This window comes from Streptococcus salivarius (genome assembly GCF_002094975.1).
GTDB lineage: Bacteria > Bacillota > Bacilli > Lactobacillales > Streptococcaceae > Streptococcus > Streptococcus salivarius_D.
The window spans coordinates 1,705,587-1,936,272 of sequence record NZ_CP015283.1; the positions used below are offsets into that span (position 1 = coordinate 1,705,587).

A 230,686-nucleotide genomic window follows, 5' to 3' on the forward strand; every position below is an offset into this window, starting at 1 on the left:
GCTCCAATATAACCAATAACCTCAGTAACTGGTACAGTTTCACCAGCCTGACGCGTAATCTTCAAAAGAACACCAGAATCTTCTGCTTCAAGTTCCATGTTCGTCTTATCTGACATGATTTCAAGGAGAATATCTCCCTCATTAACCACATCACCCTCTTGTTTTTTCCACTCGATGATTTCGCCTTCCTGCATGTCCACACCAAGCTTAGGCATAATAATCTCAAAAGCCATTTATAAGATACCAAGAGCGACCAGAAAGCGACTGAAAATTAGTCGTCTGACACGTCAGCCTGCTGACGTAGACAGACGGTCTATTTCCAAGCTTTACGCTCGGGTTCAGTTATTCCCTCTGGTTCGCCCTCTCCTTTCTATTAAAACTTCAGTTTTTAGATATTTTTTTCTTAAATCAACAATTCCATAGGATTTTCAATCAAATGTTTCAAATCAACCATGAATTTGGCACCATTCATACCATCTACAATACGGTGGTCAATTGTCAAGCATAGACCCATGATTGGACGTACGACAACTTCCCCATCAACAACAACTGGAGTTTGAATCGTTGCTGAAACACCAAGGATAGCTGAGTTTGGTTGGTTGATGATTGGGTTAAATGATTTGGTTCCAAACATTCCCAAGTTAGTAATAGAGAAGGTTGAACCTGACATTTCAGCAGCCTTCAATTTACCAGCCTGAGCTTTCTTGATGACATCCTTAGAGGCCACAACAAACTCAGACAAACTCATCTTATCTGCACCGTGAACGACAGGTACAATCAAGCCATCATCGAGACCAACGGCAATACCGAGATTAACAAATTTGTGTAATTCGATATTTTGCGCATCGTCAATCAAGGATGCATTGAGGTAACGGTGTTCCTCTTTCATAAGGGTACGCACAACTGCCAAACCAATCAAATCAGTGAAGGTTACCTTCATGCCAGTCTTATTCATGATTGGATCAAGGACTTGCTTACGAAGAGCCATTAGGTTAGTCATGTCCACGTCATAGTTAAGGGTGAAGGTTGGTGCAGTCAAGTATGAGTGCGTCATTCCCTTAGAAATCGCCTTACGCATAGCAGACATTGGGATAACTTCCACGCCTTCTGGCAAGACTTTTTCAGGTTTAGCTTCAACCACAGGTGCAGCCGCCGCTTCCTTAACTTGCGCTGGAGCACTGATTGCAAGGATGTCTTCCTTAGTAATCTTACCACCAAAGCCTGTTCCAGATACGCTAGCTAAGTCAATACCAAGGTCCGCTGCAATCTTACGTGCCAGTGGAGTCACCTTAGGTTGAGCACCTTTAAAGTTCTCAACGTCATCAGCATGAACACGACCTTTTGCTCCAGTTCCTGGAACTTGAGTGAGGTCAATACCCAACTCACGCGCCACCTTACGGGCCTTAGGCGTTGCACGTACTTTTCCACCTTCGTGTACGACAGGAGCCTGGGTTGCCACTACAGGTGCTTCTACAGTAGCAACTTCTTCAACTTTTGGAGCAGGTTCAGCAGCTGGTGCGCTAGCTACGTTATCAGCCACCACTTCACCTTCTGCTCCAATATAACCAATAACCTCAGTAACTGGTACAGTTTCACCAGCCTGACGCGTAATCTTCAAAAGGACACCTGAATCCTCTGCTTCAAGTTCCATGTTCGTCTTATCTGACATGATTTCAAGAAGGATATCTCCCTCATTAACCACATCACCCTCTTGTTTCTTCCACTCGATGATTTCGCCTTCCTGCATATCAACACCAAGCTTAGGCATAATAATCTCAAAAGCCATTTATAAGATACCAAGAGCGACCAGAAAGCGACTGAAAATTAGGCGTCTGACACGTCAGCCTGCTGACGTAGACAGACGGTCTATTTTCCGAGCTTTCCACTCGGGTTCAGTTATGCCCTCTGGTTCGCCCTCTCCTTTCTACTTTAAATTATAATTTCCGATACTCCCACAGTGAAAACAAGAAACACATTTTACTAGCGAGAAATATCACTTAACCATCGCTAGAAAGTTAGTTTCCTTTATTGGCCATCTTGATAATTGCAGCCTTAATCTTTTCAACATCTGGAAGAACCGCTTGTTCCAAGACACGCGCATAAGGTACAGGCACATCTTCACTTGCCAAACGTACAATTGGGTGGTCAAGGTAATCAAAAGCTTCACTTTCTGTAACCATAGCAGCAATCTCACCGATGAATCCACCTGTCTTATAAGCATCATTGACCAACATAAGTTTACCAGTCTTCTTAACTGACTCGAAAATCAATTCCTTATCAAGTGGGATAAGCGTGCGTGGGTCAACAACCTCAACATTAATACCTTGTTCAGCCACTTCTTCAGCAGCCTTAAGAGCACGTTCCAACATACGACCATATGTGACAATAGTAAGGTCAGTTCCTTCACGCTTGATTTCACCTTTTCCAAGTGGAATGTAGAAATCAGGGTCTTGTGTCACTTCCTCTTTTTTACCGTAAAGTGCTTTTGGTTCCATGAAGATAACAATGTTATTGTCTTGAATAGCAGATTTCAAAAGACCTTTAGCGTCGTTAGCATTACCTGGAGCAACCACTTTAATCCCTGGAATGTGAGTCAACCATGACTCAAGAGATTGTGAGTGCTGTGCCGCAGAACCAATCCCTGAACCAGAAGCTACACGGAAGGTTACAGGAGTCTTCAAACCACCACCAAACATGTAGTTGTTTTTTGCACCATTATTAACGATAGCGTCAAGGGCAATCGTGATGAAGTCCATGAAAGTCAAGTCAACGATTGGACGAAGACCTGTAATGGCAGACCCAACAGCTGCACCAGCGATAGCTGCTTCTGAAATTGGTGTATCTTTAACACGTTTCTCACCAAACTCTGCCAACATACCAACTGATGTACCGAAGTCACCACCATAGATACCGACATCTTCACCCATAAGGAAGATATTTTCGTCTTTACGCATTTCCTCGCTCATAGCAAGGTTTACTGCCTCACGCAAGGCCATCAATTTTGTTTCACTCATACTTGTATTCCTCAACCTTTCTCTTTAGTCTACCCATACATCTTCAAAGGCAACTGAAAGTTCTGGATCTGGGCTATTTTGGGCGAACTCATAAGCTGCATCAACCTCTGCCTTAACTTGGCTTTGGATAGCATCTAACTCTTCAGCGCTTGCGATATTTTCAGCAACGAGATAGTCACGGTATTTAATAATAGGGTCGTTATTGTTCTTCCACTCGTCAACTTCTTCCTTAGTACGGTAAACACCCGCATCGGCAGTTGAGTGACCGAACCAACGGTAAGATTCTACCTCAACGATAGCAGGACCATTGCCACCACGGACATGCTCAACAGCCTTGCCCATTGTTTCATATACAGCCAAAACATCGTTACCATCTTCACAGTAGAAACCAGGAATGCCATAAGCTTCCGCACGTGTATAAAGGTGAGGTGTATTTGTAGCCTTATGGATATCCATTGAGATACCATAACGGTTATTGATGATAAAGAAGATAACAGGTAATTTCCAAGTAGCTGCCATATTGACTGACTCATGGAATGAACCTTCGTTGGTTGCGCCATCTCCAGAGAATGCCACAACAATGTTTCCTGTTTTTTTGTATTGCTGAGTGAGGGCTGCACCTACGGCAAGAGCGTAACCACCACCAACGATACCATTAGTACCATAGTTACCTTTTTTAAAGTCTGCCAAGTGCATAGAACCACCACGGCCCTTAGAAACACCGGTTGCTTTACCAGCAAGTTCTGCCATCATTTTATTCAAATCCATGTCTTGGGCGATAGATTGTCCGTGACCACGGTGATTTGAAAAGAAGATATCGTCATAGCTCAAGTGTTGAACAGCACCAACGTTGGCTGCTTCCTCACCAACTGAAAAGTGAGTCATCCCTTGAACAAAACCACGACGAACCAATTTATTAATACGTGAATCAAATTCACGAATACGTTCCATTTTAGTGAACATCTCAAGATGTGTCTCTTTAGAAAGTTTTACCATATCGATCTCCTCTATCGAAATTTTTCTATACATCTAGGATAGGTTAAAAAAACTTAATGAGCAAGAAATATGCTTGAAAGATGAAAAGCCTTACAACCTTATCACTTATAGGCAATCCGTATGCTTTTTTTAAGCGCATTATGATATAATTGTATAGATTTTACCCGAATAGGAGAATATTGGACATTGAGTGACGTCATCGTTCACGGGCTTACGGCATGTATAGCTTTTATTTTACAAATTGTTATCTTCAAAGTGACCACACAGAGACCCCTTAGATACTGGATTCTTATTTTAGCAGGTTTAGCAATTTTTGCCTCTAGTTATTTTGGTATTTCCTTTCCAAAATCCGGTTTTATTGGACTTGTACTTCTTCTAGCTAACAAATCTTACAAAAATCTGAGACATACCATTTTGGAGACTTTCTTTATACCTTTCACCTTTGCCTTAATGGTGAGACTGGTCATTTTCCTGATTATTCCAATCTTTTTCCCTTCTGTCCTAGATTATTATTATGCTGGTCCATTTATACTTTTTCTTGCGTTTTTACTATGGTTTGCCCAAAGTGCCCTTCTTCAAGTGGACTACTCTCGAATGATGCAAATTGATAAAGCGAGACCTTGGTACAAATCAACCTCTGTCGCCCTTTGTGGCCTAGCCTTTATCTACTTTGCTTCTGAACTTCTTTCAACAAACATTCACTTTACTATTGCCTTTCTTATTATTACAGCTCTGATTCTATCTGGACAGGTTAATCTCTATAGAAAGGACCTCAGTGCACAAACACAAGAAGCTCAAGAGGAACATTCTCAGCTTCTTCAAAAATCAAGCCAGAACATCAATACTTGGTACCAGAAAAAGACTAGCCAAGAGCTCTTTATCAAGGACGAAGCTGAAAATCTCTACGATATCATCCGTTTCAAACAAAACGAGGAAGCTCAGGAGTTAATTGACTACTTGCTGACTCCGAATCCATTAGATAAGAAGATTGATCATTTTTATCGAGATAAACTTGAAAATATTAAACTTCCTGATTTGCGAGTCATCTTTGAAGCTAAATTCCTAAAGGCAAAAGAATTGGATGTTTGGGTTAGTATGGAGGTCCCAGAACCCATTACCGTTTATCCTATTTATCCTTTAGATTGGGTATATAGCCTTTCAACGATCTTGGATCATGTCATTGTCCAAGCACAAGATAGTGAACAGAAATACCTTAGCTATGCTTATTTTAAAGATGAGGATAGTCAACACTTTGTCGTTGAAAGTTCAAGCACTAAAGAAGATTCTGCCATTACATCTGATTTCTCTGATCCCGAACTAAAACGCGTCAACAGCATCCTATCCACATATCCAAACGTTAACATTGTTTCAAATACACGTGCTGGTATTTACCGCTTACAAATCGAGATTGACATGACAAAAGGAGGTTACAATGATTACTAATATTATCAATCCTCTCTTACAGGCTGTTAGTTTCATTTCTATTTGGTACCTCTACCAGACTATGTCTAAGGTTAAGCCACTGCGAGGACACCTCTTACTTCTATTTTTGTCCTATGTAGCTGCAGCATCCTATTTTAGTCTCGTAAAAATCGTTATAGATCCTCTTTTCTTCCTTGTTGCTGATTTGGCCCTTGTCAAAGAGCGTTCTTTCTATCATCGATTGCTTTACGCTTTTTATCCAACTATCCTTTTTGATATGGCTACACGACTACTTTCAATTGTCATTCTCCCTCACGTCTTACATATCAAAGGTGATATTACCCTCGACACTAACTTACATATCTTGACCTACATCTTAGCTCCATTAATCATTTACCTAATGCTTAAAATCTTCGCTGTAGACCTAAGTCAGATGAGTAGTCTTGACGAGGCTTGGGCTAGACGTAACTGGTTGCGAAGCACTGCCTTCCTTGCTGTCTATTATGTCTTCTTTACTGTTATCCATGGTCTTAACAGCATTCTTCCAACAGCCAATGACCCTAAAAATTTATTTGAAATAATTTTCAAGGTCAATGCTAATAGTTCTGTTATCTTTGTTCTATATATTGCTCTACTACTATGGGATTTTTACAATTGGAACCAGGCTATCCACCAACAATCTATTGATAGGCTGAACAAAGAACGTCATAAATTGTTGGGAACTATGACTAACTACAGCAAATCCTTTATCCAAATTATCACGCAAAAGCAAAAATCCTTCGACCTATTCAAAAAAAATCTCAAGGACGTTTCTCTTGCCTTGGAAAATGAAGATACCGCCAAAGCTACTAGCCTACTTGAAATTTATAAAACGGACAATGCTAGCATTGGTAATCCAGAGACTCAAGAACACTTGGATAAGCTTAGCAATCCAATAATAGCAAGTTTTCTTTCAAATCGTATTTTGGAAATGAGAGCGTCGCATGTCGATATCTCCATTAATATCAGTCCTCAGTTTGGTGAGATTCCTTTACCTGACTTAGATTTATATCAACTGCTCCAAGCTTCGGATAAAGCGATATTTAAACTACTTCGTCCTGACATCAAGGTCAACAGTAGTTACCTCCAACTAGATCACTCGCAACTCCTTGTCGTTGAATTACCAGTTTTGGCTGATAAGGTTAGCAAAGATAAAGAACTGAATGATTTGGTTAAGACTTTGCCAAATGTTGACTATCGTATCGGTTTACATGCAGGTTATCTGACTCAAATAATTGAAATCTTTGAACCTGGTTATTAAGATGATATTGAAAAAGAGCCGGTGGCTCTTTTTTTGTTGCTTTTTATCTCTTCACTCTCAAACTTCCTAGCATTTTTGAACGAAGATAATTCTTCGACATACAAAAAGACACCCAAAATCATATAGACTGAGTGTCTCTACAAATAGTAAACTCCGACTAGTGTAGCTTAGAAGGCACCGCCTCCGCCTCCTCCGCCACCACCAGAGAAGCCACCGCCTCCAAAGCCGCCACTACCACTGTTCGAATTGATAGAGAAGCTACTTACGCTATCTGAGGCAGAAACGTAAGATTCTAGATAATTGACATTATTCATCATGATAAACGGTGCTGCTGAATAAGTAAACTCATCTAGAGATGGATTGCTGAGGTGGATGTTGTAACGTTTTAACACATCACTAACTTTTTTCGCCTGTCCATAGAGTGTCGCATAAACCAAGATACGATTCCAAAGGATAACAGATTCTAGTTCGGATTCTTTAAAACTAGGAATACTCTTAATCATATTTTTAAAGCTATGCCACTGGTAATAGGTTGAAATTTGAGTTGCATCAAGACATCTCTGACGACGTCTTTTCACTAAGTACCAGAATAAAATGGTAACTCCTGCTATAGGTAGAAGACCAAGAATATAGTAAAAACCTAGTCCTGATCCAAAGGCAGCAAATAAGAACAAGGTTGAAAGAATACAAAGCACCATTGAAAGTACCAAAGCTGCTACTCCCAATATGTTAAATGTCTTTTCTTTCGGACTAAAATCTCTATAAATTTTAGGAAGTCCAAGCGCAAATTCCTCTTTTTCTACGCCTTTTGCTACTTGATAGCCGTCATTAGTGAATTGATATTTGACACGTTTTCCTTGGGAACGTATTGCTTCACGCTCATAGCTTGTTCTAGCACTCTTAAATTGTTTTTCTAAGCCATCTTTATCAAGATAATAGCGCGAGAACATTTCCGTATCTCTAATTTCCATGCGACCATCAAACAACATATCCAAGAAAGACACTTCAAATGAAGAGAGCACCTCCTTTTCAATACGTGTCAGAATATTACTATCACCTTCTTGTCTATAGGTGAGATGACCTCTATCAATCAAATCAAGGATGGTAGCTTGTACCATATATTTAAACTTCAGAGGACCCGTTTCTTCTTTTAGACCTGTTTTGTCGAACGACTGATTATAAACATTCTTGGCTAGGACCAAAGGTGCTAAATTTTGAGGGGCTTCATAAAGACGGGCATCTCGAGGGAAAGAAGGCATCCTAGTGCTATAAAGAACAATGAGGTAACAGAAAATACCAATAAGAACAAAGCTTAAGATCACAAGTGGTAAGATGACATAAAAAATGCGTCGAAAGTTTTCTTTAGATTTCTTGATATCTGCTTCTTTTTTTAGAAAGTCTGCCTTATTCGTCTTATTTAATAAGTAAGCCTGATTATTTTCTCGTAAAGCACTGGTCATCGGCCAGTAGGCGTGTAATTCCAATTTACCTGATGCTGGTAAATTGTCTACATGAACCTGATAACCTGTAGAAGTACGCTTAACCTGTGGGTCTTTTCCAAAATAGCCAGCGTGAGCGTAAAGCTCTCCTTGACTTGCATCCAGACCATCAACTGTGAAGTCAACTTGTCCAAATCCTTTATCCCAATCAGAAATAGGAAACCAATTTAAAACTGCAATATCTGAATATAGATTCAATAGGTGTTGGATCTGCCAAGTAACTTTGAGGACAACCCTATCACCATCTGAACCTGAATTATAAACTTTGAGTTTAACACCTTCATAGGAGTCTGTTTTTTCAACTGTAATATCTGTTTTTTCTTTCCCATTTACAGTTGCTGAAACCTTGGGATCATCCATAATAGAATAACCACCAATTTTCCCCAAGGTTACATACTGACCTTTATAATCACTATCAAAATCATAAGTCACTTCCTGAGTAAATGTCGCATTACCATCATCATGAATTGAAAGATGACCAACATAGGAAGGGAGACTATACTCTACCTCATCAGCTTTGACGTGATGCAAAGACAATGGCAGAAAACAGACTAACAAAACAGTTAAAGTAACATATTTAACAAGACCTTTCAGTATCTTTTTCATCATTTTGCTCCTTCAAAGATTAAAAAAGCAGGTGCAACACCAAGTGTCTCGATGTGCCCTGCTCTGATCCCTTATTTAGGCTTGATAAACAATCTCACCGTCACAGATAGTGTATTTAACACTGCCAGTAAGCTCTTCGCCTACAAATGGTGAATTAGCCGCCTTAGACTTAAAGTCTGCTGTGACCTGACGTTTTTCCTTGTCCGCAAAGATTACAAGGTCAGCTGGTCCATTTTCAGCCAAATAACCGGCATCGAAGCCATAAAGATCAGATGGGTTGCTAGTCATTACTTTCAAGAGTTCCGTCAAACTTAAGTGACCTGCTTCAACCAAGTAGGTCAATCCAAGAGATAGAGATGTTTCAAGACCAGTCATTCCTGATGGTGCTTTAGTCACATCATCGACATTCTTTTCATCGGCATGGTGTGGCGCGTGGTCTGTGGCAATAACTGAGATAACTCCAGATTTCAACCCTTCGATAACGGCCTGACGGTCAGATTCCAAACGAAGTGGTGGGTTCATCTTGGCATTAGCACCTTTTGAGAGCAAGAGGTCTTCAGTCTTAGAGAAATGCTGCGGTGCCACTTCGGCAGTAACTTGCGCTCCAAGTTTTTGGGCAAATTCAACCACTTTTACAGATTCAGCTTTTGACAAGTGTTGAATATGAACATGTGCTTGTGTATCATAAGCAATCATGACATCACGCGCAATCATACTGTACTCAGCTACACCAGTTGCCCCACAAATATGGAATTCTTTTTTAGCAATATTTTCATTGAAACCGAGAATACCATTTAGATCAGGATCCTCCTCGTGAAGGCTGATAAAGGTATTATTTTCTTTAGCAAGTTCCATGGCTTTTTTGACAATACCAGCATTGGTCAATGGAATACCATCATCTGAGAATCCGACAGCACCAACCTCAAGCAAGCCCTTGAAATCAGTGATGTTTTCACCATCAAAGTTCTTTGTAATAGTCGCAACAGACTTAACATGGATATTTTCCTTAGCTGCTGAAGTCAAGACCTCCTCCAAGGTTTCCTTGTCTGAAATCGTTGGATTAGTGTTAGCCATCATAACAACTGTTGTAAAACCACCTGCAGCCGCTGCTAAGGCACCAGTATGAATGTCTTCTTTGTGGGTTTGACCTGGCTCACGGAAATGAACATGGATATCTACCAAACCAGGAGCAACCACAAGACCAGTCGCATCGATGACTTGAGCATCTCCAGCTTCGATGTTTTCCGCAATCTTAACGACTTTTTTACCATCAACAAGAACATCAGCTTGCGTATCCAAACCAGACTTAGGGTCTACAACACGACCATTTTTAATCAGTAACATAATCTTCCAACTTTCTATTTTACTTCAACCAATCAATTGGGGATTGGCCTTGAGATACAAGGTAAGCATTGGCTTTTGAAAAAGGCCTGCTGCCAAAAAAACCACGATAGGCCGACAAGGGACTCGGATGGGCACTCTCAATAATGGCATGCTTTGGATTGGTAACCAGAGCTTTCTTCTTACGAGCATAGCCACCCCAAAGTATAAAGACAACAGGAGTATCCTTTTGATTGAGAACCTTAATCACAGCATCTGTAAAAGGTTCCCAAACCTGACCGGCGTGCCCATTTGCTTGACCAGCTGGAACTGTCAGACAGGCATTAAGCAAAAGCACCCCTTGCTCAGCCCATGAAGTTAAATCATGAAAGGGTCTAGGACCCAAATCTTCCTCTAACTCCTTAAGAATATTTTTTAAAGACGGAGGAGCAGGAAGGCTATCAGGTACTGAGAAGGATAGTCCTTGTGCTTGATGAGGCCCATGATAAGGGTCCTGACCAAGAATTACCACCCGCACTTCTTCAAATGGGGTCTCCAACAAGGCATTAAAAACCTTGTCACGTGGCGGATAAACCGTTCCCTGACTATAAACCTGATCCATAAACTGATTTATCTTTGAAAAATAATGATCTGGCAGTTCCTCTTTCAGAAGCTTGTGCCATGTCGAATGTTCCATAAAAACCTCTTTTTAGACTGTTTTACACCCTAAATTATACCATAATTTGTAGGGAATATTCGGAAAATACTGAAAAAGCATCCTGAATAGGAAGCATTTTCTACAAAGTTTTAAAAATGAATGATTCCACAAGTTTAAAGGGCTTACAACCTTTAACTCGTTATAGTTTTATGTTATAATTTAAACTTGTATTTTAACAGAAAAGGTAATCCTATGACTACGTATGAAAATTTAAGAGCAGCCAGACGAGGTCCTATTGTCAGCATTGCTGCCTACGTTCTTCTTACCATTGCAAAGCTTCTAGCTGGACACTTTTTAAACTCTAGCTCTTTGATCGCCGATGGTTTCAATAACTTGTCAGATATTTTGGGGAACGTGGCCCTACTCATTGGATTGCACCTAGCTAGTCAACCAGCTGATGCAGATCATAGGTTTGGTCATTGGAAGATTGAAGACTTATCAAGTCTAGTCACTTCCTTTATCATGTTCGTGGTAGGTTTCCAGGTCCTGATTCAAACTGTCCGAAAGATTTTTCTAAGAGAGGAAACTGTGGTTGATCCACTTGGTGCCACTGTTGGTATCCTGTCTGCTATCGTCATGTGTGGCGTTTACTTTTACAATAAAAGACTTGCTAAAAAGCTAAAATCTAGTGCTTTGATTGCTGCTGCCAAGGACAATCTCTCCGATGCTGTAACTTCTATTGGTACCTCAATCGCTATCGTTGCAGCATCCTTCAACCTTACGATTATTGACTATATTACTGCTATTATCATTACCTTCTTCATCCTAAAGACAGCCTATGATATCTTCATGGAAGCAACCTTTAGTTTGTCAGACGGTTTCGACGAGAGAAATCTCAAGGCCTATGAAAAAGCCATTCTTGAGATTCCAAAAGTCACTAAGGTTAAGAAACAACGTGGCCGTTCTTATGGTAGCAACGTCTATCTTGATATTGTGGTTGAGATGAATCCTGACCTCTCTGTTTACGAGAGTCATGCCATCACTGAACAAATTGAAGAGGTCCTCAGCAAGCGTTTCTCTGTCTATGACACTGATGTCCACGTAGAGCCCGCTGCTATTCCCGAAGACGAAATTTATGGCAATGTCCTTCACAAACTCTCTCGCAATGAAAAGATTATTCTGTCAAAAATTCCTGACTATGAAAATCTCTTGGCACCTGACTTCTACTTAATCGATGAAAATGGTCATCATCATACTCGTGAAGAAGTCATTGCTAATCAACAACCACTTCTCAATAACTTTGACAGCTTCAAGATGACATCTGTTAGTCAAAAAACGAAATTAATTAGTTATGAGTTGGGAGGAAATTTTCACACTAGTATCTGGCGTCGAAATGAAACCTGGTTCATGATTTACCACCAAGTAACAACGATAAAAGACGAAAAGTAACGAGCAAGTAAGCTCGTTTTTTTCTGTTTCCAACTATAATTTGTGTAACATTCATACGAATCTAAAAATTACATTAAAATACCGAATGTTGGGAAAACTCTAACTTTTATATGTTATAATTAAGGTGTTTGTCACTACTGAATTTAGGGTTTTGACAGGCAAATGTTATTAATAGATAGAAATAATAGGTTCTGCCAGCTACAGAACCCCATAGATATTAAAGGAGACACATTGTGAAAAAGAAAATTGTTGCCGTCCTTTTAGCAGCTTGTCTAGCCCTAGCACCGAGTTTGTCTAGTGCAGATGAATTGATGGATATCACACGCGCTGCTGGTTATACTGAAGCCACTGAGGCCTATCGTCCCAAATCAACCCTCTTAATTGATGGCAATACCGGAGATGTCCTCTGGGAAGAAAATGCTGACGAGGTGCGTGACCCTGCTTCTATGTCTAAGGCCATGACACTTTATTTGGTCTTTGAAGCTATGTCTAAAGGAGAAATTTCTGAAGATACTGTTATCACAGCTACTCCAACCGACCAAGCTATTGCCGATATTTACGAAATTTCCAACAACAAGATTGTTGCGGGTGTTGATTACACCGTTTCAGAACTCATCACTATGACGGCGGTACCTTCCTCTAATGTTACAACCGTGATGCTAGCCAACTACTTGACCAATAATGATCCTGATAAATGGCTAGACATGATGAATGAAAAATCTAAAGAACTTGGGATGACCAATACCAAATGGTTTAACGCTTCTGGCGCCGTTGCTGTTGCCTTCAAAGGTTACTACAGTCCTCAACGTTATGATAACAACCAAACCAACCAAACAACTGCGCGTGATTTGGCTATCATGACCTATAACTTCATCAAGAAATACCCAGAAATTCTTAAGTACACAAGCAAACCTGTTGTCACAGTTAAAAAGGGAACACCTTACGAGGAAACCTTCGAAACTTACAACTACTCTATTCCAGGTGCCAAATACGGAATTGATGGGGTTGATGGATTGAAGACAGGATCAAGCCCAGAAGGTGCCTTCAACTATATTGATACCATCAAGCGTGGTGATCAACGTATGATTGCTGTCATCATGGGTTCTGGTGATTGGTCTGACCAAACAGGTGAAGAAATCCGCCATACCTTTGGTAATGCTCTCGTTGAGAAAATGTATAAAGACTTCTCTTACAAGAAAGTTCTTAGCAAGGGTGAACAAGAAATCGACGGTAAAAAATACAATGTCGAAAAAGATGTCTACGCCACAGTCAAAAAAGGCAAAGACCCTAAAATCTCTGTTAAAGATGATCACATTGTCATTGATAATGGTCTGAAGACAGTATCACCTAAGATCAAGGCTACTTCTGTTAAGGCAACTAAAGTTAAGGGATGGTTCGATTTTGGAAGTAACCCAAAAGATAAAAAGGCTACTAAAGCAACAAATAATGGTCAACTCCCAGTTTATTTCTGGTTGCTATGCCTTATCCCAGTTGGTCTCATCTACTTGATTTACCTTAATGAAAAAGGACGTCGTCAAAAAGTCAAAGAACGTCGTCAAGCAAGACAAATCAATAAATAAAAGAAAGCGTGTCCATGACACGTTTTTTTATACTCTATTCAAGGAAGTCCCCCAAGAATACTGATAAAACCACCCAAAACTATGCTATAATAGACGAGTATGACTTTTTTTACAAACAAATAACAAAAATAGATTAAAGGATGCTTTTTGAAAGAGCATAAAAACGTTGTTACTAAGGAGATTATTTTGAAAAAGAAATTGTTAGGGCTCTTCATGGTAGCTAGTTTGGCTTTAGCTCCCAGTCTGTCGTCCGCTGACCAACTAGTAGATATAGCACAAAAAGCGGGCTACAAAGAAGCGACTGAAACCTATCGACCTAAATCATCACTTTTGATTGATGCCAATACTGGTGATATCCTTTGGCAAGATAACATTGATGAAGTACGTGATCCCGCTTCCATGAGTAAGGCCATGTCTCTCTACTTGGTTTTTGATGCTTTGTCAAAGGGAGAAATCAAAGAAGATACCGTGATTACAGCCAAGCCAACCGATGAGGCTATTGCTAATATCTACGAAATCTCAAACAACAAGATTGTTTCCGGAGTTAAATACACGGTTTCAGAACTTATCACTATGACAGCTGTTCCCTCTTCTAATGCGGCGACAGTCATGCTTGCCAACTATCTCAGTGATAATGATCCTGACAAGTGGATTGATCGCATGAACGAAAAGTCTAAAGAGCTCGGCATGACAAACACTAAATGGTATAATGCCTCTGGAGCTGGTGCGGCATCTTACAAAGGCTACTACACGCCTAAACGTTATGATAATAACCACTCTAACCAGACGACAGCTCGTGATTTGTCTATCATGGCTTATAACCTTATCAAACATCACCCTGAAATCCTCAAATACACTAGCCAACAGACAGTAACTGTTAAAAAAGGAACACCATACGAGGAAACCTTTGAAAATTACAACTACTCCTTGCCTGGTGCTGATTATGGCCTCAAAGGAGTCGATGGCTTAAAAACAGGCTCAAGTCCTCGTGGAGACTACAACTACATCTCCACATGTAAGCGTGGTAATCAGCGTGTCATTTCAGTTATCCTAGGCGTTGGAAATTGGGAAGACGAAAGTAGCGAAAAAATCCGCCATGCCTTCGGTAACTCCCTCATTGAGAAAATGTTTAAAGACTACTCCTACAAGAAAGTCCTAAGCAAGGGCAAACAAAAGATTGATGGTAAAAAATACGATGTCCAAAAAGATGTCTATGCCACAGTCAAAAAAGGACAAGAGCCTAAGATTAGTGTTAAGGATGATTATGTCCTTGTCGATAATGGCTTAAAAACAGTGTCACCTAAGATTAAAGCAAGTACTGTCAAGGCAACTAAAACTGGCTTCTTTCTCTTTTCAGGAGGTCAAAAAGAGAAACAAACAAGCAATAAGCAAAACTTTATCAAACATTTTGCCTTGTTCTGCTTCCTCTTATTACCGCTTTATGTTGTCTACTTGATTTATATCAATGAGAAAAAACGTCGTCAAAAAGTCAAAGAACGCCGTCAAGCTCGACAAATGAATAACTAAAAGAACGTGCTCAACCGAGCACGTTTTTAGTTGTCTCCAAGAAATGTTTTGAGATGAGACATCTCATTTCGCATTTGTTCCAAACCCTCTTGATAGATGGCCTCAAACTTTTCAGGATCCTTCTCCAATCGACCAACTTCAAGCGCATGCGCTGGACGAATGGCATAAAGATTGCCAGTTTTTTCCAAAGCCTCAATCTTTTCAATACTCTTATTGTAGTGGATATGGCGATTTGATGCCACATCAACGAATTCAGGATATTTGCAGTAAAAGAGCTTGTAGATCCGCTTACTCGTTTTAGATGGCTCTTTACGGTAGCCCTTAGGACGCGTCAGAACGACAATGAGTTTGTCAAAGCCCAAATTTTCCATAAAATCAATGGGAAGACTATCAGACAGTCCACCATCCATGTAGCGTTTACCCTTGTACTCGACAATTTCAGAAACCAAAGGTAGGGCGGAACTTGCACGAAGAGCTTCCATCTGCTCAAAGACATGGTCAATCTTGATATAGTCTGGTTTGCCGGTCTCAATATCTGTAGTAACCACATAGAAGGGAACGCCCGAATCAGCAAAGGCCTCCTGATCAAAAACGTCTAACTCCATTGGAACCTTATAATAGGAGAACTCCTTATTAACGAAGTTACCGGTCGTCAGCCATGACCAGAAACTCATGTAGCGACGGTCTCCCATGAATCGTTTGTTGTAGCGAAGGGCTCTTTTGGGCTGGTTAGAAAGGTAATTAACACCAAAAAGCGCTCCAGCTGATACTGATACAACGCCGTCTACTTTGATTCCAGCTTCTAAAAAAGCATCTAAAACACCAGCAGTGTATAAGCCACGCATGCCTCCGCCTTCAAGGACTAAGCCTACCTTCATTCTAAAATCTCCTTCTTGATTGGTTCTGCTAGGACTTGATAACCTTGTGGACTCAAGTGTAAACCATCCGTTGTGTAAGTGTCATTTAACTGTTCTTGGGCATCTGTCAGGTAATCATAAAGATCAACATAGGTCACACCAGGTAGAACAGCTAATTGTTGATTCAGTTCACGGACAGTTGCATTATTTCGAATCTTAACCTTAGAAGCATATTGTGATTTTTCACTAACTGGAAAAACACTCAGCAAATAGACCTCAGTAAGGAGAGATTCCTGACGAACTGTCATGATAATATCGGAAATACGATTGACAATATCTCGAATGGGGTAACCCCTTCCGATGTCGTTAATACCAATCAAGAGTACCAATTTACTGGGTTCCAAATCTAAAACTTGCTCTTTAAGGTGTTCTAAAAGCCAAACTGAGTCTGTTCCTGCAATCCCACGGTTTATCAAGGGAAAATCTCGACCCAAATATTTTTTCAACGCAAAAAACTCCGTGATGGAGTCCCCTGCAAAAACAATTTGGCCTTTGTCTAACTTCTGATTTTCATTCACAAATTTGGCTAAACGCTCTTCTTGATAGGCCACAAGCTCGGGCCTAGTTGTTTCAATCATACTTCATCCTTTTTTCTTAAATATTATACGCACTACCGTGATTAAAGCTAGAAAAGTTCCAAGTCCAAGAAATAGCCAGGCAAGATTTTCAAAACCTGATTTATTGGCCAAAAGGGCACCGGAAAGTAGAAATCCCAATGTCAGCAAGGCTAAAACCAGATTATTTAAAACTTTCTCAAAGACTTTAATTCGACCTGAAAAGTTGATAAAATCATGGTTTACCACAATTCGTCCGTTTAAAATCTGCTCCAAGAGCTGATGCAGGCGACGCGGAATATTTTTTCCATTGCGAATCAGATAAAAGAGTTCAATCAAGATACTCTCTTTATTCAGGGCCTGCTTAAGCATGTCAGGGCCCATATTTTCTAGGAAATAATCCTTGGCCAGAGTCATCAAATCCATATTTGGGGCTAACTCTCGGAAAATACCTTCAATTTGAAGCGAAGCCTTCTCCAAAATGGTAATTTGAGAGGAAGCCTTAAGATGATTCTTCTGGAAAATAGCCAGTAGATCCTCTAGCAAATCTGTCATGGATAGACTTCCCAAGTCAACACCAGAATAACGACCCAGCATCTGCTCGACATCCTGACTTAGAACCGCACGGTTTAGAGCATTATCAAACTGGGTAACTGACAAGATAGCCTTAGTCATGCCGTCAACATCCTGAGCAGTAAAACTATATAGGATGTCATTTAAGGACGCACGCATCCCCACTTCCAACTCACCCATAATGCCAAAGTCAATGAAACAAATCTTGCCATCACGTACCAAGAGATTTCCAGGATGAGGATCACCATGAAAATAGCCGTCTTTGAAAACCTGCTTGATAAATGACAACATTAGTTTCTTACCCACGTCTTCCAGGTCATAGCCAGCCTCAAGCAGTTGACTGTAGTCATTAAGTGGAATCCCATCGATGTACTCTTCGACTATGAGGTGTGGCGTCGTGAAGGTATCATAAACCTTTGGGACACCTAGACAAGCAACAGCCCTGTTATTTGCCTTAAAACGCTTCATGGCCTCTGCTTCATTTCTGAAATCAAGTTCCTTAATTAGGGTTTCTCGCAGATTTTCCAAAACCTCCTGAACATCGACCATAGGTATAAAGTGCTTTGGAATATGGCGTGCAAGCTTAATGAGAAGCTGAATATCTTCCTTAACGACCTCATCAATACCAGGTCGCTGAATTTTTACAATCACTTCCTGACCAGACAACAATCTAGCCCTATGGGTCTGAGCTACAGAACCAGAAGCCAAGGGCTCTTCCGAGAAATCAAGGAAACTGTCAGAAAGCCCACTGGGTAATTCTCGCCTAATGGCAGTCATGACTTCCTCTTTATTCAAGGGAGGAACTGAGCTCTGGAGTTTTGATAATTCTCTGATATAGGCCTCTGGCAAAAGGTCAGAGCGTGTGGATAGGATTTGACCAATTTTAACAAAACTAGGTCCCAATTGCTCAAAGGCTTGGCGTAGCTTGACAGGTGTTGTCTGTTGGTCTTGAGGAAGGTGTTTTTCACGATAAGAAAGGAGACCAACTGACGAGAAAACCTTCAACACATGTCTCAATCGTTTACTTGCCATTTTAGTCTCCTTACATTTTATTTATTTTGACTGAGCAAAGCGTCAAGTTTTTCTTCAAGACGTTTCACGTCATCCTTAGTCGCATACTCAACTGAAGATTTCTTAGCATCAAGTTTATTCAAAAATTCTTGAGCTTCTTCCTTACTTTGACGTTTGAGCTCTTGTTCTAGTTCCTTACCTTCTTCAACAGTCAAGCGCCCCTTTTCAACCAACTCTTTGACAAAACTATCAGCTTTATCTACTGTCATAGCAGTCAATCCGATTCCAGCCAAGAGAACTTTTTTCAAATCATTCATTATCGTTACCTCCATCTAAGTAGGAAAAGCAAAGAAATAGACTAGCTACTTCTTCAGAAAATATAAGAACGTTTTCACACTTTTATTCTACCACTTTTTCAGAAAATGTGTTAATTAACATAAATTGCATTCTGTAGTAGTTTAATACTCGATATGCAAATATATTCGCCGAAATACTTATTTATCAATGTTGTACCCAAATACTAAATAAGAATCTCGAGCTTTTGCTGAGATTCTTAACGATTTTCTATTTGTAAAGAGCTTCACCATTACTTTCGATAACAGACTTATACCAAGCTAATGATTTTTTCTTATAACGAGCCAAGCTACCACTACCATCATCATTACGATCAACGTAGATGAAGCCATAACGCTTACTGAGTTCAGCCGTTGAAGCTGAGACCAAATCAATTGGTCCCCAAGTCGTATAGCCCCAAAGCTCCACACCATCTTGAAGAGCTTCACCTACTTGAATCAAGTGTTTTTGAAGGTAATCAATACGATAATCATCTTCAACTGTTGGACCATCAGGACCATCAACAAGGACATCCTTAGCACCCAAACCATTTTCGACGATAAACAATGGCAATTGATAACGATCATAGAAGTCATTCAAAACTAAACGAAGACCGATTGGATCGATAGCCCAACCCCACTCAGATTTCTCAAGGTAGGGATTTTCAACACCACCCATAATATTTCCTTTACCAATCGTATAGTCTTCTGGATTATATGCGGTTGCCACAGACATATAATAAGAGAATGAAATGAAATCAACAGTATTTTTCAAGATTTCTTCATCTTCAGGAGAGAATTGTATTTCAATACCATTATCTTTAAAATAGCGTTTAATATAGTTTGGATATTTCCCACGCGCATGGATATCTGAGAAGAGATAGTTTTGATTTTCAAACTCGTGAACAGCCAACTGATCCAAAGGATTAGCTGTCATACCATAGGCAGGCATGGCAAGAACCATACAACCAATCTTAAAATCAGGGTTGATGTCATGTCCGATCTTGGTTGCTGAAGCTGATGCGACTAATTCATGGTGGACTGCTTGGTAAAGATCCTGTTTAGAGAGCTCTTCCATAGGTGTCGCAATACCACCTGACATGAAAGGTGCATGTAGAACAGAGTTCACTTCATTAAAGGTCAACCAATATTTGACCTTATCTTTATAGCGTGTGAAGACTGTACGGACATAGTTTTCATAAAAACCAATCAATTTACGATTTGTCCATCCATTGTATTCACGTGCTAAGTTTAGAGGTGTTTCATAGTGAGACAAGGTTACAAGCGGTTCAATGCCATACTTAGCCAATTCATCAAAGACTTTATCATAGAAGTCTAGACCAGCTTCATTTGGCTCAGCATCATCACCATTTGGGAAAATACGAGACCATGCAATTGACATACGAAAGACCTTGAAGCCCATCTCTGCAAAAAGTGCTATGTCCTCTTTATAACGGTGATAGAAATCTATACCTTCTAGCTTTAGATTATCTGGTGTTGGGTGGTCTGTGATCAAAGGATTCAAAGACCCAGGTTCAAGTGGAACACCGCCCTTTGGCGTCACATCCTGCACAGACAATCCTTTGCCATCTAAGTTATAAGCACCTTCAAATTGGTTGGCAGCTGTTGCACCACCCCAGAGAAATTCTTTTGGAAATGTATAAGTCATCTTTTATCTCCTCGTCTTGTTTAATATACTAATAGTATAACACTTAGAAAACGATTACACTTATACTATCTTATTGACATCTGATACTATAGTACGAAAAAAACAGACCCAAGTCTGTTTTAATTAATCATTATTTTCAATAGTATTTGCTGCTTTGGCTTCTTCTCGCCTAACAACATTATCTTTAACAATCTGATAAAGGGTAGCGGCTACTGGCACAGAAACCAACATGCCCAAGATACCACCCAAGGCAGAACCTATGGTGATAGCGAAGATAACCCAAATACCAGGAAGTCCGGTAGAGCCACCAACCACATAAGGATAGATGAGATTTCCTTCAAACTGCTGCAAAATAACCACGTAGGCAATAAACAAAAGTGCCAAGGTCACAGAGTGCGTCATAATCAAGATGGTACCAATCGTCACACCGATATAGGCCCCTACAACTGGAATCATAGCTGAAAAACCAATCAGGATAGAGATAGTCGCAGCGTATGGAAAATCAAAGATACGCATCCCAATATAACACAAGGTTCCCAAGATACAAGCCTCAATCGACTGATAAACAAAGAAATTGCGGAAGCGATTATTGAGAATAGCAACCACATAGTGGAAAGTCTTACCATAACGTCCTAAATAGACATCTACCAAACGATTGACCTGATTTCCAAGTTTTTCTTTCCCAGCCAAAACATAGCAAGAAAAGACGATACTAATAAAGAGATTAATCAAAGTTGATGGTAGACTCGTTAACGAAGTCAAGAAGCTTGTCAAACCATTCATGATTTGTTGAAGCAACTGAGCACTGTAGCTATTGATTAGCTCTCTAACCTGTGTCACACCACCAAGATCTTGAATAATCTTTTGCAAGGACTTGTTTTTAAGCAGCCAATTAATCAAGTTATTAATAGCTGAACGGTCTTGACTAATCAAGGTGTTGATACTGTCAATCAAATCGGGAAGAACAGTGAATACGACCCAAGTAAAGACCAAACCAATGGTAGCCAATGCAGAGAGCAGAGCAATTGGACGCTTGATCTTAGCGATAAAACCAAATGGAATAAACTTAACCAGTAGCTTCTCATAAAAAGACATCAGGATATTGACCACAAAGGCAATCCCTGCTCCAACCAGGAAGGGCTGACTGGCAATGTAAATAGTGTTACAAATTGAAACAACGGTTTCCCAGTAAGTATAAATCAAGAAACAGCTGAAAAAGAGGACAGCTAACCAAATGAACTGATTTTTTGTAAATTTCATAGGTACTCCAAAATTTAAAATACCCTTCCATTATACACTAAGAAAGGGTTTCTTACTATCTTTGATCGTAGAAAGCCGCTAAAATTCCACCAACTCTTGATCAGCTATTGGATCAATCAGCTTGACAAAGTAGAAGCTAGATCCATCGTAATCAAAAACTAAGATGGCACAATTGCCTGGACACGACTCAAAGGCCCTCTCTGGCTCCACGGCATGAAGAAAAGTCATCAAGGCTCCAGCGTGACTAACAGCTAAAATAGATTGGTTAGGATGCTTATCTACTATCTCCTTAGCACTCGCAACCACACGCGCAACGAACTGATCTTGACTTTCTCCACCAAACTGGGCATAGTGGTCACCAAAATGCCCCACAACAGATGTCTTGGGATGAAGATACTCTGGCTGACCCTCAAAGATACCAAAATGCATTTCTTTAAGTCCCTTAACACGTTGATAATCAGAACGCCCAGTCGCCAATTCAATGGTATCAGAAGCTCTTTCGGTTGTCGTGCAATAATACTGATCAAAGGTCATATCATGTTTTTCAAAATAAGCACGGACCTGACGAGCTTGGTCCCGACCTTTCTCAGTCAAGGGAGAATCACACCAACCTTGAATCCGATTAAGTGTGTTAAAAAGTGTTTGTCCATGTCTCATTAAATAGAGTCGTGTCATTCTTCGCCTCCATAGATATACTCTTCTTCTACAGGATTATATACTGAAAGCAATTCAAATTGACCTTTATCATAAGTAAAATGTAAGATGCAACAATTTTTAAGACCACGAATATCTAGGTCGGGATTTAAAACACGTCTACAGAACTGCAAAATAGATGGTCCATGACTAACTAGCAAGGACTTAGAACCATCGGCCACACTCTCCATGATGGCCCTAATAGTTAACTCCATACGATCCCGAACCTGGGTCGTACTCTCACCACCAAATTGAACAAAGTAATCACCAAAGCCTTGGCCATCAGGTAAGGTTTTAGGAGTAAGATACTCTGGCTGGCCCTCAAAAGCTCCAAAATCCTGTCCCTTAAGACCTTTAAGTCTTTCATAGTCTGTTCGTCCAGTCACAATTTCTAGAGTATCACTGGCTCTCTCAGAAGTTGACGTAAAGACATGATCAAAAATCGGCTCCTGCTTGACTAGATACTGACCAGCCTTTTTAGCCTGTTCAATCCCGACTTCCGTCAAAGGGGCATCGCAGACCCCCTGAAGTCTATGCTGAACATTAAACCGTGTTTGTCCATGCCTCATTAAATAAAATTCTTTCATAATGTTACCTCTAAACCAGAAATCGGATCAATCACCTGAAGAAGCTCCAATTGACCTTGGTTATAATCATAAACACAAATATTACAATTTCCAAAGCCCACTCCTTCAGGAAAGGCCAAGTCCATGAAAATGATTAATCCCCATAGAGCCGCCCCATGACTGACGAATAGGAGATTCTCAGCACCATCTTTAGTGTGTGCTTCTGCTTTCTCTAACACAGTCTTCAAGACCCTCTGACCGACCTCGCGAATATCTTCACCACCGTATGGGACCAAGAGATCTTCAAAGGATCGTGAACCTGGTCGATGTTTGGGGAGGAGGTGCTCTGGTTGAGCTTCAAAAGATCCAAAGTTCATTTCTTTTATTCCCTTGAGCTGGGTTACCGAATAGTCAGGCGCCACAATCTTTGCCGTATCAGTCGCCCTCTCTTGCGTAGAGGAGTAGACAGCATCAAAAGAAATACCTTTCTTTGCAAAGTACTGTTTCGCTTGTTCTGCCTGCCAAATCCCATTTTCAGTCAAGGGAGAGTCACACCAGCCCTGAACACGCTTTTGCGTATTAAACAGTGTCTCACCATGTCTCATTAAATATAACTTCATTACTCTACCACCCTATCTTTAAACCAATCCTAAATAATCTTCTAAGACAGTCAATACTCCTTGGTCTTTGTGGTGGGGAGCAATCTGATCAGCCACTTGTAAAATAGCTGGACTGGCATTTTCCATAGCATAAGAGTGGCCAGCCATTTGCAAGAGCTCAAGATCATTGTCTCCATCACCGAAAGCCATGACATTGGACTCAGACAAGCCCCAGTGTTTAAGAAGCTGCTTGAGTCCCCAAGCCTTATGCATGCCTTTTTGAATGAAGTCAATAGCACCAAAACCACTGGGAACAGCAACTAGATTGCCATCAAAATCACGATTAAAAGCCTGTGAAACACGATTAGCCTCTTCAGGACTCAGCAACATGGTAATCTTGATAAAATCATCATCTAAATCCTCCAGCCCATTCAAACGTTGAATGGATGCTTCCATGGCGGCTTGCTCTTCTTCTGTTATCATCTCAGCAAAATTGACCCTAGACCCTTTTAACATATAGGAGCCTTGAGCACCATTAAATATAGTTGGCCTATCCAACAAATCATAATTAAAATAGCTTAGCAAGTTTTCAACATCATTTAATGCCATGAACTCCTGACACAGAAGTTTGCCATAGCTAACCACCTGACCACCATTTTCAGCTACAAAATGCAGTCGGTCAAAAGTCTCCGCAAACATGGGTTTAAGGCGACTCATACTATTACCTGATGCAACGACAAAGTGCATATCACGCGCATCCATAGCATCTAAAATCTGACTAAAACGCTCCTTGTCATAGCTCCCTTTATCGTCTAAAAATGTACCATCCATATCTGTTGCAATCACCTTAATGGTCATAAAGCACCTCCTTGACTAACTTATCCCTATTATAACCCTTTTAGAAAACGCTTACCAGTACCATGCTAGGAAAAACTGATACTATTCTTGGATATAAAAAAAGATTCCATTGGAATCTCTTAAATAAGGCTCTATAATTTCTGTAGTGGGTAAAAGTACTGTAGAGATTATAGAGCTGCTTTTTAAGTGTACACAAAAAGTCCCGAAAAAGACAATCGACAATAGCTTCAACTAAGCCACATACGATTGCCTCTATACATCGTCTCATTCGAACAATATATTACCTCTTTTTGATCTTTACGAAAAAAATTTACTTTTTATTATATATAGTCTACTTTAAATTCCCAAATACATTCTTTATTGTTTTATCCCTAAGTAAAAGAAGTAAAGAAACATAAATTAAAAAGAACAACAAGCCTGATACAGTTAACTGAATAAGAGCATCCTTATAAATAAAAAGTGACCTAGTTAATAATAATATTAAAGCTGAAATAATAGCTGAAATAATAAATTTAAAGATTGAGCTAACAGAGATACTTTTTTGTAAGAAATCTATAGAGTATTTAACCTGTATAACCATCTGAGTAATCTCTGCAAACAAGGTTGCTAAGCCTCCCCCTAAGATTCCATATTTCGGCATGAGCAAAAAATTTAATATTAAATTAACAAATGCACCACTGCTTACTGCAAGCATAAAATATTTTTCTCGTCCTGTCGGAATCAAAATTTGATTTCCAGTAATATTTGAAAAGCCTGAAATTAACAATATAGGCATTAGAACTTGCATAGTTAATGTTGCATCTAGATATTTATTACCTCCTAAAAGTAATATACTATCTCTTGCTTCGATTAGAAAAAAAACAGTTAATGGTATTGATATTAAAAAAATCACTGAAATGGATTCTCGTAAAACTTCTCTAAATTTTGAAATATCTTTCTGACTAATATAGAACGAAAAGCGAGGTAATAAAACAGTGCTAATAGAAGTAACTAATGATAGTAAAATCCATTTAACTTTAGTAGCAACTGAATAAAGACCGACTGCTGAATTACCACTAATAAACCCTAACATCACCGTGTCTAAGTTTGTATATACATTTACCGCCAAAAGAGATGCGAATAAATACCACATGGGTTTTAGATGATGTTTGAATTTAAGATCATTTCTTAATTTAAAAGATATAAATTTCCTACTTTGAAGAATATTTAAGATATTGGAACTTAATATAGAAAATAAAGTTATACTAGCATATACGATATAATCGTTGGGCTTTTTAACCAATAAAAAAGTAAGAATCAATGATATAAACTTTAATAAGATTGACCTTTTTGTTATATAAGAATATTCTTCTATGCCACTGTAAAACCAATTAAGTGAAAAAGGTGAAGCCAATACAGTAACACAAGTAATGACTAACAACGCCATTTCAGATCTTAATTGTTCTATCCCCATTGCTAATAACAATAGTAAAACTGAAACAATGATTGCCATAAATAAATTAACTAATAATAACTCTTGAAATACTTTAGTTAATTTATTTTTATCATTACGAACCTTTGCAATAGCACGAATACCATAGGTAGAAATTCCGAGCGATGCTACTAAAGTACAGTAACTACTGATTGAAGTAAAAAAAGAAGTTACCCCAACTCCAGTGGGGTTTAAAACTCTAGAAATGTACGGAAAAGTAATTAGAGGAAAAACAATATTTGACAAAGTTAGTAAAACATTCAATATTGCATTAATTTTAATTGATTTCTCTTTCATTATTATATTCCATTTCTCAATTTCAAAATAAAGCGTTTTAAAAAGAAGACGAAATAACAATACATTTTTGAGAAAATTTTCCCAAAACTTATCTTATAAAAAGCCATATATGCAAAATCGACCCAAAGAAAGTCCATCTTTAAAAGAAATAATGATTTCTTTGAAAGTCTTACTTTCTTTTTTATAACAACTTCACCAAAATTTTCTATTACATTATCACGTAATCTTTCCTTTAAAAGGAATAATTTAGGAGCGAAGACACATTCCTTTTTTAAAGAATTAATAATAAATAAATTATAACAATCATACGGAAGTTTACAAGAATTACTATACCCTTCCAATAAAGTTTTAAATCCCGTAATCATATTTTCTTGGTAGCTATGTACCATTTCATAAACTTTAACATGTTTCCGGTCATTATCAAGGATTGGAATTACTTTTCCATTAGTTGACTTATACGCAATTGTCGGGCCATGATCAGCTACAAAAATATCCTCATAAAATTCATAATTTCTACTAATAATATCAAAAAACTCCGTCTTCTCAGGAAAATCATTAAACATTATACCGAACTTATTCTTTTTCGAAATGTTATCATTATCTTGATATTTAAGACCAAAATAATACCCTATAATAATTTTATCAGATAACGCCCTTTGAATATTATCTTGAATTGTACCTTTCCAACCTATATCAACCAAATAAATAGTATCATCACTAGTTAAACTATTCACATAATCTCTAAAATTCGAGCTCTTTGATTTCTCAAACATATATCTCTTAAGAAAAACAGGGTTGGATTTCAGTAACTCTAAAAGCTTGGAATTTTTTTCAAGAGTCTCCTTAATTTCAACTCTTAAATCACCAGCTATCTGTTTAATCTCTTCATCTGAAAAATTTAAATTCAGAAGAAAATTTTCTAAACTAATTTTTTTATATTGTCTAAAAATGATATCAAAATCTTCAACATCAGGATTAGTTAAAGATGGAATTAACGTTGAACGTCTTGAAACATAAAAATAATATGTTTGAATCTTATTCTTATGTAAAAAAGTACTTTGATAAAGATCAAATAATTCCTTTAATAACTGACCTTCACGTGAACAGAATAAAACTTTGGTCACTCTATCCTTTGTAAGTTGAACATGTAATTTCGAAACAAAATATAAAATGTCTGCTAAGAATCCATTAAATGGAGCATTCTCGGCATCGGAAAAAAGAACATCTTTATAAAGTTTCTCAAGTCCTTTATCGTCAATTAAACTATCTTCAACTGGAGTATACTCTCTAAAATATGCGTTTAACCCTATATTACTGGGATTAACGAAGTCAGAGATATAATTATCACCAATCATAGTTACTTGGTGAGGCTCCAGTCCTGTTATAGATAAGAATTTTTCAAACAACCTACCACTAGATTTACGTGCATTATATTCGCTAGAAACTATAATATCTTCGAAATAATGTTTTATACCTAAATGTTCCAAAATCTTACCTATAAGCTTACTATCGGCATAGAAATCGGAAATAACGTATAATTTTTTCCCATTTTCATAATGAAATTTTATAATATCTAAAATTTCATTATCTATATAAATATGCTCTATTTCTAAAAGTACTTCTAACTCTTTCGAAAACTCAACAAAATCTTCAATATCAGGAAAATATTCTGATTTAGAAAGATTCTTTAACCTATTATAAAGCTCAGCTAAGAGATCTTGATAAGCAACTTCTTCTAAGCCATTACTTTTTTTTCAGTTTCAATTTTCTTTCTTATTTGATAAATTACAGATGAACTAATCGAAAATCTTAAATAGCACGAAACCTCTTTGGCCCACTTAAATAAAATAATTTCAGGATTACAATCACGATGAACAATAGTATCAAAGAAATCGAACGCGACAATGTTGGTCTTAATTTTTTTATAATCAATTACAGACATCATTTCACCTAATTATCTAATAAAATTTCAACAATCTGTTTACAAGCCGTACCATCACCATAAGGATTGCTAGCTTCACTCATTTTATTGTACTCAGTTTGATCTTCCAGCAATCGCCTGAAATTATTATAGATGTTTTCCTCACTTGTTCCAACTAATTTCAAGGTTCCGGCAGCGACACCTTCAGGACGTTCTGTTGTATCTCGCATCACTAACACAGGTTTGCCTAACGAAGGTGCTTCTTCTTGAACGCCACCTGAATCCGTTAAAATCATATAACTTTGGTTCATGAAATTATGAAAATCAATCACTTCCAAAGGTTCAATAATTTTTATTCGTTCATTATTTCCAAATACTTTATTGGCTAATTCACGAACTTTGGGATTCTTATGAATCGGATAAACCACCTTCACATCTTCGAATTCATCCAAAATACGATTGACCGCTCGGAACATATGCTCCATTGGTTCACCCAGATTTTCACGACGATGCGCTGTCAACATAATGAGCTTACTTCCTTTGGCCCAATCTAAAATAGGATGGCTATAATCATTTTGAACTGTAGTCTTCAAGGCATCAATTACAGTATTCCCAGTAACGAAAATGTTCTCTCGACCTTCTCTCACTAGGTTTTCTTTTGAAACCTCTGTAGGAGCAAAGTTGTAATCAGAAACTATAGACGTTGCTTGACGATTAAATTCTTCTGGAAACGGACTATGTAAATTATAAGTTCGAAGGCCTGCCTCAACATGCCCTACTTTAATACCTTTATAAAATGCTGCTAGAGCTGTTACAAAGGTCGTCGTTGTATCACCATGAACTAGAACAATATCTGGTTTTTCTTCATCTAAAACTGATTGTATTTTATCTAAAATAGATGTTGTTATTGTAAATAGTGTCTGATTGGTTTTCATGACACCTAGGTCATAATCAGGTATAATCTTAAAAACATCTAAAACTTGTTCTAGCATTTCCTTGTGTTGACCAGTAACGCACACTACTGTTTCAATAGTAGTATGCTGTTTCAGTTCTTTAACTAAGGGACACATTTTAATCGCTTCTGGGCGCGTTCCAAAAACCAACATTACTTTTTTCATTTTACACCTTCCAATATATTAATCATTTTCAATCACAATAAACGGATATTTCGAATCAATTACTCCTCTTATACCATCAACGTAATACCTAATAATCTTAATATTTTTTTCTTTTCCTAAAAGAAGACGATAAGTAAATCTAAAAAGTAGATACATCAGAAATCTAATATATTTAATTTTGCTATTTATATTTCTTTTAACGAAAACTACTTTATTTCTATTCATCAAATACTCTTGTAATCCATTTATAGCATTAATAGATACCGATCCCTTGTGGTAAATATAGTAGTCCGTTAGACATATATTTTTAAACCCTTGTTCTTTGGCCTTGTAACACCACTCGGTCTCCTCATAAAATAAAAAATAACTCTCCGGTATATACCCTAACTTTTTAAGAACTTCAGTTCTGAATAACATACAGGCACCACCGATATAATCGCTCTCAACAATGGGAGGTAATTTTCTTCTTGAAACTTTATTATTTTTCAGATTAACGTATCCTTTTTCAATACAAATATCACCTCCAGTAGATTGAACTAAATCATCATCTTTATATTCCACAAGTGCTGGACTTATAAAAGCAATTGAACTATCATTCTTCAAGAAATCAACACAGGGTGTTAAAAAATCAATATCAATAACAGTATCATTGTTTAATATACATATATATATATATCCTCGGCTTTCAGCAATTTTTATACCAATGTTGTTACCATTAGCATATCCTCGGTTCACCTTATTGGGAATAATTTCAACATCATTCAAGCATTTTCTCAATTGACTAACACTATCATTAGAAGAGTTATTATCAACTACAATAATGTCGTACATATCACGTCGAATCGTTGACTGTAAACTATGAATACAATTAATCGTATCGGTGTAATTATTATAATTTAGAATGATAAAACATACTTTATTTAACATTTATCTCTCCTTAGTCAACTGATAATCATAAAAGAATATTAATGCAAAGATCAACACTAAAGAGTAAATCCTCTGACTACCAAATATGTTTAATGATGCGGCAGTTACCAATATGTTAGTCAACAAACCTATAAATAGAGAACATTCACATATATATTTTTTATTCTTTGTTCTTCTTATCAAGGTCACCAATTTATATATCAAATAACCATATAAAAAGAAAGAAAGTATTCCAAATTGAACGAAAAGTTCTACGAATCCCAAGTCGTCAAGATACATCTGAACCATACCGGGACCAAACAGTATAGAAAAACTATTTGCGTTTAAGGAGGTTAATATACCTAATCCGTATATCCAATGATTGTCTCTCAACAAACTCAAATAATACTTAAGTTCCCAATATCTAAATCCTAAGCCCAAATCAGTAGATCCATTATTAAACAGATTAATATACCCTTTTATCAAGTCTAAGCCACCAGTTAATAAAAAGCATACTATTCCTGCAATAATACAAAAAAGATAAAAATGCATATAAGGTTTTTTATAGTATAAATACATTAAAAACATTGATAACAACTGAGGGAAGATTAACATACGAGTTTGATTTACAAAAACTACAAAAATCATCATAAAAAGTAGTTTATAAAAATACTTTCTTTCACCATACTTTAAGAAAAAGTAAAAGGATAAAAAAAGTGCTATAGAAATTAGAGGTGTGCCATCAATTCGAATAGAAGTTTCATTTCTATACCATAACTTTCCAAACTCCATCAATATTTTTGGAAACAATTGAAATTTAAGTAATGAAAATGACAGCCATGATATAAAACGAATAACCAATGAAACAAGTAAAATGTTTATTGTATTATCAATTACTCGTTTCATCTTTTTTTCATTATTCCCAAATAAATAAATTAAAGTAAAGAATAATAAAACCCAAATATATTGTCTTATAGCATAAAAATATTCGATAAATGAATAAGAATAAGAACTTGCGGCTTTTATCGATGAAAATAATACACACAAAATATATGCAGCACCAAAAAAAAACGCAGACCTAGATATATACCTTCTATTAGCTATTAAAAGTGGAAGCATAAGGATAATAATAAAAATAGAGATAAGTGTAAGTAAATTCCTATGAATAAATAAACTTACATTTAAAAACAAGAATAATCCCACCGAAAATGCTACAGAAATGTAATACAACAGCTCCATTAATTCTATACGAAAGCTTCTCAATTTTTCCTCCCAGAATATGTTAAATACAGATTATAATTTTTCAATCAATGCTTCTATTCTTGAAATTCGATTTTCCCAACTATTACAATTCAAGAAATCTTCTCTCATCTTTTCATTGTATTTAATTTCTTTTGATTGCATTAATATTTCAAGCTGACTCTTAAATTCGTCATAACCATCGTAAGAATAAGTAAATTTACTAAATCTTTCTATCTCCTTATAACTTATCGTCAAGATATCCTTATTAAAGTTTATGTACTCATACAATTTTACGGGATCAACTGCTTCCACAATATCATTTAATTTAAATGGCATAATCAACGCATCAGCATCTTTGATATTAGAATAGATATCTTTGTGATCTACACTACCAACATACTTTATTCTTTCATTTTCGGGAATTGTAACTCCACTTACTGGTCCTATCAAACGATATTCAATATTCTTAAAATCTTTTAAACTTTTCAACAAAATATCGAAATCAAACCAATGACTTATTGTACCAACATAAGCTAAAACATTTTTTTTTGCTTTTCTTTTTTCAGCTGGAACATCTAATATATCTCCATTGTAGCCGTTTCTAACAACTTCAATTTTAGACTCATCTAGTACCTCTTGATAATCTTTCAACAGATTTGATAGTAATCTTTCACTAGATACTAAAATTAGATCTGCCCTAGCAATTAATTTAGTTTCAAGTTTCTTGATTCGTTGCTGCTCGTTATTTTCAGTAATGAAAGCAGTATGATAATCCATACAGTCATAAATGACCTTTCCTTTATAGTTATTATCAAATCTTTCAAATTGATTAGGATGTGTTAAATAAACAATATCTGGATCAAAGTTTCTAGCTACTTTTTTTATCTTTCGGGAAACAATCCAATCATTTACTGCCTTAAGTTTTGCAAATCTAGTTACAAAGGGGATACTATAAATTCGAGAAAGCTTCACACTATTTTCATTCCTATTTAGAGTAAGACCTTTTCTATTATACCAATACCGATAAAGAACTTCCACATGGTGATTCTTAGACAATCCTTCTGCAATAAAGTGAGGTCGTTGCTTTATCCAATTCCACTCAACGTTCATTACATAAAGTATTTTTTTCATGTTATTTTTCCTTCCCCATCAATTCTAAGAAATAACTAGTAGATTCAAAATTACACTTATTTGAAAAGATGGTTTTTTCTACCAAATTTGAATATACCTGATTTGTCGCAACATTTTGATGATGGAGAACTTTTATCTCTGGTGTATATAAACGCTTGTATCCTTTTTTTTCACATTCATAGTCCAGAATTTCTGTTTCAAAATAGAAAAACGTATTTGGATTAAAAGCAAACTCCTCATTTTTTATATAATCTTTAGAGTATACGATAAAAGAGCCATGTAAAATTGGATTTACGACGGTTTTCTTATAATTGGTTTCTGAGTTTCTTCTTTTCTGATAGATAAGTGTTCGTAATTTTTTACTTGCTTTAAGCCAACACTTTATTTTCAAAGAAAGACTAATCTGACTTTCTTTTTTAAATTTTTGATTCAATTTCTTGACTTCATCATAAGTATAATGCGAACATCGTTTTGGATTCTGATGAAGATGATAAGTCGTTGAATAAATATCAGGACCGAGTAAATGAAATTTTTCTCGGTCATATATTTCACTAACTTTTTCCTCAAAATTGTTAGTTTCTATTTCTACATCATTGTTCATAATGACAATAAAATCCGGTTTATATTTGAATTTAGAATATTGATAAGCGACATTATTTCCTCTAGCAAATCCTAAATTTTTATCATTTATTAACACATCAATTTCTTCATCATCTTTATAAAATTCCTGTAACTGTTCACCTGTTCCGTTATTTGAGAAATTATCAATGATGATTATTTTTTTCTGATTGCAATTACTTTCCCGTATAGATTTCACACAAGAAACCGTCTCATCATAAACCTTGTAATGTAAAATAATATAACAAAACAAATTCTTACCCTCCTATATGCGACTTTCTATCTTCTTCAGCAGGTTCTTCGTAATAATAGTTTTCACCATACAACCTCTTCAGATAACTATCATAATCAGACGGAACTCTATACTCTGTATCTTCAAATCTCAAAAAAACACCTTTTCCCCAAATATCGGAAGGCATCACTTCTTTAGTGAATAAAGAAGCATTTACTGTACCAGCATAATGTTGTTTCTTCCAATCATATCGCTTATACAACCTATCCAGTCGGTTGTATACTGAATTTTGAGGAAACAGTTTTGCAAAACCTAATTTTTTAAATAATCCAATCAGCAATTTCTGCTTTTTAGAATGCATATCAATATGATCGCCTTTATAAGTTGTTCCCAAACTAGCTAAAAAACGGTACCAATACACTTTAAGGTAATACACCTTTCTGACTAAACTATTGTTAGGAGCGCCATCAAGAGGTATGATATCAATAAGATGCAAGCCAAGATTTGTATTCCTGGGTAGTCCCAATTTTATTCTCTCATCTTCAAGTAGAAAAAGACGTGGAAAATAACAGTGTAATTCTTCACAATACTGATGACAAAGAACCTGATACTTACCTGCAATTATTTTATTTTCAAAAATTTGTGGTAGCTGATCATAATCTTCTCTGGGAACGGCAATATCCACATCATCATCCCAAGGGATAAACCCTTGGTATTTAACTGCTCCCATCACACTTCCGCCTCTCAAGAAGAACATTAGATTATTTTCTTTACAAATCTTGTTGAATTCTTTTAAAGCATCCAGCTCAATTTCTTGAATTTTTTTTAAGACTTCAAACTGTCCCATTATTTCACCCGCTTTTTCTCTTTTACAACTTTATAAATAAAACTAACATTTCCCACAAAATAACGCTTAAAGAGCCGTTTGGGTTCATTGGCCACACGAAACAACCACTCTAAATTTGCTTTCTGCATCCACATTGGCGCGCGCTTGATATGACCTGATAGGACATCAAAACTTCCTCCAACTCCCATAAACACAGAGTTTACTCCATTATCCATAAACTTCTGGATCAAGTACTCCTTTTTAGGAGAAGTAATGCCGACAAAGACAAAATCTGGATTTTTTTTTCGAATATCTTCTTGAATAATTTCTTCCTCTTCAGCAGAAAAATAACCATTTCGATGGCCAACTACCTGTAAATTCGGATAATCCTTTTTAAAAATGGCCAACATATCGGTTAAGACTTCTTCTTTTGCTCCAAAGAAGTAGACAGAGTAACCATTTTTATTGGCTAGAACAAGCAGTTCTTGCATCAAATCAATCCCAGCTACACGCTCAGGTACTGAGTATCCTAAATAGCGAGCAGCGATTACAACAGAAGCTCCATCTGCATTGATAACCTCAGACTCGTTGACAATCCTCTTTATCTCGTCATCAGAGTGACACTGGTTTATTTTATCAGCATTCACTCCCATTAAGTGAAGGGGCCTCTTATCTGAAACAAATTGTTCCACAACACTAATCGTTTCATTCATTGTTAATGGATCAATATTAATGCCAAGTAATTGAATTCTGTTTTTCATACTATTTATTTTGCTCCATCTTTCATTACTACAACTTTAATCGTTTTCAGTAAGATTTGAATATCTCGCCAGATTGTCCACCCATCCATATAAGCAACATCCAGTTTAACAACCTCATCAAAGTCAGTGATTTCACTTCGTCCACTTACTTGCCAAAGACCTGTGATACCAGGTTTAAAACTTAAACGACGTTTCTGTTCAGGTGTATATTTTTCATACTCATCAACTGTTGGAGGACGTGTCCCAACCAAGCTCATATCCCCTTTTAATACATTCCAAAATTGTGGAAGTTCATCTAAGCTAGTTCTCCGAATAAAATGCCCAATTTTTGTAATACGGGGGTCATTGTCTATTTTAAACATCCCCCCCTTCATTTGATTTTTATCCATCAATTGCTTTTTAATTTCCTCAGCATCAACACGCATTGAGCGGAATTTATAAAATCTAAAAATACGTCCATTCTGTCCAACACGATTCTGTACAAAGATAGCTGGTCCTCCGTCTTTTCGAATAAGAGGGTAAAGAAATAATCCTGCAACCCCACAAATTACAAGGCCAACTAAAGATCCTACAATGTCGAGCAAACGTTTTGCAAGTACGTCAACATAACTATAGAATTGAGCAGAGAATGTAATAACATTAAAAGGCCCTAGTTGTTGTAATCGTTTTTCACTCTCACTCAAAAACTCGATCACATTAATATTGATAGATACAGGGATACCCATTAATTCAAACGAAGAGATAAAATCCCATATCTTATACTTCTCACTTGGGAGATTAACAAACACCTCATCTACCACTGAATGAGTCGCATATTCAGTAAGATTTTCCTTGGATAAAGTTTTTAAAATAGGATCTGAAAAATTTGGATCATCTAGGACACAAACTGCTGTGATTTTACCATCCATATTATCTCTCATCCGACTCAAGACAGTATCCAATCTAGCTCTGTCAGTAATTAAAAGAATATTTTTATTAGCTTTACGACGCGTATAAATTGAAGATCTAAAAATTTTTAAACACGTATTTGTTATATAGAGAAACAAAGCATTTAGAACAACAAAAAAGAGGAGACCTCGGCGAGATATAGAAAAACCACCGTCTGAAAAAAAGGATATAAACGTAGCAATCAATACAAATAACAAACTATATTTAAATGTTGCCACAAATTCTTGTAAATATCCTCTATACTTGAGATTATTATGGTAGTTACTTAAATAATATGTCAACATATGAATTACAGCTAATAGTACTATACTACTTTTGCCAATCTCTGAATAAGGAATTTTACTGACTCCCCATGCAACAAAAGCAACTACTATCAACTGGACCATACCAATCTCAAAACGGCGTATATCTTGTTTTTCTTTCACCTTAAACTCCTTCTCTTCCTTTTAATAATTTACTTGGAAGTTATGAAAAAGTTGCCTTCCCCCTTTCAACTTTTACAGTTCTATCCTCTCTTTCGACGATGTTTTCTCGACTTGTTTTCAGTATGTTTATCGCCTCCATACTCTCCATAAGACCCGTATGAGCCATAAGATCCATATGAGCCGTACTTATCAATCGCTAAATCCACCTTATTCAAAACAACACCAAGAAACTCTGAGCCACTTTGTTGCAATTGTTCTACAGCCTTAGTAACAAAACGACGCTTAATTCTTCCAGCTGCTGTAACCAGTAGACTAGCATCTGCTTGGTGTGCAATAATAACAGCATCAATCACCAAACCAATTGGTGGTGTGTCAATGATAACGTAATCATATTGAGCACGAACAATCTCTAATAATTGTACAAAATTATCATTTTGTAACAGACTTGTTGGATTTGGTGGCACTGGACCTGACGAAAGAACATGAAGTCCGGGAACATCAGTTTCACAAATCACTTCGCCTAATGAAGCATTCCCAGATAAGAAGTTAGACAACCCCTTATAAGGTTCATTTGACTTAAATGTTCCTGACAATACAGAATTACGCGTATCCGCATCGATAAGAAGTGTCCTAAGACCAACACTAGCAAAGGAAATTGCTAAATTAACAGATGTTGTTGATTTTCCTTCACCAGGTTGAACAGAGCTTACTGCAATCACTTTAAAATTTGCACCAGAAAACTGGATATTTGTACGAATAGCGTTATAATACTCTTCCGTCTTTTTAGCAAAGTCTGCTTTTGATTTAACTAACTTTAATAAAGGCATTTCTTCTCCTTAAATTTTATCTGTATCAGGAACAATTCCAAGAAGTGTCATTTCAAGCACGTCTTCAACATCTTCAGGGCGACGAATACGATCATCTAAAACTTCACGAACTAACACAGCCACAATTGCTACAAAACCACCCAGAATAGCACCAAGTAACACGTTCCGTTTAATATTTGGTGAAGATGGTGAAGATGGCAACTTAGCCTCTTCAAGTGTTGTGACATCTTCAACTTTAGTTACAGTTTTAATTTTTTTAGACGCTACCTCACGTACTTTATTAGCAAGCACTTGAGCATCTTGACCAGTTTTGGCTTTTACTGAGATTGAAATAAGACGAGTATCTGTAGGGATATTAACTGAAACCATTTTAGACAGTTCTGCCTCACTCAAATTCAACTTTTCATCTTTAATAACTTCTGATAATACATCATTTGATGTAATAATCTCTTTATAGTCATTTACCAAATAGGTACCAGCTTGCAAATCTTGAGCAGAAAGATTCTTATTATCTGTTGCCTGATTAACAACATAGATACGCGTTGTTGATGTATATGTTGGTTGGATAAAGAAATAAGTACCTAAGAAACTGAAAGCAGCGAAATAAAAAGCTGTGAAAAGAATCAAAAGCTTCTTCGTCCAAAGTTTATGTAGCAATGCTAGTACGTCGATTTCAACACTTTTAGTGTTATCTTGATTCATAATATCTCCTATAAATATTGATTTTCTAGTAATGTTTTGGGATTTTCAATAAAAAGATTCTTAGCACGTTTGGGGCCGTAGTTCTTTTTAACAATTTCATAAGCATCTTTCATAAATGGTGGTCTCGGCCCAAGATTATGCATGTCGCTAGCAACCATATGAACCAAATTTTTCTCCAAGAAAAAGCGAACACGTTTCTTTCTTACTTTATCTTTATCTCCAAAGAGCTTTGGTTTTAGAACATGTGAACTATTGACTTGAGTATAGCAGCCCATATTGATGATTTCTCGAACACGGTCAGCATTTTCTTCGAGGGCATCATAGCGCTCAATATGAGCAACAATTGGTGTCACACCTGCTCGTAAAACATTGCTAAGCCCAGTATGAATTTCTTTCCAAGATGTGCGAGCACTAAACTCGATTAAAGCAAATTGAGTGTTGTGCATGCGTGGAATGAGCTTCTTTTCAAGCTTCTCCACAATGTCGGAGGTGTAATAAAGTTCACCACCATAAAAAATAGTTAAGTCTGGATAAAGTGCTTCAGCTTCTTCTTTTACTTTTTTAAAGTTTGCAAAGATTTTATCCTCTGGTGTTTCAAACATTCCCTTACGACGATGAGATGTTGAAACAATCGTACGCACTCCTTGCGCAAAGCTTTCGCCAATGAGGTCAAGACTTTCTTCTAAAGTTTTAGGACCATCATCAACATCAAAAACAATATGTGAGTGAACGTCAATCACTTATTTTTCCTCCATCAATTTTTTGATAGCTTGAGAGGCGCTTTCTACACTAGAATCATCCAGTTTCATCATGTAGAGACTAGAATTTGGCATAGCATAAGAGGTCAATTGTCCAGTTGAACCTGTACCTGTTACTGCTTGAGAAGCCACCGTAAATTTAGAACCTGAATCAAGTTGTGTATTGGCCAAAGCATTAATGGTATCTAAAGACATATTCGTTTGAACAGAGTCTTGAAGATTGTTAACAATTGAAGTAAAGTTTGATACTGATTTTAGTGAAGCTAACTTGTTTACAATCGCAGAAATCACTTTCTCTTGGTTCTTACCACGGTCATTGTCTCCTCCATCCAAACTATAACGCTCACGAACAAAGCCAAGGGCTTGTTCAGAATTCATTTGGATATCTCCAACTGGGAAATCAAACTTCCCGTGAAGACTCGTGAAGGCTTGATCATTATGAACTGTCACACCACCAAGTTGGTCAATCAACTTAAGGAAAGATGTGAAGTTAATACGTGCATAGTAATCAATCTTAATGCCATAAAGATTTTCCAGAGTTTTTTCAGATGTTTCAACGCCATAAATACCTGCGTGGGTTAATTTATCATACTGGTCTGCCCCTCCATCAGGAATCTTAACGTATGCATCACGTGGAGTAGTCGTCAAGAGAATCTTATGTGTGTTCATGTTAACGGTCATAATGATATTGACATCTGAACGTGACACTGTTGAAATTGAACCGTAGGTATCAATACCACTAATATAAATATTGAAGACTTTTGAATCTACTTGTTTTGCAGAGTTGTTATTCTTCTTTTTAATTTTATAAGTATAGATTGTTTTTAGATTTGAAGAATAGTTACTATCGACAGACTCTAGTAGGCTAGCATAAGAGCCACTCAAGACCATAGCTTTAGATTTGCCAGACTTAAGATTGTCATATGCTTCTTGATATGAAGCAACATCATCAACTTTAACATCAACCTTTTTGTCTTTCTTTAGAGCAGACATCAAGGTGTCGACATTGTTCTTATCAACCTTAGTAGGTGCCTGTACGGTAGTAAGCTGATTCACATCTTTGATGTCACTATCCTTAGGAACAACAATGCTCATTTCAACTTCTGAAAATGCTGCCGTTTGATTCATACGGTTAGTGATATCAATCATTTGTTTAAAACCAAAGACACCGACCAAAGAAATAAGTGAAAAAACTACTAAAATAATAGTAGTTACTAGCGTTGATTTTTTAGCTTTCTGAAGGAAGATGCTAATGGCAAGAACTACCAATAAACCAATAGTGATAATAATGTTCAAAAACCTAAATGATAGGAAATTATAATTGAACATAATGAATAACAAAAATGCTACTAAAACAGTATACAGAATAGTCAACCCGATGTTAACCATTCCCCACATTTTTTTACCCGTTCGTTTCTGCTTACGATTCGTACGCGAACTCATATAAAATGCTCCTAAATATTAAAATTAGATATTTCCCACAGTAATTATAACATTACTATAACTTTATTTCAATTGTCATTCTTTTTAAAAAAGAAGAAACCGTATTCAATGAGGGTATTGAGCTTTTATTATCTACCTTTTTTTGTTATTTTATAAGCTTTTTTTCACATTTTTAAAATTTAATTTTGAATTGTCAGTTAATTGTTATAATTTTTCCATCAAAAACTCTAAGCAGGCTTAGCCTGCTAACTCATGACAGAAAAGAAAGTTCGGCTTATAATGAAGGTGAACAATACCAATCCGTTGTCTTTAATAGGGCTTTGCCTAGCCTGTATCAAAAACTGGATGAACAAGAGTCATGAGATAACTCGAATATGCCTTGAGCATGAAAATAAAATTACTAATAGCCTCTTGTTCTATTGTTCAATAGTTAACAGGAGGTTTTTGTAATGGAAGTTATGATTGAAACTTGTTGTGGAATTGATGTCCACCAAAAGTCTATCGTTTGTTGTATTCTAGATGGTCCACTAGAAAGCAATAAACCTAAAAAGATTCAGAAAAAATTTGGTACAACAACTATAGCTCTCCAAAACGCCTTAGATTGGTTATTGGAAAATCACGTCACACATGTCTTTTTTGAAAGCACTGGCCAATATTGGGTACCACTCTTTAATATATTCTCAGACTCAGAACTCAATTTGATATTAGCTAACCCCCAACATATTAAGAATGTGCCTGGTCGAAAAACAGACATGAAAGATGCCGAATGGATTGCACAGCTCGGACGTTGTGGACTTATTGAGCCATCTTACATTCCAAGCCCTGAAGTGATGCAGTTACGTTTACTCACTCGTAGGTTACGTTCTTACAAACAACGTCAAACTCAAATAAAGAATGAGATTCATAACCTCTTACAACGTGCTAATATCAAACTAACCAGCTATCTTTCTGATATCTTCTCTAAGACAGGACAGTCTCTTTTAACGCTCTTTATCAATGGGGAACTCATTGATTATGACAATGTGACAGCTTGTATTCACAAGCATGTCAAAGCAAGTCCCGAAGAATTAATGGAGGCCATGAATGGGAAGTTGTCACTGGAGGATCGATTTCTCTTGGACCAAAGCCTAGAAGAATATCAATTGTATCAAAAACTCATGAACAATTTAAGGAGTGAAATAATAGCTTATATCGAAAAGGAGTTTCCCTGAAGAAAATAGATTACTTCAAATGATTCCTGGTGTGAGTGAAACTTGTGCAGCCACTATTTTAGCTGAGATTGGACCAGATGTGAAGGCTTTTCAATCAGACGCACACTTAGCTTCTTGGGCTGGGCTCTGCCCAGGATCTTATGAAAGTGCTGGCATTAAAAAATCCTCACATATCACGCAAGGAAATCGATATATCAAGCAGGCTTTGACCATGTCGGGATTGATTGCGGCTCACTCTAAAGACAATGCGTTTTCATCTTTTTATAGCAAAATTTCCCAAAGAGGAAGTAAGATGAAAGCCGTCATTGCTTGCGCACATAAGCTACTTCGTATCATTTACAAAATTCTCGCAACACACCAAGAATACGACAAAGAAAAAGTGCTAGGACTGAGGCAACAGTTCTAACACCAAAAATTTAAAAAATCTCAATTACAGTATAGCACAAGAAGAGTTTTTTGCGCTATTTTTAATGTTTTTTTCAAATAAAAGCTCGCGAAACTTGACTTTCTAAAATCCAAGATAAGGCCCCTTTTTTTATAACTAGGGTCATCATTTCAAACTTTTTCGAGGTTTGTTCGTATATATCTGAACATCTATAATACAACGAATAATAGATTATCGGTGAATATCAATAACACAATATTTTTCAATCATAACTTCTCCCATAATAAAAAACCTCCCACTACTATTGAACAATAGAACAAGAGGTTGATTGTAAGATATTTTCTGACTAAATTTCTTGTCCATCCATTTTTTGTACAAGCTAGCAAAGTCCTCCCTACTATGGGCCAAAAATTTATATTGTTCACCTTAATTATAAGAAGGACAAGCTTCTCTATCATGAGTTAGCTGACTGAATAAGCATAGGATTCTATACCTAGTCAACAATTAGCTTTTTATACCATGGTCTTAACTACTTTAGTTTTTCAATTGGCTCAAACATCTATACTGTAACTCGTTTAGATTTTCTTATCATTGCAGTATAAGCTTCAATGCATAACTGTATAGTATTCGTTTTACACCTTCAGAACAACATAAACTGAAAATTGTATAATAAGATAAATATTAGAAAACAATATTTGTCCTTATTCTGATTAACTAAAAGCCTTAAAGTTTCTATCCAATTTTGAACACGTTTAGGATATTCAGTTTGATGACAGAATAAAGCTTACTTGGCACTCCCTGAATCAATGACTAAAAAAATCATTTAATCAAAATATCTTTAACTAAATTCTTCAAATCTGGAACTACTTCTTCCATAAACCATGGATTTTTGGCTTGCCATATATTATTCCGAGGAGAGGGATGAACGAGAGGAAAAAACTCTGGAAGGTAATCTTTATAATGCTTAACTGTATCCGTTAATTTTGCCGACGATTTTTGATGCAAATAGTAACGCTGTGCATAGTTACCTACTAAAATCGTCAATTGAATATCAGGAGCTAAAGCAAGAACTTTCTCATGCCACTTGTCTGCAAATCCTTTGCGAGGAGGTAAATCACCTGATTTCCCATGACCTGGGAAATAAAAATCCATTGGCACAATAGCAAACATGCCAGATTCATAAAATTCTTCGCGTGAAACACCCATCCAATCCCTGAGATTATCACCGCTAGGATCATTCCAGTAAAGGCCGGACTCTTGGGCACGAATACCAGGAGCTTGTCCTACGATATTAATTCGTGCCGTTTTTGGAATGGTGAACAAGGGTTTTATACCTTGTTCCGTAAAAACTTTATTTTGTTCATCGGACATGATTGCTTGTGTTAATTCTTCAAGTGTTTCCATATTTTCCTCCTCAAAAAAGAGACAAAACTGTCTCTCTTTTTTACTTGATTAACTCATAGATAGCTTCTGCATAAATGGCAGCTGCACGGTACAAGTCTTCGACCTCAGTAAACTCATTTGCTTGGTGCATCGTGTTGACATAACCAGGGAACATAGCTCCATAGGCAACACCACGTTTGAGGAGACGTCCAAATGTTCCGCCACCAATAATTTGTTCATGACCTTTAAGGCCTGTTTGTTTCTCATAGACTGAAAGAAGAGTCTCCACCATAGGATCATCAACTGGTACATAGTGTGGCACATGACCATGTTCTGAGAGACTAACCGCCTTAGGACCTTCGAGTTTTTCAAGATTAGCCTTAATAGCGTCCGTATCAACCCCTTGAGGATAGCGGAAATTCAGAGCAATCGTATTATCTTCTGATTCCTTAGAGAAGTTAAATACACCTGCATTCATGGTCAATTCACCCATCTTAGGATCTGTAAATGCAAGACCTGTCTTTTCAGCAAAGAAATCTTTATGAAGTGTTTCAGCAATTATATCCAAATACGTTTTAGCATTGCCTTGGAAATCAAATTGACTAAGGAAGAGTGCCAAGTAGGTTGCCCCATTAATACCATTTTGAGGCATCATACCATGAGCTGATTTCCCATGAATAGTCACATGGAAAACACCTGCTTCTTCGGTCACTTGACCAGTTACTTCTTGTTCCGCAACAAAGTCTGCTAATTTGTCCTCAAGTTCTTTCAAAGTGATAGGTCCAGTAAAATCTGCACTTGCTGATTCAGGAACCATATTTTCACGCAAACCACCAATAAAGGACACAAGACTAAAGTCTCCATCATTTTGACCTTCAAAATGAAGATAGGCTGTAATATTACCTTTTTCACCATTAATAATTGGGAATTCTGCATCAGGTGAAAAACCAAAATCAGGATCTTTCAATCCATTATGAGCGAAGTAATATTCCATATCGCCCCAACCAGATTCTTCATCAGTACCAACAATGAATCGCACACGCTTAGATACTGGAAGCTCGAGTTCTTTAATAATTTTCAAGGCATAGTAACAAGCCATTGTTGGGCCTTTATCATCTGATGACCCACGGGCATAAAGTTTGCCATCTTTGATTACAGGTTCGTAAGGATCTGTATCCCAACCGCTACCAGCTGGAACTACATCCAAGTGGGCAAAGATACCCAAAACTTCATCACCTTGACCAAATTCAAAGTCACCAGCATAATTATCAATATTACGAGTTTTATAGCCATCACGTTCTGCTAAAGCAAGAAAATGTTCCAAAGCTTTTACCGGTCCAGGACCAAATGGGTGCTTATCATCAACCTTACTGTCATCACGTTCTGAGTTAATACGCAAAAGACCAAAAAGGTCCTCCATCAAAGCATCTTTGCGCTTATCAACTTCGGCACGAAAATCAATTGTCATAATTTACTCCTTACTGTCTCTAGTTAGCATTATTTTACCATTTTTAGTAAGAGTTTTCATCCTTTATAAAGAAAATACAATCACTTACCCATCATCACAAGACGCCTTACCATTTTGAAAAGCATGTGAAACATTTCTTAAATCAGTAATGATCGAATCAAAAGTAATACTATTGCTTTCAACTAGGAACGCTTTCTCTTAGCTACCTGCCTCTTTTTACTTTAAGCCTTACTATTGAAATCACTCGCATTGTAGCATTACGATAATATCATTTCAAGAATTTCCATAAACTTTAGAATATTCTCTTAATTAATGCTATAATAGGACTATCAAAACTAAGGAGATGCATTATGCCATTTGTAAAAATTGATCTCTTTGAAGGTCGCACTGAAGAACAAAAAATCGAACTTGCTCGCGAAGTTACTGAGGTTGTATCACGTGTTGCAAAAGCACCTAAAGAAGCTATTCATGTTTTCATTAACGATATGCCAGAGGGAACTTACTACCCACATGGTGAAATGAAAAAGAAAAACTAGTCATCATTAAGCAGTCACATCCGTGGCTGCTTTTAATATAAAAAAACTGGAGTTCCTCTCCAGTTCTATACTTAGATTATAGTTGGTAATTCGTCATCGTCTTCAAAATTCTCTACGACTTCTTCACCAGGCAATGGTTTTTGCAGTTTTCCCAAGATAAAGCGTGAGATTGGACCAACTACTAGAAAATTAAGTGGTAAGGCCATGATAACATTTGTCAACCAAGCACGGCCATAGGATGAGAGCGTCACCGACTGACCGTTGTACACTAAGCCATAGAGCGACATAAAGGTTACCATGAATAGAGCCATGGTTCCAGAAATCGCTAAAATCTTCGCCCATCGTTTATCATGGGCTTTTACTTTATGTAAAATTGCAAATGCAATTGTCTTGGCTAGTGGTCCCACCAAAAGCATATCCAGTAAGAAAGCAACTACAAATCCAGGAAGATAACCTTGGAAAAAGTGACCCCAAGCAAAGGGAACAACTCCAGTCCAATCAAGGATGAGAAGATTCCAGAGACTCATCCCACAGACCATCATTCCACACATTAAAATCGTAAAAAGCAAAGCTTCCTTAAAATTACGAGGCATTAAAATTCTCCATTTCTAAAAGTTCTCTTTCAGCATATCAAATTTTTTTATTCCTCGTAAGTTAAATTTCTCTCATGAAAACGTATTATTTTAGGATAGTTTCCATCTCTGTATATCTCGGTTTCATACCTAAACGTTCGTAAAAACGTACAGCTCCCTCATTATCATTCCATACGTGAAGTGTCAGATTATAACAACCTAACTCCTTAGCATAGTCCAAGGCAAATTGATAAAGCTTCTCCCCTAATTTTTGACCTCGAGCCTCCTTATCAACGCATAAATCATCAATAAAAAGAGTCTTAACAGCCTTTAGTGGACCATTATTATCAGATACCTCTTTAATCATTAAGAACAGATGGCCTAAGATACGGCCTTCTTCATCCTCATATACAAAAATAGGTTTATTTGGATCATTAATCACTGCTTCTAAGTCTTCATCTGTAAATTTACTGCCTTCTGACTTAAAAACATCAGGGCGTGCATGATGATGCACTAGAAGAATCTGCCCCAATAGCTCCTGTAATCTTGGAATATCTTCTGCTCTTGCTAAACGAATCATAATTACCTCCATAAAAAAAGATGGGTAAAACCCATCTTAATTCTTATTTACCAAGTTTTGCTTTAGCTGCATCTGCAAGAGCTGTGAAAGCTGCTGCATCGTTAACTGCCAAATCAGCAAGCATTTTACGGTTAACTTCGATTTCAGCCAATTTCAAACCGTGCATCAATTGTGAGTATGACAAACCGTTCAAACGAGCTGCCGCATTGATACGTGTAATCCAAAGTTTACGGAAATCACGTTTCTTTTGACGACGGTCACGGTATGCATAGTAGTAAGAGTTCATTACTTGTTCTTTTGCAGTACGGAACAAGATGTGTTTTGCACCATAGTAACCTTTAGCAAGTTTCAATACACGTTTACGACGTTTGCGTGATACAACGCCACCTTTAACACGAGCCATTTATATATTCCTCCGAATTAATTCTAGTTTAGTTAATTTGTAATGCTTTTAGCGAATTAACGCATTTGTGAAAGCATTGATTTGATACGTTTAAAGTCACCTGAATGTACCATTGACGCTTTACGAAGGTGACGACGTTGTTTTTTAGTTTTACCGTGGAAACGGTGAGATGTGAAGGCACGGAAGCGTTTCAATCCACCTGAACCTGTACGTTTGAAACGTTTAGCTGATGCGCGGTGTGTTTTTTGTTTTGGCATTTTAAAATTCTCCTCTTAAAATAGTGTTAGTTTGACAATTATTTTTTGTCAGGAATTGGTGCAAGTTGCATGAACATTTGACGTCCATCCATCTTCGCTCTTTGCTCAATAATCGCAATATCTTGCGTTTTTTCAGCAAATTCCGCCAAGACCTTAGCTCCGATTTCTTTGTGAGTAATCATACGACCTTTGAATCGGATAGAAACTTTAACCTTGTTTCCTTTTTCAAGGAACTTACGGCCGTTACGAAGTTTTGTTTCAAAGTCACCTTTATCAATAACTGGACTCAAACGAACTTCCTTAACGGTAACAACGCTTTGTTTCTTACGTTGTTCTTTTTGTTTCTTTTGATACTCAAATTTGAACTTACCATAGTCCATAATCTTCGCAACAGGTGGCGTAGCTTGTGGTTGGATGAGAACCAAGTCAACATTTGCATCATCTGCAATAGCTTGCGCTTCTGACAATGGTTTAATTCCCAATTGTTCACCATCAAGACCAACAAGACGAACTTCGCGGACACGAATTTCATCATTAATGAATAGATCTTTCTTAGCTATGATCTTCACCTCTTTATTTTTTTAGAGAAAAACAAAGCGGACTTGATATACAAGCCCGCACACATAATATCCCTTAAGGGATTTGACATGTTGGGCCAGACAACCTAAGTCGCAAGGCGAGAAGTTCTCACTTCTGCTTTTCTCATTGTTTATAGTATAACAAGTGAGTCATCCTTTGTCAATAATTTTTTTTGCTTTTTCTTGAATAAATTCTACAACACCATCAATAGATACACCTGTAGTATCAAAAGTGATGGCATCTTCCGCTGGTTTAAGAGGCGACACCTTACGATGACTATCTTTATAGTCTCGTTCAGCAATTTCTTTTTTTAGAGTCTCAAGGTCAGCAGGAATCCCTTTTTCAATATTTTCCTTATAACGACGTTCTGCACGTTCATCAACAGAAGCAATCAAGAAAATCTTAAGTTCTGCATCAGGCAAAACCACAGTACCAATATCACGACCATCCATGATAATAGCCCCATCTTGAGCAATACGTTGTTGTTGCGCAACGAGTTCTTGACGAACTTCAGGAATCGCTGCTACCCAAGAAACATTATTTGTAACTTGGTTATCACGTATCGGGTGAGTAATATCAACATCACCTACATAAACTTGCTGGCTACCATCTGCTGCTTTTCCAAATGAAATCGGATGTTGAGAAAGTTGATCCAAAATTTCTGGTACATTTTCCTCAGTCAAACCATTCTGCAAGGCCAAATAGGTTGCAGATCGATACATAGCACCTGTATCAAGATAAGTATAGCCAAGATTTTTTGCAATAATCTTGGCTACTGTACTTTTTCCACTTGACGCAGGACCATCAATAGCAATTCTAATATCTTTCATGATGTTCCTTTGCTTTTAAATTATTGAACGTTAACGACATCACCTGGGTTAGCATACCAGTAACCGTTTGTCATGTGATCAGGGTTAAGACGTTCCAACTCATCTACAGAGATACCTGCACGTGCTGCGATTGATCCAGCACCTTCACCAGATTGTACAACGATTGATGAACCATCTGCTGCTGCCGTAGCGCTTGATGGTGTTGTCTCAGCTGACTCAGTTGCATCTTCTTTTTCAACATGTTTAGAAGAGCTTGACGCTTTAGTTGAAGATGATTTCTCTTTTGAAGATTTTTCTGTAGTAGATTTTTCACTATCTTCATCTTTATTTGAGTTTTTCTCGCTAGATGAAGATTTAACAACCTTACTTGTTGATGATGAATAGAATCCAGATGATTCCTTAGATTCTGCAGTTTTATTTCCACCTACATTTGAAGTATAGAAAACAAAGAACAAAATACATACAACAATGACAAAGAACAAGCCAAGCAAGACTGTCAAGAATGATGAATTAATGAAGCCACCACCTTTTTCGCGCTTGTCATCTGAAGGAGTGTTATCCTCTTCTTCAAGATCTTCATAATCCTCAAACTCATCTTCATCATCTAGAAAATCAGCATCAACTACTTCTTCCAACTCTTCGTCAGAAACCTTATCTTCCCATGGTTTTTTACTCATGATATTCTCCTTGTAAAAACAATAAATCTATTTTAAAATAATACTATGAAAGTATCATTAATTCCAGAAAAATGTATCGCATGTGGTTTGTGCCAAACCTACTCTCCTGTCTTCGACTACGATGACGAAGGAATCGTTAAGTTCAGAGATAGCGACCAACTTGATCAAATTATTGAAAATAGTCCTGAGACTTTGACCGCTGTCAAATCTTGTCCTACGAAAGCCCTTATTTGCTGCGAAGTTTAAGCTTGAGGGCTTTTTTTGATTCCTCATAAAAGGCAAAATAATCAAAGTTAGTCATATGATCCAATAGCTCTACCTCACCTTTGAAATCGGGATGCAATGCTAGAGCATCTAAGAAATATTTTTTAGGCCACTTCCTCATATAAAATTGACGTTTCTTGCCATTTTTAAAGATGAGACATAGACCAGTTTTGATAACTTCTACCTTTTCGATGTCACTAATCTTTACCTTGCGTGGTTTAAAAATGTTAAATGAAACAATTCGTAGAATCCCATGGTCTTCAATAATGAAGTAACGATGAAAGCCTAAACCAAACAGGGCTACAAAAATTGTAAAAAGCATCAAAATATGAGAGGGCACCGAGTACAACTCGAACAATAGGGCCGCCGCAATAAAGATTGGCGTGATGGCTAAAGACCAGTAAATAATCAGCCAAGATAATTCGGGTTGCCAATGGTAACGATACTTGCCGAAAATTTTTATCATCTCAGCACCTCCATTACTTCTAATTTTACCATAAAATCAGTATTTAGCAAGCTCAATTAAGGTTTACTGACAATTCCAAGAATAACATCTACGGCTTTTTCCATTGTCTGCAAGGAAACAAACTCATAACGACCATGCATATTTTCGCCACCAGCAAATAAGTTTGGTGTTGGAATGCCCATGAATGAAATTTTAGACCCGTCTGTTCCACCACGAATTGGTTCGATGACTGGCGTAATATCTAAGTCTTCCATGACTTCTTTTGCTAACTCTACAGGTGTCATGTCTTTTTCAATAACCTGACGCATGTTATAGTATTGATCTTTAAGTACTAAATCAACGCGTGTCAGACCATAAGCTTGATTCATTTGATCAGCAATCTCTTGGAAGGTTGCTTTACGATTTTCAAAGGATTCAGTTTCGAAGTCACGAATAATATAAGAAGATTTAGCTTCTTCAACAGTACCAGTCATAGTTTGAAGATGATTAAATCCTTGATAGCCATCTGTCAACTCTGGACGTTCTTTTTCTGGTAACTGGTTATGAAAATCAATTGCTAACTGTAAGGCATTAACCATTTGATTTTTTGCTGTTCCAGGGTGAACATTACGTCCGTGGAAAGTAAGTTCTGCTCCTGCAGCCGAGAAGGTTTCATACTGCAATTCACCCAAAGGTCCACCATCAACAGTATAGGCAAAATCAACATCAAAATCTTCAACGTCAAACTTGTCAGCACCAATTCCAATCTCTTCATCTGGACCAAAACCAACTCGAATCTCACAATGTTTGATTTCAGGGTGAGCCTTCAAATAAGCCAAAGCTGTCATAATCTCAGCAATACCAGACTTATCATCAGCCCCAAGAAGAGTGGTACCATCAGTTGTAATAAGTGTTTGACCAAGATAATTATTGAGATTAGGGAAATCGGTTGGGCCTAGGCTATAACCTGAACTTCCAAGAGGAATGACCCCTCCATCATAAGAGTCAATAACTTGTGGTGAAACTCCTTCTGCATTAAAATCAGCAGTATCCATATGAGAGATAAAACCAATCTTACGTGTTAATTGGTCATCATTCGCTGGAAGAGTTGCCACTAGGTAACCATTACTTTCCAAATAATGGATATTGGACAAACCCAGTTCTTCTAATTCTGGTTTTAGAACTTTCAAGGCAAAATCTACTTGACTTTGTGTTGTTGGCGTTCTTGTTGCATTTTCATCACTACGTGTATTGATCTTAACATAGCGTAAAAAACGCTCTAAGAGTAAATCGTAGGCCATAAGTACTCCTTTTGTTGTATTTATCTCAATTATAGCACAAAAACCCATCAAAATGATGGGTTAACCTTATAACTTAAACTTTAGATACTTTTTCGTAGTAAGACTTTATCCCAGCCACAATTGCATTAGCTAAAGTCTCTTGATAAGCAGAGGTATTCAAACGAGCTGCTTCTTGAGGATTTGACAAGAAACCAAGTTCAAGAAGGACTGCTGGCGCTGTTGTCTCACGCAAGACCGCAAAGGTTTGTCGTTTCACGCCTTGGTTTTGAGCACCAGTCGCATTAATAAGGCTAGACTGGATGGCATTGGCCAAGGTATCACTCATGCTCAAACGAGTTGGATTAGCGTGGTAGGCGGCATTAATACGTGATGGGTATTCTGCATAAGGTTGGTAATAGTAAGTCTCAATACCCTGTGCTGCTGAACTTCCTGAGGCATTGATGTGAATACTTACGAAGATATCTGATTCAGAGGCATTAGCTGCACGAGAGCGATCTGTCAAATCGACATAGGTATCACTTGTGCGAGTGGTTACAACTTGATACCCTTCTGCTTCTAGTTTAGCTTTCACACGGCTTTGGATAGCCAAGGTCAAGCTCTTTTCAGAGATACCAAAGTACGAAGCTCCTGGATCATAGCCACCATGACCAGCATCGAGATAGACAACCTTATTTAAAACATCGTAGTTTCCTCTTGATGCCGAACCGATTTTCTTAGGGGCTACCACATCAGCTGAAGTTGCCCCAAAGCCGATATTCTTACCTGAAGCATCCACAATATAGCCGTGAACAATGTACTTGCCTGAATTCCACTTGTGTTGACTGGCTGAAATCGTCACCTTGTAAGAACCATCATCTTGTTTTGTGGCATTATGCCAAACAAGATCATCCTGGCCATTTTGCTCAGACCAAACAGGGATAACCACACCTGAAATACCGCTTGGATTCGTCAGGTTGGTGATGAGAACATCAAAAGTACCACGATTTTTATCATTATTGGCAATAGTTAAAGTTCCTTGAGTCTTAGTGATATCAAGTGTTGCTTGTTTGCCACCTAGGCCAATGTATTTACCATCATTGTCAACCAGATAGACATGAGAATTATACAGACCACTATCACCCTTATGGTTGCTTGAACGAACGGTTACCTTATAGTCTCCATTAGCTTGCTTAGCTGCCTTGTACCAGATGATATCATCTTGGCCGTTCTTTTCTGACCAGGTTGGAACTAGAACTTCTTTGAAACCTCGTGGGGCAATCAAATTTGAAATGACAACATCATAGCTACCAGTAGCATTGTTGAGACCAGTGATGGCAAGGTCGGCCTTGGGATTATCAATAACTACTCCTTCATTTTCCACAGTAGAGATGGAATTATTGCTCATTTCATCCCATTCATAAAGCTTGTAGGCTTCAATCAAAGAGATAAGCTTTCCAGCGTAACCTGGATCTGTCGCATATCCTGCATTCTTAAGTTCCTGAGCCGCAATGCGATAATCTGTTTCATTCACAACTTTTCGGTAATTGTTTTTTCGCCACTCGGTACTCGTGAAAAATTTTGCATGGTCTACTACGCTATCATTCCATGAGGCATATTTTCGAAAAGCTGCATTGACCGTGATATAGCCACCATTAACATATTCCTGGGTAAGGACAGTCACGCTTTCTCCATTCCAGTCCTCTGAATCCTTAATGCCAAAAAGATTATTGTTCGGAGCCTTAGCAAGTTCAGAGCTTCCCCAACCACTTTCTAGGATAGCTTGTGCTGCCGTAATAGAGGGAAGGACTCCTTCCTTGGCTCCATCCATAGCTCCTTGCTTAATGGCACTAAGAAAATGACTTTGTTTTTGATCAATTTCGCTAAGATTATCTGCCTCTTGATAAGAGATTGTGGTCACAGAACTATTGGTTAAGACAGCTATTTTTGAAGAATCTGCCAGACTTGTTTGCTCCTCCTCTAATACCTTTTCACTTTGTAGATTCATTTGGCTCGTTGAATCATCGTGTACTCCCACTTCAGAATAACTTGCCTCATGATTATCTGTACTTTCTTTCAAAGTTGAAGATGTATCAGTTGGTGACAACATTTCATCTGCTTTCGCCGATTGACCAGACATTCCTAAAAATAAGATTGCTAGCATAACACCGCACAGTCCATAAGCTTTGCTTTTCTTAAATCCAAAATGAAATCCTAATTGCATCTTAATTTCCTTTTCTATTTACAATTTCTGCTGATTCATTTTAAGACGATTAAACTATCAGCATCATAAAGTCTTAAAATAAACCTTCACCAATTTATTCGCAAAAAAAGCTAGAAACTTATCAAAAGTTCCTAGCTTTTTTAGTAGTATTGAAATATTAATCGACATCAACGAAACCAAAACGTGATAGAGGATACAATCTGAAAGAGATAACACCTTTAATTTGGTCTTTTTCAATGAGACCAAACTTACGACTATCATCTGTATTACGGCGGTTATCGTTCAGTACAAGGTATTGACCTTTTTCAATCTTAGTTTGTTTATTATCTGTCAATGTTGCAATGGAAAAATCATCAGTAAAGAAATTCCCAGGTGAAACTGTCGCCAAATAAGCTGATTTATCCTTGCTAATATAGGCTTCGTCAACTGACTTATCATTGACATAAAGGAAATCATCCATAGCTGTCACGCTCTTGCCCTCACCAGCAATAACACGACCAATATAATCCTTGCCATTAACTGTATAAAGAATAAAATCTTTTTTCTGAGGTTCAACATTTTTATTGAAAGTAACATAATCACCAGCATGAATATAGTCATTCGCCTGACCTTCAGTCACACGGTGTGTTGAAAAGACAAATGCTCTTAACAACAAAATCACTACAATGGCAAGAACTGCTATGATAATATTTCGAATTAAATCTCTCTTAACCATACTTACTCCTTATGGGTTCTAATAAAATCATAACATAAATAGAGAAATAAAAAAAGAGGGAGTGAACAAGCTCAATGTATCTCTCCCTCTCTTTAAACCAAGGATTAAAGCCTTTCGCAGCTTAATAATCCTCAAGAAATGTTTGCATATTGACATCATCTGGAACTAAGGCAAGGTATTTTTCTGCCGTTGCACGCGCCTGATCTCTGTAACCAAATTCCCTCAGGATATATGCATAATCATGGAGGAATTCAGGATTTTCAGATAAATCTGTAGCCAAATCTTGATAGATTTGAAAAGCTTCTTCTTCATCATCAAGTGCTTGGTAGGCCTTGGCAATGTTCCAACGAGCCAAAACAGAATCAACTTCGTAATCGGCTAAAGCTACCAGATCCTCGTAACGTTCTTCTTCTAAATAGAGAGTACTTAAACGTAGAACAATCTCATCTTGGTCCTCAGCGAGTGGTAAGGCTTGCTTCAGATAAGATTCAGCAGATTGAGTGTCATGCAACTCGTAGGATAACTGTGATGCTAACAAAAGTAATTGAACATCAAAAGCATTTTTTGAAATCCCTTGTTGTGCCATACGTAATGCTTCTTCAGTTTTATGTTCTGCATGTAAGGACAAGGCGTAAAAATACTCATAACCCTCGAAGTCAGCAGACATGATTTCTATCTGCTTAAAGTAAAAATTAGCTTTTTGATACTCTTCTTGATCATAGAGCAAAGTGGCTAATTCAAAAGCAATGGTATCATCGTATTCAATTTCAATGGCTTTTTCCAAAAATTCACGAGCAGCTTCAAACTTTCCAAGACTGGCATAAGCCTTACCAATGCGTTCATAAGTAGAAACGCCAGTCATTGCAAGGAGATCACGATTATCCAATTTAGCGTAATAATGAATAGCTTGTTCAAAATTTCCTAGTTCAAATTCCATCTCAGCCAAACCAAAAATAATCAATGAGTCATCTGATAATTGACTTGCCTCCAACAACTTATCACGTGCCACATCAGTTAGGCCCTCCATTTGGTAGAGGTCTGCCTTTACAATTAAAGCAGACAAATAGTCGTCAGAGTCTTCAGGTATGGCATCCAAATAAAGAAAGGCCTCTTCAATATCACCATCTTCGGCTGCAATTTGTGCTAGATTGACATTAACCTCTGGAAAATCAAAACGAACTTTTTCGTAAATTTCCTGTGCCTGTGGTAAGAAACCAATAGACTCTAAGTATTGACCCAACTCAACAAGAACCTCTTCTGGGTCTTCTCGTAAAGCTTTTTTAAAATATTTGTCTGCGTGGTCTAAATCTTGGTTTCCAATAGAGGCAACCATTTTTTCACTATTTAACATCGTCTTTTTGTCCTTCATTTTCTAGATCATCTTGATAAAGATTACTTACAGAACGGTACCAATCAAAAATCTCTCTAACAACAACCTTGACAGAGGCATAGATTGGAATACCCAATAGAACACCCCAAACACCGTACAGAGAGCCTGCTGTCAAGAGAATAAACATAATGGTAATAGGGTGAATGCTTAGTTTATTTCCCAAAACAAGTGGAGAAACAAAACGTCCTTCAATAGTTTGCTCAATGACAAAAATGATGAGGACCTTGATCAGCATAGCAGGTCCTTGCACCAGTCCCATGATTACAACTGGTACCATAGCAAGAAAACTTCCTAGATAAGGAACCATGTTTAGAAAACCTGCCATAATACCAAAAGTCATACCATATCGAAGACCTACAATCTTAAACATAATACAGAACATAATGGCAACGACAATAGCGACTGTAACCTGGCCTTGAACATACCCTTCGAGCTGACTATTAATATCTGAAAGCATACGAACAGTTGTTTCACGAAAGCGAGTTGGTAAGGCTGAGACAAAGCTATGTTTCATCTTTTGGCTATCTCTTAAAAGGTAGAAGAGAATGAAAGGTGCCAAAATGATAGCTACTGTCACCCTTGCTACTGTGCTCGCAAAAGTTCCAACCCACGTCAAAGCAGATGAAGAAAAGTTCTCAGCATAATTGACCATTCTCGCTGAGAAATCACTAAGCATGGACTCTAAATCACCGTGGAAGTTGGAAAGAATGGGAAGATTAATCCAACGTTCCGTCTCACTATTGGCACGTGCAATATATGAGGGTGCATTTCTTATTAAAATCAAAATTTGATTTTGTAAGCTAGGAATAGCCGTCGAAATTCCCCAGACCAAGAGCAAACCAAGGATAGCGTAGATGACTAAGATAGACATGGTTCGGTTTAGTCCGGTTCTTTCTACAAGTAGTACCAAAGGTTTTATTAAATAATAAAGGAGCATGGAAATAACCAGTGGCAACATAATAATGGTCATAAACTGGATGACAGGTGAAAAAATAGGACTAATCTTGGTGAAAATCAAAACCGTCAAACCAATCAAAAGTAAGATGAAAAAGGCTACAACAGCCTGATTATTCAATATCCACTTAAAAAACCATGTTTCTGAAAAATGTTCTGTTTTTTTACGCTTCATAGTTCCTCCCTATTTATCATAAAAGGTTACAGTCTTGTCTACTAAGTTTTGGTTACGATCATAGACAAATTTTGCAGAGAAGAAAGGCTTATCTTCAAGAATCCACTTGAAGATCTCATAGTCACCTTCCCAAGTTGGTTTAGATAAGACCTCATCATAAGGTACCCATTCAAGCGTTCCTTCACGAGACTCCTCATCTGAGATGAGTTCTCCTTCAAAACCAGTTACCTTAAAGACATAGGTATACCAATCATGACCAGGGGTAAATTCTGGAAAGGTAATCATCCCTTTAAAATCCATCTCAGTCACTGTAAAATGGGTTTCCTCGAGAATTTCACGACGAGCACATTCGTCAGGCGTTTCTCCCGCTTCTAGTTTTCCCCCAACAGAAATCCACTTTCCTTCATGAACATCATTAGGCTTTTTATTACGATGTAGGAGCAAAAGCTCCTTTCCATTGTCAATATAACAAATGGTAGCTAACTTTGTCATAATGCATCTCTTTTCCAATGTTTTTTAAATATTATACCAAATATGGGATTGGATTTGGGCTTTAAGCAGACGATTTTGAGATATAGTTGAAAATCTGCTTTTCTGAATCTCTCGACAAACAAAAAGAGAACCAAAATAGTTCTCCTTTAATCTCTTAGTATTTCAAATAACGACGCATTGCCATACGTGACCCAATCGAACCGATAATAATACCGACTGCGAAAAGGGTTCCGATAACCGCATAGACAAACCACTCTGGATCATACATCGAAATACCACCTTTGACAAAATCTGGATTCAAAGATGAGTAAACCATGTGATACAAAAGATAAATGAGCCCAGAAGGAATGATGGCACCAAGTGCTCCAATCCAAGCACCTTCCATCAAGTAGGGACGACGAATGTATGAATTCTTAGCACCTACCAAACGCATGATTTGAATTTCAGTCGCACGTGACATAATGGTAATACGGATGGTATTTGAAATCAATAGGACAGCCACAATAGTTAAGAGTGCTGTGGCAATGATTCCCCAAAATTGAACACGTTTCATAGTGGACATCAGAATTTCAGTATCTGAGCCACCAAAGTTAGCATTATCAACACCCTGAATGGCTTTTGCTTCCTTGGCAACTCGACTGACATCATCTGGTGATTTCGTTTGGACGATGTAAACATCTGAAAGAGGGTTGGCATCTCCAGTAGCTGTCTCGAAACTTGAACCCATTGTTTCAATGAGTTGTTTCTTTTGCTCTTCTTTACTAGAGAAAGTAACCTTATCTACACCTTTGATTTTGGTCAAAGCATCATAAATCTTATGGTAGTCTTTATTAGCAACAATCTGTCCAGAAAGTTCCTTGACTGTTTTCGAGGCATCTGATGAATCTGGATCCAAGTAGACATTGACCTGAATATTCTTTTCAATATCTGAAGCCAATTTCTGCGTATTTAAAATAACAGAGCCAAAGACACCTAAAAGTGAAAGAACAATCATCACCGAAAATACTGCCGTAAGTGTCGACAATAGATTACGTTTGAGATTCTTAATCGATTCTCCTAAATGGCGGAAAAAGCGTCTAATCATGGTAACCGTACTCTCCTTCCTCTTCATCACGAACAATACGTCCTTCTTCAATCGCTACGACACGATGACGAAGGTTATTAACGATAGTTGAGTTATGGGTTGCCATTATAATGGTAGTCCCTTGCAAGTTAATACGTTCAAGGACTTGCATAATTTCCCATGAAATCTCTGGGTCCAAGTTCCCTGTTGGTTCATCCGCAATCAACACTTTTGGATTATTGACGATAGCACGCGCAATAGCGACACGTTGTTGCTCACCACCAGACAATTGATTTGGGAATGAACGCATCTTGTGTTTAAGACCAACCAACTCGAGAACCTCTGTCACCCGTTTCTTGATATGACGAGGTTTCTCACCAATAACTTCCATGGCATATGCAACGTTTTCAAAAGCCGTTTTCTTTGGAAGGAGTTTATAATCCTGGAAAACAACTCCAATAGAACGTCTCAAAAGTGGAACATCTTTCTTACGAAGTCGGGTTAAATCAAACTCTCCAACCTTCATAGAGCCACTCGTTAATTTTTCTTCTTGGTAGAACAAGCGAATTAAGCTTGATTTCCCAGCACCAGAAGGGCCGACTAAGTAAACAAACTCCCCAGAGTTAACAGACAAATCAATGTGTCTAAGGGCTGTTGTTGACTTATCATACTTCTTAGTAACATCTTTTAATTCAATAAGAGCCATAATGTCAGTATTCAACTACTAAAATAGCTGAAGCCTTCCTTTCATTGAGATAGAGTATCTAAATACTTGAAAATAGTATATCGTTACTATTCTTCCATACGCCACTTGAGGTAGGCATCGATGAAGCCTTCAACATCTCCATCCATTACCTTATCAACCTGGGCAACTTCATAGCCTGTACGGTGATCTTTAACCATGGTATATGGCGTGAAAACGTATGAGCGAATTTGACTTCCCCAAGTGATTTCTTTCTTATCACCCTTCAAAGCATTCACTTCTTCTGCTTTCTTTTCTTGCTCCATTTGATAGAGTTTAGCTTGAAGCATTTTCATCGCACGGTCGCGGTTCCCATATTGTGTACGGTCAACCGTTGAAGCTACAACAATACCAGTTGGAATATGGGTCAAACGCACACCTGTAGAAACCTTGTTGACGTTCTGACCACCAGCACCACCTGAACGAAATGTATCCATCTTGATATCATCATCACGAATTTCAACTTCAATGGTATCATCCAATTCAGGCATAACTTCCACAGATGTAAATGAGGTATGACGACGTTTGGCAGAGTCAAATGGTGAAATACGAACCAAACGGTGGACACCCATTTCTGATTTGAGGAAACCATAAGCATTAGGTCCTTCAAAAGCAAGGGTTACAGATTTGATTCCAGCTTCATCACCAGCCTGATAATCCAAAGTCTCAACCTTGAAACCTTTGGCATTTCCATAACGTTGGTACATACGGAGCAACATATCAGCCCAGTCCTGAGCTTCTGTACCACCAGATCCTGGGTGAATTTCCAGAATGGCATTGTTATGGTCATATGGTTCAGACAAGAGCAGTGTCATCTCGTAACTTGTCATAATCTTATCAAGTTTTTCGAGCGTTTCTTCCAGCTCTTCTTGAACACTATCATCTTCTTCCAACATTTCTAAATAAAGCTCTGTTTCATCAGAGAGTTCTTGCATATTGTTGAAAGTTTCGTATTTCATTTTGAGCTCATTTAACTCTTGTGAAGTTTTTTGAGCTGCAATATTATCATTCCAAAAATCTGGCTCAGTCATTCGGTTTTCAAGGAGCGCAATGTCCTCTTCCAAACGATCTAAGTCAAAGAGACCTCCCGAAGCTCACGAGCTTCTCTTGATTTTCAGAGATTTTTTGGCGAATTTCTGCCACTTCCATGGATAGGTTTCCTCCATTTTATAGTATTATGCTTAATTCTAGCATAAATCACTTAAATTTGCCATTTTGCGCATACAAGCTCCCACTCTGCTTGGGCGTCTTCATCTTTAGGTGAAAGATTCCTCATATAGTCTAACATGGCCTCATCGGGCTTCTTAACAATTTCTCCGAGAGCCCAAATGGCAGTCGCCGTATGGATGGGATTATTATTCTTATCGATAATCTCCATCAGTTTGACAATAGCATTGCGGTCATGTAAGTTGGCCAAGGCAATAATGGCATTACGTTGAAGAATATTCTTCCCTCGCCATGAACCGGCAATCATCCCAAATTTCTCCTTGAAGGATTTGTTACTCAGCTCAAGAAATGGAAGCAATTCGGGCATGGCAAGCTCAGGATCTATATCTGAAGCCAAAGGATTGTCGATACCTCTGTTATATGGACAGGAAATCTGACAAATATCACAGCCATAGATAACAGTCTTTATTTTCTTTCGAAACTCCATATCCATCATCCCCTTATCTTGGGTCTGGAAGGATAGGCAACGACGGGCATTCATAGTCCCATCGCCAATGAGACAAGATGTCGGACAGGCATCCAAACAACGACGACAATCCCCACATCCATAGTCTACTTCATGATCAGGTTCTATCTCTAGATTAGTGATAAGCTCACCGAGATACATGTAGGAGCCATATTCTTTTGAAATCACTAGTCCATTCTTTCCGATAAAACCTATTCCAGCTCGCTTGGCCACTGCTGTATCGACCAAGGCTCCAGTATCCACCATACCTTTATATTCGAAGTTTTCCGTCAGTTTTTCAATGCCTTCTGCCAAGCATTTTAGTTTGTCCTGCAAAACATAGTGGTAATCTAGACCCCACGAATTTGGAGTGATTTTGCCCCGCTTAAATTCTGTTTTTTGGGGTTGTTGCGGCAACTTATGCGGATAGGCTACTGCAATGGAAATGATGGTTTTAGCTGATTCTAAGGTCAACTTAGGATAAATACGCTCTTCAATATTTTTATGTTCAAACCCTGTTGTTCGCCCTTCTTCGACACCAAGTCGAAGGGATTTCTCCAGATAGGCAAAATCATCAGCGGTTGTAAAACCAATTTTTGAAATGCCAATTTCCTTGGCCATCTTTTGTATTTCTAACTTGATATCCATATTCTTATCATAATGAAAATGTAGTCCAAGGGCAAGTATTTTCCACCATCTTCATATAGAGACAAGCCTTAACCTTTTTGTTACAATGTTTTTATGACAAGACTTGCAGTAATGAGTGATTTACATATTGATTTGAATCACTTTGAAACATATGAAATCGATACTCTTATAAAGTGTCTAAAAGATCAAGAAGTTAGCCACCTCCATATCGCCGGTGATATATCCAACCATTTTTCTATCGATACGAAACCTTTTCTACGAAAACTGTCTAAGGCGGTCAAGGTCACCTATAATTTAGGCAATCATGATATGCTTGATTTAGAAGATGAGCTTATTGATAATCTTGATTTTCAGGTAATTGATTTAGGAAGTAAGACATTATTGGCTTTTCATGGGTGGTATGATTATTCCTATTCTGATGAAAAATTAGATAAGATTCTTAAACGTAAGAAGCAACTCTGGTTCGACCGACGACTTAAACGATTGGGTACTGATCCCGAAATCTGTCAAACTAGTCTCCAGAAGCTAGATAATATTCTAAATGATTTAGACACGAATAACCTTATAGTTGCCATGCATTTCGTTCCTCACAGTCGTTTCACCATGACGCACGTACGTTTTAAACCTTTTAACGCTTATTTGGGATCTGAACAATTCCATCAGATTTTCGTCAAGCACGGCGTTAAAGATGTTGTTTTTGGTCATGCCCACCGCAGTTTTGGGACGGTAACTATTGACGGTGTAACCTATCACTCGCGTCCTCTTGGATACCGACGAGAATGGGACTTAATTATTGATTTTGTTTCCAATCACCCTGAACTCAATCCTACTGGAACATGGAACCTATCCAAGCGTTATAACCTAGTCAAGAAACTACAAGAGTTTTTAGAGTATGAAAAAAAGGAACTAGCAAATGAGTTCCTTTCATCCATGACACTATTTGATTTGTAGAACGACTCTTACGGGAGTCGTTTTTTTAGTCGATGAAAAATCCCTGTTTTTGAAGATCCTTCAAGGTATTAGCACGGTTGGCAACGGATTTATTCATGGTCTTAGCAATCTGAGTCGTAAATTCATCAACCCTATTATTGAGATCGCGGAGATCATAATACTCATGGACTTCAGCGTCGTAATCTTTTAGCTCCTCCAAGGGATTTTCCAAATCCTGATAATAATTTTCCATATGGATGACGTGACGTGGCAAACGAGGTTTAAGCTGTGGCTCCTGATCTGGCCAACCAACCGCTAGGCCCACTGCAGGATAGACATACTTTGGAAGTTTGAGAAGCTCCGAAAGCTTGGCATTATCATTCAAGATACTTCCCAAATAAACTGTTCCCATGCCTAAGCTCTCAGCAGCTACTACCACATTTTGAGCAGCAATCATTGCATCCGAGAAAGCAGAGATAAAGCGTTCGGGACTACCTTGCACCAAGGCTTCAGCACCCTTTGCCTCTGCAATCAGAGTGTTACGTCTTTGGTCTACAACAAAGACAAAAAGATGCCCAGCATTTGGAATATAAGGCTGATTCGCAATTTCAGCAATTTCTTCCTTCAATGTTTCATCTGTAATACTGATAATCGAATAGGACTGTCTAAAATTACTAGTTGCCGTATGTCTGGCAACATCAACCAGAAGGTCAACTTCTTCCTGTGTCAAAGCTAGAGGTTTAAATTGACGGATGCTACGGTGATTGAGTTGTGTCTTAATAGTCTCGTTCATGGCCTTCTCCTTAACTTGTGATCATTTCTCTTCAATTATAAACAAGACTCCCCCTTAATTCAAGATGTGATAAGAAAAAGCCAGAGACCATTATCTCTGACTTTATGTTTTAAATAGCGTCTTTATCCTTACCAAGGGCACGTTGAATAGCTTTGACTAATTCAACCAATACCACAATCAAGAAGGAACCTACAATAACCGCAAGCCATTGTGTCAGACTAAGGTGTGACACATGGAAAAGGCTATTAAATCCAGGAACTACGATAGTTGCCATCAACAGAACGAAGGCTACTGGAATTGCCCAGTTGAAAGTCTTGTTTCTAAAGAGACCAACTTTAAAGACTGATTGATAAACAGATTTAACGTTAAAGGCATGGAGCAACTGGATTAATCCAAGTGTGGCAAAGGCCATTGTAAGGGCATCCGCATGAATTTCTGCTTGCGTATGGTGCTCTGGGAAGGCAAGGCCCCAACCATATACTGCAAGAACAAGGATAGTTTGGAAGACACCTTGATACATAATCGCTCCGAAGACACCACCATCAAAGAAGTTTGATTGGCGACCACGAGGTTTGTGAGTCATAATACCTGGTTCAGCTGGCTCAACCCCAAGTGCGATAGCTGGAAGGGTATCAGTGACTAGGTTAATCCAGAGAAGGTGTACTGGTTGAAGCACATCCCAACCAAACAGTGTGGCAAAGAAGATAATGAAAACTTCGGCCATGTTGGCTGACAAGAGGTATTGGATTGATTTTTGAATATTTGAGAAGACCTTACGTCCCTCTTCTACGGCAACGATAATTGTCGCAAAGTTATCATCGGCAAGAACCATATCTGAAGCTCCCTTAGAAACCTCTGTACCTGTGATTCCCATACCGATACCGATATCAGCTGTCTTAAGTGAAGGCGCATCATTAACCCCATCACCTGTCATGGCAACAACCTTGCCATCATTTTGCCAAGCCTTGACGATACGAACCTTGTGTTCAGGAGACACACGCGCATAGACAGAGTACTGTTTGAAGACTTTTTGGAATTCTTCATCAGAAAGCTCATTAAGCTCAGCTCCAGTAAAGACATGATCTTCTGTATCATTTGGGTCGATGATACCAAGACGCTTAGCGATTGCTTCTGCTGTATCTTGGTGGTCACCTGTGATCATGATTGGACGAATCCCCGCTTCTTTAGCGACACGGACAGCCTCTGCTGCTTCTGGACGTTCTGGGTCAATCATACCTACCAAACCTGAGAAAATCAAATCAGACTCAACAACTGCAGATTCCAAGGTAGGAATGTCATTCGTTATCTTATAAGCCATCATCAAGACACGAAGAGCTTGTTTTGCCAAGTCCTTATTAGTCGCAAGGATTGCTTGTTTGTCTTCATCCGTGATTGGACGAATCTCACCATTGATTTCAATACGAGTCACTCGTTTGAGCAATTGGTCAGGCGCACCTTTAACAGCTACAAAGTATGTGCCATCCGCTTCTTTGTGAATAGTAGACATGAGCTTACGGTCAGAGTCAAATGGCAATTCTGCCACACGAGGCTCTGATTTCAAGACGTCACGCACATCAAAATTATGGTCCAAACCAAATTGAACAAGGGCTGTTTCGGTTGGATCACCGATTAGTTTACCATCTGGGTCTACCTTAGTATCATTGGCAAAGTTCATAATACGAAGGGTTGTATTGTCAGCACCAAGTTCCGTAGCAGCGCTTTGCAATTGACCGTTTGTATAGACTTTTTCAACAGTCATTTGGTTCATGGTTAAGGTACCAGTCTTATCAGATGCGATAATTTCTGTTGAACCAAGGGTTTCAACAGCTGGCAATTTACGAACAATCGAATTGCGCTTAGCAAGGGTCGTTGTCCCAAGTGACAAAAGAATGGTTACAATGGCAGGTAAACCTTCAGGAATCGCTGCAACGGCAAGAGCAACGGCAACCATCAAGCCTTCAAGAGGCTGTTCGCCACGAATGAAGACACTAACCAAGAATGTCACCAAGGCAATAGCGACAATAAGATAGGTCAAGGTCTTAGACAGTTGCTCCAAGCTTTGTTTCAATGGCGTTTGTGATTCGTCCGCATTAGCCAGCATATCGGCAATCTTACCGACCTCTGTATACATACCGGTATTGGTTACAACTCCTGTACCACGACCATAAGTAACGTTAGAATTTTGATAACCCATATTTACACGGTCACCGATACCTGCTTCTGCTTCAACTGTCTCAGTAACGTCCTTTTCAACTGGAACGGATTCACCTGTAAGGGCTGCTTCTTCAATCTTAAGTGAGGCAGCTTCGAGCAAGCGCATATCCGCAGGAACAACATCACCAGCTTCAAGCAAGACGATGTCTCCAGGAACCAATTCGCGTGAATCAATTTCAACGACATGCCCATCACGACGCACACGAGCCATAGGACTAGACATGTTTTTGAGGGCTTCAATAGCCGCTTCTGCTTGACCTTCTTGATACACACCAAAGGCTGCATTCAAAACAACAACGGCTAAAATAATGCAGGCATCCGTCAAACCATGCATACCTTCTGTAATAACAGAAAGGGCGGCGGCGACAAGCAAGATGATAATCATCAAATCTTTAAACTGATCGATGAATTTTGACAAGAGGCTGCGTTTTTCACCTTCATCCAACTCGTTATAGCCATAGGCATCTAAACGTTCCTTGGCTTGTGCAGTAGACAAACCATCAACAGAAGTGTCCAAGTTTTTTAGGACTTCTTCCTCTCCTTGTGTGTAAAACAAGGCTTTATTTTGTTCTTTAGACAAAATAATCTCCTCCTTCTATATAGGGAAAAATGGCTAACAAGACTCTTTTCATATAAAAAATCATACAAAAAGAGACTTGTTTAATAAAAAACAAGTCTCGCTGTTTAAGAATATGCCGGAAATGTAAAATTTCGTAATGACGACATAATCGCAACTGTTAATCAAATCTCATGATTACAGTCACCTGCTACTCCCTTATTTGTACTAAACATTTTATCATAAATTATTCTTTATTCAAGCAAAATGATTCTATTTTTTCAAAAATTAAAACCAAGAAACTTCTAATTCATAATCAGCAAAAACGTCTTCTGTTTCTGGATGTTTCAATTGATAATGAATATCAACTGTCTGTCCATTCGGGTCATGGGCAAATAGACTAGTGTCTGTCAGAAAATGCTGGGTACCAAGCGGTGTCGGAATGTGGACCAAGGCAGGTACTTTAGCAGAAAAACGCATGATGGATTTAGGATTAGAAAAGCGTGTCATCACTAGCTCATCCTGATTCAACTTAATAACCACTTTTTCTTTCTCGGAATTATGATGAACAAGATAGGTATAATCCCCTTTTTCCATAACCTCACAAGTGTGGATTTCTTCGATAATCTCCGTTTGATCCCCTACTTTAATTTTGTTTTTTATTTTTATTTCCATTGATTACTCCTTTTCTTTCTATACTTATTTTTCCAACTCTAATGCGATACTGACAGCAATCTCGAAGAAAGTCATTACATCTGTCTTTCTCTCTTCATGTCTAGCATCCCACTCATGATTGTGATGATCAACATAGTCAGCCGTGTAGAAAAACTGATAAACATTGGCTTGTCGATATTGGGCCCAGGCCATGATAGCCGAAGATTCCATATCTACAACTTTCGCTCCTGCTTCAAGTCTTCGTTTTACCTTAGCAGCTGTTTCACGATAGAAGGCATCTGTCGTCCAAACTTTGGTCCGAATGTGCTCAATACCAGATTTGTTCAAAGCGTTCTCCATGGTTAAGAGCAAAGTTTCGTCATAAGCTATCTCATCACTTGCAGGAGCGTAATGGTAACTTGCACCTTCATCACGTAGAGCTGAACTTGGTATAATAATTTTATCTGCTTGAATTGACTGATCTAGAACTCCGCAAGAGCCCAAAACGATAAAGTTGTTAAAGCCTCTCGCTTTGAGTTCTTCTAAGAAACCCACAACCATTGGAGCTCCAATAGTAGCCATAGCAACTGCAAGTTTAAATCCATCTACTTCATAGATATACCATGGATATTTGCTATTTAGGTTGGTGAGATAACCACCTTCATAGACTCCGTCTATCTGCTTTACTCGTTCAAGGATTTCTCCATTAAAAGACAGAATAATAGTATCACAGATTTCTCCACCACTAATAAGGCTTCGATCAGTTTGCTCTATCACAGCAGGTACATTTTCAAATTCTTCTAATAACATGTAATCATTCTTTCTGCTTCAAGTAAACCACCTGGGTTTGTTTGACAAAGCCAATCTTTTCATACAAGCGTTTGGCACCTATATTGCTATCTTCCACTGCAATTTGGAAGGACTTGTCATTTTGCGCAATAAGTTGGTTGACGACTGATTTTGCCAGATAGCTTCCATAGCCTTGGCCACGATAGGCTTCTGCTACGGCAAGTCCATAAAGGTAGTTGTTATTCCCAGATAAATCGACCGTACAAACTCCAATGACCTGAGCTTCTTTGAGAAGGATGTAAAGTAGGCCATCGGAATCCTTCAAGGCCTCTGTAATGTATCTGCGACTTGCTTCAAGTGTTTCCTCTGCATCAGAAAAGGCTTGCTGGTGGAGTTGGGCAATTTCATCTAGGTAAGAAGGTTCAGCTAAGAGCACCTTGACATCTGAACGGGAATCCAGAGCATATGGTGTTCTATCTCGCCCTAGCCAGGTTTCCGTCTCTTCATCCTCAACCAAACCCCAATGACTTGCCAAATCAGGATGATGATCGAGAAAAACACGCTCCGTCTGAAAGGTCACTGAGCGAATAGGGTAAGATGCCATTTCTTTTTCAAAGCTTCTATACATCGCACGCGCAATACCATGACGACGATAACTAGGGTCCACTAGGAAGCTCACTTCAACGTCTTCGTTATCCGCATAAACCGTTAACAACCCAAGCAACTTTCCTTCTTGATAATAGAGGAAAAAGGCTGGCATGATGGGGTCAAAATTAAGCATATTGGAGAGATAGGGTTCTCGAAAGGTTTGATCATGGGCTTGGCAGCTAGCAATCAATGCTTTTGCTACCTTCCGTTCTTGCTCCGTCAATTGGTTGGTTACTCGAATCACTTTATCTCTCCTTTATTTGTCTGACCTTATTTTACCAATTAAAAAGCATTTGGGCAATTCTTACCTAATCTACTTCTTTAAAGTAGGCAATATGTTTTTTCTCATGACAAACTATGACAAATCATTTAAATTTTAGTAGAATAGAAGAGAAATTAACTAAACGAAACAGGTAATTATTATGTCTATTAAACTTATTGCTGTTGATATTGATGGAACGCTTTTAAATAGCCAACGTCAAGTTACACCTGAAGTCTTTCAAGCGATTCAAGATGCTAAAGCTGCCGGTGTAAAGGTTGTCATCGCGACTGGTCGTCCCATTCCTGGAGTACTTCCACTTCTTGAAGAACTCAACCTCAACCAAGACGGAGATTATGTTATCACCTTCAATGGTGGTCTTGTCCAAGAAACTTCTACTGGTAATGAATTAATTCGTGAGACACTCTCATACGAAGACTACCTTGATATTGAGGTTTTGGCTAACAAGCTTGGTGTTCATTCTCACGCCATTACTAAAGATGGTATCTACACAAGTAATCGCAACATTGGACGCTATACAGTTCATGAGTCTACACTTGTTCATATGCCGATTTACTATCGTACACCTGAGGAGGTAGCTGACAAGGAATTCGTTAAAGCCATGTATATTGATGAACCTGAAATTTTTGATGTAGCCATTGCCAAACTTCCACAGGAATTTTATGACCGCTTTACCATTGTAAAATCAACACCATTTTATCTAGAAATTCTTAAGAAAACAGCCAACAAAGGGATTGCTGTAACCCATCTTGCTGAAAAACTCGGTCTTTCGAAAGAAGAAACTATGGCTATCGGTGATGAAGAAAATGACCGTGCTATGCTTGAAGTCGTTGGCTCTCCTGTTGTTATGGAAAATGGTAATCCAGAATTGAAGAAAATTGCGAAACACATCACAAAATCAAATGATGAATCTGGTGTTGCTTACGCTATTAGAAAGTGGGTATTGTAATGTATAGTTATAAAATTGGAATTTCTGCTGAAGAACATGATCACTTTGTAAAAAACAGTGACCAAGTTAATCTTTTACAGAGCAGTAATTGGGCTAAAATTAAGGACAATTGGAATAATGAGCGAATCGGATTTTATAAAGATGGCAGACTAGTAGCAACTGCATCTATTCTAATACGTACGCTTCCTCTAGGTCTGACTATGCTCTACATTCCGCGTGGTCCAATAATGAACTACTCTAATATAGAATTAGTGACTTTTGTTATTGATTCTCTTAAAAAAATTGCAAAAACAAAACGTGCACTTTTTATTAAATTTGACCCATCCCTTATTCTCAAATCTTACCTCATTGGTGAGAATGTTGAAGAAAATATTAATACACTAAAAACAATAGAAATCTTACAAAAATGTGGTGCCGAATGGACAGGTCGGACCCAAAACATTTCCCAGAGTATTCAACCACGCTATCAGGCTAATGTTTATACAAAGGAGAATATTATTAATACTTTTCCTAAACACACAAAGCGTTTAATAAAAGATTCTGATAAACGTGGTGTTCAAACTTATCGAGGAACAATTGATGATCTCAAAGCATTCTCTAATGTTATTGCACTTACCGAATCTCGTAAAGGGGTTTCCCTCCGAAATGAGGAATATTTCAGAAAGTTAATCAAAATATATGGTAATGATGCTTACCTTCATCTAGCAAAAGTTAATCTACCCAAGCGTTTGGAGCAGTACAAAGCTCAGTTAATTGAAATTCAAGATAACCTTTCTGAAACTTCAGATAATCAAAAGAAACGTTTGAAAAAATTGAAACAGCAAGAGACATCTATAAAAAAATATATCACTGAGCTCGAAGATTATGTAAAAGATTATGATAAGGAACTAGTTATTGCAGGTATTTTATCAATAAAATTTGGTAATACAATGGAAATGCTCTATGCTGGGATGAATGAAGATTTTAAGAAGTTCTACCCACAGTATAAGCTATATCCTAGAGTTTTTGAAGATGCATATAATGACAACATTATATGGGCCAATATGGGAGGAGTTGAGGGTAGTCTTGATGACGGTCTAACAAAATTTAAGTCTAACTTTGCCCCTCATATTGAGGAATTTATCGGTGAATTTAATATTCCTGTAAATAAAGTATTATATAGACTTTCAAATTTTGTATACGAACTTCGCAAAAAACTCCGAAACAAACATTAAAAACATTGAGAAAATTATTTCATCATTTTGCCAAAGAGCCATTTTCTGTCTAACTTTTTTAAGGGTAGATCATCTTGCGGGTGGTTTGCTCTTCAACTGAATGTCTCTGCTACAGTTACTCTCTTACATCCTTTACACTGGGAACAGCGTTCCTTAAGACGTAGTAGTGTTGGAGTCCCAACTTGTTCGAGAAGAATTTAGGAAGGGCTTTGAAAGTCATATTCGCTCATCTTCCCTTGGTAATGAGAATAAAGTGGTGCAAGGCAATTAAGTTTTACATGAATCTCGATGTGAGTATCAGTTTCAAAAACAAGTGAAATAATGATGTTAGGGTCTTTAATTCCGATTAATTCTGTGGTATTCTTAATAAGTCTCATAAGTTCTTCCTAATGATGGTTTGGTTGCTTTTCATTATAGTTCTTATGGGACTTTTTGTGTACACTCAAAAAGCACTATAATCTCTGCAATAGTTCAACCCACTACAGAAATTATAGTGCTAATTAATTTTTGTATCTTCCATCTTGGAAGTCTCATTTTTTGATGATAGCTTAGTCTTTATCAGGAATAACCTTAAAGAGATAATAAGTGATGAAGACCGTCAGGCAAAAGAGTCCGATTTTCACCCAAAGGATAGGTGCAAAAAAGATTGAAATCCCCATCAAAACATAGATTTGGATGATAATCTTTTTCTTTCGTTCTTTGGCAATTGATTTGGTTTCTCGAAAATCAGCTACATAACTTTGATATAACTTAGTATGGTATAACCATTTCTCAAAACGTTTGGAACTTCTAGCAAAGCAAGCAATGGCTAAAAGTAGAAAAGGTGTTGTGGGTAAGATAGGAAGAGGAATCCCAAGAATTCCCAAACCGAGCGAGACAAAGCCTAACGAGAGATAAATTACTTTCATAAATACATTCCTTTTAAAAAGCTGCACTAAACGTATTAGTGCAGCTCTTCTGCTATTTTTAAATATCTGTCAGTGGAGTCGCTGTGTCTGGTGAGGTATCATAAACTTTAAAGTCAGTTCCAACACCAAAGTCAGCACGTGCCAACTGATTTTCCATCGTCATGTGGGCCAACTCATTGATATTATTTTCTTTGGAAAGGTGACCCAAGTAGATTTTTTTAGTTTTATTACCAATGGTACGAATCATAGCATCCGCTCCATCTTCATTACACAAGTGACCTTGATCAGAGAGGATACGTTGCTTGGTTGACCAAGGATATGAACCTGCTCTAAGGATTTCAACATCATGATTGGACTCAATCAGATAGCCATCGGCATTTTCAATAATACCTGCCATACGATCAGAAACATAACCCGTATCCGTCAACATGACAAAACTCTTTCCATCTTTCATAAAGCGATAGAACTGTGGATCAATAGCATCGTGACTAACTCCAAAAGACTCAATATCAATGTCTCCAAAGGTCAGAAGCTTATCACGAGAAAAAACATGTTTCTGGCTATTATCAATCTTGCCAAGCATATTTTTACTATCCATAATCTGCCAGGTTTTCTCGTTGGCGTAGATATCCATGCCATATTTACGAGCTAAAACGCCTACACCATGGATGTGATCCTTGTGTTCATGCGTAACTAAGATAGCATCCAAATCGCTCGGATCACGATCAATCTCAGCTAGCAAACTTGTGATTTTCTTACCAGACAAACCAGCATCTACAAGAATCTTCTTCTCTGGAGTTTCCAAATAAAAGGAATTACCAGTTGACCCTGAAGCCAAAATACTATATTTAAACCCTAAATCTGAGGTCATTTCTACTACATCTCCCATTCATCAACCATCATGGCATCCTTGTCATATGGAAGCACAATTGTAAAAGTTGAACCCTTACCATACTCACTCTTAGCCCAAATAAAGCCCTTATGTTGTTTAATAATTTCTTTTGCAATAGACAAGCCTAGACCAGTTCCACCTTGGGCACGACTTCTGGCCTTATCAACACGGTAAAAACGGTCGAAAATCAACGGCAAATCTTTCTTAGGAATACCCAAACCTTGGTCAGAAATAGAAACAATCAACTGTGAATCAGTTGTCTTCATAGACACTGTAATCTTACCACCATCAGGCGAATACTTGATAGCATTATTAAGAATATTATCCACAACCTGGGTCATCTTATCTGTATCAATCTCCACCCAAATTGAGTTTACCGGATAATCGCGAATGATTTCGTAAGTTTTACCTGTATTGGTTTCTTGACTTTTAATCTGATCAAAACGATTCAAGATATAGGTCATGAAGGCCGTGAAATTGGTCATCTCAACGTCAAGTTGGGTACTCTTATTGTCAATACGTGATAGTGCCAAGAGGTCAGAAATCATTCGCATCATACGATTGGTCTCATCCAAAGAAACTTTGATAAAGTTAGGAGCAATCTCTTCGTCGAGAGCACCATCATCAAGTGCCTCCAGATAGGATTTTACAGAAGTCAAAGGTGTACGCAACTCATGACTAACGTTTGAGACGAAGAGTCGACGTTCACGCTCTTCTTTTTCTTGCTCAGTGGCATCGTGAAGAACGGCAACCAGACCTGAGATAAAACCTGATTCTTTACGAATAAGGGCAAAGTTAACACGTAAGGTCACAAACTCATCGTTAGCATCTCGACGTGACAAATGAATTTCAGGAGTCTTAGAGAGCAATTCACTATAAGTATAGGGATTTTCACCATCTAATAAATCTAAAATAGACATCTGAGTCGCTGTTTCAAAATCTAGATTCAACAAACGCTGAGCTGTGCTATTAATCATGGTAATTTGACCACGACGATTTGTCGCAATGACTCCATCACTCATGTAAGAGAGGACTGATGATAAGCGGTTTTTTTCCTGGGCTAGATTTTCATGCGTCAAACGAAAGACATCCGATAAATCATTCAAGCTGTCAGCTAGCTCTAAAAGCTCTGGATCACCCTTTAAGCGTAACTCCTCGTTATAGTTACCTGCCATTAAGGACTTGACCCTCTTGGTCAACTTTCGAATATTTTTGACTCGTCGATAATCACGATATGCAAGAAAAATAAAGTAGAAAGCCACAAAGAGGAGCGTAAAGAGTAAGGCTAGTTCAAAGCTTGTGATGTTTAAGCCAATACTAGTCATAATTCTTCATATAATAACCAACACCACGACGCGTCAAAATATATTCAGGACGACTAGGTGTATCTTCAATTTTTTCACGGAGACGACGAATGGTTACGTCAACCGTACGAACATCACCAAAATAGTCATAGCCCCAAACAGTTTCAAGCAAATGCTCACGCGTCATCACTTGTCCCATATGAGTTGCCAAATGGAAAAGCAACTCAAATTCACGGTGTGTGAGCTCAACTTCATTTCCACGTTTTTTAGCAACAAACGCATCTGGAACAATAATCAACTCACCAATTGAAATCTCCTGCTTACCAGAGTTAGAGCTTTCTTCTGCTGCTGTTTCAATAGTCTCTGTACGACGCAAGTGAGCTTTGATACGTGCCAACAATTCACGATTAGAAAATGGTTTTGTCACATAGTCGTCCGCCCCAATTTCTAGCCCGATAACCTTATCGAACTCGCTATCCTTAGCGGAAAGCATGATAATTGGTGTGTGACTTGTCTTTCGAATTTCCTTAGCAACTTCTAAGCCATCTAGTTCAGGCAACATCAAGTCCAGGATGACCAAGTCTGGTTTTTCAGCTTCAAACTGCTCCAAAGCTTCACGACCATCAAAAGCCGTAACAACTTCATAACCCTCTTTAGTCAGATTAAACTTGATGATATCCGAGATTGGTCTTTCATCATCAACTACTAGAATTTTTTTCATATAAACACCTCATCGGTTTTCTTAAGTCATTCAATTTTGTAAAGTAGAAAACTTTACGTATCAAACATATTATACCAAAAAATAGGTTAAGGACCAAGTTTCTACTATAGATATTGAGCTGATATACAAGCTTTCCTTTTTTTTTGAGATAGCATTGCTATGTGTAATCGGTTAAAAGACGAACATTATGATTGAATTTTCAAACATTTTTGACATTTTACTATATCTATAGTAAAATACACTCTTGTTGTTACATATATTAATGTAAAATTTTAGGAGGCTCTTATGGCACTTATCGAATTTAAAAATGTTAATAAATATTACGGAGATTATCATGCACTTCGTGATATCAATCTAGAAATTGAAAAAGGACAAGTTGTGGTTCTCTTGGGACCTTCTGGGTCTGGGAAATCTACTCTCATCCGTACAATCAACGCCTTGGAATCCATTGATAGCGGTACGCTTATCGTTAACGGACATAATGTGACGGAAGCTTCTGCCAAAGATTTGGTTGAGCTTCGTAAGGAAGCCGGTATGGTTTTCCAACACTTTAACCTCTACCCGCACAAAACCGTTCTTGAAAATGTAACATTGGCACCAATCAAGGTTCTTGGAATCAGTAAGGCAGACGCCGAAAAGACTGCTGAAAAATTCCTTCGCTACGTTAACATGTGGGACAAAAAAGATTCATACCCTGGTATGCTTTCTGGTGGGCAAAAACAACGTATCGCAATTGCCCGTGGTCTTGCCATGAATCCTGAGCTCTTGCTCTTTGATGAACCAACGTCAGCCCTTGACCCAGAAACTATCGGTGACGTGCTTGCGGTTATGCAAAACCTTGCCAAAGGTGGCATGAACATGGTTGTCGTAACCCACGAAATGGGCTTTGCTCGCAGTGTGGCTGACCGTATCATTTTCATGGCTGAAGGTCAAGTTCTTGTAGACACTACGGATGTGGATGGTTTCTTTGACAATCCAACTGAACCTCGTGCAGTTCAATTCCTTTCTAAGATTATCGACCACAACTCTGATCGTGTCCAAGTGGATGCCTAAGGAGGACTTATGTTAATCAAGAAACTTAGTCGCATTTTAGCTATCTCTGTTATAGCTTTTGTAGCAGTTCTCCTCTGGAACACTAAAAGTAGCCAGGCAGATGAAAGCAGTAAACTACTCAATAGTGCTGCAATTCAAAAAATTGTCAAAAATGGGACTCTAAACGTTGGTGTCAAACAGGATGTTCCAAACTTTGGTTACTACTCAGCCAAAACTAATACCTATCAAGGGATGGAAATTGACATCGCTAAGAAAATCGCCAAAGAACTTAAGGTTAAGGTGAATTTTACAGCGGTTACCCCACAAACTCGTGAAGCCCTTATGGATAACGGAACTATTGACATGCTTATCGCTACTTATACCATTACAGATGAGCGTAAGGCTTCATATGCCATGTCAACTCCTTACTACTACGACCAAATCGGTTTCCTCGTTCAAACCAAATCTGGCTATAAGAAACTTTCTGACCTAAACGGTAAAACTATTGGAGTGTCTCAAGGGTCATCTGCCAAAGCTGCTGTTGAAGAGTACGCTTCAGCCAATAACCTTAAGTTTGACTACGTTCAACTTGGATCTTATCCTGAGTTAGCCGTATCACTCTATGCTTACCGTATTGACGCCTTTGCTGGTGATAAATCAATCTTGTCAGGTTACGAAAGTGATAAAACCAAGATCCTTGATGAAGGTTTCAAAACACAAGAGTACGGTATTGCTTCAAGCAAGTCTAACCAAGAGTTGATTGATTATACCAACGATTTGATTGCTAAATGGCAAAAAGATGGTAGCCTTCAAAAACTCTACGATAAGTATCACTTGAAACCAGCTAATGCTGAGGATAAATAGAAAGGAGTCCTGAATTTATGTATCTTTTAACTGAAACGGCTAGTCCTTTCGCTCTTGAACGTTGGGCTGCTTTCTTCGCTAACTTTGGGCAATTTGCCAAAGGTTTCTTTTACACCCTTGGTATTTCAATTGGTGCCTTGATTGTTGCCCTTCTTCTTGGGCTTATCTTTGGAGCTATGAGTTCGACTCAAAACAAGGTCCTTCGTGGCATTTCACGTGTTTATGTCGAAATCTTCCAGAACACACCCTTGCTCGTGCAATTTGTGGTTGTCTTCTATGGGATTTCAATCTTGACTGATGGTCATGTCATGATTCCAATTTCATTGACAGCTATCCTTTGTGTGGGGGTCTACACAGGAGCCTATATCTCTGAAATTATTCGTACAGGTATCGAGGCAGTTCCTAAAGGTCAAACCGAAGCCGCTTTGTCTCAAGGATTCACCTACGCTGATACCATGCGTATCATCATCTTGCCTCAAGCAGTCCGTACTATCTTGCCACCATTGACTAACCAAGTGGTTAACTTGATCAAAAACACTTCTACAGTTGCCATCATCTCTGGGGCAGATATCATGTTCACGGCTAAGGCTTGGGCTTATGATACCACTAACTATGTGCCGGCCTTTGCTGGGGCTGCCTTCCTCTACTTTATCATGTGTTTCCCTCTAGCTACTTGGGCACGTCGTAAAGAAGAAGAGAATAAGAAAGCTTACTAAGGAGGTCCACTATGTCAGAAGTTTTATCAGCTACTAACCTTAAATTCTTGGCACAAGGGATGTGGACGACTCTTTACTTGTCTTTCTTCATCATCGTGCTATCTACCCTGTTCGGAACTATTCTGGCGGTGATGCGTAACGGAAAGAATCCTATCCTTCGTTGGATCGCTTCTATCTACGTTGAGTTCGTCCGTAATGTTCCTAACTTGCTTTGGATTTTCATTATCTTCCTGGTCTTCCAACTCAAATCAACCGCTGCAGGGATTACCTCTTTCACGGTCTTTACTTCTGCTGCCTTGGCAGAAATCATTCGTGGGGGACTGAACTCTATTGACCATGGCCAAACGGAAGCCGGCTTGTCTCAAGGATTTAACAACAAACAAATCTTTATTTACATCATCTTCCCACAAGCTATTCGTAAGATGTTACCATCTATCATTTCTCAATTCGTAACAGTTATCAAGGATACTTCTTTCCTTTACTCTGTTATCGCCTTACAAGAATTGTTTGGTAAGAGTCAGATTTTGATGGGTGGTTACTACGAACCTAGCCAAATCTTTACCTTATACGGAATTGTGGCTTTAGCTTATTTCGTGGTTAACTTTGCTATTTCTAGCTACTCTCGCTACCTCTCTAAACAATGGGAGCAAGCTAGTGAATAAAATAAAAACTCACCTACGGGTGGGTTTTTGTTTTTCTCATATTTATATAAAAAAATGATTAATTATTTAGTAAAAACCGAACGTTTTGAAAGAATATTCGGAATTTTTTGACTTTCGTCTTTACTTATGCTAAAATTTAATACATGTTAGAAAAGCTAACAAGTAAATCCATTATAGGAGGCTCTTATGGCACTTATTGAATTTAAAAATGTTAATAAATATTACGGAGAGTATCATGCACTTCGTGATATCAATCTAGAAATTGAAAAAGGACAAGTTGTGGTTCTCTTGGGACCTTCTGGGTCTGGGAAATCTACCCTTATCCGTACAATCAACGCCTTGGAATCAATTGATAACGGTACGCTTATCGTTAACGGACATAATGTGACAGAAGCTTCTGCCAAAGACTTGGTTGAGCTTCGTAAGGAAGCAGGGATGGTATTCCAACACTTCAACCTCTACCCCCACAAAACTGTTCTTGAAAATGTCACTTTGGCACCTATCAAGGTTCTCGGAATCAGTAAGGCAGAGGCTGAAAAGACTGCTGAAAAATTCCTTCGTTACGTTAACATGTGGGACAAGAAAGATTCTTACCCTGGTATGCTTTCTGGTGGGCAAAAACAGCGTATCGCTATTGCCCGTGGTCTTGCCATGAATCCTGAGCTCTTGCTCTTTGACGAGCCAACGTCAGCCCTTGACCCAGAGACTATCGGTGACGTACTGGCGGTTATGCAGAACCTTGCCAAAGGGGGCATGAACATGGTAGTTGTTACCCACGAAATGGGCTTTGCCCGCAGTGTGGCGGACCGTATCATTTTCATGGCTGAAGGTCAGGTTCTTGTGGATACTACGGATGTAGATGGTTTCTTTGACAATCCAACTGAACCTCGTGCTGTTCAATTCCTTTCTAAGATTATCGACCACAACTCTGATCGTGTCCAAGTGGATGCCTAAGGAGGTTGCCTATGATTTTCAAAAAAATCTTACGTTACCTAACTGTCGCATGCTTAGCAATTGTCACTATTTTTCTTATCTCGAGTCACAAGACTAAGGCTGAAGACACTAGTAAGCTCCTAGATAGTAAAGCAGTCCAAAAGATTGTTAAGCGAGGGACACTCAATGTCGGTGTGAAGCAAGACGTTCCTAACTTTGGTTACTATTCTGCTAAGACTAATTCCTACGAAGGGATGGAAGTTGATCTTGCTAAAAAGATCGCCAAAGAACTTAAGGTTAAGGTCAATTACATTCCAGTAACAACGCAAACCCGTGAACCACTTATGGATAACGGAACTATCGACTTACTTATCGCTACCTATACCATCAATGATGAACGTAAGGCTTCTTATGCCATCTCAAATCCTTACTACTATGACCAAATTGGTTTCTTGGTTCTTAAGGACTCAGGTATTAACAAAATCTCAGACTTGAATGGTAAGACTATCGGTGTTTCTCAAGGTGCGTCAACTAAGGCTGCTTTGCAAGAGTATGCTTCAGCTAATAACCTTAAGTTCAACTATGTTCAACTCGGATCTTTCCCAGAATTGGCTGTTTCTCTTTACGCTCACCGCGTCGATGCTTTCTCAGTTGATAAATCTATCCTCTCCGGATATGAAAGTAAAAAGACTAAAACCTTAAAAGAAGGTTTCAAAACACAAGAATACGGTATTGCTTCAAGCAAGTCTAACCAAGAGTTGATTGATTATACCAACGATTTGTTGGCTAAATGGCAAAAAGATGGTAGCCTTCAAAAGCTCTACGATAAGTATCACTTGAAACCAGCTAAGGCTGAAGATAAATAGAAAGGAGTCCTGAATTTATGTATCTTTTAACTGAAACGGCTAGTCCTTTCGCTCTTGAACGTTGGGCTGCTTTCTTCGCTAACTTTGGACAATTTGCCAAAGGTTTCTTCTATACCCTTGGCATTTCGATTGGTGCCTTGATCGTTGCCCTTCTTCTTGGGCTCATCTTTGGGGCTATGAGCTCTACTCACAACAAGGTTCTTCGCGGTATTTCACGTGTTTATGTCGAAATCTTCCAGAACACACCCTTGCTTGTCCAATTCGTGGTCGTCTTCTATGGAATTTCAATCTTAACTGATGGTCATGTCATGATTCCAATTTCATTGACAGCCATCCTTTGTGTGGGGGTCTACACAGGAGCCTATATCTCTGAGATTATTCGTACAGGTATTGAGGCGGTTCCTAAAGGTCAAACCGAAGCGGCCTTGTCTCAAGGATTCACCTACGCTGATACCATGCGTATCATCATCTTGCCTCAAGCAGTCCGTACTATCTTGCCACCGTTGACCAACCAAGTGGTTAACTTGATTAAGAACACTTCTACAGTTGCCATTATTTCTGGGGCTGATATCATGTTCACTGCTAAGTCTTGGGCTTATGATACCACTAACTATGTGCCGGCCTTCGCTGGGGCTGCCTTCCTCTACTTTATCATGTGTTTCCCTCTAGCTACTTGGGCACGTCGTAAAGAAGAAGAGAATAAGAAAGCTTACTAAGGAGGTCCACTATGTCAGAAGTTTTATCAGCTACTAACCTTAAATTCTTGGCACAAGGGATGTGGACGACCCTTTACTTGTCTTTCTTCATCATTGTGCTGTCTACCTTGTTCGGAACTATTCTGGCGGTTATGCGTAACGGAAAGAATCCTATTCTTCGTTGGATGGCTTCTATCTACGTTGAGTTCGTTCGTAACGTTCCTAACTTGCTTTGGATTTTCATTATCTTCTTGGTCTTCCAGCTTAAGTCTACAGCGGCAGGAATTACCTCTTTCACGGTCTTCACTTCAGCGGCCTTGGCGGAAATCATTCGTGGAGGATTGAACTCTATCGACCATGGCCAAACGGAAGCCGGCTTGTCTCAAGGGTTTAACAACAGACAAATCTTTATTTACATCATCTTCCCACAAGCTATTCGTAAGATGTTACCATCTATCATTTCTCAATTCGTAACAGTCATCAAGGATACTTCTTTCCTTTACTCTGTTATCGCCTTACAGGAATTATTTGGTAAGAGTCAGATTTTGATGGGTGGTTACTACGAACCAAGCCAAATCTTTACCTTATACGGTATCGTGGCTTTAGCCTATTTTGTGGTCAACTTTGCCATCTCTAGCTACTCTCGCTACCTCTCTAAACAATGGGAGCAAGCTAGTGAATAAAATAAAAAAACTCACCTGAGGGTGGGTTTTTATTTTCTGGATACTAAAAACGACTCCAATCAGAGTCGTTTGTTGCTTTAATTCACAGTTACTTTTCCTGAATAATAATCTAGGGTAATCCCTTCTTGTACATTTGGAACAAAGACATTGAACTCAAGTGAGCCATCAGCTGACTTGGCTTCAAGATGTGATCCTGATGGAATGAGGTTATCCCCTTCATAAATAAGGGTAACGCGATAACGGACACGTTTGTTTTTATCCTGAGCTTTTCTTACCAGGCTTTCATAATAGTTTTGTCCCGTAGAACTTTCGCTATTAGCTTGGTTAGCCCAAGCAGTTTGAACGGCAATATTTTCTGGATTTGAAGTCGAGGCATCAAATCCTTTGAGACCACCTACAAGTGCATAGCCCAACAAATGACCTCTATCTACGGCATGGCTATACTCTCCTGAAAGATTGTGAACTTGATGCCATCCCGCAGGTGTCCAAGAGGTTGAGCCATTCCCTGTTTCTTGACGATTTTTGTACTGTCTGGTTGCTTTACTTAATAAGGCATTCGCTACTGTAGGAACCGTTTGTCCTTGAACCGTTTTGACTTGGTTATTGGCATAGGGTTGGCTAGAAACCTTAGCATTTAGATTAGTCTTATTACCATTAACAATATAAGCCCCTGCCCCATTCCATTCTAAGGAGTTTCCTAGTTGACTCTTGACGGAGGTAGTCATCACTGACTCAGCAAGCTGCTCTTGTGGCGTAGCCTTTCCATTTGTTGAACCGTTTGATTTAACGGAGTTATTGGATTTTCCCGAGACTAGACTAGCTACCTGCTTGATTGGATTATTAGGCGATAGCTTATTGCTCGTCCCAATGTAACCTAAAACTGCAATCAAGACCGCTATTAGTAACGAGACTAGCTGACGTTTCTGTTTATTTGTTAAAGATGTCTTTCTTTTTGCCATTGTTCTCTTTCTTTTATATGAATGTCATGACTAAAGGAGCGGGATTACTTCCCACTCCCTTTTATTTTCCTGTAAATTTAGCAACAATTGCCTGCCAGGTTTCTGGTTTTAAGATGCTTATAGGATCCTTGCCCTCTCCTAAAACAGCATAGCCAATCATCAATCCGATTGCTAGAAAAGCAAGGCCAATCACACACACACTCAAAACAAGTAATAATTGACGAAAAACATAGCCTTTACCAGTTTCCATACTAAGCCTCACTTACACGTGAAATATTTGCTCCTAGTTTAGCTAGTTTCTCATGGAATTGATAGTAACCACGATCCAAGTGTGTCAATTTACCAACAGTAGTTGTTCCTTCAGCCACCATCCCTGTAAGAATTAGTGCTGCCGAAGCTCGAAGGTCAGTAGACATAACTTGAGCACCTTGAAGTGGCAAACCACCGTGAATCATAGCCGTATCACGAAGGATTTCTGAATGAAGTCCCATACGACGCATTTCTTCTAAGTGTTGGAAGCGATTCTCAAAGACTGTCTCAATCATGGTTGATTCCCCGCTTACCACTGCCATAAGTGCTGTAAATTGAGCTTGCATGTCAGTTGGGAAACCTGGGTGAGGTAGAGTTTTAACGGTTACTGGTTTCAATTGTGAAACATCAGATTTAACACGAATACCGCCGTCTTCTTCCTTAACATAAACACCCATTTCCAATAATTTTGAAATCAAAGGACGGTTATGTTCCCAAATAGCATCTTTGATGAGGACATTACCAGAAGTCATAGCTGCTGCTACCATAAAGGTACCTGCTTCAATACGGTCCTGAACAACCGCATGTTTAGTACCATGGAGAGCTTTAACACCTTTAATCACGAGTGTTTCAGTTCCAGCACCTTTGACATCTGCTCCCATCTCGTTAAGAAGAAGGGCTAAGTCAACGATTTCTGGTTCACGCGCAGCATTTTCAATGGTTGTAACTCCATCAGCCAAAGTCGCTGCCATCATAAGGTTTTGAGTGGCACCGACAGATGGAAAGTCCATATAAATAGTTGCACCTTTTAGTTTTTCTGCTGTCGCAGTGATGTCACCGCCAACTTGGGTAATTTTAGCACCCATTGCTTCTAAACCTTTGAGGTGGAGGTCAATCGGACGGCTACCAATCGTACAACCACCAGGCATTGAAACCTTCGCGTGGCCATTGCGGGCAAGAATTGGTCCAAGTACTACGATAGACGCACGCATCTTGCTCACATACTCATATGGCGCCTGATCAAGAATTTCTCCACTAGCATCAACGACAACGGTATTGTTTTCCTCGTCAAAGTCTACAGCAATATCTAAACCACGAACAACATTATTCATCGTGTAAACATCTGACAAGATTGGAACATTAGTTAAGGTTGTTTGACCTTCCGAGGCCAAGATAGTCGCTGCCAACAAGGGGAGGACAGCGTTTTTAGCACCTTCAATGACAACCTCACCACTTAATCGAGTGTTGCCACCCTGCACAATAATTTTATCCATAAGGATTCCTTTCAAGGGTCATTTTCATCTTTTTGTATTATATCAAAAGTCTTTTAAAATCACTAATTTAAGAAATTGAGCTAGCCATATTCTGTCCAAAAGCTAAAACCGACAGAATAAAGGAACTGATAAGATAGCCTAAGGCAATACTGATAAAGAGCAAAAAGAGTTTCAATTTACCAGTATTTTCAATCGGATTTTTGATGATTTTTGCCCAATCAAAGAGGCTAATCAGCATATGGTAGCTCAATCCTATAAATACAAGGTGACTCGCCAAAGTGACGAATTGATTAATAATAGTCATGGTACTATTATACCATAGAAAGCTAAGCTAAAACATAAAAAGAGGGTGAGACAGTTCTAAACATTTATCATATACAATCAAAAAACTTCCCTTAATATCTGTTTCTAGAGAACAGCTTTAGGGAAGTTTCTAAGTTATTCGTGATTAATAACTACTTTGTAATTTTTCTTAATACTCTAGCTATTTAAAAGACTTTTATCAATTAACGTTCTTAAATACTGAAAAAGAATACAATCACCATCTCATATTAATAGCTCAATAGTATACCTTCAAATTTACTTAAAGTATTCTTCTATTCAAACTAAATACTATAATGATAATTTAAAAAAATTCCATGGTAACCAAAGTAATAATTGCAGAATCATAATAATTATTTACTGGTAGGTTCTGCATAAAAACAATTTTATTTTGCTGAACCAATTTCAAATATCCTGAATCTTTATCAGCTGCAAGAGCAATTGGTGCTTTAAAACATGCAGCCTGATGGTCATCTAAAAAATTACCATCTAAATTATAATTAGAAAAAATATTCTTCTGTGTCATGAAGAAATCCAATAGCTTACTGAGGACTCTCTGACTCTTTTCATCGTTACTTTGTGTAAGATTGTATGGAAGACGACAAGCGTTATAAGAATAAGTAGAGTCAAACTGGGAGGAGATAGTATGAGGCTTAACATTACGAACTCCCGATTGGTCAACCCAGATAAAATCTGGAATTAATCCGGTTTCTGTTTGAGAACTAATTGTTTCCAGACTGCTTAACATCTTATCGCTAATACTCAACCATTTTTTATCTTTAGTAACTTCATAAAATGATTGGAATTGCTTTGGTAAAGCATCAGATGTTCTCATTAGATTATAATACTTTGAATCTCTGTTTGCCCAGTTCCCAACAGTTAAGATTCCAGTATTTTCATTATAATTATATTTGAGAATATCCTGCAAGATAGCCTTAGACTGCGTTTGATACTCGTCTTTCTGACTTGGCCACTGTTTTGAGGCTTCAATTAAAGCATAAGCAATATAAAGATCTCCGTCCGTTGCATTGTGTTCGTCAACATTTTTAGAACTCTTTTGAACAATTTGTTCCCAAGACATCAATTGACTTCCTTCAATACGATGAGATAAATAATATTTGTAGAGTCTTTCAAAATCTTGTTGACTCGCTAGACCTTTCTGAGCCGCTCTAACAGTTATTAGCATCCCGTAACTTTGGGACTCCGAGAGTACAATGTCCTTATCTTTATCATTTGTAGTTTTGATATAAGCTTCATTACCATCTTTTACTACGAAGTGTCTCTCCCACTGTTGGTAAATCCTATTACGAATATCTGTCTTGGTTTTAATTCTTACTGAAAACATCAAAAAAACAAATAGACCTAGGGTTACTATAAACCAAAAATATTTAAAGTATTTTATTTTCATATACACTCCTATTCTGCAAAACGTTTAGTTTTAACCCATGTTGTTCCTTCACGATGAAGAACTTTATCCATGATAATAGACCACAACGAATCTAAAGAAACAATAATGAACAACTGTGCGTAACTAAAATAAGAGAGAATCGCTAGCCAAACTTGCTTACTTGTCGCTTGTCCGAATTGCGATGCTAACGCAACATTGATTTGTAATAAATACAAACCAATCATTAATAGCCAATTAAATAACATCAATTGAGCTATGTATATATTACTTGCATCAAATGCAAACGGAATTTGTATAGTAGGAAAGAAAGGATGTAAAATAATAGCTAAAACATTGGCAAAGAAAATTAAATCTGATAAGACAATCGCTCCATTAAACCAGAAGAAAATACAAGAGTAATTAGCAACTTCTAGTTTTACTCGCCAATTTCCTTTACCGAACAAGTGTTTAAAATTTGATAAAACAACTTCGTAATTACCTTTGGCCCAACGTTTTCGTTGCATATAGTAACTTTTAAGGGTCTCAGGTTCTTGTTGAAACGCCTCGGAATTATATGCCAATGCAATTAATTTACCGCTTTGCATAATCTTGAAGGAAATATCTGTATCTTCTGTTAAAGCACCATTTCTCCAACCACCAATACTTTTTACAAAATCAGTTTGAATAATAAAATTAGTACCTGGAATACGACCTATTTTAAACAAATGCCACATTCCAACATGGTGTACACGTTGCGTTACGACAATTTCTTGATTTATACAACGTGTTAAGAAATTTTGTTTTGCATTTCTTGTTTTATTCCGTCCAAAAGCAGCTACTCTTCTTTCTGGATCTTTTAAAACTTCCTTAACTAAAAAGTAAAGTGCATTCTTTTCAGGCATGGCATCCGCATCATAAATACAAATATAATCACCTTCTGCCATCTTGAGCGCATCATTAAGAACGCCCGCTTTTCCACCAGTTCCTTTGCGGTTAATAATTGTGATATTACGACCTTCATATTCTGGTAATGCCTGAACAGATAAACACTCTTCATAAGTACTATCTGAACAATTGTCCGCAAATAAAAGTAACTCAACTTTGTCATGTGGATAATTCAAATTTAATATAGCTTTGGCAGTCTGTGCAATAACGACATCTTCATTATGTGCTGGAACGACAATAGTAACCTTTGGATAATAAGGCAATGCTTTCTTATCTACTTTAAAATCACTATGCTTTAGCCAAAAATGAACACCAGAAACTAGGATAACTACTCCCCAAATTAAAGAAATCCAAATTGATACTAGCGTAAAAATCATTAAAAATTGACTAACCATGTTCCACCGCCTTGAAATTATGGGAAACACGTTCATAGATAATTGTATACTGGATAAATAAAACTATGAAAGTAATAACAAAAAGAAGACTAATAGATAAAGCAAATACAAAAAACAAATTAGTAATGGTCATAATTTTTCCCCCTAATATTCAACAATTATATCCGTCTCTAGTTGACGGTTTAAATTGCTAATTAACTCACTATAATCATCAAATTTTTTTAAATTATTCTTATTAATTTCAAGAAATCCTGTCTGAAATTGAATACTTTGATGATTATTTCCCCAATCGAATGTTATCCCTTTTAACTGTCTTTCAAGACTATTTTTATAAAAATCATTTAAGTTTCTTGAATCATTTTTTGATAAAATTAAGAAACTTCCATCAGCAACATAAAAAATTTGCTCAAAACGATTCAATTGTTTTGAAATTTTAAGATAAATACTAGTAATCAAATGATTATATTCTCGAGGATCCAATTCAAAAAACTGTTCTTCATGAGAGTAATGAATCAAAAGTGCATTAATAAATTTATTCTCATTCAATTTAATTTCTTTTAATACTGCTTGATAAGATTTTCTAGCTTTTCTTTCCTCAATTTGAACAGAAGAAATATATTTATAAAAATAAGACTTAATCTTTGATAAAATTCCAAGCAACAAAGGAAAACTAAAAATAAGTACTAAAGTATCTTGAAGTGATATATAGACAACACCACTAACCAAAATAAAAATACTTAAAGCAAAACTTAAAATTATCATCCAGGTAATCAGAAGTTCAGATAAAAAACATACTGCACCAATACCTAGAACCAGAAGGATAGACTCAAACATAAAGTACTCGGGATTGAATTGATAACAATAAGAAAACAATAAAGCTTCAAAGAAAATCAAAAATAAAATCCAATACCAGACTTTTTTATCTTTTTTCACACCTAATCTCCCCCTTCATGGAACTCTGAAACAGAATCTGCTAAATTAAAGTACACTTTAATAGCTTGAACTATTCTTTCAGCTGCTTTTCCATCACCATAAGGATTGGGAGCTTCAGACATTTCTTTATATAGAGCTTCATCTGTTAAAAGCGACTCCATTGCTTCTTTCACTTTTTTTGTATCTGTCCCGACAAGTTTCAGTGTCCCAGCTTTAACACCTTCTGGACGTTCCGTTGTATCTCGTAATACTAAGACAGGCTTTCCAAGTGAGGGAGCTTCTTCTTGAACGCCACCTGAATCCGACATAATAAAATAACTTCTAGATGCTAAATTATGGAAATCAAAAACATCCAAAGGAGCAATTAGATGAATTCTATCATGGTCACCCAAAACTTCTTTCGCTACTGCTTGTACAGAGGGACTCAAATGAACAGGATAAACTACTTCAATCTCAGGATGGTTATCAACCATTAGTCGAAGAGTTTTGAATACTCGATGCATTGGCTCACCTTGATTTTCTCTACGGTGCATCGTTACTAAAATAATCTTTCTTCTATCATCAATTTTATCTAGAACTTCATGATAATAATTATCTTTAACTGTTAGTTTTAGGGCATCTATCGCTGTATTACCAGTGACATAAATAGCCTCTTTTTTATGATTTTCTGACAATAAATTAGCCTTACTTTCTTGAGTAGGTGCAAAATATAAATCAGAAAAGCTATCAGTCATCTGACGGTTCATTTCCTCTGGATATGGTGAATATTTATCGTATGTTCTAAGTCCAGCCTCAACATGGCCGATACTTACTTTATTATAAAATGCAACTAAGCCGGCAGCAAAAGTTGTTGTTGTATCACCATGAACTAAAACCAAATCAGGTTTTTCTTTTTTTACAACAGGATCAAATTTAGACAAAATTTTAGAAGTAATTTCCTGAAGCGATTGATTTTTCCCCATGATATCCAAATCATAATCAGGAACTATTTCAAAAGTATCCAAAACTTGATCAAGCATCTGACGATGTTGTGCTGTCACCACTGTAATAGTATTAATAGTTTCTTGATGTTTTTTCAACTCAAGAATTAACGGCGCCATTTTTATTGCCTCTGGCCTCGTTCCAAAGACAACCATAATATTTAATTTTCCCATTAAATCCCCCTATAACCTATACAAAATCAATATAATATTGACATATAAAACTTTACATAAACACTTTATTTTTCCAAACAAAATAGATAAAACTATTTATCTTTTAAAAAAAGCACTAAAGGGTATACTCTTATCATTGGTCTTCTTAAGTAAGTTATGTAAAGTAGATAAAGAAAAAAGGTCTCAATAAAAGACAATCATAACTAATAAAATCAAGAAATTAAGACAAAAGAATCCTAAATGTAAAGCATCAAAAGATAGTAATATTAGAAACCATTTTAATCTTTACTTCCCAATTTAAAAAATAGACTATTTGATAAATAAAAAAACTGCAGGACAAAAAACGCTTTGCTAATAAAAGTGCTTTTGAATCCAGCAGTATTGCTAACTTATATATATTTCATAATAACTTCTCCCCATTTTAAAGAGCGTCCCCTTTACTTACGCTCTATCCCTATCTTATAAACTGAAACATCGGAATGACATACCTATCCAACATCATGTAGCAATAAACACAGATAAGTTCCATTTAACCCCCTTCCCCAAAGGGATTAAAGATGACTAACAAGGCTGCTCCAAATTACTAGTACCAATGTTTCATATTCATATAGATGGTATAATTATAGCATGTTATTTTTTTTTTCAACCTTTTTCAATTTTTTATTATTTTAATTATTTTGTAATTATTTTAAAAGGTATCTCTAATTAACTACTCCTACTTAATATATATTTAAGAGGTATTTATATATCTTACTAAATTTTCAATTAATCAAACATTTATCCTTCAACCTACTTGGTATATAGTCAAAACCACTCGTTCTCTATACTCCCCGCTCCCGAAAAAAGTTAGACAAATAATTTAAGTAAAGGATTTAGTCCTGTATTGCACAGGACTAAGTCCTTTTCTACCATTGTCAAGTATATCAAAGTATTTGCCGAAAAATAGTTTGAGTTCCATAGTCAAACTAAGGAAATTGTCCTTTTTAACTATAATTCAGTGTAAAAAGTGTACACTAAACCAACATCTTATCTGATGATTTTTTTGATAAGGCGTTACAACAATATGGCATAAACAATTTTACCGATTTTGGATAGAAGTATAATCATAAAGTTTGTTATGCGTTATGAGGTAATACATTGTTCTAATGAGACGATGTATAGAGGCAATCGTGTGTGGTTTGGTTGAAGTCACTTGCGATTGTCTTTTCCGTTTCTCATAGAAGTCTGCGATATGACAAAGATTGGTGTGGCTAGCTGAAGCTATGTTATGAATGCACTTAAAGAGAATATTTCTGGTATAGGGATTCCCACGTTTGGTAATATGTCCTTGGCTAGAAAGTTTCAGTTTTATCTTAATACGTTTGTTGTTGTAATAATCAATATGGTCTACAATAGCTTGTTTCAAGTTCGGTGACGTTGAAAGATTATAAGCAATAATTTCACTGTTGAAACCATCTAAAACTGGTGATAAATAAAGCTTTTGAGTGCTTGCTGGGATGGCAAATCCTGTCACGTCCGTATAGCACTTTGCCATTGGTTTTGAAGCTTCAAACTGGCGTTGAATCAAGGTTATCACCTTTCTTACCAATATCTCCTTTGTGAGAAGAATACTTGCGTTTACAGCAAATTCTAGCCATTAAACCAAGTACGCTCATCAACCGCTGCACCTCTTATGATTGACCCCAAAAACACGATTTCGTAATTTAAAAGTCATTCGACGATGGCCGTAATTTCCTTTATGCTCAGTAAAAATAGCTTGAATTTCAGCTTTAATATCATAATCCTTATCGCTTTGATCTAGCTAATTTAAGTGGTAATAATAAGTTGAACGGGCAAGCTTAATAATCTTTAGAAGCATGTCTAAAGAAAACTCAGTTACCAATCCTCGGACAATTTCCGTTTTTCTTCCCTCAATCGGAGTACTCTCATTTTTTAGAACCGCATTTTCTGCTTTAATTCAGGAGAATAGTAACAATTCTTTCCTTTTTTGGCGATTTCTATTCCGTAGCGATCAATCAATTTAATCAGGTACTTAAGATTAGAAATATTTATCCCAAATTGATTTAAAAGTCGCTTAAAGCTTTCCCCCTTGCTTTCTCAGTTCATAGATAAGAACTTTATCCTCATAATTTCATAATAAAAACACCCCAAGAGTTAGTTTTTTTCTGTCTAACTTCTGGGGTGCAGGTCGTCTCACCAGCGGTTTGTTCTTCGACTAAATGTCTATGCTAACGGCCAAGGCCTAACAAATTGTTTTCCTTCAGCACTACCTTTGCTAGCTGGTCTTATCAAGACTACTTTCTTTTATTCTTCTCACCCGTAAACGAATCATAATCCTCACAAAGACTGAGCTGCTATCACGTCTTCTTATTATTGATTACGAATATATTCTTCAATTTGCTCCTGATCTCGAACCACCGTATCAACATAAAAAATTTGACACCAAAATTTGCGATTACCATATTTATACCTGAAATTAGCATATCACTCGAATATTATTAAGCTACTCTTTTTACGTATACCATAAAAGAGGAAATGCCTAGTTTTGGTGGTATACTGACCTACATATAAGTATGGTTTGGGCAAGAGCCCACTTCATATATTTCTACACCGTATTGCCAATATAATAAACGTAAGATTCGAGCAATACTTGCTTTGAACTTACCATAAATTATTTGACGTTTATATTGAGATGCAAGGGAACACGATACTCACTATTTCATTAGCAACCTTTTTTGATACATCTCTAAAAACCTTTTAACCCCACCACCAGAGCTATTAGTTTTCTAGAGCTTGAATATACAATATAAGTGCACAATAAAAACTCATAAGATTTTCTAGTAAAATAGAATTGAACGAACTAGTTACGAAAGGAAATCTTATGAGCTACCATCATTTTACCATAGACGAGCGTGAAAGTATTCTCATTTACCGTACGCAAGGCCTAAATTTTTCTCAAATTGCTAAGTTACTTCATCGTCATCCATCTAGTATTAGTCGTGAGTGGAAGCGCCATACAAAATCAGGAGCTTATTCTCCAAATCATGCACAGGAATCGTATCATAATGCCAAATCACACTGTGGGCGGAAACGGATGCTTGAAATAGATCACAATTTAAGCAATACCATCAAACATCTATTTCTCGATTACCAATGGTCTCCTGAAGAAATAGAAGGTCGGTTGCGCTTAGAGTATGGGAAAACTGTTGTTAGTTATCAAACAATCTATAGAGCCATTTATCGAGGACATTTTGAGGATAACTCATTATCTCATGGTGCTCGTGGTGTCATTCGTAAACTTCGTCATCGTGGGAAAACACGTCATACTAAAGGTCATGTTGAAAATAGAGGGAAAATATCCATTTCTCATACAATTCACGGAAGACCAGAAGAAGCTAATAATCGAACTAGAATAGGAGATTGGGAAGCCGATACTGTTGCAGGTAAAATTGGAAAAGCTTGTTTAGTTACTCTAACAGACCGTTATTCTCGTTTTCTAAAAATCAAAAAGGTAGCTGTTAAGAAAAGCAAGTTGGTAATAGAAGCTATGGTAAAAATGTTAGAACCCTTGACGAAGTATACAGTAACTCCTGATAGAGGGAAAGAATTCACGTATCATCAGAAATTGAGTGATCAATTGAACATTGAAGTCTATTTTCCTGACCCTCATGCTCCATGGCAACGAGGAACCAATGAGAACACGAATGGATTACTTAGAGAATATTTTCCAAAGGGTAGTGATCTAACATTGGTTGATGATCAGACTATTCAGCTATGGGAGAACAAACTTAATAATAGACCACGAAAATGTTTTAACTGGAAAACACCTTATGAAGTATTCTATGGGGAAAGTATGCACTTAATTTGACAATTCAAGAGACAAAAAAACAGAATTAATATTAAAATTCTGTTTTTTAGAACTAATTTTATTCGTTAAGCTTCTACAGCTGTTTTGAGAGCATCTACCTTGTCCAATTTTTCCCATGGAAGATCGATGTCCGTACGTCCCATGTGACCATAGGCCGCTGTTTGACGATAGATAGGACGTTTAAGATCAAGCATTTGAATGATACCTGCTGGACGCAAGTCAAAGAGATCGCGGACAGCAGCTTCAAGTTTGCTTTCAGCAACTGTCGCCGTTCCGAAAGTATCAACACGGACAGACACAGGGTTAGCAACACCGATAGCATAAGCCAATTGTACTTCTGCTTTCTTAGCAAGACCAGCAGCTACGATATTTTTGGCAATGTAGCGAGCTGCATATGAAGCTGAACGGTCAACCTTAGTGGCATCCTTACCAGAGAAGGCACCACCACCATGTCTTGAGTAACCACCATAAGTATCAACAATGATCTTACGACCAGTCAAACCAGAGTCTCCTTGAGGTCCTCCGATAACAAAACGACCTGTTGGGTTGATAAAGAATTTAGTCTCATCATCCAAGTATTCGGCTGGAATAACTGCCTTAATGACTTTTTCAATAACGTCTTGACGAATTTGGTCGTTAGTCGCTTCAGGATCGTGTTGTGTTGAAATAACAACTGTATCAACGCGTACTGGTTGGTCATTCTCATCATACTCAACGGTAACCTGAGATTTAGCATCTGGACGAAGGTATGAAATCTCACCAGATTTACGCAAATCTGCCAATTTTTTAACCAATTTATGTGAGAGGCTAACTGGAAGTGGCATAAACTCTGGAGTTTCGTCAATAGCAAAACCAAACATCAAACCTTGGTCACCAGCTCCGATAAGATCAAGTGGATCTTGATCACCAGTTCCACGAACTTCAAGTGCTTCATTGACACCTTGAGCAATATCTGGAGATTGTTCAATCAATGATGGGTGAACCCCAACAGATTCTGCCGCAAAGCCGTATTCTGCATTGTTATAACCAATTTCAGCGATAGTATCACGAACCACACGGTTAATATCTACATAAGCTGTTGTAGAAACTTCACCGAAAACATGGACAGAACCAGTGTAGACAGCTGTTTCTGCTGCAACGTGTGCATCTGGATCCTCTGCTAAAATCGCATCAAGAATGGCATCTGAAATTTGGTCTGCAATTTTATCTGGATGCCCCTCAGATACTGATTCAGACGTGAAAAGTTTACGTTCTGACATATAAAATGTCCCCCTTTTAATATGAAAAATAGTATTAGACAGCACGGATTTAACCGTCTCCTAATAGGTAAAACGCTATACTCCTAATGGAGCTAGACGCCGTTAAAAAGTTACAAAGAACCAACAGCCAACTCTAGAATGACTGTTGCCTTATCGGGACTTAATAACTACCTTCCATTATATCATGTTTTTTCAGTCTAGTCATATAGTTATTTATTATCAAGCCTTATCAATAAGTTATAGTGAGCATTTTGCCATCATTTGTATTATACTTAGGATATGAAAACTTATGAACACGTTTATGACATCTTATCGAAGAGTCCTGACTTTGTGACGGGAGAGAGCTTGGCTAAAAGCCTTGGTGTCTCACGGACAGCCATTTGGAAGGCAATTCAAACACTTCAAGAACAAGGAATTGACATTACAAGTGTCCGCAAGAAAGGCTACTATTTAGAAAAGGGAGATATTCTTCTTCCTCAAGACATCTCTAAGCAACTCAACATTCCAGTCTACTTTAATCCAGATTCTAACTCTACCCAACTAGATGCTAAACATGGCATGGAAAAGAATAATCCGACGCCTGCACTTTACCTGGCATCAAGTCAAAAGGCAGCCAAAGGACGATTTGAACGTCACTTCTTTGCCAGTCCACAAGGTGGTATCTATATGAGTATCCACTTAAAGCCCAACTGTCATTTTGAGGAGTTACCACCTTATACGATGATGGCGGCAGCTGCTATTGTCAAAGCTATCCAGCGTCTAACTGGCATCAATACAGAAATCAAATGGGTTAATGACATCTACCTCAACAACAAAAAAATGGCTGGTATCCTTACCGAAGCCATTAGTTCTATCGAATCTGGTCGCATCACAGATGTCATTATCGGGGTTGGGCTTAACTTCTCAATCAGTGATTTTCCTGAAGAGTTAGCTAATAAAGCTACTAGTCTTTTTACTTCTGAAAAACCAAGCATTACTCGAAACCAGCTCATTTCAGAAATTTGGAGACTCTTTTTAACCATTCCTACTAGCGATTTGGTCAAGGTCTATAAAGAAAAGTCCCTCGTTTTAGACAAACAAGTGACCTTTGAACAAGCTGGAAAGACTTATACTGGTGTTGCCAAGGAAATTGGCGATAAGGGCCAACTTCTCGTTCTTACTGATGATGGTCGGGAAAAATGGTTGACCGCTGGCGAAGTGAGCCTTACTTCTTGGTAGACTTGTCGGCTGCACGCGCAATGCGTGAAACAACGTAGGTTGTCCAAAGACGACGAAACAGTAAATACCCAAAAAAGGCTGTAAAAAAGTAATAGCCGTGTTGTAAACTGTAATTAAAACAAACCGTTTCAAAAATAGTTTCAAGCGTTATAAACAAAATTTGTTGAATCATAAGATTATTATATCAATAGATAGAGCCTAGGACAAGCAGTCTAGGCTCTTTTCATTTTTACACGGATGGACCTTCCAATTATTAGCTTCAGAAATCTATCAAATTACACTTGACTATCTCGCCATCTAACTTACTGGGATTGGACCTAAAAAGGTCCACTGAACAGCCTCGCTTTTGGCTTTCTTGGCTCGGACCTAAAAAGGTCCACTGGACCTTTTTAGTCCTCTATTTCTACTACATCAGAGAGAAAGTCGAGTTCTTGAGGGATATACTCTTCGCGATCTTCTTTTTCCAATTCTTCTTTGGATTTGAGACTTCGTGCAAATTCTGTTCGGAGTTTTTCAAATTCTGCTTTTGGAACAGCCATAATATTAGGTGAGAAACCGGCAGCTGAACTCATGATATTGCCAAACATATCATTGAGATCACTGCGTTTCATGACCTGTTCAGCATTAAAAGCGGCATTAAATGCCAGGATAGCATTTTCCTGATTGGCCAGTACAGGCTCGGAGCCATTCAAAAGTGCCCTATTTTGTGGGCTAATAGAATCCAAGATTTCAGGCCAAGTTGCCTTTAGGGCATCCAGACACTGGCGTGATTTCTGCGGATTTTCCATGGTTTCACGCATAATAGTAAGAATCTTTTCACGATCCACCTTGTACTGATAAGCAGGTTTGGCTTTTCGAGTTGGTGCTACTTCTCCTTGGGCTTTGCCCTCTTTAAGAGCTTTACGTAGACCTTCTACCTCGCGACGAAGACTATCTAACTCTTCTTGCAAATTCCCCGGAATTTCTTGTGAAGCCTGAGTATGAGTCTCTGACAATTTTATAGTCAGCTTTTCCGCATAGATTTTAGGATGTGTTCCAGTTTTAATTTCTGGCAAGGCACTTGTAACCAAGTCAATCAATTGGAAAAGTCGGTCTTGCTCCAGAGAAAGATTCTCTTCAAAAAGGGGACTATGGTGACTGTTCTCTCCGCCCGCTTTGACAATCAAAAGATCACGGAAATACTCCAAGAGATCCGTCGCAAAACGGCTCATAGACTTGCCATTATCAAAAAGAGTTTCAAGATTTGATAAAGCTTGCGTAGTCTCTTGATTGCGAACGTTAGCGACAAAACTGTCTAGGGCTGTTAAACCAATAGAACCTGTGATTTCTTCAGCTACGGCTTGGCTGACATGATTGTCCGGAGACAGACTCAGTGCTTGGTCTAAGATTGACAAAGCATCACGCATACCACCTTCCGCACGACGAGCAATAATGGTCAAAGCCTCATCATCAAAGGTTAATCCTTCTTTTTCCAGAATTGAAGCCAAATGTTCTTTAATAGCTCCCTGCTTGATCGATTTAAACTCAAAACGTTGAACACGAGAGAGGATGGTTGCTGGAATCTTATGTAATTCAGTGGTCGCCAGGATAAAGACCACATTTTCAGTTGGTTCTTCCAAAGTCTTCAAAAGAGCATTGAAGGCACCTGTCGAAAGCATGTGAACCTCGTCGATAATATAGACCTTGTAAGTCGCACGACTTGGAGCATAGGTCGACTTATCACGAATCTCACGAATCTCATCCACACCGTTGTTGGAAGCCGCATCAATCTCGATAACATCTTCGAGACTTCCGTTAGTAATATCGCGACAAATATCGCAGTGATTACAAGGCTCACCATCAACTTGATTAGGACAGTTCATAGCCTTGGCAAAGATTTTCGCCGCACTGGTTTTACCGGTACCACGTGGCCCAGAAAAGAGATAGGCATGGCTGATTTTCCCTGACTCTACCGCCTGTCTGAGCGTGGTTGAAATCACTTTTTGACCAACCATTTCACCAAAGGTCTGACTACGGTATTTACGATATAAGGCTTGATACATTAGTTTACCTCAAACATTCCAAATGTAAGCTCGGTTTTCTCGAGTAGAATTTTGATAAACGCTTCCAGATAATCTTGGTCTACGTCGTTATAGTCTCCTACTTGGTGAGAATCCAAATCGAGAACACCAACTAATTTGCCATCTTTGACCATTGGTACAACAATTTCACTTCGAGCAGCGGAATCACAAGCAATGTAATTGGCGTGTTTGGTGACATCTTCGACAATTAGGGTTCTATTTTCTGCTGCAGACTGGCCACAAACACCCTTACCTAGGGCAATTCGAACACAAGAAACATTACCTTGGAAAGGGCCAAGGATTAACTCATTCTTGACATTATCCATCAGGTAGAAGCCTGTGAACACAGAATTTGGTAGGGTTGTATTCAAGAGAGCTGAGGCATTAGAAAAGTTGGCCATAGCATTGTCTTCATTGGCAAAAAGCACCTTAGCCTGTGCTAGCATTAATTCATAGGCTGATTTTTTTTCTTCGTTAGTCATAACTACCATTATAGCAAAGATAGGTTCTTAAAACTAAGATTGACCTACCTTTTCTCCTTCCCTTTCATTTAAAAATAATTCAAGATCTTGAACGACATTTTTAGGATATTCTGGACTAGAAATCTGATAAAACTTAACAGTCATTCGATTTCTGAACCAGGTTAATTGACGTTTAGCAAATCGACGCGTATTTTGCTTGAGTTTTTCCAAGGCTTCGTCCAAGCTCTGGTTCCCAGCAAAATAAGGAAACAACTCCTTGTAGCCTATACCACGAGCTGACTGGGCATTAGGATAATTTTCGTACAGCCACATGGCCTCTTCCAAGAGACCATGTTCAACCATCTTGTCTACTCGTGTATTGATGCGGTCATAGATCAAGGAACGTTTATCATCTAATCCGATAAGAAAGGGATCATAAGTCGTCTCAGTATTTTCAAGATTCTCCGAAAAACGATGAAGTTCAAGTGCTCTAATGGCACGACGACGGTTAATCTCTTTAATCTCAATACCTAAGCGATCAATTTTTTCAAAAAGTTCCTGATCAGATAATTGCTCTAATTCCGAGCGATAGGCTAAAACCTGCTCCTGATCTACCTGTCCCCCTAGGTGATACCCTTCTAGGAGACTTTGTAAATAGAGACCTGTTCCTCCTACTATAATAGGCAGCTTGCCACGACTAACAATGTCAGAAATGGCAACCTCTGCCTCTATCACAAAATCATAGGCTGAATAGGACTCATCAACATCGCGAACATCAATCAGATGATGCACTGCTGCTGCCTGCTCTTCAGGAGTGGCCTTGGCGGTTCCTATATTCAATTGTCGGTAAACCTGCTGGCTATCTCCTGAAATAATTTCGCCATTAAAACGCTTGGCCAATTCAATTCCAAGCGCTGTTTTTCCTACAGCAGTAGGACCAGCTACTACAATAAGTTTGGTTTTCATAATGTTTTCACTTGCTATTCTAGATATTTTTTTAGATAATATAAGCATATTATAACATATACGGAGGATAGTCTCATGGCTAAAAAACATTCATTTGCTAAAGGTCTTGCTACTGGCGTTCTTGGAACTGCTGCTACCGTTGCAGGTGCCGTTTTCGCAGTTAAAAAGACAATTATCGAACCAGAAGAAAAGAAATTGGCTTTCATCGAAGAAAATCGTAAAAAAGCAGCTCGCCGTCGTGTAAGTCGCTAATAATGAGAACCAGGGAAACCTGGTTTTTTACTGTTATTTTTAACTCTTCATCTATGACTAGGAACAGAGCCAAATTGAAAAGAAAAGAAAAGAAAAGAAAAGAAAAGAAAAAATATAATATCATTACATTTGTGAACTGCACCCCAAAAGTTAGACAGAAAAAAATTAACTTTTGAGGTGTTTTTCTTATGAAATTAACTTATGGGGACAATGTTCTGGTCTATGAATTTAGAAATCAAGAAAAAATTAGACGAACTTTCAAATAAATTTGGAATAATCGTTTACAAACATAGGTACATACTTAAATTGATTAATCGTTACGAAATAGAGAGCATCAAAAAAGGAAAGAATCATTGATACCTTGGTTTGGTTGTTAACCTAGTCGATTGTTTTAGTAGTTGTAATTGCGAAACCTTGATCAACAACTTCAACTTCTGCTTCTGGAGTATTGCCAGATTGCAAATCTGACTCTTCTGGAGTTGTACCGAAAACGGTAGAACCCAATGAACCATTTGGCACCAAAGTCAAATGACCATCTGAATAGAATTCGCCAATTGCTCCTTTGTCATTTCGATATTGTTATCTTGTTCCATAATTTCCTCCCACCTAGTCCCCTAGTTGTACACCGTCAGAGCCACGAATGAGGTAGCTATCCCCTTCTAGTCTCATCTGAAATACTACGTTACAAGCCACGCTAGTATTGTTTATTTAGGGCTTAAATTAGCCCTATGCGCTGACGAGGTATCGAACCCCAAAGCCCTTTGGCTAGCACGGCTATCAGCGCATAAGAAAAAGCCGTATTGCTACGACTTCAATTATTTATTAAGCATACCTTACTTCGACGTTTTCCATCAATTTTGGCAGTGTAACGCCGTCCAGTTTCAGTTCTATGAGCTCATCAAACGACTTTACGATTATCTCCTTGCCATCGTAAACAACAACTATGTTATTTTCTGATTCAGGAAGAATGCTAACAGTTTTACCATCAACTTCAAAATCTGCATCCCAAAGATATTCGCAAAGTTGTTTTAATTCCTTTAGGTTTTGACTATAAGACATCGCCATTCTCACTCCTCTCTTCATCAGTTAACTTCCTGGTTGTTCTCTTCTTGGCTTTTGATTTACTAGGTTCGTGGTAATCAATATCGTGAGCGTATTCCCTGTTTTTTCAAAATGAATGTTTATCTGGTTATCTGTGATTCGTGAAGTGAATATCCTTATACCTCATACCATCATAGTTATAGAAAGAACACCCAAGAATATCACCGTTCTAAGCATTGTGTTGAATCACCTTTCTCGCCTCCCCGACAGGGTGCGGAGTTCCATTGATTACTTCATCCACTTGTACAATACCATTTTCATTAATTTTATGCAATTTCTCTTTGTCCAAATACACTTCAGCAACTGCACAATGACAATATGGGGGCATAGGCGGGGCATTTAGTCCGCTATCAATCTTGTCAATTGGAACAGGTTCCTTCTCGGTATCACGGCCAACCTGTTTACAATAATCGCAAGCTCTTGAATCTGGCATGAGTTTGAAATACTCAAAACCGTTTTCTTTCATAATATCTTTCTGCGCCAAAGTTTGAACTCTAGCATGTTCCGTGATACCTAAACGCTCTGCATTAGTACGGAGCACATCCATGTGTTTTCTAATGCGTCTCGCAATCGTTAAGCCGTTATTTCCACGAATTAAAGCCCTCGTTACCTCAGTTCTAACAAGTTGCCGTAGCTGAGCATTTCTACCCCAGATACGCTCCGACCATTTAGCGCCTTCGAAATTAGCGTTAACAGCCGTCGTCATGTACCTTTCAAGTGTTTTCTTGTTAGGCACCGTCTGATCAAGCAGGCTTCCTCTTACAATTTCGCTCTTATAGCCATTCATCAGATAATCGTTAGTTAATTGACGTTCGCCTTCAGATAAAACCAATAGTTCGAGTTCTAACTCTTGGATAAGAAGCTCTTGACGACCAACAGACATAGAAAAGTTGTAGTCTCGAAGCTCCTTGTTTGCCTCTGGACTAAAATCTTTGTCAGCTACATACTGTTTAGCTTATAGGTAAAACTGGCATACGTTTCGCCGAATGTTTAGGTTTGACGGTGGATGATGTTGATCACGATGCAGGCATGGTGTCCATCAATAAAACATGGGACTATAAAAATGATTCTGGTTTCATGCCTACAAAAACAAAAAGCAGTATTAGAGAAATACCGCTTAATGATGATTTTATAAAATTCGTTGACCACTTACCACCAACCAAGGATGGCAGGCTACTACCTCCTTATCAAATAATGGCATAAATAAAACCCTACGGAAAATCGTAGGGCGTGAGGTACGTGTCCACTCCTTAAGTCATACTTATACTAGTTACTTAATTGCCCACGATATCGATTTGATTTCTGTATCTCAAGTTTTAGGGCACGAAAATCTAAACATCACACTGGAAGTCTACGCCCACCAATTACAAGAGCAAAAGTCTCGTAACGACGAAAAGATAAAACAAATTGGGGCAAATTGGGGGCAAATTGGGGGCAAAATAGCTTTAAAACCGCATGCTTAAAGGCTTAAAAATGTCCCCTGCCGGAATCGAACCAGCAACGACTCCTTAGGAGGGAGTTGTTATATCCATTTAACTAAGAGGACTTATGAAAAAATCTGCCACGAGGACAGATTTTTTATGTGAAATCTGTAAATTATTTACGGATTTCTTTGATACGTGCAGCTTTACCTTGCAAAGCACGCAAGTAGTAAAGTTTAGCACGGCGGACTTTACCGTAGCGTACAACTTCAATCTTTTCAACACGTGGAGTGTGGATTGGGAAAGTACGTTCTACACCGATACCGCTTGAAATTTTACGAACTGTGTACATTTCTGAGATCCCTTGACCTTTGCGTGAAATAACTACACCTTCAAAGATCTGGATACGTTCGCGAGTTCCTTCGACAACTTTCGCGTGAACGCGAACAGTGTCACCAGGACGGAATGATGGGATGTCAGTACGAAGTTGACCTTCTGTCAAACTTTGGATCAATGGATTCATTTTTATATACTCCTATCTTACTAATCTTAAGAGCAACCTCTGTGTCTCAGCGGATTAGCCGTTATTTTTGTGTGTCCATTACACACTCTTAGTATCTTATCAAAAAATTATCAGGATGTCTAGTATATTATTGCATTTCTAGCATTTTTTGTTGCCCATAAATGCTCGTCTTATGATTGATGAGATAAGCAAAAGCCATGACAATCGCATAAGGGAGTGCATTAGCGGGACCAAAGACTTCAACGCCAATGAAAATAGGCGCTAAAAGGGTATTGGTACTGCTACCAAAGACAGACAGATAGCCTAGACCTGCTACAAGTGGAATTGGAAGGCCTAGAACTGGTGCTAAAACAGCACCAAGACTTGCTCCGATGGCAAACAAAGGAGTTACTTCCCCTCCTTGGAAACCAAGAGATAAGGTAAAGACGGTAAGGAGCAATTTCAAGAGCCAATCCAATGGATAAATGGTACCACCACCAACACTTAAAGCAATCAAATTCGTTCCAAGACCTGTATAGCGTCCCTTCCACAAAATCAAAAGAAGACAGGTTAAGACGACACTTCCTAATAGAACACGATAATAGGGATTTGGGAGCAGACTTGCCACTTTCTTTTTAGCTACTGATAAAAGATAAGCAAAGAGATTTCCTGCTACACCAAAGACCAGACCTAAAAGAGCTAATTTAACAAAGGTCTCAAGGTCAATAGTCAAACTATCGGATACAAAGTGGCTAAATTTTTCAAGACCTAAAAGATGGCTTGTAGTACTAGCCACAAAAGATGCAATAAGAGTTGGTACTAAAATTGGAAGGCTTAACTGTCCTAGGGTCAAGACCTCAAGAGCAAAGAAGGTCGCAGCGATTGGTGTTTGGAAGAGCCCTCCAAAACCAGCTGCCATCCCCATGGTCAAGAAAATGCGTGAAGCATTAGGGATCTTAAAATAGCGACTAAAAGCATGGGAAACTGTGGCTCCGAGCTGAACAGCAACTCCCTCACGACCTGCAGATCCCCCGAACAGGTGGTCAGCCATGTGGTCACAGTCACAAGTGGAATTAACCTTAGGGGGACTTGATCCTCCTCATTATGTCCTACCTTGAAAATCAAGCCCATTCCCTGTGCTGCCTTACCAGCAAGCTTTTGATAAAGGTAAACTATCAAAAGGCCTGCTAAAGGAAGTGCTGGAACCAGATAAAAGATATGCTGGTCACGATATTCCGAGAGTCCTATAAGCACGCGCCCAAAAACAGCATCAATCAGTCCAACCAGCACCCCTAACAAGATTGCATAAAGACTTAACATTACTAAATGTAAGTAAGAAAGACCTTGACTATCACTTAATTGTTTTACTTTCATTCTAGATGCCTACTTTTTTCCAGCTTACTTGCTTGATAAATACGTGAATGCTTCATAATATCCGCAAAACTTGCGACGATAGCTTCTTTATATTCGGAATTAAGGACACTAGCGCCTACCTTGTCTAACAGAGCCTGCTCTCGTTCGGGATCATAAATCGCCTTTCCGGTGCGTTGTTTATAAGCACTTACTCGAGTTACCAATTTCATACGTTCTTCCAACAAAGCCACAATCTCATTATCAACGGTGTCAATTTGTTGGCGAATCTCATTTAAGTCCATACTGACCTCCTTTTTTCTCTTCATTATAACAAAAATGACCTGAGGACAAAAGAGCCTCAAGCCATTGAATTGCTTATAAAAAGAGTTTTCTTACCTGACTGATATTACTTTCATTAACAACCAAATATAAGGTTGCTCCTGCTTTTAGACGTGTGTCTCCATGAACAACCTCAGACTGGTCTTGAAAAATCTGAGTGGAAATCAAAACCCCGTCAGGTAAGGTTAAATCCTTAACCAATCGACCAGCTAAACTATCTGTAACTGGTAAATCAATCATCGTCGGTATATTATCAACTTGTTTTGGTTCGTGGGCAATCAGATTGTGAAGCATGGCTTCATAGACGGGTTCTCCTCCCATGAAATCCATGACGAGATAGGCAATCAGGGTCACAACTCCGATTGTCATCAATTGGTGAAGGTCACCCACCATCTCAGTCACTAAAATCATCGCAGTTAGCGGTGCCTTGGATACCGCACCAAAATAACCAGCCATACCAAGAATGATAAAAATAGGGAACTGACTGACTTGTAAGAATCCTAGATTTTCAAAAGCTGCCGCAAAGACGCTACCAGAAAGAGCACCTAAAGTCAAAATCGGCAAGAAAATCCCACCAGGAAAACCTGAACCAAAGGACAACATACTCCAAATAAATCGAATAGCCAAATAGAGGATGGCCACAGTTAGAGCAGGATGTAAACCATTTAGGGCAAGAATCAATTCATTCCCACCACCTAAAAGATATGGAAAATAGAGGCCTATAGGAATGATAAACAGAACTGCCAGAAGGCCATGAAAATGAGATGGCAAGTGGAAGATTTTCCCTAACCCTTGGTAGACCTTACCAATACGTAAGACAACCCACTCATAACCGTATCCAAGCACACCTAGAAAAATCCCCAAGACAATAAGAATCCAATAATCTTTCAAAGGAAATACGGGTAATTTTTCTGTCATAGCAAGAACCGGTACCTGGCCAAAGATGCGTAGGGAAACAGCATTAGCTACTAAAGATGCCGTTAAAGCTGTCACCCAAACATGACGAGAGAAGTGATGATAGATTTCTTCGACGACAAACAAAAGACCAGCAATTGGCGCATTGAAGGCAGCAGATAACCCTGCTGCTGCTCCTGCAGCAATCAAAACACGCTTCTCACGCGCAGAGAGCTTAAGTCCCTCGGCTAATCCCTTAGCAGTCATGGCACCTAGTTGAATACTAGGTCCCTCACGTCCCAACATCAGTCCCATTGAAATCCCAAGGACTCCACCTAGGAACTTACGCCATAATACTGACCACCAAGACGGATGTAAGAGACCCATCAGTTCCCCTTCAACGTGAGGAATACCTGAGCCCTTGATGTCTTTTTCCTGTTTAATAAGGTAACCAATAAAAAGGGCAATCAAGAGATTAACAAGTACAATTCCCAGAATCAGAAGTGGATTCCGAAGGGCGTCTTCGTAAATAGCTACAGAAAATGCGGCCCCTTTGGCAATTAACCAACGAAAAAGACTGACCACTGCTCCTGCTGTCACCCCCACTAAAAGCCCTCGCCAAACGGACCAAAGGAGATGTTGAGATTGCGTCCTAAAATCTCTTTCTATTTCATTCATAAAAACTCCATTTCTGACTACAATAAAAGCAGACTTTACTCTGCTTTTTTCTTATGCTAATGCTTCTGAAACTTTTTCAGCGAAAGCTTCAAGGTTTTCGATATCTTCATCTTCAGCAGAAAGGTCAACCTTGACGCTATCAGCACCTTTAGTCGCCCCTGTGAATGTGAATTGATTTTCAAACTCATCCACTGAATGACAGAAATAATCGTAGAAGGTATCTCCTGAACCTACAACACCAAAGATTTTACCTGACAAGTCGAGGTCAGCCAAATCTTCGTAAAAGTCAACGATTTCATCTGGCAGCTCACCATCACCATAAGTGTAAGTCGCTACGATACAGATGTCCGCATCTTCAAAATCAGCGGCATCAACCGTTGTACACTCGTCTACATCTACAGTGTGACCTAATTCTTCCAATTTTTTGGCAACGATATCTGCGATTTCTTCCGTGTTACCGGTCATACTGGCATAAACGATTTTTGCTAAAGCCATAATGTCCTCCAAAATAATAAATTAGCTATATTATATCATATTTCTTCAGAAAATAAATGACCTAATAACTCAAAAAAACTGCCCATCAGGACAGTTTTAGATTCTTTTAACAAGTGACTTGGCGTCTAAACATATAGAACTTTCTGTAGATAAAATGATATAGTCCCTTTAATAAATTCAGAGCGAGCCATAGCCAAGACTTTTTGCTGTGAGAAAAGTGCCTAATGTTAAATAACTTTAGGCACTCGGAAGTTTTGAGACACTAGGCTCAAAACTTAGCTATGGAATTCCGAAGGAAGTCGCTAACGTCCGTACTCACCTAAGAAAAGTCTAAAAAGAAGAATTCATTTCAATTTAAAACTGCCCATCAGGACAGTTTTAGATTTTGTAGGAGTTCAAAGTGTCGATAGACTAGCCATAAGCCAAGACCAACTATCAGAATGAGAAGCACTGCTCTCATGAGACCTCTCAGAAAAGTCAAGAGCCAAGTAAGAAGCATAGAGGTGATTAGCCAACTCCAACCAGAGGCTCCGTATAGGGTTTGAATACTCTGTATAGAATGACTGGTCAGCGTTTTTACCCAATTGGGAATATAAATCCAAATACCATCACCTGATAGTCCCAAACGATTGGCAATCATGGTTCCTGTTGTTTGCAACCAAGTAAAGACCCCAGCATTGAAAAGAAAAAGGAAGGTTTGCATGGGGTAACGTCTAGCAAGGCGTTTCAAATAGCGCATGACACCCCTCCTTAATTTGCATAGAGAGCATGGACCGTATCAATATCCACCTGTTGAATCCCGTAATAAGATCCTGCTGATTGCATAACGGATGTCTTAGAGTCATCATGGTCTAAGCCAATGGCATGTCCCAATTCGTGTTCAGCCGTATTCACAATACGCTTGTGAGTATAACCAAAATCACTATTCAAGAGGAAATAACGGTTCAACTTCACATCCACATGAGTAATGCGATTGGTCAAAACATTGGTTTGAGTGTCTGCTAAACCTGCTGCCTGTGAATTCGCATCGGAATAGTCAGTCGCAACAATGTCAGCCGTTGAGGCATCATCAGTTAATGTAAAGATGAAAGCACCCGTGTTATTCCAGTTAGTAATAGCTTCCTTATAAGCTGCTACCAAGGTTTCATCTGTAGATTGTATATAGATGCTTGCTGTATTTTGCGCCCATCTAGCTCCATTAGACTCAGGAATAGTATCTGTCGTTGATAGGTTAGAGACAACTTTCTCAACGTCACTAGTACTGGTACCACTAAAACCTAGCTCTACTTGATGAAAGGCTTGGTTAATGTTTGTGGCTAAGGTACTTGAAGAATTATTGGCATAGTAGACGAGTCCATAACCAATAAGGGCTAGGACTAGGGCAAGTTTAAATATAGCCCAAATAAGATTCCAAATAAATTGTAAAAGAAGTTTGGGAATATAGAAGATTACTCTGAATAATTTTTTCATTATTGAGCCTCCTTTTCGAAACTTCCCCTAGTATATCAAGCTCTAATAGTTCTGACAAGCAAAAAATATCACTTTAAGCTTTTATCATCTCTTTGATAAGATGTTACAAACTTGACCTATTAAGACAAACGTTCTTCTTTAACGTAATCAATAGGTAACCATTCTAAGTAGGCTTCTAGTTGTTTTTCCCAGTAATACCACTCATGTCTTCCATGGTCTGTTCGGTAGTCAATGTCTAAACCAAGGGCCTTCAAATCAGCAACTGCCTTATCTTGAGAATCAAAAAGGAAATCCTCAAGGCCACACCAGGCAAAGAATTTGGTTTTCTTGTCATGTTGTTTGGCTAGGTTAACCAATTTGTGCTGCTCAATGTCTTTCCCTTCCAAATCGCCAAAGACACCTTGCCAGTATTCCTTGGACTCACTCGTTTCATCTGTAATCATCTCTACTGATAATCCAAGGGCACCAGAGAAGGAACCCGCACAAGCAAAGTTATTTGTCGTTAAGGCTAGTTTGAAAGAACCATAGCCACCCATAGAAAGTCCAGCGATAAAGGTCTTTTCACGCTTCTTAGTCATACTAGGGAAGAAACGTTGCATGACTTGAGGAAGCTCCTTAGCAATGGCATCGTAATACTTAACCCCGTAATTGGTATTTGTATACCAGCCATTTTCAGAGTTAGGCATAATAACAATGAGATTAGTCTTACGAAGGAGACGCTGAATATTGGTACGGAAGGCCCAAGAATTATGATTGCCCCCCATGCCATGAAGGAGATAGAGAACTGGGATGTCCGTATCACTTTCCGTTTCAGCAATCTGATCACGATCTGGATAGATGACATCCACTTGGCGGTATTGTCCTAGAACATCTGATGAGTATTCAATTTGAAAAAAAGCCATTTGTTTTTCCTTTCTTAATGTTAGAAAAGCTGGGACACCCCCAGCTTTTGATTTTAGAACAAAGTCTTGTTAAAACTTTCCTCAATGTCTATGGTGCAAGCAACACGCTCACACTCTTATGTTTTAGTCAGTTATTAGCGGACTTCCATGACAACTGGAAGGATAGCTGGGCGACGTTTGGTTTGGTCGAAGAGGAACTTAGCCACATCGTCTCGGACAGCACCTTTAAGTTCACCCCAGTCGAAGCTGTCTCCTGCCAAGTAATTTTCAACGGTAGCATTGACAATGTCAGCAGCCTCACGGAGAATGTCACGGCTCTTCTTCACATAAACGAACCCACGTGTATTCACACGCGCTTTAGAGACAATCTTACGTTCCTTCTTGTTAACAGTGATAGCTACGATAAAGATACCATCTTCAGACAAGACCTTACGGTCACGAAGGACGATATTACCCACATCGCCAATGGCATTACCGTCAATCATAACATCACCAGCTGGGACAGCTCCTTCATGAAGGAAACCTTGGTCCTCTGATAGGTGCATGATGTCACCGCGTTTTACGATATAAATATTTTCTGGAAGAATACCAACTTCCAAGGCTAACTCTGCATGTGCTTGAAGGTCACGGTACTCACCTTGGACAGGGAAGAGATACTGTGGACGAAGGAGGTTAATCATCAATTGAAGTTCGCGAGCATTGGCATGTCCAGATACACGAAGGCTCTGCGTAATCATCTTAACAGTTCCACCAGCTTTATAGATAGCATTGTTGACACGTGCCACTACGGCTTCCTTAGCAATGCTTGGAGTTGTAACGATATAAACCAAATCTCCATCCTTGATTTGAACGTAACGGTGACGACCAACAGCCATCTTTTGAAGGCCGTCGATTGGTTCACCCATACGACCATTTTCAAGGATAATTAACTCGTGGTCTTCGAACTTGTTCATGTCTTTTGGTTTAACAATAAGTTTTTCATGCTCCACAGTCAATTTTTTGAGACGAATGGCTGTGCGGACAATATTTTCTACGTCAAAACCAGTAAGAACAACACGACGTCCGTGATCAGCAGCTGAATCAAAGACTTGTTGAATACGTACCAAGTTTGAGGCAACTGCAGCAACAATAACACGTCCTTCTGCATCAGCAATTACTTGGTCAATTTCTTGGCCAACTTCTGCTTCAGAAGCTGTTTGATCAGTACTTGTCGCATTTGCTGAGTCTGACAAGAGGGCCAAAACACCTTCACGTCCGATTTCTGCCAAACGACCTAAATCAGTTTTGTAGTAAGGACGGGCAGCTTGGTCAAACTTGAAGTCACCAGTATAGACAATATTGCCTTGGTCAGTGCCAAGAACAATCCCCATTGATTCTGGAATAGAGTGAGTTGTCTTGAAGAATGAAACCTCAGCATCCTCAAATTCAATTTCAGTCTCTGCGTCAATAACATGGAAATTGTTGAATTTCTTAACGCCAGCATTCTTCACAAACAGTTTAGCTAACTCGATTGTAAGTGATGATCCAAAGACTGGTGCTTTGACTTCTTGCAAGATATAAGGTAGGGCACCAATGGCATCGGCGTGTCCGTGAGTTAAGAAAATCCCTTGGATACGATCTCTATTTTCAATCAAGTAATCTAAGTTAGGGATGACAAAGTCAACACCTAGTTGTTCATTTTCAGGATACTTTAGACCAGCATCCAAGATAAAGATAGAGTCGTTAATCTCAACAATATAGAGGTTCTTAGCATTTTCACGTACTCCACCTAGGGCAATAATTTTAATATCGCTCATGCTTGTTTTTCTCCTTTTTAGTTTGACTCTCTTCTAGAGCCTATTTTTACAGACGGTCCAAGAAGCTGAACGTTCGTGCGAACAGTCTCCTTGTCGATTTACAGGCCACAACAAAAAGTTGCATACCCTTTAAGTATACAACTTTTTGGCTTATTTTACAATTTAGAGTCAGACTAGGCTTACTCAAACATAGCGTAATAGTCTGTGATATCCAATTGGCCTTTTTCTTCCTTGGTAAGGTCTTTAATGATTTGACCATCCTTCATAACGATAAGACGATTTCCATATTTTAGGGCATCTTCCATGTGATGGGTAATCATCAAAGCTGTTAGATGGTCACCTGTTACAAACTCATCAGTCAACTCCATGAGGGCTACACTGGTCTTAGGATCCAGAGCTGCAGTGTGCTCGTCTAAGAGCAAGAGCTCAGGACGTTTAAGTGTCGCCATCAAAAGACTGAGAGCCTGACGCTGACCACCTGAAAGGAGACCTGCTGGTGTATCTAAGTGCTTTTCTAAACCATTACTGATACATTCAATCAGACCTTGAAATTCCTCTGTGTAGAGATGAATTTGGCGTGATTTAAGCCCTCGTTTTTCGCCACGGTATTTGGCAATCAAGAGGTTTTCTGCAACAGTCATACGAGGAGCCGTCCCCATTTTAGGATCTTGGAAGACTCGTGAGAGGTATTTGGCACGCTTCTCAGCAGGGAGAGCCGTAACATCTTCACCCATGATGAAAATCTGACCACTGGTCAACATGAGAGTCCCTGCAATGACATTGAAGAGGGTTGATTTTCCGGCACCATTTCCACCAAGAATGGTAATAAAGTCACCTTCTCTAATGGTAAGATTAACATGGTCCAGAATGGTTTTTTCGGTGTCAAAACCGTTATTGACCTTAACAGTCGCATCTTTGAGTTCTACAATAGCTGTCATCGTGATAAGGTCACCCCCTTAAAGAATTTTCGACGTAGGACAGGCGAAATTAAGCAAATAGCCAAAACAATCGCACTAAAGAGTTTGAGGTAGTTTGTGTTAAAACCAAGAGCAATAACCGCTGTCAAAAGGAACTGATAGAGGATTGAACCAATACAGATGGCAATCAAACGTTCCAACAGAGTCAAGTTAGTCGCATAAAGGACCTCACCAATGATAATGCTGGCAAGACCAATGACGATAACCCCAATCCCTTTAGAAACGTCTGCATAACCATCCTGTTGGCTAATCAGGGCTCCAGAGAGGGCAATAATACCGTTTGAGATAACAAGCCCCATCACTTCCATATTGTCTGTGTTGATACCAAATGATTTGGCCATGTCTCTATTATCACCTGTGGCAATATAAGCTTGACCTAGGCGCGTGTTAAGAAAGGCAATCAAGGCCGTGATAACAATGGTTACCGCAATGAGACCAACAATCAAGAGGTTGTAGTCCTTGCTGAAAGGAAGCAAATCTTGAATAGTCTTAATATCAAGAAGTCCTAGGTTGGCTCTCCCCATAATCATAAGCATGACTGAGTTAAGAGAGGTCATGACCAAAATCCCTGCCAAAATAGTAGGAATCTCTCCCTTAGTATAGAGGAGACCAGTCACAAGTCCGGCACCACAGCCGGCCAAAACGGCAACCAAGGTTGCCAAGATAGGGTTCCAACCAAAGTTCATAAGGGTTACTGCTACTGCCCCACCAAGAGGGAAGGAACCTTCTGTTGTCAAATCAGGAAAATCCAAGATACGGAAAGTCATGTAAATCCCAAGACCTAGGATTCCGTATAGAAGCCCCTGATAAATAGATGAAATAATCATAAGTCCTCCTTATTTATCAGCTTTAACAGCGATGTCTGACTGTTTAAGCACATCGTCAGGGATGGTGATGTTGAGGTCTTGAGCAACTTTAAGGTTAAGCGTTGGTGTGCCATCATCGATAACATCTACAGGAACATCCTTAACTTTCTTACCTTTAAGAACCTTAACTGCACTACGAGCTGTAGCCTTTCCAAGTTCATATTGGCTTTGAGCAACTGAAGCCAAACCGCCCTCTTTCACCATCGTATCAACTGTCGTATAAACTGGAATCTTAGCCTGGTTGGCTGATGAGATTACTGTTGAAAAGGCCGAGGCAATCGTATTATCTTGAGGCGTCCAGATGGCATCTACCTTACCAGTCATGACTGACATGGTTGTATTGATTTCATTAGTTGATGGGACGGCGTACTCGACCACATTCAGACCATCTTTTTCAGCGTACTTCTTAAAGCTTTCAACCTGTGATTTGGAATTGTCCTCGCTTGAAGCGTAGAGAATACCAATCGTTTTGGCATTTGGTGTCAGTGATTTGACCAATTCTACTGTCTGCTTAATCGGCACTTGGTTTGAGGTACCAGTAACATTGCCTTCTGGATGCTTGAGATTCTTAACCAATTTTGCCCCAACAGGGTCTGAGATAGCCCCCATAATGACTGGAATATCCTTGGTAGCTGCCGCTAGCCCCTGTGCTGCTGGTGTGGCAATACCGATAACAACATCGTTCTTGTCATTAACCAATTGTTTAGACATGGTTTGAATTTTAGACTGGTCTCCTTCGGCATTTAGGAGGGTGATTTTAACCTTGTCCCCCTTATAACCAGCTTCCTTAAGGCCATCCTCAATTCCCTTCTCAATTTGATCCAGGGCGTCGTGAGTCACGAACTGGAGGATCCCTACTTTGACGACCTTATTGGCATCTTGGTGTTCTTTTTTGAAAAGATCTGTACCAATAGAACCGAGCGTCAAGATAGCTAAGAAAATCAAAGTCCAAATTAAACGCTTGTTTTTCATATGTGTCTCCTTCTATAAATTCTTCCTTTCTATTGTAAGTCATTTTCAGTCAATTAGCAATATTCTTAATTTATAAAAATTACCCTGATTAAAGAAAAAGAACCAGAACACGATGTCTGATTCTTTTCCCTTATTATTACTGATATTGTGCCAAGTCTAGCTTCATAATATAAAAGTAAAGATCACCATATTGCCCTTTGAAGCCAATATCATGTCCGTTTATTGTCACCTTAGTGACTGGCGTTGAATCTGGTAAGGCAATCCAGCAAGCTTGCTGGGCTCTGACAAATTCATTGTAATCTTCAAAGGAAGTGTGTTTTTCTTGCTTGGCAGTATTTAAATAAGTGACTTCAATCATCGAGGGACCTCCTTATAATCCTTTACCTAAGGTCTAGATTACGCTTCCTAGAGAGCAAAGTCAATCATGACGACTTAAAAAACAGCAGACAAATAATAGAAGGTCACTTAATGCCAGATCATGTTCATACGCTAGTAAGTATACCACCACGAATGAGTGTAGCTAGTTTTATGGGATATTTAAAAGGTAAAAGTGCATTAATGATGTTTGATAAAAATACCAATTTAAAATATAAATTTGGAAACAAACATTTTGGGGCAGAAGGTTTTTATGTAAGTACGATAGGACTTAATGAAGCCACAATTAAGAAATATATCTAGGAACTAGTGAAGTATGATACCGCATTGAACAATTAAGTGTGAAAGAATATAAAAATCCCTTCAGTGATAACGGTAAGTAATGCGTCTGCCTCTTTGAGAAGCTTATGACGAATAAAAGAAATAAAGGCTTGAACAAAGTGAAAGACTTCGTCTTAAGACGCTGGTTAGTATTATGGACTTATAGCCCTTAATCAAACTACTCGTGAATTAAACTGCACCCCAAAAATTAGACAGAGAAAATCTAACTTTTGAGGTATTTTTATTACTTGAATATACAATATAAGATAACAATAAATTGCAAGAATAAGTGCAACATTTACTCAAACTCATCCTCTAGAGCTTCACAAGCAGTTCTGTAAGCTAAACATTTTCGCGGTCTGTGATTGATATCATATAAGGCTTTGTTCAAAGCCTCCTCAGAGATAGCGGCTAAATCTGTTTTCTTTGGGAAATATTCTCTTAGTAAGCCATTTGCATTTTCATTGCTTCCTCTCTGCCAGGATGAATAGGCGTCCGCAAAGAAAAAGGGAATTCCTAAGTTCTCTACCAGAGGATAGCAGGCAAACTCTTTTCCCCTGTCTGAAGTGAAGGTTTTAAGAGCCTCTTTTGGAAATAGCTTACAAAGTTGTTCGATGGCTGAAAACATGGATTTGGCTGTTCTGTCTGGTATCTTGAAAGCTAAGTAAAAGCGCGTTTTTCGCTCCAGAAAGGTCGCTAAACAACCCTTGCTTTTGGCCTCTGGAAGACACCACAGTATCAAGCTCCCAGTGGCCAAAAGTCTCACGATTCCTGACCTCTTTAGGACGTTTGGCAATTGATGTGCCAATCCTAAATGTCCCACGTGTTTCTTTGGGTTGTCGAGTCTTTCCTTTACGACGCAGGACGCTTAAATCTAGATCAATCAAACCAGCGTAGAGCCAGTTATAGATGGTTTTGAAAGCTACCATTGGCTTTTGTTCAAGCTGATAGCGGCCACAAATCTGTTCAGGCGACCAGGAGGATTTTAATCCGTTCTCAATTTCCTTTTTCAACTTTGGTGTCAAACAAGGCTTCCGACCTTTTTGCTTATCCTGTGGTCGTACTGTTCCTGTACTAAGGCTGCGGGATAACCATTTTGGCATCGTCTTAATTCTCTTGAAATGGTAGACTTATGGACGCCAAGTTTACTTGCAATTTGGCAAGGTTTCAAACCTAATTCTAAGTAGGTTTCTATCTTTATTCGGTGGGTTATGGTAAGATGGGAGTAGCTCATAGTTTTTCCTCGGGTTCTGTTTGTGTGGTTACTTACAGTTTACACCAATGAAAGGCTATGAGTTTTTTTGTTGCACTATATTTTACAATTTATCTAACAAAAAACATCGATTGATGGCTTCTTCAGTGGGATCCCTATCCGGTCCTCTCTAGATATTAGCTTTTCGTTACCCACTACAGTTGACAGAGAGCCTAATAAGTCTTATTGTGCGGTCAAGAAAACCTCTCCAATACTTGAAGAGGTTCGTTACTATGCTCAAGAATTGCTTCGTCTTTCTGAACGCAGACAGGCTGTCTTAAACGACATGGTAGCTCTAGCTCAGCCTTTACCAGAGTATGACATCTTACGGTCAATTCCTGGTATCGCAGAAACCACAGCGACATCTATCATTGGCGAATTGCGAGATATTCGTCGCTTTAAGTCTGCTAATCAAATCAACGCTTTTATCGGTATTGATCTCAAACACTATGAATCGGGAGATTTCCTAGGTCAAGAGCATATCACGAAGCGTGGGAATCCTTATGCAAGAAAAATTCTGTACAAATGTATTCACAATATCGCTGCAGCTAGCCATACCAATCCTTGCCATATCGCAGATTTCTAAAAGACAATCGCAGACAACTTCAACCAAGCCACACACGATTGCCTCTATACATCGCCTTATTAGGACAATATATTATCTTAAAATGCATAATAAACTTTACGACTATACTTTAGCCCAAAGTCATTAAAGTCGTCTATGCCTTATAATTCTAACACCTTGTTCCAAAAAATGCCAGATAAGGTGTCGTTTTTTTATGCTCAAATGTCAGAAAAAACGGCTTGAACTATTCCTCAAACATTCCCTTCATGCACTTTCAGAAATAATGTTGAGTCAGAAACCGTATTATACTTGACAAATGGTAGAAAAGAGCCCCAAAAAAGAAGACCCTTGGGATCTTCTTTCTATTGTTTCTATTTAAGTACTACTTAAATTATTTTACTGTGCGGATACGCATAGTGTTTGTACCACCTGTACCTACTGGAACACCAGCAACGATAACAATGTTGTCACCAGATTCTACAAGACCTGATTCCAATGCAACTTTTTCAGCAACATCAAACATATCATCAGTTGAGCTTGGTTTTTCAGTAACTACTGGAATAACACCCCAGTTAAGCATCAATGATTTTTGAGTAATTTCATCGAATGTTACAGCTAAGATATCAGCTTCTGGACGGTATTTAGAAATCAAACGAGCAGTGTTACCTGATTCAGTAAGAGCAACAACAAGTTTAATATCCATTGAGTTAGTAGCATCTTTAACTGCAGACGCAACTACTTCAGTCTTAGTTGAACGGTCAAATGTTGATGAATCAAGACGTCCATACTCTTTAAGAAGAGTTTGAGCGTTTTTATCAATTGTAGCCATTGTACGAACTGATTCAACTGGGTATTTACCATTTGCAGACTCACCAGAAAGCATTGTAGCATCTGTACCATCGATAACTGCGTTAAATACGTCAGATACTTCAGAACGAGTTGCACGTGGTTTTTCTGTCATTGTTTCAAGCATGTTAGTAGCTGTAACAACAACTTTACCAGCAGCGTTTACTTTAGTGATGATCATTTTTTGGTAAACTGGAACCATTTCGAATGGTACTTCGATACCCATGTCACCACGAGCGATCATGATACCGTCAGCAGCTTCGATGATTTCATCGATGTTATCGATACCTTGTTGGTTTTCGATTTTAGCCAACAATTGAACGTGACCGTTACCAGTTTCTTCACAGATAGCACGAACTTCTTGTACGTCTTTTGCAGTACGTACGAATGAGATAGCGATAAAGTTAAGACCTTGTTCAAGACCAAAACGGATATCAGCGTTATCACGTTCAGCAAGTGCTGGGAAAGGAATTTTAGTGTAAGGGATGTTTACACCTTTTTGTTTAGCGATGATACCATCATTTTCAACTTCAACGATGAATTCACGTTTTTCAGCATCTTTGTCTACTACACGAAGACCAAGTTTACCATCATCGACAAGAACTTGTTTACCAACTTCTACATCGTCAAAAACGTCAAGTGCACCTGCAACGTTCAAAGCGATAACGTCGCGAGTTGATTTGATACCTTGTTTAGTAGCAACACGAATTTGTTCACCAGTTTTGTATGCATACTCTTTAGCATCACCTTCGAACAATTCAGTACGGATTTCAGGTCCTTTTGTATCAAGAAGGAAACCTACTTTTTGACCAGCAAGGTCTTCTGCCATACGAACGACATCCATACGTTCACCTTGTTCAGCGTGGTCACCATGTGAGAAGTTGAAACGGAAAACGTTGGCACCTTCCTTGATCAATTGAGCAATGTTTTTAGCAGATGCTTCACGGTCAAGTTTTTCACCCCAGTAACCATCTTCACCAAATTTTTTGCCGCCACGGATTTCAACCGCAGGACCAAGTGTTGCAACGATTTTTACACGTTTATTCATGATAAATAAAAACTCCCTTATATTTTTTGTCGCCTTAGCGACGGATTAACAATAATTTAAGTAACTGAGATTAGCTCAAGTTAGACAATGAACGGTTAAGGTCTGCAAAGTCAAGACGAGCTTTGTGTGGATTGTTAACGATAATTTTACCGTCTTCAGTAAGACTGAACAAAGCGCCTTCTTCTGCTGTACCAAGGATTGGGCTTTCAACAAGCTCTTCATTGTGGATACCAACAGCTACACCACCAATACCTTGTTTAAGGAGGTCAACCGCATGTGCACCCATCCATGAAGCAAGAACACGGTCACGCGCAGTTGGTGAACCACCACGAACCACGTGTCCAATGTTTGTTGCACGAAGATCTGAAGTATCTCCAGCTTCTTTCATTTTAGCTGCAAATTCTTCAGCCTCCATAACACCTTCAGCAAGTACGATTACGTGGTGAGTTTTAGCACCTGATTCGTAACCTTCTTTAACTTTACGGACAACTTCGTTGATGTCGTACTCTTCTTCAGGTACGATAATTTGGTCTGCACCAGAAGCAATACCAGCCCAAAGTGCGATATCACCAGCGTTACGTCCCATAACTTCAACGACAAAAGTACGTCCGTGACTGAAAGCAGTGTCTTGAATCTTATCGATAGCTTCTGTTGCAGTTGCAACAGCAGTATCAAAACCAATTGTATAGTCTGTACCAACGATATCGTTATCGATAGTTCCTGGAAGACCAACAGCTGGGAAACCATGTTCAGTCAAACGCATAGCACCATGGTAAGAACCATCTCCACCAATAACTACTACACCTTCGATTCCATGTTTTTTAAGTTGCTCAATACCTTTAAGTTGACCCTCAAGTTGGGCAAACTCAGGATAGCGAGCAGACTGAAGGAAAGTACCACCACGGCTGAGGATGTTGTCTACGCCTTTGGCATCAAGTTGGAAGATATCTCCTTCAACCATACCAGCGTATCCACGGTTAATGCCGAATACTTCGATTCCTTCAGAAATTGCTTTGAGAACAACTGCACGAGCGGCAGCGTTCATACCAGGGGCATCTCCACCACTAGTCAAAACAGCAATACGTTTCATTATTCCTGATACTCCTTTTATATATTTAACATTTTCATTATAACACAAAGAATTCTAAATGGCTTTAAATTTGAAAAGATTTATTGTTTTTTTTTTATCGTAAAACCGTTTTCAACACATAAGGTGCTAATTCCTGATTAAGTTCCTCGTTCTTGGCTACTCTATATCTTTGACTAACGATGGTTTCCTTACTTCCTTGATAACGAATAATGACAGGGATGTTTCCAGGATATTTAGCTAAGATTTGAGAAACTTCAATGTCTTTATCATGATTTTCAAGCAAGATCCAAAAACGCTCTGTACTAGCTTCCTCCATGTTTGATAAAATTAACTGAATGCGTCCGTCACGCTCTTGAGTCCGTCCCTCTAAATAAAAGAGACCACCTTCACTTAATTTATCCTTATGATAGAAATAAGTTTCTGGGAATAGAGTAACATCAAGTTTATTGATCCCATCAGTTACGTTCAGAAAGGCCATCTGATCACCTTTTTTAGTTCTGATAATTCGAACGGACTCTAGCTGAACCAAAACAGTCGCCTTATTATTAACCGTCAAATCAGAAATTGGTTGATAGGGACGAGAGGCCATTTTTTGAGCTAGGTGTAAAGGATGAGGACTAAGCCCAACTCCTAGTAACTCCTGTTCTAAATTATAACGATCCGTCTGGCTATAGTCTTCATAATCAACCCAAGAATAAGAGGACTCTGCAAACAAACTTCCTAACTCATTGACAAAAGTAAAGAGGTTGTTTAAATTGCCAATGATTTTCTGACGATTTGGTTCAAAAATATCAAACAAACCAATCTGGATGAGAGGTGTCAAAATATCGACTTTCTGATATTTACTAGGAATACGTGTTAAAAAGTCTTCTATAGAAATGTATTTGCCATTTTGTTTGCGATCCTCAATAATCCAAAGGGCAAAATCTCTTGGTAAGCCTTTGATAGTCTTAAGGCCTAATACAATCTTGCCATCTGAAATCTTGTCCAGATAGGGAATCCTATTAATATCGAGGCTAGCTAGGGAGAATCCATTTTCAATTGCATCCTTAATGTAATCACTTGACGAATAATTTAACATGACGTCATAGAATATCTGTGGGTAGTGCGTTTTGAAATAGGCTAACTGAAAGGCCAAAGCTGAGTAAGCATAGGCATGACTTCTATTAAAGCCATAACCCGCAAACTTAGCCATCATACTAAAGAGGCGTTCAGCAATCTGTGGGTCACGTCCCAACTGACGACTTCCTTCCATGAACTCCTCGGACATCTTGGACATTTCATTGGCATCTTTTTTAGACATCGCTCGACGAAGCAAATCGGCTTTTCCGAGTGTAAAGCCCGCAAATACTTGGGCAATCTGCATAACCTGCTCCTGATAGAGCATGATGCCATAAGTAGGCTCAAGAATTGGTGCAACTACTGGATCAATGAGATCTACTTTTTCCTTACCGTATTTACGAGCAATGAAATTATCTGTATAATCGCTAGCTCCAGGACGGTTAAGAGAGGTTGTCGCTACGACTTCTTCGAACTTAGCAGGTTTAATTCGTTTAAGGAGGTTTATGGCACCCGCCTGCTCAAACTGAAAAATCCCCTTGGTCTTACCACTGGCAAAAAGTGCTAGGGTCTGTGGATCTTCCAAGTCAATGGATTTGATATCAATAGTGATGCCCTGCTCTTCTTCAAGCTTCTCCTTCATTTTTTGAACAAAGGTCAAATTACGGAGGCCCAAGAAATCCATCTTAAGCAAGCCATTGGCCTCGACTGCGGAGGCATCGTACTGAGTAACCATCATATCCTCACCAGCTTTTAGTGGAATATGGTTGGTAAGATCATCATCACTCATTACTATACCAGCAGCATGGATTGAGGTCTGTCTTGGCTGGCCTTCAATAGCCTTAGCAATTTCAAAAGCTCTCTGAAATTCCTGTCTCTGATTAATCAACTGTCTAAATGACATATTCTTCTCATAGACAGAAGTCAGATTGTCACGAAAAGAAATCTTTTTACTTAGTTGGGACAGTTCAAATTCCTTAGCACCGAAACGTTTAAAAACATCTCGAATAGCCTGCTTGGCTCCAAAGGTTGAAAAGGTAACAATCTGAGCAGAGTGCTTACTACCATAACGGTCCCTAACATAATGAAGAAACTCACTTCGATAGATATCAGGCAAGTCGATATCAATATCAGGCATGCTATAACGCTCTTCATTTAGGAAACGCTCGAAAAGCAAGTCATTTTTAACGGGATCAATTCCAGTAATATCGAGGACATAGGCCACCAAGCTTCCTGCAGCAGAGCCACGCCCCATTCCCATATAATAACCACGGCTACGCCCAAAGCTTAACAAGTCCCAGACAATCAAGAAATAATCATCAAAGCCCATCTGATGAATGATAGACAATTCTTTATCTAAACGTTCCTGATAAACTGCTGAGGTTAACTTTTTAGACTCCAATCCAGATTGAGCTAATTGACGTAATTGGTCAACTGCTGGCATATCACGATTAAAACGGGGAAGCTTCAAATCCGTATCAAATTGATAAGTAATGTCTGAAACAAGTTGCTCCAAATTGTTCAAAGCCTCTGGAATATCACTATAGGCACTTTCAATTTCTTGAGGCGAGAAAAGAAGCTGATTCATAGGACAAATAGAGGCCTCTGACAAGGAAACGTTTTGTGAGATGGCATGCAACATCTGAATCGTCGAGCGGTCTGCATTCTCAAAGTAACGCACTGTATGTAAAGGAACTACAGGATAATCAAACTCTTTACCAACATCCTCTGGCCTCACCCCAATGAAAACCTCTGAACCAAGAGTCATCCCTGGCTCCCAGTCTTCACTTGGAAGGATGAGGGCAATAGCGTTTAGATAGTCCGAAAAAGCTGTAAATTCACGCTGTCCCGAGGAAAGCTCTGTTGCCAACTTCATCAAATTTTTATAGCCCTGATTATTTTTAGCTAATAGACGAAAAGGAATTTTTCTTCCCTCGTAAAATAGATTAGCTTCCATACCAATCAAAGGACGTAAACCGTTTCTACTTGCAAGCTGGGCAAAATGATAGGCAGCATAGAGATTGTCACGATCCATTAAACCAAGGGCTTGGTAGCCAAGCTCTTTGGCACGCGCAACGTAGCTGTTCAAGTCTACGACACTATCCATGAAACTATAGACGGATTTTGTATCCAATTGTGCAAACATGAAGGCCTCCTTTCTATCTTTCTATTATAGCATACGCTACTTGCAAAAACGCCTCTACCATATTAACTGTTTCAAACAAAAAGAATGAGATAGAACAACATTTTTGATATTGTCCTTATCCCATTCTTTTAAGTACTCATTATTTTTTTACTAACACATCATTGCTTCTGATAGCAAGATTGAATATCAAAGTTTAGAAAAACAACTTAGTCCCTTATTGCCAATATGATGGGCGTTGTTTTTCATAGGCAGCAATCAAATCTTCATATTGAAGAGTGATTCCAATATCATCAAGCCCTTCAACCAATTTACGTTTCCACTCATGATCGATATCAAATGGAAACTCTCCTGCTGAAGATTTAATGACTTGGTTTGGAAGGTCAATCGTGATTTCTTCACCCGCAGGAAGGGCAGCCAATTTTTGACGTACTTCCAAGGGTTGAACGATTGGCAACATACCATTCTTCAATTCGTTGTTATAGTGGATATCTGAAAATGATCCAGCGATAACACAGCGGAAACCATAGTCTTCCAATGCCCATGCAGCGTGTTCACGAGATGATCCTGAACCAAAGTTATCACCAGTAACCAAAATAGTCGCATCGCGATACTCAGGTTTGTTGAAGACAAAATCAGGATTTTCTTCGTAGTCATCATTAAGATAACGCCATTCAAACATCAAATTCTTACCAAAGCCTTTTTTATCAACAGCTTTCAAGAATTGTTTGGGAATGAGTTGGTCCGTATCGATGTTATCATTCATCAAAGGTACTGATTTCCCTGTATAGACGGTAAATTTTTCCATTATCTTCTCCCTTATGCTTGAACTTCTGGCATATCGCGTACATCTACAAATTTACCAGCGATTGCCGCAGCTGCTGCCATTGCTGGACTACAAAGGTGAGTACGAGCTCCATATCCTTGACGTCCCTCGAAGTTACGGTTACTTGTAGATGCACAGTGAACGCCTTCTGGAACATGGTCTGGGTTCATACCAAGACACATTGAGCAACCTGGATCACGCCATTCAAATCCCGCATCCAAGAAAATTTTATCCAAACCAAGACGTTCAGCTTCTTTCTTAACTGGACGTGAACCTGGAACAACAATAGCTGTTAATGTTGGTGCGATATGTTTTCCTTTGACGAATTTAGCAGCTAACTCAAGGTCGCTGAGACGTGCGTTAGTACAAGAACCAATAAAGACATAGCCAAGATCGATATCTTTAGCATATTCGCCAGGCTTAACATCCATATACTCGTAAGCACGTTCATCATTAAAGTCTTTGATTTCTGGGAATGGTTGATCAAACTCAACACCCATTTCAGGGTTAGTTCCCCATGTAACCATAGGTGCCAATTCTGAAACATCAATAGTGATTACTTTATCATATTCAGCATCTGGATCTGAAACCAAGGTTTTCCAGTCAGCTACTGCTTCTTCAAACTTCTCACCCTTAGGTGCGCATGGACGCCCTTCAACATAATCATAAGTTTTTTGGTCTGGATTCATAAGACCCATCTTAGCACCAAATTCAATAGACATGTTACAGATAGTCATGCGTTCATCCATTGAAAGTGCATCAATAGCTTCACCACAATATTCAACCGCGTATCCTACACCAGCATCAACACCATAGCGTGCAATAAGTGCAAGAATAAAGTCTTTTGAATAGACACCTGGCTGAGGTTTACCAACAAATTTCACCTTCATTTTCTTAGGTTTTACTTGCCACAAACATTGTGTCGCAAAGACATGTTCTACCTCAGATGTACCAATACCAAAGGCAATGGCACCAAAGGCACCGTGAGTAGCCGTATGACTATCCCCACAGACGACAAATTTACCGGGTTGACTGCGACCTGTTTCAGGACCAACCATGTGGACAATCCCCTGACGAGCAGTACCGTGGGTAGCCGCATCAATACCAAATTCTTCAACGTTTTTCGCCAAAGTATCAATTTGGTTTTTAGAAATAAGGTCACGAATGTTAAAAATATCAACCGTAGGAACGTTGTGGTCTGTCGTACCAAAAGTTAAATCTGGGCGACGAACTTTACGTCCAGCATCACGAAGTCCTTGAAAGGCCTGTGGACTTGTAACCTCGTGAATATAATGCTGATCCACATACATCAATTGTGGTTCGCCCTCGTTTCCAGTAACGACGTGGCGTTCCCAAAGTTTATCAAAAATTGATTTTCCGCTCATAAAATACTCCAAATATAATCTAAGGATTAGCTAATCCGAAAGTCTTGTTAGAATAAGGTATAAAATAACGACATCAATAACAATGCCCATAAGCCAACATAGCTTAAAATACCATTTGTTAATTTTATGTCTAAAAAATTTCCCACCTAGAAAGGCACCAATACCACCGAAAATCAGAGTCTGCAATAATAATGCCTTCTCAGAAATCCGTCTTTTATGTTGAATGGCCTTGCTTTTATCAAGTCCATAAGCACATAAAACAAGGAGATTCCATACCAACAAAACGCTTAGTAACACTAGTTTTAGTGTCATGAGTTTAGAGATTGCTAATAATAGCTGCTGTCATTTCAGCAGTCGAAGCCTGACCACCCAAATCACGTGTCAAGATGCCTTGGTTCAAGGTCTTATCAACAGCATTTTCAATCAATTCTGCCCCTTCAGTTTCATTGAAACTTTCACGCAACATCATAGCTACTGATAAAATCATTGAAATTGGGTTGGCAATACCTTGACCAGCGATGTCTGGTGCTGAACCATGGATTGGTTCATAAAGACTAGGACCATTTTCAGAATGACTGGCAGATGGCATAACACCTAAAGTTCCTGGAAGGACACTTGATTCATCAGACAAGATATCTCCAAAAAGATTTTCTGTCACAACCACATCAAAACGAGCTGGGTTGGTAATCATAATCATTGCGGCACTATCAACGAGTTGGTGTTCAAGAGTTACATCTGGAAACTCCAAAGAAACTTCATCAGCAATCTTACGCCACAATTTAGAAGTCGCCAAGACATTTTGTTTATCAATGCTAGTGACCTTTTTGCCACGACCTTGAGCAATCTTGAAAGCACGACGCATGATACGACGAATCTCATCTGCTGAATAATCATTGATATCACGAGCCTTATCTTCTTCGAGAATATGCTCACCAAAGTAAATCCCACCTGTAAGCTCACGAACAACGACAAAATCTACGCCCTCGATACGCTCTGGTTTAAGAGGTGACAAGTGTTTCAAAGCATCAAAGATGCGGACAGGACGGATATTAGCAAAGAGATTCAACTCTTTACGAATGGCCAAAAGTCCTTGTTCAGGACGTACTGGCGCATTGTCATATTTAGGTCCACCAATTGCAGCCAAGAGGATAGCATCTGCTGATTTAGCAGCATCCAAAGTTGACTTAGGAAGTGGATGACCTTCGGCATCAATACCAGCACCACCAAATGGTTTAGCATCAATGTCATAATCAAATCCAATTTTTGAAGCTACTTTTTCAAGAACTTCAAGACCCGCTGCCATAATCTCAGGTCCAATTCCATCACCTGAAAGTGTTACAATTTTCTTTGTCATGTTTAAATCCTCTTTGGCTTATGGAAGGTCACGATAAGAAACCTTACGTGCCATCTCACCAGCATTTTCTTTTTGAACCAATGTATTAGCATTGATATAGGCAATTGCTGATGCTTTCAAAACATCAAAGTCCAAACCAGATGCATTGAAAATAGTATCTGTATCTACATTTTCAACAGTTACAAGTACACGCGCTTGCGCATCAATACCATCAGTTACAGCGTCAATATTATAAGAAGTCAAGCGAACTGTTTGGTTGAAGAATTTATCAATAGCATTGAAAATAGCTTCAACTGACCCTTGTCCATTGGCCAAAAATTCTACAGATTCACCGTCTTCATTAGCCAAGCTTACTGTAGCAGTGATTGTTTCATCAGCATTAGTAGTCAAGCGAAGATCTTCGAAGTGGAAACCTTCTGGATTATCTACACTAGTACCAGCAACAAGGGCACGAATGTCTGCATCTGTGATATCATGTTTTTTCCCAGCCAAGACTTTAAATTTGGCAAAGAGTGGTTTGATATCTTCTTCAACAAAGTCAAGCTCAAGTTCTTTCAATTTTTCAACAAAGGCATGACGTCCTGACAATTTACCAAGAGGAAGACTGTTACTCTTCACACCTACCAATTCTGGTGTGAAGATTTCATAAGTTTGTGGGTTCTTAAGAACACCATCTTGGTGGATACCTGATTCATGAGAGAAGGCATTTCCACCAACAACAGCTTTATTTTTAGGAACAGGAATTCCAGAGAAGCGAGAAACAAGCTCTGAAGTATTCATTGTTTCATTAAGAACAATATCACTTGTTGCTTGGAAAAAGTCTTCACGAATTTTCAAAGCGACAGCTACTTCTTCAAGAGCAACATTACCCGCACGCTCACCAATACCGTTGACTGTTCCCTGAACACGTCCAGCACCATGTTTAATTGCTGTCAAAGTATTTGCAGTTGCCATACCGAGGTCATCGTGACAGTGAACACCAAAGACAACTTTATGGTCTGATTTAATATTTTCAGTCAAGTGATCAAAAATACGTGCAAACTCTTCTGGAGTCGTAAAGCCAACTGTATCAGGAATATTAATATATGAGGCACCAGCATCAACTGCTGTTTGAACAACTTCAGTCAAGAAATCAAGCTCAGTACGAGTAGCATCTTCAGGAGAAAACTCAACAACTTCAAATTTTGAACGTGCATATGACACATGTTCTTTTACAGCTTCAAGAATTTCTTCTTTTGATTTCTTCAATTTAAACTCACGGTGAATAGGACTTGTCGCGATAAAGACATGAATTTGTGGATACTTAGCATCTTTCAAAGCTTCATAACAAGCATCAATATCAGATTTTACTGAACGAGCCAAGCCAGTAACAGAAGTTGTTGTCATAGCTTCTGCAATTTGTTTTACTGCTTCAAATGAATCTGGGCTGGCTGCAGGGAAACCAGCTTCAATTACAGAAATTCCCCATTTTTCAAGTTGCTTAGCAATAGCAACTTTTTCTTTGATTGAGAAGTTAACACCAGGTGTTTGTTCCCCATCACGAAGACTTGTATCAAAAAATTCAACTTTACGCATAGACAATCCTCTTTCTAAAAGTAAAAACGATAGTAGTAAAAAAACATCTCACTCGGAAACCCAAGCGAGATGTTTTTATCTCCCGCTTGGTAAGCCAAACAGGACTAATGCTTTTGCACTAGCCCTCATTACGCAATAGCAAAACTGTTGTAGTTGCGAATGTCATTTGACTCATTTCCTTTCGATGTATCTTGGTTAATATGATACATCTTTCCAACTTGAAAGTCAAGGAAAAAATACTGAATTGACTGACTTTTCTGACCACTATTTACAATTTTTTTCAGGAAAAGAAAAAAGCTGGCTTAAACCAACTTTTTCTTTATTATTGATAACTACTTATCTCAGCTTATTTTCCGAGGTAGTATTCGTTAACAACGTTCAATTTATCGTCAAATTCGAATACCAATGGTGGGAAGTTTGGAATTTCAACATCCATGATTTCGTCATCTGACAATTGTTTGATGTGTTTAACAAGGGCACGGATTGAGTTACCGTGTGCACCTACGAATACGTTTTTACCATCTTTAAGAGCTGGAGCGATTTTATCTTCCCAGAATGGAAGGGCACGTTCCAAAGTAACTTTCAAGTTTTCAGCATCTGGAATTACTGAGTCGTCTAGTGAAGCATAACGACGATCAGTGTGTGCTGAGTGCTCATCATCACGATCCATTGCTGGAGGCAAAACATCGTATGAACGACGCCAGATGTGAACTTGCTCATCACCAAATTGTTCAGCAGCTTCTGCTTTGTTTTTACCAGTCAAACCACCGTAGTGACGTTCGTTCAAGCGCCATGATTTTTCAACTGGAACCCAAAGTTGGTCAGATGCTTCAAGAGCCAAGTTAGTTGTTTTGATCGCACGTTTCAATACTGAAGTGTATGCTTGATCAAATTCGATACCAGCTTCTTTGATCAATTTACCAGCGTCGATAGCTTGTTGAGTACCTTTTTCAGAAAGATCTACGTCAGCCCAACCTGTGAAAAGGTTAGCTTTGTTCCATTCAGACTCACCGTGGCGAGCGAAAACCAATTTTACCATTAGTTATGTCTCCTTTTTATTTTGGGTTAAACCCATTTACTCCTTCTATTCTACCCAAAAAACCTTGAAAAAGCTAGCAAAATCCAAAAAATTCTGTAAAATTCTACTGCATCCTGTCAGTCTCAAAAGCGAGGGTATTAGAAATTCACTTTAGATGCTTTTGCATATCCATTATTTCCTTGTTTTAGGCCTTCATTCATGCTAAAATGAGATGAATTAGTAACATTTTACATTGTGATCTTTAAAGGAGGATCTTATGGTTTCTACTGCTACAAAAGTTGGTCAGTTTACATTTTCTAACTGTCTTATGAATGCTGCGGGTGTTCATTGTATGACTAAGGAAGAATTGGCAGAGGTCGAGGCTTCAGCTGCAGGTTCATTCGTCACAAAAACAGGGACACTTGAAGCCCGCCCTGGTAATCCTGAACCACGTTATGTTAATGTACCTCTTGGGTCAATCAACTCAATGGGCTTGCCAAATAACGGTTTTGAATACTACCTTGACTATGTGATTGAATTGCAAAAGCAACCCAATACCAAAAATCATTTCCTTTCACTAGTTGGTCTCTCACCTGAAGAAACCCACACGATTCTCAAAAAAGTTCAAGAAAGCGACTATGAAGGACTTGTTGAACTCAACCTCTCATGCCCTAACGTTCCTGGTAAACCTCAAATTGCCTATGATTTTGAAACAACAACCGAGATCCTTACTGAAGTCTTCTCTTACTTTACAAAACCTCTTGGTGTGAAATTACCACCATACTTTGATATTGTGCACTTTGACCAAGCTGCTGCAGTGTTTAACCAATTTCCACTTGTCTTTGTTAACTGTGTGAACTCAATTGGTAATGGCCTTTACATTGAAGATGAGTCTGTTGTCATCAAACCTAAGAATGGTTTTGGTGGTATCGGTGGTGACTACATCAAACCTACTGCCTTGGCAAACGTTCACGCTTTCTACCAACGTCTGAAACCTGAAATCCAAATTATTGGTACTGGTGGTGTCAAATCTGGTCGTGATGCCTTTGAACACATCCTTTGTGGTGCAAGTATGGTACAAGTGGGTACTGCCCTTCAAAAAGAAGGTGTCGCTGTTTTTGACCGTATTACTAAAGAACTTAAAGAAATCATGGAAGAAAAAGGTTACGAAACTCTTGAAGACTTCCGAGGAAAACTTCACTACATTGACTAGTCTACAAAAAAAGTTTGGAAGACCTTCCAAACTTTTTTATTATTTGATGAGGATTCTCTTATTAGACAAGACCATCATCGTCACGTTCATCCCAGTCTTCAAAAGGATCCTTGCCCTCTTTCTCAGCTTGAAGACGTTTCTGACGAGCTTCTTCGATTTGTTTTTCACTTGGCTTCATCAGTTTGCTGATAGCAACAATACCTGATAGTTTAATAACAGTAAAAACCAAAAGAAAAATCAATACCACTGTTATGGTTTTCATAGATTTCCTTAACTTATTTTCATATAAATCAAAACCCCTAAAATTTTAGGGGTTTTTACATTATTTAACTGCGTCTTTAAGAGCTTTACCAGCTTTAAATGCAGGAACTTTAGAAGCTGCGATTGAGATAGCTTCACCAGTTTGTGGGTTACGACCTTGACGAGCAGCGCGTTCGCGTACTTCAAAGTTACCGAAACCGATCAATTGTACTTTTTCACCTGCAGCAAGGAATTCTTCGATAGAAGCGAAAACTGCATCTACAGCTGCTGCTGAATCTTTTTTAGTAAGCTCAGTTGCTTCTGCAACTTTAGCGATCAAATCTTGTTTGTTAGCCATTGTAACAATCCTCCAATTTATTTCTAAGCGAATAGTTTTTTTAGCGCTTGAACAAGTATTATCTTATCCTAAAAGGCCTATGAGGTCAAGTAATAAACGCTAATTTAATCGCTTTTTTGCAAAAAGTAAAGGCTTTTTAATTTATTGTCTTATAGATGTCAAATTCGATACGGTCATTAACCAAATCAAGGCTTTGAGCACGTGCTGTAATCCCCTTCTCATTCTTCATAGACTGAATATTTAAGGTAACCTTTCCCTTCTTACTATTGATGGCGATGTAATCAGGGAGGTTAGTTGAACGTTTAATCATCTTAAGGGCATCCGAAACAGGCAGTTTCAAGGTTCCAGCCGAAAGCTCAGAAACATGAAGTACAATTGCTCCTGATTCACTAACAACCGGCGTAAAGTAGACATAAAGAGGGACAGGGTGACCTAAAACCTTATAGCTACTTTCGAAAACAATTTTAGAATTAGTAACCTTGACCTTGAAACGCATCTTATCGGTCGAATAATCTTGGGCAAAGCCCGTAAGAGCAGCGTCAAGCTCCTCCCTTGTCATACTATACTTACCAATTTTAGTTGCTCCCTTAGGTAGGGATACAGAACTCGTCGTCTCCACTGGAGTCATGATTCTATAGGCCACAACACTTACTAAGGCTAGATTTAAGGCCAAGAGTCCTAAAAATAACCACTTCCATATCTTACTCACCTGACCACTCCTTCTTTGTTTGGTTAATACGTTTCAAAATGGCATCTGACATAATTTGATAACCTGTATTATTTGGATGAAAATGATCATCCTCAAAAAGAGCATCATTCAGGCTACCTTGAGAAGAGTTACTAGACTGAGACGTATCATCAGAGCTTGTAACACCGCCCTTACCGTCAATTCCCTTATAAAGCAAATCATTTACAGGAACAAAATAGACATTATCGTACTTCTTGCACACTTCTTCAGTAGATTGGTTCCAATTATCTACAATAGTTTGCATTTCTGTCATCTCTGGAAAATTAAGATAAAAAGGATTGTAAATACCAACAATATAAATTGGCAATGTTTTATTATCCTTACGAGCTAACTCAATAATCTGTCCTAATCTCTTTTGATAGGCCTGAGCTGGCTTAGTGAAGGTGTCTACATTAAGATTAGTGATATTGTCCTTAATGACATGGATTACATCATTACCACCAACTGTCAGAGTCATCACTTTAGCCTTCTTGAGATCTCTTTGAATATCCTTCTTTTCTTGCACTCTCTTGAGAATTTGATTGCTCGTATTCCCTGCGATACCATAGTTGCGAGAGGTCACTTGCCAGTCAAAATCTGACTCTAAGGCCTGAGACAAAACAGGAACGAAGCCCCCTTGATTACTACTATCACCTACACCTTGCGTAAGGGAATCACCGATAGCAACATAGGTGACCTTTTCATTTTTAATAGATTTAATTTTTTCTGCAATTTTTGATGACTGATGCGTACTAGGAACTACAAAAATAAAGAGGCCGATAAATAAGAGAAAAAGCAAGAAGAAGCCTACGAGGCTTCTAACTAATTCTGATTCTTTCCACTTATTCATAACGAACCATTACGGCAAAGGCGCCTTCACCAGTGTGCGTTTGAATGATGGAACCAGTCTCAAGGATTGAAATCGGAGCGCCCAAAACCTCAAGTTTTTCAGCCATTTCATGTGCAAAATCAGGTGTCCCTGCATAAGAAATACCAATCTCTGCCACTTTGCGGTCCTTATCCTTGATACCATTAATATAAGAATCCAACCATTTTGTGAATGTCTTAGCACCACGACCCTTCGCAATCGTATTCAACTGATAGTCTTTCAACTCCATAATGACACGGATATTGAGCAATGAAGATAGTAGACCTGTTACACGTCCAATACGACCACCTTTGACAAGATTCTCAAGGGTAGAAACACCGATATGTAGTTCAGATTTACTTTTCACTTCTTCCACACGTGCTACAATCTCATCTAGACTATCTCCTGCTTCAGCTAATTTGGCTGCTTCAACAACCTGAAACTTAAGGCACTGATCCGTAAAGCCTGAATCGATAACGGTTACATCTGCTCCTGACAGGCTAGCTCCTTGACGTGAAGCTTCACATGTCCCAGAGAGGGTGTGCATGAGGTGGATAGCCACAATCTGTTCTGCACCTTCTTTGACAAGTTTTTCATATGTCTCAGCAAACAAACCTACTGGTGGTTGGCTAGTCTTTGGTAACTCTTTACTATGCTTCATCATATCCAAGAAACGGCCTTCTTCTCGAAGATCACTATCTGAATAGATGACACCGTCCACCATAACCGACAATGGAACAACAGTGATATTATATTTTTCAACCAATTCTGGTTCAATCGTAATTGACGAATCGGTTACAATTCTGATTTTACTCATATTTTTCTCGCTTAACACAAATTTTTATTCTATTATAGCATGACTGGAAAACTTTTCCCAAGTCTTTTTCTAAAGAGAGTCATCTACCTTTAACAAGGCTCTTGCTTGGCTCAAGGCAGCCTCCGTCACATTATCACCTGCTAACATCTTAGCGATTTCTTGCACCCTTTCCTCAGGTGTCAAGAGACGAACACGAGAGACAGTCGTCTCATTATCGCTTTCCTTAGAAATAAAGAACTGATAATCAGCAATGGCAATAACTTGTGGAAGGTGACTGATGGCCAAAACCTGACCATGACTCCCAATCTTATGAATTTTCTGAGCGATGGCTTGGGCAACACGACCTGAAACGCCAGTATCAACCTCATCGAAGACGATACTTGTTTTGTCTTCTTTGCGGGCAAAGGCTGACTTAATCGCTAACATGAGTCGAGATAATTCTCCTCCTGAAGCAACCTTAACAAGCGGTTTAAAGCCTTCACCTGGATTGGTTGAGATGTAAAACTCAACCTGCTCATTACCATCACGGTTAAATTTCCCTTTAGTAAAGGTAACTTTAAAATCAGCCTTATCCATGTAAAGGTCGCATAACTCGTTCTTAATCTCAGCTTCAAGGGCTGTAGCAATTTGATGGCGTGCCGTTTGTAAGGTCTCTGCAGACGCAAGCAGATCTTTTTCAAGTTGCTTAAGCTCTTGTTCCATCGCATCTGACGAACTGGAATTGCCAGTTAAAAGATTATATTCTTTACTTGAATTTTCCAGATAATCTAAGACGTCATCGACAGTCCCACCATATTTACGAGTAATTGCATTAATCGTATCTAAGCGGTGTTCAATCTCTTGCAAACGCCCAGCATCAAAGTCCAAATTATCCAAAAGGTCACCGAGTTGCTTAGTGACATCTTCCAAAACATAATAGGCTTCTGATAGATTTCCAGAGAGTTCTTTGTAATCTGAGTCATACTCTTCAAGAGACTGGAGGTCATTCATGGCAGAACGAACATTTGAAAGACTTGAAAAATCTTCATTATCCAGCATGACATAGGCATTTGTTAAGGTATCAGCAATCTGCTTATGGTTAAGAAGCTTGTCTCGCTCCTTCATCAATGCCAAATCTTCTCCTGATTTTAGAGAGACTGCTTCAATTTCTGCAATCTGAAAAGCTAGCATTTCAATTCGAGCCTTATGCTCCTGCTCATTTTTCTGCTTTTCAAGAACGGCTTTTCTTAACTCACGATAGCGGTCAAAATACTCTTGGTATTCTTTCTTAGTTTGGAAAAATTCCTTGTCACCAAAGGCATCAAGCATGGTAATATGCAGAGCAGGTTTCATAAGCTCTTCCTGGTCATGTTGTCCATGGATATCTACCAAGAAGTGCCCAACGGCTTTAAGTGTCGTTAAATTGACCATCTGTCCATTGATGCGACTAACACTTCTACCATTTTGGAAGATTTCACGACGGATAATCAATTCATCCTCGACAGGAATCCCATTATCTTCCAAGATACTAACCAAGGCAGGATTTTGTTCGATTGAAAAGAAGCCCTGAATCTCAGCCTTAGATGCTGAATGACGGACGACTTCGCTAGAAGCACGTGCGCCCAACATAAGATTCATGGCATCTATAATAATGGACTTACCAGCACCTGTTTCACCAGTAAGGACGGTCATACCATTCTCAAAGTTTAGAGAAATCTCTTCAATAATTGCGAAATTCTTTATCGTAATTTCGAGAAGCATAGGCCCTCCTATTCTTCAACCCACTTAATGATTTGCCCCTGTAGTTCGATGGCTGCTAACTCTGACTGAGCCACTAAAAAGAGGGTATCATCGTCAGCAATGACACTAAAAATCAAATGCTTGTACTCATCCAAAAGAATCTTCTTGATGAGACGGCTTGTCCCAGGTTGAACAACGATATTCATAAAGGCATGTTGACGATCAACACGCAACAAGCGACGGGTCACAACAGAAGTTCCACCCACTCGTCTAGGAGCAGTTGAGAGCCCATAGATGTATGAACCGTCTTCAGTTGGTACCTTGGTAATACCAATTTCATTGATATCACGCGATACTGTCGCCTGAGTAGCCTTTAATCCCTCATTTTGGAGTAATTTTACCAATTCTCCCTGAGTCGTAATTTTATTTTCTTGGACAATCTTTCGGATTAACTCCAAACGATCATTCTTCTTCATTCTTTTTAAACTCCTTATGTGCTTGTGCTACAACGTCCTTAATAGAGGTTTGAGCATCATTTTGAGGAGAACTTGTCTTCTCCAAGTGTGCGAGAAACTCAATGTTACCATGACCACCTTGGATAGGTGAAAAGTCCAGTCCCTTAACTGAAAAGCCATAGTCAACCGCAAAAGCTGTCACTGTTTCTAACACTTTTTCATGGACACTGCTCTCACGGACAATCCCGTTTTTCCCAATTTGTTCACGGCCCGCCTCAAATTGTGGTTTCACAAGAGCAACTACTTGCCCTCCATCAACCAATATCTTAGCCAAGGCCGGCAGAATCAGATTAAGAGAGATGAAGCTGACATCAATTGATGCAAAAGACGGTAGTCCTTCTGTAAAATCAATAGGTTCAGCATAACGGAAATTATATTGCTCCATGGAACGAACACGCTCATCTTGACGCAATTTCCAAACCAACTGATTGGTACCGACATCCACAGCATAAACCAGTTTGGCCCCATTTTGAAGCATAACATCGGTAAACCCACCTGTTGAAGCTCCGATATCGATGGTCGTCATGCCTTCAACTGACAGATTGAATACTTCCAAAGCTTTTTCAAGTTTAAGTCCTCCACGGCTCACATACTTGAGTTTTTCTCCTTTAAGCTTCAACTCTGTACCGTCGTCGATTTTTTCACCAGGTTTATCGTAACGTTCACCATTGATAACATTAACAACTAAACCAGCCATAACGCCACGTTTAGCTTGTTCTCGTGTTTCAAAAAGGCCTTGTTTATAAGCCAAAACGTCTACTCTTTCCTTAGGCATGGAGTCGTAACCTTTCTATGATTTCTATAATACTGTCTTTCTTAAAACCTTGAGTCTCAGCTAGATTTTGGAAAATAGCCTCCGCTTTATTAAGTGATTTCTCGAGGATAGCATGTGATTTTTCCAGACCAAGAAGAGCCGGATAAGTTGATTTTCCAGCAACTACATCTTTTCCAGGTGTCTTCCCAAGTTCTTCGAAATCAGCAGTCACATCCAAAATATCATCACGTACTTGAAAGGCAAGACCAATCAGGCGACCAGCTTCTTGAAGATTTTCCAAGACCTGTTGATCTTTTTGAGCAACAATACCTGCCGCCACAAAAGGAAAGGTTAAAAGCTTACCTGTCTTATGCTCATGAACCTTAGCCAGTTGCGATAAATCAAGTTCCTGACCTTCACCCTTCATATCCAGCATCTGACCACCTACCATACCGAAGGTGCCTGAAGAATGAGACAATGCTTGAATCAATTGAACTCGAATTTCTGCGGATAGGTCTGTTTGAGCCAGGAGGTCAAATGGATCCAAAAAGAGAGAGTCTCCAGCCAAGATTGCCGTTGCTTCATCAAATTTCTTATGGTTGGTTAAACGTCCTCGACGGTAATCATCATCATCCATGGCCGGCAAATCGTCGTGAATAAGACTTCCAGTATGAATCATTTCAAGACTTGCTGCGACATCGAAATGACTAGGAGTAAGCTCTAAACCAAAACCTTCAAGTAAATTTAAGAAAATCAGTGGACGAATACGCTTGCCTCCACTATCAACTGAATAAAGGATGGCAGTGATTAAATCACTTGATACAGGAAGATTCTTTTTTTGGTAATAATCACGGATAGCCGCATCAATTTTATTTAACTTGCTCATTAGGCATCCATTTCCGTTTCTGTACCATCTGCTTGCATGACCTTAACTAGTGTTTTTTCAGCATCTTCCAAGGTCTTCTGCAAATCTTTAGACAAGGCCATACCTTTTTGGAACTCAGCAATAGCATCCTCAAGAGCAACATCACCTGTTTCGAGCTTAGTGACGATAGCTTCTAAGTCCTGTAAATTTTCCTCAAATGTTTTTTTAGTTGACATTTTTCACCTCTACTTCTAGTTCTCCATCTCTCATTTGGACGGTTAATTGATCACCTTCGGTAATATTCTTCGTACTTGTTAAAGGTTTATCATCTTTCTTGACAATGGCATAGCCCCTTGCAACAATACGGCTAGTATCTAGAGACAATAAGGCATCCTGTGCCTTTTCTAACCTCACACGGTTACCATTAATGGTGTTCCTAGTTGTAGTCACCAATAAACGTTGCAAAGACTCTCGACGGTCTTGGTAGTTCTGAACACTAGTTAGAAGATTTAAGCCTTGTAATCGTTGTCTCAAAAGTTCCGCTTCTTTTTGTTTGCGTGCGAAATCTTGACTCATAAAGGTTTCAAGCCTTGTTGTTAGTCGATCCAACTTTTGTAGATAACCATCGTAAAGGCGTTCAGGTTGTCTAAAGACAACAGATTGTGACAATTTGGCCAAGCGTTCCTGATTATATTGTATACGTCTCAAACAGGCTTGATAGGCTCTATTTTGTCTTTCACGAATCCAAACCAAGGTATCAGCCTTTGATACCGGAGTAGCAAGTTCTGCCGCTGCGGTAGGCGTAGCAGCTCTACGATCTGCAACAAAGTCAGCCAAAGTCGTATCTGTTTCGTGGCCAACGCTTGAAATCACAGGGAGACGACTCTCAAAAATCGACTGAACTACAATTTCCTCGTTAAAAGCCCAGAGGTCTTCAATAGAACCTCCACCACGACCAACGATAAGTAAATCTAGGTCATCCCTTTGATTGGCTTTTTGGATATTTTCAGCAATTTCCTGTGCAGCTCCTTCACCTTGAACCTTGGTAGGAAAAAGTAAGATTTCTACCCCAGGAAAACGACGACTAACGGTCGTAATAATATCTCGAATAACCGCACCACTAGGACTCGTGACAACCCCAATTTTTTTGACAAAATTAGGCAGAGCTTGCTTATGACGATCATCAAAGTAGCCTTCTGCAGTCAATTTTTTACGAAGCTGCTCAAACTGGATGGCCAAAGCCCCAATACCATCAGGCTCAGCCTTCTCGATAATAATGGAATAAGAACCACTAGGCTCATAAATCTGGACCCGACCAACGACATTGATCTTCATCCCTTCTTCGAGTTCAAAACCAAGCTTTTTGAAAACTCCAGCCCAAATCGTCGCCTGAATAACAGCTCCTTCATCCTTTAGCGAAAAATATTGGTGACTCGGGCGTCGACGAAAATTTGAAACCTGCCCCGTCAAATATACCCTCTCTAGATAAGGATCACGGTCAAATTTCATTTTCAAATATTTGGTTAAGGATGTGACCGATAAATAGTCTGACACGACAACTCTCCTTTATTTAAGCTATCCTTGAAAACCTGAAGACATTAAAAAAGTTCTGCAGAACTATCATCCCCAAATCTTCTCAGTCGGCTTTTTAATTGTATACACGATTACTTAAAATTATACCAAAAAAGACTGTCAAAAGACAGTCTCAACCACCATTGTCAGGTGTTTTATATGGTTTCATTAATCGGTTGTATATTTTTTTGAAACAACGTCCCAAGAATCGCTTGAACCATCAATACCACCATAAGCTTCGAGTTGTCCCTTCTTGTCCACACGGAAAAGAAGAACATCATTACCATAGGCATCATAAAGTTGAGCATAAACTAGGTTATCATCATCATCCGTCCATGAATAGACATTCCAACCTAGATTCTTATAATTTTCTCCTGTTGACCCTTGTTCTTTAGCATAAGTAGAAACTACCCAGTCTTCCAACTGCTGGTCAGACAAGGATGAGGTATCAACTTGAGAAGATTGATTATCTGATGATGCTGCTGCTTGTTCCTTACTTTTAGCTAACTGACCATTTTTCCATGGATTTGTTACACTCTCTTTTTGGTTATTACTATACCACATCAAGGTAACCACAGGAATAACCACTGCAAGTACTGCAACAACTCCAATTACCCATCTAATGATTTTAGGATCTTTGAGTTTATCAAAACTCGAAACTTTTCTTCCCTTTGTAGTTTCATTTTTACGACGTCTAAATTCGCTCACAGCTTTTTCCTCTTTTTCTTGAAAGTAGTCCCTTTTTTTCTTTTCCTCTTGTTCCAAGAGTTTTTGCACTTCCCTACGACCCTGCGGATCACTCGTTTGAGCCAATGAAATCTGCAACTGAAAAATACGATTATCCAAAGCTTGCTCATATTCTTTGGCTGCTTCTCTATCACCATTATCAGCTAAGGCTCTCAGATACTCTTCATTACTGAATTCAGCCATTCACTATATCGCTCCTGCTTCTAAATCGTTTCTTCTATTTTCTTAAAGCCTGAGACTTTTGTCAAGTTACTAGTTTGTAACAAATTCTTACAGCTGTAAAAAGCCGAAGAAAGTCACATTCTCCAGCTTATTTCTTAGTTGTTTCTTTATAGTACTTACAATAACTTTGAAGAGGACATGTCTGACACTTAGGATTCTTAGCCAAACAATGATAACGTCCAAAGAAAATCATACGGTGATGACTGATAATCCAATCCCTCTTTGGGATTTTCTTCATCAGTTCCGCTTCGATTTCCTCTACACTAGCATCCTCTGGCACGATATTTAGCCTTTTAGATACACGTGAGACATGCGTATCTACAGCAATAGAAGGAATACCATAGACTTCAGCCAATACTACGTTAGCTGTTTTTCGTCCCACACCAGGTAGACTTTCCAATTCCTTATGCGTTTTCGGAACCTGTCCATCAAAATTCATCAAAACAGCTCTAGCAGTCTTGATGATGTTCTTTGCCTTATTCTTATAAAGACCGATTGTTCGCAAACACATCTCAACATCATCGAGATTAGCAGAAGCCAAATCCTCAATTTCTGGATAACGCGCCCACAAGCCTGGTGTAATCTTATTAACAGCCTTATCAGTTGTCTGGGCCGATAAAATAACAGCAACTAATAGTTGGAAAGGAGTTTCCCACTCCAACTCTCCATGAGCATTGGGAAACATCTCCCCCATGAGAGCTAGAGCCTCATTAACACGTTTTCTTCCTAACATTATTGGCCACCCCATAATTGACGGGCTGCATCCATACCTGTTTTGAAGTCATCCGAAACTTGGTGATGGTGCTTCTTACCTTGATGCTCCAAACGACGCTCTTCAACTTGAATTTTCGTCGTAATACCACTCAATTTCCAGTTACGCAGAACCCCTTTGATGTAATTCCAATTTGTCTTGCGGTTAAATACTGCTTCTTTCAAAGCCTCACGGATAAGTTCGGGATCAGTATGTTCTTCTTGGATTTCCTTGTTTAAATCTTCGATAACCATAGGATTCAAGATTCCCAAAGCTTGTTCTAACTCATCTGTTAACTGCTTGATGAGTTGTGTATTTGTTGGCTGACCAACTACAGGCCCGGTCGTTGTCTTTTCATTGCTCACTAACTTGTCCAAAACTGCCAAGGCAGGTGAAGCATCTACAACCATCTCAATTTCATTATTAACCTTAATAGTCGTGAAATCAAGGAGCCCAGCCTCAGTCAATGTCGTAATACTTTTATTAACCTCAGTTGGTGTCTTTCCAGTTGCTTGCGCTATCTGACTAGAAGCCACTTCTCCAATCTGAGTTGTTGTTTGTAGATAGAGAAACTGCCAAACGAGAAAGTCATCCGCAGATGGGAAAATATCCTTAAAGTGGAAAAATAAAGCATTAGGAAGGACCAGATTGCCTGATCGATACTGTTCAAAAAAACTCATATTTACCTTTCAGAGTAGCTAGACACCCCAAAAGTCTTTATGCGCTCACATAAGTCTTTTGAGACTGTCTACTACAAATAACCGTAGAATGAAAAATCGTCTTCCAACTCTTCTAAACGATAAGGTGTTTCTTGATATACCGCATAGTTAATCCAATTGCTAAAGAAGGCAGATGCCGCGAGATTCCAACGAAGTTTAGGCTCCTGATTTGGATCATCTCCTGGGAAATAGTTTGCTGGTACGTCTGGATCGATCCCTGCATCCAAATCTCTTCGGTATTCTCTTGCCAGAGTATCACGGTCATATTCAAAATGACCGAAACTATATACTTCACGAAGATTCTTACTTGCTAAAATAGATAAACCAACCTCTGGTCCTGACACAACAATATCTAAATCCGTCTTGTTTTTAATATCCTCGAGCGTAACCTCAGTATAGCGAGAGTGTGGTGACACAAAGCTATCATCAAAGCCATTCATAAGGAAGTTTTCAGGCATGTCAACCGTTTGTTTATAGATACCAGATAGTTTCTCTGACAATGGGACCTTGTCGACTCCATGCTTATAATAGAGACCTGCTTGAGCTCCCCAACACAGATGAAGGGTTGAATAGACATGCTTTTTAGACCAGTCAAAAACCTGTGTCAATTCTTGCCAATAATCAACTTCTTCAAAAGGCATTTGCTCAACAGGAGCACCTGTTACGATGAGACCATCATAATACTTATGCTTAATTTCATCAAAAGTCTTATAAAAGGTTTCCATATGTTCGGCATGGGTATTTTTTGACTTATGACTAGCCATATAAAGAAACTCGACGTTAATTTGAAGTGGCGTATTGGCCAAAAGACGTAGCAATTGAGTTTCCGTAACTTCTTTAGTAGGCATAAGATTAAGGATTAAGACCTCCATTGGTCGAATATCTTGGCTACTAGCTCTGTTCTCATCCATGATGAAGACATTTTCCGAACGCAATACATCAAGAGCTGGTAACTTATTATCAAGTTTTATAGGCATAACAATATCTCCATCCTTATTTATTCTATCTTCATATTATAAACCGGGGAGGTATTGTTATCAAATATATATTTTCTCTAGTTAGCTATAGCTTTAAACTATATTTAGAGGCCACCTTTGTTTTAAAAGAGTTAAAAAGGCCCTAAGGCCTTTTGTTAATTCATAGGTAGATTTACCCTGGGAAGTTCATCAATACTTTAGTATCGTAACCTTCAATAGCTTCACGTCCATTAAGACCATCAAGCTCAATCAAGAAGGCACAACCAGCAACGACACCACCTAGGCGCTCAATCATTTCAATTGTAGCTTTGACGGTACCACCAGTTGCCAAGAGGTCATCAACGATAAGTACACGTTGGCCTGGCTTGATTGCATCGGCATGCATACAAAGTGTATCAACACCATACTCTTTTTCGTAATTGGCTGAAATCACTTCACGTGGCAATTTACCAGGTTTACGAACAGGAGCAAAACCAATACCAAGTTCAAAAGCAACTGGACAACCAACGATGAAACCACGTGCTTCAGGACCAACAATCATGTCAATCTTCTTATCAGTCGCATACTGAACGATTTCACGGATAGCATAGCTATAAGCATTTCCATCAGCCATCAAAGGACTAATATCACGGAAAGTAACCCCTTCTTTCGGGTAGTTTTCAATAGATGCAATATAATCTTCTAATTTCATTTGTTCTTCCTATAGGCTTTTCGCCAAAAAAATATTTACATACCATTATAGCATGAAATAGTAAATTTAGAAAATGCTAACCCTCATTTCGAGACGAATCCTTTGGATTAAGACTCCCCTACTTATACAGCCAATCATAAATTTCCTGTGGTGTTCCCAGAGCCATGAGTTCTTGGAACTTAACTAGTCGTTTCAGATCTTGGAAAATTTGACTGTCCTCAATCTCACGTTTCTCAGCTTCTTTATTGACTGTCATAACACCATTATCAATAGCCACAAAATCCAATTCCTCAAAGATTTGAATCATCTTAATCAGGAGAATCTTGTCGATTTTAAGGTAATGACTGAGTTCATCCAATTTATAGCGAACATCGAATTCTGGGAATTGGTAAATGGTTTTATAGAGCCTTGCAAATTGCTCTCTTGTTCCATAACCTGTCAGATAATAGGCTTCCTTAATGCTATTTTTAAAATAGATAGCTTGGAATTCTTTACCATCAAACCACTCTTTTAATTCTGTCGCTGATTCAGGTAAGGTGTTGAGGACAACTGCAGGCTCGGTGTCTGCTGCTTCTTCTACCATTGGTACGCCTTCAGGCAGTGCCATATTTTTTGAGCGGAAATCAAATAATTGAACACCATCCACACGTGCATCTTCTAGCATGAGCTGTAGCGTTGTCTGACCATTCCAAACATTGACAGACAAGGTCACTGCCAATTCCAAACCTTGAGCTTGTTGAAATTCTTGAAGCAGATTACCTTTATTAAAAGCGACAACGTCAAAGCTATCCTTACCTTGCTTAACCTTAAACTTAAGATGGGCCCCATTTTGTCCCATTGTCCTAGCTTGAGTAACGGTAATATTATGTAGCCAAAAGACTGGCTTTTTATTATCCATACCAAAAGGTGCTAGTTTTTCAAGGCTCTTAATGGTATCCAAGCTAAGCTCGCTGAGTTGGAGCTCCTCGTCTAAATTAAGCGTATTTTTGGCAGTCGTGTCAATGTCATTATCATAAACATAATGACACAAGATTTCTGATAGTTGACCAAGATTTTCCTCCGGAAGAGTCATCCCAGCCGCTCCAGCATGTCCTCCAAATGCAGTAAAGATATCTCGGTGGTCATCAAGAGCATGGAAGATATTAATAGATTCCAAACTACGGGCTGATCCCTTAGCCAAGCCATCTTCAATATTCAAAACCACTACTGTCTGGCTGATTTGTTCCATGATGCGCCCCGCCACAATACCTAGAACGCCAGGATGCCAACCTTCCTTGGCTAAAACCTGAACTGGTTTGTCCAAGTCTACCATGGTCATAGCTTCGTCAAAGATTTTTTGAACAACTTCCTTACGTTCTTCATTTTTGGCATTGATTTCCAGAGCAATGGCTTGAGCTTCCTCATCGTCAAATCCGGTCAGCAATTCAATGGCTGGATTTGGATCATCTAAGCGTCCCAAGGCATTGAGTTGAGGAGCCAGTTTGAAACCTACCGTTTCTTCGGAAATCGTTGTTGGGTCCACATCTGAAATGCGGAGCAATTCTTGAAGCCCTATACGCTCAGTAGTCTTGAGAATTTCCAGCCCGACCTTGACCATAATACGATTTTCATCCGTAAGGCTAACCATATCGGCAATGGTACCAATGGCTACCAAGTCCAACATCTCTGTAGGAATAGTTTCAAGGAGGGCCGTTGCCAATTTGAAAGCTACACCACATCCTGCCAAATACTTAAAAGGATAATCGGCATCTGGATGCTCTGGATGGACAATGGCGTAGGCATCTGGAAGTTGTGCCGGCATACTATGGTGGTCTGTAACGATAACGTCCACACCTTGCTCTTGCGCATAAGCAATAGCCTCATTACCCGCTACCCCATTATCCACTGTAACAATGAGTGAAATGCCTTCCTGCTCAATGAAATACTTATAGACACTTTCGTTTGGCCCATAACCATCTGTAAAACGGTTAGGCAAATAGACTCGAGCTTCAGCGCCCATCATTTCAAGAGCTTCCTTGACAATCGATGCTGACGTCATCCCATCCGCATCATAATCTCCATAGACTAAGATTTGCTCATAATTTTCAATGGCCTGACGAATTCTAGCCACTGCCTTGTCCATATCATGAAGAAGATAAGGGTCATGAAGATGTGATAAATCAGCCTTAAGAAAGTCTTCAAGGGCTTCTGCTGTCGTCACGCCACGTTCATAAGCAATCTTGGCTGCTGTTTCTGCCAGTCCATGTTCTTTGGCAAGTTTAAAAAAGCCAGCATCTGGCTCTTTTGTGTTTATTTTCCAATCATACGTTGATGTAATCATGTTTTTATATTTTCTCCCTGTCATCTAGTCTACCTATTATAACATGAATAATTTTATCATAGTGGATAGAAGCCTAAGTTTCCTAAAAAGAGAATGGAAAACATCGAAAGGTGCTTCGACTCGTGGTACATTTCCAATTAATACCTACTTTTCTAGACTAAATAAAAAACTGGGTATTGCTCCTTATTTGACTCATGTTTTCTCAAATATTCTTCTCTTCTTTTTATCTAGGTCTATTCTACTATCATTTTCAAGTAATATTAGGAAAAACAAGAAAAGGATTCCCTATTTGGAAATCCTTTTCATCAATATTTATAAATCATCCCTGTACAAGCTTGCTCTGAGAGTTCGACAAAGCCCAAGGATTGGTAAAAGGCTAAATTTTTCTCGCTACGATCAGTTGCAAGGAGCCGTTGATAGACATTGGGGAAAGTTGCTAAAGCCTCTTCTAAGAGTTTCTTTCCGATCCCTTGGCGTTGGTGATCTGGTCGCACCAAGAGGTCCTGTACAAAAATGACAGAGTGGCCATCTCCTACTAAGCGAATATAGGCTACTAACTCTTCCTCATCATAGACTGCCAACTGCCAGAGACTAGCTTTGACAGCTTCTTCCAACATGGTTGGATTGTTAGTATAATTGGTCCAGCCGACTGAACTGTACAGTGCGAGTAGGTCTGTCATCTCTGGAATCTCTTTTTTATAATTTAACATCTTAACTCCTTTTTAACCTATAGTGCTGGAAGAAGGCGATATCCCGATAAGGGAACTCTTGGCAGGCTGCCAGCTCCATCTTGAGCATAGACTCTCGCCAGCCTTCTTGGCCCTTGAAGCGGTTGTCCTGCAAGGCATAAAAGACACGGATTCCTTGGTAGTCTTTAATTTCAAGAACTAGATTTTCTATTACTGCATCAAGATCATAGGCCTGAGCCAAACCCATGGAGTGGGTTTCCAGATCTTGGCCTGCTAGTAAATTGAGGGCCTTCTGAGTATCATTTTCAAAGACGACGGTCTGTAGGACTCGGCCGACTTCATTATGCTTGACGATAGAGAGCAGGCCTCCTGGTTTCAAGAGGCGGATGAATGCCTTGAGAACAGCCTTGCGATTCTCTACATACTCTAAGACATTGTGGCAGAGAATGACATCAAAGCTAGCATCCTCAAAGCTTTCTAACTGATCCAGACTCCCGACTAGTTGCTGATATGGGTGATCCTGAGTCCGCAAGGCTACCATTTCTTCATTGGGTTCTACAGCTAGAACTTGATTTTCTTGAGCCAAGTGGTTGGCCACAAGGCCAAAGCCACTGCCAAAATCAAGAACTCGCTTACCCTTGATATCCTGTAATTGGTCAAAAAGAATATCATAATAGATTTGACCCCAGGGTTGCTTGAGATTCTCTAAATACGCTTGGATATTTGCGGCCATCTAGTATCCTCCTATTTGTAGTTAAACACATTCGTAGCTAGTTTGTCCGAGATGCGTGGAAAGAGCGCATAGCCTTTGTGTGCAACTGCTAAGAGTCGTGGCAAGTTAACTTCACGTTTGTTTTTACCCAGAATACGGACAATCTTTTTAGCCACGTATTTAGGACTGAGGACAAACTTCTTAACACTTTCAAGATAGGCTCCAGAGGGATCAGCTTGATCAAAGAAGCTTGTCTCAATTGGACCAGGATTGACTGTAGTCACATAGACTCCTTTATCAGCTAGCTCCAGACGCAGGGCATTTGAGAAGCCAATTACCGCAAACTTTGTCGCTGCATAGACACTTGAGTTGGCTGTCGCAATTTTCCCCGCCATACTGGCGATGTTGATGATATGGCCATGGCCTTGCTCCACCATTTTCTCAGCCATCAGACGTGAAAAGGTCATCGTCGCAAAGGTATTGATATCAAACATATCACGGATCTCTTGGCTAGTGTAATGATCATAAGACTTGAATTCACCGAAACCAGCATTATTGATAAAGACGTCAATACGTCCAAATCGTTGATAGAGATAATCTACCATTTTTTTAATGGTATTGTCGTCTCTAAGGTCAATGGCAAGACAGGTTTTATTTTCCACATGACGATAACATTTCTCAAGTTTATCCTTATCTCGTCCTAAGAGGATAATGCCATCACTGGGTGAGAGCTGCTTGACAATTTCTTGTGCAAGCCCTCCTGAAGCACCAGTAATAGCGATAATACGTTGTTTAGCCATTAAATCTCTACCTCTTCTAAGTCACGAACGATATGGGTGTTTTCGAAAATCGTTTTGGCATCTGCTGCCATCTTACCGATATCACGCCCCAAGAAACGAGCTGATACGTGATTTAGAAGAAGACGTTTAGCTGACGCATCCTTAGCGACTTGTGCTGCTTGCATGTTGGTTGAATGCCCATGGCTCTTGGCAATTTTTTCATCGCCCTTACCATAAGTAGACTCGTGCACCAAGACATCTGCTCCCAAGCCAAGACGAACACTGGCATTCGTCTTACGAGTATCACCTAAGATAGTAATAACCTTACCTTTCTTAGGTGCGGAAATAAAGTCCTTGGCAATGATTTTAGTTCCATCTTCAAGAACCACATCTTGCCCATTCTTAATTTGACCAAAAAGAGGACCAAATGGCACACCTGCTGCTTTAAGGGCCTCAGCATCCAAGGTTCCTTCAAGATCCTTTTGAACCACACGGTAACCAATACAAAAAATGGTATGATCCAACTTATCTGCATAAACAGCGAATTTGTCATTTTCCATAACCAAGCCTAGCTTATGCTCATCAATTTCCTTAAAATGCACATGGTAAGGGAGACGTGTCCCAGAGGTACGAAGACTGGTCATAACGTATTGTTTAATACCAACTGGACCATAAACCTCTAAATCTGTTTGTTCTTCACTAGATTGGAAGGAACGGCTAGCCAAGAAACCAGGTAGGCCAAAGATATGGTCTCCATGCATATGTGTGATAAAGATTTTTTTAACTTTACGAGGTCTGATTGTTGTTTCTAAAATCTGACGTTGGGTACCTTCTCCACAGTCAAACATCCAGACCTCATTGATTTCATCGAGTAACTTCAGAACCAGACTCGACACGTTACGGGCCTTGGAGGGCTGCCCGGCACCCGTCCCTAAAAATTGTAATTCCATGACTTCCTATACTTTCTATCTATCGTTCTTCTTATTTCTGGACAATATAAGCCAAGCATTCACGCTGAGCAAAGCCATAATAAACGGTTTGCCCTTTATATTGAGACAAAAGTTCCACTAATTCATCTTGATTGAAGCTAGCCAACTTAATGACATTCCCTTTCAACTTAGTTACACGACTAAGTAACTGTGTCTCAGGTGTTAACTCTTCCAATACTTCTTCGTCAAAATCAACCTTGGTCATCTTAATTTGAGTGCCTTCAAGATAAACCTTATACTGCGGGAAAACTTGAGCAAGCTCAAACAAAATGCTAGCCGTTGGAACCTCTAAATGCTCGGCAAAGACTAAGGCCACCTCATCAGCATTTTCAAAGCAAAAACCATAAGATTTTCCTGACAGATTGAGACGAATAAAAGGCTTGTACTCATCAAAAGATGGTGCAGAATTAAAGAGGTTCAACTCTTTTGAAAGGTCCAAGTAGTAATCCGTCGCTGCTTCAGGAGATTGTTTTTGGTAAATCTCTGCAAAATAAGCATTAATCACGCTTGGTGGCGGCGTAATGAAGGCCAATTTTTGACTGTCCGAAAGGTCTGACAAGGTATTTTTCAAATAGACCTTATCTAAACTTGTAAAACCACCATATTTTAAAGCTAAATCCATATAATCAGTCATAAAATTCTTCCAATTTCCATTTATTTTTCGGTGAAATATAACCTGTAATTTTTTCCACTTCTGTCTCAAATGTGTAGCTATCTAACAAAGCTAATTGACTCAATTGATAAAGTTTATAAGCTTGATCCTGATGGACCTTAATACTAAAAGGTTCAAAAATCTGTTGAATTTCATCAATCAAGAGTCTTCTGAGTGCCTCACGACTTCCCTTGTCACGTGCAGAGAGGCGAACATTAGGAAAGACTGTGGCTACTAGATTATCAGCTACATCCATCTTATTGTAAATTGCTAGGCGAGGGATATCAGTCATGTCTAAGTCTTTTAGAATGTCTAAGACCACCTTCTCATGTTCTTCGTGATTAGGATCACTCGCATCAATGACATGCAAAAGAAGGTCCACATTACGACTTTCTTCAAGAGTTGACTTAAAGGCAGCAATCAATTCTGTTGGCAAGTCCTGGATAAAACCAACCGTATCTGTCAAGGTCACTTGAAACTGATCCTTTAAGTAAATTTTCTTAGTCGTTGCATCCAAGGTCGCGAAAAGTTCATTAGCCTCATATTGCTTATCATCCGTCATAAGGTTCATGATCGTTGATTTCCCAGCATTGGTATAACCAATCAAACCAATTTTAAAGGTACTTGAATCAACACGCTTTTCGCGAATGGTTTCTCGGTTCTTCTCAACAATTTTTAACTGGCGTTCAATATCAGCAATCTGGTTACGAATCGAACGACGATTAAGCTCCAATTGACTTTCACCAGGTCCACGGCTACCAATGCCCCCTGCTTGACGACTGAGCATAATCCCTTGACCAGCTAAACGGGGCAACATGTATTTAAGTTGAGCTAGGTGAACCTGAAGTTTCCCTTCATGGCTTCTGGCCCTCATGGCAAAGATATCCAAAATTAATTGCATACGATCAATAACTTTTACGCCAAATGCTGCTTCAAGATTGGTATTTTGACGAGGCGTTAAACGGTTATTGACAATGACCGTAGTAATCTCATCCGCATCCACCATGGCTTTAATTTCTTCTAATTTTCCTGAACCTACGAAAGACTTACTATCATAGCGTTCACGTTTTTGGGTATAGCTAGCTACAACCTCTGCTCCTGCAGTTTTGGCAAGACTGGCAAGTTCCTCCATTGACATGTCAAAATGCTCTATTTCTTGCAATTCAACACCTACTAAAATAGCACGTTCTTGCTGTTTGGCTGTCTCTATCATAGCAAACCCCTTTTCAAAATAGTCAACTTCTATTATACCACAGGCAGGGGCAAAGAAAAGGTCACAGGCCTTAATTTTTTTCAAAGAAAAACAAGTTGGATTAACCAACTTGCTCTTCTTAATGTTTACGTGTCGGTTTCTTTTTCGAACCCTTACGACGCTTGCCTTGATGAATGCTCGGCGTATTTTGAGAAATGGTTTGACGCAATTTCTCAGTGGCCTTATCAACCTTATCTTTAGCCTTGACCAATTCTTGAGAGGCCTTGGTAACACTCTTCGAAGGCTTGTTTTTCTTAGACTTGCTCTTAGAAACAGGTTTCACTTGACTAGTTCCAGACGTACGCATACGACGAGACATAGCCAGGAGAATTTTATTTTCCTCGTTGAGGTTAGTCTGATAAGCCATTGAAAGCACCAAACCAACACCAATCAAGTTAGAGATGAGTGATGACCCCCCTTGAGAAATAAAGGGCAAAGGAATACCTGTCAAAGGAAGAATTCCCACTGCTGCCCCAATATTTTCAAAAATATGGAAGACAATCATCATGATAAAGCCTGTCGAAATAAAGGTATAAAAACGGTTGTTAGATTTGAACGTCACTCGCAACATGCGGTAAATGAGGAAGAGATAGGTTAAAAGAACCAATCCACCACCTACCAAACCAAAATCTTCCGCAATGACTGTGAAAATCATGTCACTCTCACGAACTGGTACGTTCAACTCCAGATGATTAAAGCCTTTACCATAGATTCCTCCAGTACCAATCGAAATCATCCCTTGTGTCTGTTGAAAGGCGATACCGTCTGCATAAGTGAAGGGATCCAACCAAGCTGAGATACGGTTAATCTGGTAGGTTTGTACCCCCATCTTGAGCATAGCTTCCTTACCCCAATCTGTGGTAAATATCATTACAAACAAGGCTAACCCTGTTGCAAAAGCTAGAACTACCGGCAAGATAATACGCCAGGATATCCCCGAAACCACTACAATACCGGCTAAAATAGCCAGAAAGACTAAGGCAGTCCCCATATCTCCTTGAAGAACCAGTAAACCTAAAACAGGGAGTGTGACTGCAACATATTGGAAGAGCAGTAACCAGTCATCCTGTAGGTTGGTCACTTCCTTACCTTGCTTAGCCCAAACACCTATTCTCGATAGAAAAAGGATGTAGGATATCTTCATAAATTCAGATGGTTGAAAAAGGGTGACTGATCCAATGCTTACCCAGTTTTTGGCTCCCGTCGAGGCTACCAAAGCAGGAGAATAGAAAACGAGAGGTAGAACCATAAGCACCAGACCGAAAATATAGAGCCAGGGGGTTACCTTCCAAAGAAACTCTGTATTAAATAACATGACAACAAAAGCAAGTACTGAACCTAGAAAAATCCATAGTACTTGCTGAGACATGACTTGCACAAGATTCTTTGGGTAATCAAAATTTGTCGCTATAAATATCGAAACCAAACCAACCAGTAGCAATATGAGAACTGGCAGGAGAATCGAGTAATCTATCCGACTTTCAATAGTATTTTTTGACTTAGCCATGTGTACTCCAAAATAAAGATTTAGCAAGAGTTATTATACCACTTTTTTACCCAGACAAATGACCTGAATGTATAAAAGTTAGACAATTTTTTACGAAAAAAGCAACCACAAAAGTGATTGACTTCTTTCATTCATTACTCTTAATTTGACACGTAGCCTTTTCCTTGAGCGTTGAAGTATACCCATTGCCCTGAAGGAATTTTAACCCAACGATTAATAGCCTTTTCCCCTGTATGAACATCATAGTAAGAGATTGAGCCATCAGGATTCGTAGCAGTTGCCCCCTTCACTTGCTTACCAGTTTGGTCAAAGTAAAGGTGTTGACCGTTGATCGTCTGTTCGCCAACAACAACTTCACCCTTGGCATCTGCATAATACCAGTTGTTATCTCCACTAGTGAAGAAGGTTGATACTAACTTATTACCAGTATTCCAATGGTAGTATGAGCGACTACCATTCGCATTTGTTGCGAAAGCACCTTTAACCTGCTTACCATCAGTATCAAAGAAGAGTTTTTGACCGTTGATAACTTGAGCTCCTGTAACGACATTACCCCTATCATCAGCATAATACCATCTATCATGACCGGTAGCGAAGAAGGTTGATACCAATTTATCACCGGTATTCCAGTGGTAGAATGAACGACTACCGTCAGTGTTCGTTACGAAGCCACCCTTAACTTGGCGACCATTAGCATCAAAGTAGAGGTGTTGACCATTGATGACCTGAGCACCTGTGACATTACGTCCATATGAGTCTGCATAGAACCAGTTGTTGTCCCCAGTAGTATAGAAGCCTGGTGTATGTGCCTTAGTCACAACACCCTTAGCATCGACATTAAAGGTTTGACCATCAACTACTAGTGATGTATCAACAAGTTTCACACCTGTGATTGCATCGTAGTATGAAGTCGTACCATCAGGATTGTTCACGAACTCACCTTTAACTTGTTTACCTGATTCATCAAAGTAGAGTTCGTCTCCATTGATGGTTTGCGCACCACGAAGAACGTCACCTTCGTTATTTGCATAGTATGTAGCATCACCAACTTGGAAGAAGCGATTCTTAACTTGAACACCTTTTTCATTGAAGTAAAGGTTTTGTTTACCTACCTTAGTAAACCCAGTAGCAACATAGCCTTTATCATTGGCGTAGTACCAATTACCATCTTGTTCAAAGAAGCCTGAGTACTTACGTTCGCCTGAATCACCACAGAAGAACATTAAATGGCCGTCTTTTGTAGGAACGAAGACACCTTTAGCTTGGTAACCATTATCATAGAAGTATTTTTCCTTACCTTCTACTTCAGTCAAACCAGTAGCCATGATACCACCCTTGAAGAAGTATTGGTAGAATTTCTCTTCCTTACCACTATCATCTTTAACGGTAACTTCTTTCCAACCAGTTTGAGTCGTCAATTTACCTGACTTACCATAAACCAATGATTGACCTTTGGCATTTTTTCTGACACCATCAGTAAACATGACACCATTTGGCAAGAAGAAATAGTTAGAACCATCGATAGTTTGTTCACCAGTTACAAGGTAACCCTTATCGTTAAAGTAGTATTGCTTACCGTTATAAGTTACAAACTGACTCTTAGCTTGAGTACCTGATGTTGTGTAATAAGTTACACCTGTACCATCATAGGCAAAACCAGTCTTAGCTTTTGTATCACCAGTCAAGGCTGCTGGGAGGAAGGTACCTTTATCGTTAACGGTGAAGTACAATTTACCATCGCTGAGAACATAGTCAGAACCACGTTTTTGGATGTTTGTACCGTTAAAGTATTTAGCTTCCCACTGTTTAATCTTCACAGATGGATCAATTGTCTTACCAGACGCTTCCATAACTTCTTTGAAGATTTCTGGATAAAGTTTTTGAAGTTTGTCGAGGAAGGCACCACCGTACTGGGCTTGGAAATCATTACCTGATGACTTGGTATTTGTCACATAAAGTTTATTAACCAAGCTAGTATCATCAAGGACCTTACCATGTGTATCAGTACGCGTAGCAGTCACTACTTCTTTACCTGGAAGGGTGTACAATTGGTCTGGAACCCAGTCAGCAATGACCTGAATACCTTGTTTGTGAAGAGCCTTGAGGGCATCACGAAGGTCTTCTTTTGAACCGTATTTATTGTTTTTGCTCATGGCAAAGTCGTAACGGTCTGTGAAGGCATAACCATTTTCAATAATAGAATCAAGGAAAGTGCCATCCTTAGATGAGACATATTGAGGTGCAATCTCAAATGACGTAATACCCCATGACTTGAAGAGGTCTGCGTTAGCTGCAATCAATTTGTTAGTGTATTGACTATCCTCTTTGACAAAGTCTTGGAAGTTTGAGAAGCCTTCGTAAATCACTTGTGCTTCAAGTGCTGCAGAAGAGCTATAAACCTTATCCCCTTCTTTATAGGCTTTTGTTGATGGTTTAGCAAGAACGTTTTGATCGTCAGTCGCACCTACTGGTACCCAAACTGAAAGGTAACCACTCATATCAACAGTCTTAAAGCCTTTGATTTCATCAGCTGTGAAGACAAGATTTCCTTGTGCATCTGTGTATTTAACAATCTTAGTATCTGAATCATTCAATGATGACACAATACCTTTTTCCGTACCAAGCAAGAGTGGACGATAAGCTTGATTCTTGTGGGCTGCACCCATATTTACAGTAATAGTTTCACCATCTGCTAATTTCAAATCCGGGTTATTAGCAATAAGGGTCAACATACCTGAATTGCGACCGTATTTTCCACCTTCTGTATCTGTCTTAGACATCAAATCTTGACCATAACGGACAGAGACAAGAACTTCTTTATTGTCTTTAGCAGATGATACCCCATCACCAGCAAGGTTGTGGATATAAGATGTTTGACCACCAGCTACATACTTAGGACGCGCTTTAAGAAGAGTTGTGATTTGATCAAAGTATGGTGATTTCTTAGCCATGTATTGACCATTATCAGTATACAAATCTCCATAATAAACACGTGTTGCCGCACCCATTGTTTGAAGCATCAAAGCATAGGCAGCAGGAATATTTGAATGCGTATATTCCTTATCAACTTTCAACATATCAGCATTATAAATATCGAAAGCTTGTTTCAATTGATCTAATGTGAAAGTGAAACCATCTGTTGTAGGATCAATTTTTTTACTGATAATGTCTGCGATAACCGTTTGAACTTCTGAGTCATGTGCACGAACAAAGAGGTAGGTTGCAAAACCAAGTTGATCATATGAAGTGACTTCTGCACGGTTTGAGAGACCGAAATAACCTCCGTTAATAAGGTCCTTCATTGATGCATTACGTGCACCTGTACCTTTATTAGTTACTGGACGAGTTAATCCGTGAACAATTGACAAACGGAGACCATTATCCATAGAAAGAGCTGCTGTGTTGTGCTCATTCACATAATATGGGTCATTGTGTGACCATGCTTCAAGAATAGAGATATTCGCAAGGGCACGAGCTTCCGACTCATTAACCTTGTATGCAGCCTTCATGTATGAAGACACTAATTGAAGCATGTCAACGCTAACATTATCCACAGCATCAACACGTATACCATCAAAGTGAGCATCCTTGTCCTTATCACCAAAGACGATTTGTCCCCAGTTCATAAAGTAATACAATTGGTTAAGCATTTCTGCTTGAACGACTGGATTAGAGTTGTCAATGTCATTTGAGAGCAAGAATTCATAACCACCATCGCTACCATTAACAATCTTATGATTTTTAATATAACTTGTCGCCGTTTGATTAAGCTTACGATAATCAGAGTTAGCCCATTTAGTTGAATCGCTGTTCACAAAAAGAAGCGCACCTTTTTGGAAGTGTTCCTTACCTGGCGATTCAGAATTAATGTTCCATTTATCTTGGTCTTTAACAAAAGCCTCGATTGACTGACGCAACCAGTCTGTTGACTTATTAGCAGCAATCTTAACTTCAATCTTACGTTGGAGGATTTGAGCTGCGGCATTCAAGCTAGCTTGAGAATTTTCAATCGTAAAGACATCTTTTGTTTCTTCACCGTTGCTAAGAGCCTTAGTCATGTAATTCAAGTAAGCTACTTGAGTATCCTTATCAGGCCACCAAGACATCAAAAGTGGACGAAAATCTTTTTCAGTTGACGCTTTCCAAGTTGTACCAGCTTCAAGGATTTCTTTTGGACGGTACCAACTGTCTGCTGTCAAATAACCATCAACAAGTTCAAAGCTTGCTTTAGTTGAATCGTAGGCAGCATTATTTTTTGTAAAATCAGTGACTAGATTTGTTGTTTCTTGTGTAAATGAATACGTTGATGTGCTTGAAAGGGCACCATTTTCATCAAAATAAAGGACCTGACCATTTACAGTAATGGCAAAGTTTTTCTTGTGTGATCCATCTTCTAAAAGATAGTAATATTTACCATCTTTTTCTTTTTTAATATTATCGAGTGAGACTGCAGCCTTAATTTCGGCTTCAGAAAGCTCTTTAGACTTCTCAGTCGTTGGAGCAGCTACTCCAGCATTTGCAGCGACTTCTGATGTTGTAGCTGTTTCTGGTTTAGTAGCAACTTCTGGCTTAGCAGTCGTTTCAGGTTTGGCTTCAACCTCTACTGCTGCAGCTCTATCACTAGTTGTTCCTGAATTTGGTTGAACTGTCGTTCCAGCTGGTTTGTCAGCAGTAACTTCTGCTCGCTCTGTTGTTGTGGCATTTGAAGTATTTGCAACCTCAGTTGTTGTGCCTACCTCTTTTTCAACCACAGGATTTGTATTTTCCCCGACCGTAGTTGTTGAAGGTGATCCATTAGAGTTATTTGTTTCTTCTGCCGAAGCGAGTGAAGATGTGGCAACACTACCACCAACAATGGTAGCCAAAGCTACTGAAGCGACAGCCAAAGTAACCCACTGCTTCTTCACTTTGTGCAGTTTATAGCGTACTTTATTTTCCATATTCAATTTTTCCCCAATATATTTTTTGTCTTAAAATCTACATCTTAAAGACTTACTTATTATATCATTTTTTATTATCAAAAAAAGTTAATAAAACTTATTTTAATGATATTTTTATCACATTAATAATAGATTATAATTTTGTCATAAAAAAGACTCGTTCCCATAAAATATAAAAAGGAGAACCAAAGTCCTCCTTTTTATATCAATTAGTTTAGCACTCTAGGTGGATAAGCAAGACCATTCTTATCAAAGTAAACGTAAACTCCTGGTTGAATTTCTATCCATGTGCTAACAGCTCTCTTACCACTATCACCATAGTAATAGCTAATTCGACCATTGCCAGCACTTACTGTTTGACCTTTTACTTGTTTACCATCCTTAGCGAAGAAATAAGTATCGTCACCAATTTTAACTTCACCAGTCACTGACTTACCATTAGCACCAATGTAGTACCAGTTGTTGTCGCCTGTTGTGAAAAACTCATTAGTCAAGCGTTCACCTGTTGAAGCATTATACTTACTATAAGTACCATCTGCATTCTTAACAACACCACCCTTAACTTGGCTTCCGTCTGCATTAAAGTATAGGTGTTGGCCATTGATGACTTGTGCACCTGTAACAGTCTTACCATTAGCGCCTGCATAGTACCAAACATTGCCATCAGTTGTGAAGAATTCGTTAGTCACTAGCTCTCCAAAACCTTCTTTGTACTTGCTGTAAGTACCATCTGCATTCTTAACAACGCCACCTTTAACTTGGCTTCCATCTTCATTGAAGTAAAGTTTTTGACCATTGATGACTTGTGCACCTGTAGCAGCAACACCGTTTGCATCAAAGTAGTACCACTTACCATTGATATTTCTCCAAGTATCCTTGATACCATTACCAGTGTGTGCGTCAAAGTAATAAGTTTTACCTTTAAAGGTTACTAACTTATCTTTAGCTTGGAAACCGTCTTCTCCAAAATATTGTGTGAAACCATCAATAACCGTAACACCTTTGGCCATGACACCTTCATTAGTGAAGTAACGGAATTTCACAACCTTAGATTCTTTACCGTCTTTATCAGTTTCAGAAACATCAAATTTAGTGTAACCACCCTTGTACATTTGACCTTTAGAGTTATAAAGGTAGGTATTACCATTAGCATCAATGTAGAAGGCATTACTCAACATGATACCATTTGGTAAGAAACGATAAACGTCTTTACCATTTGGTGAGTATTCACTGTTAGTAACCATGTGACCACGAGCATCAAAGTAGTAAGTGTTACCATTGAAGGTTACAAAGGCAGATTTAGCTTGTGTACCACTTGTACCGAAGTAAGTGATTCCTTTACCATCACTTGAGAATCCAGTAATAACCTTTTCTTTACCTGTCAATTGAAGAGGAATGAAGTTACCTTCTTTAGTGACAGTGAAATACTTACCAGTTGCTTCATCGCTAAGTACATAGCCAACACCACGTTCAAGAACGTTTGTTCCGTTGAAGTATTCAGCCTTCCATTGTTTCAATTTAACAGAATCATCAATTGGTTTACCAGTTGAAATCATGTTTACCTTGAACATTTCAGGGTACTTAGCTTTAAGTTCAGCCAAGAATTCACCACCGTATTTAGCTTGGTAATCTTTGCCTGATGACTTAGAGTTAGCCACATAAAGTGAGTGGTCAATGATAGCGTCCGCAATCTTACGACCAGCACCATCAGTACGAGTCGCTGTTACAACTTCTTTACCTGGCAATTGGTAAATTTGGTCTGGAACCCAGTCAGCGATTGCTTGAATACCAGCCTTATGAAGTGCTTTAAGAGCATCACGTAGATCTTCTTTAGAACCGTATTTATTGTTCTTACTCATGGCAAGATCGTAACGGTCTGCAAAGGCATAACCATTTTGGATAACTGAGTCAAGGAAGGTACCATCGTCAGCAGATACAAATTGAGGTGCCATTTCAAATGATGTTACACCCCATGATTTGAACAAATCAACATTTTCAGCAATCTTACGGTTAGTATAGACTGAAGGATCTGAACCATCTGGAATAGTTTGAAAGTTAGAGAAGCCTTCGTAGATTAATTGTGAATCATAAGCTTCAGTCGCTTTAAGAGTCAATTCACCCTCTTTTTTAGCTTCTGTTGAAGGCGCTACTCGGATATCTTGATTATCTGAAGCTCCAACTGGAACCCAAACTGCTACGAAACCAGACATATCAAATGTTTCATAACCCTTGATGTCATTAGCACCGAAAGTCAAGACACCGTTGCTGTCTGTTTCTTTAACGTAACCTGCTGCGATTGCATCTGCATCAGATGTAAAGTTCTTGATACCATCAGCTGTACCAACAATCAAAGCACGGTATTTTTGGTTGGCATGGATTTTACCCATTTCAACATTAAGTTTAGCTGATTGATCCAAATTCAATTTTGGATTGTTAGCTACAAGTGTTACCTGACCAGAAGTACGGCTGTATTTAGAACCTTCTGTATCATTAGCTGTCATAATGTCTTTACCATAACGTACTGAAGTGTAGACTTCATTTGTGCGGTAAAGTTCAACATCTGAATTGTCCATCTTACCATCAGTTGGCAACCAGTATGAACGTTGTGCTTGCCCACCAGATACATACTTGATACGACTCTTCATCAAGTTAACAATGGTATCGTAATATGGAGACTTAGTTTCCATGTAGTGACCATCATCTGTATAAAGGTCTCCATAGTAGACACGAGTGATAGTTTCCATGTTTTGCAACATAACCGCGTAAGCCGCTGGGATGTTGTTAAGCGTATATTTTTTGTCGCTGCTGAGCATGTCTTTGTTGTAAATCTCAAAGGCTTGCTTCATTTCAGCATCAGTAATCGTGAAACCATCTGATTTTGGATTGATTTCTTTCTTGATGATTTCAGCAATAATATCTTGAACGTTGTTATCATGGGCACGGATAAAGACGTAATTTCCTGACGCATCTCCGTATTTCTCGTTATATTTACCGATTGTAGACTGTTTAACTGTTCCGTCTTCGTTATAGGCCTTGCTTCCATCTTTGTTAATCCAATCAGTCTTTTCATCACGTTGTGTCGTGTTGAAAGTATTGTTATACAAAGGACTTACAGCTGGTGTACGTTCTTTGATTGGTTTAGCCAATGAGAAGAGGAGAGCCAAACGTTGTTTGTTTTCCATAGCAAGCGCAGCGCCATCTGTCTTGTCATTGTAGTGGTTGTCATTAAGGCTCCATGCTTCAAGGACTGAGATGTGAGCAAGAGCGTTTGCTTCAGATTTGTTAACACCATAGTACTCACGGAAGTAGTTTGTGTAGAGTTGAAGCATGTCTGCATCGACATTATCTACCGCGTCGACACGGATACCATCGAAGTTAGCATCCTTGTCACCCATAACGATTGAACCCCAGTTCATAAGGTAGTGGATTTGGTTCAATTGTTCCGCTTGAACAACTGGGTTTGACAAATCTACGTCATTAGCTAGCAAGAAGTCGAAACCACCCATGTGGTTTGGATCTGATTGCTCATCAAGAATTGATTTATCAATTGTACCAGTCTGGTTAGTTGCTGTACGGTTCAAACGACGATAGTCAGAATTCGCCCATGGTGTACGTGAATCATTCACATAAAGAAGGGCACCACCTTGAAGGTGATCTTCGCCGCCACCTTTAGAGTAGTTTTCAGTTTCTTTGTTCCATTGTGGTTGTGTCTTAACAAAGGCAGAGATAGTTTCACGCAACCATTGTGTTGATTTTTCAGCCTGAATCTTTTGCTCAATCTTGATTTGAATGTCCTTAGCAGCAACTTTCAAAGTTTCTTGCTTATCTGTACTTGAATATTTAGCATCCAAGTTAAATACTTTAGACATGTAGTTCAAGTAGTTAACTTGTGTATCTACATTTGGCCACCAAGCCATCAAAAGTGGACGGAAATCTTCTGCAGTTGATGCTTGCCAAGTTACACCATCTTTGATGATAGAAGCTGGACGGTACCAGCTATCTGCAGTCAAATAACCATCAATCAATTCAAAGCTAGCTTCAGATGAATCGTAGGCACGGTTATTTATTGAGAAACCATCAACAATATTTGTTGTTCCTGGTGTGAAAGAGTATGTTGATGAACTTGTAAGAGCACCATCTTTACCGAAGTAAAGCAATTGACCATTTACAGTAATGGCAAAGTTTTCTTTGTGTGAACCATCTTCATTAACATAGTAATATTTACCATCAATGTTTTTGATGTTTTTCAAGGAAAGCGCAGCTTCTACTTCTGAATCTTTCAAAGCAGCTTCTGGCGCCTTAACTTCTGTATTAACAACTTCAGCCTTCACTGTTGCTGGTTGTTCTTCTGCTTTTTCAGTTGTAACAGCTGGTGCATCTGTTGTCACAACTGCTTCTTTATTTGGAACAGCTGCCACTGCTACATCAGCTGTTGTTGCTGTTGTAGCTGCTTCAGCTGTTGCTTGTGTGTTCGTTGTAGTCGCTGTTTCTACAGCATTTGTTTCTTTAGCAGGTGTTAAAACATCTGCTTCTTTTGTATTTGTACGTTTATCGGCTTCTTTGGTTGCTTCAGGAGAAGTAACTAAAGAAGCTGTTGTACCTGAATTTGATTGAGTTACTGTCTTATCTTGAGTTTCATCCGCTGAAACTGAAGATGTTGTTACAGACAATCCTCCCAAGACAGTAGCAAGTGCTACAGAAGCAACTGCAATTGTAACCCATTGCTTCTTAACTTTATGAAGCTTATAGTGTATCTTATTTTCCATTATAATTTTCCCCGTGATTTTATTTGTCAAAATCAGACTGAAATCTATCCGATTTCAAACAGTTATATTATATCATTATTTTCTAACTATTTCTCGAATTAATTGTTTTTTTATAAAATATATATTACATAACATTAATATTAGAAAAACTTTGTAACACACCTATTTCATAGGTTTTCAATTCTCATTTTCATATCATTTGATAACTAAAACTATTTTTCATAAAAGCCGCCAAAGTCCTTGATACAATAGCTTTTACAATGATTCTGACTCAAAATTGATATTTGTCAGATTTTTTCTTTAAGGAGCATAAAAAGGCAAAATTTCTTTAAACGATTCTCGTTTTCAAGAAATTTCACCTATAAATTCATGTCAAATCATATCGTTTTTCACTTAATCTCTCAGATTAAGATTAGATTGATTGATTATTTATTTATCAAAATCAGCATAACCATTTTCATCGAAGAAGACAGTCGTACCGTCTTGGAAAGTAATCCATGTGTTTGTCACACGTTCTCCAAGAACTGATTCGTAGTATTCTACTCCTTTTGGTGTGCTGATTGGGCTACCTTTAACTTGACGTCCCAAATTATCAAAGTAATATTCTTTACCATCGATATTTTGGCGTCCTGTTACAGCCTTACCATCTTTGAAGTAGTACCAAACATTGTTACCAGTTGTCAAGAAACGGTTATTGAGACGCTCACCTGAATCTTTGTCATAGTAAGAAAGTGATCCGTCAGCATTCTTAACAAAGTCGCCTTTGACTTGACTACCATCTTCTTTGAAGTAATAGTTTTTACCACCAACACTATAGGCACCTGTCACGATTTCACCATTATCTTTGGCGTAGTACCATGTCTTACCACCATCAAGAGTGAAGAAATCAGATTTGACTTGGCTTCCATCAGCATTGAAGTAATAGTTAAGGTGGTCAATCGTTTGACGACCTGTAGCGAGGTTACCATCCTTATCAGCATGGTACCACTTGCCGTTCACTTCGAAGAACTTGTCTTTAACCTTGTAACCATTATCTACAGTGTAGTAGCTAATCTTGCCATTTTCAGTAACAAATTCACCTTTAACTTGGGCACCATTTGCACGGAAGTAATAGTCGTGACCGTCCAAAGTAAGGGCACCTGTCACATTTTTACCAGCTGCATCACGGTAGAACCATGTTGAGCCATCTGTTGTGTAGAATTCACCCTTCTTAGCTTGTGCATAGCCTTGATCGTTGAATTCATACCAGATACCATCGATTTCTGCCCAACGATTTGTGTAGGCATTACCTGAATTTTTATCAAAGAAGTAGAGTTTTCCGTCTGGAGTCACATACTTAGTACCTTTAGCTTGGAAGCCATTTTCATCAAAGTATTGCAATCCTCCACCAGCATAAGTCAAGCCAACAGCCATTTCTCCAGTTGGTGAGAAATAACGGAATTTAGCTTCTGTTTCTGAAGTACCTTCTTTCGGTACATCGAATACAAAGTAACCATCTTTGTATTGCTCACCAAAGCTACCAAAGTAATAATATTTACCATCTTGTTGATAAATAGAATCACGAAGCTGTACACCATTTGGCAAGAAGAAATAAGTCTTACCATCGATATCTTGACGACCAGTCAACATATAACCTTCTTTATCGAAGTAATAGTAATTTCCAGCATATTTAATGAAAGCATTCTTAGCTTGGAAACCACTATTATCAAAGTAGGCCATACCCTTACCATCATAGTAGAAACCTGTCTTACCACCTTGGTCTGTCAAAGGTTTTGGCAAGAAGATGCCATTATCAGTAACTTGATAATAGCGACCAGTAGCATCGTTACTGAGAACATAACGATTACCACGACCAAGGATATTAGTACCATTCATGTACTTAGCAGACCATTGCTTGATTTTAACAGATGGATCAATCTTCTTACCAGTTGATATCATCACATCTTCAAACAACTGTGGATATTTCTTTTGGAGCTCATCAAGGAACTCACCACCATATTGAGCTTGGAAGTCCTTACCTGATGATTTAGAATTTGCAACATATAAAGTGTTATTGATATAAGCATTGGCCTTTGGAGTACCATAACTATTTGCACGTGTTGCTGTTACAACTTCTTGTCCTGGCAATTGGTAAAGTTGATCTGGAACCCAGTCAGCAATTGCTTGAATACCTTGCTTGTGAAGCGCCTTAAGTGCATCACGAAGATCTTCTTTAGAACCATATTTGTTATTCTTACTCATGGCAAGGTCATATCGGTCAGTAAAGGCATAGCCATTTTGGATAACAGAATCAAGGAAGGTACGGTCATCAGCCGATACAAATTGAGGAGCCATCTCGAATGATGTGATTCCCCATGACTTGAAGAGTTCTGCGTTTTCTGCAATCAATTTATTAGTATATTGGCTATCTTTTTCAACAAAATCTTGGAAGTTTGAGAAACCTTCATAGATAACTTGTGAGTCCAATGCTTCAGTAGCAGAAAATGTCTTGTCAAGTTTCTTATCTGAACCTTTAACACGGATATCTTGGTTATCAGGCGCACCTACTGGTACCCAAACACCAAGATAACCTCTCATATCAACAGTTCGATACCCCTTGATTTCATCTCCACTGAAAGACAAGTTTCCTTCAGCATCAGTGTATTTAATTTTTCCAGCTGCTGCTGCATCATTTTCGTAAGTGACAATTCCCTTATCAGTACCAAGAAGTAATGGACGGTAGGCTTGGTTAGCATGAAGTTTACCCATGTTAACTTTCAAAGTACCATCACCCAATGAGAAATCCTGATTATTGGCAATAAGGGTCAACATACCAGAATGTTTACTTGTTTCTGCTACACCCGTAGTTTGGTCAGCAGTCATAATATCTTTACCGTAACGAACAGATGACAAGATTTCTTTTCCATTGAACGTGTCGACTTTCATCGATTGTCCACCTGAAACATATTTCATACGGTTCTTCAAGAGTGTTGTGATAGCATCATAGTAAGGAGACTTGGTAGCCATATATTGGCCGTTATCCGTATAAAGATCTCCATAATAAACACGAGTTACCTGCTCCATATTTTGAAGAATCAAAGCATAGGCGGCTGGAATATTGTTAATAGTATAACGTTTTTCTGCCTTCTTCATATCTTCATTATAGATTTCAAAGGCACGTTTCAATTCAGCATCAGTCATGGTATAACCATCTGATTTTGGATTGATTTCTTTTTGAACAATATCACGAATGATATCTTGAACAAGGTTATCATGAGCACGCGCAAAGATATAGTTAGCTTGTGTATCTCCGTACTTACTATTATTTGTACGGTCTGTCAAACTGCTAGTAATCAAATCTTTCAATGAAGATCCAGATCCATAAAGTGCACCCATAATTGCATAACGAAGGTTATTATCCATGGCAAGGGCTGCACCATCATGTTTTTGATTATAAGCATTATCATTTAAATCCCAAGCTTCAAGGATAGAAATGTGAGCAAGTGCATTTGCTTCAGATTTATCCACACCAAAGGCTGCACGGAAGTAGTTTGTATAAACTTGGAGAAGGTCAGCATCGACATTGTCAACTGCATCAACACGGATACCATCAAAGTTAGCATCCTTATCACCCATAACAATTGATCCCCAGTTCACAAGATAGTGAATTTGGTTCAACTGCTCAGCTTGCACAACTGGGTTTGAGTTATCAACGTCATTGGCAAGTAGGAATTCATAACCACCCAAGTATCTTCCTGTACCATTTAGAGAACCATCTTGGTTACTTGGTGTACGGTTAAGCAAACGGTAATCAGAATTTGCCCAAGGTGTCTTGTCATTATTGACATAAAGAAGAGCTCCCCCTTGAAGGTGGTCAGCAAGGGTATAGTTTTCAGTTGTAGTATTCCACTGGTCTTGTTCTTTTACAAAAGACTCAATTGCTTGACGAAGCCATTCAGTTGATTTTTTAGCTGAAATTTCTTGTTCAATCTTAATTTGAATTGTCTTAGCAGCTGCATTCAATTCAGATTGACTTTGGCTGGTTGAATAAGTTGCGTTAAGATTAAAGTGTTTAGAGAAAGTATTGAGGTAGGCTACTTGTGTATCTACATCAGGCCACCATGCCATCAAAAGTGGACGGAAATCTTTCTCAGTTGACACACGCCATTTTTCACCATTTTCCAAAATAGTGACTGGACGGTACCAGCTGTTTGGTGTCAAGTACCCATCTACCAACTCGAAGCTTTCCTTCTTAGAATCGTAAGCACGGTTATGTGAAGAAAAAGCATCAACTAGATTAGTTGTACCTGGTGTGAATGAGTGTGTTGATGTGCTTGTCAAAGCACCGTCTTTACCGAAGTAAAGCAACTGGCCATTAACTGAAACAGCAAAATTTGTTTTGTATGAACCATCTTCTTTGACATAATAGTATTTACCATCAACTTGTTTGATGTTGTTCAAAGAGAGCGCTGCTGTTTCTTCTTTTTCAGTAACACCAGATTTTGGTTTTTCAGCTACTGTAAGCGTTGTATCTGTCGCTGTTGCAGCTGGTGTTTCTGTTGTCGCACCATTTGCTACTGCTGCACGATCAGTTGTTGCTGGTGTTGCAGTATTAGTAGTTGTATCTGCTGCAGTGGTTGCTGCCGCAGGAGTTTCGACTGTTGCAGCATCAGCAGCCTTATCATTTGTTGTTGCTGTCGCATCTGTCGTAGCAGTTGCTGCAGGAGCGGCTACTTCATGCGTTTCAACGACAACATCGCTTTCAGCTGTCGTAGAGGCAACTGGTTGAGTTGTTTCATCAGCTGAAACCTTTTGATTGGCAACTGTAGCACCACCTACGATAGAGGCAAGTGCTGCCGAAGTGACGGCAATCGTCACCCACTGCTTCTTAACTTTGTGAAGCTTATAATGTACCTTTTTTCCCATTTTAGGTCCTCATTTCATTTTCCTAGTTTGAATAAAATCTACATAATTCAAACAATTTCATTATAGCATATTTTTTTCAGTCAACTAGAGTCTTTATCAAATCATTTCAATTTTTAATCATATTGTAAATTGATTAACATTTCGACAAATATTAAAGACTACCAAATGTAGAAAACGGTAGTCTTTTTCTATTTTTAGGAAAGTTTTTAGAGGTAATTTAATAAGCTATCTCTATTCAATCAGTAGCAATTTAAAAGTCAGCTATTAAGCAAAAACGACGTTATGTTGGACCCTGTAGCTAACTAAAAAGAGCAAGGTTTCTGTGACTAATTTTGCCAGAACCAGTCCTAAACCAATAGCAACTAGACTACTAAGTAAGAAATAGTTACAGGCCAGGAGAACCAAGACCAACATAAAGTAGCGAACACTCGATCTAAAGAGAGAGCTTGTCGGATTAAAGACCACATTAGCGTTCAGTAGACACTGGCTGGAAGCCGAAATCACACGAGCTAGCACGACCGAAAGGAGCAGATTCTTCGTCAAGGCAAAGAGCACAAATAAGGCTGTTGCATCAATGACTGAGGCCAAGACGGCCGTGCCAGAGAACTTTAAAAAAGGGCTGTAAATACGGATGGAATCACGAATGGGCCGAAAGTGCGAACTTTTATTTTCCTCCAGATAAACGGTTTCGATAGGGACTTCAGAGATTTGGTGGCCTGACTTTTTGGCTTCAAGCAACATATTAAACTCGTACTCGAAACGATTGCCATCCAGATTAAGAAGCCATGGAATCAGGTCGGTTGACATGCCTCGAAGCCCTGTCTGAGTATCTGTTACCTTTTGGCCAGTTACTAGACGGAAAAGTCCAGCAGTTACCTTATTTCCAAAGCGGCTACGTGCTGGCACCTTACCAACAAAGGCACGCGCACCCAAAACAAGATGACTTGGATTTTCCTCGGTTGCCTTGGCCACACGGACAATATCTTTAATCAGATGCTGACCATCACTGTCAACTGTGACAATAGGTTGCGCCGAAAGGTGCTGACTGACTACTTCTTCTTGAATGTGAGCAAAGGCAGTTTTGAGAGCAGCTCCTTTTCCTTTATTGACAGGATGGGTAAGGACAGTCGCTCCAATAAAAGCCGTTTCGTCGTAATAGTCGTTATAGCCTGGGCCACTCCCATCATTAACAACAATAATACGGGCTTTAGGGAGTTTTATGGTAATATCTTGAACCACCTGAATCAGGCGTTTGTCTGGTTCATAAGCTGGAATAATAATATACATAGGCACTTCCTTTCTGTTTCATCCTATGACTCTTTAGTGACCTCCTCCAAAGCCACCTGATTGCCCACCACCTTGGGGACCACCGCCACCTTGAGGGCCACCGCCGCCAGGCATTGAGTTTTCAATCTTAGTTTGTTTCTCACCATTGATAGTAATGTCACCACCGGTATAGGTCGCTGAACCATCAAAGTCAAAGCCAGACTGACCAGTCAAATTAATCGTTCCACCCGATACAATAATATCGCCGTTAGAATCGATTGGGTCGGTATCGCCTTGGCCAACCTCAACATTTAGGGTTCCACCGGTCATCTTGAAGAAAATCTCACTTTGACTGGCATTAGCATTGGCAGCATTAACACCATCGTCCGTTGCATAGACATCGATGTCTCCGCCATTGATGGTCACAGATTTACCTTCGATACCTTCAGTTGATTTTTCAACCTTGTAAGTACCACTATCAATAATCAGGTCGCCGGACGCATGAATACCGTCGTCACCAGCCTTGATGGTCATGGTATTGTCAGACAGATACATGGTACCTACTGAGGTGTCGTCATCATTGTCGACCTTGACACCATCTTCTTCCGCTTCAATGGTCATAGTTGTTCCTGTGATATTGAGTTCATCATTGACATTGAAGGCATCACCGACTGAGGAAATCTTATAGGTACCGCCAGTTATATGAAGGCTGTCATTGGCTTTAATACCGTTGTTTTTCTTGGCATCAATGTTTAGAGTACCTGAACCGTTAATGGTCAAATCTCCTTTAGAGAAAATCACAGCATCCGCATCTTCATCACTATTAGAACTTGAATCAGAAAGTGTGTTTGTAGTGCCATCTTTAAGTGTCAGATAGACATGACCAGCTTTTGTGGCATTGATTGCTGCATTTGTATTTGTCATGGTAGCACCATCCAAAACAATATGGACATCGTCTGAATCACCAGCGTCTACCTTGATTTGCACACCGTCGGATTTTCCTGAAATGACGTAGGTCCCTGCTTTAGAGATGGTTACAGTTGAACCTGATAGGGCTGCACCATCACCTGAAACATCCGCAGATGAGCCTGATAACTTAATCTTAGTAGCTGAGCTTTCGTTATAAGAGGTATCAGAATCTTTAGAAGTAAAATAGTTGCTGTTGCTGTTCTTATTTGTTTTCTTACTGGTCGTTGCTGTTACAGCACTTGTTTTTGATGTAGTGCTTGACGTCGTCCCAGTTGACTGATTACTTGATTGGCTACAAGCTGTCATGACTGTTAGAGCAGTCGCACAGGTCAATAAAGTCGTCCATTTTTTTAGTTTTTTTGATTTCATATTTTTTCCTCTCGAGTTCGTTTGGATGATTACAGTTTACGGGACTTACCTAAAACATTTCTAAAGGTTAACTAAAACTTATCTTAAGTTAAGTTTGGTGAAAGTTTGGCTTAGGACTTCTTTCAGAAAAGTCCCATAGACTAATAGGCGAGCAAATGAATACTTTATATAGTAGTACTTTTGCTCTCAACTTAATTTTCTACTAAAAAATAAAAGCCAAATCTTGAATTGACGGCTTTGTATCTTATCTAATTGAACACGCCTACAACTCGGGGGAAAAAGATGGGCCCTGCTTGGAGATAAACTCCTGCGGCTGGTCCCCCTATTTTCCTGGGAGTTGCTTTACGGCTTTGTATCTTATCTATAAAAGGAGTTTTTTCATGGTTAAACAATTGGAAACACGTTTTAAACGTATTGAAACAAAATATGTGGTCTCAAAGGAAAATCTTGAAGACCTGCTCACTGATCTTAAGGAGTATTTGGTAGAGGATGATTATCCGACATCTACCATTTCAAATATTTACTTTGATACGGATAATTTTGACGTCATCCAAGATGCCCTAGATGGTAATCACCGTCAAGAGAAAATCCGCATGCGTACCTACCTAGCCAATCCCAAAATTGATAGTAAGGTCTTTTTAGAGGTTAAAGCCAAAGATGATGAGGGAATTGGACATAAGTTTCGTCTCGTTTCAACTCCACTTGCCATCACTAACTTGATGACAGACGGTAAGAATCATGGTCAAATCACTGACCGCCAGCTCTTGCAAGATATTCATCAGTTACGCCAGCGCTATAATGAGGGACTCAAACCTCGTATGTATATCTACTACGACCGTTTTTCAATGAAAGAAAAAGAGACTATCGAAGGCTATGCCTACAATAAAGTTCGTGTTACCCTTGACCAAAATTTGACTTACCGTGATGAAGACGTCAGTCTCTTTAAGGGAAATCATGGTTTTCCCCTTCTTGATGAAGATACGATTATCATGGAAATCAAGGCACCTGGCAAAAAGCCTGACTGGCTTCAAGCTATCTTAGACAAACATGGTTTGGAAGAGCAAAAATTCTCAAAATACAGCTGTGCCTACCATAAATCTCAAGGTCTAGACTACGGACCACGTCCAGCACAAGAAAAAGGAGCTGCCGCCTATGTCTAATCTCTTCAATTCTATCTTTAATGATGCGACCGCAACCGCTAGTCCCCTTCAACTCATGCTGGCCTTACTGGTCAGTCTTATTTTAGGCTTGGCTCTAACCTGGACTTACAAATACCGAACCCTATACACCCGAGAATTTGTCGTTAGTTTGACCCTACTTCCATGTTTGATGACCCTAGTTATCTTCCTTGTCAATGGCAGTTTGGGGACCTCTATCGCCGTGGCAGGAACCTTTAGTCTCATTCGTTTTCGTTCAGCGACTAGTGGTTCCAGAGAGCTAATCGCCGTCTTTATGGCCATGATTATTGGTCTGGCATCTGGGACAGGATATCTCTTACTGGCCGTCCTCTTCACCGCCTTTCTATTGGCTGTTTGGCTTCTTTTAGAAAATCGTCAAAGTCGTACCGACAACCAACGTCGTAGACTCCTGACCATTAACGTCTCCTACCAAGACCTAATTGACCAAAAAATCACTAAAACCTTGCTTAATTTCACCAGTGAATGCGACCTAATTTCCCTTAATACCACAGGTGGAGGCGAAACCATGCAACTGGTCTACGAAGTGGACTTGAATCCCCAAGTGGACGACTTCCAATTGACTAACCACCTGATTTCAAACATTAAAAATTGTGACCTTGCCCTAACCAAAAAAGCTAAGAAGAAAAAGAATTTGTAAGACAAAAAGACATCTCCGACTGATTTTCGGAGATGTTTTTACATGTTTTGAGGTTAACATTTTCACTTAGCTGTAACCCCACTTTTAACGGCCTAGTATGGCAGTCTAGCTTATCGATCAAAATCAAAATACTTTCTAATCATCTTCATCTTGGACAACCTTACCATCTTGTACGTTAAAGGTATAGCCAATGTGATTGTAATTATCTTCATCAATTGAGTAAAAATAAAATTCGTACTCTCCGTCTGGTAGCTTGCTAGCATCCAGTTTAGTTGTGGCCTCTTCTAAATCTTTCTTACTAGTATTATCTGTATCGCCTACTTCTATTCTCATAGTAACAAGGTGTTCTTCAATCATTGTTTGGTAGGGAATTTGATAATACCCATAAAAATCATCCTTCCCGTTTTTACGGTTTTCCTCAGCTAAATGCTTTTTACGATTACCAGCCTCTTGATCAATCGTAGTATTATCGCTGAAGGAGAATTCTTCGATATCAAGGCCTAACGATTGCTTTTTAAGCTCCTTAAAGAGTTTTTGCTCTTCTTTTTTTACAGATTTTTGTTGTAAGTAGCTTTCCCAGTAATGACCAGGGGTCTTATATTCTTCACCATTAACTGTCCAGTCCAGGTTAAAAGTAATTTGTGAATCTAATGATATGGTTTGATTATCGTAGGTTTCCTCTGAATAGGTATAATCAACATAAATACCATCTGAATCTAGAAACACCTTTTTGATATGCTTAACTTGGACCTTTCCCTTAAAACCATTATGAGCCAAGATTTTTTGCGTTTTTTCCCCTAGCCTTGAAGTAAGAATTTGGCAGTACAACTTTACAACCAACTAAAAGACTAGAACAGAGGAGGAGAATAGCTAAGCAAGAAAGCTTTAAAATATTAGGAGTATTTTTCTTCATAGGACATCCTTCCTTTCCTCAATGATTTGTATAAATAAGCACACCAAATCCTTCAAATAAAACGAGCTTTCTTCACTCCTATTATAGCATTTTAAAGCGCTTTCTTATGGTGGTTAGAAGGATAAAAGATTAGGATGTATCCAGCAAAAAAGCCTGAATATCACTTCAGGCTTTTCATCTTAGTTCAAATCGATTGATATAATCCTTAATAATCCGTTACTTCTTTTCGGTCATGGACATTGCTTTGTTTGCCTTGACGGGCTTTAAGAACAGCTTCAACGTCTTCAGGACTAACCCCTGTTTCAACGAGCATGACTGCTAGGTGATAAAGGACGTCTGCTGTCTCGTTGGCAATTTCTTCTTTATCAGCATTTTTAGCTCCGATCACAACTTCTGTTGCTTCTTCGCCAACTTTTTTAAGAATCTTGTCTAGACCCTTGTCAAAAAGGTAATTGGTATAAGACCCTTCTTTGGGATTTTTTTTACGATCTAAGGCTTCCTTATAAAGTGTTTCTAACATAGCTACTCCTATCTATCTTGATTGTCATCATATATATCCGTAAAGAAACAGCTGTAGGCTCCTGTATGGCAGGCTGCTCCTTCTTGTTCCACAGCGATAAGCAGGGTGTCCTGATCACAATCTGTCTTGATGCTTTTGACATGTTGGAAATGGCCAGATGTGGCTCCCTTATGCCAAAGCTCATTTCTGGAACGGCTCCAGTAATGCATTTGTTTGGTCTCAAGGGTTAACTGATAGGACAGCTCATTCATATAGGCCAACATGAGCACCTGTCCCGTCTTGTAATCTGTCACAATGACTGGTACCAGTCCGCCTTGTTTGTCAAAATCAAGTTTAACCTCTGTCATTGTCTCACCTCGATTCCTGCATTTGCCAAGACTTGTTTGGTTTCGCCTATATTTACCTCACCAAAGTGGAAGATAGAGGCTGCCAGAGCACCCGTCGCTGTTGTCTTTTCAAAGACTTCTACAATATCCTCAATATTTCCTGCACCACCAGAGGCAATGATTGGAACATCGACGACCTCCGCTACACGATTGAGCATTTCCAAATCAAAACCAGACTTAGTGCCGTCCTTGTCCATGCTGGTTAAGAGAATTTCTCCAGCCCCCAAAGCGACGACTTCTTGAGCCCATTGGATGAGGTCCCTACCTGTATCCTTACGGCCTCCCGCCACAAAGACATGCCAGCTCCCATCAGCCATCTTTTTAGCATCAATCGCAGCCACTACACACTGATTCCCGAATTTTTGAGCACAATCAGCAATTAGTTGCGGATTGGCAAGGGCTGAGGAATTGACGGCAACCTTGTCAGCACCGGCTTTGAGCATCTTGTTCATGTCTTCAACTGAACGGATACCACCACCAACCGTGAAGGGGATAAAGACCTGATCGGCAACACGACGCACCATATCAACCGTTGTTTCACGATTATCCGAAGTCGCTGTGATGTCCAAGAAAACAAGTTCGTCACAACCAGCTTCATAATAAGCACGCGCAGAATCAACAGGGTCACCAACATCTGTCAGATTCACAAAATTAACCCCCTTGACAACACGGCCATCCTTGACATCCAAACAGGGAATAATACGTTTCTTAAGCATATTAACCTCCGAAAGCCTTGAGCTGGTCTAATGTGATATTGCCGTTATAGTAGGCTTTGCCGACAATGGTTCCTGCCACACCAATCTCTTCTAGGTGATCTAAGTCAGCTACTTCTGCAATTCCACCTGAAGCAATGACTTTGGCGGTTGTGAGTTCAGATACCAAACGTTTGTAGTGATCAAGATTGGGTCCTGTCAGTGTGCCATCTCGATCAACATCAGTATAGACAAAGAGGGTTACGCCCATCTTTTCCATTTCCTTAGCCAAGGTGATGTAGTCCACATTGCTTGTTTCCAACCAACCTTCGGTAGCGACAAACCCTGCCTTGGCATCAATACCTACGACAATTTTATCGGCACCAAATTCCTCTAAAGCTGCTCGAACGAAGTCAGGATTTTTAACGGCCATTGAACCGATAATGATACGGTCGATGCCAACTTCCAAATAGTCACGAATCTGCTCCAAGGTACGGATACCGCCACCAACTTCGATGCCAAGTCCAGAAACCTTCTTGACCTCTGCAATCAAGTCACGGTTAGTGGCACGACCATCTAGGGCACCGTCCAAGTCGACGACATGAATAAATTGAATGCCCGCATCCTTAAAGATCTTTGCCTGCTCAATAACATCTGGATTGACAACGGTTTGTTGGTTGAAATCTCCTTTAAAGAGACGAACAGCCTGTCCATCCTTAATATCAATTGCTGGTAGAATTTGCATCTCCCCTACCATCCTTTCTAACTAAAAAGTCTTTGCTCTCACTAGCTTCTAGGCTTTACATAACCCTGCGAACTTTTCAAGAATACCTAAGCCAATATCCCCTGATTTTTCAGGATGAAATTGGGCACCATAAACATTGTCTTTATGAATCATGGCTGGTACCTCAATACTATAATCTGCGGTCACATCAATGTATTGGCTAGGGATATCTGTGAAATAACTGTGAACGAAGTAGACGGCTTGGCCATCTAAACCATCTGTCAAAGGGCTGGCTTGCTTAACAGCCAAATCATTCCACCCCATATGTGGGACAGGTTGCTCCTTGCTGGCTGGAATAGGACGGCAGACACCTGGAATAAAGCCAAGACCATCTGTTTCTTCATGTTCCAGTCCTTTTTCTGTTAAAATCTGCATGCCTAAACAAATTCCCAAAAGAGGAACTCCCTGTGCGACAGCCTCTTTGATAACAGCTACCAAGCCTCTTCGCTCCAACTCTGCCATAGCCGTTGGATAGGCACCTACACCAGGTAAAATCAAACCATCTGCCGCTAGGATTTTTTCTTTATCGGCAGACAATTCTGCAGTCACACCAATCTTTTCAAGGGCACGCAGAACATTTGCAGTATTCCCCGCATCGTAATCAATGACGATAATCATAGCATCCCCTTTGTCGAGTTTACGCCGTGAATGTCAGGATTGACTGTGATGGCTTCACGCAAGGCACGTCCTGTTGCCTTGAAGAGACTTTCTGACTTGTGGTGATTGTTTTTTCCGTGGAGAATCTTGAGGTGGAGATTCATTTGAACATTGAAAGCCAAGGCTTGGAAAAATTCTTCCACCAGTTCTGTGTCAAAATTACCCAATTTTGGATTATCAAAACTAGCATCAAAGACCAAGAAGCTACGTCCAGACAAGTCTAAACTTGCCATTCCAAGGGTTTCATCCATAGGTACAAAAGCCGTTCCATAACGGTTGATCCCTGCTTTATCGCCCAAGGCCTCTTTAAGAGCTTGACCAAGGACAATGCCGACATCTTCAACAGTGTGGTGACTATCAACCCAAAGATCGCCATCAGCCTTCACCACCAAAGACATACGACCGTGGCGGGCAAACAAGGTCAACATGTGGTCAAAAAATCCGACACCTGTTTGAATATCTACTGGTTCTTGAGCATCTAAATTGAGGCTTAACTTAATTTTGGTTTCAAAGGTATTACGTTCAATTTCTGCTTGTCTCATAACTTCTTCCTCTACTCTCTCAATTATTGTCATTTCTGACTTCAATTGCCTTGGCGTGGGCCTGCAAACCTTCCGCATAAGCCAAGGTTGTGATATCGTGCTGAGCCTTATTGACTGCTGCCTTGTCGTATTGTGTATATTGGATACGTTTGACAAAATCGTGCACGCCTAAAGCTGATGAAAAGCGACTAGTCGCTGTCGTCGGAAGAACGTGGTTGGCACCTGCATAGTAGTCGCCAATTGGTTCACTAGTAAAGTGACCAAGAAAGACGGAACCAGCATTTTCCACTTTTTCCAAGTAATCATAAGCATTGTCCATAGCAATTTCCAAATGTTCTGGCGCAACCAAGTTCATAAGTTCGAACATGGCATCTGTATCATTGGCAATAATAATACGACCGTTATTTTCGACAGATGGACGAGCAATCGCCTCGCGTGGCAAAAGCTTGAGTTGACGTTCAATCTCACTTTCAATCGCATCAGCCAAGGCTTCAGAATCTGTTACCAAAATGGCGCGTGCGCGTGTATCGTGCTCCGCTTGAGACAAGAGGTCAGCTGCCACATAGGTTGGATTGGCACTACTATCAGCAATGACACCAATTTCTGATGGCCCTGCAATCATATCAATACCGACAATACCGTAAACTTGTTTCTTAGCAGTCGCCACGAAAATATTACCAGGACCTGTAATCTTATCCACCTTTGGAATTGTTTCTGTACCAAAGGCCAAGGCCGCAACCCCTTGAGCCCCACCGACTTGGTAAATGCTATCCACACCAGCCAATTTTGCGGCTACCAGAATCGCAGGAACAAAGTGCTCTTGAGGCGGCGTAATCATAATAATCTCTTTAACCCCAGCAATTTTGGCAGGAATAACATTCATAAGAACTGATGACGGATAAGCCGCAGTGCCTCCAGGAACATAAACACCCACACGATTGATAGGACGAATCAATTGACCACGAATAACACCCTCACTTGGTTGGTCCTCAAAACCAGTCTCCAACTGATGTTTGTGATAAGATTCAATGTTTTCTTTAGCATTAACTAGGGCTTGGTAAACCTCTGGATCAATCTCTTTAAAGGCTTGATCAATCAAGTCCTGTCCAACTTCAAAATCAGTCAAGTCAACCTTATCAAATTTAGCTGAATAGTCACGAAGGGCCTCGTCTCCACGTTTTTTAACGTCTTCAATAATGGCTTGAACCGTGCTTTCAACGTCTCTATTTTCTTTTGACAGTTCCAATTGCTCCTGATAAAGAAGCTCCGCAATTTCTTTATTTGTTCCAGTTAATCGTTTCATTCGAACGGTACCTCCTCGTTCCCTACAAGTGATTCAATCTTACAAATGAATGGTAGAACTTCCTTGTTATTTTTCAAAGAAGCCTTATTAACAATCATGCGTGCTGAAATCCTGCAAATATCTTCATAAACTTTTAAGCCATTAGCAACAAGGGTATTCCCTGTTTCCACAATATCGACAATGGCATCCGCTAGACCAATGACCGGGGCAATCTCAACACTCCCCTGAATTGAAATAATCTCAACATCCTCACCCTTTTGATTAAAATAGTCCGTCGCAATGGTTGGATACTTGGTGGCGATACGTTTACGCTTATGGTCATCAGGATTATAGTCTTCTGTTGATGCTACGGAGAATTTACAAAGGCCAAAATTAAGGTCTAACATTTCCAAATAGCCTGTCGGATGTTCAACTAGAACATCCTTCCCAACAATCCCAATATCTGCGACACCGTGTCGGACATAGGTGGTCACATCTGGAGCCTTGACCAATAGAAAACGGAAACGTTTGTCAGGACTTTCGAAAATCAAATTACGGCCCTTATCAGCCATGAAGGACATGTCAAAGCCAGCTTTTTCTAGTAATTTAACTGTATCTTTCTCAATTCGCCCCTTGGTTAAGGCAATTGTGATTTGATTGCTAGTCATCTAAGTCACCTCCAAATTCCACATCATCATGCACTGCTTGATAGACCGAATCGACATCAATGGCCCAACCAACCGCTGTTAACTCGGTAGCACCAAAGCGTTCAAATAGTTTATCGTAGCGGCCACCTGATACAAAGGCATCCGGCACCTTATCACCGAAGACCTTAAACATCATGCCTGTGTAGTAAGGCACTGCTGGCAATTGAGCCAAATCAAGCGTCGTCTCTGGGAGACTATCTGATAAGCGATTGGTTAAGACTTCCAAACTATCCAAGGCCGTCAAAAAGGCTTCACTGTCTGTCAACTGTCTAGCCTTGGTCAAAACAGCCTTGGTCTCACCAAAGAGGAAGGGCAACTGTTCCAAGACCTTGTCATATTGACTTGGATTTTCTTTGGTGAATTCCTTGAGGCCTGTGATTGATTTGTCACGGATATAGGCGGCCAACTCTGCTTCTTTTACTGATGGAAGGTCTAATTCTTCAAAAATGAGTTGCAAGAGACGAGCATGTGAAAACTCAAACTTGTAATTTTTGACACCGGCAGCATCCAGAGCCTCTTTAGCAGATATCACAGCTTCTTCCATGGCCTGGTGAACAGGGAATCCTATGATCTCAATACCAGCTTGCGTATGCTCATTGGATAGGCCACGCATCTCCTCATTGTAGTTAAAGACTTTTCCAGAGTAAGAAAATTTAATGGGTGTATGAACTTGTGTCGAAGCAATCACGCGCCCAATTTGGCTGGTAATATCAGGACGTAGGCTAACAAGATCTCCATTTTTATCAAAGAAATTATAGTTACCATTATCCACAAGATCGCTAAAGACTTCGAAATGCTCCAAGGTTGGTGTCTCAATTCGAAGGAAACCCTTTGTCATCAACAAGTCACAGATACGATGCTCAATCTGATACATGGTACGGGCACGTTTGAAAAGTTTATCGTGCATTCCTAAGGCTAATGTCGTTTTTTTCATGCTTGTAACTCCTGTATTGTCATTAGTACGCGCTCCATCTCATCCTGAGTTCCAATCGAGATGCGTAGTCTGTCGGAAATACGCTCCACTTTTGGAAAATAACGGACATAAATTTTCTTACTTTGGAGATAGTCAAACAATTGGCCTGCAGTCACTCCGTGTGGTTTGACCAAAACAAAATTGGTTTTTGAAGGAAGAACATCAAAGCCAATAGCCTTCAATTCTTGGCTAAACCAGTCACGTGTGGCCATAATCTTAGCGCAGCTATCTTCATAATAATCCCAAGACTTAACGGCTGCAGTCGCCAAGACTTCTGCGATGCTATCCACATTATAGGGATTGACTGAATTCTTGACGGCATTGATCACAGCCATTAGTTTAGGACTTCCGATGCCATAGCCGACACGCAAGCCTGCAAGTGAGGCGTCCTTAGAAAAGGTCCTTGTGATAAACACATTGTCATACTTTTCTAGGAGAGGTAAGACAGTCTCCCCACCAAAATTAATATAGGCTTCGTCGATAATCACAACTACTGACTGGTTGGCCTTTACGATTTCTTCAATTTGATCGAGAGGTTTATAAATACCTGTTGGCGCATTTGGGTTAGTAAGGACAATCCCACCATTTTCAACCAGATAATCTTGAGTATCAATCTCAAATGAAGAGTTCAAGGGCACTTCTCTAAATGGGATGCGATACAAATCTGCCCATACCTTGTAAAAACCATAGGTCAAATCTGGAAACAAGACTTCTTCCTCGCTATTAAAGAAAGCTAGAAATGCCATTGACAAAATATCGTCTGACCCATTTCCAATAATCACTTGATCGGCAGTAACACCTAACTGTTCAGATAAGGCTTGACGCAAAGCAGCTTGATCCAAAGTCGAATACTTGCGTAACTGATGGGCATCAAAGGATGCTAAAGCTTGATGGACTGCTGGACTTGGTCCATAGGCATTTTCATTAGTATTCAACTTAATGATATTTTTCTCAGCAGGCTGACTACCTGCCACATAGGGTTCAATCTTTCGTAATCCTTTGATTTCCATAGTTTATCCTTTCTGTTCAACTCCAACCAAGTGTACGTCTAGCTACAAATACTAAAAGCAAGGGTAACAAAAAACGCCCTCGCAAAAACAACTTTTGCAAGGACGTTGGCACGTGGTTCCACCTTAATTCGAACAGGGGTCACCCCCTCTTCCTCATGAAGTCACAAGGTCTCTCTTGTAACTCCCAGTCTCTAACGGAACCACCCGTCGTACACTACTGTCACCCAGAGTTCGCATACGCTCTCAAGAATGTGTCGTCTTTGATCTCATGCGTTCTCAGCTTCCCGCATTCTCTGTGAAACGATCTGACTTTTTCTATCAACGATTTCGATTTTAATTTATTTTACCTGAAAATTCAGAATAAAGCAAGTCTTTTTTGTATATTTTTATAAAAAGTTGAAAATCATGTATATTTAATAGCAGAAACAAACTACTTTGAAATTGAGTTCAAACAGATAAAAACTTGACGTCTTATATTTTCACAAACCAATTGGATACCTAACGAGACTTCTGACTGTGATAGATTCACTGGAAACCACTACTTTTTTCAAGTACTTCCATCACTATAGACAGTCTCGTTCTATCTAAATTCCTACCACAAAAAAATCAAGCTCAGTTATTTTTTATGAAAATTTCTTTAGGCAAATTCCCAGTTTTAAATAATTTCTTCCTATTATGGTTTGTATATTTATCCTAAATATTTTTTCAAAGTAAGACAAAAAGCCTGAAGCAAAGCTCCAAGCTCTTATTTTAAGCCAATTTTCTAGGTCTGATAAAGCCTGTCATAACACTCAAACAAAGTAGCCCTGCAGCAACATACCAATAAGGCATATCCACGCTAGTCGTACGACCTGAAACCTCAACGATTCCCTTAACCAAGCAGGCACTAGCAACAACGGCAATAGACGAATTAAAGAGTAGTTTTGAAAGACGTGTTTTCACCCAAGACATTCCCACTCCTGTTAGCAGATAGATAAGTGCTCCAGCCAATGGGGCAAAAAACATCATACGCATAAACATGGATGATTCCCCGTAAGAGAAACGTTCATAGACAAAGGTAAATAGAAGGCTAAAAATGGTTAGACCGATATAAGTGAAAAAGTGTCTGCTGGCTGATTTTTTAGTAACCGATGTAAACAATATCGCTCACCGCCCTTTCTGAAATTTTATTTCCGTTTGTAGTTGGCTTATTAATGACTTGACCATTGAAGTACATAGTTGATGAGCCACCACCGTCAAGGTTGTAGGCTGTCGTCACACCATATGATTTCATCAACTCTGCCATTTCATAGAGGGTCAACCCTGACGATTCACTGGTACGACCATCAGAGACAATGACAATATAGTGCACACTGCCATCACTCTCTTCGATGACTCCGATGGCTGTACGTGGATTGTCAGCCATGGCTTGACCAACCTCTTCATTTTCTGATACAGCTACCTTACCATTTTCAATCAAGGTTGGACCAAAGGCGAAGGTGTTCACCACACCTGAATCGACCAATTTTTGAGCCGTTGTATCGCTCTCCTTAAAGGTCTTGAAGCTACCATCTGAATACACTGCGAGGTCCTCGTAGTCACTGTTTCGATCAGTATCACGATAGACTTGACCATTTTTAATCACATAGCCCGACTGGTTAGCGCCATAATAGTCACCATTGATGGCAAAGATTGCATTATTCTGCTGGGCAATACTTGAAGTAGTGTCGGTGATGTTAGTCCCATAGGTATTTTGTGCCAAAGCCGTTTTAAGGTAATCTGCACTCGAAAGCTTGATATCTGCCACATAGTATGTGGTATCACTGGTTTTACCTGTCGTGATTTTGATATCCATATTGTCATCTTTATAAGTCGTATCCGTCTTAGTTACCTTACCAGTACTGGTAGATGCCGTCGACGACGCTGTGGTTGAACTAGTTGTATTGGCTGAAACCGTTGAGACCGCTGAGGGAATGACAAAGACCTTTAAGAGAGAGTAAACATTTGCCCCCATCAGAAAAAGGGTAAAAACTAAGGCATAGGCATGCCTTTTGAGAAATTTCATAGAAGACCTCCAATTTTGAAAGATAAGATTGAAACCATATGTTCCTTTTACTTGACATTAGCATAACAAGCGAAGCTTAAAATCTTCTATAATTCCCATAACCACGCCTTTTCTTTAAGCTTTCCTTAAGAAAAAGACAGCTTCAGTTGAAGCTGTCTTCGCTATATAATCATATCTTCTGTAATGCCAAATTCTCTCAAGATCTCCTGAATCTTGTCAAAGTTCAGACGGAAATGCTCCAACTTATGACCATCAGACCCAATAGAATACTTACGACATCCCAAATCCCTAACAAGGCCTAGGGCATAACGGTAAAGGCCCTCGTGATGATAGAGGTACATACTCTTTGCATTCAGTTCAAAAGCCAAATCATTAGCAATCATTTTCTGGAAAATACGTTTGAGTTGTTCTTCATAGACTTTTAGCTCATCAACAGTCACATCAAACAGGCGGAAACCATAGTCAAAGTGGGCCAGAACATCTGCGTCCACACGACCAATAGCGTACTCCAACTTGTCCAGATACTCTTGAATAATGCTTGCCTTGTCCATATCCGCTACCTCATCATCAAGATAATCATTGACCCCATTATGGTGAACAGATAAAAGTTTGAGATCATAGTCCTTACCATCCAGAAAGTCTAAAATATCCCTTTCCCTAGGTTGGTAATAACCAATCTCGATACCACGTTTAATACGATTACCATACTTACGGTTAAGACTTTCAATCTCACGACTATAGGCCTCATACTCGGGCACATCATCCTGTTTGGTATAAGGATTAGAGAGATCATAATGCTCAGTCGTTACAATCTCCCCATCAAAATGCGTCAAATAATCAGTAAAGTTCGCATCCGAATCATAGGAATGATGGGTATGCAAATGGTTATCACGAATAGACATAACTACTCCTTATTTTTCAAATACATTGTAAGTTGCTTATGGGCCAACCAAGTCAAGCTCACCATGATTCCCTCATAAATAATAAAGAAAATCACAAAGCACTGAAGAAAGTACTCTTCTGGCAAAACATTGATAATCGGGTCCAAGATTGGATTAAAGAGCCAACTGCTATCCCCAGGAAAGAGGGCTTCATGAAAGAGCGTAAAAAACTCATCAAATCCGAGAAAAAGCCCCACAACCCCAATAAGGACTGGCAAGAGTGCTAGACTCATATAAAGTTTAACGTAAAGACCAAAGGTCCCTTTCTTCACATTTCGCCAAAGAGAAGTTACTGCTGGATAAGCTAGTAGAATAACAAGCCCCTGTACCAAATGAAAGAGCCACTTCACATCATGAAAATGCTTAAGCCCACTCTCCGATGATGTAAAATCAGGCATGGACAGATGACCAACCCAAGGAAAGGTCAGGTACTGCATGAGGATATTGAAATCATGCCAGAGCTCTGTCTTGCCAAGAATGACATAGTCCAAAAGATGCATCCAATCAATATCAAAATAATAAAAGCCCCATGCCAGATAAATCGTCACTAGGATAGACAGGGCCAAGAGCCAAATCGGAGTCAGAACAGCCTCAATTTTAGTTCGCATCAAAATCCCACTCCACTAGACTAGAAAGTACATGGTCGGGTTTTACTGGTAAATTCGCAACCTCTTCCGCCTTGGTAAATCCAGTTGTCACAAGAAGTGTTGGAAAGTCATTTTTAATGCCAGCTGTAATATCAGTCAAGTAATTGTCACCAACCACGATAGTTTGGCTACGTTCTGTCCCAAGGATTTCAAGAGCCTTGTTCATGATAATAGCTTCAGGTTTACCGATAATGATTGGTTTCACGCGTGTTGCTGCCTCAATAAGGGCTAAAAGGGAACCGGCACCTGGAAGAAGGCCGCGTTCTGTTGGGATATTCAAATCTGGGTTTGTCCCAATAAACATAGCTCCTTTATGGATGGCAAGCGTTGCTTTAACCAACATTTCATAAGTGACTTCACGGTCCAAGCCCACCACAACATAGGCAGGATTTTCTTCGTCTACCGTATAACCTGCATCCGCAATAGCAGATTTAAGCCCAGTCTCACCGATAACATAAACCGTCTTGCCACGATTCATATCGTTCATGTAGTCAACTGTCGCCAAAGTAGCTGTGTAAATGGTCTCAAGAGGTGTTTCCAATTCACACTGATTACGCAAAAGCTCTTGCACCATCTCTGGTGTACGCATACTATTATTAGTCACAAAAAGATAGGGAATCTGACGCTTCTGTAACTCCTTTACGAAGACTTCTCCCTCAGGAATACGATCCTTCCCCTTGTAAATAGTCCCATCTAAATCAATCAAATAACCTTTATATGTCATCCTACTCTTCTCCTATTTCTTTCCATTGGATAATGGCCTGAGCATGAATATTGCCATCAACACAAATCTGATGTTGACTGCTCAAACTTTCTTGGTCAAACTCATAGCCTGAATAAATCTCTGATCCATGATGAATTTCCTTAACATACTTGAGGTCAATATGGGCTGGTGTGTACTTGATCAAAAAATCCAAATCGAAAACATCAAACATCCACTCCAAGTACTTGCTATTATTAACGTGGCCATTCATGTCTAGGTCAAAATAACGCACACGATAAAGCGTCTCAATTGGATTTTCCAAAGCCTTATAGCGAGGCCCTCTAAGCAACTTTTTAGTCTTATCAGCCCCATAAGGTGCTACCACCTCATCTGGCACTTCTGCTACCTTACGCGTTTCATAATCCATGAGAGCAAAAGTAGTCTTAAAGAGCATAATTTGTTGACCAGTTTCATCTGTGATGTAAAAATTACGGTAACAGAAAATCTTATTGTAGGAAATAGCTTCCGTTGTAATGGTCACCTTTTCATTGTAGCGAGGCAGACGGTCAATCTCAATCGCATAGTCTGTCACAATCCAAACCAGACCGTACTTATCAAAAACATCCTTATCCGTATTTCCCAGAGACTCTGACTGCATACCAGATACTTGCAATGAAAACGCTAATAAGTGTGGTAATTTTACCTGATGCGTGATATCCGTCTCATAAAACGGAATCTGATAAGGAATACTAAATTTTAATCCCATCTAATCCTCCAAGATAAATTGCTCAGCGACACTATCACCCAAAAAGAGTCCTCGTTTAGTCATACGAACCACCTCTGGATCCTTGACCAAGAGCCCATCTTCCTGTAGTTTTTTTACAATATCTCCATAAGTATCCGCGAATGACAAGCCAAACTTCTCTTCAAAACGTTTGATGGACACTCCCGACTTTTTACGCAAACCAAGGAAGAACTCCTCTTCCATCATCTCCGCCTTAGTCAGATGTTCTTCGTGAAGTCTAGCATGGCCATCCTCAGCTATAGCCTTTAGGTAATGCTGAATAGGGCCTCTATTGCGATAACGAACACCATTGACATAACCAGAGGCTCCAGCACCCACACCATAATACTCATCATTATTCCAATACATGAGATTGTGACGACTCTCCATCCCAGGTTTGGTAAAGTTTGAAATCTCGTAGTGCTCAAAACCATTGTTTTCCAACTCTTGGATAATATAGTCAAACATCTCTGCCTCCAAGTCCTCAGTTGGCAGATTGAGCTTACCCCGACGCATCTTATTCATAAAGACCGTGTGATGTTCCAATATCAAACTATAGAGACTTAGGTGTGGAATATCCAGTTCCAGTGCCTTTCTCACATTTTCCTTGACCTGATCCATGGTTTGACCAGGAAGGGCATAAATTAAGTCAATGGAAATATTATGAAAACCAGCAGCCTTTAAGCTATCAATACTTTCATAAATCTGTGCCTGATTGTGACTGCGACCAATTTGACGCAAGTGCTTGTCATCAAAGGTCTGAACCCCTAAAGAGACGCGATTAACAGCTGATTTTTTGAGTACTTCAATCTTATCAACCGTCAAATCACCGGGATTAGCCTCAATGGTAAACTCCTCCAACTTAGACAAATCCAAGTTCTTCTGAAGATGACTTAAAAGGTATTCCAATTGCTCCGCAGAAATAGCTGTCGGTGTCCCACCACCAATATAAAGGGTGCGAAGCTCCTTGATATCTAAAAGCTCCCACTCACGAATCAAAGCCCGTAGGTAGTCATCAACGGGCTGATTTTTAATAAAGACCTTGGAAAAGTCACAATAATAACAAATTTGTGTGCAAAATGGAATGTGCACATAGGCTGACGTTGGTTTTGTTTGCATGTAACTATTCTACCATTTTTTAAGCAGAAATGAGACCTCGAATGATAAGAGTTTGAGCCAAAAAAGAAGCCATCTCTCCAGATAGCTTCTATTCTTTATTTTGTTAATGAGAATGGGAAAGCATTATAGTTGCTATAATCAAAGGTTGGTCCCAAGTCAGAGATGAATTGAACTGGCGTGTAAGTTCCATTTTCAAGAATAAAGCCAGGCTTAGCTTGAAAACCAGCTCCCCCTAGTCCTGTAATACCAGGAAGCAAGGTAGAAAAATCGCCACCCTCCCAAACGTAGAGATTTCCAGAAATTTGAACAGCTTTTGCAGTTGTAGAGCTTTGACGATAGGGTTCGTAATCGACATTGAAATTTGCCTTTGAAGTGATGTTGCCATCAGCATCAACTGTAAAACTAATGTCCGTTGCTTGAGGACTTGTACCAGTCCAAGTTCCAACCAAAGCTGCTGGGACAGGAGCGTCACTTTGGGTATCAGCTGTTGCTTGACTAGACTTGTTTGACTCAGAAGCAACACTACCATTTGTCCCTGCTTGAGCATCATTTCCAGCTGTGGCTTGATTTTTTGATGAGCTAGCTTCAGGAGCACTCGCTTCTTCTTGACCTTGAGAATCCTTTGAAGCTGAAGCTTCTGTTTTAGCCTTTTTAGCAGACTGCTTCTCAGATGTTTTTGTTTTAGCAGAGGACTTCACTACTTTAGAAGTTGAAGTTGTAGATGATGCTGTAGTGTCTTTTTCTGACTTAGAGCCACATCCGACAAGTGCTGTAGAAACAGCTACAGATAACAAAACAAGGGAACAAACACGGATAACTTTACTTTTCATTTTCATTTTCATAAACCTCTTTTCTATATTTCTATTATATCTATTTTGTTACAAAAATAAAGTATATTGCGTAACTTTTGTAACATTTATGTAATTTATTGTATCGTTTTCATAAGTTAATGTCGTATTTACAAGTAAAAAAAGTCCATCACTCCTAGAGGAATGATAGACTTTGGGATATTATTAACCACTTTTTATCTGCTAGAGGTATCGTGATTAATCTTTGTCTTGTCTTTCGATATAACCTGAATAGAGATCTCCATAGCTATCCTCTAAGATAACAATGCGCTTGCCACCATCTACAACTGCAAAATAGTAGGAACTTCTCTCATCGTGGTAGATATCATTAACACTCTTAGCCTGATAACCATGTGACTTAAGAGACTTCTGTATTTTATCAAATTCTTTCTGCACCTTATCATTATCTACTTTACCTGATTTGTTCACCAGATATTCTCTTAAAGGTTTAGCAATTAAGATATCTGTATCATCGGAATCTGTAGAAATAACACCATTTTCAGAGATAGTAGCTTTTCCTTCGGCGTCATCATCCTCATCAAATTTCTTCCAGTTACCAACAAAGGCTTTTGGAACCTCCGCCTTATAAAAAAGACATCTCTTTTTAAATTCTTTAGTGTTTGATCCGTGGGAAAATACTTCTGATAAGCCTATGTCTAAAATGACATTTGTTCCATCCTTCTGAACCAGATTATAGTAGCCATATCGTTCAGTCTTAACCAGTATGACCTCTTTTGTATGAAATTGGTACTTCTTGTCAAAATCAGCAATAAATTTTAGTTTTGAATCACTTACCGCCTTTATGCTTCTTTCAAACTCTTGTCGAACCTTCTTACCGAGAGCAACTTCTTTAATATTATCTTCCGTATAGCCAGTAAAAAGTTTTGAATTCTTTTCTTTTAAATCATAAACAAGCCCGTCATTATTACCATTTACCCACAAGCCACCCAAGTTTGTTCCTTTGGAAGAAAACAAAAAGAGGCCAAGACTTGTTGCTACAACAAGAAATAAAGCAATCCCAAGACCAAGAAAAGTCTTCTTGCCAAACTTTTTCTTCTTAACAAAGACAATTTGTTGTGAATAAGCTGGGTTGACCATTTGACCAGTCATTTGATTTGGAAAAGGCATGGCTCCTTCAGTCACGGAATTTCCATTGTTGGAAAAAGTAGCTTGTTTTCCTTCCATAACAAATTCACCATTTAGAAGGGCCTGCTGACACTCCTGAATAGTGGGTTTACGATTATTAATCGCTTCAAAATATTCAATCCATTCTTTTCTATTCATCATCTCTCCTAAGATTTCTTAATAGAAAAATCTATCACTAGCTTGGAAGTGATAGATTTTCCAATTATTTAAGCACTTCTTGTGTCTTAGCGTAGTTAGCTTCAACAGCTTCTTTTTCGGCTTTCCACCAGTCTTGGTGATCTGTGTACCACTTGATTGTTTCTTCCAAACCTGATTCAAAGTTTGTAAATTGTGGCTCCCAACCGAGTTCTTCACGCAATTTTGTTGAGTCAATAGCGTAACGCAAATCATGACCAGCACGGTCTGTGACACGATCGTAAGCATCTTTTGGTTGCCCCATTTTTTCAAGGATGAGTTCAAGAACTTCCTTGTTATTCTTTTCACCATCAGCACCAATCAAGTAAGTTTCACCGATACGGCCTTTAGTGAGGATAGCCCAAACACCAGTTGAGTGGTCGTTAGTGTGAATCCAGTCACGGACGTTTTTACCTTCACCATAAAGTTTTGGTTTAATTCCTGACAAGATGTTAGTGATTTGACGTGGAATGAATTTTTCGATGTGTTGGTAAGGTCCATAGTTGTTTGAGCAGTTTGAAATAGTTGCCTTAACACCAAATGAACGCACCCATGCTTTAACGATAAGGTCTGAAGCAGCCTTAGTTGATGAGTATGGTGATGAAGGGTTGTACTTTGTTTCTGCTGTGAATTTTTCACCAGGACCTTCACCGTGTCCAGGAAGATCTTCACGCAATGGAAGGTCACCATAAACTTCGTCTGTTGACACGTGGTGGAAACGAATATCGTATTTACGAGCAGCCTCCAAGAGTGTGTAAGTACCAATGAAGTTTGTGTGGATAAATGGTGATGGGTCGTTCAATGAATTATCATTGTGGCTTTCAGCCGCATAGTGAACGATAGCATCAGCCTTAGCAGCCAATTTATCAACCAATTCAGCATCAGCAATATCACCAACAACCAATTCAACACGGTCACCAAGGATTTCTTCAATATTGGCACGGTTACCAGCGTAAGTGAGTTTGTCAAGGACAGTCACATGTACGTCTGGATGGTTGTTGTAGACATAGTGTACGAAGTTTGAACCGATGAAACCTGCGCCACCAGTTACGATGATATTTTTATATTCAGTCATTTTTTCTCCAAAAAATATTATTTTTCTTAATCGTTCCTTAAATCAATCTTTTTTAGCTTTCCTTAGGTGAGTACGGACGTCAGCGAACTTCGAAGAAGTTCCATGACTAAGTTTTGAGCCTGATGTCTCAAAACTTCCGAGCACCTGAAACACAATGATTCAGGTGCTTTTCTCACGGCGGAAAGCTAATCATATAGCTCGCTTCGCTCGTTTATAACAAAGCTAAAAACTATATAATGATTTTCTTAATTGTTTCAAGAGCTATATTTTTACAAATCCTCTGGTTTGAGGGGGGTAACGTCTTTGAGCAATGGGTGATTTTTATCTGCTTCTGAGACTTCTGCTTCTTCCAAGTTTTCCCACTTGATATCAAGGCTTGGGTCAGCATAGTTGACAAAGGCATATTTAGGTTTAAGTTCAAGTGCCCAGTAATCGTTTACGAGATAGCTGTATGATACTTTGTCAGACAGAACTTGGAAACCATTGGCAACACCACGAGGAACAAAGATTCCTTTTGAGGCATCAATAACAGTTTGATAAGTATTCCCAAACGTTTCGCCTTCACGGAGGTCAACCCAAGTTCCAAGAACCTTTCCTTCATCTGCCACTGAGATGTATTTATCCCAAGGCTCGGCGTGCAAGCCACGCAAAACATTTTTACGTGAGAAAGAAACGTTATTTTGCAATTTTCCTTCTGCAAAGAATGATTCTGGAAAACCAAGTGGCAACATCTTTTCCTTTTGGAAGTTTTCCTTGAACCATCCACGGTTATCTCCATGAACAGGAATATCAAATTCAAGCAGACCTGGGATGGCATCAATCTTGCGTGCAGCTAATTCTTTACCAAAAAATTGTTCAGTCATTATGCTTCTCCAATCAAACGGAGCAAATATTGTCCGTATTCATTTTTCTTAAGTGGTTGTGCCAATTCAAGAACCTGTTCTTTAGTGATATAACCCATGCGATAGGCAATCTCTTCAAGGTTAGCTACTTGGACATTCTGCAAACGTTGAACTGTTTCGATGTACTGAGCAGCCTGCAAGAGACTTTCGTGAGTGCCTGTATCCAACCAAGCAAAGCCACGTCCCATAAGCTCAACAGAGAGGTCTCCACGTTCTAGGTAAGCCTTGTTAACATCCGTGATTTCAAGTTCGCCACGAGGGCTTGGCTTGATGTTTTTAGCAATTTCCACAACATCATTGTCATAGAAATAAAGACCAGTTACAGCAAAGTTTGATTTTGGATGCTCAGGTTTTTCCTCGATAGAGATGGCATTCATATTGTCGTCAAACTCAACAACTCCAAAACGTTCTGGGTCCTTAACTTGATAACCAAAGACTGTGGCACCTTTTTCCTTAGCTTCAGCACGTTGAAGCATGGCAGAAAGACCATTGCCATGGAAAATGTTATCCCCGAGGACAAGTGCAACACTATCGTCACCAATGAAGTCTTCACCAATGATAAAGGCTTGAGCCAATCCATCTGGGCTTGGTTGTACTGCGTAAGAAAGTGAAATACCGAACTCAGAACCATCACCAAGAAGCTCTTCAAAACGTGGAAGGTCCTGTGGCGTTGAGATGATGAGAATTTCCTTAATACCAGCCAACATAAGCGTTGAGAGTGGATAGTAAATCATTGGTTTATCGTAAATCGGCATCAGTTGTTTTGATGTAGCACGTGTCAATGGATACAAACGTGTCCCTGAACCACCTGCAAGAATAATACCTTTCATAAGAAGGCTCCTTTTTTCTCTAATATATTATCTATATTTTAGCATTTTTCAGCCCTCTTGTCACGGTAAACCCTATGTTCTTAAGCTTTCATTAAGAAAATCACAAGTGCCCATTTTCTTAATCCAATCTAAAAAAGGATTTCGATTGAAACCCCTTTAGATTGAGGATAATATCTTGTAATATTCCCTTTGGGGAGTGTGATTATCATCCTCTTAGTGTCTTTGTGCACTCATCCAGTCAAAGATACTGTTATAAGTTTGTCCATTGACACTGGCACGAGAGCCACCTCCATTAGTTGGATCGGTGGCTACCATACCGCTGTAACCGTCCCAATTTTTCGTATTTTCAGGATGCTGAACGCCAATCACCTGGTCATGGAAGAAATAAATCCAAGCCCAATGCCCATCATACTCTGTCCCAGGAAGATCAGTCCCAGTAGCTGTTTCAAAGTATGAGAACCACTTGTTAGTAGCTCCAGAGGTAATCAAGCTCTTATATAAAGGCAAGACACTATTTTCTGGTTGGACTGTTGCGTCTGCCTTTGTGTGAATCAACCACATAGGCTGGTTCTTCAGTTTATCAATTCCAGATTGGTCAACAGTTAGTGGCGCTGCTATTGGAATGAGAGCTGCAAAATAATCTGGATAGGTTGCTCCCATGGTCAAGACCATACCACCACCATTTGAAACTCCCGCAAGATAGATTCGTCCCTTATCTACCTCAGGGTGATTAGCTAGGTAGGTATCAATGGTCTCTTTGAGTTGGGCTGCATTATCTGATCCCCAAGGTGTCTGCGTTTGAACAGCCAGAACATTAACCCCACGCGCCTGATCACCAGTTGTTAAGAAATGGCCTTGAATCTCAGGCTGGGTAAGCGCATAGACGTCATTTGAAAGAAGCGGAATATTCATATCTGTCCCTCTTTCACCAATACCGTGTAACCAGACTATCAATGGTTTGGTGCTATTCCCTGTACCAGTCTGGGCACTATAAGCCGCATACTGCATGTTACCTACCTCTCCTCGCTCGTCGAAAACCTCCGTCGTTGGCATCAAACGATTGTTGATGGCATCTTGCTCAGATGAAACCATCTGTGACTGACTACTACCTTCTGCCACTACTGACAAGTCTTTCATTGATACCATATAACTTTCCAGCCATTGGTTAGTCCAAGTAGAAAGGTTGAAATACATAGGTTCAGCATTCCCACCCATGTTGTAGCGGTTATAAGACGGTAGGCTCAATTCAAGCGTCACGTACTTGCTATTGTCATAATAGACCACATGCCCCTTATCATCAGAAACATAAGAGTTCGTTACCTGACGACTGACCCCTGCTGTTGTAACCTGAGTTGAGCTGTGGACAACCTCTGGCGTGACCTTCTGATTAAATTCAAAAATGACTTTGGTTACAGCCGGTCCAAACTCATAACTTTCTAGAACAATACTTGTCTTTGTCACAGCCAAGTCTTCTGCTGCCCCTGCTTTGACAGATAGGCCTAAACTTATGGCTAGCAAAGTAACAAGGACTGTCACATATACTTTAACTTTTTGGAACATAGTCCCTCCCCTTTTTTATTAGTATTCACCTACAATCGATGAACAGTTACTATTTTATCATTTTCTAATCAAATAAGAAATAGATGCAAAGAAATTCTAATAAAAAGAATCAGCTAGCATCCCTCAATAAGGAGAAATAGCTAACTGATTCATAAATTTCAATATATTGGAGGGCTTTAATACTATTAGTCTTTTTTCTTAACGTACTGAGCCACTGGATAATCTGCACTGTCCAAACTACCAGATCGGTTCATAACCAAATCAACCAAATTTTTTCCAATAAGTGGCCCTGTCGTAAGTCCTGAAGATCCTAAACCAGAGGCGACAAAGACACCCTCAAGCTCTGGAACTTCTCCAAAGAAAGGTGAGAAATCACTCGTGTAGGCTCTAGTTCCCACACGTTCTGAGAAGGACTTGGCCGTACTTAAGTCAGGGAAATAGGTCTTAGCCTCTTCCTCCAGACTTGCAAGTACAGTCTCATCAACTGTCAAATCAAAGCCTTGGTCATTTTCATGGCTGGCCCCTACCGAAATCTTTCCACCAGCAAAAGGAATGACATCCAATTCGCCCTCTGGCATCAGAACAGGTAATCTACCAGTATCCATGCCCTCAAAGAAATAGTCGCGCAATTGCCCCTTTTGGGGGCGAACATCTACGTCAAAACCAAGGGGCTCGAGTGTTTGACCTAGCCAGGCACCACAAGCGAGAATGACCTTATCAAAAGTTTGCCCATTAATCTCGTAAGTGCCATTATCAAGAGGAGATAGTATGACTAGACCCTCTACCTTTTCAAAACCAGAGGCCTCAATCAAAGTAGATGTTAATTCTGCCCCCTCCACTCTGGCACCTCCAGAAGCATAGAGATAACGGTCAAATCCAGTAAATTCAGGGAGGTCGGCAGCATTTTTTATAGAGAGTTCACCAATAATGGGTGATTCTTCTAGCCTAGTTTCTGCATGCTGATACAAACCGTCCAACTTACTATCATCTTTCTTGAGAAGGGCTACACCAGACTGATCATAGAAGCTCGTGTCATAACCATCATTTTCAAGATCTGAAACTAAATCTTGGTAAAAATCGGCTCCCAAACGGGCCATTCGATACCAGGCTTTATTACGACGCTTGGAAAACCAGGGGCTGATAATCCCTGCTGCCGCCTTGGTGGCTTGCCCGAGACCATGATCAAATACTGTAACCTCTGCGTCTTTTTCTTTTGATAAGTAGTAGGCAGCCGTTGAACCGACGATACCTGCACCAACAATTGCTATTTTCATTTTTTACTCCATCTATTTGAAAAGAGCTGAGTCCTATATCAATAGGCACAGCTCTCTAGTATTTTTAACCTAAGGCCACGTCCATGACCATCATGACGACAAAGCCAACCATGAGTCCTAAGGTGGTGACGTCAGTATTACCATTGGTTTGTGATTCAGGAATCAATTCCTCCGTTACCACAAAGATCATGGCACCAGCCGCAAAAGCCAAAGCATAAGGAATAATCGCCATCATCCACATAACAAGAGCAGCTCCCATAACAGCCCCTATAGGCTCCACGATGGCTGACATAGATCCCCAATAAAAGGCCTTGATACGAGATTTTCCATCTGCTCGAATAGGAATAGAGAGGGCTGCACCTTCAGGGACATTCTGCAAACCAATACCGATAGCTAGACCAATGGCTCCCATGAGACCAGCAAGTGTCATATTCCCACCAGCTAGGGCACCAAAGGTAACACCAACCGCCAATCCCTCTGGAAAATTATGAATCGTGATAGCCAAAAAGAGCAAGGCTGTTTTAGACAACTTTTTCTTACGAGGTTGAATCCCTTCTGCTTTTGAGATGTCATTTCCTAAATGCAAATGAGGAACGACGGCATCAATTAAACGGAGGGCAACACCACCAAGCAAGAAGCCAGCTGCCGCAGGGAACCAGGACCATTTCCCATAGCCATTTTGAGTCGCATAGGTTAAAGAGGGATCCAAAAGTGACCAAAAAGAGGCCGCAATCATGACACCAGCCGCAAAGCCCATCATGATATCTAACAATTTACGACTAATATTCTTGAAGAAGAAAACAATGGCCGAACCGACAATGGTACAGCCCCAAGTAAAAAGACCTGCAAGTAAGGCCAAAAAGACCACATTTTGATGTAAAAGCCAAGTCAAAGACACATCCTCCTACAAATGATCAAAAGGATTAGTTGAGGACTGACTCTCAAGTATGGTCACATTCCAATCATGCTCACGTTTCCAAGCCTCAAGTTTTTCAGCAATCTTTGAGATAAAGAGGGCTTCAACATGGTGCCCAGGGTCAATAGCCAAGAGACCATTAGTAATCATTTCTTGCCCTGTATGGTAGTAAACATCACCAGTGATAAAGACTTGTGCGCCCTTTTTCAAAGCATCCTTGTAAAATCCTTGACCACTACCCCCACAAATAGCCACACGGCTAACAAGAGGATTATTATGGTCATAACGAACCAAGCGAACACTGTCCAAGCCAAAAACTGCTTTTACTTTAAGAGCAAGTTCTTCAATGGTCTGTGGCACGATATCACCCACTCGACCGATTCCATGATTTTCAGAAGTCTGTGTTAAATAAGTGGTGTCTTTAATGTCAAGTATGTCACAAAACCAATCATTAAGCCCATCATTGACAACATCAATATTAGTATGACTCACATAGACTGCAATATCATGCTTAACCAGGTCAAGCAAAATATCTCGGTCAGGCGAAGAGACCAAATCCTTAACTGGACGGAAAATTGGAGCGTGTTTAGCAATGATAAGGTCCACACCTTTTTCAATAGCTTCAGCTACTGTATTTTCACGAACATCCAAGGTAACCATGACCTTCTGAATCTCCTTATCCAGACTGCCAATTTGCAAGCCAACCACATCACCTTCCATGGAAAGCTCCTGTGGACAAAATTCCTCATAAGTCTTGATAAGTTCACTAGCTAACATGGTTCAAAACCTCCTTAATGGTTTGAATTTTATCTTCAATAGCTGCACGGTCAGTCTGATTGGCAAGAGGAATGGATCCTAAGGCAATCTCAAGTTTATTGATTTCTCGCTGCCATTTGAGCTGGAAAACCTGAGATTGTTCTTTCATGAGATGAGGACCAAAACGCACTTCCTTGTCTGAAAGGCTCATATGTCCAGCTTCTGCCACCATGATTTCGTAGTATTTGCCATTTTCAGTCATGATGGATTCGGCAATAATCTCAAAACCATTTTCCATCAACCAAATACGGAGATCATCTTCACGATTATTTGGTTGTAAAATCAGACGGTCTACGCCTGTTAGTTTGTCCTTTCCAGCATCTAGGATATCCGCAATAAGACGTCCTCCCATGCCACAAATCGTGATAGTTGTTACCTCATCAGCAGGTTCGAAGGCAGCCAAGCCATTAGCCAAGCGCACGTCGATTTTATCTTGGAAACCAGAAGCTGAGACATTAGCAAGAGCAGATTCATAAGGGCCTTTTACCACTTCACCAGCAATAGCTGAAGTAATCAAACCTTTTTCAAGTAAATAAATCGGAAGATAGGCATGATCACTGCCTACATCCAAGAGTTTTGCGCCTTTCGGAACATAGGTTGCTACGTCCTTGAGGCGTTGAGATAATTGTACGTACATGTTTCATCTTTCTATTTTTTTAAGTCTCTTCAATTATATCAAAAAAGGAGGTTGGTAAGAAATGCTTTTAACACATTTCCTAACAACTTCCTTTTTGTTTATACTTTCTCGCCTGTAAAGACGAAAAATTTAGAAATAATGTAGTTCAATACAATGATAAGGACCTGAGAGAACAAACTCTCGATACCATTTACCCAAGCATGACTATGACCAACAAATTGACCAATAATTTCTGGATAGGTATCAACCAAGAAATAGGCCAGAGCCAAATCCAAGACCAAGGTCAAGAGGCGGGCTCCCACGAACTTAACAAAGCGCGTGACCATACCTGTCTTTTCCTGATTAAAGACAAACATGTCATTTGTAAAAAAGGCAAAGATAATGGCAATCGCATTTGCTAAGACTGCTGAAAGTGCTCCTTGTTGAGTAAACTGGAAAATCAAAGTACGACTAACCATATAGACCAAAGTTGCCAAGACACCAAAGAAAAGGTACTTGAAAACTTCGGTAGCCATGAAGGCTCTCAGTTTAGCTATCATACTTAGTCCAATCCAATTTCTGCACGAACAACATCAGCAATCGTATCAACGTAGTAATTCACTTCATCATCTGTTGGTGCTTCTGCCATAACACGAAGGAGAGGTTCTGTACCACTTGGACGAACCAAGATACGGCCATTTCCAGCCATCTCAGCTTCCATTTTTTCAATGATAGCCGCAATTGCAGGAACTTCCATAGCCTTATCTTTCATGCTATTTTCCACACGGATATTAACCAATTTTTGTGGATAGATAGTCACTTCTGAAGCCAATTCAGACAAGCTCTTACCTGTTTCAACCATGACTTTAGTCAATTGGATTGCTGTCAATTGGCCATCACCAGTTGTGTTGTAATCCATGATAATAACGTGTCCAGATTGTTCACCACCAAGGTTGTAGCCGTTTTTACGCATTTCTTCGACAACGTAACGGTCACCAACAGCAGTCACTGCCTTGTTAATACCTTCACGGTCAAGTGCCTTGTGGAAACCAAGGTTTGACATAACTGTTGTCACAATGGTATTTTTAAACAACTCGCCCTTTTGTGACAAATGTTTACCGATGATGTACATCACCTTGTCACCATCAACAATATCACCATTTTCATCAACAGCGATGAGACGGTCACTGTCACCATCAAAGGCAAGACCGATAGCTGAGCCAGTTTCTTTAACCAAGGCTTGCAACTGCTCTGGGTGTGTCGAACCAACACCAGCATTGATGTTAAGGCCATCAGGTTGGTCACCAATGACAGCGATTTCTGCGTTCAAATCAAGGAAAATATTACGTGCAGATACCGCAGCCGCACCATTAGCCGCATCCAAGGCAACCTTCATACCACCAAGGTCAACACCTGTAGCTACCAAGAATTTTTCATATTTACGAAGACCTTCTGGATAATCCACAAGGGTTCCAAGTCCTTCAGCTGAAGGGCGTGGAAGCGTATCTTCTGCAGCATCGAGAAGGGCTTCAATTTCCGCTTCACGCGCATCATCCAATTTAAAGCCATCACCACCAAAGAACTTGATGCCATTATCAAGAGCTGGATTATGGCTGGCTGAAATCATAACACCGGCACTTGCATTTTCTGTACGAACCAAATATGAGACACCAGGTGTTGCAAGTACTCCAAGTTTGTAGACTTCAATACCCACTGAGAGCAAACCTGCTACTAAGGCAGATTCCAACATCTCACCAGAAATACGTGTATCACGTGCCACAAAAACTTTAGGACGGCCAGTCTCATGTTGGCTAAGCACATAACCACCAAAACGACCTAATTTAAAGGCCAATTCAGGCGTAAGTTCAACGTTTGCTTCTCCACGAACACCGTCTGTTCCAAAATATTTACCCATAATTTTATTATTAGTGCTTGAGCACTAAATCCTCCTTAAACTGTGATGCTGTTTAGCAAGAGTCAATCTAGTGAAATCTATCTAGATAATCTAACTTTATAAGATTTCGCCAATATTTTCAACCCTTGATTTTAAACATTTTTAATTGGTTACATTTTTATGAGATTAGGCCCTCTCAGTCCCATCCATTATACATGAATTTGGGGAAAATGTAACTCCCCTATTTTTGCGTGACTTTTAAGTTAACCTTAACAGTGCCAGGCTGAACCGTAACACCTTCTGCCTTAAGGTCTATTGTTTTTGAAGTATCCTTAGTCACTTGGCTAATGTCCACAGGGACTGTGATGCTATCAATCTTATCCATAGCTTCTTGGCTACCAACGATAGTCACATGCCCACGATCAAAGCTATAGCTGATATTAGACACATTGCTAGCCTTATCTCCAGTCAGTTCAACCTTGACAGGAACAGATTTGCTTAATTTTCTCAAATTAATCTTGGCGTGTACCTTAGCTGGTGAGATAGAACTTGCTAGGACTGTTCCATTTGCCGAAACGGCTTGAAGAACCAGGTTACCATCATAATCTTCAGACAGGTTGGAATCACCTTCCAATACTGCTTGAACATGGTCAATCTGGTTAATGATATCTTCACTCGACGTCACTTCTACCTTGGTTTCATCCAGGCTAACTTTTTTCACTTCATAACCATTTGCCAACTTATCTGATGTAATATTAGCTACTACATCAAAGGTCTTGCTGGCTTTTTTGCCAATAGTTGCCGTCAAGGTTGATGGAGATACCTGCGCAGACATTCCGGCTGGAAGATCCTTAACCTGAATAGGTACTCGACTGGTTCCTTGGCCTAAATTTGACAAATCAGCAACTAATTTAAAGTGACGTGTATCACTACTTGTCTCAGTCGTTAAAGCCAGCTGTGTTGTCGCCGTCAAATAGACTTCGGCATCATAGGAATAACCACTGATAAAGTACTTATCACTATCATATTTTATATCCACAGGAACCGACTCAATGGTTTGTGTAAAGGTATTAGATGCACTTGAACTATTCTGTTTATTTTGCGCGTTCCCCGACCAGGCTGTGAAAAAGAGTACTACAGCAAAGAAGAGTGCAACTAGTATCTGCCATAAACGATCGTTTTTAAAGAAATTTACAAAACACTTCATTTTTTGCTACCTCCAATCCAACGTTGGAAGAATGACTGACGTGGTTCTTGTTCTTTCAACAAGATAAGACTCAACTCTTGTTCAAATTCTTGAATAGAAAGATCATGGATGAAATTTCCCTTGTAAGCAATAGAAATCGCACCAGTCTCCTCAGAAACAACAAAGGTAAGCGCATCTGTTTGTTCTGAAAGACCAATGGCAGCTCTGTGCCTAGTTCCAAACTCTTTGGAAATCTTATTAGATTCCGTCAATGGCAGATAAGAACAAGCCGTCGCAACCTTGTTATCTCTGATGATAACTGCTCCATCATGAAGCGGTGTATTTGGGATGAAAATATTAATTAATAGTTCCCCAGTCACCACCGCATCAAGCGGAATCCCCGTCGCAATCTGCTCTTGTAAGGTCTGAGTCTGTTCAATAGAAACCAAGGCCCCAATCTTACGAGGACTCATGTACTTAACAGCTTTAACAAAGGCTTGAACCAACTTCTCGTCTGAACTAACCTCTTTACTTTGCAAAAAATGCTGAGGCGTACGCCCAAAGGTTTCAAGTGCAGAACGAAGCTCTGGCGCAAAGATCACAACCGCCGCAATGGCTCCATAGTTGATGACCTGATTCATCAAATAAGAAATCGTCGTGAAGCCTATAAAATCAGAAATCAGTTTGACAAAAATAAATAAGACAACCCCTTGAACAAGGGTCATAATTTTTGTCCCTCGTAGGGCCCTAATAAAGCGATAAATTAAAAAAGCAACAATCAATATGTCCAAACTATTGACGATAACTTTCAGCGGACTATCGAAGAGTGACCGCCAAAAATCAATATCAATGGACGAAAGTATTCCCATACATATCACACTTTCTTTTAATTTTTAAACAGTGTCTATTATACCACGAATTCTAACTATTTTGAGACTACAATCACTACTTTTTGTGATAAAATAAATTCATGACTATGAAAACTACCATGGGAATTCTGGCGGGTAAAGCTAGCCATTTCGTCCTTTCAAAATTGGGACGTGGTTCAACCCTGCCTGGAAAAATTGCCCTTAAATTTGACAAAGATATTTTAGACACTTTAGCCAAGAACTACGAGATTGTCGTTGTCACTGGAACCAACGGTAAGACTCTGACAACAGCTTTGACAGTAGGTATTCTTAAAGAAGCTTTTGGTGAGATTGTGACCAATCCTAGTGGGGCCAACATGATCACAGGGATCACTTCTACTTTCCTAACAGCTAAAAAAGCCAAGTCTGGTAAGAAAATTGCTGTCTTGGAAATTGACGAGGCCAGCCTTCCAAAAATCACTGAATACATCACTCCAAGTCTTTTTGTTTTCACAAATATTTTCCGTGACCAAATGGACCGCTATGGTGAAATCTATACCACTTATCAGATGATTTTAGATGGTGCTACCAAGGCGCCTGAGGCTACTATTTTGGCTAATGGAGACAGTCCTCTTTTCAATTCTAAAGAGGTGGTCAATCCCGTGCGTTTCTACGGTTTTGACACTGAAAAACACGCCCCAGAGCTGGCACATTATAATACTGAAGGCATTGTCTGCCCTAAATGTGAGAGTATTCTTCAGTATCGACTTAATACTTACGCTAACTTGGGTGACTATGTGTGCCTTAACTGCGACTTCCACCGTCCAGAATTAGACTATAAGCTAACAGAGTTGACTAAAATCACCAACACAACTTCTGAATTTGTCATTGATGGACAAGATTACAAGATTAATGTCGGTGGTCTTTATAACATCTACAATGCTCTTGCTGCGGTTTCTGTCGCTGAATTCTTCGGAGTGGCTCCAGAGCAAATCAAAGCTGGTTTTGATAAGAGTCGTGCTGTCTTTGGACGCCAAGAAACCTTTAAGATTGGTGACAAATCATGTACTCTCGTACTAATTAAGAATCCCGTAGGAGCTAGCCAAGCTCTTGACATGATTAAACTTGCCGATTATCCATTTAGCTTGTCAGTCCTTCTTAATGCTAACTATGCTGATGGTATTGATACCAGCTGGATTTGGGATGCCAACTTTGAAAGCATTCTCGAGATGGATATCCCTGAGATTAATGCTGGTGGTGTTCGCCATTCTGAAATTGCCCGCCGCCTTCGTGTGACTGGCTATCCAGAGGATAAGATTACGCAAGCAGAAAAACTTGAAGATATTATGGCCTTGATTGAAAAACAAGATTGCGACCATGCCTATATCTTGGCGACCTATACTGCCATGCTTGAATTCCGTGATATTCTTGCTCAACGTCATGCTGTCGGAAAGGAGATGAACTAATGACCTATACTTCACTCAAATCTCCAGAAAATCGTGACTACACCTACGACCTAAATGTTGCCCACCTTTATGGTAATCTGCTCAATACCTACGGTGACAACGGTAATGTCCTTATGATCAAATACGTGGGTGAAAAACTTGGTGCTAAGATGACCTTCGACATCGTTTCAGTTGGTGATGACTTCGATAAGGACCACTACGACATGGTCTTCTTTGGAGGTGGTCAAGACTACGAACAATCTATCGTTGCCAAAGATCTCCCATCTAAACGTGATGCCATTGGTCAATTCATCCAAGATAATAAAGTAATCCTAGCCATCTGTGGTGGTTTCCAACTTCTTGGACAATATTACATCCAGGCTAACGGTGTCCGTATTGATGGTATCGGCGTCATGGGCCACTACACCCTTAATCAAGAAAATAACCGTTACATCGGTGATATCAAAATCCATAACGAAGAGTTTGATGAAACTTACTATGGTTTTGAAAATCACCAAGGGCGTACCTTCCTTTCTGATGACGAAAAACCACTTGGCAAAGTGGTCTACGGTAATGGTAATAACAAGGAAGATGGTACTGAAGGGGTCCACTATAAAAATGTTTATGGTAGCTACTTCCATGGACCAATTCTTTCTCGTAACGCCAACCTTGCCTACCGCTTGGTCACAACTGCCCTTCGTAACAAATATGGCCAAGACATTGAATTGCCAAGTTATGATGACATTCTCTCAAGTGAGATTGCTGAAGAATACGCAGATACTAAATCAAAAGCAGAATTTGAGAAATAATTCTATGACATAGCAAAATAGCGAAACCCAAAGGTTTCGCTATTTTTTATATCTATTTCCAAAGACGTCTTTTCTTCAATCTGTCTTCAATTTTACGATTATCAATCCTTAAAATGGCAATCATATCAAACAAGAGCCAAGTTCGTTTAGGATAAACAATGTATTTTGGAGACCATATTGGAGAAAACTTCTCCTTATAACGTTGGAGTCCACTAAAAGAGTAAAAACGTTGTGCAAAGACATAGACCAAATTGGCAACCTTCTCTTCCAAGAAGCTATCTTCTTCAGTACCCACATTCGCGAGTGGAGCCATTCCCATATCAAAGTATTGCTTTCCTTCCGCTTGGAAGTACTGGAAGAGTTTGACAAAGAGGTAATCCATGATGCCTTCAGGAGCCTTTTCAAAATCATAACGCATAAGGTCAATCGTCGCCACCCGTTTGTTATTGGTTGGCATGATGTTGGCAAAGGCTACAATTTCTCCTTCCTCACTCTCAACAATAGCAATCGGTGCCTGCTGCAGATAAGCTTCATCAAAGAAACCAAGAGAGAAACCCTTCTCCTTACGACCGTTAAGCCAAATATCTGAGACAGCCTTCATTTCTTGCATCTGAGTCTCTGAAAATGGAGGATCAAGTAACTTAAACTGGAAACCTGCTTTTTCGACACGATTGGTTGGTTTACGGAACTTCTTACCATGCTTACCATCGACAGAGAATGTCGTCAAATCAACCATGGCGTTTTCCCCAAATTTCATAAAATCAAAGCCATAATCATGAAGCATCAGGGTAATACTCTCGTCTGCCTCATAAAACAAGGCTTGTAAATTCCAATCTGATAGTGTCTTCAAGAAAGATTCCCAAGCTGCTCGGTAATAGTTTTCATTACCAATTGGATTTCCCATAACCACACACTTATTGCTGGTTTGTGCAAATTGGAAAACTACCTGGTCTTGTCCATCGACACGATACCAAAAGAGGCGTTTATCATGTAAATAAGCCAAGGCACTTTCTGATGCACCTCCGTATTTCTCAAGGAGAGCTGTAAAGCGCTCATCATCCATACTTTGACCAAAAGTCCTGCGGGGTGCCAAAATTCTCAAGACTCCCCAAACAATAGTTGCAATGATAACTGATGCCAGTAAAATATCAAACCAAATATGAACAAAATGTCCAAGAACATCCCGGTTCTTAGGTGGCAATAAATGAGACCAAAAACCGCTGCCACCCAGAACAAGAAGAACCAGAATAGTAAAGGCTAGGAAAAGGAAATCCTTGGTTTTGTCTTCCCAACTATAAACAAAGTAACGATGATACAACCTCTTTCTGATGATCAACATAAGCACCAAAGAGAGTACAATTAGGAATGACATAGCCCAAGAAATACCATTGAGATTGACATAAATCAAGGTCAAGACAAAGGTTATTAAGGAAGCAATGAAAGCTCCCTTCACCCGACGTCTGATGAGACGAGCCATGAAAATGAATAGAGTTCCAAATAGGATACTTGGGAATTGCCAAATCAACTGTTCCTGAATAGGATTAAAACGGCTAATAAAGTAGACATTTGCCAAGCGTTCTGGGATTAAGGCTGACAAAATCAAGAAAATCCCTGAAAAACGTAGCAAATACACAAGAAAGCGGTGGAGACTTCCACCAAATACTCGTGAAGAAAGTTTGAAGTATTTCTCGTTGATACGCCCTCCCATGTGTTTGAAAAAGAAGACAACACCTAACAAGAAAGGAATAATGTAGTAGGTTAAACGAAAGAGCAAGAGCAGACTAACCGCTAGAGCATTGCTAACCCCCATAGAGGTCAGACCGGTAATCACAATCAAATCGAAACTACCAATCCCACCCGGAATCATAGAGAAGATACCAATAATAACTGCTAGGAAATAAAGAGGAATCAAATTATAAAGAGGAACATGCAAGCCCATTAAATAAGCTACACTTACAAAGCTTCCAAGGGCCGTTCCCCATTCAGCTGTCGAAGCTAAAAGAAGACTTAGCCTCGTTTTCAATGGTACTTGACCAAAATAGGCTAATTTTTCACGACTAGAAACAAAGAAAATAAAAGGCAGATAAAGGAAAATCCCCAATAACAGTAACCAATACTTTCTTAAATCTGGACTTAGAGGGAAGAACCAAAAGACAGCGAATACCAAACCACTTAAAAGGGATAGGCCCGACATAAAGTAAGGCAATAAACGAGAAAGTGCCTTAACACCCGTCTTTTCCTGCCCATCCTCAGAATAAAAGGAATATCTCAGACCCACATCGACCAAACCAGCAAAACCAGCTAAATTATTAATGGTGTTAACAGCCCAACTAGTTTCTAAGATATAGGATTTGGAATAATCCGTTTCTAGCTCCTTATTCAGTATGATGTCATAAAAGAGCATAGGGGAGACAGCGACTAGTCCGATGATAGCCATCAAAACAAGATGCCAAATAGACAAACCGCCCAGAGCTGACTCAAGTGACTCTAAAGTGATGGTCCGTTTGAGGCGAACCAATTCTATGACGACAAGAACCGTAATCGAGATAAAGAAGATAGATTTAACGGCCGCTTTTAAAGGTTGAAGTCTCTCTAAAAGACGCTTCATGCCACCACCTCTTTTCGACTAATTCTCACAAGCTCACGAATCATTTGATTGAAAATCTTATATTTACGTTGAGCTAGACGATGCCCTTCTCGACGTTGGACATAAAGCTTATGAATTGGAAAGAGTTCCGAAATCTCCCTAGAATGCCTGATACTGATAACATCCCTTTGCCCCATAACTACCCAAACAGGATAGGCAGCCTGATGTAGACGTTCCCTATCTAGTGGCAAGTCATGAAGCATAAGCCCCGTTACCTGAGCCATGATATCCATTTTAGATGAAAATGGTGACAAGGCTTTTAAGCAAAGATATTGTATATAGACCGCGAATCTTGAGCGTCTCGTCAACCCATTAAAGGTCATATTTCCCGCATTAAGCAAGAGCCCTGCAATCCGGTCAGGATAACGACTAGCATAAACCATAGCCAAATTGGCACCGTCACTATGACCGACAAATAAGGCCTTCTTGATATTCAAATATTGCAAAATTTCCTCCAAATCGGCAGCCATCTGTTCAAAGGTCATCTTAACACTTTGACGACTGGACCTGCCGTGATTACGACTATCAATGAAAATTAAACGATAGTCTCGATACAGAATTCCTTGCTTACCAAAGTAATTTCCTGACAAATTATTGCCATGCAAAAAAACAATTGGAAAGCCTTTACCGAGATCACGATAATAGATGATTTGACCATCTTTCACTTTGAATTCCATAATATTACCTACCTTTTCACTAACGCATTCTTATACGATAATTAGTCTTATAAGGCATTGAGGCTGATGAATTGGACTTACTCATTCCAAAATCATCTAACCCTCTTCACTCCATTATAACACTTCCACTAGGAAAGAGTCAGAATATTTGTGCATTTTCTGCAAAAAGAAAAAGCCTTTTCAGGCTTCTCTTCTTATTGTTCGAAAGTTTGTTGAGCGATGAGTTTGTTATAGTTTTCTTCATCTTCTTGGTTATCACGGACAACCTTAGATACTGTAAATGATGATGAAATCAATCCTACACATCCCATGAGGTAGTAACCCTTAACCATCAAAGGCTCTTTAAGGGTATAGAGGCCTACCAACATCAAGATTACGAAGAAGGCAAATGATCCCCATGCCATCATGTTGAAAGATGTTGTGTTACGATACACTTTTTTCTTTACTTTGTTCATAAAGTTAGTCTCCTTTTATATACTAAGACTAGTATACCAACAATGTAAGCCTTTCACAACTCAAAGCATGAAAAGGTTTTCATCATCCCTTAACCTTCCAATTGTTCTGATAAATCACTCCACTCTTCCATCAGAGCTTCTTGAGAAACTGATAAGTCATCCAGCTCTTTCTGCAAGTCAGACAATTCCACCACTTCATTTGTTTCAAGCATGGCAGCAGAAATTTCCTCCAAGCGTTCCTCAATTGTCTCTAGCTCATTTTCAATTTGCTCAATGCGTCGACTTAGTTTACGCATCTCTTTTTGATTGGCTTTTTGAGCTTGATAATCACTAGCACCCGCTGAAGCCACTTGGACTTCCTCTGATACTTGATTTTCCTCTGCCTCAAGACGTGCTAACTCTTCAAGCTCCGCCTTCTTCTCAAGGTAGTAATCGTAGTCTCCAAGATAAATGGTTGCTCCATCCTCAGAAATTTCCATCACTTTGGTTGCCACTCGGTTGATAAAGTAACGGTCGTGGCTGACAAAAAGAAGCGTTCCATCAAAGTCAATGAGGGCATTTTCCAAGACTTCCTTACTATCAATGTCCAAGTGGTTGGTCGGCTCATCTAGGATGAGGAAATTGTTGTTTTCCATTGATAATTTAGCTAGGAGCAGGCGAGCCTTCTCACCACCCGAAAGCATAGAAACCGACTTTTTGACATCATCTCCTGAGAAGAGAAAGGCTCCCAGACGGTTACGAATCTCAACTTCAGGAGTTGTCGCAAAATCATTCCACAACTCATCAAGAACAGTGTTGGACGGTGTCAAGGCAGATTGGGTTTGGTCATAGTAACCCACTTCAACATTGGCACCATAAGTTGATGTTCCCTTGATAAATGGCAGCTTACCTACTACCGACTTGATAAAGGTTGTTTTCCCTATACCATTAGGTCCCACAATAGCAATGGCATCCATCTTCTTAACATCCAGGGAAATCGGCTCTGAGAGAATCTCATCGTCATAACCAATGGCAGCATCCCTCACAGTCAAGACCACATTCCCAGAGACCTTATCCGCATGGAAAGTCATATTAGCTGACTTTTGACCTTCTGTTGGCTTATCCAGACGTTCCATTTTCTCTAGCTGTTTACGACGGGCTTGAGCACGCTTAGTTGTAGAGGCACGGACAATATTACGATTAACAAAGTCCTCCAGCTTAGCAATTTCCTTTTGTTGCTTTTCGAAGTTCTTTGCTTCAGTAGCCAATTTTTCAGCCTTGAGATCCATGAATTTTGAATAGTTTCCGACATAACGATCTAAACTATGTTTGGTCAAATCCAGGGTTACTGTCGCCACCTTGTCCAAAAAATAACGGTCGTGACTGACAATGATTAGAGCTCCCTGATAATTGACCAAGTAATTTTCCAACCAGGCAATGGTCTCGATATCCAAGTGGTTGGTCGGTTCGTCCAGTACCAAGAGCTCAGGCTTCTCAAGCAGCATTTTCGCCAAAGCCAGGCGCGTGTTTTGCCCTCCAGAAAGATCGGAAATGGGCATCTCCCACATGCTTTCATCAAACTTAAAACCATTGAGAATAGCTCTGATATCAGATTCATAGGTAAAACCACCACGCTGTCTGAAATCCTCGGAAAGGCGATCGTAGTCAGTCATTAACTTGTCCAATTCTATCCCAGTCAACTCGGCCATCTTCATTTCCATGTCACGCAGACGTTTTTCATCTGCACGTAGGTCTGAAAAGACATTTAACATTTCCGCATAGATGGTATTGCTAGACTCAAAGCGACTATCCTGAGCCAAGTAAGACAAATTCAAATCACGTTTTGTATTGATTTCACCACTCGTCGGCGCTTCCTCTCCAACCAAGATTTTCAATAAGGTTGATTTCCCAGCACCGTTACGGCCAACCAGGGCAATACGATCACGTTCATCTACCTGAATATTAATATTATCAAAGAGCACATCTCCTGAGAAAGAGCGCTCAATCTTGTTTCCTTGTAAAATAATCATAACGTTTCAATTATACCAAAAAAGCCAAGCTCCTGCTTAGGCTTTCTGACTTTCTTTCAAAATGCTTGCTACCTTAGTATTAATCAAGTCGATAGCAACAGTATTTGTGACACCTTCAGGAATCACCACATCTGCGTAGCGTTTCGTAGGTTCGATAAACTGGTGGTACATAGGTTTAACCACACTGATATATTGCTCAATGATACTATCCAAGCTACGGCCACGCTCTTCCATATCACGCTTGATACGACGGATAATACGAATGTCATCATCAGTATCTACAAAAAGCTTGATATCCATCAAATCACGCAAACGTTTATCCTCAAGTACCAAAATCCCTTCAACAATGAAGACATCCTGTGGTTCCTGACGATAAGTCTTTTCACTGCGAGTGTGTTGGGTGTAGTCATAAATCGGAATATCTACAGGACGCCCAGCAATCAGCTCATTGATATGTTCAATCATAAGATCTGTATCAAAGGCAAAAGGATGGTCGTAGTTCGTTGACACACGCTCTTCAAAAGTCAAATGTGACTGATCCTTATAATAAGAATCATGCTCAATCATGGCAATTTTCTCATCTGGAAAATTTGATAGAATGGCACGAGAAACACTGGTCTTACCGCCACCAGAGCCACCCGTAACCCCAATAATAATCGGTTTTTTAGGCATGGTAAATTCCTATCTAATATAGTCTTTCTTATCTATTCTACACTAAATCATGATATAATAAAAGCAAATCCATATAGAAAATGAGACTTTTATGTTTAAAAACTTTCCTGAACAATGGCAAGACCTCCTTAAAGAAAAAGGAATCACTACAGAGACTGCCATTCAAAAAGAACTCTTTGCACCAATCACTGAAGGAGACAATGTCCTAGGTATCAGTCCTACAGGAACAGGTAAAACCCTTGCCTACCTTCTTCCACTTCTTCTTTCACTCAAGCCAAAAAAAGCTCAACAACTGCTTATCCTAGCACCTAATTCTGAACTTGCTGGACAGATTTTTGATGTAACCAAACAATGGGCTGAGCCACTAGGACTCACTGCCCAACTCTTCCTTTCTGGCTCTAGTCAAAAACGACAAATTGAACGCCTGAAGAAAGGACCAGAAATTCTCATCGGAACCCCTGGCCGTGTTTTTGAGCTGATTAAACTCAAAAAAATCAAGATGATGAATGTCAACACCATCGTCCTCGATGAATTTGATGAGCTTCTCAGTGATAGCCAATACCACTTTGTGACAAAAATCAGCCACCATGTTCCTCGTGATCATCAAATGATCTATATTTCGGCAACCAACAAAATTGACGATCAAGTTCTTGTCGAAAATACTATCGTTTATGACTTATCTGATCAGGAATTAGATACTATTAAACATTATTATATCAGTGTTGATAAACGTAACCGTGTCGAACTTCTTCGTAAGTTCTCCAATATTCCTGATTTCCGTGGCCTTGTCTTTTTCAACAGTCTTTCTGACCTTGGGGCTACTGAAGAGCGCCTCCAATTTAACGGAGCTTCAGCAGTATCATTGGCTAGTGACATCAACGTCAAATTCCGTAAGGTTATCTTGGAAAAATTCAAGAACCATGAGATTTCACTCTTACTAGGTACTGACCTCTTGGCACGAGGCATCGATATTGAAAATCTGGAAGTGGTCATCAACTTCGATATTCCTCGAGACCGTGAAGCCTACACTCACCGTGCAGGTCGTACCGGCCGTATGGGAAATGAAGGTAGCGTCATTAGCTTGGTAACTCATCCAGAAGACCTCAAAAAACTTAAAAAATTCGCTAAAGTATCAGAACTGGTTATTAAAAACCAAGAGCTTCACGAAAAATAAGCCATTACAAAAGCACTTCAGAGTAAACTGAAGTGCTTTTAACATATACAGATTAGGCTTTTTTACCAAAGTCCTCAATCATTTGTTCCATTTCCTCACGACTTGGAGTTGTCAACATATAAAGGAAGTCACCTTGCAACTCTGCAAAGGCTGCAGGCATGATTTTCTTAACTTTAAGTTGTTCACGATACTTATCAAAAAGTTCTTCTTCTGAGTAAGCATAGTGTGAGCTTACACGACGTGAAGTAGCCAAACAGTAAAGTGGCTCAAACTGAGAAGCTGGGAATGGTTCGCCAGCAACGATATCCGCATAGCCCTTGTACAAATCAAACGAATGAGCATAGTTATAGACGTCGATTGTGAAACCACCTGCTGGACGGTTATTATATTCAATAGCAATATAATCGTCACCATCACGGAAGAACTCAATATGGAAGAAACGTTCCTTCATACCAAATTCTTTGACAATTGCCTCACCATACTTACGTAACTTAGGATCCATATCCTTAAGAACGTAGTAAGAATTATCCATCTTGTAAATCATCAAGTCAAGTGGAGTGTGGGCATAATCGAAAGTTGTTGAGAAAACAATATTACCATCATGGTCAATCAAACCATCGAAAGTACAGATTTCACTTGAAGTTACAAATTTTTCAAAGAAATAAACTGTTTCATGGTCCCACTCAGCCTTGAAATGATTGATATCATCTTCTGTTTCAAGTTTGAAGGTTGCAGCTGCACCAACCCCATTATCTGGCTTAGCAATCATTGGAAGACCGATTTCTTTCACAGCTTTATCCACATCTTCGTCAGTTTTAATGACAGCACCTGGCACAACTGGAACACCAGCTTTTTGGAAGAGTTTCTTCATTTCAGACTTGAATTTAGTCTTCTTAAGGTCTTCTGGCTTAGCACCAAAAACATTGAACTGTTCACGAAGAGCAGCATCCAATTCCAACCAGTATTCATTATGAGATTCGATACGATCGATTGGACCATGTTTGTAGAAAAGAAAGGCTACGGCACGCTTAACTTCATCCAAGTTTTCCAGATTATCTACACGGAAGTACTCTGTCAAAGCATCTTTCAAAGGTTGATCTAACTGTTCATAAGGCTCTTGACCAATACCAAGAACAGTGATTCCCTTATTAGCAAGTTCAACTGTAAACTGTTGGAAGTTTTGTGGATAGTATGGTGAAATAACAAGATAATTCATTAGTGATTCCTCTTTTATAGTTATTTAGATAGGATAGACAAAGAAATTATAGGTTCATATTGTCAAGGAAATAAGGCATTTGTTTACGCCACCATTCCCAATCGTGAGCGACATCATGGCCCCACTCAGAGAACCAGGCTGGAATATTCTTTTGTTCAAAGGCTTCCTTAAGTTTATAGTAAGAAGGAAGACCATCTTGTTCCCAAGCACCAAGACCTGTACATACGATGATTTCAGCTTGACGGTAGCGGTCGATAAACCAACCATCATTTTGGTTCCAGATATAATCTGATGGGGAATTTTGGTAAATAGCTTCATCCCCTCCAAACTCACCCACAAAGAAACGAGCATCGTAGACACCACTAAGAGCTACTACTTTATTGAAAACATCAGGATGTTGCAAGAAGAAATTAAGCGCATGGTAAGCACCCATTGAACATCCTGTTGTCATCATTGGATCAAACCAACCAGTTTTGTGTTTGATAAATGGAATAGCTTCTTCAATAACATAACGTTCATAAGCACGATGCATTTCAGCACGATCGTGTGGATTTTTCCAATCACAAAGCCAGCTTTCACTGTCCACACTTGACAGCGTAAAGAATTGTACGCGCCCTTCTTCGATAAAACGTGCACAAGCATCAATCATACCGAAGTCATAGTATTCGTTATGGCTACCACCTGATGAAGCAAAAACCACAACAGGGATACCAGCGTGCCCATAACGGTTAACATACATTTCACGATTAAGTTGACCACTCCAGTGGCTAAGATGTTCGATATTCATATTTATATACCTTTTCCTAAATTAAAATAATTTGCGTTAATATAGACTAGTCCCACTTTTCAGCGAAAAAACGAAGACAGTCTGGTAAATTCTCAGCCCAAGCTTCTTCATTGTGTTCAGCACCAGACTGAATGTGAATCTTGATATTTTCCAAATCAACCCCACGAGCAATCAAATCATGGTAATAGCTCAATGAAGAGTCAATATAAGCCTGCTTAATGTTACCAGCCATCAAGGTCTTGTCAGTATCATCAGCTTCCTCAGTCCCTACATAAATGTAGACACGTTGATCTGCATCGAGCTTTTGACGCGACATGTAACGATCAAAGGCATCTTGATGCAACCAGTTAGCTGAAGAAAATACCCCAAGACAACCTATCTGCTCCTTATAATCAAGCCCCATAAACTGAGTGATATTACCACCAAGGGATGAACCAATCATAGCTGTATGCTGACGGTCTGAGAGGGTACGGTACTCCTTGTCAATAAAGGGTTTAACCACATCCATGACAAACTCCGCATACTCTACTCCCTTGCCTCCGAACTGAACACCAGGGATATTAGATTCTTGGTACTTCCACGCAGAATACTCATTCATACGGCCAGGACCATCATTATCGATGGCTACAACAATCATGCGCGAAATATCAGGATTACGCTTGATTGTTGGGATAATCTTCCAAGAATAGCCCGAAAATGACTCCTTACTATAAAGAACATTCTGACCATCATGGAAATACACGACAGGGTAAGAACGATCTGTATCCGTTTCATAGTTCTTAGGTAGAAGAACACGCACACGACGAAGTTTACCAGTGTATGGCACCTCTAATTCATGGGTCTTCATAACCAAGTAAAAATAAGATTTATTCATTGTCAGAAAACTCTCTATATTCGAAATTTAGTTCTATTATACCATATTTTAAAAGAAAAAGAGTCCCTATAATGGGGACTCTTTACACTTTTTAATGATTGAATAGCTAAACTCTTAGTAGTTTGCGATATCAAATACTGTTGATTTCACACGAGTCATAGCTTCGATAGAGTATTTCACACCTTGAGTTCCGGCACCAGATCCTTTAACACCAAGGAATGGGAAGTTATCTGTACCACGTTGTGTTTTGTTGTTGATGTGAACTGTACCAACTTCAAGTTGTTCAGCAATTGCAAATGCACGTGGGTAGTCTTGAGTGAAGACTGCACCTTGAAGACCAAATTCAGATTCGTTAGAAATCTTGATTGCTTCTTCAACTGAAGATACACGGATGAATGGCAATACTGGACCAAATGGTTCTTCCCAAGCAAGACGCATGTCAGTTGTTACATGATCAAAGACAGCTGGGTAGATAAGGTTACCTTCACGTTTCAATTCAGTTTTAGCAGTAGCACCTTGTTCAACGGCATCATCAATCAAACCTTGAACGAAGTCAGCTGCTTTTGTATCGATAAGTGGTGTAACGCTTGCACTTTCTTCAGGCATACCAACAGTGATATTACCTACCAAAGCAGTTACTTTTTCTACCAATTCATCTGCAACACTATCCATTACAAGAACACGTTTGATAGCTGTACAACGTTGACCTGAATAGTCAAAGGCACCAGCAACAATGTTTTTAGCAGTCAAGTCAAGATCAGCATCTTCAAGAACGATAGCGGCATCTTTACCACCAAGTTCAAGCATGATTGGACGCATAGCTGCCAAACGACCGATATTTTCACCAACTGGTGTTGAACCTGTGAAGTTGATGAAATCAACTGCTTTGTGTTCAACGATATAGTCACCGATAACAGAACCACGACCAGTGATAGAGTTCAAGACACCTGCAGGGATACCAGCTTCAACAAATGCTTCAACCAAAAGAAGACCTGAGATAGAACCTTGTGTTGGTGGTTTGAAGGCAACAACGTCACCAGCAATCAAGGCAGGAGCAATTTTAGAACCAGCCAAGTTTACTGGGTAGTTAAATGGAGAGATAGCAAGGACAAGACCTACTGGTTCGCGACGAACAACAGCGATTTTTTTCTTGCTACCTGCGTCAAATGAACCACCTTCAAGTACTTCACCTTCCAAACGCAAACCTTCTTCAGCTGCATAGTGGATGATTTCAGCAGTACGAACAACTTCACCGATTGCAGATTTCAAACCTTTAGAGATTTCTTTAGAAAGAACTTGACCGATTTTTTCTGCATCACGTTCCAAGATATCTGCTGCTTTATGAAGGTAAGCTGCACGTTCAGCATATGAAAGTGCACGCCATGCTGGAAGTGCTGCTTTAGCTGCTGCGTAGACTTCGTCTACTTCAGCTTGGCTCATCGCTGGAACTGATCCAAGTTCCTCACCGTTTGCAGGTGCGTAGATAGTAATTTCGTTTTCAGATGTTTTCCACTCACCATTGACATAGTTTTTGTATTGTTTAGCCAAGATAGTAACTCCTTTTATCTATTATAAGACCTATTTTATCATTTTTTTAGAAATAATCCAAGATTTAAACGAGAATTATTCAGAAAATTTTGACAAAAAATAGTTTGCCCTATTGTAAAATGAAGTGCAACACAAAAGACATGTTCATCTGATATACTAGAGTTGCGAAAAACAGTATAAAGGAAGATGAACATGTCCACTAATTATTCTACCACAAATCAATCATACAAGCACTTATCTGAAGCTGAGCGAGGGGAAATTGAAGCTTATTTAAGCGTAGGACTCAAACCTGCTGAGATTGCTCGTAGACTAGGGAGAAATCGCTCTACTATTACTCGTGAAATTAATCGTGGTTCCATAACACAAGTGAAAAAAGTAAATGGGCAAAAGGTCTATTACCAACACTATTATGCAGATGCTGCTCATAACCGTTATCGTCATGCTAGAGAAGCCAGCTATTATTTGAAACTGGATTCCGTATCGGATGACTTTCTGAGAGCATTTACAGAAGCAATGAGAGAGAAACCAAGGGTGCATAGCGTGGATACCTTTGTTCATACCTATAGACTCCAACATGTAGATGCAGTTGTTCCTTCAACCAAGACGCTCTATAACTATATCCATCAAGGATTGTTAGAGATTAAGGTCATTGATTTGCCAAGAGCAGTGCGGATCCGTAAGAAATTTACCAAGCGCCCCTCTACCAAGAAACATCTAGGAAAGTCAATTGAAGAAAGGCCAGAAGAAATCAATAATCGTTCCCGTTTTGGAGATTGGGAAATCGATTCTGTTCTGGGTGGAAAGACAATAGGAGAACCTTCTATTCTAACCTTGGTAGAACGACAAACACGCTATGCTGTCACAAAGAAACTCGTGGAAAAGAAAGCAGAGTATGTCAATCAAGCAGTCTTAGAGTGTATGAAACTTTATCCCATTAAGTCCATAACTGCAGATAATGGAAACGAATTTTCATCATTGAGTAAGATAGAGGGATTAGATGTTTATTTTGCACATGCCTATTCATCTTATGAACGAGGTACAAATGAGAATTTCAATGGACTACTAAGAGAGTTCATTCCGAAGGGGTGTTCGTTAAAAGAACTAAATCAGAATCTTTTAGAGGACTATACAAAGGCTATCAATGAAAGACCTAGACGAATTCATGGCTATCAGTCCGCAAAAAAGCTGTTTGAGCTAACTCAAACAGCTTGAAAGATACTCACTTAATCAGAGGAACATCTTTGTTGCACTTGACTTGACAATTAGGGCAAAAAATAGTTTTAATTATTAACCTAGGTTAGCCGTATTCTACTCCTAACCAATGAATGAGTCAATTATTTTGTCTCTGTTTAGTTATAAAAAAAGTGAAAGCCTAGGCCTCCACTTTTTATGATTAGTCTACGTTAACGTATTCTTTTGAAAGTTCAAGAACTTCTTCCATTGTTGAACATTCAGTAAGCGCACGGTTAGCATATTCTTCCATTTTAGCTGTGTCAAGTTTCTTCATCAAGCTACGTGTACGAAGAACAGATGTCGCTGACATTGAGAACTCATCCAAGCCCATTCCGACAAGAAGTGGAACAGCAGTTTGGTCACCGGCCATTTCACCACACATACCAGCCCATTTACCTTCAGCGTGAGCCGCTTTGATAACATTGTTAATCAAACGAAGGATTGATGGGTTATATGGTTGGTAAAGGTATGAAACTTGTTCGTTCATACGGTCAGCAGCCATAGTGTATTGGATAAGGTCGTTTGTACCAATTGAGAAGAAATCAACTTCTTTAGCAAATTGGTCAGCAAGCATAGCTGCAGCAGGGATTTCAATCATGATACCTACTTCGATATCGTCTGCAACGGCAACACCTTCAGCAACCAATTTAGCTTTTTCTTCTTCAAGAATACCTTTAGCAGTACGGAACTCAGTCAACAAAGCAACCATTGGGAACATGATACGCAATTTACCGTGAACAGATGCACGAAGCAAGGCACGCAATTGTGTACGGAACATTTGGTTACCAGTTTCAGAGATAGAAATACGCAAAGCACGGTAACCCAAGAATGGGTTCATTTCTTTAGGAAGATCGAAGTAAGGGAGTTCTTTATCCCCACCGATATCCATTGTACGAACGACAACAGGTTTACCGTTCATACCTTCAAGAACTGCTTTGTATGCTTCATATTGGTCATCTTCAGTTGGGAAGTCTTGAGAATCCATATACAAGAATTCCGTACGATAAAGACCAACTGCTTCTGCACCGTTATCATTTACACCTTCAACGTCTTTAGGTGTACCGATGTTAGCAGCCAATTCGAAATGTTTTCCATCAGCAGTAACTGTTTGAGCATCTTTAAGGAGAGCCCATTCAGCTTTTTGTTTAGCGTAAGCTTCACCAGCTGCTTTAAACTCAGCAATTTGCTCTTCAGTTGGGTTGATAACAACTTCACCAGTAATACCTGAAACCGCCAAAATGTCGCCATCTTTGACAAGTTCTGTGATGTTATTTGTACCAAGAACGGCTGCGATTTCAAGTGTACGAGCCATGATTGCAGAGTGACTTGTACGTCCACCGATATTAGTAACAAAAGCTTTTACGTACTTTTTGTTCAACTGAGCTGTATCAGATGGTGTCAAGTCATGAGCAACAACGATTGATTCTTCGTTGATTGTTGCTGGGTTAGGCAATTTTTTACCAAGCAAGTTAGCAAGCACACGTTTTGTAACGTCACGAATATCCGCTGCACGTTCTTGCATGTATGGGTTGTCTTCCATACCTTCAAAAATAGCGATAAACATGTCTGTTACTTCTGTCAAAGCAGCTTCAGCATTAACTTGTTTAGCACGGATAGTTTCTTTAATTTGACCAGTCATTTCTGGGTCAGCAAGAACCATCAAGTGAGCATCAAAAACGGCTGCCGCTTCTTCACCAAGGCTTTCAACTGCTTTTTCACGGATAACAGAAAGCTCGTCTTGTGACGCCGCTAGAGCAGCATCTAGACGAGCCTCTTCTGCACTTGTATCTTCAACTGTTACAGTTTCAAATGACAAGTCCGGTTGAACAAGCAGATATGCCTTAGCAACTGCAACACCATCAGATGCTGCGATTCCTTTAAGCATTTCTGTCATATTCTTATGCCAATCCTTCTTTTGTCATTGTTTCTGCGATTGCTACGATTGCGTCATCAGCATCAGCACCTTCTGCAGAGATAGTTACGTCAGCACCTTGACCAACACCAAGGCTCATAACACCCATGATAGATTTAAGGTTAACTGCTTTACCTTTGTAGTCAAGAGTGATATCTGAAGCAAATTTGCTAGCTGTTTGAACAAGCAAAGTAGCTGGACGTGCGTGGATACCTGTTTCTGCAACAATGTGGAAATCTTTAGAAGCCATAATGGATTCTCCTTCTTCATTTGGAATATTTGAGTTATCAATGATAACCCTTACAATTTAGAATTATAACATAGCTAATTGAGATTATCAAGGTTAAAACGTACTTTCTACAAGTTTTTCGAAAGCTTGTCTCTCATTTTACTGGTCATTTTCATTTTTCAAAACATAAGCAAATACTAGTCTCTAGTTATTTACAACATTTTCAGAAAATTTCTTTCATGGTGTTTTCAATCGTTAATTTTCATTTTCGAGCAAAAACAATCACATAATTGAAAGAATTTGATTGCTAAAGGCACTCGTTGAATAAGCTTGTTTCCCAAATGCTAAGTCAGCTGTAAAGATATCAGCTTTAAATGTCTTCTCAATAGCACTTGTAATCAGTTGAGCTGCCTCAGTCCAACCAATATAATCTAGAAGCATGCAGCCAGATAATAAAACTGAGCAAGGATTAGCCTTATCTTGATCTGCAATATCCGGAGCTGTTCCATGTGTTGCTTCAAAAATAGCATGGCCTGTTTGATAGTTAATGTTGGCTCCAGGGGAGATGCCGATACCACCAACTTGTGCAGCCAAGGCATCACTGGCATAATCACCATTCAAGTTGGTTAAGGCAACAACATCAAATTTTTCTGGATTTAAAAGAATCTGTTGGAGAAAGTTATCAGCGATTATATCATTAATCTCTAAACGACCAGCCAGCAATTCTTCTTTATAGTCTTCCTGAGCTACTTCATAACCCCATTTACGGAAGCCACCTTCTGTGAATTTTTGAATATTCCCTTTATGAACCAATGTCACTTTCTTTAGATTGTTCTTGAGAGCATAGTCGATAGCAGAGCGAATGAGACGTTTACTTCCTTCTATTGAAATTGGCTTAATTCCGATACTACTTGACTCTGGGAAGCGAATTTTATTAACATTCATTTCTGTCTGGAGAAACTCAATCACGCGCTTGACATCTGCCGTTCCTGCTTCCCATTCAATCCCAGCATAAATATCTTCGGTATTTTCACGGAAGATAGTAATATTTGTTTTTTCTGGTTCCTTAAGTGGACTTGCTACTCCGTCAAAGTAACGAACAGGTCTAACACAAGCGTAGAGATCAAGTTCTTGACGTAATGCTACATTTAATGAACGGATACCACCACCTACTGGCGTCTCAAGCGGTCCCTTAATAGCTACTAAACTTTCTCGAATAGCTTCCAAAGTTTCTTTCGGCAACCATTCACCTGTTTTGTCATAAGCCTTCTTACCGGCTAGAAGCTCTTGCCATTCAATATGACGCTTTCCTTCATAGGCTACTTCTACTGCTTTATCAAAGATTGCTTGGGCATTCTTCCAGATATCATGTCCAACACCATCGCCTTCAATAAAAGGGATAATTGGACGATCAGAAACTTGAAGCTGTCCATTTTTCATTACGATTTTTTCTGCCATATAGCTTTCCTCCCTAGCGTTTTTCTAAAGGAATATACGTCATATTTTCTTGTCCGATGTATTGTGAGCGTGGACGAATCAATTTGTTATTTTTTTGTTGCTCTTGAATATGAGCAATCCAGCCGGCAACACGACTCATAGCAAAGATAAGTGTGAAGATATCGCTGTCAATTCCTAGAGTATGATATACAGTGGCTGAATAGAAGTCCACATTGGGAATCAATCCCTTCTTTTCTTTCATGAATTCTTCAATTTCTTGAGACATGTTAAAGAATTCTTCATTCTCAGTACCCTCTGTCAACTTTTTAGCCATATCTCTTAAGAAAATTTCACGAGGGTCCTGTTTCTTGTATACACGGTGTCCAAATCCCATGATTTTCTCTTTAGAGTCAAGTTTTTCCTGCAAGTAAGCATTAACATCACCAGATTCACGGATTTCTTTAAGCATATCAAAGACGCGTTCATTAGCTCCACCATGCAAGGGACCTTTTAGAGCACCAATAGCTGTTGTGACACAAGAATAGATATCTGTCAGAGTCGAGGCACAAACACGCGCTGCAAAAGTTGAGGCATTCAACTCATGATCAGCATGAAGAATTAAAGCCTTATTCATAGCTTCAATTTCAATTTCAGAAGGTTCAACACCATTCAGCATGTAGAGAAAATTAGCCGCAAAACCTAAATCTTCTCTTGGTTTGAGGGGCATTTTACCAGTACGTAAGCGTGCAAAAGTCGTAATAATTGTAGGCAATTTAGCCATCAATTCAATACTTTGCTGATAAATTGCCTCCATGGATCTTTCCTCGGCGTCCACATTGTAAACCCCAAGAAGGGAGACTGTTGAACGTAAAACACTCATTGGGTGCAAATGGGGACGAGATTGGATAAGAATGCATTGCTCAACAGCATCAGAAATATCATAGTTCTTACGCAACTCAGCTTCAAAATACTTGAGTTCCATTTGCGTAGGAAGATGACCATTCCACAAGAGATAAATCACTTCCTCAAAAGACGCTTTATTATCCATAAACTCGGAAATATCATATCCCGAATACGATAAATGATCATCAATAATAGATGAAATCCTAGTATTACAGGCAATCATGTCCTTAAGTCCATTAATTTCAACTGTTGTCATATTAGGCTCCCTTCAATTTTTTTCTTACAACCATTGGCAAGATACCACCATTTTTATAGTAGCGAATATCAGCATCTGCATCAAAGCGTACCAAAGCTTTAAAAGTTTTGGTTTGTTCAGGTGTTGAAGCTGTAACGGTGATAACATCATGGACACCTGGATTTTCTGAAAGGTCAAAGCTAAAGGTCTCATGTCCTGTCAATCCAAGACTTTCAGCATTTTCTCCTTCCATAAATTGGACTGGTAAAATCCCCATCATAACGAGATTTGAACGGTGAATACGCTCAAAACTCTCAGCAAGCACTACTTTTACACCAAGAAGATTAGCACCTTTAGCCGCCCAGTCACGACTTGAGCCCATACCATAATCCTTACCGGCAATTACAAGCGTATCTTGATTAGCTTCTTTATATTTCATAGCAGCATCGTATATAGGTAGAATGTCACCATCATATTTAGTATATCCACCAATTTTTCCATCTGCTAACTCATTCTTGATACGAATATTAGCAAAGGTTCCTCGCATCATGACTTCGTGATTTCCACGACGGCTACCATAAGAATTGAATTCTTGATAATCAACACCATTCTCAGTCAAATAACGAGCTGCTGGACTATTTCTGGCAATATTGCCTGCTGGAGAAATATGGTCTGTTGTTACCGTATCTCCGAATTTAGCCAAAACCTTCAAATCTTTCAATGGTTCAATGCTCAAATCATCTCCTAAAGCATCAAAATAAGGTGGGTTTTGAATATAGGTAGAGTTTTGATTCCATTTATAATTTTGACTTTGTTCAGTAGGAATGGCATTCCACTTCTCGCTATCAGAAAAGACATTAGCATATTCATCTTGGAAAAGTTGACGAGTGACGTATTTATCAACATAAGTCTCAATTTCTTCACGAGATGGCATAACATCCTCTAAATAAACAGCTTGACCATTGTCGTCAAAACCTAAAGGTTCAGTTGTCAAATCAATATTCGTGTTACCAGCTAAGGCATAAGCAACAACCAATGGTGGGCTAGCCAAGAAATTCGCTTTAACAAGTGGATTAATACGCCCTTCAAAATTACGATTTCCTGACAAAACAGCACTCGCTAATAAATCAGTGTCTACAATAGCCTTAGCCACCTCAGGACGTAAGTCTCCTGAGTTCCCAATACAGGTTGTGCAACCGTAACCTACCAAGTTAAAGCCAAGCTTATCTAGATAGGTTTGCAAGCCTGAAGCTTTGAGATAACCAGTAACAACCTTAGAACCTGGTGCCAAAGATGTCTTCACTGTTGGAGATACTTTTAATCCTTTCTCAACCGCTTTTTTAGCTAAAAGACCGGCTGCCATAAGAACGTAAGGATTTGAAGTATTGGTACATGATGTGATAGCTGCAATGGCCACATGACCTGTTTGAATTGTTTCTGAATGATCCTCAAAGTCAACGTTTGCAGTTTTTGCTAGCTCTTCCTTATCCAAACCAAAACCACGGACACCAGCTTCTCGTACCACTGCATCTTGAAATTCTTGCTTAGCATCTGATAAGAGAATCAAATCCTGTGGACGTTTAGGACCTGAGATAGAAGGTTTAATGGATGACAAATCAATTTCAACAATCTTAGTATACTTGGCTTCTTTACTTGGATCATAGAAAAGATGATTGGCTTTTGTATAGGCTTCAGTGACTTGGATGTGTTCCTCATCACGGTTAGTTAAACGCATGTAGTTAAGAGTCTCGTCATCAATAGGAAAATAACCACAGGTCGCTCCATATTCTGGTGCCATATTAGCGACTGTAGCACGGTCAGCTAGAGACAAACTCTTCAAGCCAGGTCCAAAGTACTCAACAAATTTACCAACCACATTTTCAGAACGAAGTACCTGAGTAATCTTGAGAGCCAAATCTGTTGCTGTAGCAATTTTAGGCAACTCTCCCGTCAGATGTACACCAATGACCTCTGGAATTGGGAAATAAGATGCTTCACCGAGCATAGCTGCTTCAGCTTCAATACCGCCAACACCCCAACCAAGAACGCCAATACCATTAATCATAGTTGTATGACTATCAGTACCAAACATAGAGTCAGGATATAGGAGCCCATCATTTTCAATAATAACATCACTCAAAAATTCAATATTAACCTGATGAATAATCCCTGTAGCTGGTGGAACAGCACGGTAATTTTCAAAAGACTGTTCGGCCCACTTTAGAAATTCATAGCGCTCGTTATTACGTTTAAACTCTAGATTAATGTTATCTTCAAGAGCAGTATCACATCCGTATGAATCCACTTGGACAGAGTGGTCAATAACCAAATCCACTGGAATCTCAGGGTTAATAAATTCGGCTTTACCACCATTAGCCACTATAGCATCACGCATTGAAGCTAAATCAACAACAACAGGAACTCCTGTAAAATCTTGTAAGATAACACGACTTGGTTTAAAAGGCACTTCGGAAACTGTCGGAAAATTCGGAAATTTCATCAGGTCAGAAATGTGAGATTCCTTAACATCGACGCCATCTTTTTTTCGGAGGAGACTTTCAAGTAGTATTCGAATGGTATAAGGTAGTTCTCCGACCTTAACATCATGAGATTTTGCTGCTTTTTCGAGATCATAGAAAGAGAATGTCTTACCATTTACAGTTAGATTTGAACAGTATTCTTGCATACTTGAACCTCCATTAGTTAAAAATTTTCTTTATTCTACACTGTTTTTTTTGAAAAAACAAATAGAATTGGCATTTTGATGTTATATTATATAACATGCATAGTTAGATATTTCTTTTTTCGTCATTTCCATATACAAATCCTATTTAATTTAGGAAACTTAAAAAAGCCTTTAAAACACAAGATATAGGGTTGTGTTTCAATACTAAACACAAAATATTGTATTTCCTTGAGATATTTAGCTTGATTTTTCCCAATATTTTGGGTATTCTATTAGAGTCGAAAAAGTGGCTCTTGGCCACTTAAAATCTTTTTATAAAGGAGTATTTGCAATGGCAAAGATTACATTGTTTTCTAAAAACAACTGCATGCAGTGCAAAATGACTAAAAAATTCTTGGAAAAGGAAGGTGCTGATTTCGAAGAAATCAACATTGATGAACAGCCAGAAAAAATCGATTACGTTAAAAGCCTCGGTTTCACTGCTGCTCCAGTTATTGAAGCCGGCGATATCATCTTTTCAGGTTTTCAACCGGCTAAACTTAAAGAAATCCTTTAATTATCAAGTTTTTATATAGAAAGGAACTTGTTTGCTTAGTTTAATGTTTCAACCTTAATATACTATTAAACTGAGCCTGGTATCTGTATTATGTCTTTAAAAAATCTTGGCGATGTCTCATACTTCCGCCTCAATAACGAAATTAACCGTCCTGTTAACGGTCAAATTCCTTTGCATAAGGACAAAGAAGCGCTTCGTGCCTTCTTCCTTGAAAACGTTAAGCCAAATTCAATGGCATTCAACAGCATCACAGATAAAATTAATTATTTGATTGAGAACGATTATATTGAGTCTGAATTCATCGGTAAATACGAACCTGCTTTCATCGAAAAATTGTCTGCAGAAATTCATTCTCAAAAATTCCGCTTCCAATCTTTCATGGCAGCCTACAAGTTCTACCAACAATATGCCCTCAAAACAAACGATGGCGAGTCTTACCTCGAAAGTATTGAAGATCGTGTTCTATTCAACGCCCTTTACTTTGCTGATGGTGATGAAAACCTAGCTAGTGACCTTGCCAACGAAATGATTCACCAACGTTACCAACCTGCTACTCCTTCATTTTTAAATGCTGGACGTAGTCGTCGTGGTGAACTCGTGTCATGTTTCCTTATTCAAGTAACAGATGACATGAATTCTATCGGACGTTCTATCAACTCTGCCCTCCAGTTATCACGTATTGGTGGTGGGGTAGGTATTAGCCTGTCTAACCTTCGTGAAGCTGGTGCTCCTATCAAAGGATATGCTGGGGCAGCCTCTGGTGTCGTGCCTGTTATGAAGCTTTTTGAAGATAGCTTCTCTTACTCAAATCAACTTGGTCAACGTCAAGGTGCTGGTGTTGTTTATTTGGATGTTTTCCACCCAGACATCCTTGCCTTCCTTTCTACTAAGAAAGAGAATGCTGATGAGAAGGTGCGTGTTAAGACACTGTCACTTGGTGTTACAGTTCCAGATAAATTCTACGAGTTGGCACGTAATAATGAAGATATGTACCTCTTCAGCCCTTACTCAGTCGAAAAAGAGTACGGTAAACCATATAACTACATTGATATTACAGCTATGTACGATGAGTTGGTTGCCAATCCAAATATCACAAAAACCAAGATTAATGCCCGTGAGCTAGAAACTGAAATTTCTAAACTCCAACAAGAATCAGGTTATCCATATATCGTCAATGTTGATACAGCCAATCGACACAATCCAATCGATGGTAAGATTATCATGTCCAACCTCTGTTCTGAAATTCTTCAAGTTCAAACACCAAGTGAACTTAACGATGCACAAGAGTTTGTTAAACTCGGTACAGACATTTCATGTAACCTTGGATCAACTAATATCCTTAACATGATGACTTCACCTGACTTTGGTCGTTCGATTAGAGCAATGACACGTGCGCTTACCTTTGTTACAGATAGCTCAAGTATTGATGCTGTACCATCTATCAAAAATGGTAACCAACAAGCTCATACCTTTGGTTTGGGAGCTATGGGGCTTCACTCTTACCTCGCTAAACACCATATCGAGTATGGTAGCCCTGAATCTGTTGAATTCACTAATATCTACTTCATGCTAATGAACTACTGGACTTTAGTTGAATCTAACAACATTGCCCGTGAACGTCAAGAAACCTTTGTCGGTTTTGAAAAATCAAAATATGCTGATGGTTCTTACTTTGACAAATACGTTACAGGCCAATACGTTCCTAAATCTGACCGTATCAAAGAACTTTTCGATGGCCACTTCATCCCACAAGCCAAAGATTGGGAAGAACTCCGTGAACTCGTTAAGAAAGATGGACTCTACCATCAAAACCGTTTAGCTGTTGCGCCAAATGGCTCAATCTCTTACATTAACGACTGTTCGGCTTCTATCCATCCAATCACACAACGTATTGAAGAACGTCAAGAAAAGAAAATCGGAAAAATCTATTATCCAGCCAACGGTCTTTCAACAGACACAATTCCTTTCTATACCTCAGCCTACGACATGGACATGCGTAAAGTTATCGACGTTTATGCCGCTGCGACTGAACACGTTGATCAAGGTTTGTCATTAACCCTGTTCTTGCGTAGTGAGTTACCAAAAGAAATTTACGAATGGAAAACAGAAAATAAACAAACGACTCGTGACCTTTCTATCCTTCGTAACTACGCCTTTAACAAGGGAATTAAATCAATCTACTACATCCGTACTTATACAGATGACGGTGAAGAGGTTGGTTCTAACCAATGTGAAAGCTGTGTCATCTAAGATGGTGATTTAACGATAACAACCTCACTACCCTTATTTACAAAATGCATTAAAAGGTCGGTTCGCCGACTTTTTTAATAGATCAACTCAAAAAACTATATCATGATTTTGAATTATGATAAAATAGTAACGATATCAATAAAGAAAGAGGTTTCTAATGGAAACTTACTACAAAGCCATTAACTGGAATGAAATCGAAGATGCGATTGATAAATCTACTTGGGAAAAATTGACGGAACAATTTTGGCTAGATACACGTATCCCACTTTCAAATGACCTTGATGACTGGCGTAAACTTTCAGCTGAAGAAAAGGATTTGGTTGGAAAAGTTTTCGGTGGTTTAACCTTGCTAGATACCATGCAATCTCAAACTGGTGTTGAAGCCATTCGTGCAGACGTCCGTACACCTCATGAAGAAGCTGTATTGAACAACATTCAGTTCATGGAATCTGTTCACGCGAAATCTTACTCTTCAATCTTCTCAACTTTGAATACTAAATCTGAAATTGAAGAAATTTTCGAGTGGACTAACAGTAACGAATACCTCCAAACCAAGGCGAAAATCATTAACGATATCTATGAAAATGGAACGCCTCTTCAGAAAAAGGTTGCTTCAACATATCTTGAAACATTCCTTTTCTATTCAGGGTTCTTCACTCCACTCTATTATCTTGGTAATAACAAGCTGGCTAATGTCGCTGAAATCATTAAGCTCATTATCCGTGACGAATCTGTTCACGGAACTTATATTGGCTATAAATTCCAACTAGGGTTCAACGAATTACCTGAAGAAGAGCAAGAAAGTTTCCGTGAATGGATGTATGATCTCCTCTACCAATTGTATGAAAATGAAGAGCTCTACACTAAATCTCTTTATGATGGTGTTGGATGGACTGAGGAAGTCATGACTTTCCTACGTTATAACGCCAACAAGGCTCTCATGAACCTGGGACAAGATCCACTCTTCCCAGATAGTGCGAACGATGTTAACCCAATCGTTATGAATGGTATTTCTACAGGAACATCTAACCACGACTTCTTCTCTCAAGTTGGTAATGGTTACCTTCTAGGTACTGTTGAAGCCATGCAAGATGATGATTATAACTACGGACTATAAGAAAAAACTAGCTGAGCTAGTTTTTTTATTGTGTTCAATACTATATTCGAAAAACAAATAGAAAAAGAGTTCAAATTGAACTCTTTTTATTTTATTTTGCTTTTACTTCAAAACCTTCTGCGACACCTTCTGCAAAGTTTTCTTCAACAATGCTAGCACAATGATCACAGATAGTCGCATTGTAGCTACGTTCTTTGGTAGTTGGATCGATACGACGGCAACGATCACAGACATCTCCTTCAGCACGTTCTACTGTGAATGCTACACCTTCAAAGCTTACAGCAGACTCAGGAGCATCTCCTTCAGCAATAGTCAATGCTGAAACGATCAAAAGTTGAGCAAGGTTAGTATTCAAACCTTCAAGAAGTTCTTTGACTTCAGCATTAGGATAGATTGTCAAATGAGCTTCAAGCGATTTACCGATAACTTTTTCGTTACGCGCTTCTTCCAAAGCTTTTTGAGCTTGGCCACGGAAATCCATGAAGGCATTCCAATTTTCAAGAAGTGCATCTTGACCAGCGAAATCTTCTGCTTCTGGCAACTCTGACAATTGAACATAGTCTTCTGTTTCAAATTCAAGATATGACCAAATTTCTTCTGCAGTGTGAGGAAGAATTGGAGTCAATAGTTTTGTAATCTTGACAAGAATATCGTAGAAGACTGTTTGCATTTGACGACGTTCAAGTGATTCTGCACTCTCAATATAAACCACATCTTTGGCAAAATCAAGATAGAAAGCAGACAACTCAACGTTAATAAAGTTAACCAAGGTTTTGTAGATAGTTAAGAATTCAAAGTTTGCATAGGCATCACGAATAGTCTTAACTAATTGGTTAAATCGAATAGTCATGTACTGATCTACAGAACGCAAGTCTTCAAAGGCTACTGCATCAGTTGTTGGATTGAAGTCAGATGTATTAGCAATCAAGAAACGAAGTGTGTTACGAATCTTACGATAAGATTCTGATACTTGGCTAAGGATATCCATTGAGATACGAACGTCATTAGTTGTATCAACACTTGTTACCCAAAGACGAAGAATTTCAGCACCAAATTGTTTCTCAACATCACTAGGAGCAATAGTATTACCAAGGGATTTAGACATCTTTTCACCCTTACCATCAAGCGCAAAACCTTGAGACAAGAGTTGTTTATATGGTGCAACACCATTATTAGCAACAGATGTGATAAGTGATGAGTTAAACCATCCACGATATTGGTCTGAACCTTCAAGATAGAGGTCAGCTGGATAAGTTAACTCAGGACGGTTAACTACAACACCATTCCATGATGAACCTGAGTCAAACCATACGTCCATAATGTCAGTTTCTTTAGTAAACTCTCCGTTTGGTGAACCTGGATGTGTAAAGCCTTCTGGAAGAAGATCTTTGGCATCACGTTCCCACCAGATAACTGAACCGTGCTCTTCGAAAAGTTTAGCCACATGTTCGATTGTTTCTTCAGTCATGATTGGTGTTTTATCTTCAGCATAGAAGATTGGGAGTGGCACACCCCAAGCACGTTGGCGAGAGATTACCCAGTCACCACGGTCACGAATCATGTTGTAAAGACGAACTTTACCCCACTCAGAATGGAATTTAACTTTTTCAATCTCATCCAAAATCTCTTGACGGAATTTAGAAACAGAGGCAAACCATTGTGGTACGGCACGCCAGATGATTGGTTTCTTCGTACGCCAGTCAAATGGGTATGAGTGTGAGATTTCTTCTTTAGCAAGGAGCAAATCACCGAGTTTTTCCATAACAATTGGAGCCACTTTATCGTAGAACTGACCTTCAAAATCAGGACCAGCATTTTCCATCATGATACCACGCTCATTAACAGTTACGGCAACTTCAAGGCCATTAGCAATACCTACGTTATAGTCATCCTCACCAAAACCAGGAGCCGTATGGACGATACCTGTACCTGAATCTGTAGTAACGTGGTCACCAAGGATAACAAGCTCATCAACTTCTGTATCCCATGGGTGTTCAGTGACGATTTGATTCAATTCTTCACCACGGTATGACTGAAGTACTTCCACATCAGTCCAACCAAATTTCTCAGAAAGACTATTAAGTAATTCAGAAGCAACGACAAATTTGCGGTTTTCTCCGGCAGGTTTTACGAGAACGTATTCAATATCAGCACCAACAGTCAAACCACGTGAAGCTGTTACTGTAAATGGTGTTGTTGTCCAAACTACGATATATGTATCTGTGTCTAGTACTCCTTTACCATCCTTTACCTTATTGGCATAGTAAAGTGAGGTTGAAACTAAATCATGGTACTCGATTTCTGCTTCAGCAAGTGCTGACTCTGATGACCATGACCAATAAACTGGTTTTGCACCTTGATAGATGTAACCTTTTTTAGCCATCTCACCAAAGACACGGATTTGTGCAGCCTCATAGTCTGGTGTCAAAGTAACATATGGGTTATCCCAATCAGCCGAAACACCAAGACGTTTGAAATCTTCACGTTGTTTGTCAACTTGTGAAAGTGCATAATCACGACACATCTTAAGGTATTCAGCACGATCAAGTTCTTTACGTTTCACACCTTGTTTTGCCAACACTTGCTCAATTGGAAGACCATGCGTATCCCAACCAGGAACGTAAGGAGCATAGAAACCAGACATTGATTTTGAACGAACAATGATATCCTTAGAAATTTTATTCATCGCATGTCCAACGTGAATATTACCATTGGCATACGGAGGACCATCATGAAGAGTGAAGTGAGGTTTACCTTGGTTCAACTCTTGACGACGTTGATACATCTTAGCATCTTCCCACTCTTTTTGCCAGATTGGTTCTTTGTTAGGAAGTCCAGCTCGCATTGGAAAAGCTGTCTTACCTAGATTTAAGGTTTCTTTGAGTTTCATTATATCTCCTCTTTAATTTAATTTACTAAATAAAAAGAGCCTTCATCAAAAAGGACGAAAGCTCGTGGTACCACCTTAATTCAGAGCAAAAAACTTTTGCTCCCTCATATGTCCGTAAGGAGGACCATCCTTCTAACTTACTTAATTCAGTTAGAATGCTTGAAAATGATAACTATCCAAATAGGGAATGTGGGACTCACACCATCTCCCACTCGCTGTTAATATACTTGGTAAGTTGTATTTTTCTTATTCGCTAATATTCAATTTAAACGTTTGTGTTTCGTTAAGATTAATTTCACCTGTTGACTCAGGTTGTAAATCAAAATCTTCATCTACTGGTGCTGAAGTTGGGAAATCTGCTACTTCACTCTCGAAAGTATCTGGAATACCAAAATCAACTGGAGTTGAAACAACTTCGTTTGTTTCATCAACTTCTGGACTAGAGAAATCTTCAACTTGCTTATTACTTTCAGCAACGCGACGTTGAAGTTCAGCCATTTCATCAGGAGTGAATTGACGAGTTGCATCAAATGAAGCTGCGTCATTTGAATCTGGTACATGTTCATCCAAAACTTTTTCAACAACTTCTTTAAAGGCAGCATCTGAATTTTGAAGATAAATAGCTGTTGGTTGCAACAATTCACCCCATTCTGGAGCACTTGCCAAGCTAAGCTGACCTTCAACTGCAGCCAATAGGCGTTGGTGGAAGACACGACTTTGACGTTTAAGTTCTTCCGTTTCGATGGCAACACGTTTGGCTTCATCTGTTGCATCACGAAGAATTTCAGATGCTTTAGATTTAGCTTCTTCAACCAAATGAGTAGCATTGAAGTTAGCCTTATTAATCAAGTTAGCTGATTCATCAGCCGCTGAAGCTTTAACTTTTTCAGCTGTTTCTTGAGCCAAAATAACTGATTGACTCAATGATTCTTTCATTTCATCAAAATAAGCCAATTTTTCTTCAAGCTCTTTTACACGAGCAGCAAGTTCACGATTGTCACGAACCAAATCTTCATAATCATCTACAATAATATCAAGAAATTCATCAACTTCTTGCTCATTATATCCACGAAATTTAGTTGTAAACTGTTTATCTTTAATATCAAGTGCTGTAATAGCCATTACAGGCCTCCTTTATTTTTCATTACCATATCTGATGGTTTAAATTAAATAACTACTTTTTTCTCCGTCTTAACAGACTTTCAATAACGATTTTAGCTTTCCTGGACTTTGAAAATCCGTCTTGTTGAGCTAGTCGAAATCGACCATAACCTCTAACCGAAATCATATCACCAATCATAACCGTCTGATTAGCCTTCTCAATTTGTCTATAATTTAATTTAACTTTTCCAGAAGCAATAAGTTTTAAGGCGTTAGAACGGGATAGGTTTAATACCGTCGCCAACACATTATCAAGACGCATACTGGAAAGTAAAACAAAAAATTGTGAATAGTTTTCTTGATTTGAAATCCAATCGTCTTTGCTTACTTCTTTTAGAGTAACCGAAACATTACCAATCTTAGTAATAGTCATTATCGCATAACTTGCTAAATGAGAAGCAATGGAAAATTGAACACGTCCTTCTTCATCAAGAATAATATCTCCAAATACTTGACGGTCAAGACCAAGTTGATTAATCAGTGCTCCCAAAACTTTTGGGTGTGTCAATTTATTGAACTGTCTCGCATAAGAGATTTCTAGTCGTTTAATTTCAAAGTCATCGTCATCAAGCTCGTAATATTCGGGAGCAAGAATGACTCTTCCATACTCTTCAGATTCAAGAGTAGAACTCACAAAAAATTTTAAATTGTAGTAATGAGCTAACTCTTCAACAATCTGAATTTCACGAGGATTCAAGAAATCAGTTAAGTAAGGACTGTACCTATCATCAACTAATTGACAAAATCCCCTAACCTTCTCTAGAAAAGGACGTTCATCTAACGAGTAATGCTGTTCAATATTTTTAATATCTGACATCAGAGTAGAATAAATCTAAGAATTCTAAGTGAAAAGTTTAGTAGAAGTACAATTACCAATATTGAAAAATCAATACCAGCAAAAGCTAAATTCAGGCGACGAAATGGTGCGAGAATCGGTTGAACAATTTGTCTAATGATTCTTCCAAGGCTAGTATCATAGGCCCCTGGGAACCATGATAAGAACGCATAGACTACAAGAAGAATCTCTATCACGTTAACAACACGTGCCCAAATAACATAAAGTAATACAGACATTGCTTAACGTCTCTTCATGTCGAAGTCAAAATTAGCTTCTTGGTTGCCATGCGCCAACCCAATCTCTTCGATGTCAACAACGACATTAATTGGCGTAAGCAAATACATTGAAGAACCAACTTTTTGCAAGTTGCCTGTAAGCACCTTGCTAGCACCATCAATAAAATCAAGACAACGACGAGCTTGCGCTTCCAACATATATTGAAAATCGATTAAAACACATTCGTTTTCAATCAATAGTTCTACAATTTCCTGAGCATCTTCATACTTTTTAGGATATTTAATTGCAATTGTTGCTTTAGTTGTATTCATTTGTTGTGGTCCCTGATTTGCTTGTGAACGACTCAGAGGTAAACTACGAAGGACTTGAGTTTCCTGTAAGTCTGAATGAACATGTTGGCGACGAGGAGGGACTGTAGCCTGATAACGCTCAGGTTGACGTTGCTGACGAGGAGGTGGTGTCTGCACAGGTTTCTGTGCTTTTACTGGACGTTCTTTAGCCTCTTCTTTAGCAGCATCTTCATAATCTGTTACTTCGTCGGTATCAAAATATGAAACAATTTTATCAATTGCGTCTTTTAATGCCATAAGGTTATTCTCCGTTCTCTTTAAAGAATGCACTGCCTATTCTGACAAAGGTTGATCCATTTTGAATAGCCATGTCATAGTCTCGACTCATCCCCATGCTTAACTGATCACAAGGAACATTCTTTAGTTTTTTCTCTTGAATTGATTTTCTAAGTTCATTTGTCTCAGCAAAAATCTTATCAAGTTCTTGAGCATCTGCATCAATTGGAGCCATAGTCATGAGTCCAACTATACAAATCTTATCAAGATTTTCAATTTGTTTTAGAACAGTATCAAGTTCTTCTGGAGAAAAACCATGTTTTGACTCTTCACCTGAAACGTTTACTTGTAGGAAGCAATTAATGGTGTGGTCGGCACGCTTTTGAATTTCCTCTGCCAATTTAACAGAATCCAAAGCATGAAAATAATCAACTAAATTAATAACATCCTTTACTTTACGACGTTGCAGGGTACCAATGAGGTGCCAAGTCAAATCATAATTTTTTAAAGCTTGATACTTATCTAAGAATTTATCAACGCGATTTTCAGCAATGTGCTTGATTCCCGTTTTAACCAATTCTTCAGCGACATCACTTGAAACATATTTGGTTACGGCAATAATATTGACTTCATCGCTAGAGCGATTAGCCTTTTCACAAGCTTTTTTTACCGCCTGATAAACATTATTTTTATTCTCTTCTATAGTCATTATTAACGATTTTTAAAGAATGGTGGTGTCTCCAATTCATCATCATCTTCAACATCACTTGAGAATGTAGACATAGTCAATTGACTATCTAGTTGACCAGTTTCAGGACGAGAAATATTATCACGTCTCAAATCCCAATTACCAAAAGCTGACTGCTCTTGTTGAGGAGTTGCTGCTGCAGGACGAACTCCTGGTTGTGGCATTGAAGGTGTTTCATTATAGTCAAAATTTGGTTGACGTTCAAATGAAGGTTGAGAAACTGGACGTTGCTCTCCTTGAGCAACTTGCTGAGTAGGAGCTGAGGGGTGTGAAGGAGCTGTA

214 protein-coding genes, 1 tRNA gene, 10 pseudogenes and 2 other annotated features (2 of these 227 only partly in view) are annotated in these 230,686 nt (G+C 39.2%); of the genes and pseudogenes, 39 read left to right on the plus strand and 186 right to left on the minus strand.

What is annotated here, in order from left to right; translation table 11 throughout:
* From lpdA to V471_RS07970, 4 genes are all read right to left on the minus strand, one after another.
* Positions 1 to 233, minus strand: partial view of a dihydrolipoyl dehydrogenase gene (gene lpdA / locus V471_RS07955; RefSeq protein ID WP_049529174.1) — the beginning only. The gene continues 1,525 nt to the left of window position 1, outside the view; 233 of the gene's 1,758 nt are visible here — the first part of the coding sequence; its start codon is at positions 231 to 233; its stop codon lies beyond the left edge, outside the window.
* 170 nt (positions 234 to 403) lie between these two features.
* Positions 404 to 1,786, minus strand: a complete 1,383-nt coding sequence (locus V471_RS07960) for a dihydrolipoamide acetyltransferase (RefSeq protein ID WP_004182553.1) — start codon at positions 1,784 to 1,786, stop codon at positions 404 to 406.
* A 229-nt stretch (positions 1,787 to 2,015) separates the two neighbouring features.
* The gene (locus V471_RS07965) at positions 2,016 to 3,014 is read right to left on the minus strand and encodes an alpha-ketoacid dehydrogenase subunit beta (RefSeq protein WP_004182554.1); all 999 of its coding nucleotides are present in this window, start codon (positions 3,012 to 3,014) and stop codon (positions 2,016 to 2,018) included.
* Between the two features lie 24 nt (positions 3,015 to 3,038).
* Positions 3,039 to 4,010, minus strand: a complete 972-nt coding sequence (locus V471_RS07970) for a thiamine pyrophosphate-dependent dehydrogenase E1 component subunit alpha (RefSeq protein WP_004182555.1) — start codon at positions 4,008 to 4,010, stop codon at positions 3,039 to 3,041.
* A 186-nt stretch (positions 4,011 to 4,196) separates the two neighbouring features.
* Here V471_RS07970 and V471_RS07975 point away from each other — a divergent pair, with 186 nt between their 5' ends.
* Positions 4,197 to 5,453, plus strand: coding sequence for an ATP-binding protein (locus V471_RS07975; protein WP_004182556.1), 1,257 nt, complete (start codon positions 4,197 to 4,199; stop codon positions 5,451 to 5,453).
* Positions 5,443 to 6,732, plus strand: a complete 1,290-nt coding sequence (locus V471_RS07980) for a hypothetical protein (RefSeq protein WP_004182557.1) — start codon at positions 5,443 to 5,445, stop codon at positions 6,730 to 6,732. The genes V471_RS07975 and V471_RS07980 overlap by 11 nt, the downstream gene beginning before the upstream one ends.
* Positions 6,733 to 6,899: 167 nt before the next feature.
* On the opposite strand, the gene V471_RS07985 is transcribed toward V471_RS07980, so the two are convergent.
* From V471_RS07985 to V471_RS07995, 3 genes are all read right to left on the minus strand, one after another.
* Positions 6,900 to 8,837, minus strand: a complete 1,938-nt coding sequence (locus V471_RS07985; RefSeq protein ID WP_004182558.1) for a DUF2207 domain-containing protein — start codon at positions 8,835 to 8,837, stop codon at positions 6,900 to 6,902.
* 75 nt (positions 8,838 to 8,912) lie between these two features.
* Complete coding sequence (locus V471_RS07990) at positions 8,913 to 10,181, minus strand: dihydroorotase (protein ID WP_004182559.1); 1,269 nt, start codon at positions 10,179 to 10,181, stop codon at positions 8,913 to 8,915.
* Positions 10,182 to 10,200: 19 nt separating this feature from the next.
* Positions 10,201 to 10,854 (minus strand): uracil-DNA glycosylase, encoded by a 654-nt coding sequence (locus tag V471_RS07995; protein ID WP_049554300.1) that lies wholly within the window; start codon positions 10,852 to 10,854, stop codon positions 10,201 to 10,203.
* Positions 10,855 to 11,067: 213 nt separating this feature from the next.
* Here V471_RS07995 and V471_RS08000 point away from each other — a divergent pair, with 213 nt between their 5' ends.
* The 3 genes from V471_RS08000 to V471_RS08010 all read left to right on the plus strand — a co-directional run bounded on the left by V471_RS08000 (position 11,068) and on the right by V471_RS08010 (position 15,371).
* On the plus strand, positions 11,068 to 12,264 hold the full coding sequence (locus V471_RS08000) for a cation diffusion facilitator family transporter (protein WP_045772441.1): 1,197 nt from the start codon (positions 11,068 to 11,070) through the stop codon (positions 12,262 to 12,264).
* A gap of 233 nt (positions 12,265 to 12,497) precedes the next feature.
* A complete protein-coding gene (locus tag V471_RS08005) occupies positions 12,498 to 13,844 on the plus strand; it encodes a D-alanyl-D-alanine carboxypeptidase (RefSeq protein WP_084871382.1) in 1,347 nt (448 codons plus the stop codon).
* Between the two features lie 186 nt (positions 13,845 to 14,030).
* Positions 14,031 to 15,371, plus strand: a complete 1,341-nt coding sequence (locus V471_RS08010) for a D-alanyl-D-alanine carboxypeptidase family protein (RefSeq protein ID WP_084871383.1) — start codon at positions 14,031 to 14,033, stop codon at positions 15,369 to 15,371.
* Between the two features lie 26 nt (positions 15,372 to 15,397).
* On the opposite strand, the gene V471_RS08015 is transcribed toward V471_RS08010, so the two are convergent.
* The 10 genes from V471_RS08015 to V471_RS08060 form a co-directional block, all read right to left on the minus strand.
* Positions 15,398 to 16,249, minus strand: coding sequence for a patatin-like phospholipase family protein (locus tag V471_RS08015; RefSeq protein WP_004182564.1), 852 nt, complete (start codon positions 16,247 to 16,249; stop codon positions 15,398 to 15,400).
* Positions 16,246 to 16,866 carry an SGNH/GDSL hydrolase family protein gene (locus V471_RS08020; protein ID WP_004182565.1) on the minus strand — a complete coding sequence of 207 codons (621 nt, stop codon included), beginning with the start codon at positions 16,864 to 16,866 and terminating at the stop codon, positions 16,246 to 16,248. The genes V471_RS08015 and V471_RS08020 overlap by 4 nt, the downstream gene beginning before the upstream one ends.
* Before the next feature lie 3 nt (positions 16,867 to 16,869).
* A complete protein-coding gene (locus tag V471_RS08025) occupies positions 16,870 to 18,447 on the minus strand; it encodes an ABC1 kinase family protein (protein ID WP_004182566.1) in 1,578 nt (525 codons plus the stop codon).
* Between the two features lie 17 nt (positions 18,448 to 18,464).
* Positions 18,465 to 18,743: a phasin family protein gene (locus V471_RS08030; protein WP_004182567.1), complete on the minus strand. Its 279-nt coding sequence runs from the start codon at positions 18,741 to 18,743 to the stop codon at positions 18,465 to 18,467.
* Positions 18,744 to 18,990: 247 nt separating this feature from the next.
* A complete protein-coding gene (locus V471_RS08035; protein ID WP_084871384.1) occupies positions 18,991 to 20,427 on the minus strand; it encodes a glycoside hydrolase family 1 protein in 1,437 nt (478 codons plus the stop codon).
* A gap of 123 nt (positions 20,428 to 20,550) precedes the next feature.
* On the minus strand, positions 20,551 to 21,687 hold the full coding sequence (locus V471_RS08040; RefSeq protein ID WP_004182569.1) for an AI-2E family transporter: 1,137 nt from the start codon (positions 21,685 to 21,687) through the stop codon (positions 20,551 to 20,553).
* Positions 21,688 to 21,765: 78 nt separating this feature from the next.
* The gene (locus V471_RS08045; protein ID WP_004182570.1) at positions 21,766 to 22,362 is read right to left on the minus strand and encodes a histidine phosphatase family protein; all 597 of its coding nucleotides are present in this window, start codon (positions 22,360 to 22,362) and stop codon (positions 21,766 to 21,768) included.
* Complete coding sequence (locus tag V471_RS08050) at positions 22,359 to 22,967, minus strand: histidine phosphatase family protein (protein ID WP_004182571.1); 609 nt, start codon at positions 22,965 to 22,967, stop codon at positions 22,359 to 22,361. The genes V471_RS08045 and V471_RS08050 overlap by 4 nt, the downstream gene beginning before the upstream one ends.
* Positions 22,964 to 23,566 (minus strand): histidine phosphatase family protein, encoded by a 603-nt coding sequence (locus V471_RS08055; RefSeq protein ID WP_004182572.1) that lies wholly within the window; start codon positions 23,564 to 23,566, stop codon positions 22,964 to 22,966. The genes V471_RS08050 and V471_RS08055 overlap by 4 nt, the downstream gene beginning before the upstream one ends.
* 18 nt (positions 23,567 to 23,584) lie before the next feature.
* Complete coding sequence (locus V471_RS08060; protein WP_049554298.1) at positions 23,585 to 24,403, minus strand: Cof-type HAD-IIB family hydrolase; 819 nt, start codon at positions 24,401 to 24,403, stop codon at positions 23,585 to 23,587.
* A 176-nt stretch (positions 24,404 to 24,579) separates the two neighbouring features.
* Between V471_RS08060 and V471_RS11440 the strand changes: the two are divergent.
* Positions 24,580 to 24,717: pseudogene (locus tag V471_RS11440) on the plus strand (IS110 family transposase); the annotation flags it as partial.
* Positions 24,718 to 24,734: 17 nt separating this feature from the next.
* Here the strand turns inward: V471_RS11440 and V471_RS08065 are convergent.
* From V471_RS08065 to cpsA, 14 genes are all read right to left on the minus strand, one after another.
* Positions 24,735 to 26,171, minus strand: coding sequence for a flippase (locus tag V471_RS08065; protein WP_004182574.1), 1,437 nt, complete (start codon positions 26,169 to 26,171; stop codon positions 24,735 to 24,737).
* Between the two features lie 2 nt (positions 26,172 to 26,173).
* On the minus strand, positions 26,174 to 27,826 hold the full coding sequence (locus V471_RS08070; RefSeq protein WP_332309267.1) for an HAD family hydrolase: 1,653 nt from the start codon (positions 27,824 to 27,826) through the stop codon (positions 26,174 to 26,176).
* Between the two features lie 295 nt (positions 27,827 to 28,121).
* Positions 28,122 to 29,210, minus strand: coding sequence for a non-hydrolyzing UDP-N-acetylglucosamine 2-epimerase (gene wecB, locus V471_RS08075; RefSeq protein WP_084871385.1), 1,089 nt, complete (start codon positions 29,208 to 29,210; stop codon positions 28,122 to 28,124).
* Positions 29,211 to 29,228: 18 nt separating this feature from the next.
* On the minus strand, positions 29,229 to 30,137 hold the full coding sequence (locus V471_RS08080; RefSeq protein WP_004182577.1) for a glycosyltransferase family 2 protein: 909 nt from the start codon (positions 30,135 to 30,137) through the stop codon (positions 29,229 to 29,231).
* Entirely contained in the window at positions 30,138 to 31,379 is a 1,242-nt protein-coding gene (locus tag V471_RS08085) for a hypothetical protein (RefSeq protein WP_037605573.1), read from the minus strand. It abuts the gene before it with no gap.
* Between the two features lie 30 nt (positions 31,380 to 31,409).
* Positions 31,410 to 32,489 carry a glycosyltransferase gene (locus V471_RS08090; protein ID WP_084871386.1) on the minus strand — a complete coding sequence of 360 codons (1,080 nt, stop codon included), beginning with the start codon at positions 32,487 to 32,489 and terminating at the stop codon, positions 31,410 to 31,412.
* A 1-nt stretch (position 32,490) separates the two neighbouring features.
* Positions 32,491 to 33,360: a glycosyltransferase gene (locus V471_RS08095; protein ID WP_013990657.1), complete on the minus strand. Its 870-nt coding sequence runs from the start codon at positions 33,358 to 33,360 to the stop codon at positions 32,491 to 32,493.
* Positions 33,361 to 33,364: 4 nt separating this feature from the next.
* Entirely contained in the window at positions 33,365 to 34,186 is an 822-nt protein-coding gene (locus V471_RS08100; RefSeq protein ID WP_004182581.1) for a LicD family protein, read from the minus strand.
* A complete protein-coding gene (locus V471_RS08105) occupies positions 34,186 to 34,926 on the minus strand; it encodes a WecB/TagA/CpsF family glycosyltransferase (protein WP_013990658.1) in 741 nt (246 codons plus the stop codon). Before V471_RS08105 ends, V471_RS08100 begins: the two co-directional genes overlap by 1 nt.
* A 5-nt stretch (positions 34,927 to 34,931) precedes the next feature.
* Complete coding sequence (locus V471_RS08110) at positions 34,932 to 36,299, minus strand: sugar transferase (protein ID WP_004182583.1); 1,368 nt, start codon at positions 36,297 to 36,299, stop codon at positions 34,932 to 34,934.
* Positions 36,300 to 36,379: 80 nt separating this feature from the next.
* The gene (locus V471_RS08115) at positions 36,380 to 37,126 is read right to left on the minus strand and encodes a tyrosine-protein kinase (RefSeq protein WP_004182584.1); all 747 of its coding nucleotides are present in this window, start codon (positions 37,124 to 37,126) and stop codon (positions 36,380 to 36,382) included.
* Between the two features lie 9 nt (positions 37,127 to 37,135).
* Complete coding sequence (locus V471_RS08120) at positions 37,136 to 37,828, minus strand: capsular polysaccharide biosynthesis protein (protein WP_004182585.1); 693 nt, start codon at positions 37,826 to 37,828, stop codon at positions 37,136 to 37,138.
* An 8-nt stretch (positions 37,829 to 37,836) separates the two neighbouring features.
* Positions 37,837 to 38,568, minus strand: a complete 732-nt coding sequence (gene cps4B, locus V471_RS08125) for a capsular polysaccharide biosynthesis protein Cps4B (RefSeq protein WP_004182586.1) — start codon at positions 38,566 to 38,568, stop codon at positions 37,837 to 37,839.
* Complete coding sequence (gene cpsA / locus V471_RS08130; RefSeq protein ID WP_084871387.1) at positions 38,569 to 40,029, minus strand: LCP family glycopolymer transferase CpsA; 1,461 nt, start codon at positions 40,027 to 40,029, stop codon at positions 38,569 to 38,571.
* A 449-nt stretch (positions 40,030 to 40,478) separates the two neighbouring features.
* On the opposite strand from cpsA, the gene V471_RS08135 reads away from it, so the two are divergent.
* Together V471_RS08135 and V471_RS08140 are read left to right on the plus strand one after the other, a co-directional pair.
* Positions 40,479 to 41,240 carry an IS110 family RNA-guided transposase gene (locus tag V471_RS08135; protein ID WP_111686594.1) on the plus strand — a complete coding sequence of 254 codons (762 nt, stop codon included), beginning with the start codon at positions 40,479 to 40,481 and terminating at the stop codon, positions 41,238 to 41,240.
* 19 nt (positions 41,241 to 41,259) lie between these two features.
* Entirely contained in the window at positions 41,260 to 41,646 is a 387-nt protein-coding gene (locus V471_RS08140) for an IS110 family transposase (RefSeq protein ID WP_045768432.1), read from the plus strand.
* A 798-nt stretch (positions 41,647 to 42,444) separates the two neighbouring features.
* On the opposite strand, the gene V471_RS08145 is transcribed toward V471_RS08140, so the two are convergent.
* Positions 42,445 to 43,029 carry a uracil-DNA glycosylase family protein gene (locus V471_RS08145; protein ID WP_014633186.1) on the minus strand — a complete coding sequence of 195 codons (585 nt, stop codon included), beginning with the start codon at positions 43,027 to 43,029 and terminating at the stop codon, positions 42,445 to 42,447.
* Positions 43,030 to 43,069: 40 nt separating this feature from the next.
* Positions 43,070 to 44,476 (minus strand): dipeptidase PepV, encoded by a 1,407-nt coding sequence (gene pepV, locus V471_RS08150; RefSeq protein WP_014633187.1) that lies wholly within the window; start codon positions 44,474 to 44,476, stop codon positions 43,070 to 43,072.
* Positions 44,477 to 44,826: 350 nt separating this feature from the next.
* Here pepV and V471_RS08155 point away from each other — a divergent pair, with 350 nt between their 5' ends.
* Entirely contained in the window at positions 44,827 to 45,012 is a 186-nt protein-coding gene (locus tag V471_RS08155) for a 4-oxalocrotonate tautomerase (RefSeq protein ID WP_002885057.1), read from the plus strand.
* 71 nt (positions 45,013 to 45,083) lie between these two features.
* Here the strand turns inward: V471_RS08155 and V471_RS11230 are convergent, their stop codons facing one another.
* From V471_RS11230 to V471_RS08190, 7 genes are all read right to left on the minus strand, one after another.
* Positions 45,084 to 45,605, minus strand: coding sequence for a hypothetical protein (locus V471_RS11230; RefSeq protein WP_014633188.1), 522 nt, complete (start codon positions 45,603 to 45,605; stop codon positions 45,084 to 45,086).
* Positions 45,606 to 45,690: 85 nt separating this feature from the next.
* Positions 45,691 to 46,164: a GNAT family N-acetyltransferase gene (locus V471_RS08165; RefSeq protein ID WP_045001775.1), complete on the minus strand. Its 474-nt coding sequence runs from the start codon at positions 46,162 to 46,164 to the stop codon at positions 45,691 to 45,693.
* 43 nt (positions 46,165 to 46,207) lie between these two features.
* Entirely contained in the window at positions 46,208 to 46,567 is a 360-nt protein-coding gene (rplT, locus tag V471_RS08170; RefSeq protein WP_002885090.1) for a 50S ribosomal protein L20, read from the minus strand.
* 56 nt (positions 46,568 to 46,623) lie between these two features.
* Positions 46,624 to 46,824 (minus strand): 50S ribosomal protein L35, encoded by a 201-nt coding sequence (gene rpmI / locus V471_RS08175; RefSeq protein WP_002885093.1) that lies wholly within the window; start codon positions 46,822 to 46,824, stop codon positions 46,624 to 46,626.
* Positions 46,825 to 46,862: 38 nt separating this feature from the next.
* Positions 46,863 to 47,393, minus strand: a complete 531-nt coding sequence (gene infC / locus V471_RS08180; protein WP_002885108.1) for a translation initiation factor IF-3 — start codon at positions 47,391 to 47,393, stop codon at positions 46,863 to 46,865.
* Positions 47,394 to 47,406: 13 nt separating this feature from the next.
* Positions 47,407 to 47,529, minus strand: a sequence feature (ribosomal protein L20 leader region).
* Between the two features lie 23 nt (positions 47,530 to 47,552).
* Positions 47,553 to 48,233 (minus strand): (d)CMP kinase, encoded by a 681-nt coding sequence (gene cmk / locus V471_RS08185; protein ID WP_045771772.1) that lies wholly within the window; start codon positions 48,231 to 48,233, stop codon positions 47,553 to 47,555.
* Between the two features lie 20 nt (positions 48,234 to 48,253).
* On the minus strand, positions 48,254 to 48,910 hold the full coding sequence (locus V471_RS08190) for an SAG1386/EF1546 family surface-associated protein (RefSeq protein WP_045771773.1): 657 nt from the start codon (positions 48,908 to 48,910) through the stop codon (positions 48,254 to 48,256).
* A gap of 45 nt (positions 48,911 to 48,955) precedes the next feature.
* On the opposite strand from V471_RS08190, the gene V471_RS08195 reads away from it, so the two are divergent.
* Entirely contained in the window at positions 48,956 to 49,156 is a 201-nt protein-coding gene (locus V471_RS08195) for a ferredoxin (RefSeq protein WP_079119921.1), read from the plus strand.
* Here the strand turns inward: V471_RS08195 and V471_RS08200 are convergent.
* The 11 genes from V471_RS08200 to queG all read right to left on the minus strand — a co-directional run bounded on the left by V471_RS08200 (position 49,137) and on the right by queG (position 60,971).
* On the minus strand, positions 49,137 to 49,640 hold the full coding sequence (locus V471_RS08200) for an EbsA family protein (protein ID WP_037601200.1): 504 nt from the start codon (positions 49,638 to 49,640) through the stop codon (positions 49,137 to 49,139). The genes V471_RS08195 and V471_RS08200 overlap by 20 nt on opposite strands.
* A 56-nt stretch (positions 49,641 to 49,696) precedes the next feature.
* Complete coding sequence (gene pepT, locus V471_RS08205; protein WP_045771774.1) at positions 49,697 to 50,920, minus strand: peptidase T; 1,224 nt, start codon at positions 50,918 to 50,920, stop codon at positions 49,697 to 49,699.
* Positions 50,921 to 50,993: 73 nt separating this feature from the next.
* A complete protein-coding gene (locus tag V471_RS08210; protein WP_045771775.1) occupies positions 50,994 to 53,120 on the minus strand; it encodes a GBS Bsp-like repeat-containing protein in 2,127 nt (708 codons plus the stop codon).
* A gap of 157 nt (positions 53,121 to 53,277) precedes the next feature.
* On the minus strand, positions 53,278 to 53,835 hold the full coding sequence (gene lepB / locus V471_RS08215) for a signal peptidase I (RefSeq protein WP_013990669.1): 558 nt from the start codon (positions 53,833 to 53,835) through the stop codon (positions 53,278 to 53,280).
* A gap of 121 nt (positions 53,836 to 53,956) precedes the next feature.
* Entirely contained in the window at positions 53,957 to 55,186 is a 1,230-nt protein-coding gene (locus V471_RS08220; protein ID WP_045771776.1) for a tetratricopeptide repeat protein, read from the minus strand.
* A complete protein-coding gene (locus V471_RS08225) occupies positions 55,176 to 56,354 on the minus strand; it encodes an AI-2E family transporter (RefSeq protein WP_004182599.1) in 1,179 nt (392 codons plus the stop codon). Before V471_RS08225 ends, V471_RS08220 begins: the two co-directional genes overlap by 11 nt.
* A 9-nt stretch (positions 56,355 to 56,363) precedes the next feature.
* The gene (locus tag V471_RS08230) at positions 56,364 to 56,846 is read right to left on the minus strand and encodes an NUDIX hydrolase (protein WP_002885066.1); all 483 of its coding nucleotides are present in this window, start codon (positions 56,844 to 56,846) and stop codon (positions 56,364 to 56,366) included.
* Between the two features lie 154 nt (positions 56,847 to 57,000).
* Positions 57,001 to 57,930 (minus strand): permease-like cell division protein FtsX, encoded by a 930-nt coding sequence (gene ftsX / locus V471_RS08235; RefSeq protein ID WP_003092823.1) that lies wholly within the window; start codon positions 57,928 to 57,930, stop codon positions 57,001 to 57,003.
* Positions 57,923 to 58,615, minus strand: coding sequence for a cell division ATP-binding protein FtsE (gene ftsE, locus V471_RS08240; protein WP_013990672.1), 693 nt, complete (start codon positions 58,613 to 58,615; stop codon positions 57,923 to 57,925). The genes ftsX and ftsE overlap by 8 nt, the downstream gene beginning before the upstream one ends.
* A gap of 86 nt (positions 58,616 to 58,701) precedes the next feature.
* Positions 58,702 to 59,800, minus strand: a protein-coding gene (gene prfB, locus V471_RS08245; RefSeq protein WP_111686596.1) for a peptide chain release factor 2 whose coding sequence is annotated in 2 segments (ribosomal slippage) — positions 58,702 to 59,727 and positions 59,729 to 59,800 — 1,098 coding nt in all. Because the reading frame shifts where the segments join, the coding sequence is not laid out codon by codon here.
* A 52-nt stretch (positions 59,801 to 59,852) separates the two neighbouring features.
* Positions 59,853 to 60,971 carry a tRNA epoxyqueuosine(34) reductase QueG gene (gene queG / locus V471_RS08250; RefSeq protein ID WP_013990673.1) on the minus strand — a complete coding sequence of 373 codons (1,119 nt, stop codon included), beginning with the start codon at positions 60,969 to 60,971 and terminating at the stop codon, positions 59,853 to 59,855.
* 93 nt (positions 60,972 to 61,064) lie between these two features.
* On the opposite strand from queG, the gene V471_RS08255 reads away from it, so the two are divergent.
* Positions 61,065 to 61,922 (plus strand): metallophosphoesterase, encoded by an 858-nt coding sequence (locus V471_RS08255; RefSeq protein ID WP_045771778.1) that lies wholly within the window; start codon positions 61,065 to 61,067, stop codon positions 61,920 to 61,922.
* A gap of 25 nt (positions 61,923 to 61,947) precedes the next feature.
* Here the strand turns inward: V471_RS08255 and V471_RS08260 are convergent, their stop codons facing one another.
* The 5 genes from V471_RS08260 to V471_RS08280 form a co-directional block, all read right to left on the minus strand.
* Positions 61,948 to 62,694, minus strand: coding sequence for an NADPH-dependent oxidoreductase (locus V471_RS08260; RefSeq protein WP_045771779.1), 747 nt, complete (start codon positions 62,692 to 62,694; stop codon positions 61,948 to 61,950).
* Between the two features lie 109 nt (positions 62,695 to 62,803).
* Positions 62,804 to 65,488: a cation-translocating P-type ATPase gene (locus V471_RS08265; RefSeq protein WP_045771780.1), complete on the minus strand. Its 2,685-nt coding sequence runs from the start codon at positions 65,486 to 65,488 to the stop codon at positions 62,804 to 62,806.
* A 264-nt stretch (positions 65,489 to 65,752) separates the two neighbouring features.
* Positions 65,753 to 66,139: a YwiB family protein gene (locus tag V471_RS08270; protein WP_002884910.1), complete on the minus strand. Its 387-nt coding sequence runs from the start codon at positions 66,137 to 66,139 to the stop codon at positions 65,753 to 65,755.
* A gap of 24 nt (positions 66,140 to 66,163) precedes the next feature.
* Positions 66,164 to 66,928, minus strand: a complete 765-nt coding sequence (locus V471_RS08275; RefSeq protein WP_084871389.1) for a nucleoside phosphorylase — start codon at positions 66,926 to 66,928, stop codon at positions 66,164 to 66,166.
* Positions 66,929 to 66,932: 4 nt separating this feature from the next.
* A complete protein-coding gene (locus tag V471_RS08280) occupies positions 66,933 to 67,799 on the minus strand; it encodes a GNAT family N-acetyltransferase (RefSeq protein WP_004182606.1) in 867 nt (288 codons plus the stop codon).
* A gap of 178 nt (positions 67,800 to 67,977) precedes the next feature.
* On the opposite strand from V471_RS08280, the gene yidA reads away from it, so the two are divergent.
* Together yidA and V471_RS08290 are read left to right on the plus strand one after the other, a co-directional pair.
* The gene (gene yidA, locus V471_RS08285) at positions 67,978 to 68,784 is read left to right on the plus strand and encodes a sugar-phosphatase (protein WP_084871390.1); all 807 of its coding nucleotides are present in this window, start codon (positions 67,978 to 67,980) and stop codon (positions 68,782 to 68,784) included.
* Positions 68,784 to 69,998 (plus strand): aminoacyltransferase, encoded by a 1,215-nt coding sequence (locus V471_RS08290; protein ID WP_084871391.1) that lies wholly within the window; start codon positions 68,784 to 68,786, stop codon positions 69,996 to 69,998. The genes yidA and V471_RS08290 overlap by 1 nt, the downstream gene beginning before the upstream one ends.
* A 101-nt stretch (positions 69,999 to 70,099) precedes the next feature.
* Here the strand turns inward: V471_RS08290 and V471_RS08295 are convergent.
* The 5 genes and pseudogenes from V471_RS08295 to yycF form a co-directional block, all read right to left on the minus strand.
* A pseudogene (locus V471_RS08295) lies at positions 70,100 to 70,375 on the minus strand (ISL3 family transposase); the annotation flags it as partial.
* Between the two features lie 171 nt (positions 70,376 to 70,546).
* A complete protein-coding gene (locus tag V471_RS08300) occupies positions 70,547 to 70,906 on the minus strand; it encodes a YbaN family protein (protein WP_045769141.1) in 360 nt (119 codons plus the stop codon).
* 58 nt (positions 70,907 to 70,964) lie between these two features.
* Positions 70,965 to 71,777 (minus strand): MBL fold metallo-hydrolase, encoded by an 813-nt coding sequence (locus V471_RS08305; RefSeq protein WP_084871512.1) that lies wholly within the window; start codon positions 71,775 to 71,777, stop codon positions 70,965 to 70,967.
* 5 nt (positions 71,778 to 71,782) lie between these two features.
* Positions 71,783 to 73,123, minus strand: a complete 1,341-nt coding sequence (gene vicK, locus V471_RS08310) for a cell wall metabolism sensor histidine kinase VicK (protein WP_013990681.1) — start codon at positions 73,121 to 73,123, stop codon at positions 71,783 to 71,785.
* Entirely contained in the window at positions 73,116 to 73,823 is a 708-nt protein-coding gene (gene yycF / locus V471_RS08315; protein WP_002884978.1) for a response regulator YycF, read from the minus strand. The genes vicK and yycF overlap by 8 nt, the downstream gene beginning before the upstream one ends.
* Positions 73,824 to 74,108: 285 nt before the next feature.
* Between yycF and V471_RS08320 the strand changes: the two genes are divergently transcribed.
* The 8 genes from V471_RS08320 to V471_RS08355 all read left to right on the plus strand — a co-directional run bounded on the left by V471_RS08320 (position 74,109) and on the right by V471_RS08355 (position 80,274).
* Entirely contained in the window at positions 74,109 to 74,876 is a 768-nt protein-coding gene (locus V471_RS08320; RefSeq protein ID WP_037611663.1) for an amino acid ABC transporter ATP-binding protein, read from the plus strand.
* 9 nt (positions 74,877 to 74,885) lie between these two features.
* Positions 74,886 to 75,719 carry a transporter substrate-binding domain-containing protein gene (locus V471_RS08325; protein ID WP_084871393.1) on the plus strand — a complete coding sequence of 278 codons (834 nt, stop codon included), beginning with the start codon at positions 74,886 to 74,888 and terminating at the stop codon, positions 75,717 to 75,719.
* A 17-nt stretch (positions 75,720 to 75,736) separates the two neighbouring features.
* The gene (locus V471_RS08330) at positions 75,737 to 76,435 is read left to right on the plus strand and encodes an amino acid ABC transporter permease (protein ID WP_084871394.1); all 699 of its coding nucleotides are present in this window, start codon (positions 75,737 to 75,739) and stop codon (positions 76,433 to 76,435) included.
* Between the two features lie 11 nt (positions 76,436 to 76,446).
* Positions 76,447 to 77,097: an amino acid ABC transporter permease gene (locus V471_RS08335; protein ID WP_002886253.1), complete on the plus strand. Its 651-nt coding sequence runs from the start codon at positions 76,447 to 76,449 to the stop codon at positions 77,095 to 77,097.
* Between the two features lie 186 nt (positions 77,098 to 77,283).
* Entirely contained in the window at positions 77,284 to 78,051 is a 768-nt protein-coding gene (locus V471_RS08340; protein ID WP_084871395.1) for an amino acid ABC transporter ATP-binding protein, read from the plus strand.
* Positions 78,052 to 78,062: 11 nt separating this feature from the next.
* The gene (locus V471_RS08345; protein ID WP_084871396.1) at positions 78,063 to 78,896 is read left to right on the plus strand and encodes a transporter substrate-binding domain-containing protein; all 834 of its coding nucleotides are present in this window, start codon (positions 78,063 to 78,065) and stop codon (positions 78,894 to 78,896) included.
* 17 nt (positions 78,897 to 78,913) lie between these two features.
* Positions 78,914 to 79,612 (plus strand): amino acid ABC transporter permease, encoded by a 699-nt coding sequence (locus V471_RS08350; RefSeq protein ID WP_084871397.1) that lies wholly within the window; start codon positions 78,914 to 78,916, stop codon positions 79,610 to 79,612.
* 11 nt (positions 79,613 to 79,623) lie between these two features.
* A complete protein-coding gene (locus V471_RS08355; RefSeq protein ID WP_037601175.1) occupies positions 79,624 to 80,274 on the plus strand; it encodes an amino acid ABC transporter permease in 651 nt (216 codons plus the stop codon).
* Positions 80,275 to 80,351: 77 nt separating this feature from the next.
* Here V471_RS08355 and V471_RS08360 read toward each other — a convergent pair whose 3' ends face one another.
* The 10 genes and pseudogenes from V471_RS08360 to tnpA (V471_RS11235) form a co-directional block, all read right to left on the minus strand.
* A complete protein-coding gene (locus V471_RS08360) occupies positions 80,352 to 81,233 on the minus strand; it encodes a DNA/RNA non-specific endonuclease (protein ID WP_048790587.1) in 882 nt (293 codons plus the stop codon).
* Between the two features lie 61 nt (positions 81,234 to 81,294).
* Positions 81,295 to 81,483, minus strand: coding sequence for a DNA-directed RNA polymerase subunit beta (locus V471_RS08365; protein ID WP_003097027.1), 189 nt, complete (start codon positions 81,481 to 81,483; stop codon positions 81,295 to 81,297).
* Between the two features lies 1 nt (position 81,484).
* On the minus strand, positions 81,485 to 82,756 hold the full coding sequence (gene murA, locus V471_RS08370; protein ID WP_084871398.1) for a UDP-N-acetylglucosamine 1-carboxyvinyltransferase: 1,272 nt from the start codon (positions 82,754 to 82,756) through the stop codon (positions 81,485 to 81,487).
* Between the two features lie 67 nt (positions 82,757 to 82,823).
* On the minus strand, positions 82,824 to 83,060 hold the full coding sequence (locus V471_RS08375; protein ID WP_002890830.1) for a DUF1146 family protein: 237 nt from the start codon (positions 83,058 to 83,060) through the stop codon (positions 82,824 to 82,826).
* A 321-nt stretch (positions 83,061 to 83,381) separates the two neighbouring features.
* On the minus strand, positions 83,382 to 84,485 hold the full coding sequence (locus V471_RS08380; RefSeq protein ID WP_013990687.1) for a glycosyl hydrolase family 8: 1,104 nt from the start codon (positions 84,483 to 84,485) through the stop codon (positions 83,382 to 83,384).
* A gap of 8 nt (positions 84,486 to 84,493) precedes the next feature.
* The gene (locus V471_RS08385; protein WP_014633211.1) at positions 84,494 to 85,804 is read right to left on the minus strand and encodes a glycosyltransferase family 2 protein; all 1,311 of its coding nucleotides are present in this window, start codon (positions 85,802 to 85,804) and stop codon (positions 84,494 to 84,496) included.
* A gap of 144 nt (positions 85,805 to 85,948) precedes the next feature.
* Positions 85,949 to 86,737: a hypothetical protein gene (locus V471_RS08390; protein ID WP_013990690.1), complete on the minus strand. Its 789-nt coding sequence runs from the start codon at positions 86,735 to 86,737 to the stop codon at positions 85,949 to 85,951.
* 2 nt (positions 86,738 to 86,739) lie between these two features.
* A complete protein-coding gene (gene wecB, locus V471_RS08395; RefSeq protein WP_084871399.1) occupies positions 86,740 to 87,891 on the minus strand; it encodes a non-hydrolyzing UDP-N-acetylglucosamine 2-epimerase in 1,152 nt (383 codons plus the stop codon).
* A 1,078-nt stretch (positions 87,892 to 88,969) separates the two neighbouring features.
* Positions 88,970 to 90,001: pseudogene (locus V471_RS10990) on the minus strand (IS3 family transposase).
* A gap of 184 nt (positions 90,002 to 90,185) precedes the next feature.
* Positions 90,186 to 90,587, minus strand: a pseudogene (tnpA, locus tag V471_RS11235) (IS200/IS605 family transposase); the annotation flags it as partial.
* A gap of 185 nt (positions 90,588 to 90,772) precedes the next feature.
* On the opposite strand from tnpA (V471_RS11235), the gene V471_RS08420 reads away from it, so the two are divergent.
* On the plus strand, positions 90,773 to 91,759 hold the full coding sequence (locus V471_RS08420) for an IS30 family transposase (RefSeq protein ID WP_084871400.1): 987 nt from the start codon (positions 90,773 to 90,775) through the stop codon (positions 91,757 to 91,759).
* A 65-nt stretch (positions 91,760 to 91,824) separates the two neighbouring features.
* Here the strand turns inward: V471_RS08420 and metK are convergent, their stop codons facing one another.
* Positions 91,825 to 93,018, minus strand: coding sequence for a methionine adenosyltransferase (gene metK / locus V471_RS08425; RefSeq protein WP_070655716.1), 1,194 nt, complete (start codon positions 93,016 to 93,018; stop codon positions 91,825 to 91,827).
* A 279-nt stretch (positions 93,019 to 93,297) separates the two neighbouring features.
* Between metK and birA the strand changes: the two genes are divergently transcribed.
* On the plus strand, positions 93,298 to 94,236 hold the full coding sequence (gene birA / locus V471_RS08430; RefSeq protein WP_013990695.1) for a bifunctional biotin--[acetyl-CoA-carboxylase] ligase/biotin operon repressor BirA: 939 nt from the start codon (positions 93,298 to 93,300) through the stop codon (positions 94,234 to 94,236).
* On the opposite strand, the gene V471_RS08435 is transcribed toward birA, so the two are convergent.
* From V471_RS08435 to miaA, 4 genes are all read right to left on the minus strand, one after another.
* Complete coding sequence (locus tag V471_RS08435; RefSeq protein ID WP_002883500.1) at positions 94,223 to 94,408, minus strand: DUF3272 family protein; 186 nt, start codon at positions 94,406 to 94,408, stop codon at positions 94,223 to 94,225. The genes birA and V471_RS08435 overlap by 14 nt on opposite strands.
* Before the next feature lie 217 nt (positions 94,409 to 94,625).
* The gene (dnaX, locus tag V471_RS08440) at positions 94,626 to 96,278 is read right to left on the minus strand and encodes a DNA polymerase III subunit gamma/tau (RefSeq protein WP_084871401.1); all 1,653 of its coding nucleotides are present in this window, start codon (positions 96,276 to 96,278) and stop codon (positions 94,626 to 94,628) included.
* Positions 96,278 to 96,778, minus strand: coding sequence for a GAF domain-containing protein (locus V471_RS08445; protein WP_282098161.1), 501 nt, complete (start codon positions 96,776 to 96,778; stop codon positions 96,278 to 96,280). The genes dnaX and V471_RS08445 overlap by 1 nt, the downstream gene beginning before the upstream one ends.
* 33 nt (positions 96,779 to 96,811) lie before the next feature.
* Positions 96,812 to 97,723 (minus strand): tRNA (adenosine(37)-N6)-dimethylallyltransferase MiaA, encoded by a 912-nt coding sequence (miaA, locus tag V471_RS08450; RefSeq protein WP_013990698.1) that lies wholly within the window; start codon positions 97,721 to 97,723, stop codon positions 96,812 to 96,814.
* Between the two features lie 75 nt (positions 97,724 to 97,798).
* Between miaA and V471_RS08455 the strand changes: the two genes are divergently transcribed.
* Complete coding sequence (locus tag V471_RS08455; protein ID WP_003092510.1) at positions 97,799 to 97,975, plus strand: DUF3042 family protein; 177 nt, start codon at positions 97,799 to 97,801, stop codon at positions 97,973 to 97,975.
* A 188-nt stretch (positions 97,976 to 98,163) separates the two neighbouring features.
* Positions 98,164 to 98,326, plus strand: a pseudogene (locus V471_RS11240) (IS3 family transposase); the annotation flags it as partial.
* A gap of 27 nt (positions 98,327 to 98,353) precedes the next feature.
* Here the strand turns inward: V471_RS11240 and V471_RS08460 are convergent.
* The 3 genes from V471_RS08460 to V471_RS08470 form a co-directional block, all read right to left on the minus strand.
* On the minus strand, positions 98,354 to 98,494 hold the full coding sequence (locus V471_RS08460; RefSeq protein ID WP_013990699.1) for a hypothetical protein: 141 nt from the start codon (positions 98,492 to 98,494) through the stop codon (positions 98,354 to 98,356).
* Between the two features lie 303 nt (positions 98,495 to 98,797).
* The gene (locus tag V471_RS08465) at positions 98,798 to 99,040 is read right to left on the minus strand and encodes a hypothetical protein (RefSeq protein WP_013990700.1); all 243 of its coding nucleotides are present in this window, start codon (positions 99,038 to 99,040) and stop codon (positions 98,798 to 98,800) included.
* A gap of 205 nt (positions 99,041 to 99,245) precedes the next feature.
* Positions 99,246 to 99,959, minus strand: coding sequence for a phage minor head protein (locus V471_RS08470; protein ID WP_014633218.1), 714 nt, complete (start codon positions 99,957 to 99,959; stop codon positions 99,246 to 99,248).
* Positions 99,960 to 100,078: 119 nt separating this feature from the next.
* On the opposite strand from V471_RS08470, the gene V471_RS11245 reads away from it, so the two are divergent.
* Both V471_RS11245 and V471_RS11250 read left to right on the plus strand, forming a co-directional pair.
* Positions 100,079 to 100,279 carry a site-specific integrase gene (locus V471_RS11245; protein WP_228382819.1) on the plus strand — a complete coding sequence of 67 codons (201 nt, stop codon included), beginning with the start codon at positions 100,079 to 100,081 and terminating at the stop codon, positions 100,277 to 100,279.
* 17 nt (positions 100,280 to 100,296) lie between these two features.
* Positions 100,297 to 100,539, plus strand: coding sequence for a tyrosine-type recombinase/integrase (locus tag V471_RS11250; protein WP_231910695.1), 243 nt, complete (start codon positions 100,297 to 100,299; stop codon positions 100,537 to 100,539).
* A gap of 11 nt (positions 100,540 to 100,550) precedes the next feature.
* Here the strand turns inward: V471_RS11250 and V471_RS08480 are convergent.
* From V471_RS08480 to V471_RS08545, 14 genes and pseudogenes are all read right to left on the minus strand, one after another.
* Positions 100,551 to 100,622: transfer RNA gene (locus V471_RS08480), tRNA-Arg, on the minus strand.
* 50 nt (positions 100,623 to 100,672) lie between these two features.
* Positions 100,673 to 101,020: a 50S ribosomal protein L19 gene (rplS, locus tag V471_RS08485; protein WP_002883489.1), complete on the minus strand. Its 348-nt coding sequence runs from the start codon at positions 101,018 to 101,020 to the stop codon at positions 100,673 to 100,675.
* Between the two features lie 127 nt (positions 101,021 to 101,147).
* Positions 101,148 to 102,373 (minus strand): annotated as a pseudogene (locus V471_RS08490) (voltage-gated chloride channel family protein).
* Positions 102,370 to 102,654, minus strand: coding sequence for a chorismate mutase (locus V471_RS08495; RefSeq protein WP_037600189.1), 285 nt, complete (start codon positions 102,652 to 102,654; stop codon positions 102,370 to 102,372). The pseudogene V471_RS08490 and the gene V471_RS08495 overlap by 4 nt, the downstream one beginning before the upstream one ends.
* A 73-nt stretch (positions 102,655 to 102,727) precedes the next feature.
* Positions 102,728 to 104,263, minus strand: a complete 1,536-nt coding sequence (locus V471_RS08500) for a ClC family H(+)/Cl(-) exchange transporter (protein ID WP_084871402.1) — start codon at positions 104,261 to 104,263, stop codon at positions 102,728 to 102,730.
* Between the two features lie 51 nt (positions 104,264 to 104,314).
* A complete protein-coding gene (locus tag V471_RS08505) occupies positions 104,315 to 104,758 on the minus strand; it encodes a flavodoxin (RefSeq protein WP_002883520.1) in 444 nt (147 codons plus the stop codon).
* A gap of 367 nt (positions 104,759 to 105,125) precedes the next feature.
* A complete protein-coding gene (locus V471_RS08510; RefSeq protein WP_061652392.1) occupies positions 105,126 to 105,497 on the minus strand; it encodes a hypothetical protein in 372 nt (123 codons plus the stop codon).
* An 11-nt stretch (positions 105,498 to 105,508) separates the two neighbouring features.
* Positions 105,509 to 106,228: a matrixin family metalloprotease gene (locus V471_RS08515; protein ID WP_004182633.1), complete on the minus strand. Its 720-nt coding sequence runs from the start codon at positions 106,226 to 106,228 to the stop codon at positions 105,509 to 105,511.
* A 119-nt stretch (positions 106,229 to 106,347) separates the two neighbouring features.
* The gene (locus tag V471_RS08520; RefSeq protein ID WP_037611699.1) at positions 106,348 to 107,130 is read right to left on the minus strand and encodes an alpha/beta hydrolase; all 783 of its coding nucleotides are present in this window, start codon (positions 107,128 to 107,130) and stop codon (positions 106,348 to 106,350) included.
* A 134-nt stretch (positions 107,131 to 107,264) separates the two neighbouring features.
* The gene (locus V471_RS08525) at positions 107,265 to 108,926 is read right to left on the minus strand and encodes a ribonuclease J (protein WP_084871403.1); all 1,662 of its coding nucleotides are present in this window, start codon (positions 108,924 to 108,926) and stop codon (positions 107,265 to 107,267) included.
* Between the two features lie 179 nt (positions 108,927 to 109,105).
* Entirely contained in the window at positions 109,106 to 109,864 is a 759-nt protein-coding gene (locus V471_RS08530; protein ID WP_084871404.1) for an ABC transporter ATP-binding protein, read from the minus strand.
* Entirely contained in the window at positions 109,861 to 110,730 is an 870-nt protein-coding gene (locus V471_RS08535; protein WP_002883493.1) for an ABC transporter permease, read from the minus strand. Before V471_RS08535 ends, V471_RS08530 begins: the two co-directional genes overlap by 4 nt.
* A 9-nt stretch (positions 110,731 to 110,739) precedes the next feature.
* Positions 110,740 to 111,741, minus strand: coding sequence for a tryptophan ABC transporter substrate-binding protein (gene trpX, locus V471_RS08540; RefSeq protein ID WP_004182637.1), 1,002 nt, complete (start codon positions 111,739 to 111,741; stop codon positions 110,740 to 110,742).
* A gap of 136 nt (positions 111,742 to 111,877) precedes the next feature.
* A complete protein-coding gene (locus V471_RS08545) occupies positions 111,878 to 112,099 on the minus strand; it encodes a DUF4649 family protein (RefSeq protein WP_014634335.1) in 222 nt (73 codons plus the stop codon).
* A gap of 89 nt (positions 112,100 to 112,188) precedes the next feature.
* On the opposite strand from V471_RS08545, the pseudogene tnpA (V471_RS08550) reads away from it, so the two are divergent.
* A pseudogene (tnpA, locus tag V471_RS08550) lies at positions 112,189 to 112,499 on the plus strand (IS200/IS605 family transposase); the annotation flags it as partial.
* Between the two features lie 236 nt (positions 112,500 to 112,735).
* Here tnpA (V471_RS08550) and V471_RS08555 read toward each other — a convergent pair.
* Positions 112,736 to 113,671 (minus strand): annotated as a pseudogene (locus tag V471_RS08555) (IS30 family transposase).
* A gap of 193 nt (positions 113,672 to 113,864) precedes the next feature.
* On the opposite strand from V471_RS08555, the pseudogene V471_RS08560 reads away from it, so the two are divergent.
* Positions 113,865 to 114,402 (plus strand): annotated as a pseudogene (locus tag V471_RS08560) (transposase); the annotation flags it as partial.
* Positions 114,403 to 114,645: 243 nt separating this feature from the next.
* Here V471_RS08560 and pyk read toward each other — a convergent pair.
* The 9 genes from pyk to V471_RS08610 form a co-directional block, all read right to left on the minus strand.
* Complete coding sequence (gene pyk, locus V471_RS08565) at positions 114,646 to 116,148, minus strand: pyruvate kinase (protein ID WP_004182640.1); 1,503 nt, start codon at positions 116,146 to 116,148, stop codon at positions 114,646 to 114,648.
* A gap of 70 nt (positions 116,149 to 116,218) precedes the next feature.
* On the minus strand, positions 116,219 to 117,238 hold the full coding sequence (pfkA, locus tag V471_RS08570) for a 6-phosphofructokinase (RefSeq protein WP_084871405.1): 1,020 nt from the start codon (positions 117,236 to 117,238) through the stop codon (positions 116,219 to 116,221).
* Positions 117,239 to 117,332: 94 nt separating this feature from the next.
* Positions 117,333 to 120,443 (minus strand): DNA polymerase III subunit alpha, encoded by a 3,111-nt coding sequence (locus tag V471_RS08575; RefSeq protein WP_084871406.1) that lies wholly within the window; start codon positions 120,441 to 120,443, stop codon positions 117,333 to 117,335.
* A gap of 214 nt (positions 120,444 to 120,657) precedes the next feature.
* A complete protein-coding gene (leuD, locus tag V471_RS08580; protein ID WP_002884116.1) occupies positions 120,658 to 121,248 on the minus strand; it encodes a 3-isopropylmalate dehydratase small subunit in 591 nt (196 codons plus the stop codon).
* Between the two features lie 11 nt (positions 121,249 to 121,259).
* Positions 121,260 to 122,651, minus strand: coding sequence for a 3-isopropylmalate dehydratase large subunit (leuC, locus tag V471_RS08585; RefSeq protein WP_014633231.1), 1,392 nt, complete (start codon positions 122,649 to 122,651; stop codon positions 121,260 to 121,262).
* Between the two features lie 30 nt (positions 122,652 to 122,681).
* Positions 122,682 to 122,963 carry a DUF1294 domain-containing protein gene (locus tag V471_RS08590; protein WP_004182644.1) on the minus strand — a complete coding sequence of 94 codons (282 nt, stop codon included), beginning with the start codon at positions 122,961 to 122,963 and terminating at the stop codon, positions 122,682 to 122,684.
* 4 nt (positions 122,964 to 122,967) lie between these two features.
* Positions 122,968 to 124,005 carry a 3-isopropylmalate dehydrogenase gene (leuB, locus tag V471_RS08595; protein WP_002884071.1) on the minus strand — a complete coding sequence of 346 codons (1,038 nt, stop codon included), beginning with the start codon at positions 124,003 to 124,005 and terminating at the stop codon, positions 122,968 to 122,970.
* An 18-nt stretch (positions 124,006 to 124,023) separates the two neighbouring features.
* Positions 124,024 to 125,580: a 2-isopropylmalate synthase gene (locus tag V471_RS08600; protein WP_004182645.1), complete on the minus strand. Its 1,557-nt coding sequence runs from the start codon at positions 125,578 to 125,580 to the stop codon at positions 124,024 to 124,026.
* A gap of 346 nt (positions 125,581 to 125,926) precedes the next feature.
* A complete protein-coding gene (locus V471_RS08610; protein ID WP_004182646.1) occupies positions 125,927 to 126,619 on the minus strand; it encodes a phosphoglycerate mutase in 693 nt (230 codons plus the stop codon).
* A gap of 256 nt (positions 126,620 to 126,875) precedes the next feature.
* On the opposite strand from V471_RS08610, the gene V471_RS08615 reads away from it, so the two are divergent.
* Entirely contained in the window at positions 126,876 to 127,811 is a 936-nt protein-coding gene (locus V471_RS08615) for a dihydroorotate oxidase (RefSeq protein ID WP_004182647.1), read from the plus strand.
* A 61-nt stretch (positions 127,812 to 127,872) separates the two neighbouring features.
* Here the strand turns inward: V471_RS08615 and V471_RS08620 are convergent, their stop codons facing one another.
* From V471_RS08620 to V471_RS08760, 29 genes and pseudogenes are all read right to left on the minus strand, one after another.
* Positions 127,873 to 128,073: a hypothetical protein gene (locus tag V471_RS08620; RefSeq protein ID WP_002883994.1), complete on the minus strand. Its 201-nt coding sequence runs from the start codon at positions 128,071 to 128,073 to the stop codon at positions 127,873 to 127,875.
* Between the two features lie 60 nt (positions 128,074 to 128,133).
* Positions 128,134 to 128,409, minus strand: a complete 276-nt coding sequence (locus V471_RS08625) for an HU family DNA-binding protein (protein WP_002884048.1) — start codon at positions 128,407 to 128,409, stop codon at positions 128,134 to 128,136.
* Between the two features lie 136 nt (positions 128,410 to 128,545).
* A complete protein-coding gene (locus V471_RS08630) occupies positions 128,546 to 129,118 on the minus strand; it encodes a YpmS family protein (protein WP_004182648.1) in 573 nt (190 codons plus the stop codon).
* Entirely contained in the window at positions 129,111 to 129,986 is an 876-nt protein-coding gene (locus V471_RS08635; RefSeq protein WP_004182649.1) for an SGNH/GDSL hydrolase family protein, read from the minus strand. Before V471_RS08635 ends, V471_RS08630 begins: the two co-directional genes overlap by 8 nt.
* Positions 129,979 to 130,821: a DegV family protein gene (locus V471_RS08640; protein ID WP_045768844.1), complete on the minus strand. Its 843-nt coding sequence runs from the start codon at positions 130,819 to 130,821 to the stop codon at positions 129,979 to 129,981. Before V471_RS08640 ends, V471_RS08635 begins: the two co-directional genes overlap by 8 nt.
* Before the next feature lie 69 nt (positions 130,822 to 130,890).
* Positions 130,891 to 132,561, minus strand: a complete 1,671-nt coding sequence (gene recN / locus V471_RS08645) for a DNA repair protein RecN (protein WP_004182651.1) — start codon at positions 132,559 to 132,561, stop codon at positions 130,891 to 130,893.
* An 8-nt stretch (positions 132,562 to 132,569) separates the two neighbouring features.
* Positions 132,570 to 133,016 carry an arginine repressor gene (locus V471_RS08650; protein WP_004182652.1) on the minus strand — a complete coding sequence of 149 codons (447 nt, stop codon included), beginning with the start codon at positions 133,014 to 133,016 and terminating at the stop codon, positions 132,570 to 132,572.
* Complete coding sequence (locus V471_RS08655; RefSeq protein WP_022496507.1) at positions 133,003 to 133,830, minus strand: TlyA family RNA methyltransferase; 828 nt, start codon at positions 133,828 to 133,830, stop codon at positions 133,003 to 133,005. Before V471_RS08655 ends, V471_RS08650 begins: the two co-directional genes overlap by 14 nt.
* On the minus strand, positions 133,823 to 134,695 hold the full coding sequence (locus tag V471_RS08660; RefSeq protein ID WP_037601093.1) for a polyprenyl synthetase family protein: 873 nt from the start codon (positions 134,693 to 134,695) through the stop codon (positions 133,823 to 133,825). Before V471_RS08660 ends, V471_RS08655 begins: the two co-directional genes overlap by 8 nt.
* The gene (locus V471_RS08665) at positions 134,695 to 134,910 is read right to left on the minus strand and encodes an exodeoxyribonuclease VII small subunit (protein ID WP_002884058.1); all 216 of its coding nucleotides are present in this window, start codon (positions 134,908 to 134,910) and stop codon (positions 134,695 to 134,697) included. The genes V471_RS08660 and V471_RS08665 overlap by 1 nt, the downstream gene beginning before the upstream one ends.
* Positions 134,900 to 136,228, minus strand: coding sequence for an exodeoxyribonuclease VII large subunit (gene xseA, locus V471_RS08670; protein ID WP_013990727.1), 1,329 nt, complete (start codon positions 136,226 to 136,228; stop codon positions 134,900 to 134,902). The genes V471_RS08665 and xseA overlap by 11 nt, the downstream gene beginning before the upstream one ends.
* 186 nt (positions 136,229 to 136,414) lie before the next feature.
* A complete protein-coding gene (locus V471_RS08675; protein ID WP_084871407.1) occupies positions 136,415 to 137,176 on the minus strand; it encodes a hypothetical protein in 762 nt (253 codons plus the stop codon).
* Between the two features lie 127 nt (positions 137,177 to 137,303).
* A complete protein-coding gene (nth, locus tag V471_RS08680) occupies positions 137,304 to 137,948 on the minus strand; it encodes an endonuclease III (RefSeq protein ID WP_002884001.1) in 645 nt (214 codons plus the stop codon).
* A complete protein-coding gene (locus tag V471_RS08685) occupies positions 137,948 to 138,646 on the minus strand; it encodes a DnaD domain-containing protein (RefSeq protein WP_004182658.1) in 699 nt (232 codons plus the stop codon). Before V471_RS08685 ends, nth begins: the two co-directional genes overlap by 1 nt.
* A gap of 71 nt (positions 138,647 to 138,717) precedes the next feature.
* Entirely contained in the window at positions 138,718 to 139,662 is a 945-nt protein-coding gene (gene metA / locus V471_RS08690) for a homoserine O-acetyltransferase MetA (protein WP_070575083.1), read from the minus strand.
* A 172-nt stretch (positions 139,663 to 139,834) separates the two neighbouring features.
* Positions 139,835 to 140,353 carry an adenine phosphoribosyltransferase gene (locus V471_RS08695; RefSeq protein WP_070439027.1) on the minus strand — a complete coding sequence of 173 codons (519 nt, stop codon included), beginning with the start codon at positions 140,351 to 140,353 and terminating at the stop codon, positions 139,835 to 139,837.
* 118 nt (positions 140,354 to 140,471) lie between these two features.
* Complete coding sequence (gene recJ, locus V471_RS08700; RefSeq protein ID WP_084871408.1) at positions 140,472 to 142,673, minus strand: single-stranded-DNA-specific exonuclease RecJ; 2,202 nt, start codon at positions 142,671 to 142,673, stop codon at positions 140,472 to 140,474.
* A 305-nt stretch (positions 142,674 to 142,978) separates the two neighbouring features.
* Positions 142,979 to 143,383 carry a GNAT family N-acetyltransferase gene (locus V471_RS08705; protein ID WP_045001800.1) on the minus strand — a complete coding sequence of 135 codons (405 nt, stop codon included), beginning with the start codon at positions 143,381 to 143,383 and terminating at the stop codon, positions 142,979 to 142,981.
* A 1-nt stretch (position 143,384) separates the two neighbouring features.
* The gene (locus tag V471_RS08710; RefSeq protein ID WP_014633247.1) at positions 143,385 to 144,095 is read right to left on the minus strand and encodes a class I SAM-dependent methyltransferase; all 711 of its coding nucleotides are present in this window, start codon (positions 144,093 to 144,095) and stop codon (positions 143,385 to 143,387) included.
* A gap of 11 nt (positions 144,096 to 144,106) precedes the next feature.
* Positions 144,107 to 144,874 carry an SDR family NAD(P)-dependent oxidoreductase gene (locus V471_RS08715; RefSeq protein ID WP_014633248.1) on the minus strand — a complete coding sequence of 256 codons (768 nt, stop codon included), beginning with the start codon at positions 144,872 to 144,874 and terminating at the stop codon, positions 144,107 to 144,109.
* Positions 144,874 to 145,803 (minus strand): ribonuclease Z, encoded by a 930-nt coding sequence (gene rnz / locus V471_RS08720; protein WP_045001803.1) that lies wholly within the window; start codon positions 145,801 to 145,803, stop codon positions 144,874 to 144,876. Before rnz ends, V471_RS08715 begins: the two co-directional genes overlap by 1 nt.
* A 31-nt stretch (positions 145,804 to 145,834) precedes the next feature.
* Positions 145,835 to 146,476: a cystathionine beta-lyase gene (locus tag V471_RS08725; protein WP_045001806.1), complete on the minus strand. Its 642-nt coding sequence runs from the start codon at positions 146,474 to 146,476 to the stop codon at positions 145,835 to 145,837.
* The gene (gene hflX, locus V471_RS08730; RefSeq protein WP_049528888.1) at positions 146,469 to 147,707 is read right to left on the minus strand and encodes a GTPase HflX; all 1,239 of its coding nucleotides are present in this window, start codon (positions 147,705 to 147,707) and stop codon (positions 146,469 to 146,471) included. The genes V471_RS08725 and hflX overlap by 8 nt, the downstream gene beginning before the upstream one ends.
* A 376-nt stretch (positions 147,708 to 148,083) precedes the next feature.
* Positions 148,084 to 149,253 (minus strand): annotated as a pseudogene (locus V471_RS08735) (FtsW/RodA/SpoVE family cell cycle protein); the annotation flags it as partial.
* Positions 149,254 to 149,393: 140 nt separating this feature from the next.
* Positions 149,394 to 154,193, minus strand: a complete 4,800-nt coding sequence (locus V471_RS08740; protein WP_045768851.1) for a glycoside hydrolase family 70 protein — start codon at positions 154,191 to 154,193, stop codon at positions 149,394 to 149,396.
* Between the two features lie 209 nt (positions 154,194 to 154,402).
* On the minus strand, positions 154,403 to 158,959 hold the full coding sequence (locus V471_RS08745; protein WP_084871409.1) for a glycoside hydrolase family 70 protein: 4,557 nt from the start codon (positions 158,957 to 158,959) through the stop codon (positions 154,403 to 154,405).
* Between the two features lie 429 nt (positions 158,960 to 159,388).
* A complete protein-coding gene (locus V471_RS08750) occupies positions 159,389 to 163,864 on the minus strand; it encodes a glycoside hydrolase family 70 protein (RefSeq protein ID WP_045768856.1) in 4,476 nt (1,491 codons plus the stop codon).
* 264 nt (positions 163,865 to 164,128) lie between these two features.
* Positions 164,129 to 165,151 (minus strand): glycosyltransferase, encoded by a 1,023-nt coding sequence (locus tag V471_RS08755; RefSeq protein WP_045768857.1) that lies wholly within the window; start codon positions 165,149 to 165,151, stop codon positions 164,129 to 164,131.
* Between the two features lie 33 nt (positions 165,152 to 165,184).
* Positions 165,185 to 166,468, minus strand: coding sequence for a carbohydrate-binding domain-containing protein (locus V471_RS08760; RefSeq protein WP_073686675.1), 1,284 nt, complete (start codon positions 166,466 to 166,468; stop codon positions 165,185 to 165,187).
* A 380-nt stretch (positions 166,469 to 166,848) separates the two neighbouring features.
* Here V471_RS08760 and V471_RS08765 point away from each other — a divergent pair, with 380 nt between their 5' ends.
* Complete coding sequence (locus tag V471_RS08765) at positions 166,849 to 167,628, plus strand: polyphosphate polymerase domain-containing protein (protein ID WP_073686676.1); 780 nt, start codon at positions 166,849 to 166,851, stop codon at positions 167,626 to 167,628.
* A complete protein-coding gene (locus tag V471_RS08770) occupies positions 167,621 to 168,304 on the plus strand; it encodes a DUF4956 domain-containing protein (protein ID WP_073686677.1) in 684 nt (227 codons plus the stop codon). Before V471_RS08765 ends, V471_RS08770 begins: the two co-directional genes overlap by 8 nt.
* Before the next feature lie 135 nt (positions 168,305 to 168,439).
* Here the strand turns inward: V471_RS08770 and V471_RS08775 are convergent, their stop codons facing one another.
* From V471_RS08775 to cdaA, 33 genes are all read right to left on the minus strand, one after another.
* Entirely contained in the window at positions 168,440 to 169,030 is a 591-nt protein-coding gene (locus V471_RS08775) for a hypothetical protein (RefSeq protein ID WP_224119022.1), read from the minus strand.
* Positions 169,031 to 169,070: 40 nt separating this feature from the next.
* The gene (locus V471_RS11115; RefSeq protein ID WP_004182676.1) at positions 169,071 to 169,217 is read right to left on the minus strand and encodes a hypothetical protein; all 147 of its coding nucleotides are present in this window, start codon (positions 169,215 to 169,217) and stop codon (positions 169,071 to 169,073) included.
* A 205-nt stretch (positions 169,218 to 169,422) separates the two neighbouring features.
* The gene (gene hisE, locus V471_RS08780) at positions 169,423 to 169,737 is read right to left on the minus strand and encodes a phosphoribosyl-ATP diphosphatase (protein WP_002884043.1); all 315 of its coding nucleotides are present in this window, start codon (positions 169,735 to 169,737) and stop codon (positions 169,423 to 169,425) included.
* An 8-nt stretch (positions 169,738 to 169,745) separates the two neighbouring features.
* Positions 169,746 to 170,084, minus strand: a complete 339-nt coding sequence (gene hisI, locus V471_RS08785; RefSeq protein WP_004182677.1) for a phosphoribosyl-AMP cyclohydrolase — start codon at positions 170,082 to 170,084, stop codon at positions 169,746 to 169,748.
* A complete protein-coding gene (gene hisF, locus V471_RS08790) occupies positions 170,081 to 170,839 on the minus strand; it encodes an imidazole glycerol phosphate synthase subunit HisF (protein WP_004182678.1) in 759 nt (252 codons plus the stop codon). Before hisF ends, hisI begins: the two co-directional genes overlap by 4 nt.
* Before the next feature lies 1 nt (position 170,840).
* The gene (gene hisA, locus V471_RS08795; RefSeq protein WP_004182679.1) at positions 170,841 to 171,560 is read right to left on the minus strand and encodes a 1-(5-phosphoribosyl)-5-[(5-phosphoribosylamino)methylideneamino]imidazole-4-carboxamide isomerase; all 720 of its coding nucleotides are present in this window, start codon (positions 171,558 to 171,560) and stop codon (positions 170,841 to 170,843) included.
* Positions 171,561 to 171,608: 48 nt separating this feature from the next.
* On the minus strand, positions 171,609 to 172,217 hold the full coding sequence (gene hisH / locus V471_RS08800; protein ID WP_004182680.1) for an imidazole glycerol phosphate synthase subunit HisH: 609 nt from the start codon (positions 172,215 to 172,217) through the stop codon (positions 171,609 to 171,611).
* The gene (gene hisB / locus V471_RS08805; protein ID WP_002884025.1) at positions 172,214 to 172,798 is read right to left on the minus strand and encodes an imidazoleglycerol-phosphate dehydratase HisB; all 585 of its coding nucleotides are present in this window, start codon (positions 172,796 to 172,798) and stop codon (positions 172,214 to 172,216) included. The genes hisH and hisB overlap by 4 nt, the downstream gene beginning before the upstream one ends.
* A gap of 19 nt (positions 172,799 to 172,817) precedes the next feature.
* Positions 172,818 to 174,101 (minus strand): histidinol dehydrogenase, encoded by a 1,284-nt coding sequence (gene hisD, locus V471_RS08810; protein ID WP_084871411.1) that lies wholly within the window; start codon positions 174,099 to 174,101, stop codon positions 172,818 to 172,820.
* Positions 174,098 to 174,748, minus strand: a complete 651-nt coding sequence (gene hisG / locus V471_RS08815) for an ATP phosphoribosyltransferase (RefSeq protein WP_002883998.1) — start codon at positions 174,746 to 174,748, stop codon at positions 174,098 to 174,100. The genes hisD and hisG overlap by 4 nt, the downstream gene beginning before the upstream one ends.
* Positions 174,741 to 175,721: an ATP phosphoribosyltransferase regulatory subunit gene (locus V471_RS08820; protein ID WP_070849142.1), complete on the minus strand. Its 981-nt coding sequence runs from the start codon at positions 175,719 to 175,721 to the stop codon at positions 174,741 to 174,743. Before V471_RS08820 ends, hisG begins: the two co-directional genes overlap by 8 nt.
* Positions 175,718 to 176,770, minus strand: coding sequence for a histidinol-phosphate transaminase (gene hisC, locus V471_RS08825; RefSeq protein ID WP_084871412.1), 1,053 nt, complete (start codon positions 176,768 to 176,770; stop codon positions 175,718 to 175,720). The genes V471_RS08820 and hisC overlap by 4 nt, the downstream gene beginning before the upstream one ends.
* 750 nt (positions 176,771 to 177,520) lie before the next feature.
* On the minus strand, positions 177,521 to 177,910 hold the full coding sequence (locus V471_RS08830) for a hypothetical protein (protein WP_084871413.1): 390 nt from the start codon (positions 177,908 to 177,910) through the stop codon (positions 177,521 to 177,523).
* Positions 177,891 to 178,814, minus strand: coding sequence for a phosphodiester glycosidase family protein (locus tag V471_RS08835; RefSeq protein ID WP_084871414.1), 924 nt, complete (start codon positions 178,812 to 178,814; stop codon positions 177,891 to 177,893). Before V471_RS08835 ends, V471_RS08830 begins: the two co-directional genes overlap by 20 nt.
* 161 nt (positions 178,815 to 178,975) lie before the next feature.
* Positions 178,976 to 179,710 carry a PHP domain-containing protein gene (locus V471_RS08840; RefSeq protein ID WP_073686682.1) on the minus strand — a complete coding sequence of 245 codons (735 nt, stop codon included), beginning with the start codon at positions 179,708 to 179,710 and terminating at the stop codon, positions 178,976 to 178,978.
* A gap of 8 nt (positions 179,711 to 179,718) precedes the next feature.
* Positions 179,719 to 180,363, minus strand: a complete 645-nt coding sequence (locus tag V471_RS08845) for a TIGR01906 family membrane protein (RefSeq protein ID WP_073686680.1) — start codon at positions 180,361 to 180,363, stop codon at positions 179,719 to 179,721.
* Entirely contained in the window at positions 180,353 to 181,126 is a 774-nt protein-coding gene (locus V471_RS08850) for a TIGR01457 family HAD-type hydrolase (protein ID WP_084871415.1), read from the minus strand. The genes V471_RS08845 and V471_RS08850 overlap by 11 nt, the downstream gene beginning before the upstream one ends.
* A 1-nt stretch (position 181,127) precedes the next feature.
* On the minus strand, positions 181,128 to 181,871 hold the full coding sequence (locus V471_RS08855; RefSeq protein WP_084871416.1) for an acyl-ACP thioesterase domain-containing protein: 744 nt from the start codon (positions 181,869 to 181,871) through the stop codon (positions 181,128 to 181,130).
* The gene (hemW, locus tag V471_RS08860) at positions 181,872 to 183,008 is read right to left on the minus strand and encodes a radical SAM family heme chaperone HemW (RefSeq protein WP_084871417.1); all 1,137 of its coding nucleotides are present in this window, start codon (positions 183,006 to 183,008) and stop codon (positions 181,872 to 181,874) included.
* Between the two features lie 95 nt (positions 183,009 to 183,103).
* The gene (locus V471_RS08865) at positions 183,104 to 183,844 is read right to left on the minus strand and encodes a hypothetical protein (RefSeq protein ID WP_084871513.1); all 741 of its coding nucleotides are present in this window, start codon (positions 183,842 to 183,844) and stop codon (positions 183,104 to 183,106) included.
* Between the two features lie 210 nt (positions 183,845 to 184,054).
* Positions 184,055 to 185,140: a hypothetical protein gene (locus V471_RS08870; RefSeq protein WP_070579400.1), complete on the minus strand. Its 1,086-nt coding sequence runs from the start codon at positions 185,138 to 185,140 to the stop codon at positions 184,055 to 184,057.
* A gap of 64 nt (positions 185,141 to 185,204) precedes the next feature.
* On the minus strand, positions 185,205 to 186,251 hold the full coding sequence (gene rfbB / locus V471_RS08875) for a dTDP-glucose 4,6-dehydratase (RefSeq protein ID WP_002884100.1): 1,047 nt from the start codon (positions 186,249 to 186,251) through the stop codon (positions 185,205 to 185,207).
* Positions 186,252 to 186,520: 269 nt separating this feature from the next.
* Complete coding sequence (locus V471_RS08880) at positions 186,521 to 187,114, minus strand: dTDP-4-dehydrorhamnose 3,5-epimerase family protein (RefSeq protein WP_004182693.1); 594 nt, start codon at positions 187,112 to 187,114, stop codon at positions 186,521 to 186,523.
* Positions 187,114 to 187,983, minus strand: a complete 870-nt coding sequence (gene rfbA / locus V471_RS08885; protein WP_084871418.1) for a glucose-1-phosphate thymidylyltransferase RfbA — start codon at positions 187,981 to 187,983, stop codon at positions 187,114 to 187,116. The genes V471_RS08880 and rfbA overlap by 1 nt, the downstream gene beginning before the upstream one ends.
* A gap of 213 nt (positions 187,984 to 188,196) precedes the next feature.
* On the minus strand, positions 188,197 to 189,543 hold the full coding sequence (locus V471_RS08890) for an acyl-CoA thioester hydrolase/BAAT C-terminal domain-containing protein (RefSeq protein ID WP_004182694.1): 1,347 nt from the start codon (positions 189,541 to 189,543) through the stop codon (positions 188,197 to 188,199).
* Between the two features lie 185 nt (positions 189,544 to 189,728).
* Positions 189,729 to 190,817 carry an NAD(P)/FAD-dependent oxidoreductase gene (locus V471_RS08895; RefSeq protein WP_004182695.1) on the minus strand — a complete coding sequence of 363 codons (1,089 nt, stop codon included), beginning with the start codon at positions 190,815 to 190,817 and terminating at the stop codon, positions 189,729 to 189,731.
* Positions 190,818 to 190,881: 64 nt separating this feature from the next.
* Complete coding sequence (locus V471_RS08900; RefSeq protein ID WP_004182696.1) at positions 190,882 to 191,709, minus strand: ZIP family metal transporter; 828 nt, start codon at positions 191,707 to 191,709, stop codon at positions 190,882 to 190,884.
* Positions 191,710 to 191,721: 12 nt separating this feature from the next.
* Positions 191,722 to 192,510, minus strand: a complete 789-nt coding sequence (locus V471_RS08905; RefSeq protein WP_004182697.1) for a Nif3-like dinuclear metal center hexameric protein — start codon at positions 192,508 to 192,510, stop codon at positions 191,722 to 191,724.
* Positions 192,500 to 193,186 (minus strand): tRNA (adenine(22)-N(1))-methyltransferase, encoded by a 687-nt coding sequence (locus V471_RS08910; protein WP_004182698.1) that lies wholly within the window; start codon positions 193,184 to 193,186, stop codon positions 192,500 to 192,502. Before V471_RS08910 ends, V471_RS08905 begins: the two co-directional genes overlap by 11 nt.
* Before the next feature lie 98 nt (positions 193,187 to 193,284).
* Positions 193,285 to 193,725, minus strand: coding sequence for a GtrA family protein (locus tag V471_RS08915; RefSeq protein WP_037605588.1), 441 nt, complete (start codon positions 193,723 to 193,725; stop codon positions 193,285 to 193,287).
* 2 nt (positions 193,726 to 193,727) lie between these two features.
* A complete protein-coding gene (gene glmM / locus V471_RS08920; RefSeq protein ID WP_004182700.1) occupies positions 193,728 to 195,080 on the minus strand; it encodes a phosphoglucosamine mutase in 1,353 nt (450 codons plus the stop codon).
* A 220-nt stretch (positions 195,081 to 195,300) separates the two neighbouring features.
* Positions 195,301 to 196,266 carry a CdaR family protein gene (locus V471_RS08925; protein WP_004182701.1) on the minus strand — a complete coding sequence of 322 codons (966 nt, stop codon included), beginning with the start codon at positions 196,264 to 196,266 and terminating at the stop codon, positions 195,301 to 195,303.
* The gene (gene cdaA, locus V471_RS08930) at positions 196,263 to 197,114 is read right to left on the minus strand and encodes a diadenylate cyclase CdaA (protein ID WP_045768874.1); all 852 of its coding nucleotides are present in this window, start codon (positions 197,112 to 197,114) and stop codon (positions 196,263 to 196,265) included. The genes V471_RS08925 and cdaA overlap by 4 nt, the downstream gene beginning before the upstream one ends.
* 101 nt (positions 197,115 to 197,215) lie before the next feature.
* On the opposite strand from cdaA, the gene murT reads away from it, so the two are divergent.
* Both murT and gatD read left to right on the plus strand, forming a co-directional pair.
* Positions 197,216 to 198,559, plus strand: coding sequence for a lipid II isoglutaminyl synthase subunit MurT (murT, locus tag V471_RS08935; protein ID WP_045772114.1), 1,344 nt, complete (start codon positions 197,216 to 197,218; stop codon positions 198,557 to 198,559).
* The gene (gene gatD / locus V471_RS08940; RefSeq protein ID WP_004182704.1) at positions 198,559 to 199,347 is read left to right on the plus strand and encodes a lipid II isoglutaminyl synthase subunit GatD; all 789 of its coding nucleotides are present in this window, start codon (positions 198,559 to 198,561) and stop codon (positions 199,345 to 199,347) included. The genes murT and gatD overlap by 1 nt, the downstream gene beginning before the upstream one ends.
* 52 nt (positions 199,348 to 199,399) lie before the next feature.
* Here gatD and mprF read toward each other — a convergent pair whose 3' ends face one another.
* The 5 genes from mprF to udk all read right to left on the minus strand — a co-directional run bounded on the left by mprF (position 199,400) and on the right by udk (position 205,807).
* The gene (gene mprF / locus V471_RS08945; RefSeq protein WP_013990773.1) at positions 199,400 to 201,955 is read right to left on the minus strand and encodes a bifunctional lysylphosphatidylglycerol flippase/synthetase MprF; all 2,556 of its coding nucleotides are present in this window, start codon (positions 201,953 to 201,955) and stop codon (positions 199,400 to 199,402) included.
* The gene (locus V471_RS08950; RefSeq protein WP_013990774.1) at positions 201,952 to 202,671 is read right to left on the minus strand and encodes an alpha/beta fold hydrolase; all 720 of its coding nucleotides are present in this window, start codon (positions 202,669 to 202,671) and stop codon (positions 201,952 to 201,954) included. Before V471_RS08950 ends, mprF begins: the two co-directional genes overlap by 4 nt.
* A 194-nt stretch (positions 202,672 to 202,865) precedes the next feature.
* A complete protein-coding gene (locus tag V471_RS08955) occupies positions 202,866 to 203,126 on the minus strand; it encodes a YiaA/YiaB family inner membrane protein (RefSeq protein WP_002883990.1) in 261 nt (86 codons plus the stop codon).
* An 89-nt stretch (positions 203,127 to 203,215) separates the two neighbouring features.
* Positions 203,216 to 205,135, minus strand: a complete 1,920-nt coding sequence (locus V471_RS08960; protein ID WP_045772115.1) for an ABC-F family ATP-binding cassette domain-containing protein — start codon at positions 205,133 to 205,135, stop codon at positions 203,216 to 203,218.
* 36 nt (positions 205,136 to 205,171) lie between these two features.
* Complete coding sequence (udk, locus tag V471_RS08965) at positions 205,172 to 205,807, minus strand: uridine kinase (protein WP_002890688.1); 636 nt, start codon at positions 205,805 to 205,807, stop codon at positions 205,172 to 205,174.
* A gap of 91 nt (positions 205,808 to 205,898) precedes the next feature.
* On the opposite strand from udk, the gene V471_RS08970 reads away from it, so the two are divergent.
* Positions 205,899 to 206,981 (plus strand): DEAD/DEAH box helicase, encoded by a 1,083-nt coding sequence (locus V471_RS08970; RefSeq protein WP_045772116.1) that lies wholly within the window; start codon positions 205,899 to 205,901, stop codon positions 206,979 to 206,981.
* A 52-nt stretch (positions 206,982 to 207,033) separates the two neighbouring features.
* Here V471_RS08970 and V471_RS08975 read toward each other — a convergent pair whose 3' ends face one another.
* The 4 genes from V471_RS08975 to V471_RS08990 form a co-directional block, all read right to left on the minus strand.
* Positions 207,034 to 208,197 carry an ATP-grasp domain-containing protein gene (locus tag V471_RS08975; protein ID WP_014633290.1) on the minus strand — a complete coding sequence of 388 codons (1,164 nt, stop codon included), beginning with the start codon at positions 208,195 to 208,197 and terminating at the stop codon, positions 207,034 to 207,036.
* Positions 208,198 to 208,243: 46 nt separating this feature from the next.
* Entirely contained in the window at positions 208,244 to 208,984 is a 741-nt protein-coding gene (locus V471_RS08980; RefSeq protein ID WP_002884014.1) for an esterase family protein, read from the minus strand.
* A 46-nt stretch (positions 208,985 to 209,030) separates the two neighbouring features.
* Complete coding sequence (locus tag V471_RS08985) at positions 209,031 to 209,858, minus strand: alpha/beta hydrolase (RefSeq protein WP_002884105.1); 828 nt, start codon at positions 209,856 to 209,858, stop codon at positions 209,031 to 209,033.
* 114 nt (positions 209,859 to 209,972) lie between these two features.
* Complete coding sequence (locus V471_RS08990; protein WP_045772117.1) at positions 209,973 to 211,406, minus strand: NADP-dependent glyceraldehyde-3-phosphate dehydrogenase; 1,434 nt, start codon at positions 211,404 to 211,406, stop codon at positions 209,973 to 209,975.
* Positions 211,407 to 211,598: 192 nt separating this feature from the next.
* Here V471_RS08990 and V471_RS08995 point away from each other — a divergent pair, with 192 nt between their 5' ends.
* A complete protein-coding gene (locus V471_RS08995) occupies positions 211,599 to 212,618 on the plus strand; it encodes an IS30-like element IS1139 family transposase (RefSeq protein WP_171021848.1) in 1,020 nt (339 codons plus the stop codon).
* A gap of 181 nt (positions 212,619 to 212,799) precedes the next feature.
* On the opposite strand, the gene ptsP is transcribed toward V471_RS08995, so the two are convergent.
* The 5 genes from ptsP to acnA form a co-directional block, all read right to left on the minus strand.
* The gene (gene ptsP / locus V471_RS09000) at positions 212,800 to 214,533 is read right to left on the minus strand and encodes a phosphoenolpyruvate--protein phosphotransferase (RefSeq protein ID WP_002884022.1); all 1,734 of its coding nucleotides are present in this window, start codon (positions 214,531 to 214,533) and stop codon (positions 212,800 to 212,802) included.
* A gap of 4 nt (positions 214,534 to 214,537) precedes the next feature.
* Positions 214,538 to 214,801: a phosphocarrier protein HPr gene (locus V471_RS09005; protein ID WP_045772118.1), complete on the minus strand. Its 264-nt coding sequence runs from the start codon at positions 214,799 to 214,801 to the stop codon at positions 214,538 to 214,540.
* Between the two features lie 261 nt (positions 214,802 to 215,062).
* A complete protein-coding gene (gene icd / locus V471_RS09010) occupies positions 215,063 to 216,238 on the minus strand; it encodes an NADP-dependent isocitrate dehydrogenase (RefSeq protein ID WP_045768878.1) in 1,176 nt (391 codons plus the stop codon).
* A 13-nt stretch (positions 216,239 to 216,251) separates the two neighbouring features.
* The gene (locus V471_RS09015; RefSeq protein ID WP_002884029.1) at positions 216,252 to 217,376 is read right to left on the minus strand and encodes a citrate synthase; all 1,125 of its coding nucleotides are present in this window, start codon (positions 217,374 to 217,376) and stop codon (positions 216,252 to 216,254) included.
* Position 217,377: 1 nt separating this feature from the next.
* Positions 217,378 to 220,041 (minus strand): aconitate hydratase AcnA, encoded by a 2,664-nt coding sequence (acnA, locus tag V471_RS09020; protein WP_004182713.1) that lies wholly within the window; start codon positions 220,039 to 220,041, stop codon positions 217,378 to 217,380.
* A gap of 331 nt (positions 220,042 to 220,372) precedes the next feature.
* Between acnA and nrdH the strand changes: the two genes are divergently transcribed.
* The 3 genes from nrdH (at position 220,373) to nrdF (ending at position 223,964) form a co-directional block, all read left to right on the plus strand.
* Positions 220,373 to 220,597, plus strand: a complete 225-nt coding sequence (nrdH, locus tag V471_RS09025; protein WP_045768879.1) for a glutaredoxin-like protein NrdH — start codon at positions 220,373 to 220,375, stop codon at positions 220,595 to 220,597.
* A 90-nt stretch (positions 220,598 to 220,687) separates the two neighbouring features.
* On the plus strand, positions 220,688 to 222,847 hold the full coding sequence (gene nrdE, locus V471_RS09030) for a class 1b ribonucleoside-diphosphate reductase subunit alpha (RefSeq protein WP_013990782.1): 2,160 nt from the start codon (positions 220,688 to 220,690) through the stop codon (positions 222,845 to 222,847).
* Positions 222,848 to 223,004: 157 nt separating this feature from the next.
* Positions 223,005 to 223,964: a class 1b ribonucleoside-diphosphate reductase subunit beta gene (gene nrdF / locus V471_RS09035; protein ID WP_014633295.1), complete on the plus strand. Its 960-nt coding sequence runs from the start codon at positions 223,005 to 223,007 to the stop codon at positions 223,962 to 223,964.
* Positions 223,965 to 224,055: 91 nt separating this feature from the next.
* On the opposite strand, the gene ileS is transcribed toward nrdF, so the two are convergent.
* From ileS to ftsZ, 7 genes are all read right to left on the minus strand, one after another.
* Complete coding sequence (ileS, locus tag V471_RS09040; protein ID WP_045768880.1) at positions 224,056 to 226,854, minus strand: isoleucine--tRNA ligase; 2,799 nt, start codon at positions 226,852 to 226,854, stop codon at positions 224,056 to 224,058.
* Positions 226,855 to 226,901: 47 nt separating this feature from the next.
* Positions 226,902 to 227,114: a binding site (T-box leader), on the minus strand.
* Positions 227,101 to 227,976, minus strand: coding sequence for a DivIVA domain-containing protein (locus V471_RS09045; protein ID WP_002884119.1), 876 nt, complete (start codon positions 227,974 to 227,976; stop codon positions 227,101 to 227,103). Its footprint overlaps the feature before it by 14 nt.
* 52 nt (positions 227,977 to 228,028) lie before the next feature.
* Complete coding sequence (locus V471_RS09050) at positions 228,029 to 228,832, minus strand: YlmH family RNA-binding protein (RefSeq protein ID WP_061652203.1); 804 nt, start codon at positions 228,830 to 228,832, stop codon at positions 228,029 to 228,031.
* A complete protein-coding gene (locus V471_RS09055; protein WP_004182719.1) occupies positions 228,832 to 229,089 on the minus strand; it encodes a YggT family protein in 258 nt (85 codons plus the stop codon). Before V471_RS09055 ends, V471_RS09050 begins: the two co-directional genes overlap by 1 nt.
* A 3-nt stretch (positions 229,090 to 229,092) precedes the next feature.
* A complete protein-coding gene (locus V471_RS09060; RefSeq protein ID WP_004182720.1) occupies positions 229,093 to 229,677 on the minus strand; it encodes a cell division protein SepF in 585 nt (194 codons plus the stop codon).
* Between the two features lie 4 nt (positions 229,678 to 229,681).
* Positions 229,682 to 230,365, minus strand: a complete 684-nt coding sequence (locus V471_RS09065) for a YggS family pyridoxal phosphate-dependent enzyme (protein WP_004182721.1) — start codon at positions 230,363 to 230,365, stop codon at positions 229,682 to 229,684.
* Positions 230,366 to 230,367: 2 nt separating this feature from the next.
* Positions 230,368 to 230,686, minus strand: the final stretch of a protein-coding gene (gene ftsZ / locus V471_RS09070; RefSeq protein ID WP_014633298.1) for a cell division protein FtsZ. The gene runs 1,004 nt beyond the window's last position; the window shows 319 of its 1,323 coding nt (coding positions 1,005-1,323); the start codon falls outside the window, past its right edge — the gene reads right to left on this strand; its stop codon occupies positions 230,368 to 230,370.

Bases quoted from the DNA above. Each gene is read 5' to 3' on its own strand.
- V471_RS07960 (WP_004182553.1), bottom strand. From the start codon at position 1,786: ATGGCTTTTGAGATTATTATGCCTAAGCTTGGTGTTGATATGCAGGAA.
- V471_RS07965 (WP_004182554.1), bottom strand. From the start codon at position 3,014: ATGAGTGAAACAAAATTGATGGCCTTGCGTGAGGCAGTAAACCTTGCT.
- V471_RS07970 (WP_004182555.1), bottom strand. From the start codon at position 4,010: ATGGTAAAACTTTCTAAAGAGACACATCTTGAGATGTTCACTAAAATG.
- V471_RS07980 (WP_004182557.1), top strand. From the start codon at position 5,443: ATGATTACTAATATTATCAATCCTCTCTTACAGGCTGTTAGTTTCATT.
- V471_RS07985 (WP_004182558.1), bottom strand. From the start codon at position 8,837: ATGAAAAAGATACTGAAAGGTCTTGTTAAATATGTTACTTTAACTGTT.
- V471_RS07990 (WP_004182559.1), bottom strand. From the start codon at position 10,181: ATGTTACTGATTAAAAATGGTCGTGTTGTAGACCCTAAGTCTGGTTTG.
- V471_RS07995 (WP_049554300.1), bottom strand. From the start codon at position 10,854: ATGGAACATTCGACATGGCACAAGCTTCTGAAAGAGGAACTGCCAGAT.
- V471_RS08000 (WP_045772441.1), top strand. From the start codon at position 11,068: ATGACTACGTATGAAAATTTAAGAGCAGCCAGACGAGGTCCTATTGTC.
- V471_RS08015 (WP_004182564.1), bottom strand. From the start codon at position 16,249: ATGAAGGTAGGCTTAGTCCTTGAAGGCGGAGGCATGCGTGGCTTATAC.
- V471_RS08020 (WP_004182565.1), bottom strand. From the start codon at position 16,866: ATGATTGAAACAACTAGGCCCGAGCTTGTGGCCTATCAAGAAGAGCGT.
- V471_RS08025 (WP_004182566.1), bottom strand. From the start codon at position 18,447: ATGGCAAGTAAACGATTGAGACATGTGTTGAAGGTTTTCTCGTCAGTT.
- V471_RS08030 (WP_004182567.1), bottom strand. From the start codon at position 18,743: ATGAATGATTTGAAAAAAGTTCTCTTGGCTGGAATCGGATTGACTGCT.
- V471_RS08035 (WP_084871384.1), bottom strand. From the start codon at position 20,427: ATGACTTATACATTTCCAAAAGAATTTCTCTGGGGTGGTGCAACAGCT.
- V471_RS08040 (WP_004182569.1), bottom strand. From the start codon at position 21,687: ATGAAATTTACAAAAAATCAGTTCATTTGGTTAGCTGTCCTCTTTTTC.
- V471_RS08045 (WP_004182570.1), bottom strand. From the start codon at position 22,362: ATGACACGACTCTATTTAATGAGACATGGACAAACACTTTTTAACACA.
- V471_RS08050 (WP_004182571.1), bottom strand. From the start codon at position 22,967: ATGAAAGAATTTTATTTAATGAGGCATGGACAAACACGGTTTAATGTT.
- V471_RS08055 (WP_004182572.1), bottom strand. From the start codon at position 23,566: ATGAAGTTATATTTAATGAGACATGGTGAGACACTGTTTAATACGCAA.
- V471_RS08060 (WP_049554298.1), bottom strand. From the start codon at position 24,403: ATGACCATTAAGGTGATTGCAACAGATATGGATGGTACATTTTTAGAC.
- V471_RS08065 (WP_004182574.1), bottom strand. From the start codon at position 26,171: ATGAAAGAGAAATCAATTAAAATTAATGCAATATTGAATGTTTTACTA.
- wecB (WP_084871385.1), bottom strand. From the start codon at position 29,210: ATGAAAAAAGTAATGTTGGTTTTTGGAACGCGCCCAGAAGCGATTAAA.
- V471_RS08080 (WP_004182577.1), bottom strand. From the start codon at position 30,137: ATGTTAAATAAAGTATGTTTTATCATTCTAAATTATAATAATTACACC.
- V471_RS08090 (WP_084871386.1), bottom strand. From the start codon at position 32,489: ATGAAAAAAATACTTTATGTAATGAACGTTGAGTGGAATTGGATAAAG.
- V471_RS08100 (WP_004182581.1), bottom strand. From the start codon at position 34,186: ATGGGACAGTTTGAAGTCTTAAAAAAAATTCAAGAAATTGAGCTGGAT.
- V471_RS08105 (WP_013990658.1), bottom strand. From the start codon at position 34,926: ATGAAAAACAGAATTCAATTACTTGGCATTAATATTGATCCATTAACA.
- V471_RS08115 (WP_004182584.1), bottom strand. From the start codon at position 37,126: ATGCCTTTATTAAAGTTAGTTAAATCAAAAGCAGACTTTGCTAAAAAG.
- V471_RS08120 (WP_004182585.1), bottom strand. From the start codon at position 37,828: ATGAATCAAGATAACACTAAAAGTGTTGAAATCGACGTACTAGCATTG.
- cpsA (WP_084871387.1), bottom strand. From the start codon at position 40,029: ATGAGTTCGCGTACGAATCGTAAGCAGAAACGAACGGGTAAAAAAATG.
- V471_RS08135 (WP_111686594.1), top strand. From the start codon at position 40,479: ATGGAAGTTATGATTGAAACTTGTTGTGGAATTGATGTCCACCAAAAG.
- V471_RS08140 (WP_045768432.1), top strand. From the start codon at position 41,260: ATGATTCCTGGTGTGAGTGAAACTTGTGCAGCCACTATTTTAGCTGAG.
- V471_RS08145 (WP_014633186.1), bottom strand. From the start codon at position 43,029: ATGGAAACACTTGAAGAATTAACACAAGCAATCATGTCCGATGAACAA.
- pepV (WP_014633187.1), bottom strand. From the start codon at position 44,476: ATGACAATTGATTTTCGTGCCGAAGTTGATAAGCGCAAAGATGCTTTG.
- V471_RS08155 (WP_002885057.1), top strand. From the start codon at position 44,827: ATGCCATTTGTAAAAATTGATCTCTTTGAAGGTCGCACTGAAGAACAA.
- V471_RS11230 (WP_014633188.1), bottom strand. From the start codon at position 45,605: ATGCCTCGTAATTTTAAGGAAGCTTTGCTTTTTACGATTTTAATGTGT.
- V471_RS08165 (WP_045001775.1), bottom strand. From the start codon at position 46,164: ATGATTCGTTTAGCAAGAGCAGAAGATATTCCAAGATTACAGGAGCTA.
- rplT (WP_002885090.1), bottom strand. From the start codon at position 46,567: ATGGCTCGTGTTAAAGGTGGCGTTGTATCACGCAAACGTCGTAAACGT.
- rpmI (WP_002885093.1), bottom strand. From the start codon at position 46,824: ATGCCAAAACAAAAAACACACCGCGCATCAGCTAAACGTTTCAAACGT.
- cmk (WP_045771772.1), bottom strand. From the start codon at position 48,233: ATGAAAGATATTAGAATTGCTATTGATGGTCCTGCGTCAAGTGGAAAA.
- V471_RS08190 (WP_045771773.1), bottom strand. From the start codon at position 48,910: ATGAGTAAAAAACCATGGGAAGATAAGGTTTCTGACGAAGAGTTGGAA.
- V471_RS08195 (WP_079119921.1), top strand. From the start codon at position 48,956: ATGAAAGTATCATTAATTCCAGAAAAATGTATCGCATGTGGTTTGTGC.
- V471_RS08200 (WP_037601200.1), bottom strand. From the start codon at position 49,640: ATGATAAAAATTTTCGGCAAGTATCGTTACCATTGGCAACCCGAATTA.
- pepT (WP_045771774.1), bottom strand. From the start codon at position 50,920: ATGGCCTACGATTTACTCTTAGAGCGTTTTTTACGCTATGTTAAGATC.
- V471_RS08210 (WP_045771775.1), bottom strand. From the start codon at position 53,120: ATGCAATTAGGATTTCATTTTGGATTTAAGAAAAGCAAAGCTTATGGA.
- lepB (WP_013990669.1), bottom strand. From the start codon at position 53,835: ATGGTTAAGAGAGATTTAATTCGAAATATTATCATAGCAGTTCTTGCC.
- V471_RS08220 (WP_045771776.1), bottom strand. From the start codon at position 55,186: ATGTTAAATAGTGAAAAAATGGTTGCCTCTATTGGAAACCAAGATTTA.
- V471_RS08225 (WP_004182599.1), bottom strand. From the start codon at position 56,354: ATGAAGCGTAAAAAAACAGAACATTTTTCAGAAACATGGTTTTTTAAG.
- V471_RS08230 (WP_002885066.1), bottom strand. From the start codon at position 56,846: ATGACAAAGTTAGCTACCATTTGTTATATTGACAATGGAAAGGAGCTT.
- ftsX (WP_003092823.1), bottom strand. From the start codon at position 57,930: ATGATTAGACGCTTTTTCCGCCATTTAGGAGAATCGATTAAGAATCTC.
- ftsE (WP_013990672.1), bottom strand. From the start codon at position 58,615: ATGGCTCTTATTGAATTAAAAGATGTTACTAAGAAGTATGATAAGTCA.
- queG (WP_013990673.1), bottom strand. From the start codon at position 60,971: ATGGATATCAAGTTAGAAATACAAAAGATGGCCAAGGAAATTGGCATT.
- V471_RS08255 (WP_045771778.1), top strand. From the start codon at position 61,065: ATGACAAGACTTGCAGTAATGAGTGATTTACATATTGATTTGAATCAC.
- V471_RS08260 (WP_045771779.1), bottom strand. From the start codon at position 62,694: ATGAACGAGACTATTAAGACACAACTCAATCACCGTAGCATCCGTCAA.
- V471_RS08270 (WP_002884910.1), bottom strand. From the start codon at position 66,139: ATGGAAATAAAAATAAAAAACAAAATTAAAGTAGGGGATCAAACGGAG.
- V471_RS08275 (WP_084871389.1), bottom strand. From the start codon at position 66,928: ATGTTATTAGAAGAATTTGAAAATGTACCTGCTGTGATAGAGCAAACT.
- yidA (WP_084871390.1), top strand. From the start codon at position 67,978: ATGTCTATTAAACTTATTGCTGTTGATATTGATGGAACGCTTTTAAAT.
- V471_RS08290 (WP_084871391.1), top strand. From the start codon at position 68,784: ATGTATAGTTATAAAATTGGAATTTCTGCTGAAGAACATGATCACTTT.
- V471_RS08300 (WP_045769141.1), bottom strand. From the start codon at position 70,906: ATGAAAGTAATTTATCTCTCGTTAGGCTTTGTCTCGCTCGGTTTGGGA.
- V471_RS08305 (WP_084871512.1), bottom strand. From the start codon at position 71,777: ATGACCTCAGATTTAGGGTTTAAATATAGTATTTTGGCTTCAGGGTCA.
- vicK (WP_013990681.1), bottom strand. From the start codon at position 73,123: ATGACTAGTATTGGCTTAAACATCACAAGCTTTGAACTAGCCTTACTC.
- yycF (WP_002884978.1), bottom strand. From the start codon at position 73,823: ATGAAAAAAATTCTAGTAGTTGATGATGAAAGACCAATCTCGGATATC.
- V471_RS08320 (WP_037611663.1), top strand. From the start codon at position 74,109: ATGGCACTTATCGAATTTAAAAATGTTAATAAATATTACGGAGATTAT.
- V471_RS08325 (WP_084871393.1), top strand. From the start codon at position 74,886: ATGTTAATCAAGAAACTTAGTCGCATTTTAGCTATCTCTGTTATAGCT.
- V471_RS08330 (WP_084871394.1), top strand. From the start codon at position 75,737: ATGTATCTTTTAACTGAAACGGCTAGTCCTTTCGCTCTTGAACGTTGG.
- V471_RS08335 (WP_002886253.1), top strand. From the start codon at position 76,447: ATGTCAGAAGTTTTATCAGCTACTAACCTTAAATTCTTGGCACAAGGG.
- V471_RS08340 (WP_084871395.1), top strand. From the start codon at position 77,284: ATGGCACTTATTGAATTTAAAAATGTTAATAAATATTACGGAGAGTAT.
- V471_RS08345 (WP_084871396.1), top strand. From the start codon at position 78,063: ATGATTTTCAAAAAAATCTTACGTTACCTAACTGTCGCATGCTTAGCA.
- V471_RS08350 (WP_084871397.1), top strand. From the start codon at position 78,914: ATGTATCTTTTAACTGAAACGGCTAGTCCTTTCGCTCTTGAACGTTGG.
- V471_RS08355 (WP_037601175.1), top strand. From the start codon at position 79,624: ATGTCAGAAGTTTTATCAGCTACTAACCTTAAATTCTTGGCACAAGGG.
- V471_RS08360 (WP_048790587.1), bottom strand. From the start codon at position 81,233: ATGGCAAAAAGAAAGACATCTTTAACAAATAAACAGAAACGTCAGCTA.
- V471_RS08365 (WP_003097027.1), bottom strand. From the start codon at position 81,483: ATGGAAACTGGTAAAGGCTATGTTTTTCGTCAATTATTACTTGTTTTG.
- murA (WP_084871398.1), bottom strand. From the start codon at position 82,756: ATGGATAAAATTATTGTGCAGGGTGGCAACACTCGATTAAGTGGTGAG.
- V471_RS08375 (WP_002890830.1), bottom strand. From the start codon at position 83,060: ATGACTATTATTAATCAATTCGTCACTTTGGCGAGTCACCTTGTATTT.
- V471_RS08380 (WP_013990687.1), bottom strand. From the start codon at position 84,485: ATGAAAATAAAATACTTTAAATATTTTTGGTTTATAGTAACCCTAGGT.
- V471_RS08385 (WP_014633211.1), bottom strand. From the start codon at position 85,804: ATGGTTAGTCAATTTTTAATGATTTTTACGCTAGTATCAATTTGGATT.
- wecB (WP_084871399.1), bottom strand. From the start codon at position 87,891: ATGGGAAAATTAAATATTATGGTTGTCTTTGGAACGAGGCCAGAGGCA.
- V471_RS08420 (WP_084871400.1), top strand. From the start codon at position 90,773: ATGAGCTACCATCATTTTACCATAGACGAGCGTGAAAGTATTCTCATT.
- metK (WP_070655716.1), bottom strand. From the start codon at position 93,018: ATGTCAGAACGTAAACTTTTCACGTCTGAATCAGTATCTGAGGGGCAT.
- birA (WP_013990695.1), top strand. From the start codon at position 93,298: ATGAAAACTTATGAACACGTTTATGACATCTTATCGAAGAGTCCTGAC.
- V471_RS08435 (WP_002883500.1), bottom strand. From the start codon at position 94,408: ATGATTCAACAAATTTTGTTTATAACGCTTGAAACTATTTTTGAAACG.
- dnaX (WP_084871401.1), bottom strand. From the start codon at position 96,278: ATGTATCAAGCCTTATATCGTAAATACCGTAGTCAGACCTTTGGTGAA.
- V471_RS08445 (WP_282098161.1), bottom strand. From the start codon at position 96,778: ATGACTAACGAAGAAAAAAAATCAGCCTATGAATTAATGCTAGCACAG.
- miaA (WP_013990698.1), bottom strand. From the start codon at position 97,723: ATGAAAACCAAACTTATTGTAGTAGCTGGTCCTACTGCTGTAGGAAAA.
- V471_RS08455 (WP_003092510.1), top strand. From the start codon at position 97,799: ATGGCTAAAAAACATTCATTTGCTAAAGGTCTTGCTACTGGCGTTCTT.
- V471_RS08465 (WP_013990700.1), bottom strand. From the start codon at position 99,040: ATGGCGATGTCTTATAGTCAAAACCTAAAGGAATTAAAACAACTTTGC.
- V471_RS08470 (WP_014633218.1), bottom strand. From the start codon at position 99,959: ATGTCTGTTGGTCGTCAAGAGCTTCTTATCCAAGAGTTAGAACTCGAA.
- rplS (WP_002883489.1), bottom strand. From the start codon at position 101,020: ATGAATCCATTGATCCAAAGTTTGACAGAAGGTCAACTTCGTACTGAC.
- V471_RS08495 (WP_037600189.1), bottom strand. From the start codon at position 102,654: ATGGACTTAAATGAGATTCGCCAACAAATTGACACCGTTGATAATGAG.
- V471_RS08500 (WP_084871402.1), bottom strand. From the start codon at position 104,263: ATGAATGAAATAGAAAGAGATTTTAGGACGCAATCTCAACATCTCCTT.
- V471_RS08505 (WP_002883520.1), bottom strand. From the start codon at position 104,758: ATGGCTTTAGCAAAAATCGTTTATGCCAGTATGACCGGTAACACGGAA.
- V471_RS08510 (WP_061652392.1), bottom strand. From the start codon at position 105,497: ATGCGCTATTTGAAACGCCTTGCTAGACGTTACCCCATGCAAACCTTC.
- V471_RS08515 (WP_004182633.1), bottom strand. From the start codon at position 106,228: ATGAAAAAATTATTCAGAGTAATCTTCTATATTCCCAAACTTCTTTTA.
- V471_RS08520 (WP_037611699.1), bottom strand. From the start codon at position 107,130: ATGGCTTTTTTTCAAATTGAATACTCATCAGATGTTCTAGGACAATAC.
- V471_RS08525 (WP_084871403.1), bottom strand. From the start codon at position 108,926: ATGAGCGATATTAAAATTATTGCCCTAGGTGGAGTACGTGAAAATGCT.
- V471_RS08530 (WP_084871404.1), bottom strand. From the start codon at position 109,864: ATGACAGCTATTGTAGAACTCAAAGATGCGACTGTTAAGGTCAATAAC.
- V471_RS08535 (WP_002883493.1), bottom strand. From the start codon at position 110,730: ATGATTATTTCATCTATTTATCAGGGGCTTCTATACGGAATCCTAGGT.
- trpX (WP_004182637.1), bottom strand. From the start codon at position 111,741: ATGAAAAACAAGCGTTTAATTTGGACTTTGATTTTCTTAGCTATCTTG.
- V471_RS08545 (WP_014634335.1), bottom strand. From the start codon at position 112,099: ATGATTGAAGTCACTTATTTAAATACTGCCAAGCAAGAAAAACACACT.
- pyk (WP_004182640.1), bottom strand. From the start codon at position 116,148: ATGAATAAACGTGTAAAAATCGTTGCAACACTTGGTCCTGCGGTTGAA.
- pfkA (WP_084871405.1), bottom strand. From the start codon at position 117,238: ATGAAACGTATTGCTGTTTTGACTAGTGGTGGAGATGCCCCTGGTATG.
- V471_RS08575 (WP_084871406.1), bottom strand. From the start codon at position 120,443: ATGTTTGCACAATTGGATACAAAATCCGTCTATAGTTTCATGGATAGT.
- leuD (WP_002884116.1), bottom strand. From the start codon at position 121,248: ATGGAAAAATTTACCGTCTATACAGGGAAATCAGTACCTTTGATGAAT.
- leuC (WP_014633231.1), bottom strand. From the start codon at position 122,651: ATGAGCGGAAAATCAATTTTTGATAAACTTTGGGAACGCCACGTCGTT.
- V471_RS08590 (WP_004182644.1), bottom strand. From the start codon at position 122,963: ATGACACTAAAACTAGTGTTACTAAGCGTTTTGTTGGTATGGAATCTC.
- leuB (WP_002884071.1), bottom strand. From the start codon at position 124,005: ATGACAAAGAAAATTGTAACACTTTCAGGTGATGGAATTGGACCTGAG.
- V471_RS08600 (WP_004182645.1), bottom strand. From the start codon at position 125,580: ATGCGTAAAGTTGAATTTTTTGATACAAGTCTTCGTGATGGGGAACAA.
- V471_RS08610 (WP_004182646.1), bottom strand. From the start codon at position 126,619: ATGGTAAAATTGGTTTTCGCTCGCCACGGTGAGTCTGAATGGAACAAA.
- V471_RS08615 (WP_004182647.1), top strand. From the start codon at position 126,876: ATGGTTTCTACTGCTACAAAAGTTGGTCAGTTTACATTTTCTAACTGT.
- V471_RS08620 (WP_002883994.1), bottom strand. From the start codon at position 128,073: ATGAAAACCATAACAGTGGTATTGATTTTTCTTTTGGTTTTTACTGTT.
- V471_RS08625 (WP_002884048.1), bottom strand. From the start codon at position 128,409: ATGGCTAACAAACAAGATTTGATCGCTAAAGTTGCAGAAGCAACTGAG.
- V471_RS08635 (WP_004182649.1), bottom strand. From the start codon at position 129,986: ATGAATAAGTGGAAAGAATCAGAATTAGTTAGAAGCCTCGTAGGCTTC.
- V471_RS08640 (WP_045768844.1), bottom strand. From the start codon at position 130,821: ATGAGTAAAATCAGAATTGTAACCGATTCGTCAATTACGATTGAACCA.
- recN (WP_004182651.1), bottom strand. From the start codon at position 132,561: ATGCTTCTCGAAATTACGATAAAGAATTTCGCAATTATTGAAGAGATT.
- V471_RS08650 (WP_004182652.1), bottom strand. From the start codon at position 133,016: ATGAAGAAGAATGATCGTTTGGAGTTAATCCGAAAGATTGTCCAAGAA.
- V471_RS08655 (WP_022496507.1), bottom strand. From the start codon at position 133,830: ATGCCTAAGGAAAGAGTAGACGTTTTGGCTTATAAACAAGGCCTTTTT.
- V471_RS08660 (WP_037601093.1), bottom strand. From the start codon at position 134,695: ATGAGCAAGTTAAATAAAATTGATGCGGCTATCCGTGATTATTACCAA.
- V471_RS08665 (WP_002884058.1), bottom strand. From the start codon at position 134,910: ATGTCAACTAAAAAAACATTTGAGGAAAATTTACAGGACTTAGAAGCT.
- V471_RS08675 (WP_084871407.1), bottom strand. From the start codon at position 137,176: ATGGCTGAATTCAGTAATGAAGAGTATCTGAGAGCCTTAGCTGATAAT.
- nth (WP_002884001.1), bottom strand. From the start codon at position 137,948: ATGTTAGGAAGAAAACGTGTTAATGAGGCTCTAGCTCTCATGGGGGAG.
- V471_RS08685 (WP_004182658.1), bottom strand. From the start codon at position 138,646: ATGAGTTTTTTTGAACAGTATCGATCAGGCAATCTGGTCCTTCCTAAT.
- metA (WP_070575083.1), bottom strand. From the start codon at position 139,662: ATGCCTATAAAACTTGATAATAAGTTACCAGCTCTTGATGTATTGCGT.
- V471_RS08695 (WP_070439027.1), bottom strand. From the start codon at position 140,353: ATGAAATTAGAAGATTATATTGCATCTATTGAAAACTACCCGAAAGAA.
- recJ (WP_084871408.1), bottom strand. From the start codon at position 142,673: ATGATTACATCAACGTATGATTGGAAAATAAACACAAAAGAGCCAGAT.
- V471_RS08705 (WP_045001800.1), bottom strand. From the start codon at position 143,383: ATGTTAAATTATAAAAAAGAGATTCCAGAGATGACAGACCTACTCGCA.
- V471_RS08710 (WP_014633247.1), bottom strand. From the start codon at position 144,095: ATGGCCGCAAATATCCAAGCGTATTTAGAGAATCTCAAGCAACCCTGG.
- V471_RS08715 (WP_014633248.1), bottom strand. From the start codon at position 144,874: ATGGCTAAACAACGTATTATCGCTATTACTGGTGCTTCAGGAGGGCTT.
- rnz (WP_045001803.1), bottom strand. From the start codon at position 145,803: ATGGAATTACAATTTTTAGGGACGGGTGCCGGGCAGCCCTCCAAGGCC.
- V471_RS08725 (WP_045001806.1), bottom strand. From the start codon at position 146,476: ATGACTGATTATATGGATTTAGCTTTAAAATATGGTGGTTTTACAAGT.
- hflX (WP_049528888.1), bottom strand. From the start codon at position 147,707: ATGATAGAGACAGCCAAACAGCAAGAACGTGCTATTTTAGTAGGTGTT.
- V471_RS08740 (WP_045768851.1), bottom strand. From the start codon at position 154,193: ATGGAAAATAAAGTACGCTATAAACTGCACAAAGTGAAGAAGCAGTGG.
- V471_RS08745 (WP_084871409.1), bottom strand. From the start codon at position 158,959: ATGGAAAATAAGATACACTATAAGCTTCATAAAGTTAAGAAGCAATGG.
- V471_RS08750 (WP_045768856.1), bottom strand. From the start codon at position 163,864: ATGGGAAAAAAGGTACATTATAAGCTTCACAAAGTTAAGAAGCAGTGG.
- V471_RS08755 (WP_045768857.1), bottom strand. From the start codon at position 165,151: ATGTATATTATTATTCCAGCTTATGAACCAGACAAACGCCTGATTCAG.
- V471_RS08760 (WP_073686675.1), bottom strand. From the start codon at position 166,468: ATGAAATCAAAAAAACTAAAAAAATGGACGACTTTATTGACCTGTGCG.
- V471_RS08765 (WP_073686676.1), top strand. From the start codon at position 166,849: ATGGTTAAACAATTGGAAACACGTTTTAAACGTATTGAAACAAAATAT.
- V471_RS08770 (WP_073686677.1), top strand. From the start codon at position 167,621: ATGTCTAATCTCTTCAATTCTATCTTTAATGATGCGACCGCAACCGCT.
- V471_RS11115 (WP_004182676.1), bottom strand. From the start codon at position 169,217: ATGAAGAAAAATACTCCTAATATTTTAAAGCTTTCTTGCTTAGCTATT.
- hisE (WP_002884043.1), bottom strand. From the start codon at position 169,737: ATGTTAGAAACACTTTATAAGGAAGCCTTAGATCGTAAAAAAAATCCC.
- hisI (WP_004182677.1), bottom strand. From the start codon at position 170,084: ATGACAGAGGTTAAACTTGATTTTGACAAACAAGGCGGACTGGTACCA.
- hisF (WP_004182678.1), bottom strand. From the start codon at position 170,839: ATGCTTAAGAAACGTATTATTCCCTGTTTGGATGTCAAGGATGGCCGT.
- hisA (WP_004182679.1), bottom strand. From the start codon at position 171,560: ATGCAAATTCTACCAGCAATTGATATTAAGGATGGACAGGCTGTTCGT.
- hisH (WP_004182680.1), bottom strand. From the start codon at position 172,217: ATGATTATCGTCATTGATTACGATGCGGGGAATACTGCAAATGTTCTG.
- hisB (WP_002884025.1), bottom strand. From the start codon at position 172,798: ATGAGACAAGCAGAAATTGAACGTAATACCTTTGAAACCAAAATTAAG.
- hisD (WP_084871411.1), bottom strand. From the start codon at position 174,101: ATGAAACGATTAACTGGAACAAATAAAGAAATTGCGGAGCTTCTTTAT.
- hisG (WP_002883998.1), bottom strand. From the start codon at position 174,748: ATGACTAGCAATCAAATCACAATTGCCTTAACCAAGGGGCGAATTGAG.
- V471_RS08820 (WP_070849142.1), bottom strand. From the start codon at position 175,721: ATGAAAAAAACGACATTAGCCTTAGGAATGCACGATAAACTTTTCAAA.
- hisC (WP_084871412.1), bottom strand. From the start codon at position 176,770: ATGGAAATCAAAGGATTACGAAAGATTGAACCCTATGTGGCAGGTAGT.
- V471_RS08835 (WP_084871414.1), bottom strand. From the start codon at position 178,814: ATGAAATTTCTCAAAAGGCATGCCTATGCCTTAGTTTTTACCCTTTTT.
- V471_RS08845 (WP_073686680.1), bottom strand. From the start codon at position 180,363: ATGCGAACTAAAATTGAGGCTGTTCTGACTCCGATTTGGCTCTTGGCC.
- V471_RS08850 (WP_084871415.1), bottom strand. From the start codon at position 181,126: ATGACATATAAAGGTTATTTGATTGATTTAGATGGGACTATTTACAAG.
- V471_RS08855 (WP_084871416.1), bottom strand. From the start codon at position 181,871: ATGGGATTAAAATTTAGTATTCCTTATCAGATTCCGTTTTATGAGACG.
- hemW (WP_084871417.1), bottom strand. From the start codon at position 183,008: ATGCAAACAAAACCAACGTCAGCCTATGTGCACATTCCATTTTGCACA.
- V471_RS08865 (WP_084871513.1), bottom strand. From the start codon at position 183,844: ATGAAAATGAAAAGTAAAGTTATCCGTGTTTGTTCCCTTGTTTTGTTA.
- V471_RS08870 (WP_070579400.1), bottom strand. From the start codon at position 185,140: ATGAATAGAAAAGAATGGATTGAATATTTTGAAGCGATTAATAATCGT.
- rfbB (WP_002884100.1), bottom strand. From the start codon at position 186,251: ATGACTGAATATAAAAATATCATCGTAACTGGTGGCGCAGGTTTCATC.
- V471_RS08880 (WP_004182693.1), bottom strand. From the start codon at position 187,114: ATGACTGAACAATTTTTTGGTAAAGAATTAGCTGCACGCAAGATTGAT.
- rfbA (WP_084871418.1), bottom strand. From the start codon at position 187,983: ATGAAAGGTATTATTCTTGCAGGTGGTTCAGGGACACGTTTGTATCCA.
- V471_RS08890 (WP_004182694.1), bottom strand. From the start codon at position 189,543: ATGTTCCAAAAAGTTAAAGTATATGTGACAGTCCTTGTTACTTTGCTA.
- V471_RS08895 (WP_004182695.1), bottom strand. From the start codon at position 190,817: ATGAAAATAGCAATTGTTGGTGCAGGTATCGTCGGTTCAACGGCTGCC.
- V471_RS08905 (WP_004182697.1), bottom strand. From the start codon at position 192,510: ATGTTAGCTAGTGAACTTATCAAGACTTATGAGGAATTTTGTCCACAG.
- V471_RS08910 (WP_004182698.1), bottom strand. From the start codon at position 193,186: ATGTACGTACAATTATCTCAACGCCTCAAGGACGTAGCAACCTATGTT.
- V471_RS08915 (WP_037605588.1), bottom strand. From the start codon at position 193,725: ATGATAGCTAAACTGAGAGCCTTCATGGCTACCGAAGTTTTCAAGTAC.
- glmM (WP_004182700.1), bottom strand. From the start codon at position 195,080: ATGGGTAAATATTTTGGAACAGACGGTGTTCGTGGAGAAGCAAACGTT.
- V471_RS08925 (WP_004182701.1), bottom strand. From the start codon at position 196,266: ATGAAGTGTTTTGTAAATTTCTTTAAAAACGATCGTTTATGGCAGATA.
- cdaA (WP_045768874.1), bottom strand. From the start codon at position 197,114: ATGGGAATACTTTCGTCCATTGATATTGATTTTTGGCGGTCACTCTTC.
- murT (WP_045772114.1), top strand. From the start codon at position 197,216: ATGACTATGAAAACTACCATGGGAATTCTGGCGGGTAAAGCTAGCCAT.
- gatD (WP_004182704.1), top strand. From the start codon at position 198,559: ATGACCTATACTTCACTCAAATCTCCAGAAAATCGTGACTACACCTAC.
- mprF (WP_013990773.1), bottom strand. From the start codon at position 201,955: ATGAAGCGTCTTTTAGAGAGACTTCAACCTTTAAAAGCGGCCGTTAAA.
- V471_RS08950 (WP_013990774.1), bottom strand. From the start codon at position 202,671: ATGGAATTCAAAGTGAAAGATGGTCAAATCATCTATTATCGTGATCTC.
- V471_RS08955 (WP_002883990.1), bottom strand. From the start codon at position 203,126: ATGAACAAAGTAAAGAAAAAAGTGTATCGTAACACAACATCTTTCAAC.
- V471_RS08960 (WP_045772115.1), bottom strand. From the start codon at position 205,135: ATGATTATTTTACAAGGAAACAAGATTGAGCGCTCTTTCTCAGGAGAT.
- udk (WP_002890688.1), bottom strand. From the start codon at position 205,807: ATGCCTAAAAAACCGATTATTATTGGGGTTACGGGTGGCTCTGGTGGC.
- V471_RS08970 (WP_045772116.1), top strand. From the start codon at position 205,899: ATGTTTAAAAACTTTCCTGAACAATGGCAAGACCTCCTTAAAGAAAAA.
- V471_RS08975 (WP_014633290.1), bottom strand. From the start codon at position 208,197: ATGAATTATCTTGTTATTTCACCATACTATCCACAAAACTTCCAACAG.
- V471_RS08980 (WP_002884014.1), bottom strand. From the start codon at position 208,984: ATGAATATCGAACATCTTAGCCACTGGAGTGGTCAACTTAATCGTGAA.
- V471_RS08985 (WP_002884105.1), bottom strand. From the start codon at position 209,858: ATGAATAAATCTTATTTTTACTTGGTTATGAAGACCCATGAATTAGAG.
- V471_RS08995 (WP_171021848.1), top strand. From the start codon at position 211,599: ATGTCCACTAATTATTCTACCACAAATCAATCATACAAGCACTTATCT.
- ptsP (WP_002884022.1), bottom strand. From the start codon at position 214,533: ATGACAGAAATGCTTAAAGGAATCGCAGCATCTGATGGTGTTGCAGTT.
- V471_RS09005 (WP_045772118.1), bottom strand. From the start codon at position 214,801: ATGGCTTCTAAAGATTTCCACATTGTTGCAGAAACAGGTATCCACGCA.
- icd (WP_045768878.1), bottom strand. From the start codon at position 216,238: ATGGCAGAAAAAATCGTAATGAAAAATGGACAGCTTCAAGTTTCTGAT.
- V471_RS09015 (WP_002884029.1), bottom strand. From the start codon at position 217,376: ATGACAACAGTTGAAATTAATGGACTTAAGGACATGATTGCCTGTAAT.
- acnA (WP_004182713.1), bottom strand. From the start codon at position 220,041: ATGCAAGAATACTGTTCAAATCTAACTGTAAATGGTAAGACATTCTCT.
- nrdH (WP_045768879.1), top strand. From the start codon at position 220,373: ATGGCAAAGATTACATTGTTTTCTAAAAACAACTGCATGCAGTGCAAA.
- nrdE (WP_013990782.1), top strand. From the start codon at position 220,688: ATGTCTTTAAAAAATCTTGGCGATGTCTCATACTTCCGCCTCAATAAC.
- nrdF (WP_014633295.1), top strand. From the start codon at position 223,005: ATGGAAACTTACTACAAAGCCATTAACTGGAATGAAATCGAAGATGCG.
- ileS (WP_045768880.1), bottom strand. From the start codon at position 226,854: ATGAAACTCAAAGAAACCTTAAATCTAGGTAAGACAGCTTTTCCAATG.
- V471_RS09045 (WP_002884119.1), bottom strand. From the start codon at position 227,976: ATGGCTATTACAGCACTTGATATTAAAGATAAACAGTTTACAACTAAA.
- V471_RS09050 (WP_061652203.1), bottom strand. From the start codon at position 228,832: ATGTCAGATATTAAAAATATTGAACAGCATTACTCGTTAGATGAACGT.
- V471_RS09055 (WP_004182719.1), bottom strand. From the start codon at position 229,089: ATGTCTGTATTACTTTATGTTATTTGGGCACGTGTTGTTAACGTGATA.
- V471_RS09060 (WP_004182720.1), bottom strand. From the start codon at position 229,677: ATGGCATTAAAAGACGCAATTGATAAAATTGTTTCATATTTTGATACC.
- V471_RS09065 (WP_004182721.1), bottom strand. From the start codon at position 230,365: ATGACTATAGAAGAGAATAAAAATAATGTTTATCAGGCGGTAAAAAAA.